We start from the raw sequence: 228,398 nt of genomic DNA on the forward strand, positions 1-228,398 counted from the left end.
TTCGATAGCGGCCTGGTACGCCAGTAGAGAGGTTTCGTAGCGCATGCCTCGGTACGGGTTGACTTGAGGCACACCCGCTTCACGCAGCCACAACGCCCAGTCGTCCAGCCGGGCGAGGGAATGCAAGAGCACCTGATCGACGAGCTCTTCCGGGACTCGCAGATCCGACGCAAAACTCGCGCTCACCACAGGCACCAACTCATTGCGGGTCAGCATCTGGGTGCCGATCCCCGGCCAGTCGCCGCCGCCCAACTGAATGCCGCCGTCGAGGTCTTCGTGCTCGAAATCCAGCGCGGCAGGTGACGTGGTCAGCTGCACGTCAATGGCCGGATGCGCAATGTGGAACCCCGCCAAGCGCGGAATCAGCCAGCGCACCGCGAAGGTCGCCGGTGCACGAATCTTCAGCAATTGACGCCGCGTCGAGCCACCGACAATGGCATTGGTGGACTCGCGGAGGGCGTTAAACAACGGCACGATATCCGCCAGATAACGCTCGCCTGCAGCTGTCAACTCCAGGCCCGTAGGCATGCGCCGGAAAAGTTGCACAGACAGATAATCCTCCAGCGCCTTGATCTGTCGGCTTACCGCGGCAGGCGTCACCGACAGTTCGTCCGCCGCACGGGTGACGCTGAGCGAACGACCCGTGGCCTCGAACGCCTTGAGCGGGTTGAGCGGCGGTAAGGGGCGAGAATGTGCGCCGTTGATGTTCACTGAGAATCTCCAGGCGGTCAGAGCGGATCGACGGGCCTATTGAGTATCGGAACTGCGCTGGCGGTCAATGCGCACACCCCAGATCGCTGCAACCAAGATGCACGGTAGCAGCGACACGATCGAATAGACGATGCCGGCCAGCGGGTTGCCACTCCAGTTCACCAGCGCCAAGCTGATCATGGGCAGGAAACCGCCGAACAGGATGTTGCCAATCTGCTGCGAAAGCCCGAAGCCAGTGGTTCTGCTCTGCGGCGGAAAACTGTCAGCGATGAACGCAGGCAGCGGCGCCATGACCATTGCCGTCAACGCCGCGAGCAACGTGATGCACGCGATCAACACCGGCCAGGCCTGGATCTTGGCCGAAGCGACAATCTGCGCAAAACACGGATACGCGGCACCCGCCCACAACACCATGCCGACCAACATGATCCACGCCCGCCCATACCGGTCACTAAGGGCGCCGAACAGCGGATACAAAGGCGCTGCAATGAGGATGGCGACGCCGACGCACAGGTTCGCTTCGAACACGGGCACGGCCAGCACGTTCTGCAGGAAATACAGCATGTAGATGATCGAGGTGTACAAGGTGACGGACGTGCCCCCTTGAGCACCGAATACCGCCACCAGAAGGTTCTTCCATGACGCCCGGCTGGTCAGGGTGTCCGCCAGTGGCGAGCGAGATACACCGCCCTCCTCCTTGAGCGCCTGGAAGACGGGCGTCTCTTCCATCCCCAGGCGAATGTAGGTCGCGACCAGAACGATCGGCGCCGAAACAAGAAAAGGCACCCGCCAGCCCCAGGCAGCAAAGTCGGCGGGTGTGAGGTAAACATTGAGCAAGGAAACCACCAGAAGCGCCAGCAACAAGCCCAGGCTGGCGGTACTCTGCAAGAAACTGGTAAACAGACCGCGCCGCTCACGGGGCGCATGCTCCATGACATACACCGCCGCCGAACCGTACTCCCCACCCAAGGCAATTCCCTGAATGATGCGCAGCACAAGCAGGCACACCGGCGCGAAGATCCCCGCCGACTGATAGGTCGGCAAACACCCCATCAGCACGGTCGACGTTCCCATCAGCACCAGAGTGATGACGAACGCGCGTTTGCGCCCGATGCGATCAGACATGGGACTGAAGATCAGCGTGCCCAGTGGTCGCGCCAGGTAGGCAACGCCAAAGGTGCCTGCCGTGAGAATCGACGAAACGAAGGGGTCGAACTCAGGCAAAAACAAAGCACGCAAGGTGCTGCCCAAGGCGACATAAACGAGGAAGTCATAGTATTCGAGCATGGTGCCGAAGCTGGCAGTGCCAACCACGCGTGACATGCTGGGCCGGTAAGATGCAGCGGTTGCGGCGATGTCCATTGATATGGTCCTTATTGTTATGGGCTGCGACGAAAGATCAACGCGGCCAGTCGTCACTGTGTCGATGCAAGGAATGCTTTAACGGCAGCCTTGTGTTCCGGGCCGCAAAGCAAGATGGCTTGAACGGCGCCTGCTGATTCCAACGCTTGAGGCAGATCGCTGCTTGCAGCCTGACGAACCAGGCGCTTGGCCAGACGCAAGGCTTTGGGGGGCGCACTGGAAATGGTGGTTGCCAGTTGCTCGACGGTGCTGTCGAGCTCATCGGCGTCGACCACCCGGTTAATCAGCCCCATCTGCAAGGCTTCTTCAGCGGTGTGGAACTGGCTGGTCAGCGTCATTTCCATCGCTTTGGCCAGCCCGACTGCACGGGTCAGAAACCACGCGCCGCCGATGCCCGAGATCAACCCGAGACGCAAAAAGCTTTCAGAGAGGCGCGCGCCTTTCACGGCAACCCGCAGGTCGCACATCAGGCTCAAGTCGAGCCCCGCGCCAATGGCCGAGCCGTTGATGGCAGCGATCACCGGGACGTCCACCGCTTGCATCGCCAGCGTAATGCGGTGCAGATAACGGCGCAGACTCTCGAGCACGTCCTCGGTGGCGCCCTGCATCAGGTCATCCCCGCTCTGCATGTCTTTGACGTTGCCGCCGGTGCAGAAATGCCGACCACTGCCGCGCAGGACCACGCAATGCACATCCGGACGGCCATTAATGCCCTCCAGTGCCTCGGCCAGGGCCACGCACATCGGCGTCGTCAGGGCGTTTCCGGTATAGCTGCCGTTAAGGGTGAGGTACAGGACAGCACCGCGTTGTTCGATCAGTACCAGATCGTGTTTTTCAGGATTCATGAAACATACTCTCTTAGGGTCGTCGGTTTTTTATCGATGGTTGAAATGCGGTACACGTCGCTCCAGAAACGCCTCACAACCCTCGCGCTGGTCGTCGAGTGCGAAGCAGCCGTGAAAAGCGCTGCGCTCGTAGGCCAGTCCTTCCGCCAGCGATGTTTCGAAGGCACGGTCGGTGGCCGCTTTCACGGCGATCAGGACCGGCAACGAATGCCGCGCGATTGACTGCCCGATCGCCAGCGCCGCATTGACGACGTCCACATCCGGCACCACTCGGGATACCAGGCCCGCCGCCAATGCCTGGGCAGCCGTGATGGATTCACCGGTCAGGTTCATTTCCATGGCCAACGACTTGCCGACCGCCCGCGGAAGACGTTGAGTCCCACCCGCGCCAGGCACCAGGCCGAGCTTGATTTCCGGCTGACCGAAGACCGCGGTTTCCCCCGCCACGACGATGTCGCAAATCATCGCGAATTCGCAGCCGCCGCCCAGTGCGTAGCCGCGCACGGCCGCCACCAAAGGTTTGCGCAGCGTGCTGACGCGCTGCCATTCAGCCGCCAGGAAGTTTTCGTTGACGGCCCGGGAGTACGTCATCTGCGCCATGGCTTGAATGTCTGCGCCCGCGGCGAAGGCACGGGCCGAGCCCGTCACGACAATCGCCCGCGTCTGGGTGTCTTCATCCAGCGTTTGCAGGGTATCGCCCAGTGCAGTCATCAGCTCATGGGTCAGGGGGTTCAGCCCGTTGGGACTGTTCAGGGTAACCAGGGCGACAGCGCCCTGATGCTCAAGGGTGACAAAGCACGTAGTCATGCGCAGGACTCCTGACGTGGGCGTACACCGATGGCGCCTGCGGCTTCGAATTCCGCTATCTGGCGTGCGCTGTACCCCAGTGTTTGCAGAATTTCGAGGGTATGTTCGCCCACGGCGGGGGGCGCGTTGAGCGGCGCGTCGGGGTGGTTATTGATGGCAAAGCCCGGCATGCGCAGTACGCCCGCATCCGCCTGGGGCAGTTCGACTTCAACGCCGCTCTGGCGATAGTGTTCGGTCGCGGTCAGTTCGTCGTACCCCGCCACCGGCGCGCACAGAATGTCCCGGGCTTCCAGTTGCGGCAGCCAGTGCGCAGAGGCTTCGCCGATGAACCGTTGCTCAAGCAACCGGTGGAGCTGATCCCGATGCTGCACTCGGCCCGGGTTGTCGATGAAACGTTGGTCCTGCATCAATTCCGGCAAGTCCAGCAGATCGCACAGTGCCGTCCAGCGCACCGGGTGATAGGCCGCCACCATGATCCAGCCATCGGCGGTCTTGAACGCTTCGTTCGGTGCAGCATATGGCGCGGCGCTGCCGGTTTTTTCCGGGACCTGCCCGGTCGCCAGAAAACTGCTTAACGACAGGTGCTGCAGCATCAATGTGCAGTTGTACAAACTTACATCCAGGTGCTCGCCCTGCCCCTGCCGCCGACGGCCATTGAGCGAAGCCAGTATCGAGATGGTGGACAGGTAAGCGGTCACCATGTCGGCGATAGGAATCGGCACCTTGGACGGCTCTGAATCAGGACTGCCGAGCATGCTCATCAAGCCGGTGACGGCCTGAATGATCCCGTCGACACCCGGCCGGTCATGCCAGATTCCTGTTTGTCCGTAGGCGGAAACCGAGCAATAAATGACACCGGGATTGGTGGCCTTGACCGAGGCGTAATCCAGGCCTAGTCGGGCCATCACGCCGGGCCTGAAACTTTCGATGACCACATCGGCATCACGCATCAATTCCAGCGCGATCGTGCGGCCACGGTCGCTTTTCAGGTCCAGCGCAATCCCTCGCTTGTTGCGGTTCACACTGAGCGACGTCACGCTCTGACGCTGCTGCCAGGGCGGGCCGATGGCGCGACCCAGCTCACCGCCCAGCGGTTCGACCTTGATTACGTCGGCGCCCATGTCACCCAGCAACATGCCGCAGACCGGTCCCGCCACAACGTGCGAAAAGTCCACGACTTTTATGTCTTTCAAGCTGTCGGTCAGCATCTTCAACACCCTGTAGCGCACGTGTTCGTGCGCGTTTTTGTAATGGGTCGAGGATAGGGAACGCCGTCCGAACGCGGCTATCGACTTTAAGAAAGGGGGGTATTGAGTTTTTGTTAATCGCCGGGGCAGCGCGAGCCTGCACCCGTTTTCCCGGACTGCAGGCGCCACCGTTCTTGCGTGGCTACACCGCTGTTCGCGGTCAGAAAAGCGCCAGCGTGTAGGTCAGGATCAGGCGGTTTTCATCGACGTCACGGGCGAAGTTGTTGTGTGCCATCCCGTTGCGCCAGCGCACGCCGAAGTGCTTCAACGGGCCGCTTTGGACCAGGTACTGCACCTCGACATCGCGCTCCCATTCCTTGCCCTCTTCGCCGCTGGCCAAACGGATGTTGTCCCCGCGCACGTACAGCGTCCTGAACGTCAGGCCCGGGACGCCGAAGCGGGCGAAGTCAAGGTCATACCGCGCTTGCCAGGAGCGCTCCCGGGGCTCGTCGAAGTCATTGATCAACACAAAATTGGGCAGGTAGATGTCGGTGCCGTTCACGTAAGGAACCGCGGTGTCCCCACCGTTGTGGACGGCGCTGAGGGTGAAGGCATGGCCTTTGAAGCTGTAGGTGAAAGCGCCGCTCAACGAGCGGCTGTCCACCTTGCCGCCCTTCCCGGCACCCGCTTCGTCACTGACGAAATAACGCACATCGCTCTTGAATGTGCCCTCGCCCACTGGCGTGGTATGCATCAGGCCAACGTAGTGCTGGCGGTAGATGTCTTCGAGTTCGGCACGCTGGTAGGTCACTGCCAACTGCGGCGAAAAGGTGTAGGTGCCACCGCCCATGGTGAAGTGATCGGATTCGATAATGCCCCGGAAGCGTCCGTTTTTGCTGAACAGCGCCAAGTCCTCCGAGGCAGTCTTCGCCCGGTCGGTTTCGCGGTCGAAACGTAACCCCGTCAGTGAAATGGATTTGATTTCGGTGGAATCCAGGGTGACGCCCTGAAAGGTCTGCGGCAGCATCCGGCCGTTGTTGCCGACCAGCGTCGGTTGCACGGTCGTGAAACCGTTACCGAATTTAAGCTCCGTCCTGAATACCCTGATTTTGCCCATCACGCCGCCCTTGGAAAATTCAGCCGGCGCACGGCCGTCACTATGCACCGGCAACAGGCCGCTGTTGGTGCGGTCGGGGCTGGAGTCCAGTTTCAACCCCACCATGTGTTCAGACCTAAGATATTCCCCCACCACCAACCGACATAAACCCGGTCCATAGCGGGATAGCGTGGTACGAGTCGGGACGCCCCCTGCAAAACCCTTGCAGCCAGCGCAACGAGTGCGGCCCGATCACTCCTCATCGACCGGGCCAAACATATCACCCTGACGCGTCGCTATCTCCTCCTTACGGACGGCCTTGACGATTTTATAGATCCACTGCAACGACACCCCGTACTGGCGGGCCAGCTCGCTGTGATTGGTGCCGTTGAAGCCATCGTAGATCTGCCGATCCCGGCGACTGAGCTGGACGGACTGCCCCATCGGGAAATACACATTCTGTCCGCCCCAATGAGCCGCCATCCGCTCCGTCACTTCCTTGGCCACATGCTCAGCCTTGCCAGCCTCCATCGCAACCAGCTCACACAGCGCCACGGCGATATGCTCCGTCAGGTCCGTCAGCAGCTCGGGCGCCTTGCTTCTCAGTTGGCTCACACACCCTCCTGCGGCGGCTCAACCCGGCGCTGCCACTGTTTAAGTTGCTCGATGACCTGGCTGGCTTGGGACGTCGACAACCACTGAAGCGCCGCCACTCGGGTCGTCCCCATTACATAGCGCGCCAACGCCGCCTCAGACGAATCCCGAACCGCCCCCAACCCATGCAACGTCAGCCACAACGACCGAATCCTTCGCGACTGCGCATCGTCCGCCAACGGACGTGTACGCCTAGCCCCAGCGCGGGGTTTAAACCCGCGCTGCTTGAGCTGTTCCACCACCCGCAACAGGTTGTCCACACTCAACGCCGAACACGACGTCGCGCCGCCCAGGCTTTCCATATGCGTCAACATCAGCCGAAACACCTCATCCTCCATCCCCAACTCACGCCGAGCGACATGGATAAGCTTGATCAGCCGCAGCCGTTTCGCATCCGACGGCACAGCGCTCACCGTGCACCGCCCGACGACTTCGGACGACCGCGACGCTTGGCCGCATTTCTCGACGCAAACCGCTGCTGGCGGATACGGCTGCAACGCCGGTGGCAGCCCTGCGCCCTGGGCCGTTCACACACATCGCAAACCGTCACCTCGTACACCTCATGAAAGTGCGCCATCTCACATCCCCATCGTCAAACGCGCACGGGGCTGATGGCTCACTGCGCGATGCAACTGCGCGGATTGCCCCGCCCGATACCCGGCATCCGCTGCGACCTCATCCCGCGCCTTGAGCTTGCGCCGCTTCAGGTCCACATGCTCCAGATTCGGATGATGCTTTTTCATAAACGCATCAATCGCTTCGGCAACACCGTCTTCAACCCCGGCAAACGCGTCGATCTTGCCGTACACCGCATCAATCCAGGCGTTCGCAAATGCATCCCCGCGCGCCACCTTGGTCGAACGCTTGCAGCGCTTCTGCGTATCCAGATAATCCCGGCGAGCCTTCTGCAACTGCCGCTCCAGCACCTGATAGGCATACCCCGTCAACTCTGGAGCCGCTGCACAACCCACCAACACAAACCGGGCGGGGCTCAGAAACCCGCTCGTGACAATCACCCGAGTCCCGAACGCATGCGCGCACACCTGCATCAACCGCACCCGCCAAGCAGGCGGCGTCCCCTGCGAACCCGCTGCCACCGACGTCTCACACGCCATGCTCGCCAGCACATCGCCCATCTCAAGACTGTACAAATCCATCAACTTACGCGCCTGGCGCAAAGCAATTTCAGCCTCGTTCGGATTGCTCGATCGCGACTTCGCCATCTCCAGGCACTTCTTGATCTTGTCGAGAATGCGCTCATCGCTCATCTCACACCCCCGCCAAATCAAGGCAAATCGCGGTATATCGATCCGTGTCACCCACCCGCTCATACAGTCGGATGTAACTGCGGCTCCCTGACACCTGAATCGCATCCCCGATTGCCTCCATCGCCCGGTTCCAGCGAGGATCGTCAATCTCATGCCGCCGTAGCGACAGAATCCGTGACGTGCGTAACTCCCCATTGCGATCCGCCCGAAACGCATCATTGATCAACACCCTTACGCCGGGATGCGAATTCGCCGTCCACTCATGGGCGCATTCGTCCAACAACGCCTTCGCCGACTGCAAATGCTCGTTGAACTCAATCAAGTCCTGATTCTGGCGCACCAACTTAAACCGGCCATCAAAGCTCGCCAGGGTCAGATTGCCCTTCTTGCCGCGGGCCTTAACGTCATACTGCTCGCGGCTGATCTGCTCCAGCGCCTCAACCTCACCGAACACCCGCGCCTTGAACGCCAGCAACTGCTGATGCAACGCCTTCGCCGACTCAACGGCCTCCAGCACCAGCGTGTCCCGCAGCAGGTCCGTAGGCTTGATCGACGCCACAGGCACCATCCGGCCCAACGCATCGAGCCTGTACCCCTCGGGCACAACCATCACGTCAGTCCCGACCATGGAGAACCTCCACAGGCTCACGCGCTGCAACCGCCTCGATCAGATCCAGATGATGGCCCAACCGCATCGACCGTAACTTCGCTTTCAACACAGCAGGCACCTGATCCCAGGCGTCCAGCAGTGGCCCGATAAAAGGCATCACCGCCACCGACTGCTCCACCCGTACTGCCTCCAATGCCGCCGTTTCGTCAACAAACGGCACCGACCCAAAATCCGAATACTCCCTCATACCCCTTGCTCCTTGATCAAACTGAACCACACCACATCCACACCCCGAATCGTCACCGTATTCCGGGCAAACCGTCCCTCAGCGCTGCAACGCGCCCCTCGAAGCTCATCGGCGAAGCGACGGCACAGCAACGCCACCTGAGTGACATGAACGAAAATACTGTTCTGCTCAAACGCCAGCGCCTTGATCAACACCCCTGAACGGCGCAGATCGCGGGTCAGCTCGTTGAACGCCAACAATCTGGTTGAAAACTCATCCGTCAAGATGCTCAATGGCGCCACTGCATAAGCCACGCCCATCTCACACCCCCCGCACGACATCAGCCGTCACCCGTGGCACGCCCAATTCAGTGGCCAAGTTCATCGCAGCAACCACAAGATTGCCGATCGCCAACGGATACAGCAGCGAAATGGTTTCGTCCCGTCCGCCACCTCTGTCAGGCTGCGACAGCCTCGCAGCGATGGCCTGAATCCCATCAGCCTCCATCACCTCGGCCAGCGCTTTACCGGCCCGGTCAAAACGGAATTTCAAAAACTCCTCCAGCCGCGCCCCCTCGACCGGCGGTAACGTCACACGCTCACAGCGCTGCACCACCTCCCGCACATCGGCATTGCGCTCGCTCAGCTTCACGCTCAGCTCCGGCTGCCCAATCATGATGATGCTCACCAGCTTCGTGAAACCTACCTCCAGCTCAAGAATGCGCTTGAGATGCTTGAGCGTCGGGATCGGCAGACTGTGCGCCTCTTCAATCAGCAGACAATGGCGATAGCCCGCTGCGTGAGACTCTTTCAACGCCTTGTGCAACTGCGCAAACCGCGCCTCCGGGCTGCTCTTGGGCTTGGCCAAGGGCGACACCGCCGCCATCATCGACTCAGCAATGTGCGTGCTTTTCAGCGACTTGCCCTTCACATCGTTGTCCTCGGAGGCCAACACGTAGGGCTCAATGATCAACACTGGGTCATTGTTCTCCGCAATCCGGTTCACCAGGTCACGACGCAGGCTGCTCTTGCCCGCACCGGATTCGCCTTCAACGGCCAGAAAGCCGCCGTGCCTTGCGGTCTGGTACATCACCTCCCTGACATACCGAATGTCCGGGCTGACCCACATATCCTGGGCACAGGACAGCTCATCGAACGGGTCGCGAAACAGCCCGAACGCCTTGCGTGTCGATGGCAACAACGTTTGTTTTGGCAGTAACATAGGTTCGTCCTCCCCGGACGGCTCTTCTCTAAGGGCCGGATCTGTCGTGTTGGCGCACGACAGGTCCACTTCTTCAAAGGCGCTGGCGATGTCCGCATCGTTCGCGCCGCACTCCGTCAAAAACACCCGTATCCTCCCTTGCAGTTCCTCCGTGTCCAGCCTGCGCGGCCACTGACCGTGATTCAGCAACTGGGCAATCGACGCGTCACTGAGTCTCAACGACTCAGCCAATGCCGACTGCGGACGGCCCATCCCTTGTAATACCTGCTTGAGTTTCAGCATCACTTGCCTCCTACCGCCGCGCGCACCAGGCTCAACGGCGTACGCATGACCTCCACAGGTCGTTTCAACTCGGCCTCAATGACGTCGAGCTGCTCCAGGGCAATGCCCTCTGGATACTGTTGTTGTAGCCAGCTGAACGTCTCTGGCGACCAACGATCGGCCATCCGTGGACGCAGCACCTTCGCAGCCTCCACGTGCGACAGCAGCGCATGTTCAACCGTCGGCACGTTCACATTCAGCGACGTCCCACGACGCGGTAGATAGGCCGGCAACGTGGTGTCAGTGACATGTTTATGAGGGTCGATCAGACCACCGAACGGCAGCGCCTTCGCCTTACGTGCAGCCGCGGCATCCGCCTCGTTGTTCGTGCCCGTCGCGATTTGCTCCAACAACGTGCGCGAGGTTTGCGCAGGCGTCTGAGCGTGGCGCTTGAACTGCTCCCCGATCGTTGCGGACGTCTGAGCGAAACCGAAATCGTCCAGCCCGATCCGCTCAATGACGTGATAAACCTCATGCCCATCCGCGCCAGTCATCACCACAACGGCCGAATCCTCATCCCGCCAGCAGTTGCGCGCGATCAACAGCTTGTCGCCCACCATCACGTCGGGCACCGAGCTGACATCGAACGCATGCCCGCGAAACGACACCCGCAACAGATTGCTCACCTTGCGCTGCTCCGGCGTGCTCACCGCCAACTCCCGGCAGATCTCGACACTGGGTGCGAGACGAAGCTCTTCCGGCTTGATCAACTGCCACACCGCATAACGGCTGCGACGCGTGCGGGTGTGAATCGACGTCGCGTTGAAATAGCGCATCCACTGGCCGGCCCAGCCATTGATCTGCTCAAGGCTCGTGGCCGCCTGAAACTTCAAGGCACTCTCGAATTCACGCTCCACAATGTTATGCGCCTGCTCGACCTGTCCCTTGGCGCGGGCGTTGCCCACCTGGTTGATGACCAGCTCAATGCTCATCGCCCGGCACAGGTTGCGGAAAATCCCGCTCGTCATCGCCGCGCCGGGGTCCGTCATCAACATCCACGGCACCCCATGAAAGGGGTCAGCGGCATGTCGTTTCTGCATCGCGTTGATCAGCACATTGCACAGATTCATCGCCGACTCCGCGCCCAGCACGTACTCCACATACAACGTGCCGCTGGTGTGGTCGGTCACCACATACCGCCATAAGCGCTGTCGCTCGATCCGTTTCAGGTTGCCCGGCTTACCGTCGTAAAACTCAGCCTTGCTCATCTCGCGGGCACCGTCGTCTGCCAGGTAAAACTGCGTCGAAATCGACGCATCCACCTGCCACACATGGTTCGGATGCTTACTTGCCAGCGACACCGCAGGCGCGTCCCTCAACAACTGCTCCGGGTGCAACGTGTAAGTGCGTAACGCACGGGCGATAGCCCCACAACTCAACGGGCGAAACTCCCCCGTGGCTTCATTGACGCGGCCCGCCAGAATCAGATGATTACTGCGCAGCCGCTCCACGGCCCGCTCGATCGTCGACAACTGCTTGTTATTGGCCCGGATCGACTCCAGCAACACCGCCGAAATCATCCGCGCCTCATCCAGCGGCAAAGCGCTCTGACCCGCATCACTGCGACGCTTACGCGGCTTGCGCACGGACACGTCCTTGAGCTTGCGTTGCAGCGTTTGAACGGAGACGCCTAACTCCATAGCACCTGCCTGATAGATAGCGGTTCGTTGCCCATGGGGCGCGTCTGCTGCCTGCTGAGCAATCCGAGCCAACTGCTGGGTCTGTACGGGATTCATCGATCAAGCCTCGGCCGTATTCAGCCAGACAGGCGCACTGGCCTGGCTTTCCGGCAAATGAAACTCGCTGCGCACGGTGCCCAACGTCGTTTCCAGCTGCTTGAGCAAATCCGCGAGATAGCCGCGATGATCCTGGCCATGAGCCGCGGAATGTTCGGCAATCTTGCTGAACCCCTCGCGCAGCTCGCCCAGGATCTTCGCCTCCACCTCAAACTGTAGGGCCACCACCTCGGTGCGCAGCTCTTTAATCACCTCATCCGGTGTCGCGGCATGAATGCGCTTGCGGTGCTTCTCCAGCTCCTGCTTGGTGCTGTCCAGCTCCTTGGTCTTTTTCGCCATGACTTCGCCCTGGGCGTCATAGTCGGCATTGACCTCATCCAGACGCTGAGCCAGCTCTGCCTTTTCCTTCGTGTGCTTGGCGATGATTTCTTCCGCCAGATCGACAAACGCATCCTTGTCGCCCGTCTTGGCCACCTCAATCAGCGCGGCTTGAGCGTCTTCGGGCAAACGCCGGTATTGACGCATTTCCCGATAGCCGATTCCCATGCGGGACATGGATTCGAGCGCTTCCTCACCCAGTGTGCGCAAGTTCGCGATGTCTTCATCCACCTGCTGACGCGAGCGGCCCAGTAACGAACAGAACTCATCCCAAGTGCCTGAAAACGGCTGACCGTCGGCACTTTTCTTTCCGGCGAGCGCCCGGTACAGCTTGCTTTCCTTGACATAAGCCAGTTTTGAAGTGCTGACCGTCAGCGAAAATTTCGAGAAAGACTCCGCCATCTGCGCTTGGCCCAGCAGTTGATTCACCAGATCACGTTCGTCGCTGTGCGACGCCAGCACGGCTGCCGCGACGTTCTGATGACTGGTCAGCATTTCACCGTCCAGAGCGGGCAGCTCAATAGCATCCACGGACAAGGTTGTTTTGCGTGCCATGTTGTTCTCCTTAACTCAATGCGCCTGCGGCGATGCGCTGGTTGATCTCATGCATTCGGTGGGTCAGTCGTGCCATGTGCTCAGCGTGTGCCTGTGCGATCTGCAGCATGGCTATCGAGTGAGCAAATCGTCCGTTGTCGAGCTTCACCGCCAAGCCTTCCTCGATCAGCGTTTGCATCGCACGGGTAATGTTGCTCGGGCTGTCTTGGGTCAACTGGGCCAATTCGGTGTTGCTCAAGCCGGTGACGGTATGTCCCTTCAACGCTTTCAGAACCCCCAATACGCGGGCAGCGCTTGAGGCCGTTCTGCTCATTGGTTGAACTCCGATAGAAACCTTTTCAAACAAACCACCCCTTTGCACGTGGGCAAAAGGATTACTGCCGGTGCAATCTTTTGCGGTAAATTGCCAAGCTGACCCACGCAAGTCACCGCGTGACTGGCAGGTGAATGGATCAAGCGAATCCTGTTCATCGTTGTCCTCACGCCGCTAACGCGTCGTTAGTTTTAAGGCCGAGTTTCACAGCGATGTCGTGAGCCTTGCCGTAATGCGCTTTGGCTTGTCCGTTGAGCACGCGGTACACCTCATTACGGGTGTAACCGTTCTCGAGAGCCCACCGGGTAATGGTCTTGCCTGCCCGGCGAAAGTTTTCTTTCACCTGGTCGGCGGTAAGGGCTTTGGCATGGGTGGCCATGGTGCTGGCTCCTGTGATGCAAAGATAATGTGTGTTTACGTGATTGATTATGAGAACCTAAGTTCTCTTTTGCAAGAGGTAAAAGTGAACTTTTCTTCTCTTTCGGCGAGTCGAATTAAGCAAGAACGCGCACGGCTTGGACTGAACCAAGCCTCAGCGGCTGATCTGTGTGGTGTCTCACGCGAAATCTGGGGACGCTACGAGCGAGGCGTCTCGGTTCCAGGAGGAGAAGTTTTATTCGCTTTTGCTCAGGCGGGGGCCGATGTCCAGTTCATCCTGACCGGGTCGAGCTCAACGCCTGAGCCGCTGCCGGAGCCGAACCCATCACAAATTGATGTGCCTCGTTTGGAGCGTATAACTGAGATGTTGGAAACTGCTGCCAGACAGGCCGGTAAGCGCTGGCCAGCCAAAAGACTCGCCGCAACAGCGGCCGAGGTTTACAACGCACTCATCACGAGCGAGGAGCTCAACGAACCGCAGGTTGAACGAGTGCTGAAGTTGGTAATCAATCGCTGATTCAGCAAAGGAGCAGCATGCAAAGGGATGACGATTGGATGGCGAAGCTTTCGTCGAAGCTCACGGAAGAGATTGGCAATCTTCCGAATGATGGCAGGGACCATGAACTGATCATCAAAATCAAAGGCAATCATGGGAACATTAATCTCGGGACGCAGACCTTCGACATTCAAGAGGGAAAGCAACCGCCGCCGCCCGGCAGTGATCGAGAAAGAGAATGCCCCCAGTGCAGCAAGCCGGCATGGCGCTACACCAAACTGTGCATGCACTGCGATTACGATCTGCAGCGCCACGATGAGATCGAGGCCGATGCAGAACAAGAGCGCCGCAAGGAAGCAAGCGCTTTACGTATGTTGAAAGCATTCGTTGCCTGCGCGGCAGTGGCTGCAGGTGCCTTTTTTCTCAAGGATTACCTCCCGGATGCGCTTCAGAACTGGGCAATCGCTGTGACTGCGGTTGCCGGTTTTTTCGCCTTCGTGCTCCTGCAAGGGCACCGATAGGCCAACACCCGCACCACTGAAAGGAAGCAAACATGAACCCGAAACAAAACACCTCCTGGAAGGACATGAGCCCAAGCGACCGCAAGGCAGCAGTGGTTGGTCTGGTCGCCATCCTCGGCATCAGTGCCTACCTGTTATGGCCATCCCCGCAGCCGCAAACCCCTGATCAATCCGTCATCACCTCGACACCCGCCGTGGCGATGTCCTCAGTGACCCACACCCAGGCATCGCCAGCGGCTTTGGCCAGCGCCACGCAATACTATGCAGACATCGACGGGGCCATGCTGAGCGGCGTGGCCATCCTCAAATCCAGCGACATACACTCCCTCGGCAAACACAGCCGTCGCTTCTCCGAGCTGGTGGATCATGGCTACGACCTGTTTGGCGGCACAATCGCCCATCCACTCGGCGCCTGCGGCAGCGCTGGCAACTTCGCCCGCACCTGGTGGCACGCCCAGATCAGCGCCGCCCGCAAAGGTGGGATTGAATCTGTCCCCGGGGAAATACAAAGCGATCTGGACATCTACAACGCCAAGCGCGATGAGTGCCTGAGCATGCTCACGCCTGCCGCCACAACCAACAGCTGAAACATCTCTTTAAACCCGATTAAAAGCCCTCCAGCCCCACGCCGCCGATCATGGCGGCGTGAGTATTTCTGGCGCCTCGAACCTCGGGCGCCCTGGCAGGAGACGCCCCATGCGACCCTCATTCAGAACCGCGCTGCCTCGCGGCATTCGCAACTTCAACCCTGGCAACATCCGGCACGTCGCGCACGTGCGCTGGCAAGGCATGGCGTCCGAGCAAAGCGATGCCGAGTTCGTGCAGTTCAGCGGCCCGCGTTGGGGCATTCGTGCCATTGCCCGCGTGCTCATCACCTATCAAGACAAACGCCAGGCCCGCGATGGCAGCCGCATCGACACCGTCCGCGAGTTCATCGAACGCTGGGCGCCTGCGACCGAAAACGACACCCAGTCCTATACCGCCAGCGTTTCCCGTGCATTAGGGCTGCACCCTGATCAGGACAGCGTTGACGTGTATGACTTCGACGTCATGCGCGCCCTCGTCATGGCCATCACCCGTCACGAAAACGGCCCAGGACCACTACCAGGCGGCCACTGGTACGGCGACGCAATCATTGCCGAGGGGCTTGCACTGGCAGGCATCGAACGCGGCATCAAACATGGGGTGGCCGCATGAAGCCCATCTGCGACTGGCGTTGCTGCTACAGGCTCTACAGCGTGCAAATCGCCGTTCTCATTGCACTGGCCGGCTTTGCGCAACTGGAAGTGCTGCCGCTCTGGCAGGCCCAACTGTCGTCCCGGGCATACGCGGCACTCAACAGCGGCCTGGCTTTGGTGCTCTTCGTCGCACGGCTGATCAAACAAGGGCCAACCCCAGAGAACACGCGGTGATCACCCAGCCTTCATGGCTCTCACCGCTGCTGATCACAGCGTTGATCCTCTCCACCTACGGCATAGGCATGCGCCACGGCCAGGCCAAAGGAGAGGCAGATCTTGAAGCCCTTAAGAACCGCCACGCCGAACAGCGGCGCTCAGCGGAGCGCGACGCGTATCTGGGGTTCCGCCAACAAATCAGCCGTGCTCAGCAAAGTGAAGAACTGATGTTCGAGTACATGGCGCGTCACGCCGACCAGGCCAAAACCCGACAGGAGCGCATCCCCCATGTCACGACCCGATACCTGCCCGCGCCCAGTCAAACGGCACAGCCTGTTCCTCATTGCGTGTTCACTGTTGGCTGGTTGCGCGACTTCAACGCCGCCCTCGGCGTGCCGTCCGACCTCACCGGTGCCGCTGACGCCGAGCCTGCAGAAACGCCCAACGGCGCCACCCGCGCTGACGCCGAATTATTGGAAAGCGGCGTTACGCCCGCCGACATCCTTGCCCATGCCCAAGATTACGGCCTCTGGGTGCGACGCTTGGTCGAACAACTCAACGCTGTACTGGATCTGCAATCAGGGACCGACCGCCCATGACCGAGCGTGACAATCAGGAACGGTTTGCCCTGTCTGCCCTGATCTGCCTCCCCACCGGCCTGCCTGAGCATCCCGCATGCCACGGCCCCTGGCGGTGCGAACTCTGTGGCGACCCGATCGACGAAGACCGACGCCTGATGGATGCAGGCACCGACCATTGCAATGACTGCGCGGGCGCACTTAGCCAGGCGCACACCCGAGGCCACCGATGAACTTCAACGAACTCAATTTCAACCTCAGCGCTGTGCAGTGGCTACTCCTGACGGCCATCGGCATCTACACCTGGCTCACCAACCGCCAGGCGGCCAGCACCCAGCAACTGCTCGAACTGCGCACCCGAATCGTGGCCCTCGAAGAACACGTCCGCCACCTGCCGGACCAGACCGCCGTCACCGACCTGTTGGGCGACATGAAAGCCATGCGCGCCGAACTCACGGGGGTCAAGGACGCCCTGGCCCCTTTGGCCCGGTCGCTGGACCGCATCAATGACTACCTGCTGCGAGAAAAACAATGACCCCATACTCCGATTTTCTGCGGCATGACATGCGCCTGGTCATCCTCCGGCTGCTTGCTGAAATGCCCGGCTACCGCGCCAACAGCTCGGTGCTCAACACAGCGCTGGACAACTACGGCCACACCGCCAGCCGCGACCAGGTCAAGACCGAACTGCACTGGCTGGCTGAACAGGCCACGCTGACCCTGAGCGATGTCGGCCCGGTCTTGGTCGCCACCCTCACCGAACGTGGGCAAGACATCGCTGCAGGCCGCGCTCGCGTTCCCGGTATCAAGCGGCCAGGAGCCTGACCATGGCGGGCAAATCTTCCATCGTGCGGCTGCCGCCCGACGTCAAAAGCTACATCCACAAACTGCTGCGTGAAGACCGCATGACCCTCGACGCCATGTTGGCCGACATCCAGCAGCGCTTCCCCAACGAGAAAGCCCCCAGCCGCAGCGCGCTCGGTCGGTTCAAACTCGGTTTCGACGAGCTCACTGAGAAGGCTCGTCAGCAGCGCGAAATGGCCGAAGCCTTCGTCGGCGCATTCGGCGAAGACGCCAGCGACAAAACCGGCGTCCTGTTGGTCGAAGCCATCTCAACCCTGACTTACCAGGCGGCCATGGGCGCCCATGAAAAAGACGAAGTGACTGTCGCCGAAGTCTCCGCGCTGGCCCGCGCTGCCAAAGCCACCATGGAAGCCCGCACACTCAGCGTCAAAGAGCGCCAGACCATCGAGAAAGCCGCCCGTGAACGGCTATTGCAAGAACAAGCCGCCGAACTGGACAACGCCGTCAAAAGCCAGGGCATGACCGAGGACCAGGCACTGTTCTGGCGGCAAAAATTTCTCGGCGTCCGAACAGGATGAAGCCGTCGGCCAGCACACTTCGCGTCGTCGAATGGGACGACCTGCCGCCCAGCGTCCGGCAGATCCCCGCCGACTACAACCCCATCGGCGACGGTGTGCTGATGGCGCATCAAGCCGAATGGCTTGGCATTCAAGCGCAAATAAAACTCTGCGAAAAAGGTCGCCGCACCGGTGTGACCTTCGCAGAGGCGCTGGACTCCGTCATCACCGCCGCCAGCCAGAAAATGGCGGGTGGCATGGACTGCTTTTACATCGGCGACACCAAAGAAAAGGGCCTGGAATTCATCGGCTACTGCGCCAAGTTCAGCCGCGTCATGGCCCAGGCCCAAGCATCCGGTGTCAGCGACATCGAAGAGTTTCTGTTCGAAGACCAAGACCCGGCTGGCAACACCCGGCAGATCAACGCCTACCGAATCCGCTACGCCTCAGGCTTCAAAATCGTTGCGCTCTCCAGCAACCCGGCAGGCATCCGTGGCCTGCAGGGCAAAGTCATCATCGACGAAGCCGCCTTTCACCGCGACGTCTCTGCCGTGCTCGATGCCGCCACCGCCTTGCTCATCTGGGGCGGTCGCATCGTCATCATCAGCACCCACAACGGCAAGGGCAACGCCTTCAACCAGATGGTCAACGACATCCGCGACCAGCGCTACGGCGACAGTGCCCGCGTCTACAAGGCCACCTTCGACGACGCTGTCGCCAACGGCCTCTACGAACGCGTCTGCATGATGTCTGGCGAACCTGCGACCGCCGAAGGCAAGGAGCTGGTACAAGAAAATCCGCAATGCCTACGGCCCGCGCAAAGCACAGATGCGCGAAGAGCTCGACGCCATACCCCGCGACGGCAACGGCGTCTGCATCCCTGGCGTCTGGATCGACGACGCCATGGTCCCCGGTTGCACCGTGCTCCGTCTGGCGCTTGATGATGACTTCACCCAACAGCCTGTCTACCGTCGCGAGGCGTATGTGGATGACTGGATCGACCGCTACCTGACGCCGCTGATCCCGGTGCTCGATCCGCAACTGCGTCACTTCCTGGGCATGGACTACGCCCGGCATCGCGACTTCTCCATCATCTGCCCCATGAGCGTCGATCAGGCCCGTCACCGCGACGTGCCCTTTGTGGTGGAAATGCACAAAGTCCCGACCCGTCAGCAACAACAGGTCCTGTTCTACCTGCTGCGTCACCTGCCGCACTTCATCGGCGCCGCGCTCGACGCTTCAGGCAACGGTGAAACCCTGGCAGAAGACACTGCGGACACCTTTGGGCGTAACCGCATTCACCAGGTCAAAATCAGCCGCAGCTGGTATGGCGCCTGGATGCCCAAGTTCGTGCAGTTGTTCGAAGACGCCAGCCTCACCATTCCCCGTGACGACTCCTTGCACCAGGACATCCGCGCCATCGAACAGGTCGACGGCATCCCCATGATCATCAAGGCCCGCTCCCAAGACCTCAAAGACCCGGAACTGTATCGACACGGTGACTTCGCGGGCGCCGGTGTGCTCGCCCACTTCGCAACGCTTGAGGTCAACGCCGCGCCCATCAACGTCAAATCCCGTCGCCCGCGCAGCGGTCGGCGCATCACCCAGGGGTACGCATGAACCACCGAGGCCTGTGGGTCAGCCCCACACAGTTTTTGAGCTTCGCCGAGGCCAAGCGCGATCCGGCGTTGACCCGCCATGTCGCCACCCGTGCCCGGTTCGACGGCGGCAGCTTGGGCGGTCTGAACCTGCCCAACCCGGACCCCATCCTCAAGGCCCAAGGCAAAGACATCACCGTCTATCGCGATCTGCGCAGCGCTGCGCGCGTGGGGGGCAACATCCGCCGCCGCAAAGCGGCCGTCCTCAGCCTGGAGCGCGACCTGAAACGCGGGCAAGCGCCGATCAAGGTCGAGCGCTTCATCCGCGACTGGCTAGCGGATCTGGACCTTGATCGCATCCTGCGCGAGCTGCTCGATGCGCCGCTGTTCGGCTACCAGCCCATCGAACTCATGTGGCAACCCTTGGGCCTGCACCAGGTGCCAAACGACCTATTGGGCAAACCTGCGGAATGGTTTTTCTACGATCAGCACAACGCGCTGCGCTTTCGCGCCCACGAGGCCGGGCCAGACGGTGAACTCTGCGACACCCAACGCTTCATCGTCGCCCGACAGGACGCCACCTACGCCAACCCCTACGGCTTCCCGGACCTGAGCATGTGTTTCTGGCCCACCGTGTTCATGAAAGGCGGGCTCAAATTCTGGGTCCAGTTCACCGAAAAATACGGCAGCCCATGGGTTATCGGCAAACACCCTCGTGGCGCCACGGACGCCGAGACCGACCTGCTGCTCGACAGCCTTGAAGCCATGGTCCAGGACGCCGTCGCCGCCATACCTGACGACGCCAGCGTGCAGATCGTCGAAGCCGCAGGCAAAGCCAACAGCGCTACGGTCTACCGCGAGCTGCTGGAGTACTGCCGCAGCGAAATCAACGTCGCCATGCTGGGCCAGGACCAGACCACAGAAAAAGACAGCAACCGCGCCAGCGCCACCGTGGGTGCCGAAGTCACCAAAGACATCCGCGACAGCGACGCTGGCATCGTCGCTCAAGGCCTTAATACCATCATCCGCAAAATCGTCGACCTCAACTTCGGGCAGCACGTCAGCGCGCCCGTCTATGAGCTGTGGGAACAAAAAGAGATCGACAAACTGCAGGCCGATCGCGACAAGAGCCTGTCCGATGCAGGCGTGCAGTTCAGTGCGCAATACTGGACCCGTACTTACAATCTGCAACCCGGAGACCTGATCGAAAAGCCTCTGGCGCATGCGGCAAACTTTGCCGAGCCATCATCGTTGCCGTCCGATCAGCACGCGCTTTATCAGTGCATCGCTCACTTGCCTTCCGAGCCGTTGCAAGGGCACGTTCAAACGACGCTCGCACCCGTGCTCGACGCATTGAAAAGGGGCGACACCGAAGCCCAGTTGTTACAGCAATTGGCAGAGCTACAACCGGAGCTCAACGACCAGGCACTGCAAAGCACACTGACGCGTCTCATGTTCATGGCCGACCTGTGGGGCCGACTCAACGCCAGCGCGGACCGTGAGGACTGATACCCATGACGACTGCTCGCCCGAGCCCCGCAGACCTGGCCGCCATGTTCGACCTGACACCCGAACGCGCCGTGCAATACCTCGAAGGCAAAGGCTACGCCATTACCTGGGACTGGCGGCAAATGCTCGACCACGCCCACGATCAAGCCTTCACCGTGGCCAAGGCCATGCGCCTGGACCTGCTCTCCGACATTCGCGCGGCACTGGAAACCGCCTTGCAGTCCGGCCAAACCCTCAAGCAATTCACCGCCAACCTGCAACCCGTCCTCCAGGCACAAGGCTGGTGGGGTAAGCCAATCATCGTCGATAGCCAAGGCGAAGCCGAACAGGTCCAGCTCGGCAGCCCCCAGCGCCTGAAAACCATCTACCAGACCAACCTGCAAAGCGCGTACATGGCCGGGCGTAAAGCGGCCATGGAAGACACCAGCGACACCCACCGTACTGGATGTACACCGGCATTCAGGACGGTAAAACCCGCACCAGCCATAGCGCCCTGATCGGCAAAGTCTTCCGCCACGACGACCCCATCTGGTCTGCCATCTTTCCGCCCAACGGCTTCAACTGCCGATGCCGGATCACCGCACTCACAGAAGCCGCCGTCAAACGTCGTGGCCTCACCGTCGATTCAAGTGAGGGTCGCAGTTACACCGACATCGTGGAATTAGGACCGGATAAGCGCACCGGGGAAATTCGCAGAGCCACCGTTACCGTCCTTCGTACCACCGATGCTGCAGGCCGACCGGTGCTGTTCCGCACCGACCCCGGCTTCAACCACGCACCCGGCCGCAGAACCGCGCAGGGCGCGAACCCGACCGCATCCACCTGACGAGTCCCCCCATGATCACCCTCGAACTCGACCAAGCACTCCAGGACGCCTTGCGCCACATCGAATGGGCCGTCGGCGACTTGTCGCCACTCATGCGCGGCATCGCCGCCGAACTGCACAGCCAAACCGAAGAAAACTTCTCGGAAGAAGGGCGTCCAGGCTGGACCGGCCTGTCCGACGCCACCCGCGAACGCCGCACCAAAAACGGCAACTGGCCGGGCAAAATCCTGCAAGTCAGCGCCGCCGGCCTTGCCGCCTCCATCACCACCCGAGCCACCGACAGCAGCGCCCTGGTCGGCAGCAACAAACCCTACGCCGCCATGATGCAATTCGGCGGCGACCAATCAGACTTCCCGCACCTGTGGGGCGACATCCCGGCCAGACCCTACCTGCCCATGAATGCAGACGGCCAACTACAGCCCGAAGCGCACGAGACCATCCTTGAGCTTGCAATGCTCCACCTGCAACGCGCTGCACGATGACGGAAGGAGCGCAGTTATCCCGCCCTTGATTCTGGGCGAAGCCCGTAGGAGCAAGCTTGCTCGCGATCTGCCGCGCAGCGGCAGCAGAACCATCCACCTCCGCCATGGCTGATCTGACGCTTTCAACATATTCAGCGCCCGCTTGCTCAGGTTGCGAACGCCTCTACGACCTTCCTAGGCATCGCGTTACGACCAAGGGCCATCGTTACTCAGTCTGGTCTAGAAAAAACGTTCTAAAGCCTTTATAAAGCCTATGCCATTCCAATTTATAAGGAGATTCAAATGCCCGCAGAAGGTTTTCGTTCTGATTGGTATACCGTAGGCAAACACCGAGTACTACTTGAGGCGCGGGCGAGCTTCCCCGATGACGATCACCGTTTAATCGCTACGGTTGCTGCAAAGCTGATCGACCATCACAGCGAGCATGCAAGGCTTGTCAGGGTTTTCTATGACGATAAGGCGTGCATCTACAGCATTGAAGTCGCCACTACGGCCGCTGTTGATCAGTCTTTGGAAGGTCAGATAACTGAAGTCATCCAGTCGATCTACGGTACTGGCAATTACTATTGTTCGGTTGAAATCATTCCTAAAGGGGATGAGCAATCGGATCATTACCATCATATGGAACACCTGAGTGTAGGGGCTGGAGTCGCAACAGACCGTTGGGCCAAGCCGGTTTAAATCTGCACGAGGCGGCACGACCGCCGCCTCATCTAGGTGATATTTGCACGACTGCCGACTAGTAAGTGGCGTTCGCTGATGCGTCACCACGCGGCACTCTTTAAACCCGATTAAAAGCCCCAACTTCTTCCAACTATCACCCTGTGCGCACCCCATCCCAATAGCGCACAGCCATGAAACCACTGCACATCTTCAAGCCCGGCCGTCACCAGCCCATGAGCGGTGGCAGCCTGAATTTCACCGAACGCGACCTTATCGCCACCGCCAACGCCTACAACCCAGCGCTGCACGAAGCTCCACTGGTCATCGGCCATCCCCAATACGACGCACCCGCGGCGGGTTGGGTGAAGTCCCTGACCGGAACCGCCGAAGGCCTAATCGCCGAACCTCAGCAGATCGACCCGTCCTTCGCCGAGCAAATCGGCAAGGCCAGCTTCAAGAAAATCTCCGCCTCGTTCTACCACCCGGACGCCGCCAACAACCCGGGTGCCCGGCGTCTACTACCTGCGTCACGTGGGCTTTCTGGGCGCGATGCCGCCTTCGGTCAAGGGCCTGCGTCCCGTCGAACTGGCTGAACAGGAAGAAGGCGTCGTCGAGTTCGCTGACTTCGGCGAACACACCAGTGCCAGCCTATGGCGCAAGTTCCGCGAATTCCTCATCGCCCGCTTCGGCACCGAAACGGCTGACAGCGTCGCGCCTTCCTGGCAGATCGAAACCCTCGCCGAAGCCAGTCCCGCGTTCGCTGAGCCGCCGCCCCCTGCGCAGGAACAGCATCAAACGCTGATCGCGGAAAACCAGCGTCTGCAAAATGTAATCAAGCAACGGGAAGCCGCCGACAAAGAAACCGAGCGAAACACCCGCCACACCGACCACACCGCATTCGCCGAGCAACTGGTGAAGGACGGCATGAAGCCCGTTCATTGCGCCGCCGTCATCGCTGCCTTGGACTTCGCAGAAGCACCGGATACCCCCATAGAGTTCGGCGAAGGGGAAGACCGTCAGGCGTTAAGCGAAGGCCTCAAAGCCATCTTCAACGAACTGACCGGCGCAGTGAGCTTTACCGAGCAAGCCAGCAAAGACCGCGTCGGCCAAACCCCCAATACCCCCGCAAACCCGTTACTCGCTGACGCTGAATCCCGTACTCACTGACAGGAGGCCCCATGGCCACACACGCACTTCCCAAAGACATGGGCGACTTGCTGCTGATCGAGGTCGCTCCCGGCTGGACCAAAGACATCGTGATGCTGCGGGCAGGTACCGACTACGCGCTGGGCATCGTACTGGCCCGGCTGGACGGCAAATACCAACCCGTCAGCCCAGCCGCTGAGGACGACAGCGCCATTGCCTGCGCCGTGACCGCCGAACGTGTGGACGCAAAAGGCGGTGATCAACTCGGCACTGTCATCGCCCGTGGCGCGGTGCTCGATGCCAGCGAGTTGATCTGGCCCCAAACAATCACGCCCGAACAAAAAGACCTCGCCCTTGGCCAGCTCAACAGCCTGGGCATCGTCGCTCGCGCCACACTCTGACAGGACCGCCACTTATGAATCTCGAAGACCTGTTCACCGTCGCCAGCCTCACCGCCGCGACCAACAAATTGCCAACGATCCCCGGCAAAGTCGGGGCCATGGGACTGTTCGATGAGAAAGGCGTCAACAGCACCAGCGTCGTGATCGATGAACACGAAGGTCGCCTGGTCCTGGTGCCCAACACCTCGCGCAACGCCGATGCCAGTGCACTCAAAGGCGGTAAACGCAAACGCCGCACCTTTGAAACGCTCCATCTGCCGCTGCAACGGCCATTGCTGCCCAGCCAGTTGCAGGGCATCGCGGCCTTCGGTCAGGAGGGTGCAGCGGCACCCGCGGCCACCGTCATTAACGACCACCTGCAGGAGCTGAAAAACAGCACCGAGGCGACACGAGAATTTCAGAGGGTCGGTGCGTTGCGCGGCAAGCTACTGGACGCCGATGGTGCGGTGCTGTGCGACCTGTTCGAAGAATTCAAAGTCCCGCAAAAGAAGCTTAACGTCGTCCTCAGCAAGCCTGAAACCAACGTGCGCAAGGCGTGCCTCGACGCCAAGCGCTACGCCGAGTCCAAACTCGGCGGCGTCATGGTCACCGGCTTCCGTTCGCTGTGCGGCCCCGACTGGTTTGACGCCTTCATCGAGCACGAAAAAGTCAAAGCCGCTTTCGCCAACTACCAGGAGGCGCAAGACCGACTCGGCGGAGACGTGCGTTCCGGCTTCGTCTACGGCGGCATCGAATTCATCGAATACGACGTCACCGTCAGCGGTCAACGCTTCATCCCGGCCGACATCGCCCAGGTATTTCCTGTGGCCAAAGGCGTGTTCCGCATGTTCAACGCTCCGGCCAACTACAACGAAACCGTCAACACCCTGGGCCTGCCGTTCTACAGCAAGGCCGAGCCGCGCAAGATGGGCAAAGGCTGGGACATCGAAGTGCAGGCCAACCCGCTGGCCCTGTGTCTGTACCCCGAGGCCCTGGTCGAGTTGAAGGCGGGTTGAGCATGCGCTATTGCAGCCGTGCCGACATTGGCAGCGCCATGCCAGAGCGCACCTTGATCCAGCTGTCCAGCGATGACCCGGCCGCCATCTTCCCGGACGAAGCGGTTATCGAGGACGCCGTGCGCCAGGCCGAAGAACTGGTCGATGGCTACCTGCGGGGCCGCTACAGCTTGCCACTGAATCCGGTGCCGACTGTGCTGCGGGATGCCGCTGTCCACCTGGCACGTCACTGGCTCTATCAACGCCGTCCGGAAGGCGCGTTGCCAGAAGCCGTCAAGGACAGCCGCAAAGACACCCTCAAGCTGCTGGAAAGCATTCGCGATGGCGTCGTTACCTTCGGCATGCCTGACGGTGCAGCGCCACCTGAGCCGGGGGAGATCCGCGTGCGGTCACGGCGGCAACAGTTCGGTGATGCGCTGTGGAAGGGCTATCCATGACGCCCGGCAGCACTCAAACCCAACAGCTGCTCAACGCGCTCACCGCTCGCCTGCGAGACGCCCTCGGCAATGAGCTCGGCGTCGAGCTGTTCCCCGAGCAACCCGACACGTACCGGCTCAACCACGCCGTCGGTGCGGTGCTGGTGGCCTACGGCAAATCCACGTTCAGCGCGCCGGAGGCGACCGACGCGGTTTTTCAGGCGCGTCACCTGGTGTTCCGGCTCACCGTTGTGGTGCGCCAGCTCAATGGCAACGATGGCGCCGTGGGCTATCTCGACCGCATCCGCGAATGCCTTAGCGGTTGGTATCCGCCCCATTGCGACAGCGCCTGCCGACCGCTCCACGAACACTTCATCGGGCAGGCCCTCGGCCTCTGGCAGTACTGCCTGGACATCGGCGTGCGCGCCACTCAATTGCAAGCCATGACCCCAGCCCATGGTGCGCTTCTCACACGCTCTGACTTCGAAGGTCAACCATGAACACCCAACGCTACCTTTATACCGGTCCTCGCAGCGGCGCGTCACTGCTCGTCGGACCTAAAAACGAACTGCTAGACGTGCAACTGGTGCCCGACCAACCGGTGGAACTGCCCGCCGAACACGACTTCACCCGCGTGCTGCTGGCGCTCAAGCACTTGAGCCCGGAGCCCGCTGCCATGCCTACCGAACCCCCCACTTCGCCAGCCGACAAAAAGGAACCCAAAACCCATGCCCGCTAACTACCTGCACGGCATCGAAACCACCGAAATTGAACGTGGCCCGCGCGCTATCAAAGTGGTCAAATCCGCCGTCATCGCTTTGGTCGGGACCGCGCCCACCGGCCCGGTGAACGAACTGACGCTCTCACTCAACGACAGGGACGGCGCCCGGTTCGGCCCGGAACTGCCAGGCTTCAGCATCCCCGAAGCCTTGGACGGCATCTACAACTTCGGCGCGGGCACCGTGCTGGTCGTCAACGTCCTCGATCCGAAGGTCCATCGCAGCGACGTGAAAGGCCATGAGCAACCGTTCGCCAACAACGACCTGCTGCAGCTCAAGCACGGCGCCTTACAGGCGCTGGACATCAAGAATGGCGAAGACACCTACAAGCGCGACGTGGACTACAGCGTCGACCTGCTCAAAGGCCTGATTAAACGCTTGGCCACCGGCAGCATTCCGGCAGGCGCCAAGGTCAAGATCGATTACACCCATGCCGATCCGGCGAAGGTCACCCCGGCAGACATCATTGGCGCCCTGAATGGAGCGGGTCATCGCACCGGCCTCAAAGCGTTCCAGGACAGCTACAACCTCTTGGGTTTCTTCCCGAAAATCTTCATCGCACCGGGCTTCAGCACCCTGAATGCCGTGAGCGTCGAACTGATCAGCGCCGCCACGCAAATGGGCGCCGTGGCCTACATCGATGCGCCGATCGGCACCACGGTGCAACAGGTCATTGCCGGTCGAGGCCCGGCAGGCGCGTTGAACTTCAACACCAGCAGCGACCGGGTGCGGCTGTGTTACCCCCACGTCAAAGTCTACGACGCGGCCAGCAACGGCGAGCGCCTGCAACCGCTGTCCATCCGGGCAGCAGGTCTGCGTGCGAAGGTCGATCAAGACAAAGGCTACTGGTGGAGCAGCTCCAACCAGGAACTGGAGGGCGTCATTGGTCTGGAGCGTCCCCTCAGTGCCCGAATCGACGACCCCAACAGCGAGGTCAACCTGCTCAACGAAAATGGCATCACTACCGTCTTCAACTCCTTCGGCACCGGTCTGCGCCTGTGGGGCAACCGCACAGCCGCCTGGCCAACCGTGACCCACATGCGAAACTTCGAAAACGTGCGGCGCACCAAAGACGTCATCGACGAATCCATCCGCTACAGCTCACTGCAATTCGTCGACATGCCGGTCACCAACGCCCTGATCGACAGCATCACCGAGAGCGTCAACCAGTTCCTGCGCAAACTCATCGGCGACCAGGCCCTGCTTGGCGGCGAATGCTGGTACGACCCGGCGCGCAACCCGCAAACCGAACTGGAACAAGGCCACGTGCTGTTCAACTACAAACTCACCGTGCCGCTGCCGTTCGAGCGGGGCACCTTCGAAACCGAAATCACCGGGGAATACCTGGTCACACTGGGGGCCGCATAAATGGCAGGCTTTAGCGCACACCGCATCTCCAATGCCAACGTCTACCTCGACGGCAACAGCTTCTTCGGCCAATGCGAAGAGATTGACCTGGGCACCGTCAAAACCGTCATGAGCGACTTTCAGGGCCTGGGCATGGTCGGCCTGATCGAATTGCCCGACGGCATCGACAAACTTGAAGGCAAGATCGTCTGGAACAGCCTCTACTACGAAGCCGCCAAGCGCCTGGCCACGCCATTCAAGAGCGTCCAGTTGCAATGCCGGTCCAACGTGCAGGTGTTCAACAACGGCGGTCTGGTCGATGAGGTGCCGCTTGTGACCCTCATGACCATCACCTTCAAGGAATACGCGCTGGGCAGCTACAAACCCCGAGACCCGAGCAAGTTCGAATCACCATTCTCGGCGACCTACGTGCGGCAACAGCTGAATGGGCAAGAGGTGTTGTTGCTGGACTACTTGGCCAACATCTTCCGCGTGGGCGGGCAGGATCAGTTGGCCAAGTATCGGCAGAATATCGGGCAGGCGTGATGGGTCGTGTTGTGCCCCGGACCATTCAAGTCAGGGGCACGACACGCTCTTTAACTTCAATTAAAAGCCCGTCCGTATGCGCGTTCTCATACTCATCTCACTTCAAGCACATTCACTTCAGTCATCAAAAAGGATCTCGACATGTCCGACACCCTAGCTTTCACCCTCAAATTCCCGATCCAGACCGCAACCGGCGAAACCCTCAGCCGTCTGCCCATCAAACGCCTGAAACGCAAAGACATCAGCGCCGCCCAATCGGGCACCAAAGACGAAGCCATGATGGAAGACCTGCTGATCGCCAAGCTTTTGGGCATCACGCTGGAAGATTTGGGCGAGTTCGATATTGCCGACTCCAAGTCAGCCACCGAGGTGTTGCGGGAAATGGCCAACGGACAGGACCTCGCTGCACTGCTGGGACGAAGCGCTGCTGCTGGTGCTGAGAATGCAACCGTCTGAAATCGCGGAGTTGGAGATGGAGGACTATGTGCGCTGGGTGGAGGTCTGCGAGCGGGAAATCAACCGTCGTCTCGAACTCGCCGAACGATCAGGTTGCTGATCGAAGCGATCAAACCAACCACCACGCCCGCCAAACCTGCGCCTGCGGCGGCAAGAGGAGCCAGTACAAGTGCGACGGGGACGCCAAGGATTCCGAACGCCAATACGGCACCCCACACCGGAAGGTGCGACAGGCATAGCCAAGCGAACCAAATCGCACCAATGCCGATGGCCAATAGATAGAGGATCTGAGCGGTGCGCAAAGCAATTTTTTCAAACATGCCCACTCCTTTGGGTTAACCACTATGACAACGCCTGTAAGGACGCGACAACAGCATCAGAGAAATTCCCGGGTAAGCGTTTGGACTTAATCACGATCAATTTTTCGACGAACTCGATTAATCCAAAGGATTAAATTGTGGCCGACAACCGCCACCAACCCAACAACACTTCCCACGATCAGTAGTGCCCCCTTTATCAGGGGTGCGAGCAGGTAACAGAGTAAAAAAACAACCAGCATGATCAATGAGAAGGCAAAGATGTCCTCCCCGAGCGGAAAGTTCTTTGCACACCAGTAAGCGAGCCAACCCCCTCCAATGCAGATCGTGCCGAAAACCAGAATGTACATTACCGCTGTAGCCACTCGCTCAAACATGCCCGCTCCTTGGGGTTGTAGGTGGAGTTCCAATGAGGGGCTAATTGTGCATGAACCAATTGTTTCAAATCCGCGAAGAGCGTAACAAAACATGGCAAATGAACTGCTGATAGGGCTCACCATCGGTGCCACGGTAGCGGCTAGCTTTCATGCAGCCTTGGGTATCGCAAGATCAAACGTGACGCGACTGGAACGTGCCACAGAAGGTTTGATCGCCAAGCAGACATTGATGGGCAGCCGCCTTTCAGAAGCATTGGCTCAAGGAGGCAGTGGCGTTGAGCGCCTTCGTGGCCAGTACGACCGCGTGGGGCACAGCGTGGACCAACTCAAGCGCAAACAGGTGTTGCTCAATGCCAGCATCATTCACGGTGCGCGCGCTCAACGTCTCCGGCAACTACAGGGCGTTGAAGGTTCAGGCGCAATTCGGACGGGCGCGGTGCTTGGCATCCCCTTGGCACAAGCATTTCGCAGTGCGGTGGACTTTCGCGACCAGACGCGTGATATCTCCATCACCGCAGCCCTGACACCTGCGCAAGAGCTCCACTTAGGTGGTGTATTGCGAGATGCGGCGTTGAGCGGGAATCAGCCCCATGCCGAGGTCGCCAAAGGCACGGCTGTATTGGCAGAGAGCGGAATCAGTGATCCGAAGGAGCTGGCAGGATGGGCGCCGGTAATGGCCAAGGCTGCGACCGCCACACGGCAGGATATCGACACCGTCAGTCAAACGCTCTTGGGGTTGAAAAAGGGTTTCGGGGTCGACGCCTTGGGCGCCGAACGTGCTATCAGCATGCTAATAGCCTCCTCAAAAAGTGGGGATTTCAAACTTCCCTCAATGAAGGCTTGGCTGCCCGTCCTCGGTCAGTCTTTGTCCACGATGGGTATTTCCGGCGAACGTGCCGTGGCTGAAACGGGCGCCGCTTTGCAGATCGCTCGACGGGGTGCCAGCAGTGATGACGAGGCAGGCACCAACTTCCAGAGTTTCCTGTCTGCGCTCGCAGACCCCGGCACGCTCAAACAATTCGAACGCGCGGGGATAGATCTCAAAAGCAGCATGCAGGACCTGATAGGTACAGGGTTATCGCCAGCGCAAAGCATGGTGCAACTTCTGACGCTGCATCTGGGTACCCACGCGCCAGAAGCCGCCGAGCAGTATCGGCAGGCGCTGGGGATCAACGATGAGCAGGCCCGCGATAGTGCCTTGGCACGCCTGGACGAAACCTACAAGTTGGGCGAGCTGTTTGCCGATCAGAAAGCATTGGGGTTTGTGCGCCCCGCCTTGGCGTATGGACAGGACTTGGGCGCGCTACAACGTGGCAACGTTGACGCGGCCAATGCTGGCGTGCTGGACCAGGATTGGAACAAGCGCATGGGCAGCCCCAAGGAACAATTCAGCGTTTTGAGGAACAGTTTGACTGATCTTGGGATATCGGTGGGTGATGCGCTTCTGCCTGTAGCAATCAAACTGACTCAAACTTTGATTCCGTTAGTTCAGACAGTCTCGGAATGGTCTGCTGCAAATCCAACAGTCGTAGCTGGAATTATTGGAATTGCGACGGGTTTTATCTTTTGGACAGGCGCATGTGCTCTATTGCTTCCGCTTTTTAACGCATTGGGCGGAGCCTTTTCGGTGATTGGGGCTCAATGGACATACCTAAAAGCCATGTGGCAAATGGGCAAGTTCACGCCCTTCATCAGCGGCCTGACCCGCGCCGGCAGTGCGGCCCTGGCACTAGGCAGGACGTTAGGTGGCGGCCTGCTCATCGGCATCAAAGTCGCAGCCCAAGCCATCCTTTGGCTCGGTCGTGCGCTGTTGATGAACCCTATCGGCCTGATCATCACCGCCATCGCGGGCGCTGCCTACCTCATCTACCGCAATTGGGAACCGCTGAAGGCGTTCTTCCTCGGCCTCTGGGATGAAATCAAAACCGGTTTCAGCGGCGGCTTGGGTGGCATCGCGCAGACGATCCTAAACTTCTCGCCGCTGGGCCTTTTCTACCGGGCATTCGCAGGGCTCATGAGCTACTTCGGTATCGAGCTGCCGAGCAAATTTACCGAGTTCGGCGGCATGCTCATCGCGGGGTTGGTGGACGGCATCAGCAACGCGTTGCTCAGTGCCAGGGAAACGGTCGTCGGGGTCGGTACGTCGATCAAAAGCTGGTTCACGGAAACCCTCGGCATCCAGTCGCCCAGTCGCGTATTCATCGGCTACGGCACCAACATCAGCGAGGGCGCTGCCCTTGGCATTGATGCGGGCACCGGCCAGGTTCATCAGGCCGCGCTGAACATGGCGCGGCAAACCGCCGTGCCGTTGCAGCCGCTTAACCCGATGGCGGTTTCGCAGGCCAGCGTGATGGGTGGCGCAGCGCCTGCCGGTGGCGCCATGGTCGTCAATTACTCCCCCCAGATCAGCCTCACCGGTGGCGAGGCACAGGCGCAGATCGGCCAGGCGCTGCAGGCCGGTTACGCCGACTTCGTGCGCTTCATGGAACGCTTTCAACATGACCAACGTCGACGCAGTTACGGAGCCATAGACTGATGTTTGCCATCTTGGGCGACATAGAATTCACCGTGGCCGGCGGTATCTCCGGCATGGAATGGCGCAGCAGCGCCGACTGGGCCGAGCATGCGCGCATACGCGGCAAGCCGCTGCTGGAGTGGGTCGGCGAAGGGTTGGACGAATACAACCTGACCATCGAACTGCATCCATTGCTCGGCGATCCGCAGGTGCGTCTGCATGCGCTGCGCCAGGCGAAAAGCAGCCATCAACCGTTGGCGCTGGTGATGGGCAGTGGTGAGTATCTGGGGCCGTACGTCGTGACCGACCTCAGCCAGGCGACACGCCGCGCCACGGCCAATGGGCACACCCAGGCAGCTACGCTGCAAGTCAGCCTGCGCGAATACACCGGGGCCTTCACCCGCAAGGTCAACCGCCCCGGTGTGATCGACCCGTCCAGCAGTAGCACGGCCCAACAAAAGGACGGCTCGCCCAGTCTCATCTCCAGGCTCACACCGTCACCCAGCACCACACAACAGGTGTTGGGCCACGCGAAGACCGCCACCAATGTCCTCAAGGCCGGGCAAAACGTCTATGACGCTGTGAAGAGCGGCAACCCATCGATGATTCTCGGCCAGGTCCCGCAGTTGCTCGGCGTCACGGCACGCGCCATCGAGCCGCTGCAAGGATTCAAAGCGTTCGCCGGGTTGCTTGAGGACGGCGCAGACCTGTCGCGTCTCGGCGACGACGTACTGGGCAATGTCCTGGGCGCTCGCGGCAGCCTCAACCCGGTTGACCTCGGCAACATCGTCGACCGCTTCACCGCCTCCCATGAATCCCTGACCCAAGCGATGGGCAAGCTCGACAGCGCAGGGCCACGCCTTGCGGGGCTTGCCGCTCAAGTGCTGACTCGGAGAGCCTGATGCTAATGACCCACATCACCCTTGAGGGCCAGCGCTGGGACCAGTTGGCCTGGCACTATTACGCAGACCCGCACCGGTATTTGCCCATCGTTCAAGCCAACCCACACGTGCCGCTCACAGCCGAGCTGCCCGCAGGCCTGGTCCTCGCCATTCCCGCGCTCGACACCTTGCCCACCTCAGAGGACCTGCCGCCATGGATGCGCTGACCCCGACCTCCGTGCCCGAGGCCCGCTTCGTGTTGAGCTATCAACAGAGCAACATCACCCACAGCATCAGCCAGTACCTGCTGTCGCTAAGCTATTCGGACTACCTCAGCGGCCAGGCTGACAGTCTGGAAGTGGAGTTGGAAGACACGGCCGGGCAATGGCGCGACGCCTGGTATCCAGGCCACGGCGACAGCCTGACGCTTTCGTTGGGCTGGGAAGGCCAGGCGCTGCGGACCTTGGGGCGATTCGAGATCGACGAAATTGAACTGAACTCGCCGCCCTCGACCGTCAGCATTCGTGCCTTGGGTGCGGGCATTCGCAGCAGCCTGCGCACCACCGAACACCGCGCCTACGAAGACATGACCCTCGACGGCATCGCCCGACAAATCGCCGCCCGCCAGGGACTGCAAATGATCGGCAGCATTGAGCCGATCAAACTGACCCGTCAGACCCAGCAGGACTCGGACCTGGCGTTTCTGCGCAACCTCGCTGAGGAATACGACTACGCCTTCAAGGTCATTGGTGATCGGCTGGTCTTTCACGCCATCAGCGAACTGGCCAGCGCCGCGCCGGTCGCTCGTATGGCAGTCTCTGAGCTGGCCAACCTGCGCGTACGCGACACCCTGGCGCCGCGTTCGGTCAACGTCAAACACAAAGACCCGAACAAGAAAAAGCTCACCGCCTACAAAGTCGAAAACGGCGAAACCGTTGCCGTCCCCAGCAGCGCCACCCAGACCACCAGCACCGGCAACAGCAAAACCCAGCGCAAAAAAGTCATCTCCGAAGCCATGGCCAAAGCGAAAGCCAAAGCCGCCATGGCCAAGGCCAGCCGCGAACGCACCACTGGCGGCTGGACCAGCATCGGGCGGCCCAATCTGGTCAGCGGCAACGTCGTCACCTTGCAGGGCGCGGGCAAGCTGGCGGGCGACTACCTCATCACCCAGGCCCAGCACCGCATCACCCGCAGCGGCGGCTACACCGTTGACCAGCAACTGTGCCGCGTCTCATCACCCGCCGCGACGGTCAAACCCGACCTGGCCCTGTCCACCTACGGCATCGAACGCGAGGTCATCGCCTGATGAGCATCGAACTGGAATACGGCGAAGTCAGCGCCATCGACCACCCCAATGGCCGCATCCGCGTACGCCTGGACGAGCGCGACGGGCTGGAGTCCTATTGGCTTCAAGTGCCCCAGCGCAACACACAAGGCACACAACGACGACCGTTGATGCCTGAACTGGGGGAACAAGTCGCGATCCTGCTGGATGAGCATGGCGTTGGCGGGGTTTGCCTCGGTGGGGTGTACTCCAGCGCAGAACCGCCTCCCGTGGTGGATCAGGACACAGACTTCGTCAGATACAGCGACGGCACGACCGTCACCTACGATCGAGCGGCGGGTGTGATGACACTGGAGTGCGTGGGGGATGTGCTAGTCAAATGCGCACGGGGTGTGAGTATTGAGGCGGGAGCGCCCGTGGTGATCAAGGCGCCCGAGGTGACGCTGGATGCCGCGCAGGTCACCGTGAACGGCAACTTGCAGGTGAGCGGGGACGTCAATTCGGCAGGGACGGTGATGGATGTGGCGGGGAATTCGAATCATCACTCGCACCCTTAGGCGCAGTTTTGAATTTTGCGGTTCCATGGCCCTGGTGCTGCTTCAAAGGTTCTTCAGCGTTCCTGAGCACATCCCCAGTGACGGGATCAACGACCTTCTCCATGTAACGATTGTTGTCCTTATCAATAATCCTTTCTTTGAGAACATATCGACTCAGCTTATAGCTCCAGTCATGACCTGATACGAAGCTGTATCGAACCTTCTTTTTTCCGGAGCGAGTGGTGTCTTTGACGACGCCCTTGAGCTCCTCGACTATTACCGACTGAACGGTGTCGACCAAGGACAGACTGATCGTTCTCATGGACGAACCGCAGGATGGACAGGGGTGACGGTCAAAGTCACTCGGGTCTTGAGTGAGTGATACGCCGCAATCAGTACAGGTCACACTTGCAGATTCGGTAGTCATAGCTGAGAAAATCTTATTGATGGGCGTGCAGTCTAAATCCAAATTGTTGAACTGATTCGTGGCTTGAGGATTGATTTTTTTGCACCCATAGATAGGGAAAACGCATAAGCGATGCGGTCCGGCATTCATTCGGTTTCGATCCATGAACGGCCAGAAGTAAGGCTTTAAAGGGAATTAAAAGGCTTCGATGGGCAGTCTGCATCACCATGCATCCATGACAACGCCCATCCGCCACACCGACATCACCGCCACCCATTGGCAACCCGCCCTCGGCACACCCGGCGAGGTGGTCGAAGGGTTGCGCGACATTGACCAAGCCATTCGCATCATCCTGAACACGCCCCAGGGCAGTGACCCTCATCGCCCGGAATTCGGCTCGCGCATTTACCTGTACCTCGACTGGCCCACCCACCGCGTCGTGCCGCATCTGGTGCGCGAGGCCATCGAATCCATCGCCCGCTGGGAGCCTCGTATCACCGTCGTGCGCGTGCTCATCGACATCGACGCCACCCACATCACCCTGCGGGCGCAATGGCGCGTGCAGGACGGCATCCTTCAACACTCCGAGGTGAGCCATGCGCGCACTGCCGCCGCCTGAATTCGTCAAGATCGACCCCGCCGCCATCGAGGCATCACTGATCGCTCGCTACGAGAAAAAGGCCAACAAAACGTTATACCCGGCCCAAGTGGAGCGCCTGTTCATCGATCAGATCGCCTACGCCAAAACCCTTACCCTCATGGCCATCCAGCAAGCGGGCGAGCGCTTGCTGGTACGTCACTCCGGCGGCCCGATTCTCGACTACCTGGGCGAACTGGTCAGCACGGCACGGCTGCTGGCTCAGCCCGCCCGTTGCACACAGGTCTTTCGGCTGCCAGAACCTGCAACTGAACCCTTCCTCATCAGCGCTGGCGCCCGCGTCACCAGTCAGGACGGCCGCATCGCGTTTATGACCGAGCAGCCGCTTTCGTTGGAGATTGGCATGCAGGAGGCACGCGTTGTCGTGGTGTGCGATCAAGTCGGCGAAGTCGGCAACGGTTGGGCGATCGGTCAAATCTCGTCCTACCCCGGGCAAGCCCCCGCAGGCATGACCACCTTCAACGAGACGGTGCCCGAAGGTGGCATCGACGACGAACAAGACCCGGCCTACATCGAACGCATCATCCTCTCGCCCGAATCCTTCAGCACCGCAGGCCCGGAGGGTTCGTACGTCTACCACGCCCGCGCGGCCCACCAGTCCATCACCGATGTCGCCGTGCGCGGTGGCGAGGAAGACCCTGACATACCGGACGGCGAGGTCTGGATCTACCCGTTGACCCACACCGGCCTGCCAACACCCGAGTTGCTGGCGCTGGCCCAAAGCAGCGCCAGTGCCCGGAAGAAGCGCCCACTCACCGACCACGTGCTCGCCAAGTCGCCGGTGGAAGTGCCTTTCAAGCTGCGCGGCAGGCTGACGCTATTCAACAATGTCGACAAAGACAGCGTGCTGGCCCTGGCCCGAAAAGCCGCCAAGCGCTACGCCGACGAGCGTCGTGCCACCTTGGGCAACGATATCGTTCCTGAGCAGATCATCCGCGCTGTGCAGGTCAACGGCGTCTATCAATTGCGGCTGATCGAGCCTGCAATGCAAGTGCTGGCCCGCCATGAATGGGCCAACTGCACCGAAATCGATCTTGACGTCGAAGGCTTCGCCCATGGCTAAGCCCTCACTGCCAACGGCCCTGGCAGGCGACGAGCGCTTCGCCATCCTCTGTGAGCTGTTGCAGGAGGAGTTCGACAACCTCGACCTGACGCCGATGCTGGTCTACCTGATCGACGTCGTGCCGTCCCACGTGCTGCCGCATCTCGCGGACCAGTTTCACGTCATGGGCCTGGAGGGCTGGCGCTACGCCCGCAACGATCAAGAGCGGCGTGCGCTGATCAAACGTGCCAGCGAACTGCACCAGTTCAAGGGCACGCCGTGGGCCGTGGAGCAAGTGCTGGAAACCCTCAACCTGCATGGCAAGGTCAGCGAATGGTTCGAATACGGCGGGCGCCCTTATCACTTCCGGATCGACATCACCCTCAGCACTCGCGGCCTGGACGGCGACACATTCGAAGCGCTGGTCGAACTGATCAACGAGTACAAAAACAAACGCTCCCGCTTGCAGGCGCTGACCGTCACGCTGATGACCGAGGCACCCATCTTCATCGCGTCCGCGCTGCTGAGCGGCGAGAACACCACGATTTATCCCCTGCAAACCCCAGGCATTGCGCAAACGGCCTCGACCTTTTACGCGGCGGGTCTGGTCACGACCGAGACCACCACCATCTACCCACTGGAGGCATAAGTGGCCCAAGAGTATTACACCATCCTCACCCACGCAGGGCTGGCCTACGAGGCCGAATGCAAGGCGCAGGGCAAACCCTTACGTCTTAGCGAAATGGCTGTCGGCGATGGCAGCGGCGCAGCCTACGACCCCACGCCCGACATGACCCAATTACGCCAGGAGACTCACCGTCAACCGCTTAACGCCCTTCAGCAAGACGATAAAAACCCGTCCTGGTACATGGCCGAAGCGCTAATGCCCGACGACGTGGGCGGCTGGACCATCCGCGAAGTCGGCATCTACACCGACACCGGCATCCTCTACGCCATCGGCAAATACCCCGAAAGCGTCAAACCACTGCTGCCAGGCGGATCAACGAAGCAGTTTTACGTGAAGGCGATCTTTCAGCTGAGCAATGCGGCTGAGGTGACGCTGATCGTTGATAACAACGTGGTGGCAGCGACTCGGGACTATGTGGAGCGCATGCGCTTGCGCATCCTGGGTGAGCTCGCCCCCAAAGTGATCAGGGTAGAGACGTCACGAACCCTTACTACGAAAGATATGGGCCTGGTTTTGATAAACGCCCAAGAGGGACTGCGTGAAATTGCGCTGCCATCTTCCAAACGAGTAGGGATCGCCGATGTTCTTGTGCAACGTACTGACAATAGTGGAAATCGCCTGAATATCTGGGCATCTGGCAGCGACACCATTCGTTTTCACACTCACCTCAACGCCAACGGCTACCCGTTCTTTGTTTTGATGGGGGCTGGCGACTGGTGGCACCTGCGCAGTGATGGCAAAGGGAACTGGTGGCCGATGGGACGCTATGACAACACGCCGCTAGGACAGGCCGTTATGGAAACTACGTTGAGTTTCCCCCCCGGCGGCTATGGAGCACCCAATGGGGCGCTGTTGACGCGGAAGGATTGGCCTTGGCTGTGGGACCACGCACGGTACTCAGGCATGTTGATAGATGACGACCAATACCTTGGGCGGGAAGGATGCTGGAGACACGGGGATGGTGAGCAAACCTTCCGCTTACCCGAATACCGCGGCGAGTTTTTGCGACCGCTGGATGAAAACCGAGGGGTTAATCCTGGGCGGGGTGCAGGGACGTGGGAGGACGGAACTTGGATCAGAACTGTCGCGCAAGAGTGGACGGGTTCTGATGAGACCGAAAAACAATTCAACATCGGAATATCGTACGCAAGTGCCGACGCGAGAATCAGCAACAGCGGTACTGGGGGGCTCAATCCTCCCGGAGCATTGCCACCGAACGGAGCCGGTGTCATAGCGCCTCAGGTTACCGACAACGTGATACGGGGCCTATCGGGGATTGAAAACGAATGGCCTGTTAATAACTGGATCAGATTCAGACCTCGAAACATCGCATATCCCGCTCGCATGAAACTGATTTGAGGCTTGTATGGCTATCTACCTGATTGATGAATTTTCTTTGTTGGTTGGCCCGATTGAGTGCCCTGAGGTCCCGGGCATGGGAAAACCTGTGCCGGGTAATGCAGTGGAACTTCCAGAAGAACTCCCGCCACCGGATCAAAAACACCTATGGGCCTGGATCGACAAATCCCCAAAGCAGATGCCTGACAGGCGAGGCACTGTTTATCACATGAAAACAGGCGCGCCATTCGAATGGAGAGGCCCTGGGGAAGTCCCGGAGATATATACCGACAAACCTTGGCCTGGACGGTTTTTTGTCTGGGTGGACGATGAATGGCAGCTTGATGAGCAAGCGCAGTTTCAAAGCCTCAGTCAGCAAGCGTTAGTTGATCGCGATGCGCTTCTGGCCATTGCCGCCATCCGCATTGCACCCCTACAAGATGCTGTCGATCTTGAGAAGGCCACAGGCGAGGAGAAAGCGGCCCTACTCAAGTGGAAGGGCTACCGCATTAACCTCAACAGAATTGAGGACCAAGAAGGGTTTCCGCTGGAGTTCGATTGGCCGAGCCAGCCGGAGCTTCGAAACTCTCGCTGAGAAAAGAGGGCTGCCAGCCCAAGTGTTAGAGCACCTGAGCTGACGCCAGTCCGCAGAACCAACCTGCAAACCCGCCAAGGCCCTCTGCTCACGCGCGAGCGACGGGGAGCCTATCAAAGTCGGAAGGTTTGTAGTCATGCTTGAAATACGTTGTGGCCATTGCGGCCGTAAGCTCGCCGCCGCCAGCGGCTTTACCGAATTGCAGATCAAGTGCCCGCGCTGCCGGACACTCAATCACCTGAAGGCCCCGAGCCTCCTACACGCATGCCCTGAGCATCCCATACCAGGAACACCCGGATGCCCACCATCGGAAGCCTGTTCGCAGGCATAGGAGGCTTTGACCTTGGCTTTGAAAACGCAGGCTACCACACCACCTGGCAAGTCGAACTCAACCCCGTCAACCGGGCTGTCCTTGCCGACCGATTTCCACACGCCAGACAATTCGAAGACGTGCGCCACTGCGGCGCCCACAACCTCGACCCTGTCGACGTCATCACTGGAGGATTCCCCTGCCAGGACATCAGCCTGGCCGGCGCGCGATTCAGCAACCGCGACAAGCGCGGCCTGCGAGGCGAACGCAGCGGCCTGTTCTGGGAAGTCATATGCATCGTCAACGCGCTACAACCCCGCTGGGTGGTGCTTGAGAATGTCGTTAACCTGCTCGCTGTCAACGATAGCCAAGACTTTGAGACAGTCATCCGGGCCCTTGCGGACAGCGGGTATGTGGGTGCTGGCGGGTGCTTAATGCTCAGTATTTCGGAGTGCCCCAGCAGCGTCGCCGCGTATTCCTGGTCGCAGGTCGTGGACGCATGCCCCCCATCGAGCTGCTGGCTGACGCCGCGCCAGTGGACGCAATACCTCCAGCGTCTGGCGCGATCCAGTGGCCACGCCAGGCGGATGCATGGGCTGCCAATACTCTGCTGGCAAACAAGGCCGGATCACAGATCACTATGGGCTGTACCACTTTCATCGCTGAACCGGACGCATGGCATCAGATGGCTGAGCGGCAGCGAACGTCTGAAAATGATGGGCTTTGCCTCGGACTGGATGCGGCCAACCTTGCGGAAGCTTTCGCTGCCGGAAACGCCGTCGTACCGCAAATCGCGGAGTGGATCGCGAGGAAATTGATAGCCGCAGGCTGACGACAACCCAACGGGCCAACACCGGCCCGTTCAGCAATTCCCTTGCAACCCACGCAAAACCCTCGGAAGCTATTTATCTCAACCTATCGCCCAAATTTTGCGCGCGCGGCATCAACCATGCCCAGCACATCCAGACCTACCCCCACCACCCCTGACGTGTAACCCGAGCGGTAATCGATCAGAAAGCTCTGGCCCCACTCGTCGCGTTTGCTTTGCCCGGCTCCGTCGCGGAAGTCTCGGTTGAAGTAAAAGTTTTTCGTGATGAATGTCGCTCGACTGTCTTCGATGAACCCGTCAGCCCGGACCCCCGCCGCCAGGGCCGAAAGCATCAAGACACCGCCCACGGCACGCACTGTTTTCTTATTTTTCATGAGGTCTCCAACGCTGTTCCCGGGCACGACAATGAATACCGCGCCCTGAAGCCAGCCGGTTTTTATTGTTTTGAGAGAGCTTGATTCGATGCGCCACAAGACCGCACGGCATCTCGTTCGCTGAGATGAAGCGCGTGAAATCACAGGGTGTGGAACGCGCTTCTGAATGGGCGTCTGATGACCTGTGCAGTAATCTCTGGCGCGCCGAGCTTAGAAACATCATGCCCGTCGTCGCTATCGATTTTCTTTCACGTCGGCCTTGAGTTTTTGTTAATCCGGCGGCGTGGCGTGAGGGTGATGCAGGTATCGAGGATCACCCCAAATGAGCAGGCGTTGGCGGCGGGTTCGCTCCCAAGGCCAATCCCGGCAATAGGATTAGGCAAGCAATGGAGATGAACCGGCATTCGCAGCACAGCCCCCACGCCGTACCTTGGGGCCTCAGCTTTTCCGCTGAATCGATATTCATTGATTGGAGATCAGCCCATGTTAATCGTCTACAACCCCGCAGATGGCAGCGAAGTCGGCCGTGTTCCACAGAGCGATGCAGCAGCAGTGAACGCTGCCGTCGACCGTACCTGTGCAGCGTTCCCTGAGTGGTCCGGCAAACTCGCCAAAGAACGCGGCGACATCCTTCGTCGCTGGTTCGAAAGCGTCAGGGCTGACAAGGAAGCGTTCGCCGAATTGATGTCGAAAGAAAACGGCAAGTGCCTGACCGAAGCCCGTGGCGAGATCGATTACGGTCTGGGGTTCATCGAGTGGTATGCCGAGGAAGCCAAGCGCGTCTATGGCGACACCATCCCCACCCACGACAAGAACGCCTCGGTGATGGTGACCAAAGAGCCGGTCGGCCCGGTTGCCGCTATCACTCCGTGGAACTTCCCGTTCATGATGATCACCCGCAAGGTCGCCACGGCATTAGCGGCGGGTTGCACCATGATCATCAAGCCGGCGGAAGACACGCCGCTGACCGCATTCAAACTGCTGGAGCACGCCCGCAAAGCCGGCATACCGGAAGGTGTACTGGAAGTCGTGGTGGGCGATCCCAAGCAGATCGGCGAGATCATCACCTGCGACCCGCGCATTCGCAAAGTCTCGTTCACAGGTTCCACCAACGTCGGCAAGCTGCTGGCGGCACAATGTGCGCAGACCATCAAAAAAATGACCATGGAGTTGGGCGGCAACGCGCCTTTCATCGTGTTCGACGATGCCAATATCGATGAAGCAGTGAAGGGGCTGGTGGGCGCCAAACTACGTAACTCGGGCCAGGTGTGCATCTCGCCGAACCGCATTTTCGTGCAGGACACGATCATTGACGCTTTCATCGAAAAAGTGAAAGCGGCTGTGATGGCAATCGATGTCGATCAGGGGCTTCGAGAAGACTTCGTGGTCGGTCCGATGATCAACAAAACCGGTTTCGAGAAAGTCGGGGCGTTGGTCGAACAGGCCAAGGCAGCAGGCGCGACAGTTCTGTTGGGCGGTAAACCCCACGCCAAGGGCGGGTTGTTCTACGAGCCGACCATCCTCATCGGCCTGACGGACGACTCACCGCTGGCACAGAATGAAATCTTCGGCCCGGTGTTCGCCGTTTACTCGTTCTCAAGCGAGGCAGAAGTCATCCGGCGCGCCAATCAGACCGAATTCGGCCTCGTCGCTTACGCCTATACCAGCGCACTGGGGCGTTCGCTGCGACTGTCCCGTCAGCTTGAAGCGGGTATGGTCATCCTCAACTCGGGTTCGGTCGGTACCGTGTCGATTCCGTTTGGCGGCATCAAGCAATCCGGCTATGGCCGTGAAGGCAGCTATTACGGCATCGAGGAATACGTTCACGTGAAATACGTGCTGCTCGCCGGCGCACAGCTGTAATCGTCCCTCGGCGGCGCGAAGTGCCACGATCCATTTCGCGCTGCCTCTCGCTTCCAGTGCCGACAATGGACTTGCCGCGTCGACATTCAACCATCGATCAAACAACAGAAAACTCGGTATCAGGACGGCAATTGCAATTATCGGCTACAGCCTTCAATGGCGATCTCCCTTCATCGCATCACGCAAACGCTCGATGCCCAGCCGAAATTCCCGCTCATTCAAACTGCCATAACCCAGACGCATTGCTTGAACGTCCGAGGGGTCATCGCAGAACATGCTGCCTGGCAGGATCCTGACGTTTCTCTGCAAAGCCAGCTGCGCCAATAGTTGCATGTTCTGTGGTTGAGAAAATCGAACCCATAGCGCCAAGCCCCCGCTGGGATGGGCGACGTGAACAGTATCCTTCAGGATTTCCTGAACCGCCTGCACCGCTGACTGACAACGTTGTTCGTAGACTTTCAGTGCCCGGCGGATATGCCGCTTCAGCTTACCGTTTTGCAATAGCTGTGCAGCCGCCCGCTCGGTAACCGTATTGCCCTGCCGGTCAATGAGCATGATCTGGTTTGCCAGCCGGTTGATGACCGACGCGGGAGCCACTACATAACCGACTCTCAAACCGGGTGCGAGAATCTTGCTCAAAGAACCGACGTAGATGACACGGCCACTTTGATCCATGCTGGCCATGGGTAGCATCGGGTTGTGCGAGAAGTGAAATTCGTGATCGTAGTCATCTTCTATCACCACGAAATCGAATTGCTCGGCCATGGCTAGCAGGCGCATCCGACGATCAATGGGCATCGTCACTGTGGTTGGGAACTGGTGATGGGGGGTAAGGTAAATAGCACGGATACGATGGCTGCGGCACACCCGCTCAAGGTCGTCCGGAATCATCCCGAACTCATCTTGCTTGACGCTGTGCACCAGGCCCCCACAGGCTCGAAAAGCCTCTCTGGCAGGAGGATAGCTCAGTCGCTCCATCGCCACGCCGTCGCCCGCACGTATCAGGATTTTCGCAATCAGATAGATACCCATCTGACTGCCCCGAACGACGCACAAGGTGTCCTCTTCGGCATTGATAGCCCGCTCGGCTCGGAGCATGGTCGCCAACTCAATTCGCAAGGTGCTTAGGCCACGTGGATCACCGTAGCCCATTCGATTACCCCGGGCAGACTCCATAAGCGCGATTCGAAACGCCTTGGACAGGTCTTCAAAGGGGATAAGGCGAGTATCGGGTGCCCCATCGCTAAAATCCGTTGAGTCCTCATCAAGTACGCTCACCGGCAGATGTTCATCACCGTAAGGTAGGTAGGCGGGCTCTGCCAGACGGCCCGACAGTCGTTGTGCTACTGCCGCCACTCGCTGCTCTTGCTTGAACACCGGAAGCTCCGGCGAAACGAACGTGCCGCGTTTTTCGTGGCTGACCAGCCAGCCTTGGGCTATCAATTCATCGTAAGCCAGGATCAGGGTCTTCCGATTCACACCGAGCCGGACCGACAGTTCGCGGGTGCTTGGCAAAGCATCTCCTGCCCGTAATAGCCCCGACCTGATACGGTCCGTCAATGCAGCCACGATCTGCATATTGAGCGACGTGCTCGCAGCGCGGTCGATGTCGATACCGATGTCCCAACTGTTAGTCATGAGCGAATCTCTCCAACTTCTGGACCATCCATGTTTTTGAATCTGGATGATTGAAAGGGTCCAGGCAGAAGGTAGCATTTTAGTCATCCCTAGCGCACGGACCGCATCAAGCTGATGCTTTACGTGAACGCTTGGTAGATAAGCAGACTGCGCAAACGGCGCGGATCTCCGTTGACTAAGTGACCTAGAGGCGAGAAACCAGTATGCAGACGACCCCACAGCTTCTCCCGTTCCACATTGCGTTTCCTGTGCACGACATTGCCGTTGCCCGCCAATTTTATGGTGAATTGCTCGGTTGCTCCGAGGGCCGTAGCTCTGCTCAGTGGGTTGATTTCGACTTCTATGGTCATCAGGTTGTCGCTCATCTTGCTCCCGAAGAAACGGGGGTCAGCCCGACCAACAGCGTTGATGGCCATGGTGTGCCTGTCCGCCACTTCGGTGCGTTGCTGACGATGGAGCAATGGACGGCACTGGCCGACAGGCTCAAGGCGGCGCGCACGCAATTCATTATTGAACCGTACATTCGCTTCAAGGGTGAGCCTGGCGAACAGGCCACCATGTTCTTCCTGGACCCAAGCGGCAATGCGCTTGAGTTCAAAGCATTCGCGGATATAAATAGTTTGTTCGCCAAATAACCCGAACGCCTGAATGGCTTATCCGCACCCGCCTACTTCTGAAAACGAGACGCCCACCATGCGAAGATGGAACATTGCCATAACCGGCTTCGGTGCTATCGGCAAAACCGTGGCCCAGATGATCCACCAGCGTAATCAGCGCTATAAGACCCTCTACGATGCCGACGTTCGTATCGCGGCGGTGTGCGGCTCCCGTGCAGGCTTGATCAATCACGAGGGGCTGCCTCTGGATGACTTGGCAGCGCTGGCGTTGCAGCCAGGCCTGACCGGTGACGGCTTCTTGCAGCGCGCCGGGGCTGACGTCGTGATTGAGGCGGGTCCAACGGATTATCAGACGGGTGGCTCGGGATATCGTTATCTGCGAGAAGCATTGACCGCCGGCTCGCATGCCATTTCGATTTCCAAAGGTGCGCTGGTCTTTGACTTTCCAGGCCTCGCAGAGCTGGCTCGGGCCAATGGCGCACAGCTGAAGATCAGCGGCGCGACTTCCGCAGCGTTGCCGACCATTGACCTGCTGCAATACAACCTTGTCGGTTGCCGGATTCTCGAGATCGAAGGAATCGTCACCGCGACCAGCAATTTCGTCCTCAGCAAGTTGATGCACGGGGTTCGCTACGCCGATGCAGTCGTTCAGGCGCAACAACTCGGCATGGCGGAGCCGGACCCACGCTTCGATCTGGAAGGCTGGGACACAGCCTGCAAGATCAATATCTTGGCCAATGCAGGCTTCGGCGCCAACTTGAAACTCCATGACATCCCTCGCGAAGGCATCGATCAGATCACACCTTCAGATATACAGCGTTGGAAGGTCGCCGGTGTCGTCCCCAAACTTGTCGGTCGCATTGACAACACCGGGCCGAGCGTTACGGCATCGGTAGAGCTGAGAACCTATCCGCTGGACCATCCATTTGCCCAGGTGAGCGCTCGGATGAAGGCAATTCGAGTCAGTACCGACGTCATGGGAGAAATCTCTGCCATCGGTCTGACGAGCCCATCGGCCACTGCGGCTGCGGCATTGAAAGACTTCGAGCACTTGCTGATGGCCGCACAGTATTGAATTGAGTTGTAGTCTTCAGAGTTTTTATCAAATCTTCATCACCACTCCCGCACCGTCGATTGTGTGCAAGAGGAATTCACATGCGCGTCCATGTCTTGCAACACGCCTTCTTTGAAGGCTTGGGAAACATTGAAAACTGGCTCAGACAACAAGGGGCCACCATCAGTTATACCCGCCTCTATGAAGCGGCCAAGTTCCCGGCGGTGGAACAGCTCGATTTAATCATTGCCTTGGGCGGACCCATGAGTGTCAACGACGAGGCGGAGTTGCCATGGCTTATTCAGGAAAAACAGTTCATTGCTCAGGCGATCAGAGAAGGTGTTGCAGTCCTCGGAATTTGTCTGGGTGCCCAACTCATTGCTTCCGCGATGGGGAAGCGCGTGTATCCCGGCCCTGAAAAGGAAATTGGCTGGCACCCTATCCATGTCACGGATAATTCTTCAAGCACCTTCAACTTTCCGAACACGGTCAGCGTTTTACATTGGCATGGCGAAACATTCGACCTGCCTGACGAAGCGGTCAACCTCGCCGAGAGCGTCGTCTGCAAACACCAGGCTTTCCAGTTGGGGCGTCGAGTCATTGGCCTGCAGTTCCATATGGAAATGACCCGTGAAAGCATCGAGAAAATGCTTGTTCATTGCGCTGGCGACCTGACGGAAGGCAACTTCGTGCAATCGGAACAGGTCATTCGCGCCGCGTCCAACGAGCGCTTAAGCGCCTTGGAACATCTGATGGCAGAGCTGCTCTCCTATATCACCCAAGGTATCGATAAGCGGTCTGGACACCACCTGCTATCAATGACCCGCTGAGTCTAACTTCACGATTCCAACGCGCTTCAAGCAATGCATCTCTATGGCGCCAGAAGCGTTATTGAGCTAACGCCTGCGCGCGTGTAAAGCCACTCGCACGTCGTTAGAACTCCCCGAACGCACACTTAGTCAAGTTCCCATGATTCAGAGGATACGGTATGGCAACGACACTCGAATTATCCAAGGACCAACTGGTCAGCCAAGCGTTGAGCCAGATGCAAAACAACCTCGCAGACACGACCTGGACCGCCCGCCAAAAACTGGCGCTGACGTGCCGCATCCTGTTCGAGAACGGACACGATTCGGGGCTGGCAGGTCAGATCACTGCTCGAGGTCCTACACCAGGCACGTACTACACACAGCAATTAGGCCTCGGATTCGACGAAATCACTGTCGGCAATCTGCTGTTGGTAGACGAAGATCTCACCGTGCTCGAAGGCAATGGCATGGCTAACCCGGCCAACCGCTTCCACAGCTGGGTGTATCGTGCTCGACCGGATGTGAACTGCATCATTCACACCCACCCCACTCATGTCGCAGCCTTGTCGATGCTTGAAGTGCCGCTGCAAGTTTCACATATGGATCTTTGTCCTCTGTACGAAGATTGTGCGTTTCTTGAAGGATGGCCGGGTATTCCAGTAGGCAATGAAGAAGGCGAACTGATCGCTGGTGCACTGGGCGACAAGCGCGCAGTCCTGCTCTCGCATCATGGTCAGCTGTCAACAGGGACGAGCATCGAAGAAGCCTGCGTCATTGCGCAACTGATAGAGCGCGCCGCCAGGCTTCAACTCATGGCGATGGCCGCAGGCGACATCAAGCCTATCCAACCCGAGCTAGGCCGCGAAGCGCACGACTGGATCGCAAGACCCAAACGGTACGCTGCGACTTTCAACTATTACGTCCGGCAAACCCTGCGTCAGCACGCTGACTGCCTGAGCTGAATTCACCTCTTTTTAATAAGGAGAGACACTGTGTCCACTTCACCCATTCACGGCATCATCGGTTACACAATCACCCCTTTCTCGGTCAACGGCGACAGCATCAACCTAGACGCGCTCGGACAATCCATTGATCGCCTGATCGCCAGCGGCGTCCACGCTATTGCGCCGCTTGGTAGCACCGGCGAAGGCGCATACCTGAGCGATTCAGAATGGGATCAAGTCAGCGAATACAGCATTAAGCGTGTGGCCGGGCGCGTCCCTACGGTCGTCAGCGTGTCAGACTTGACGACCGCCAAAGCAGTGCGTCGCGCACGATTCGCTGAAGCCCATGGGGCCGACGTTGTGATGGTGCTCCCGGCGTCCTACTGGAAACTCAGCGAAGCAGAAATCCTCGCTCATTACCGCGCCATTGGTGAGAGCATCGGCCTACCTATCATGCTTTACAACAATCCGGCCACCAGCGGCACCGACATGTCGGTTGAGTTGATTCTCCGCATTTTCAATGCCGTTGATAACGTCACTATGGTCAAGGAAAGCACCGGCGATATCCAACGGATGCACAAGCTGCAATTGCTCGGCGATGGCCAAGTGCCGTTTTACAACGGCAGCAATCCTCTGGCGCTGGAAGCATTCGCCGCAGGCGCCAAAGGTTGGTGTACTGCTGCCCCAAACCTTATTCCCCAGCTCAATCTCGATTTGTACGCGGCCGTGCTGGCCAATGATCTGCACAAGGCGCGTGCGTTGTTTTATCGGCAACTGCCGCTGTTGGACTTCATCCTCAAAGGTGGCTTACCGGCGACGATCAAAGCTGGGTTAAGCGCCAGTGGCCTCGACGTTGGTAACCCGCGCCTGCCGGTATTTCCGCTGTCTGATGAAGGCCGTCAGGCCTTGCAAAAACTGCTGACCAGCCTGCGCTGACTCAACGGCTTGGAGGGCGCCCCTTCTTACTCGCACAGACCGCCGAGAAACCTCAAAGCGGCGGTCACGACAAGTTGGTTTTTTTTCAGAATCCGGGTGGCTTTAGCCCATCGCCCGTAACAGCGAAGGATGGCTGTCGAGGGAACAGTTTTGCATTTGGGATGCCTGGCCAGTTTCGTGGCCGAGCGTGAGCGACCTTGCGAAAAAGCGGGTAGCCCCTGCTTGAGGAGACTCATTCTCCGTGAGGATAAAAGTGCATGACTCATGTTTCCATCAACCGCTCTTGCCACTCCTCCTGCGCAACAAATCCATGAAGTGCTGCAACGCTCGGCTGACGGGCTCCCCTTTGCGACGCAGCAAACCGAACGGCGCCATCTGCGCGTTGAGTGTGACGGGTAAGGCTGTGACCAGTCCCATCTTGAGGTAATCGCGCATGGCCGATTCGGAAAGCACCATCACCGCGTCCGTCAACTGAACCAGTTGTTGCATCAAGTAGACGGAGCTGCATTCGATGATGTCTGCCGGGGTTGGCAGATTCAGTTGTTGCAGTGCCTGATCGATGGCAATGCGCGCCGGGCTGGTTTCAGGCTGTAGAATCCAGGGCCAATCCTTGACCAGCTCACGCCACTCCAGTTTGCGACGCGTCGCCAAGGGGTGTCCGCGATGAACGACGGCGATCAGCTGTTCGTTGCCTAACGCTTCAAATTCATACTGTTCTCGCTCGGTCACAAGGTTGCGCCGTGTCACTGCGATGTCGATGCGACCCTGTTCCAGTAGCTGGACCACTTGATCACTGGTGTCTCCCATGATGCGAATGCGTAACTGGGGATTCAGGCCTTTGATCTCTGCCACGGCGTTCATCACCAGGTCGGGCGCTGCTCCCATGATGGTGCCGATGGACAGATACCCGTACCCGCCTTGCTTGCGCACCGCGATGTCGGCAGCGCAACGGTCCAGGCCGCTGAGCGCCGCTTCCGCAAAGCGCAACAGTTCGCTTCCCAATGCCGTGGGACGCATCCCTCTGGGCAGCCTCTCGAACAGCTCGCAGCCAAACATGTCTTCGATTTCTTGAAGCATTCGCGTTGCCGCAGGTTGCGACATGCTCATGCTGACTGACGCGCGATGCAGATTCAGACTTGATCCGAGCACCACCAGCATCTGGAGATGCTTGTAGCGCAGCCGGCCAAAAAGATGGTGAGACGACCGTTCGCTGTTCATAGCGTTTTCCCGAGCGATAACCTTAAGGTATCGAATATAAGCTTAATTCGATTGGTCATGCATCGTAACGAGGCATACAGTCGACTCAACAAAAAACAACACCCATTGAGGTGCACACCATGAACGTTATTCCCGCCCCCTATTCATTCGTGGCCTTGCCGGATCGAAGTTCACCGGCCCTCCTCTCTGCGCCTGAGCCCGTTTGAGGAGCCTCCCCCCTCCTGTCATTCGTTAAACATTACGCAGTCAAATAACTCCAAAAAAGGATACTGACGTGACCACTCTTCCCGCGTCCTTATTGCGCAAGGTCTCCTGGCGGCTGCTTCCCTTTCTGCTGCTGATGTACATCATGGCTTTCCTTGACCGCGCCAACGTTGGTTTTGCGAAGCAGGCATTCCAGGCCGACACCGGGATCGGTGATGCGGCGTTCGCGTTTGGCGCCGGTGTGTTTTTCGCGGGCTACGCGCTGCTCGAAGTGCCGAGCAACCTGATCATGCACAAGGTGGGCGCGCGCTTGTGGATGTGCCGAATCATGGTCACGTGGGGGCTGATTTCGGCGGCGATGGTCTTCGCTCACACTGAAACCAGCTTCTATGTGCTGCGCTTTTTGCTGGGCGTCGCGGAGGCCGGATTCTTTCCCGGCGTGATCCTTTACCTCACTTACTGGTTTCCTGGCGCCGCGCGCGGCAAGGCCATGGGGTTCTTTTATTTCGGCGCGCCGCTGGCGTTCATCTTCGGCAGTCCGCTGTCCGGACTGCTGTTGGAGCTGGACGGCGTCCTGGGCAGCCATGGTTGGCAATGGCTGTTCGCCGTCGAGGGTTTGATGGCGACGGCCGTGGGCATCTGGGCGTATTTCTATCTGGACAACAGGCCTGCCGATGCGAAGTGGCTGACGGCCCAGGAGCGCCATCAGCTTCAGGCCGTGCTCGACGCCGAGGACAGCCAAAAGCAGTCTCATGGCAGCGTGCTCAAGGTGCTGTTTCAGCCTGCCGTCCTGTACCTGAGCCTGATCTATCTGCTGATTCAAGCCAGCGTCTACGGCGTGGTGTTTTACTTGCCAAGTCAGGTGGCAGGCCTGCTCGGCACCAAGGTCGGGCTGATGGTCGGTCTGGTCAGCGCCGTGCCCTGGCTGTGCGCCTTGCTCGCGGCGTGGAAGATACCGGCCATTGCCGACCGAACGGGTCAGCGCCGCACCGTGGCCGCCTTGACTCTTGTGGTGTCGGGGCTAGGCATCGCGGCGTCCGTCTCTTTTGCCAGTCCGTTGCTGGGCATTTTGGCCCTGTGTTTTGCGGCTTCGGGCTTCATTGCCGTACAACCGGTGTTCTGGACGTTTCCCGGCAGCTTCCTCGCCGGTTCTGCCGCCGCCGGCGCCATTGCGCTGATCAATTCCTTTGGCGCTCTGGGCGGCTTCATTGCTCCCATCCTGAAAAACTGGGCTGAAGGCGCATTCCACTCACCGGCGGCCGGGCTCTACCTGCTGGCGGGTACGACCCTGATCTCCGCCGCGCTGGTGATGGGCATTCGTCCTCCTCGCGCGACCCGTTCTCACAAGCAACCCACCTTCCAGATCTGATTCCAAGGAGCGCATTATGGCCACTCCAACCATCAAACATGTTCGTGCCTTTGTCCTTCGCGGAGGCGGCGCCGACTACCATGATCAAGGCGACGGTCACTGGATCGACGATCACATTGCCACCCCCATGAGTAAGTACCCCGAGTACCGTCAAAGCCGCCGCAGTTTCGGCATTAACGTCCTCGGCACCCTGGTGGTGGAGGTCGAGGATTCCGAAGGCAACGTCGGTTTTGCGGTGACCACTGGCGGTGAGCCAGCCGCCTATATCGTCGAGAAACACCTGGCTCGCTTCGTCGAGGGCGCCAAGGTCACGGACATCGAGCGGATCTGGGACCAAATGTATTTCTCGTCCCAGTATTACGGCCGAAAAGGCCTGGTCATCAACACGATTTCAGGTATCGATCTGGCGCTCTGGGACTTGTTGGGGAAAGTGCGCAAGGAGCCCGTGCACCAGTTGCTGGGCGGCGCGGTCCGGGACGAATTGCAGTTCTATGCCACCGGCGCCCGCCCGGACCTCGCGCAGAAAATGGGTTTCATCGGCGGCAAGTTGCCGCTCCACCACGGTCCGGCCGAAGGTGAGGAAGGTTTGCGCAAGAATCTGGAAGCGCTGGCGGTGATGCGTGAGCGCGTCGGCAAAGATTTCTGGCTGATGCTCGATTGCTGGATGAGCCTGGACCTGAACTACGCCACCAAACTGGCTCACGGCGCTCAGGAGTTTGGCTTGAAATGGATCGAGGAAGCGCTGTCCCCTGACGACTATTGGGGCTATGCCGCGCTCAAAAAAGCGGTCCCGCCGGGCATGCTGGTCACCACGGGCGAACACGAAGCGACACGCTGGGGCTTCCGCATGCTGTTGGAAATGGGCTGTTGCGACATTATCCAGCCGGATGTCGGCTGGTGCGGTGGGATCACCGAGCTGATCAAGATTTCCGCGTTGGCCGATGCCCACAGCGCCATGGTCGTGCCCCACGGTTCATCGGTGTACAGCTACCATTTTGTTGCAACCCGCACCAACAGTCCGTTCGCGGAATTTCTGATGATGGCGCCCAAAGCCGATCAGGTGGTGCCGATGTTTCACCCACAGTTGTTGGGCGAGCCGGTTCCGGAAAACGGTCGCATGCGCCTGTCCAGACTGGATCAGCCGGGGTTTGGTGTCACGTTGAATCCCGAATGCGTGTTGCATCACCCTTACCAGCACTGATTAAGCTCGACAGGAGTTCGACATGAAAATGCCGCGTAACGCATTCAAGGCCGGACTGGCCAAGGGTGAACCGCAATACGGGATATGGGCCGGATTTGCGACGGGCTACGCTGCGGAAATCACCGCAGGTTTTGGCTACGACTGGATGCTCATCGACGGAGAGCACGCCCCCAATACCGTGCCGTCCATCCTGGCACAACTCCAGGCGGTTGCGCCCTACTCCACCGCGCCCATCGTTCGTGCCGTGGGCCATGATCCGGTGCTGATCAAACAGCTGCTGGATGTCGGCACCCAGTCGTTGATGATCCCCATGGTCGAGACGGCCGAACAGGCCCGCGCCTTGGTTCAGGCCACCCGCTATCCACCCCATGGTATTCGCGGCGTCGGCGGCGGCCTGACCCGGGCCACGCGTTGGGACGGTGTACCGGATTACATCAATACCGCCCATGAAGAACTCTGTCTGATCGTGCAGATCGAGTCCCGCGCAGGCGTCGACAATGTGGCGGAAATCGCCGCTGTTGAGGGCGTCGATGCGATCTTCATTGGCCCAGCGGACCTCTCTACGGGCCTCGGACACATTGGCAATCCATCACACCCGGACGTGCAGGAGAAGATTCGCCGTGCCGTTGACGCAACGATTGCGGCGGGCAAGGTCTGTGGAATTCTCGCACCCGCTGAAGAAGACGCACGCCGCTACCAACAATGGGGTTGTCAGTTCATTGCGGTGGCCATCGACATCAGCCTGATGCGCCAGGCGGCGCTCAGCAACCTGGCGCGCTACCGCAACACTGAACAACACGCTGCATCCAACACCTATTGATTGGAAAGGAGCCCGACCATGACGTCAGTACCCGTGTACGAGAACTACATCAACGGTGAGTTCGTCCCCGGCACCGAGCATTTTGATGTGCTCAACCCTGCCACCGGTGCGTTGCTGGCCAAAGTACCGGCCTCGAATGCCGATCACGTCGACCAGGCGCTGTCTGCCGCCCGTTCGGCACAGCGGGACTGGGCTCGCAAGCCCGCCAATGAAAGGGCTGGCCACCTGCGCAGCATTGCGAAAAAACTGCGTGAAAACGTGCCCCATCTGGCCCGCACCATCACGCTGGAACAGGGCAAAACGTATGGTCTGGCGGAGGTCGAGGTCAATTTTACCGCCGACTATCTCGATTACATGGCCGAATGGGCGCGTCGCATCGAAGGCGAGATCATCACCAGCGACCGGCCGGGCGAGAACATCTTCATGTTTCGCAAACCGCTGGGCGTCGTCGCGGGCATCCTGCCGTGGAATTTCCCCTTCTTTTTGATTGCCCGCAAAATGGCCCCGGCGCTGGTCACCGGCAACACAATCGTGATCAAGCCCAGCGAGGAAACCCCCAACAACTGCTTCGAGTTCGCCCGGTTGGTGGCTGAAACAGACCTGCCGCCAGGCGTGTTCAACGTGGTATGCGGTGACGGCCGGGTTGGGGCTGCACTGACGGCGAACCCACGCGTCGACATGATCAGCTTCACCGGAAGCGTTGAAACCGGTGCGCGGATCATGAGTGCCGCCGCGCCCAACATCACCAAGCTTAATCTGGAGCTAGGGGGAAAGGCGCCGGCCATCGTGCTTGCCGATGCGGACATAGCGCTGGCGGTGAAGGCGATCCGCGACTCGCGCATCATCAACACAGGCCAGGTGTGCAACTGCGCTGAGCGGGTTTACGTCGAGCGCCGAGTGGCGGACGAATTCATTGAAAAAATAAGCGCTGCCATGGCCGCCACTCGCTACGGCGACCCATTGGCCGACACCACCGTGGAGATGGGGCCGCTGATCAATCGTCAGGGGCTGGACAGCGTGGCGGCCAAGGTCAAGAAAGCCCAGGAACAAGGGGCGTCGCTGGTGACCGGGGGCAAGGTCGCGGACCTTGGTCAGGGATTTCACTTCCAACCGACCGTGCTGACCGGCTGCCGCGCCGAGATGGAGATCATGCGCAAAGAGATCTTTGGGCCGGTGCTGCCGATTCAAATCGTCGATGATCTGGATGAAGCGATCGCCATGGCCAACGACTGCGAATACGGGCTGACCTCTTCCCTGTACACAAGAGACCTGGGCAAGGCCATGTACGCCATGCGGGAAATCGATTTCGGCGAAACCTACATCAATCGTGAACACTTCGAGGCGATGCAAGGCTTCCATGCCGGGGTCCGCAAGTCGGGTGTGGGTGGGGCTGACGGCAAGCATGGCCTCTATGAGTACACGCATACCCACGTCGTCTACCTGCAAGCCTGACCCGCTGAGGGGCATTTCTGCGCGAGCGTGATGCCCCTCCTCGCCCTTTCCCTACCGCTGTGTCAGCGCATCCCGTCCCTTGACCAAACTTCCCGGTCCGGAGCGTTTGGTTACCGATTCACCTGCTCCTTCGACAACGACAGGCACACTCCGGCGGCCAACGTTAGCGCAGCGGCGATGACGTAAAGCGCATAGTCGGTGGAGGACGTTGCATCCTTGACCCAGCCGATCATGTACGGGCTGGCGAAACCCGCGAGGTTACCGATGGAGTTGATCATCGCGATTCCGGCAGCGGCAGCGGCGCCGTTGAGAAACGCAGGCGGCAGGCACCAGAACTGACTCATGCCGCTCATGACACCCATCGCTCCAATAGCCAGCGACATCGTCAACAGCACCGGGTTTGCGCCGGCCCAGGTGGCGAGCACCAGTCCGAAGGCGCCGACCAGCGCCGGAATCGCGGCATGCCAGCGACGTTCGCGGTGCAGATCAGAACGACGACCGATCATGATCATGGCGATGGCCGCACAGGCGTAGGGAATCGTGGTGATGATCGAAACCGTCGCCGCGCTTTGAATGCCCGCGCCTTTGATCAGCGAAGGCAGCCAGAACGTGATCCCGTTAAGGCCCATCATCAGCCCGAAATACCCCAGGCTCAGCAGCCAGACCATTTTGTTTTTGAAGGCGCCGAACGCCGAATGGTCATCGGATTGCGTGGCCTCGGCCGCGAGGTTCTGTTGCAGCGTGCGCTTCTCGTCCTGAGTCAGCCATTTCGCATCGTCGATCTTGTCTTGCAGGTAAAACAGCACCGCAATTCCGGCCAGCACCGAGGGAATGGCTTCCAGAAAGAACAGCCACTGCCAGGCCGAATGACCGTGCCAGCCCTGGGTCGTTGACATGATGAGCCCGGACAGCGGCCCGCCAATCACACCCGCCATGGGAATCCCGGTGAGAAACATGGCCGTGATTTTTCCGCGCCGGGATGACGGGAACCAATACGTCAGGTACAGCAGGATGCCTGGTACGAATCCAGCCTCGGCCACGCCGAGCAGGAAACGCAGCACATAGAACATCATCGGCGTCGTCACGAACACCATGCACGCTGAAATGATGCCCCAGGTGATCATGATCCGGGCGATCCAGCGACGCGCCCCGACCTTGTGCAGCAGGATGTTGCTGGGGACTTCGAACAGGAAATACCCCAGAAAAAACACCCCGGCGCCAAAGCCGTAAATGGTTTCACTGAACCCCAGATCATCGAGCATCTGGAGTTTGGCGAACCCGACGTTGACCCGATCCAGGTAGGCGAACACGTAACACATGAAAAGGAACGGCAGGAGCCTGAGGGTCAGGCGCCCATAGAGTCGGTCGTGCGTGCGCGTTTCGCCGGTCGCGAAAACGGCGGGGGCTGCTTCGGCCATCGGTCTATCTCCCACTCATTGTTATTGTCAGGACGGGGATGCGGGTTCAGTCGAACATGTCCGGCTGGGTCTCGACGAGGTCGCTCCACAGGGTCTGGAAATGCAGCCAGCCGATGTATTCGCTGCCCACATGCTCGCGGCTGTAGCGCGCTCGTTCTTCGGTGACCAGCTTGGGCGTCGCTCCGGTCGCCTCGATCAACAGCTGTTGCTGGCAGCAACGCTCCAGCGCGATGAACCAGAACGCCGCCGAATCGATACTGTGGCGGCTGGCCGTGAGCAGGCCGTGATTCTGGTGAATGGCGGCTTTCACCCCGGCAAACGCGTTGGCGACCTTGTTGCCGCCCTGCACTTCCACGGCCACTTTCCCCGCTTCATCGCTGATCACCACGTGGTCCTCGAAGAAGGCGCAGGCGTCCTGCGAGATGGGCAACAGAGGCTTGGCCAGAGACGCGAATGCCGTGCCGTAGACGGTGTGCGCGTGGCACATGGCGACGATGTCCTGATGCTGCTCATGCACCGCCGCGTGCAACACGAATCCGGCGCGGTTGATCGCGTAGCTGCCCTCGACCACATTCCCGTGGTGGTCGGCGCAGATCAGGTTCGACACCTTGACCTTGTTGAAATGCACGGCCATCGGGTTGGTCCAGTACAGGTGCGCATGCTCAGGATCGCGGACCGTCAGGTGACCGGCGAAGCCGTAATCCAGGCCATGAATCGCAAAGGCACGGCAGGCGGCGACCAGGCGTTCCTTGAGGTGCTGGCGCTGTTCCGCGTGGCTGGAAAATACGGGAAGTTCGGGAAACGTCAGCCCCGCCTGATCAGGCTGATAGATCGAGACTTTTTCGGGCTTTTGAACTGCTTTCAACGGCAAATCCAAGACTTCAGACATATCAGACACCTCATTTATTGTTATGGAGATTGCGCGCCAGCGTTCGCTTCAGGCGTGAATGACGCGTTGCGCTCTAGGGCCATGATCGACACGCGGGGCATCCTTGACAAACGATGTCTATGCATAGAAGCATGAACACCATTCATGGATTATCGATTTAATGGGACATAACTGATGCGACGCATCCCCAATTTTGTGCTGCTGCGAGCCTTTGAAGCCGCCGCCCGACTGGAAAGCTTCACCCAGGCGGGAGAAGAGCTTCATCGTTCCCAATCCGCGATCAGCCATCAGGTCAAAGAGCTGGAGGAATACTTCGGCCGTCCGCTGTTCTACCGCCGGAACCGACGTGTCGAACTGACCGCCGAGGGCAAGCGTTTCTACGACAGCCTGGAGCGGGTTTTCGATGTGCTCGAAGCGGCGTGCCAGGACGTCTCGCTGGAGCGCGGCGCACAAGTCCTCGCACTGCATTGCGCCCCCAGTCTGGCAGCGAAGTGGCTGGGACCGCGGCTGCCGGAGTTCACGCAGCAACACCCGGACATCACCATCCGCTTGTCTACGGGCGCCGAACCCATCGACCTGATTCAGATGCGCGAGATAGACCTCACCATTTCGTACAAGACGGCGGTCAGCCGATCTGGCATCGTGGTGCAGCCAATGGGCGTCGAGCGGATTATCCCGATGGTGGCGCCCTCCTCCTTGCACGCCGACCTCTCGGCGCGGGAATTGGCGACCCGCCTGACCCTCATCGATTCGCAACTGAGCCGCGTGACGTGGAAAGACTGGTTCAAGCTCAACGGACTGACCTTTCCGGATCGGCCAAGGCAGTCGTTCGACCGGGGCGCCCTGGCCATTTCCGCCGCCGTCGACGGCATGGGGATTGCCTTGGAAACCGTGCGACTGGCCGAACGCGAGTTGGCCAGCGGCGCCCTGGTCGAACTGGGCGCGGGGCAGTTCAAAGCCATCGAATGCGAAACGCACTTTCTGTCCTGCCGCACGAGTGAGCGCAATCTCGAAAAAATAAAGCTGTTCTCCACTTGGCTGTTCAGCAAGATCCACTAGGCCATAGGAAAAGAGGCATGCCCTCCTCCCCAGTCGCCTGGGGGGGCACGGTTCTGAACGTCGGCATGTTCGAGTCAGAGCTCTCCCGTCAGAAACTGGGCGCGGCCATGCCCAAAGCTCCAGTCCGCATCCGAGTTGGTAACGATGGACACCATCAGGTCGGACGGCTCGATGCCGCAACGCTCTTTGAGCAACTGAGCCAACAACTGGTAGAACCTGGTTTTCGACTCTTCGGTACGGGGTCGGCTCACCGCCCTGATGACCACCACATTCTGGGTCCGTGGGATATCCAGCCCTGTGTCCTCAACGATCAGTCGCCCCGGACGCCGTTCGTTGACGATCTGGTAACGATCACGCTCAGGCACTTGGAACGCGTCGACCATGGCGCGATGCACGGTATCCAGAAGGGTTTGAAGCTGCTCATCCGAGCGGCCTTCAACCAGGTCAATCGTGATCAGTGGCATGACGTTTACCTCGACAGTGGCTTGGTGGTGTGCCCGGTCATTACCAGGCGATGAAGCGACGATAGCCCTTTGTATTGTTCTGGACGAGATGGGATTATTGAATTCATTGTTTCCTGTCGAGAACAATCGAATCATGCAGAAATCTGAGGCGGAAGGCCTGTGGTCCCACATCCACTGGCTGGCGATTCTGGAAGAGGTCGGCACCTATACGGCTGCCGCCACGCGCTTGGGGGTCAGTAAATCAGCGGTGAGCCAGCGGATTTCAGAACTCGAAAAAGCCACCGGGCATCGTTTGGTGCAACGCACGACCCGCAGCGTTCGCCTGACGGATGCGGGGCAGTCTCTGGTGCGGGAAGTCCGCGGCGCGTTCGCGCACATTGCCGACAGTTTTTCTCAAATGAGGGATTCCGCCGGGGCCGTACGCGGTCTGGTGAGGCTCACCGCGCCAGTGGCTTTTGCTCGCCAACACCTCGTGCCTCGGCTGTCCGGGTTTCTTGCGCGCCACCCGGACGTGCGCGTGCAACTGGACGTCTCGGACCATCTCAGTTCCATGGCGGCTGAAGGGTACGACCTGGCGGTGCGTCACAGCTATCAGGTGCCCGACACTCATGTCGCCTGGAAACTCTGCGATACACGATCGGTCCTGGTGGCCACCCCTGCCTACCTCGCAACCCACGGCCAACCCGATAACCCGATGGGGCTGGTTGATCACAATTGTCTTTTTTACCCACGCGGCGTGGATGCCCCCGCCTGGACGTTCGAACGTCCCGCCAAGGGAAAGCGCGCCGGGGAACGCGTGACGGTGCCCATCACCGGGAACTTCGCGACCAACAACAGCGAGGCCCTCCGCGATGCCGCGCTTCAACATCTGGGGATCGCCCTGCTTCCAGACTTCAGCGCGCAGGCCGCCCTGGACAATGGGTCGCTCGTCCCGGTGCTGGGGCATTGGGCGCTGAAAGGCGCATTCGCCGAAGAGATTTATCTGATTCGCCCGTATTCTCGCCAGATCCCTCGTTCGGTGACCGCGCTGGTGGAATACTTGCGGTCGTGTTTCAACACCGGCTTTTAGAGCGACCCATGAATGCCAACCTCGGTAGCGCTGATACATGAAAGACGAATCCCCTAAAACCGACGTCGGCCCATCGACCTCTCCAGCGATGGGGTCAGGTGCAGGTGCAGGCAAACGGGCGCCACGCGTTGCACAAGCCAAACCCATTCATGCCGTCCAATGCGAAGACGGCCTGGTGAGGCCGCCGTGGGCGACGACCGATCCGCTTCTGCGTGATTACTACGACACCGAGTGGGGCATGCCCGTGCGTGACGAACGAGGGCTCTTCGAGCGCCTCAGCCTTGAGGCGTTTCAGTCCGGGTTGTCCTGGGTCACCATCCTGCGTAAACGTGAAGCCTTCCGGCGTGCGTTCAAGCAGTTCGATCCGGAGCTGGTCGCATCATTCGATGAGCACGACATCGAACGCCTCATGGCCGATGCCGGGATCATTCGCAACCGCGCGAAGGTGTTGGCGACTATCAAAAACGCCCACGCGACCCTTGCGCTTCGCGAACGGGGTGGCCTGACGGCATTCATCTGGTCGTTCCAGCCCGAGGTAACGCCTGAACCCCGGACCATGGCCGAAGTGCCGACGACCTCGCCCGAGTCGTTGGCGCTGAGCAAAGCGTTGCAGAAAGCGGGGTTCGCCTTCGTGGGGCCGACGACGATGTACGCCTTGATGGAAGCCACCGGCATCGTGAACACCCACCTGATGCAGAGCCATCGCCGTGGCAGTTCCGGGGTGTGGAGCAGCTCTGGTGTACCACGCCATGTGGGTCGCTCAGCGCCCGACGCGCCTCGAACATAGGAAGCGACCGTCGGTAGACCGATGCAGCGACAGGCCACCGTCGGGTGCTCAATACCCGCCTGTCGGCGACGGCGGCGCATCCAGGCTTTTGAATCGGCTGGACAGCGCCTTGAGGCCGCGCATCAGTACCGTCGTATCGACACCTACGGCAACAAAAGTGGCGCCCAGCTCCAGATAGCGCCGTGCAAGACGTTCGTCGGGGGTGAGAATGCCCGCCGCTTTGCCCGCTTCGCAGATCCGCAGGATGGCGTGCTCGATGGCGTCCTGCACGTCGGGGTGCCCGGGGTTGCCGCGATGGCCCATCGCAGCCGAGAGGTCGGCGGGACCGATAAAGACCCCATCCACACCCTCGACTGCGATGATCGCGTCAAGGTTGGCCAGGCCTTCCAGGCTTTCCACTTGCACCAGCAGGCACACCGCGTCGTCCGCCTGATCCAGGTAATCCGCGATGGCGTTCCAGCGAGACGCCCGGGCCATGCCACTCCCCATGCCGCGAATGCCCTGAGGCGGATAGGTCACGGCACGCACCAGCGCTCGCGCCTGGTCGGCAGTGTCGACCATGGGCACCAGCAAGGTTTGCGCGCCGATGTCGAGCAGTTGCTTGATCAGTGCAGCGTCGCCGGACACTGGGCGCACGATGGGCCGGGATCGGTAAGGCGCGACCGCCTGCAACTGGCTCAGCACACTGCGCAGGTCATTGGGCGCATGCTCGCCATCGATCAGCAGCCAATCGAAGCCGGCATTGGCCGCCAGCTCGGCAGAATAAGGATCTGCCAGTCCCAGCCATAGGCCGATCTGCGGTTGGCGTGCCATCAGGCGCTGTTTGAATTCGTTCATGGTCGTCACCTGCGGTGGAAAAACAAAGCGGGTCAGGCGAAGTGGCACGACACCGTGCCGAATTCGCCGTAATCAGCCATGACGGTGTCGCCACGGACCACATCGATGGGCCGGATGAACGACCCGGCGAGGATCACCTGCCCGGCCTCCAGCCCCACGCCGTGGGCGTGCAGTCGGTTGACCAGCCAGGCCACGCCGTACGCCGGGTGGTTCAACACGCCGGCGGCCAGTCCCGTTTCCTCGACCTCGCCGTTTTTGCTGACGATGGCACCGATCCGGCGGATGTCCGCGTCGACGAGGCTTGGCTTGAACGCCCGTCCGCCGAGAATGATCGCGGCATTGGCCGCGTTGTCGCTGATGGTGTCGAGCACCGTGCGCGTGCATCCGGTCTCGCTGTCCCGGCGCTGGATGCGTGCATCCAGCACTTCCAGCGCGGGCGTGATGTAGGCCGTCGCCTCCAGCACGTCGAACAGCGTGCAGTCCGGCCCGGACAGCGGCTTGCTCAACACGAACGCCAGTTCCGCCTCGATTTTCAGTTCAATGAAACGCTCAGTCGGAATGCGTGCGCCGTCGGCGTAAAACATGTCGTCCAGCAACACGCCAAAATCCGGTTCATCGATGTTCACCGCGCGACGCATGGCGTTGGACGTCAGGCCGATCTTGTGCCCCTTCACCTGGCGGCCCGAGGCGACTTTGTGTTCGATCCACGCCGATTGAATGGCATAGGCGTCCGCCAGGTTCATGTCCGGGTATTGCAGGGAAAACTGCCGGCATTGCTGGCGGTGCTGTTCAGCGTGCGCCAGTTGGCTGGCGGCGTGCCGCGTTTGTTCAACCGTGAGCACCGGCGTCATGATTCCTGCTCCACGGGGTTGCGCAGCACGCCCACGCCCACCACCTCGACTTCCACCACATCGCCCGGTTGCAGGAAACGCGGCGGGTCGAACCGGATGCCAGCCCCCGTTGGCGTGCCGGTCACGATCAGGTCACCGGTTTCCAGCGTGGTGAACGTCGAGAGGTAGGCAATCAGGTGGCCGAAATCGAACATCAAACGGGCTGTCGTGTCCTCTTGGCGCAGTTCGCCGTTCACGCGCGTGAGCAGATGAAGATTGCCGTAGCCCTCGGGAAATTCGTCCGCCGTCACCACCCAGGGCCCATAGGAGCCGGAACGGTGGAAGTTCTTGCCTTGGGTCACGTTGAATTTGGCGTGGTGCACCCAGTCACGAATCGTGCCCTCGTTGACGCAGGTCAGGCCGCCGATATGAGCCAGCGCCTGATCGGCCGGAATGCGGCGACCGCCTTGGCCGATGACGACACCAATCTCCCCTTCGTAATCCAGCTGCCGGGACTCATGGGGCTGGAGCAACGCTTGATCCGGCGCGGAAAACGAATCCGGCACGCGCATGAAAATGCTCGGGTATTTCGGCAGCTCGCTGCCGTCCTTGTATTCGGCATTGCGCTGGGCGTAGTTGACCCCGATGCAGAAAATCTTTTTTGGCGCCGGGACCGGCAGTTGCAACGTGACGGCGGACAACGGGCAGTCCGCCTGAGCGCCTGCGACCAGGGTTTTGACGTCGGCAAGCACTTGAGCCGGTGCTCCCAGCAGCGCAGCGACGCCGTCGAGCTCCGGAAAGCGCTGACCGAGATCGATCACGCCGTCTTCAACCACGGCGCCCCACGTGCTAATACCTGCGTGCGTGTACGTGATCAGTTTCATGGCTCAAATCCAAAGAGGTGTGCAGGGTTGGTGACCAGAATGCGCTGCAACGTCGCGGGCTCAGGAGCGAAGCGATACAGCAGCTCCATCAATGCCCCTTCGTTCGGCGGTTGTTTCGTTGAGAGGGGGTGTGGCCAGTCGCTGCCCCACAGGCAACGTTCGGGTGCAGCGGCGATCAGCGTGTGGGCGAGCGGCAGAACGTCGTCCCACGGTTCGCCTTGGGTCGAGATTTTTTCGGACAGCGACAGCATCACCCAGAAGTGGCCTTCGCCCAGCAGTCCCAGCACCCTGTCGAGACTCGGGTCGGTTCGCCCCCGCGAGGGTTTGGCGCGCCCCATGTGATCGATGACCACCGGCACCTTGAGGTGTTCGAAATCTTTCAGTTGCTCGACGACGCCGTCCGCCGAGGGCTGCACTTTGACGTACCAGCCCAATTCGGCAACGAGGTCCAGCGCCCGGCGCAGTTCTGCCGGGGAAAAACTGATGCCCAGCCCGGCGCGGCTGAATCGCGCACCGCGCACCCCGGCGTCGTGCAGGCGTTGAAGCTGGCGGTCATGGCCGTCCATCAGCACGGCGGCGTTTGCACAGCCTGCGTAACGACGGGGGCCTCCACCGGCATTCAGGCCTTCGAGGGCGTCCAGCACGACGCTGTGGTCGGCGCCGTAGGTGGTGGCCTGCACGATCACACCGCGCTGGATGCCCAATGTGCGATGCAGATCGCGGGCCACTTCCCACGTGGCGGACGGCATGCTGTACGCGGCTTCCGGCTGGATCGGGTAACGGTCCCGAGGGCCGAACACATGAAACTGGCTATCGCAGGACAACGCCGGCGGCAGGGGCACCGGTGCACGGGGATGGGGATCAAACGGCAGGTAGTCAGGCATGGGGCGTGCTCGTGTTGGAAAACCTGACCCGACTGTATGAACGGCTCGGCAGTCCAGCAACGGGCCTCTCGGATTTGATTCCGGCTGGTGGACTCTTTGCAGGGATGCGGCTTGTGGCACCGCGGCAGGGGTCGCTATCAATAACGTCACCCTTCTGCCTTATCGCGTTTTGCGGAGTACGTCATGAGCCATCGCCAGACCATTCATCTGGATCAGTTTTCCCACGCCAATCCGATTCCGGCCGCCTGCCGCCGCGGCCCGCTGCTGATGACCGGCATCATCAATGGCAACGACCCGAAAACCGGGGAATTGCCCGAGGACCTTGAAACCCAATGCCAGCACATGTTCAGCCACATCAAAGCCATCTTGCAGGCCGCCGGCGCCCTTCCGGACGACATGGTGAAAATGACCGTCTGGATGCAGGACCGGGATCAGCGCGGCCCCTTGAACGCGCAGTGGCTCAGCCTGTTTCCTGATCCGGACAACCGCCCGGCACGCCACGCCATTCAGGCCGCGACGCCCTCAAAATTTCTGATCCAGTGTGAGTTCACCGCGTGGGTCGATGAAACCCGCACCCCACAGGCCAGATAAAAGTCCACGGTGCGGAACAAAATCTTCCGCCACGTCTGTTCAGGACGTGTGAGCCGCACCACTATGCAGAACAACGTGAAGAGCAACGTGAAGACCAACGCGGCGTCCATCGCGGGCCCGTTCAACTGACCGACCACCCGCTTCGAGGCGCCGATGAGCCGTCAGCCAACACCCACTGACATGAGTGACAACACGTCGACAGTGCGCTCGCTGACCCGAGCCTTTCAGGTGCTGCGCATCCTGGCTTTGGGCCAGGAGCAAGGCATGCGGCTGGTCGACGTGGTGCGTCACACGCAACTGTCGCGGCCCACGGTGCACCGCCTGCTGCAAGCGCTGATCGATGAAAATGCGGCGGAACAGGACCCGGTGACCCGCCGCTACCGAGTGGGCGGAGAGATTTCCATGCTGGCGCTGGCCCGCCCTTCCCGTTCGCCGCTGCGCAAACTGGCCGAACCGCATTTGCAGTATTTGAGCGATCAACTGGGCGACACGGTGTTCATCACTGTGCGCAGCGGCCGAGACTCGGTGTGCCTGGACCGGCGTCTCGGCAGCTACCCCATCAAGGTGATGTCCATCGACGTCGGCACCCGCCGGCCCTTGGGTGTCGGCGTCGCCGGTGTGGTGCTGCTGTGCGGCCTGCCCGATGAGGAGGCCGAATACCTGCTGCAACTGGACAAGGCGCGACTGGAGACGTCCAACCTCACCCTTGAAGAGATCAAATCACGCATCACCGCCGCCAAGGCCCGAGGGTTTGCTTATGCCGCGCAAGGCGTCACCCAAGGCACGGCCGCTGTTTCGGTGCCGGTTTACGGGCCTGCGGGAGAAATTGTCGCCGCCCTGAGCGTGGCCGCTGTCGCCAGCAACCTGACGCAAGACCGGGTGCCCGCGACGGCCGCCGTGTTGGTCGAACAGGCCGCCTTGATCAGCAAACGCCTCACCGCCCGAGAGCACTAGTTCGCACGTTCAACTGCACCAATCCGCTTCATTCCGATTTCTGTTCCCACTCGAATAATAAGAGGAACCGTAGATGCGCACCGACCTGCATCGCTCTGTCGTAGAACCCGCCGTGTCCAGCCCGGACGCGCTCTTGAACCGGATCGCCTGGCGTATCCTGCCGTTCCTGTTCATCTGCTACGTCCTGTGCAACATCGACCGCTCGAACGTCGCCATCGCGCACCTGGAATTCAGTGCCGAGATTGGCCTGAGCGCAGCACAGTATGGGCTAGGCGCATCGCTTTTTTTCATTGGCTACATCCTCTTCGAAGTGCCCAGCAACATGATGCTCGAACGCTTCGGCGCACGGTTCACCCTGACCCGGATCATGGTGCTGTGGGGGCTGGTCACGGCGGGCTTCATGCTGGTCCAGAGCGTCGGCGGGTTTTACCTGGCGCGGATCCTGCTGGGCATCGCCGAGGCCGGGTTTCTGCCAGGCATGATCCTTTACCTCAGCTACTGGTTTCCGGCATCACGGCGCGGCCGGATCACCTCGTGGTTCACCTTGGGGATTCCCGTTGCCGGGGTCATCGGCAGCCCATTGTCGAGTTTTTTGATGGTCTATTTCGACGGCTGGCACGCTCTGAGCGGCTGGAAATGGATGTTCATCATGGAAGGCGGCATCACCGTGCTGTTGGGCGTGTTGGCGTGGGTCGTACTCGATGACAAACCCTCCACCTCCAAACACCTGAGCAACGAGGAAAAACAGACGCTGATCGACGCCATCGAACGCGAGCAGACCGGCCCCCGCGAAACCGGCGTCAACCACCGATTGCTGACTACGCTGCGGTCACCCGTGACCCTGGCGCTGGGCTTCGTCTACTTCGCCATCGTCATGTCGATGGTCGTGCTGAATTATTGGGCGCCGTCCTTCATCAAGGAAGCGGTCGGCGGCACCACCAGCACGATTGCCATGCTGTCGGCAGGCCTGTACGCCGTGGGTGCGCTGGGCATGATTGTCATGGGCTGGTTGTCCGATCGCTACATGCAGCGACGCCGCTTCGTCGCCGCCGCCCTGGTGGCAGGCGCTCTCGCCTACAGCGTCATCGCTTCGCAATGGGTATCGGGTTTCAGCTCGTATTCGGTGCTGATGCTCGCGGCCTTTTTCACCTATGGCGCGATGCCGGTGTTCTGGAGCATCCCGGCGTCGGTCATGAGCAAACAACAGGCCGCCATCGGCATCGCCGCGATCAGCGCACTGGCCAACGTCGCGGGCATGATCGGTCCGGCGATCATCGGCTGGTCGAAAAGCGCCACCGGTTTCTATGCCGCTGGCATTTACCTGATCGCGGTGACGCTGTTGCTGGGAGCGGTGGTCGTGATGCTCAGGTATTCGAACGCCAAGCTCTGAGCCACCGGACCGCCCCTGGTACAAGGGTGGTCAACGGTTCGTACCTCGTTGAACGGCGGTCAATATGTCTGCCGAGCCTTCCAGGTGATGAAGGTGACGTTCAGGTAAGGAATACGGTTCCAGGGGAAGCGGGATCATGGCGAGCGGCCGGAAAATGGACAACCCGCCGCGCCTACGCAAGAATCGCCGCATTCTGAAAGAAGGCCGTTTCCATGTCCGACAGTCCGCAAACCCGCAATTCCGGTTCCTCCATCACCCGTGCGCTCGATATCATCGAGGCAGTGGTTCAGGCCGACCATGCGCTATCGCCCGCCGACCTCTCCCACCTGCTGGACATTCCCAAACCGAGCGTGCACCGGCTGCTCCAGCAGATGCAGGGCGAAGGGTATTTGCAGACGAACATGCGCGGCGGCATCGTGCCCAATGACCGGTTGCACAAGATTGCCGTGGGGGTGATTTACGCCAGTCGCTACAAGGCGCAACGCCAGGCGATCCTGCGCCATCTGTGTGACACCCTCGACGAGACCTGCGGCATCGCGCTCCCCGATGGCATCGACATGGTGTATTACGACCGGGTGCAAAGCAGCTGGCCGTTGCAGATGTACCTCCCGGTGGGGGCTCATACCCCCATGTGGTGCACGGCGAGCGGGAAGCTCTACCTCAGCAGTTTCAACAAGACGCGGCGCACGCAGATCATCGACAACCTGGCGCTCCGGCGGATGGCGAGCAACACCCTGACCGACCCGGTCGAGCTTGAAATCGAACTCAAACGCGTGCGGCAGATGGACATTGGCATCGACAACGAGGAATTCGTCGATGGCATGGTCGCCATCGCGGTCCCCGTCCGAGACAGCGATGGCCGATTGATCGCCTGCCTGTTCGCGCATGCCCCGACAATCCGCAAAAGCCTGGATGAACTGATGACGTTCGAACCTGCCATGCGCCGTGCCGCCGAGCAGTTGCGCATTCTGGTGGAAGAACCCACGGAGCTGGACTGACCACGTTTTCTCACCCGTATAGACCCAAGGGCGCCGACTGACGGCGCTCTTTTTTTTGCACCTCTATCGACATTAAATGGCTATAGCGATACATTTCGTTCCGGAATAAGACAATAACAACTATTTCCTGAGGTGTGATATGTCTGTACCCGTCATCCTGCCTCGCATTATGGAGGTCGGAGCTGATGCCAGCGCGCGCCTGCCTGATGTGTTGGGTTTCCTGAATTGCAGCCGCCCGCTGATCGTGACCGATAAAACCATGGTCAAACTGGGCCAGGCGCAACGCCTCCACGAGATTCTTGAAGCCAAGGGCATCAAGAGCGAAGTCTTCGATGACACCGTTCCTGAGCCCACCGCTGCCTCCATTCAAGCCGGCGTGGACAAGCTGCGCAGCGGTGACTTCGATGCCATCGTCGCCCTCGGCGGCGGCAGCCCCATCGACAGCGCCAAGGCCATGGCGATCCTTGCCCGCTACGGCGGCGTCATTCGCGACTACCGTTTCCCCCGCCAGGTCAATGAAGCCGGACTCCCCCTGATTGCGATTCCCACGACGGCGGGCACGGGTTCGGAAGTCACGCGATTCACCATCATCACCGACGAGACCACCGACGAAAAACTGCTGTGTGCGGGCATCGGTTTCATGCCGGTCGCCGCCCTGATCGACTACAAACTGACCCTCAGCCTCCCGGCGCGCACCACCGCCGACACGGGCATCGATGCGATCACCCACGCCATCGAGGCTTATGTTTCGCGCAAGGCCAACCCGTACAGCGACAGCCAGGCACTGGCCGCGCTGGCCTATCTGGGCCCGAATCTGCTGACGGCCTGTCAGGACGGCAAGAACGAAAGCGCCCGCGAAGCGATGATGATCGGCGCGACCCTGGCCGGCATCGCGTTTTCTGCCGCCTCGGTGGCAGTGGTGCATGGCATGAGTCGCCCGATTGGCGCCTTCTTCCACGTGCCACACGGCCTGTCCAACGCGATGCTGCTGCCCTCACTGACCGCGTGGTCGCTGAGCGCCGCGCCCGGTCGCTATGCGCAGTGCGCCAAGGCGTTGGGCGTCGCCGACTCCCACGATGACGACGCGACGGCGGGCCAGAAACTCATCGCCTTTCTCACGCGGGTGAACGCTGAGTTGTCAGTCCCGACCCTGGCGGACTTTGGCGTAGAGCGCGCGCGCTTCAATGAAGTCGTCAACACCATGGCCGAGCAGGCGCTGGCCTCGGGTTCACCGGGCAACAACCCGCGCGTGCCGACGGTCCCGGAAATGGTCGAGCTGTATCACGCCCTGTGGAACTGACCTCCCCGCCTCTCCCACCTTATTTGATAAACGGAGCACATTCATGAGCGTTATCGGACACTGGATCAACGGCGAAACGACCACCCCTGATGGCCGCACCCAAGCGGTCTTCAACCCCGCCACCGGCGAGAGCAACACGCAAGTGGCACTGGCCAGCACCGTCACCGTGCAGGCGGCCATCGCCGCCGCCGAAGAGGCGTTTCCGGCCTGGCGCGACACTCCGCCCGCCAAACGCGCGCGGGTCATGTTTCGCTTCAAGGAATTGCTGGAGCAGAACGCGAATAAAATCTGCGAACTGATCGGCCTGGAACACGGCAAGATCAGCCATGACGCCGCGGGCGAATTGCAGCGCGGGATCGAGAACGTCGAGTACGCCTGCGGTGCGCCGGAGCTGCTGAAAGGCGAGCACAGCCGTAACGTCGGCCCGAACATCGACTCCTGGAGCGAGTTCCAGCCACTGGGCGTGGTGGCAGGCGTGACCCCGTTCAACTTCCCGGTGATGGTGCCGTTGTGGATGCTGCCGATGGCCATCGTCTGCGGCAACACCTTTGTCCTGAAACCCTCCGAACGCGACCCGAGCAGCACCCTCTACATCGCGCAACTGCTCCACGAAGCAGGCCTGCCAGCCGGTGTGCTGAACGTGGTCAATGGCGACAAGGAAGCCGTGGACGCCCTGCTGTTCGACCCTCGCGTGAAGGCCGTCAGCTTTGTCGGTTCGACGCCGATCGCCGAGTACATCTATCGCACCGCGACTTCCCAAGGCAAACGCTGCCAGGCGCTGGGCGGCGCGAAAAACCACGCCATCGTCATGCCCGACGCGGACCTCGATAACGCAGTCAATTCGTTGCTGGGCGCCGCGTTTGGCTCGTCCGGCGAGCGTTGCATGGCGCTGTCAGTGGCTGTTGCGGTGGGCGATGCCGTGGCGGACGCGCTGATCGGCAAACTCACCGAAGCGATGCAAGGGCTGAAATTCGGCGTGCACACCGACGCCAGCAACGACTTTGGCCCGCTGATCACCGCCGCCCACCGCGACAAGGTCGTGGGCTTCATCGACAGCGCCGAGTCTCAGGGTGCGCGAATCGTCGTCGATGGCCGTAACGCCCGCGTGGCGGGTCATGAAGACGGTTTCTTCGTCGGCGCGACGCTGATCGATGCGGTCAACGCCGACATGGACAGCTACAAGGCCGAGATTTTTGGCCCGGTGCTCCAAGTCATCCGCGTGGCGACCATGGACGACGCCATGAAGCTGATCAACGACCACGAATACGGCAACGGCACCTGCATCTACACCCGCGACGGTGAAGCCGCCCGCTATTTCAGCGACCGCATTCAAGTGGGCATGGTAGGGATCAACATCCCGCTGCCCGTCCCTGTTGCCTCCCACAGTTTTGGGGGCTGGAAACGCTCGCTGTTCGGCGATTTGCATGCGTATGGCCCGGACGGTGTGCGCTTCTACACCAAACGTAAAACGATCACTCAGCGCTGGCCATCGGCAAACGTGCGCGAGGGCGCCGAATTCTCGATGCCGACCATGAAATGATCCGATGAAAGGCAGGCGCCATCGCGCTCCCGGGCGTGGCGCCTGCCAACCCCGCTGATTAGACTGCGGGTGCATACGTAAGCAGCAAGACAGCGTTTCCACATGCAATAAAAACAATAATGGCTGGGGCCTTTGGGCCGAGGAAAACACTTATGGCAGGTTATGTGCAGCAAGAAGGCGCCGCGCACGCGAGCAGCGCCGCCAAGGAAGAACGCAAGATCATCATCGCGTCTTCCCTGGGTACGGTTTTCGAGTGGTACGATTTTTTTCTCTACGGGGCATTGGCGGCAGTCATCAGTAAGCAATTCTTCGCCGGTGTAAACGAAACCACCGCGTTCATCTTCGCCCTGCTGGCGTTCGCCGCAGGCTTCATCGTCAGGCCGTTCGGCGCACTGGTCTTTGGCCGGATCGGCGACATGGTCGGCCGCAAATACACTTTTCTCGCCACCATCATCATCATGGGCCTCTCGACCTTCGCCGTGGGCTTGCTGCCCGGCTACGCCAGCATCGGCATTGCGGCGCCCATCATTCTTGTCGTCTTGCGCATGCTTCAAGGCCTGGCGTTGGGCGGCGAATACGGCGGCGCGGCAACCTACGTGGCCGAACACGCGCCGAAGAAAAAACGCGGCTTTCACACAGGATTTATTCAATCGACAGCCACATTGGGGCTGCTGCTGTCGCTGGCGGTGGTTCTGGCGTCTCGCCTGATTGCCGGTGACGGGTTCGACACGTGGGGCTGGCGCATCCCGTTCCTGCTGTCGATCGTGCTGGTGGCAATTTCGACGTGGATTCGCATGAGCCTGCATGAGTCGCCGTCGTTCACCAAAATGAAGAGCGAAGGCAAGCTGTCCACGTCGCCGATCCGCGATTCGTTTACCGTCTGGCCCAACCTCAAGGTGGTGCTGATCGCCCTGTTCAGCGTCAACGCCGGTCAAGCCGTGACGTTCTACGCCGCGCAGTTCTACGTGCTGTTCTTCCTGACGCAGGTGCTCAAGGTTGACCCGTCGCTGGCCAACACCTTGCTGATCGTCAGTGTGATCATCGGCGCGCCGTTCTTCGTGTTTTTCGGCTGGCTGTCCGACCGGATCGGCCGCAAGAAAATCATCGTCACCGGCCTGCTGCTGGCGACCGTGCTGTACTTCCCGCTGTTCAAGATGCTGGGCCACTACGCCAACCCGCAGATCGACGCCGCACGCCAGCAATCGCCGATCGTGGTGGTGGCGGACCCGGCGACGTGCACCTTCCAGTTCGATCCGGTGGGCAAGGCGAAATTCGACAGCCCGTGCGACAAGGTCAAGACCCTGCTGATCAAGCAAGGCCTGCCGTACACTTCGCAATCTGCGGCCACTGGCGCCACCGTACAAGTCACCGTGGGCAGTACGCAGATCACCGGTTACGACGAAGCGGCATTGAACGGCGCGGTCAAGGCTGCCGGTTACCCTGCCAAGGCTGACTCCGCGCTGGTAAACGCGTCCGGCGTGGTGCTGGTGATTGTGGCCCTGATGCTGATCGCGACGATGACCTACGGCCCGCTCGCCGCCTTGATGGTCGAGCTGTTCCCGACCCGCATCCGCTACACCTCAATGTCGCTCCCCTACCACATCGGCAACGGCTGGTTCGGCGGATTACTGCCCACCATCTCCTTCGCGCTGGTGGTGTACACGGGCGACATCTTCTATGGGTTGTGGTACCCGGTGCTGGTAACGGCGGTGAGCCTGGTCTGCAGCCTGGTGTTCTTGAAGGAAACCAAGGACGTGGACCTCGATAAGGTCTGAGCTGCGAATGAGCATCACACTGGAGATCGACCCCGCTCGCCCTCCAGTGTGTCGCGTTTTTTCTCGTTACCGCAGCGGCTGATGCTCTGCCGACACAGCGTCATTGGCCTCGACGTCCGACATGTCCTCCTCCAGGGGCGCTTCGTCGTCGGGCTTCAGGGGAATTTCTCCCTCGCCTTCGCCCACGTCGTCGCTGCCCGGTGGCGGATTGGGAATCACGTCGGGTCTGCCGGGTTCCAGCGGCTCGATGGAGTCGACCGCGTTTTCAGTACCACCTGGAATGCCTGTTGATGGATTCATTGCACACCTCGCTAGGCCGCGAATGAGTCGCGACATACAGATATGAAGTCCCCCGCCAACGGTTTGTTCGATGAAGTTCGCCAACGGTCGTCAATCGACAGTACAGCAACGTTATAAAGCGGCGAACTCCGTGAACGGCACACCCTCTGATGAACAGGTCCTGATCGTTCGAGGCTATGCCCGCCATGGAAAACCTGAAAATCGCCACGTTCAACGTCAACGGCATCGGTGCACGACTGCCGAACCTGTTGCAGTGGCTGGAGCGTGAGCAGCCGGACATCGTCTGTCTGCAAGAACTCAAGGCGCCGGACAAGGCCTTTCCTGCCCACGAGATCGAAGCAGCGGGCTATGGCTCGCTGCACCTGGGGCAGACGTCGTGGAACGGGGTCGCAATTCTGGCCCGTGACGCCGAGCCGTTGCTGATCCGTAAAGGCTTGCCAGGGGAAGAACTGGACACCCAGGCGCGGTATCTGGAGGCCGCCGCCCACGGCGTGGTGGTCGCGTGCCTGTACCTGCCCAACGGCAACCCGCAGCCCGGCCCCAAGTTCGACTACAAACTGCGCTGGTTCGAGCACCTGATCCAGCACGCCGAATCATTGCAGGCCAGCGAGCACCCGGTGGTGATGGCCGGCGATTTCAACGTCGTGCCCACGGACGAAGACATCTACAACCCCCGCTCATGGCTGAAAGACGCCCTGCTCCAGCCCGAAAGCCGCGACTGTTATGCCCGGCTCCTCGCCCAAGGCTGGCTGGACTCGCTGCGGCACCTGTACCCGGACGAGCGCGTCTACACCTTCTGGGATTATTTCCGTCAGCACTGGCAGAAGAATTCCGGCTTGCGCATCGATCACCTGTTGGTCAATCCGGTGTTAGCGCCGCACCTGCACGACGCGGGCGTCGATGCCTGGGTGCGCGGCGAAGAACACCCCAGTGATCACGCCCCGACCTGGATTCGCCTGGGTGCCGCCCGCAAGGCCAAACCCCGGAAAACCCCGCGGAAGAAGACAAGCGCCGACAAATAGAGCGTCGTCGAACAATCGGTTGAACTAACGCGTCTGCTTCAGGATCACTTTTAACGCGCGCACTGAGCGCAAATCCCCTTCGCGAGCCCTGTTGCTCGCGGCTTTGGTACAGGTCGATGAACGACAAGGAGCTCACGTGACCGACACTGCCTACTCCCCCTACCGCCAACTCCCCGGCCCGCTTCACGCGATTCTGCTGGCGGGCACGGTCCCGTTGTTTCTCGGCGGGCTGCTGAGCGACATCGCCTACTACAACAGTTACCTGATCCAATGGAGCAACTTCGCGTCGTGGCTGATTGCCGGGGCCATGCTGTTCTGTGGCCTGGCGTTGCTGTTTGCGCTGGTCAACCTGATCCGGGCGGAGCGCAAATCCGGCCGCCCGGTCCTGTATTTCTTGCTCCTGCTCGTCACGTGGGGGCTGGGCTGGATCAATTCATTCGAACACGCCAAGGACGCCTGGGCCGTGATGCCGTCGGGGCTGATTCTGTCGGTGATCGTGACCGTGCTGAGCATCGTTTCCGCCTGGATCGGTCTGACCAACCTTCGCTCGGGAGACGCACGATGAAACCTGCCTTCGCACTGACTGCCCTGTCCATGGCCCTGCTGCTGAGCGCTTGCGGTGCAGGAAAGGACAACCCGCAAGCCCACGGCCCGGACCCGAAAATGCCTCAGGCTGAACGCGGGTTGCTGCCGAGCATGAAAATCGCCGAGCCGGTGGCCTGGGGTGACCAGAAACCCAAGGTGCCCGAGGGTTACAGCATCTCGGCGATTGCCACTGACCTGAAAGTGCCGCGCCAGACGCTGGTGCTGCCCAACGGCGACATTCTGATCGCGGAAGGCAAAGGCGGCACCGAAGCGCCGAAGCTCAAGCCCAAGGACGTCATCGCCAGTTACATCAAGGCCGAAGGCAACACAAAGGTCAAAGGCGGCAACCGCCTGACCCTGTTGCGCGATGCCGATGGCGACGGCAAATACGAGATGAAGACCGTGTTCGCCGAAAACCTCAACGCGCCGTATGGGCTGGCCTACGCGAACGGCAAACTGTACGTCGCCAACCAGGACGCGCTGGTGCGCTTCGACTACACCGACGGCCAGACCAAGGCCACGGGCGAGCCCGTGACCGTCACTGAGCTGCCAGCAAAGATCAATCATCACTGGACCAAATCGCTGGCCGTCACCCCGGACGGCAACACGCTGTACGTGGGCATCGGTTCGAACAGCAACGTCACCGAGCGTGGCATGGAGGTCGAACTGGACCGGGCGCAGATCTGGCAGATCGACGCCAAGACTGGCGCGCACAAACCGTACGCCACGGGCACCCGTAACCCGACGTCGTTGAAAATCCAGCCCGGCACTGGGGTGCTGTGGGCCGTGGCCAACGAGCGGGATGAATTGGGTGAAGACCTGGTGCCCGATTACCTGACGTCGATCCGTGAAGGCGCGTTTTACGGCTGGCCGTATAGCTATTGGGGCCAGAACGTCGACACCCGCGCCCAGCCGCAAGACCCGAAAAAGGTTGCGCTGGCAGTCAAACCGGATTACAGCCTCGGTTCTCACGTGGCCGCGCTGGGTCTCGACTTCTCGATCCCGGCCATCGGCGACAAATTCGCGGACGGCGTTTTTGTCGGCGAGCACGGCAGCTGGAACCGCGAGAACCCGGTGGGCTACAAAGTGGTGTTCGTACCGTTCAGCAACGGTAAGCCTTCCGGCGAGCCGGTGGATTTCGCCACCGGTTTCCGGGGTGACGACGGCAAGACCCGAGGCCGGCCGGTCGGGGTCACGGTGGACCCGCGCGGCGGCGTGATCATTGCGGACGACTTGTCCAACACGGTCTGGCGTGTGACGCGCAATCGTTGAGTCCTCACGCTTGAGTTCGCATGTTTGAGCTGGAAAGGGAGGCGGCTGTTTCGGCAGCGCCTCCCACGTCCTGACAGCCCTATCCCCCTCTTCTAGACGCTAGCTCTCCGTTCGGCGCGCTATCCCGTGTTGTCGCAGTTTGCGGTACAGCGTATTGCGACTGATGTTGAGGCGAGTGGCGACCCGACCGATGTGCCAACGCTCTTCATCGACCAGCGCCATGAGCGTCTGCCGCTCCGATGCACCGAGAGGGTCCTCGCAGTCGGTCTCCGATGCCGGTGGCGCGGGAAGCAGCTCAAACGCATCCTCCAGCGTGATACGCCCCTCCCACGCGAGTGCGACCAGCGTACGAAGGCAAATTCGAAGTTGCCTCACATTCCCCGGCCAGGCCTGTGCCATCAGGTGTTCAAGCACGCCGGGTTCCAGCTGTATCGCACTGTCGCCTGCTTCCTTGCGCAGCAGAAAGTCGAGCAGCGGGCCCTTGTCCGAACGCTCACGCAGCGGTGGAATCTGCACCGTGAACCCGCCAAGGCGATAAAACAGGTCTTCACGAAAGCGCCCTGCCACCACACTTGCCTGAAGGTCCTGATGGCTCGCACTGATGAGCCGAATGTCGATCGGACGTGGCGCACCGCTGCCCAGCGGCACCACTTGCCGCTCTTCAAGCACGCGCAACAGCCGGGTTTGCAGCGCCAGCGGCATGTCGCCGATTTCATCGAGAAACAGAATGCCGCCGTGGGCCTGTTCGAGCTTGCCGACCATGCCCTCCTTGCGGGCGCCGGTGAAGCTGCCACCCTGATAGCCGAACAGCTCGCTTTCGATGAGGCTTTCCGGGATCGCCGCGCAATTGATCGCGACGAACCGCTGATTTGATCGTGAACTCGCACGGTACAACGCTGCTGCGAACGCCTCTTTACCGGTGCCCGTTTCACCCTGCAAAAACACCGGCACGTCGCGTTCCAACACCCTGAGCGCACGGCTCAGACCGCGCTGCAAACGCTCGTCTTCCATGCAGAACTGGTCATCGTTGATGTGCGGCAGCGCACGCCTGGCGTTGAGAGCCGTCGGCGTTGCGATGCGAACGGGTGCGCGCAACTGACCGTAAAACAGGCGACCGTCGACCAATCGCATGGGCCAGCACAGGGTGGGCTGATGGCTTGAATACCGGATGACCTGCTCAGCAGGCATTTCGAGCAGCGTCGACAGGGACTGCCCGATCAATTGATCCCGCGTGGCCCCCAGAAGATCCAGCGCCGCCTGATTCACCGAACGTATGCGGGCCGTGTCATCAAAGCTGACCAGCCCTTCGCCCAGCAGCCCGACGAACCGCGCTTCGGGGTGAAACCGAAGGAGGTACAGCTGGGGTTCATGGCCCAGAAAGAAACAGTTTTCGATCAGTTTGGCGGACAGGTTGGTCAACGCCATCGCTTGCAGCATGGCGGAAGGGCTCTGGTCCTCCCGCGCCGAGGACAGGTTCAGTACAGCGAGCAACTCGCCCTGGTCGTCGAACACAGGACTGGCCGAACAACTCAACCCGGCGTGCTTTCCCCGAAAGTGCTCATCCCGGCGGATGGTCACCTGTTGACGCTCCACCAGGCACGTTCCGACCCCATTGGTGCCCTCGACGTCCTCCCCCCACATTGCGCCGAGCCAGAGGCCCGCTCGCTGGAAGTCGGTGCGTTCCGCGTCATTGAACACGCTGTCGATCACCACACCCTGGGCATCGGTCAGCATGACCACATGGCCATCGCCGCCCAACTGCTGGTGCAGGCTGCTCATCTGCCAGCGCGCCACCTTGATGATGTGTTCAAGGGGCGCGCGGTGGGCGTTGAGGGTGTGGTTTTCCAGCACATTGGGGGGGCGTCGGCTGGCCGGGTCCAGCCCGTGTTGGTCCAGGCAGCGACGCCAGGACCGGGTGATCGCGGGGTCTTTCGCAAAATCGGCAGTCTTCGGCGAGCCCTGTACAGCCTGCAGCACCTGCTGGGCATGGGCGCTGAGCAATGCGGACGTCATATTTTTATTCTCCGCTGCATATCGGTATGCACTTTATTCCGCAGCTTAGGCGAAAAGGCCAGCCCGTGCGCCTTCATCTGCCCAACGTGACACTTTGTTCAGCGTGATTTCCAAATGCGTGACACATCACTGGCAACGGGGGCATTGGATGTGGGCTTGCGCCGCTCCAACGCCCTGTCCAGAGCGGTTTTTCCGACGTGGCCCGGGGTTTGCTCAGCTCACGGGCCACAACAACAAAAAATAGGGAGAAGCCCCATGAATGTTGCGATTGAAACCCCGTTGCAAACCCCCACTGCCCAACTCAGCGACTGGCTTGCGCGCCTGAGTGATCACCTCGCCCAGCGAGACATTCCCGGTACGTTGGAGCTGTTCGCAGAGGAATGCTACTGGCGGGATTTGCTGCTGTTCAGCTGGAACCTGGTGACCCTCGAAGGCAAGGCCTCCATTTCCGACCTGTTGACCGAACGGCTCGAACAGACAAAACCGGACCACTGGAACGTGGACGGCGAAGCGACCCTGAACGACGGCGTGCTGGAAGGCTGGATCACGCTGGAAACCGCCGAAGCGCGCGGCAAGGGTTACGTGCGTCTCAAGGACGGTGTGTGCTGGACGCTGTTGACCACCATGCGCGAACTGAAGGGCCATGAAGAACCCAGCGGCCGTCGCCGTCCATTCGGCGCCAATCATGGTCATGGCCACGCCGACAAACGCAACTGGCTGGAACGCCGTCGCGATGAAGAAGCGTCGCTGGGCATCACCACGCAGCCCTATTGCCTGATCGTCGGCGGCGGGCAAGGCGGTCTCGGTCTTGCCGCACGCCTCAAGCGCCTGGGCGTGCCAACGCTGATCATCGACAAGGCGGACCGGCCTGGCGACCAATGGCGGGGGCGCTACAAATCCCTGTGCCTGCATGACCCGGTCTGGTACGACCACATGCCGTACCTGCCCTTCCCCGATCACTGGCCGGTGTTCACGCCGAAGGACCAGATCGGCGACTGGCTGGAGATGTACAGCAAGGTCATGGAGCTCAATTACTGGGCGCGCACCGAATGCGTGAATGCGCGCTTCGACGAGCCGTCCCGGACCTGGCGCGTAGAAGTGGAACGCAACGGCGAGCGTCTCGTCTTGCAGCCGACCCAACTCATTCTGGCGACCGGGATGTCCGGGGTGGCCAACACACCGTCCTACGCTGGCGCCGACACTTTCAAAGGCCAGCAGCACCACTCCAGCCGCCATCCCGGTGGCGATGCGTGGAGTGGCAAGAAAGCAGTGGTCATCGGCGCAAACAACTCGGCCCACGATATTTGCGCGGACCTGGTGGAAAACGGCGCCGACGTGACGATGGTGCAGCGCTCATCCACCCACATCGTGCGCTCCGACAGCTTGATGGAGCTGGTGTTTGGCGGGCTGTATTCGGAAGACGCCGTGGAAAGCGGCCTGACCACGGACAAGGCGGATATGCTGTTCGCGTCGATCCCGTACAAGGTGATGCCGAGTTTTCACAAGCCGGTGTTCGAAGCCATTCAGGAACGTGACAAGGATTTCTACGACGGTTTGAGCAAGGCCGGTTTCATGCTCGATTTCGGCGATGATGACTCCGGGCTGTTCATGAAGTACGTGCGTCGCGGGTCGGGTTACTACATCGACGTCGGCGCCTCCGAGTTGATCGCCAATGGCACGATCAAGCTCAAGAGCGCGCCGAACTTAGGTGTCGAGCGGATTGAGGCCGATGCCGTCATCCTCAACGATGGAACGCGTCTGCCGGCTGACCTGATCGTCTACGCCACCGGGTATGGTTCCATGAACGGCTGGGCGGCGAAGCTGATTTCTCAGGAAGTCGCCGACAAGGTCGGTCGGTGCTGGGGACTGGGTTCAGGCACCACCAAAGACCCAGGCCCGTACGAAGGTGAACTGCGCAACATGTGGAAGCCGACGCAACAGGAAAACCTGTGGTTCCACGGCGGCAACCTTCACCAGTCACGGCATTACTCGCTGTACCTGGCGTTGCAGTTGAAAGCGCGGTTCGAAGGGTTGTCGACGCCGGTGTACAAGCTGGCCGAGACGCACCATATCGATTGAGGTAAGAAAGCAGTCCGATGCCGGGTTTCAGCATCGGACCCTTCATTCGCTCCCACAGGTTCAGCAGGTTTCGCAGCTCTCGGGCTTGACACAGCCCTTGTGGGAGACGCCGGAGGGACGACGGCAGCGACAGCGGTGGGTCAGTGAAAGATGCGCTGTCTGATACACCGCTTTCGCGGCCGTCGCACAGCTCCGGCAGCTCCCACAGGGACAGCGTAGGACCCTTGGGCATTCGCACGCCACCATCCTTGTGGGAGACGCCGGAGGGACGACGGCAGCGACAGCGGTGGGTCAGTGAAAGATGCGTTGTCTGATACGCCGCTTTCGCGGCCGTCGCACAGCTTCGGCAGCTCCCACAGGGACAGCGTAGGACCCTTGGGCATTCGCACGCCACCACCCTTGTGGGAGACGCCGGAGGGACGACGGCAGCGACAGCGGTGGGTCAGTTGAAGAGCTTTGTCTGAAACGCCGCTGTCGCGGCCGTCGCACAGCTCCGGCAGCTCCCACAGGGACAGCGTCGAACCCTGGGCATTGCCGCGCCACCACCCTTGTGGGAGACGCCGGAGGTACGACGGCAGCGACAGCGGTGGGTCAGTGAAAAATGCGTTGTCTGATACACCGCTTTCGCGGCCGTCGCACAGCTCCGGCAGCTCCCACAGGGACAACCTCGGACCCTCGGCATTGGCGCGCCACCACCCTCGCCAAATCTTCACAACCCCTCCCATCCCCCACCGAGTGCCGCCTGAAGTTGCACACTCGCGGTGAGTTGCGTCGCCACCAGGCTCAACAACGTCTGCCGCTCGTTGAGGCTGGTGGCCTGCGTCGTCGCGACATCCAGATAATCGATCACCCCGGCTTCGTACTGATCCCGACTCACCGACGCCGATTCTTCCGCCGATTGCGCGGAGTTGCGACGCGCCAGCAATTCCGGTTCCAGCGTGCGCAGTTCCACCAGATAATCCTCCACCTCGCCTAATCCCGTCAGCACGGTCTGGCGGTAGGTGGCGACGGTCGCGTCGTAGGCGTGGCGGGCCTGATCGACGCTGGCTTCGGTGGCGCCGAAATCGAGGATGTTGCCGGTCAGGCTCGGGCCGATGGACCAGAAGCGGTTCGGGATCGAGAACAGGTTGCTGATCGTCGAGCCTTGATAGCCACCGCTGGCGCTCAGCGTCAGGTCGGGGTAGTACGCAGCGGTCGCCACGCCCACTGCCGCGTTGGCCGCGGCCATTTGCCGTTCGGCCGAGGCGATGTCCGGGCGGCGTTCCAGCAGGCGGCTCGGCACACCCGTCGGCACGTTGGGCACGTGGTACCGCCAGGCCGGATCGGCCGCCAACGCAAAGTCGGCCGGCGGTTTGCCGATCAAAAGCGCGATGGCGTGCTCGAACTGCGCCCGCTGCCATTGCAGATCAAGCATCGAGGCCTGGGCGCTCTGCAACTGCGTTTTGCCGGTGGCGAGGTCCGCCCGCGACGAAATCTGCTCGTCGTACTTGTTCTGGATGATCTGCAAATAGCGCTCGTAACCGGCGATGGTCTCGCGGTAGAGCACGATGCGCTGGTCCAGCACCCGCAATTGAAAGTAATCCTGTGCCAGTGACGATTGCGCACTGAGGGTGGCATTGGCCAAATCGGCCGCGCTGGCCTGGGCACTGGCGCGGTCCTGCTCGGTGGTGCGGCGCAGCTTGCCCCAGATGTCCGCTTCCCAGCTCAAATCAAGGCTCGCCGAATATTCCTTCCGCACCCCGCCCGCACTGCTGCCCCCGCTGGTGCCACTCGTGCCGGACGAAGAGCCCGTGCGTGTTTCACTGCGCGTCCCGGCCCCTGTGGCGTCCAGCGTCGGGAACAGGTTGGCGCGCGATTGCCGCACCAGCGCCAACGCCTGCTGGTACTGCGCGGCGTAGAGCGCCACGTTCTGGTTATTGAGCTGCACCTGATCCACCAGCGCGTTCAACTGCGGGTCCTGATACCGCGTCCACCACGGCCCTTTGGGCTGATCATCCTGCGGACTGGCGGCCTTCCAGCCTTCGGCCTCCTTGAAAGTCGCCGAGATCGGCGCGGTGGGCCGGTGGTAATCCGGGCCGACCATGCAGCCGCTCAACAGGCCGCTGCTCAGCACCACGAAAAGACACAAACGGGAAAACGGTGGAGCGTTCATTCATTCAACCCTGTCAGTCAGCCGGGCACGTGAGTGCGGCGAATACGCGTGTGCCAGACGTGCCGGGAGGCACGGCTCAAGCGATCGAGATAGAGGTACACCACCGGCGTGGTGAACAGCGTCAGCACCTGGCTCAACACCAGGCCCCCGGCGATGGCCACCCCCAGTGGCTTGCGCAGATCGGCGTCGCCGCCACTGCCGAGCGCCAACGGCAAGGCGCCGAAAAACGCCGCGAGTGTGGTCATCATGATGGGCCGGAAACGCATGCGGCAGGCTTCGATGATCGCCTGCTCCGGCGGCAGATGACGGTCTCGCTCGGCCATCAGCGCGAAGTCGATCATCATGATCGCGTTCTTTTTGACGATGCCGATCAACAGCAGAATGCCGATCAGCGCGATCACCGTCAGCTGCATGTTCACCGCCTTGAGCAATAACAGCGCCCCTACCCCGGCCGATGGCAAGGTCGAGAGGATGGTCAGCGGGTGGATGTAGCTCTCGTACAGCACGCCCAAGACGATATAGACCGCCAGCAACGCTGCCGCGATCAGCCAGGGCATGCTCGCGGCGAGGGCCGCATAGGCTTGAGCGGTGCCCGCGAAACCGTATTGCACGTCGCGGGGCATGCCGACCTTGTCCACCGCGTTGTTGATCGCCACGGTCGCCTGATCCAGCGAAACACCGTCCTGCAAGTTGAAGGCAATGGTACTGGTGGCCGACTGGCCCTGGTGCGCGACGGCCAGCGGCGCGTTGTCCGGGCTGAAGGTGGCGAAGGCGGTCAGCGGCACTTGCTGGTTGTCGCTGTTGATCACGTACATGCGGTCGAGCATGGTCGGGTCGCGGGTGTAGAACGGGTCCAGGCCCATGACCACGTGGTATTGGTTGAGGGTTTTGTAGAGGGTCGCCACCTGGCGCTGGCTGTAGGCGTTGTTCAGCAGGTTGTCGATGTCGGTGACGCTCACGCCCAGCCGGCTCGCTGCGGCGCGGTCGATGTGCAGCTTGAGTTCTTGCCCGCCGGTTTGCGCATCGGAGTCGATGCCCGTCAGTTCCGGCAAGGCGCGTAACGCAGTCTCGACCTTCGGTTCCCACTGGCGCAACACGTCGAGGTCGTCCGCCTGAAGGCTGAACTGGTACGTGGCGTTGGCGCTGCGCCCGCCGACGCGAATGTCTTCCGCCGGGGTCAGGAACACCTGAATCCCCGCTGACGTGTTATTCGCTTTGGTAAGACGGTTGGCGATCACTGCCGCGCTGCTGGTGCGCTGGGTGTAATCCTTGAGCCTCACGAAGAAGTCACCGGTGTTGCGCGAGCCTGCCCGCCCGCTGCCGGTGGACGACATCACGGCTTCAACGTCCGGGTCCGCCGCCAGATCGTGTGCGATCTTCATCAGGTACGGCTTGAGCGCCTGAAACGAAATGTTCTGGTCGGCCCGCACCGCGCCCATCAACACCCCGGTGTCCTGGGCCGGAAAGAAACCCTTCGGCACCGTGGCGTACAGGTACACATTGAGCACCACGGTCAGCAGCAGGCTGAACAGGGTCAGCAGCCGGTGACGCAGGACCCAGCCCAGCGCCGTGATGTACGCACCTTGCATTCGGGCCAGTCCGGCTTCGATCCAGCGATACAGCCGCGGCTCAGAGGCATCGTGGGCCGGTTGGCGCAACAGCAACACGCACAGCACGGGCGTCAGGCTCAGGGACACGATCATCGACAGCCCCAGCGCGATGCTCAACGTCACGGCGAACTCACGAAACAGCCGCCCGACGATGCTGCCCATCAGCAGAATCGGGATGAACACCGCGATCAGCGACAGGGTCATCGACAGCACCGTGAAGCCCACTTCCCGGGTCCCCATCAGCGCTGCACGCAGCGGGCGCATGCCCATTTCCTGGTAACGGGCAATGTTTTCCAGCACCACAATGGCGTCGTCCACCACAAAACCGGTGCAGATGATCAGCGCCATCAGCGACAGGTTGTCGAGGCTGTAGCCCAACAAATACATCAGCGAGCAGGTGCCGATCAGCGACACCGGCAACACCACGGCCGGGATCAGCGTCGCCCGCACGTTGCGCAGGAACACGAAGACCACGGCGATCACCAGCAGCGTGGCGATCAGCAGGGTTTCCTCGGTGTCGTGCAGAGACGAGCGCACCGTCGGGCCACGGTCGATGACGCTGATCAATTGCACGTCGCCGGGGATTTCGCGCTGCAACTCGGGAAGCAGCGCCTTGATCCGGTCGATGGTCTGCAACATATTCGCGCCCGCCTGGCGGGTCACCCCGAGGGTCACGGAGGGCTGGCCGTTGTAATAGCCGCCGACGAAGGCGTCTTCCACCGAGTCATAGACGTTGGCCACGTCCCGCAGGTGCACGGCGCTGCCGTTCTGGTAGGTGATGACCAGCGCCTGGTAATCAGCGGCCTTGTCGATCTGGTCGTTGGCGTCGACCACCCAACTCTGCCCGTCGCCCTGCAAAATGCCCTTGGGCTTGGCCTTGGTGGCGTTGTTGATGACGGTGCGCACGGTTTCCAGCGAAATCCCGGCGTGATTCAGCAGGTTCGGCTGAATGTCGATCCGCACGGCCGGCAACGCACCGCCGCGCACCGACACTTCGCCGACGCCGTTCACCTGCGCGACTTTCTGTTGCAGCTTGCTGTACGCGAGGTCGTAAAGCTCGCCGGGGCTGCGGGTCGATGAGGTCAAGGCCAGCATCAACACCGGCGCTTCGGACGGGTTGGCCTTGCGGTAGGTCGGCAACGACGGCATGGAACTGGGCAACAGGCTGCGGGAGGCGTTGATCGCAGCCTGCACGTCCCGGGCGGCACCGTTGATGTCGCGGTCGAGTTCGAATTGCAGGATCAGCGTGGTCGAGCCCTGGCTGCTGGTGGACGTCATCTCGGTGATCCCGGCGATCTGTCCGAGGCTGCGTTCCAATGGCGTGGCCACTGTGGCGGCCATGGTTTCGGGACTGGCCCCCGGCAATGAGGCGCTGACCATGATCGTCGGGAAGTCCACCTGTGGCAGCGGCGCCACCGGCAGCAACGTGTAACCGAGAATCCCGGCCAGGGTGATGCTCAGGCTCAGCAGCAAGGTGGCGACCGGGCGCCGGATGAACAGCCGCGAGAGGTTCATGCCTCGCCTCGGTCAATGCGCGTGCTGCCATGGTTGAAGCGCGCCTTCGCCCGTTCTGACAGGCTATCGAACAGCAAGTAAATCACCGGCGTGGTGAACAGCGTCAGCACTTGGCTCAGCAGCAACCCACCGACGATCACCAGCCCCAGCGGACGCCGCAGTTCCGCGCCCGCCCCGGTCGCCAGCATCAATGGCAAGGCGCCGAACAACGCTGCGAGGGTGGTCATCAGAATCGGCCGCAGACGGAGCAAGGCCGCGCGGTGGATCGCGTCGCGGGCGCTGAGGCGTTGCTGCTGACGGCCTTCGAGGGCGAAGTCGATCATCATGATCGCGTTTTTCTTGACGATGCCGATCAGCAGGATGACCCCGATCAGCGCAATCAGGCTGAATTCGGTACCGGTCAGCAACAGCGCAAGCAACGCGCCGATGGCCGCCGAGGGCAAGGTCGAGAGGATGGTCACCGGGTGAATGAAACTCTCGTAGAGCATGCCCAGCACGATGTACATGGTCACCAGCGCCGCGAGAATCAGCCACAGCGTGTTGCCGGTGGCGGTCTGGAACGCTTCGGCGGCGCCCTGATAACGCAGGGTGATGCTGGTCGGCGCGGCCAGATCGGTCATGACCTGAGCGATGGCCTGCTGCGCCTGCTCCAGCGAATAGCCGTCCGCCAGGTTGAACGACACCGTCACGGCCGGGAATTGATCCAGCCGACTCAACGACAGCGAACCGGTGCGCTGCCCGACCTTGGCAATGTCGGTCAGGCGCACCATCTGTGCAGGTGTTGTGGTGGTCGTGGACGTCGCCGTGCTGCTGGTGCTCGACGACGCGCCGGTGGTGGCCGTAGTCGTGGCGTTGGTGATGCCCGTTGCAGCCGACAGGTAAATGTTGTCGAACGCTGCGAGGTTCTGCTGAAACTGCCCCGGCACTTGCAGCACCACGCGGTACTGGTTGGACTGGGTGAAGATCGTCGAAATCAAGCGCTGGCCGAAGGCGTTATACAGCGCGGTGTCGACATCTGACGCGCTGATCCCGTAACGCATGGCCGCCGCCCGGTCCAGCTCGACATAGGCCACCAGCCCCTGATCTTGCAGGTTGTCGATGACGTCGCGCATTTCCGGGCGCTGTTGCAGTTTCTCCATCAGCTTCGGCACCAGTGCCGAGAGGTTCGCGCTTTCCGAATCGTCGAGGGTGAACTGGTACTGGCTGGGGGTCAGTTGGTCATCGACGGTGAGGTCTTGCGAGGACACCAGATTGAGCTGAATCCCGGCCACCGCGCTGGCGGCTTTTTCCAGACGGGTGATGACCTGAGTGGCGGTTTCGTTCCGGTCTTCGAAGGGCTTGAGGTCGATCTGCAAGCGGCCGTTGTTCAGCGAGTCGTTGTTGCCGTCGACACCAATGGTGGACGACACCGACGCCACGGCCGGGTCCTGGCGCACCACCTCCACCATCGCCTGCTGCCGCCGCGCCATCTCACTGAACGACACGTCCTGGGAGGCCCGGGTAAAGCCTTGAATCAGCCCGGTGTCCTGCGTCGGAAAGAAGCCCTTGGGCACGACGAGGTACAAAAACGCGGTGAGCGCGACGGTGCCGACTGCCACGAGCAACGTCAGCTTCTGGTGATCCAGCACCCACACCAGCCCCCGGTCGTAGCCGTCCAGCACCTTTTGATACTGACGGTCACCCCAGGCGGCAAAACGGCCCTTTCCTTCTTCGGGCACATGGCGCAACAGGTGCGCGCAGAGCATCGGGGTCAGGGTCAACGAGACGATCATCGACACCAGAATCGCCACCGCCAGCGTGATCGCGAACTCCCGAAACAATCGCCCCACGACGTCGCCCATGAACAACAGCGGAATGAGCACGGCGATCAGCGAGAACGTCAGCGAGATGATGGTGAAGCCGATTTCCTGCGAACCCTTGAAGGCCGCCGCCATCGGCTCTTCGCCTTCCTCAAGGTGCCGGGAGATGTTCTCGACCACCACGATGGCGTCGTCGATGACGAAGCCGGTGGCGATGGTCAGCGCCATCAGCGTCAGGTTGTTCACGCTGAAACCGGCGAGGTACATGACGCCAAACGTGCCGATCAGCGAAAGCGGCACCGCGAGGCTGGGGATCAGCGTGGCGGTGAAACTGCCGAGAAACGCAAACGTCACCAACACCACGAGCCCGATGGACAGCATCAGCTCGATCTGCACGTCCTTGATCGACGCACGAATGGTCTGGGTACGGTCGCTGATCACGGTCAGCTTCACCGAATCCGGCAGCGCCGACTGCAAGGTCTGCAATTTCTGCTCGATGCTGTCGACCACTTCGATGACATTGGCGCCGGGCTGACGCTGCACGGCGATGACAATGGCCGGCTGGCCGTTGGCGGTGGCGGACAGGTACTGGTCCTGAGGCGCTTCGGCGGTGGTGGCGACGTCCTTGAGGCGCAGCGCCGAGCCGTTTTCGTAGGCCAGGACCAGTTCGCCGTACTCCACGGCATCCCGCAGCTGGTCGTTGGCGTCGATGGTGATCGAGTGCGACGGGCCGTCAAAACCGCCTTTGGAGCCATTGACGTTGGCGGCGTTGACCTTGTCGTAGACGTCTTCCAGCGTCAGGCCGTGGGCTGCGAGGCTGGTGGGGTTGACCTCGATTTTCACCGCTGGCTGCTGACCGCCCGCCAGGCTGACCATACCGACGCCCGATATCTGTGAGAGTTTGAGGGCGACGCGGGTGTTGATCAGGTCCTGCACACGGGTCAGCGGCAGGCTGTCGGACGTGGCGGCGAGGGTCAGCACGGCGGTGTCGGCGGGGTTGACCTTCTTGTACGTCGGCGGGTTCGGCAAGTCGCTGGGCAGCAGGCTGTTGGCGGCGTTGATTGCGGCCTGCACTTCCTGCTCGGCGACGTCCAGTGACAGGTCGAGGGAAAACTTCAGCGTGATGACCGAGGCCCCCGCCGAACTGGTGGAATACATCTGCGCCAAACCGGCCATTTGGCCCAACTGGCGTTCAAGCGGTGCAGTGACCGCCGACGCCAACACGCTGGAACTGGCGCCGGGATAGAGCGTACTGACCTGAATCGTCGGGTAATCGACTTCGGGCAATGCCGAGGTCGCGAGCAAACGGTAGGCGAAGATACCGGCCAGCATCACCGCCAGCATCAGCAACATCGTGGCGACCGGACGCTGGATAAACAGCCGTGATGGGTTCATGGGGCGGTGGTACCGGCAGTACGCTTGTCGGTTTTTTCGGTGGCGATGTCCGTGCCGGCCTTCTCGATTTCGACCTTGCTGCCGTCACGCAAGTGATCGATGCCCCGCGTCACCACCTGCTCGCCCAGCGCCACGCCCTCGGTGATCACGGTCTGATCGCCCATGACGGGGCCGACCTTGATGCTGCGACGGTTGACCTTGCCGTCCTTCACCGCATACAGAAACTCGCCCGTGCTGCTCAACTGCACGGCGGCAGATGGCACGACGACGGCGTTGTGCAGGGTGTCGGTGGTCAGCTTCACGTTGACGAACTGGTTGGGGTAGAGCTTTTCATCCGGGTTATCGAACTGCGCCTTGAGTTTGATGCTGCCGGTGTTGGTGTCGATTTCGTTGCTGATGAACTTCAGTGTGCCGCTGGCCAACGGCGTGGTGCCCAGTTGATCGAGGGCCTGCACGCTCAGTGATTCGCCTTTGCGCACTTTCGGCAAGAGCGACGCCAGTTGCGCTTGCGGCAGGCTGAACGTCACGGCGATGGGGTTGGTCTGGGTGACAGTGACGATGCCCGTGGTGCTGCTGGACGACACGATATTGCCGGGGTCCACCAGGCGCAAGCCGACGTAGCCGTCGATGGGCGAGACGATTTTGGCGTAGATCAGGTTCAGCTTCGCCGCGTCGATCTGGCCCTGATCGGCCTTTACCGCACCGGCGTACTGCCCGACCGTGGCCATCTGGGTGTCCAGGTCCTGTTTGGCCAGCGAGTCCTTGGCGAATAGCCGTTTATAGCGTTCAGCGGTCAGTTGCGCGCTTTTGAGCAGCGCCTGATTCTGCGCCATGTCGCCCTGGTACTGATCGAGCGTGGCCTGATAGGCGCGGGGGTCGATCTGCGCCAGCAACTGGCCTTTTTTCACGTACTGGCCTTCGGTGAAGTACACCGCAATCAGCTCACCGTCGACGCGGCTGGTGACCGTGACCGAGTAATTCGGGATCACCGTGCCCAGCGCCTGCTGAATCACCGGTACATCCGCTGCTGCTGCCGTCCCGACCGCCACGCTCACCGTGGCGTTGGGGTCGGTCATCCCCGGCCCGGCATGACGTCCGCCGGGGCTGGCAGGCACGGCGCTGCCGTCACGCTGGGTCGGCGCATTGGCGGGCGTGTGCCGAAGGTAAAGAAAGACAGCGACGAGGGCTGCGACTATCAGGAGCGCAATGACAACGATGCGCTTGCGTGAACGGGCTGCCGGGATCTGGGTCATGGGTGACTTCTGCTGGACAAGGGATGACGCGTGCAACGGTCAACGACGCGGCTTGGAACGCGGTCGGTGTAGTGTCATTTAGCCCTCCATGGAGAGTTGTAACAAGCTGTAAAGATGACCTTTTCAGATTATTTACACTGTGAAAGCCCCGTCATTTTTATCGCCAGAAAGTTCCATCCCTACTCTTCAATTAGACAGATGTCTAACACGGCTCAAACATTCCTACGTACTACTACGAGCATCAAATCTGTTACATGCTGGTTATCATCAGCCCGCCTTCGTGCCGACCCCAATAACAAATTTCCGGTGCTGAAAACATGACCCTTTCTATCCGTAGCAAAGTCGTTTTGCTGTGCGTTGTCCCTGCGCTATTGCTCGCCGTGCTGATTACGGGTTTGGCGGTGATGCTGTTGCAGAAAACGGCCGACGACCAGATCAACGACACGCGCCGTACCCTGATCACTGATCGCCAAAACGCCCTGGAACATTCGGTCCAGGTTGCCCAAAGTGCGATCGCCTCCCTGTACGACGCCTCCGCACCCGGCGACCTGACCGCGCGCGACAAGGCCGTCAATGTCCTCAAACAACTGCGTTACGGCACCGACGGTTATTACTTCGGTTACGACGCCAATAGCGTGCGGGTGTTCTGGGCTGACAAGGACGTGAAGATTGGCGAGAGTTTCAGCAACTTTCGCGACCCTGATGGCGTGTTCGTGATCAACGAACTGGTGCGGGTGGCCAAGGCCGGGTCGCACTATCAGCGGTATCGCTTCCCGGTGCCGAACAGCGACAAGGTCGTGCCCAAGATCGGCTATGCGCTGTACCTCGAAAAATGGAATTTGATGATTGGCACGGCGGTGAACATGGACGACATCGACGCTCAGGTCGCCCAAGTGAGCGACGAGCTCAAGTCCCGTCGCGCGGAGCTGGTGTGGCAAATCCTGGCGCTGAGCATCGTGGCGTCCATCCTGCTGGCGCTGTTGGCCGCGTGGCAGGTGAAACGCTTGTTCAATCCGCTGCTGCAACTGCGCCTCCAGCTGGAAAACATCGCCTCGGGTGACGGCGACCTGACCCGTCGACTCCCTGTGACGAGAAACGATGAGCTCGGCGAACTGGCGGTGGCCTTCAACCGTTTCGTCGAGAAAATTCAGGGGCTGATCGGCAACGTCACCGGCATGACCCTGCGCCTGAACACGTTGGTGACGGGTGTCACCGATCAGGCGCAGCGCTCTGAACGGGCCATGGACCTGCAACGTCAGGAGACCGATCAGGTCGCAGCGGCGATCAACGAAATGAGTGCCGCCGCGTTGCAAGTCGCGCAAAACGCTCAGGAAGCGGCTCGGGCGGCCAATCAGGCGCAGCACGAGGGGGCGTCCGCCGGGCAGATCGTCAGCGCCAGTGTCGACAGCATTCACGGGTTGGTGGACAACCTGCGCGTCAGCGGCACCTCCCTGACAAGATTGCAAACCGAGGTGGACGCCATCGCCGGGGTGCTCGGGGTGATTCGCGCCATCGCCGAACAGACCAACCTGTTGGCCCTCAACGCCGCCATCGAAGCCGCACGGGCCGGTGAAGCGGGTCGCGGTTTTGCGGTGGTTGCGGACGAGGTTCGGGCGCTGGCCAGCCGCACCCAGGAGAGCACCAAAGAGATTCACGGCATGATCGGCCGACTGGAAGCGGGCACGGTCGACACCGTCAGCGCCATGAAGCAGTCCAGTGACGCGGGTAACCAGACCCGCGAACAGGCCGCTCGGGCCACCACCTCGCTGGACGCCATCGGCGCGCTGATTTCCACCATCAACGCCATGAACGCCCAGATCGCCAGCGCCGCCGAGCAACAGACCGCAGTCTCCGAAGAGATCAACCGCAGCGTTCAGCAGATTGCATCCTCTATCGAAACCGTCGCCCAAGACACGCAACAGGGGGCCAATACGGCACGGGAGCTGTCGCTGCTCAGTCAGGAACTGACCACGGCGGTGGGGCAGTTCAGGGTGTGAGTCCCCGGTGATTCACACAGGCTTTTGCGTCGGCCGTACCGCCTTCGCGAATGAATTCGCTCCCACGATTGAGGCCGCGGCATGGCTGAACCCTGCGGCGACACCGGCCCCTGTGGGAGCGAATTCATTCGCGAAGGTGGGTCAGGCGACACAGCTCTATCGACCGGACGCGCTTCTCGCGAATGAATTCGTTCCTACGGATGCCCAGCGGTCATCGGGGCCACCCTAAATCTCCGTCCGATAATCGCCCAACTTCGCCACCACAGCCCCCTCTGTCCGCGCACTTTATGGTGTGATGCGCCGGTCGCTTACACGTGGCCGCGCAGTCGAAGTAACCGGGATCGTGAGTGCCCCCTTCCTGACGCCGCCCTTTCAGAACGAGGAGCTGTCCGTGATTGACAAGAGATTCGAATCCATCGCCGCTGCGGTGGAAGGCATACGTGATGGCGCCGTCATCATGGTCGGGGGCTTCGGCAGTGCCGGCATGCCGTCCGAATTGATTGATGGCGTCATCGCCACGGGTGCGCGGGAGCTGACCATCATCAGCAACAACGCGGGTAACGGCGATCACGGCCTGGCGGCATTGCTCAAGGCGGGCAGCGTACGCAAGGTCGTGTGCTCCTTCCCGCGCCAGTCGGACTCCTACGTGTTCGACGAGCTGTACCGCGCCGGTAAAGTCGAACTGGAAGTGGTGCCTCAGGGTAACCTGGCCGAACGCATTCGTGCCGCGGGCTCGGGCATTGGCGCGTTCTACTCGCCCACCGGCTTCGGCACGCTGCTCGCCGCAGGCAAGGAAACCCGCGTGATCGACGGCCGGGACTACGTGCTGGAAATGCCCCTCCACGCCGACATCGCCTTGATCAAGGCCCACAAGGGCGACCGCTGGGGCAACCTCGTGTACCGCAAGGCGGCACGTAATTTCGGGCCGATCATGGCGATGGCTGCGAAAGTCGCCATCGCTCAGGTCGATGAAATCGTGGAACTGGGCCAACTGGACCCGGAACACATCATCACCCCCGGGATTTTCGTCCAGCGCGTGGTGGCCGTGCCGGGCCACGCCGTCTCTCCTTCCGCCACCGCCACTGCCGTCTGAGGCCTGCCATGACCGTCACTCAAAAACTGTCGCGCACTGACATGGCCCAACGCGTGGCCGCCGACATCCCCGAAGGGGCTTACGTGAACCTTGGCATTGGCCTGCCCACGCTGGTGGCCAATTACCTGGGCGACAAGGAAGTCTTCCTGCACAGCGAAAACGGCATCCTCGGCATGGGCCCCTCCCCCGAGCCCGTCGCCGAAGACGATGACCTGATCAACGCGGGCAAGCAGCACGTCACCCTGCTGACCGGCGGCGCGTTTTTCCACCACGCCGACTCCTTCTCGATGATGCGCGGCGGCCACATCGACATCGCCGTGCTCGGTGCCTTTCAGGTGTCCGTCACCGGTGATCTCGCCAACTGGCACACCGGCGCCGAAGGCTCCATCCCTGCCGTCGGCGGCGCGATGGACCTGGCCACAGGGGCTCGCCAAGTGTTCGTGATGATGGACCACCTGACCAAGACCGGCGAAAGCAAACTCGTCGAACAGTGCAGCTACCCGCTGACCGGCATCGGTTGCGTGACCCGCATTTATACCGACCTGGCGATTCTGGATGTTACGGATCAGGGGTTGCTGGTGCGGGAAATCGTGGCCGACATCACGTTTGAAGAACTGCAACAGCTCAGTGGTGTGCCGTTGCGTCAGTAGTTCGTGCCCTCCCGCCATGGCGGGAAAAGAGAACACCGCCCGGCATGCGGGGTGCCGGACGGTGGCCCAGGCCAGCGTTAGAACTTGTAGCCAAAACCGACGGCGAGCATGTGCAGTTCGCCGCCCGCTTCCGTGCCTTCGCTGGGACCGGTGCCCTTGGTGATGTGACGCAGGTCGTACATGTACGAGCCGCTCACTTCGAGGTCTTTGGATACGGTGTAGGTCAACCCGGCCGTGACGCTTTTAGGCTGGTTGCACGGGCAAATGGCAATCAGCGTTGCTTCGTCGTTCGGCACCTGATGGTTGGCCAGCGACACGCCCCCGCGAACCTGCAAGCGGTCGTTGACCTTGTAGTTCGCCCCGAAGCGGAAGACGTTCTGGTTCTGCCAGCCGAATCCCGGCCCACGGCTGGAACCGGGCGCGCCTCCTTCAACCAGCGAGTTGTTAAAGGTTTTCTGACTCGCCCAGTTCAGCCACACGTAGTCGAAGGCGAATGTCCAGTCGCCCCAGTCGTACGCCAGCCCCGCGCCCGCCTGTTGTGGTGCGTTCAACTGCCCGTTTGGAATGATGTCGTCATGGGCGTCCAGTTTCTGAAACCACACCGGTGACGAGTACGTCAGCCCCAGGCGCAGATTGGGCGCAATAGTGCCCAGGTAGCCGACGCCAAAACCGATCCCCAACGCGTGGTCGGTATCGTTGGTCGCCCCGAAGTTTTCCAGACCATGCAGCATCAGGCTTTCATACCCCAGCTTCACCGAGAAACCGAGGTAATGGCCCGGCGCGAACTGGTAGGTCGCGGTGGGCGAAAGAATCAGTTGCCCCAGTTCCGATTTGACCTTCGAGGTGCCGAACGCCGGAATCGGTTTGCCGTAGTCCACCCCCGCGCCGTACCCGGCAGCCGTGAGGCCGAAGGTGACGTCGGGCGAATATTGATAGTTGGCGCCGAAGCCCGGCAGCAACAGAAAGATGTCATCGCTGTTTTTGGCCCCGTGGACGTTGGAACGCAACTGCCCCACGGTCGCCATCACGTTGCCGTCCACCCGCGACCCCACCGCGCCCATGCCGGCCGGGTTGTTGATCGCGGCGGTGGCATCCACGGGATTGGCGATGGATGCCCCGCCCATGCCCATGGCGGTGACCCCATACCCCGCATACTGAGGGCCGTTTGCCGCTTCCACCCTCGCCGCTAACATCACCGTTCCCGCAAGGATGACGCCCAGCACATTTTTCATGACCCTGATTCCTTATATTTATTGTTGGCAGGTCAATGCCCACGGCGTTGCCTCAGGCAAGCCGAACCCGCAACGTCAGCGAGAGGGCCGACGCCGTTGGACACGATCAAAGTTTGTTGAGAAAAGGGGCAGTCCGCCTGCCCCTCAGATGCCGATGCGGTTACGGGCGACCGTCACCACGCCCTACCGCGACGCGGGTGGTGAAGATCGAGGTTTCGACGTCCAGCGCGACCATGGCCAGGAAGATGTTGGGGTGATCGCCCTTGAGCCGGGTGCCCGTCATGTAGAGCGTCTTGCCGTCTTCGCCGCCCAGTGCGACGGAGACCACCTCGTGACCCGGAATGTGAACCCGGTCAGTGATGTTGCCTTGAGCGTCGATGCGTGCGAACTGGTGCGAACGCAACACGGCGAGCCAGATGCCGCCCTCGGCGTCGATGGCGATACCGTCCACGCAACCCAGTTGGCCCGCGCGATCTTCGTCGGTGGGGAAGGCTTTTTTCATGTCGAGGAACACGCGACGGTTCACCAGCTTGCCGTCAACGATGTCGACGATGGACAGGTGCTCGACAAAGGTTTCGGAGAAGATGAGGTGTTTCTGATCCGGGGTGATCACGATGCCGTTTGGAAAGTGGCAGTCCTCAAGCCCCACGTACACGTCCTTGCCGCCCGGCTCGACGATCACGATGCGACCCGGTTTCAGGCCTTCGCCTTCGAACACGCGGGCACCGACGTCGTCGACGTAAATGCGGTCGTTTTTATCGATCACCATGTCGCCAATGTAGCCCGTGAACACGCTGGACAGGTCGGCGTACAGTTCAAGGTTTTCACCCAGCGGCTTGCCCGGCAGGTAGCGGTACAGCCGGGTTTCGTGCATCGAACTCAGGATCAGCGTGCCGTCGGACAGAAAGCCCATGCCGTTGGGTTTGTGCGGCATTTCGGCGATGACGGTCTTTGTGCCGTCTGCATCAACGGTGTAAACCTTTTTGCCCAGCATGTCGGAGACGTACAGCTTGCCGTCCCTCCAACGGGTGCCTTCACCGAAGATCAGGCCGTCGGTCAGCTTCTCTACCACGTATTTTTGTTGTTGTGAGGACATGTCACCTACCACCTTTGTTGTTAGAGATTGTTGAAGTCGCCGTGCAGGTCCACGGCGTTGTTCATGCACGCAAAAAACGGTTTATCGCAAGCGCCCGATCAGAGGATTTCAAACAACCCCGCTGCGCCCATGCCACCGCCCACGCACATCGACACCACGGCATAACGCGCCTTGCGTCGTCGGCCTTCGAGCAGCACGTGCCCGACCTGGCGAGCGCCCGTCATGCCATACGGATGGCCGATGGAAATGGCGCCGCCGTTGACGTTGCAGCGCTCGGGGTCGATCCCCAGTTGCTGCTGGCAGTACAGCGCCTGGCAGGCGAAGGCTTCGTTGAGCTCCCAGAGGTCGATGTCCTGAACCGTCAGCCCGTGTTGCCTGAGCAGTTTGGGGATGGCGAAGATCGGCCCGATGCCCATTTCTTCCGGCGCCAAGCCCGCCACGGCGATGCCGCGGTACAGACCCAGCGGGACTGCGCCCTCTTGCGCCGCACGCCGACTGTCCATCAGCACGCAGGCACTGGCGCCGTCCGATAGCTGACTGGCATTGCCCGCCGTGACGCTGCCTCCCACGATGACTGGCGACAGCTTGGCCAGGCTGTCGAGGGTGGTGTCGGCCCGATTGCCCTCGTCCCGCGCCAGCAGCACCGGCTCAAAACGCACCGCGCCGGATTCCTTGTCGACGATGCGACGCTCCGCGCTGATCGGCACGATCTCGTCGTTCAACAGGCCGTTGGCTTGGGCGCGGGCCGTGCGCAACTGCGAACTCAAGGCGAATGCATCCTGCGCTTCACGGGAAATGCCGTATTTGCGCGCCACGTGTTCGGCGGTTTGCAGCATCGGCATGTAGGCGTGAGGCACGGCTTGCTGCACGGTGCGATCCGCTTCCTGGGCCACCCACTGGAAATAGGCGTCCTGGACGGCCGAAATGTTTTCCTGCCCACCAGCGGCCACCACCTCCATACCGTCATGCAGAATCTGCTTGGCTGCCGTGGCGATGGCCATCAGCCCGGACGAGCATTGCCGGTCGAGGGTCATCCCGCTCACCGACACCGGCAGACCGGCCGCGAACACCGCATTGCGCGCCAGGTTCGAACCGGCGGTGCCCGCGGCTAACACCGTGCCGATCACCACGTCGTCGATGAGCGCAGGATCGACCCCAGCGCGCTCCACGGCATGGCGCAGCGCGTGGCCCATGAGGGTCGGCGACTTGATGTGATTGAGCGAGCCGCGCATGGCTTTGCCAATGGGCGTGCGCGCCGTTGACACGATCAGGGCTTCACGCATGGTGACCTCCTGTCGCGCGCTGATGCTCGCGCAGTGCCGATTTCAGCGCATCGGGCAGTGGCAGGCCGGTCATCTGCGGGGTGACGCAGATCGGCGAGAACACCCCTTCGAACGCCACGCTGCCGTCCGGCAAAAACGCGGTGGCGTGCAGATCGAACGTGCGCTGACGGACCTCGCCCACGTCGATACGAATGTCCACAACCGAACCCGGCGGCAGGCTTTTGTTGAAGGTCAACGACATGTGTTTGCAGGCGAGGCCGCCGTTGCCGGTCCTGGCTTCAGGCCCCCAGCCGATATGGCCGTAGAAATGCATGACCGCGCCGATCAGAAACTCGGTGAATCGACCGGTGTACGCGACACCGGCGGGATCACAGTCGACCCAGCGCACCGTGCGCCGGACAATGAAGGGCCGTTCGGCGACGACGTATTCGATGCCGCCGTTCATGCCGCACTTCCCGTACGCCCGAGGCGCACCATCAGCTCAGGGTACTGGTCACGCAGGCGATCGTCGTCGACACGCCCGGTGCGGGTCATGAACTGGTAGACGAATTCCTCGGGGGTGTACGTGTCCATCCACTGCCCCATCCGCTCGTACCACAGGTAAGAACGTTCGGACGCACCGATCAGCTTCTGCTTGCTGGGGCGGTGGGTGCTTTCATAGGCCTGCAAACCTGCCAGCGCGTTGTCCTCGTGGGACAGCAGCGCGTTCGCCAGTGCAATGGCGTCGTTCATGGCGATGCGCGTGCCCGAGCCGATGGAGAAATGCGCGCTGGCCAAGGCATCGCCCACCAGCACGTGACGACCGCTGACCCAATGGGCGTTGCGAATCACCGGGAACTGGCGCCAGACCACGCGCACGTTGCCACTGATCAACGGCGCGCCTTCCAGTTCAGGGGCGAATATCTGTTCCATCAACGCCTGACGCGCGTCTTCGGACAGCGCGCCGAGGTTCAGACGCTCCCATGTCGCGTCGTCGCATTCGGCGACGAAGGTGCTCATTTCATCGCTGTAGGCGTAATAGTGCGCGACGAAATGCCCGCCCTGGTATTTGCGGAAGACCAGTGCGGACGCCTCGAAGACCTTCGGCGTGCCATACCAGGCAAAGTGATTGCCGAGGGTGTGGGTGGTGGTGCCGAAACCCGGTTCGAACTCGCGACGGATGACCGAATTGATGCCATCGGCACCGACCACGACGTCCGCGTCCTGCAGCCCGAATCGCGCCAGATCGGCCGTGCTGTCGATGCGTTGGCAGTAATGAATGACCACCCCCGCCGCTTCCGCATGCCGCTCCAGAATCTGCAACAGGGTCAGGCGCGGAATCGCTCCGCCCTTCACCGGCAGGCGAAAACCGATCGCGGTTTCATCCTGCACGATCACCTGATGCTGGTGCTGACGGGTGGCTTCGGAAAGCGCGTCGTACGAGCCGGCATCCGCTTCGCGCAGCTGTTGCAGACCGGTGTCCGCCATGACCACGCCGAAGCCGAACGTGGCGTCTGCGGCATTCTGTTCGATGATTTCGACGGACCAGTCTGGCGCACTGCGTTTGAGCAACAGCGCCAGGTACAGACCGGACGGACCGCCGCCGACAATGGCCACCTTCATCATTGCGCTCCCCGGCTGATCTGCAGGCGATAGCGGTCAAACTCGGTGACCTGACCGACGAACCCGCCGGTCAGCGCCGCATTCCACAATGCCGGGACGAAACCCAGTTTCTTGCGTTCGAACACCAGCGCGTCTTGGGCCGTGATTTTCCAGTAACCATTGCTCAGGTGTTCGAGACCGTAATCCGGGTTCGCTCGGGCGGCGTCCACCAGCGGCTGAAATTCCGGGGCATCAAGGACGAAGAGCACCACCTCGTCGGTGTTGTCCGGCGCAATATCGGCGGCCTTGTCCAGCCAGACCTGATCAATCCCCACGAACGGTGCACTACCCGCGAGGTGCGCGTCTTCATGGGCCATCGCCGCTTCCAACGTGCGGGACGCGTCCTCACCATCAAGTGCGTTCATCGGGCGCTCTTGAATGGTGATTTCCATGTAATAGCCGTTCGGGTCGTTGAAGTAGATCGACTCGATCAACTCGTGGCGGATCTGGAAGATCAACGGGATCTGCTGTGCCTCCAGACGGTCGCGCCATTCCAGCAACTCTTCGCGGGTGTCCACGCGCCACGCAGTGTGCGTTGCTTCATAGCGATAGTCGGCCACCGGCAGGGTGAAGTCCGGCTGTTCGGTGTTGATGTAGTAGAAAAACGCGATGGTGCTGTGGTTGCCGCTGTCGAAAAAGAAGTGCAGGAAATCGGGATGGTTGGAGGGCCCCCAGGCGCGTGCCGAGATGGCATGCACCAATGGCAGGCCAAGTTTGTCCCGATAGAACTCCACGGTTTCACGCAGCTTCCAGGTGGGTCTGGCGCTGTGGTGAACGCCTTTGAGAACGGGCTGTTTTACAGTCATGGGAACGACTCCTGTGAACGGCGTCGGAGGACGCCTGTTGCCAGGGGGCTGACGCGCAGCCCCTTTAATCAAATGAACTCAACAGCCCGGACTCAGCCCGCAAGCTGGGCACGCTCAGCCTCGACACTCTTTTTCACGATGTCGCGCAGGCCTTCTTTGCTGAGTTTTCCGGACGCGGTCAGCGGGAACGACGCCAGCACTTCCACGCGCTCCGGCCACTTGAACTTGGCCAGTCCGTAGTCCTGCAGGAACTCCCCGAGTTCGGCCACGCTCGGCGCAGCAAAGCCATCGCGCAGCACCAGCGTCACGCACAGGCGCTCGTCGAACACCGGGTCCGGGTAGCCGACCGCCGCCACCGCCGCAACGGCCGGGTGACCGGAGACCGCCATTTCCACTTCTTCGCAGTTGATCTTTTCGCCGCCACGGCTGACCAGGTCCTTGAGGCGGCCGCAGAACACGTAGTAGGTCTTGCCGTCGATGAGTTTGGTGAACATCAGGTCGCCGGAGCGGTAGTAGCCGTCGCGGGTGAAGGTCTCGCGGTTGCGGTCTTCGGCGTTGTAATAGCCGTGAATGGTGTACGGGCCCTTGAACACCGGCTCGCCGATTTCGCCGGGCTTGGCGTCCTCGTCCGTGCCGGGCACCACGATGCGGATCTCGTCGAACTCGGACACCGGGCGGCCGTTGGTGGTGTCATGGGCTTCTGCCGGGTCATCGCGGTGGGTCAGCGCGATCACGCCCTCGGTGATGCCGAAGATATTGTGGGTGCGCACGCCGAGCAGTTTCTGCAACTTGGCCGCGCTGTTGGCGACAATCACGCCTCGGGCATTGGACAGGTCCACACGCCCTTCCTGAATTGCCGACTCCAGACGCGCAATGATCGGGCCGCCCAGCATCAGCCAGGTCGGCTGGGTGGTGGCGATCAACGAGATCAGGGTTTCAGGCTGCAGATCCGGGGTGATCGTCACCGTGCCGCCGGTCATCAGGAACGGCCCGAAACAGCACCCCATGTTGAGGTTGTGCACCATCGGTTGCGGCATGAACAGCGTGTCGTCCGGACGGAAGCCCAGCCACTTGGCCACCGAGCGCATGTTGTAGAGGTATTCGTTGTGGAAGCGCGGAATGATTTTCGGCACGCCGGTGGTGCCGCCGGACAGCTGAAAAACGGCGACCTGAAACGGGTCAAGATGCACCTGCCCCACCAGCGCTTCGGCTTCGGCCAGGTCGATCCCCGCGATCAGTGCGTCCTGAAACAGCACCCCGTCCTGAGGCTCGCCGCGCACCTGCATGATGAGCTTCAGCGACGGCGCCGCTTCCTGCATCTTGCGGGCGAAGGCCACGCTGTCGAACTTCTCGACTTCATCGCCCTGCACGATGTGCAACCTGGCTTCACCGTGGTTGGCCAGATAGCCGATTTCACGCTCGCGGTGGGCGGCCATGGTGCAGATCGGAATCAGCCCGGCCTTGAGGCAGGCGAAGAACGAAATGACCAACTGCTCGCTGTCGCGCAGCTGGTAGATCACGCGATCCAGCGGCTTGAGCCCTTGTTGGATGAAGGCCCCGGCCAACCGAGTGGACAACGCATCCAGCTCGCGGTAGGTCATGCGCAGTTTCGGACCCAGCAGCGCGACGTTGTCCGGGTGATGCCGAACCACCTCTTTCAGCCCGTCAACAAGGGTTTCGTGGCGCAATGCGCCGCCCGCGACGTAGCGGTCAAGGTCGGCCTGTGGTGGATAGACGACACCGGCAATCGGCTCGGCGACGCGGTTCAGTCGTGGGGTGTGTACAGCCGCGGATTCATTTTTTGTAATTGTCATGAGCGAACGCCTTTGTCTTGTCAGAAGTTTTCTTGAAGCCAACGTCTCAGGTGCTGGCCCGCGAGGACCTGGCCGGACGTCTCGCCCGCCTCCAGCGCCTGGCCGTGGTGGTTGCCACGCACGCGGTGCCGTTCTTTGCATGAAGCCGGGATCGCCTCATAAATCGCGTCCACGTCCTGCGGAAATACCGCGTTGTCGCCGCTGTATTCGATCAACAGCGTGGGTTGTTCGATGGCGTGCGCGCATTGGGCCAGAGAGGCGTTCGACGACAGGCCCGACCAGGTCGAGAGCCACGACTCGGGGGTGACAATGCGACCGAAACCCACACTGCCCAGGTTCGAGACGAACGGGTCGGCGCCCCATAACGAACCGACGAAACGGTCGGACGGATCGAGGGAAATATCCCAACTGCGCAGGTCGGCGTCGGTGCGCCACACCTGAAAGATCGCCCCGTGCGCCGCCAGCGCCCGGTCTGCGTTCGCGCCACTGGTTTTCAGGCGATGACGTGCTGCCTGACGACGTTCAATCAAATCACGGGCATGGGCATCGATACGCTCGACACGCTGACGCTGCGCCGCCCGATAACGTTCGATGAAGTCTGCACTGTAACCGGCAGAGTCAGGCGGCATGCGGAAGCCGTTGGCCTCGCTGAACGGGTCCAGCGTCGGGTCGGTGGAGAACGGGTCGCGCTCATCTGTCACCGACGGGTCCAGCGCGTTCATCAGCAGAATGCCTTGGCCGGGATGCGGCGACACCAGCGCGATGCCGTCTGCGACCGGGAATTCGGCGGTGTCGAACTTCGTGGCGCGGCCGGCCGGGGTTTTATCGATGCGTCTTTCCGCGGCCTGTGTCGATTGCTGGTTGTAGTAAGCGAACAGACCGGCGCCGCCCGAATTGCCCAGCAGCACGATGGTGTCGAACCCGGCGGCACGCAGATGACGCATGCCTGCGGCGACGTCGTACAGCGCGAATTCGTGTTCCAGACGCAGGTCATTGCCAATCGAGCGCGCGCCTTGCACCCAGCACGCCCATCCTGCGTCCAGCGCATCCGGCACGAGGTAGTGGGTCACCACCAACTCCCGGGGGTGCATGATGAACAGCACTTTGCGCTCGCCGCCTCGGGAGAAGAGCACGCCGAGTGCGCCTTGGCCGTCCTGTGTCGTCAGCGGCACCGGCGTCGAACTGAACGGAACGGTCATGCGATCCGCTTGCCAGGACGCGCCGCGCAAACCTGCCGTCACTGCCACTTTCTTGTTATTGGAATCAGCCACTGTGGGCCCTCCTGCCAAGCCTCGAAAGGCCGTTGAGATCGCCTTTTTGAGATAGGCTCAATTAGGCGTTGAGCAGAAGATAGAGCACTATCTGAGAGGGTGTCAATTAGCGTTTTGAAAAATAGTTTCTGAGGCTTCCCTCTCCCTGATCCTGCAACCCTGCTCTGGCCTTGCCTTCATTGAGGGCTTTAGAAAACGTGACAGGCAGTGATAATCTGAGGCCGTATCAATTAATTCCAGGGAACTGTCGGATGTCAGAGAAAACCAAAGCCGCTGCAACCCCCAAGGCCGCGCCCGTCAAAAAGGTCGGACGGCGGCCCAAGAGCGGCCAGGATGTCTCGCGGGAAGCCATGATCGAATGCGCCGTGAGGATCGCCCGGAGTGAATCCTTGAACGAAGTCAGCATGGTCAGGATCGGCAAGGAACTCGGGGTGGCCGCTGGCATGGTGCATTACCATTTGGGCAGCCGCGACGAACTGATCAGCGCCGTGATCAACGCCGCGTTCAAGGAGCGTCTGGAAAGGCTGCCAGCGCCGACCGGCGCGTGGCGTCACGATCTGGAGCAGTTTGCCCTGTCGTCGCTGGACACCATGGGCCGCTGGCCGGGGCTGGCGACGTACATCCTGACCGAGAACAAATTTCGCCTGTTTCAGCGGGTCCAGCCCGGCGAGACCGATTACGGCCTGGCGTACTTCGATCACATGGGACGGATTCTGATGAGCATGGGCGTTTCGGGGCCCATGGGCGCGATGATCTACCACCTGCTGCTTTTGTTCGTGTCGGTCATCGCCGCCGAAAAGGAAAACCGTCAGTCGCCCAAGACCCACGGGGATTTCATCAGCGGTTACCTCGCCCGCTTCGCCAACGACAGTTATCCGGGTGCGGCATTTCTCGCAGCGCCGTTCGCCTCGCTCAACAGTCCTGCCACTTATGAAACCGGGGTGTCGATCCTGCTGGACGGATTCGAGAAATGGATCGAGGTGCCACAGCCCTCCGCCAAGGCGTGAATCACGTCATCGCAGTTGACTTATCCCGGGATAAACCCTGGTTGTGCCCCCTGATTTCACAGGATGCTTTCTCTTGAGCAGCTACCTCGACCTGGACCTTTTGCGCACCTTTCTTCTCATTGCCGAAACCGGCGCGCTCAGCCGGGCCGCTGGCCGCGTAGGCCGCACCCAGGCGGCCGTCAGCATGCAGATGAAACGCCTCGAAGACATCGTGGGTCAGCCGCTGCTCACCCGCACCGGTCGAGGTGTGAACCTGACGGCCCATGGCGAACGGCTGCTGCCCCATGCGCGCAAGATTCTGCGCGCCCACGATGAGGCCATGGCGCAACTGCGCGGCGACGCGCTCTCGGGGATCATCCGGCTGGGCTGCCCCGACGACTACGCCACGGTGTTTCTGCCTGCCCTGCTCCGGGATTTCGCGGCGTTGCACCCACAGGTGCAGGTCGAAGTGTTCTGCGCACCGACGCCACGGCTGATCGAACGCGTCAACGCCCACTTGCTGGACATCGCGATCATCTCTGAAGCGCACACCGACAACGCCCCCTCAGCCATTCGCCTGGAACCTTTGGTGTGGGTGGGCGCCAAGGGCAGCGACGCGGCGCAGACGGAGACTTTGCAACTGGCCCTCTCAGACCCGGACACCCTCGACCACCAGGCCGCCGTCAACAGCCTCGAAGCCGTCGGCAGACCGTTTCGCCTGGCCTACGCCAGCCACAGTTTGACCGGGTTGTGTGCGGTCGTACGGTCGGGGCAGGCCATCGCCGTGCTGACTCAGACCGCCGTGCCTGCCGATCTGCACATCCTGCGCAGTGACAGCGGATTGCCCGCGCTGCCGCAGATCTCCATCACCCTGAAACTCGACCGCCAGAAAACCTCCGGGCCGGTCGCCGCCATGGAAGCCCACATTCGCGCGCAGCTCCCGCAGTTGTAAACCCGCGTGGGCACCTCAGCCCAAGACCTTTGCGTAAATCTGTTTATCAACGTTCGCCCCCGACAGAATCACCCCGACCCGCTTGCCTTCCATCGCCGCCCGCTCCTGCATCAGCGCCGCCAGCGCGGCCGCTCCTGCGCCCTCTGCCAGGTTGTGGGTGTCGGCGTAATACACGCGCATCGCCTCAGCAATCCCGGCTTCGCTGACGGAGACGATCCGCGCGGCACCGCTGGCGTAAATCCGGAACGCGTCGGGCACCGGTTTACGCACGGCGAGGCCGTCGGCAAAGGTGTTGGCCGACGCCGTTTCTCGTAGCGCGCCGGCTTCAAAAGACTGCTTGGCCGCGTCGGCTTCGGTGGAGACCACGCCGACCACTTGAGTCTTCAGGCCCAGCGCATCGCGGGCGGCAATCACCCCGCAGATTCCCGAACCGCAGCCGATCGGCACGTACACGGTGTCCAGGTCCGGTGCGGCCTTGAACAGCTCCAGCGCATAGGTCGCCACGCCCTTGACCAGTTCCGGGTGGAACGCAGGCACCAGAAACAGCCCCTCGACCTGCGCCAGACGAATCGCTTCTTCACGGGCCTCGTCGAAGTCCTGACCGTACTCGATGACCTCGCCGCCGAAGCCGGCCATGGCCTTGTTCTTTTCGACCGAGTTGCCCTTCGGCACCACGATCACCGCCCGAATCCCCAGCGCCTGCGCAGCCATGGCGACGCTTTGCCCGTGGTTGCCCCGGGTGGCGGCGATGACGCCCGTGGTGTTCGGCCAGTTGCGCTTGAGCCAGGCCATGTAGGTGATGCCGCCGCGCACCTTGAACGCGCCGGTCGGCGTATGGTTCTCGTGTTTGACCCACACCGTGCAGCCCAGGCGCTGCGCGAGTAACGGCCAGACGAACTGCGGCGTCGGGGGCATGACCTGGTAAACCTGGCGGGCGGCGTCTTCGATATCCTGCAGTGTCAATTCGGGCATGGCGCTCTCCTGTTTTTTGCCGAGTCTAGGCGTCGGGCCACGATGAAGGCTTTCAAAAAAACCACCTGACCTTCGTAGAAACGCTCAGTAAGATGAGGCCCATGAGCACCCTTGATCAGCCTGCCTCTCTGCCCCTCAACGACCCGGTCCGACGCGCCGTCGTCGGGCCGTGGCTGATCGAATTGCTGCCTGCCAGCGCGTACGAAGCCCGCTACGTCGCGGTGCATTCGTCCATCGGTTTCGCCTTCGACAGCCAGCGCGGTGTGCATGCGATCGGCAGCGACCGGGTGCGTCCGTTCGATGCCCTGCCCAATGGACTGGCCTTCGTGCCTGCCGGGTGTGACGTCTATTCGCAATCGTCCAAGGGGGGCGAATATCTTCGGGTGCTGCGCCCCGATGGTTGGGCGCTGAATGACGAACGCCCGTTCAATAACCGGATCGACCCTCAAGCCATTCGCCTGGCTCAACGCATGCGCAACGCGCTGTTGAAGCCAGCGTCGGACGATGACTGGGAGCTTTGGGCGATGACGCTGGCGAGTCGCGTCTGCGCCGATGCTGAGAGCGCAGGATCAGGATCGATCACCCCTCGCCGCCTGCGTTTGCTCGACGAGTTTCTCGACGCCGGTTTGAGTGAGCCCATCAGCGTGCAGGCAATGGCCGCGCTGCTCGACCTGTCCGAGGGCTATTTCATGCGTGCCTTCACCGAGGCGACGGGAACCAGCCCTCACCGCTACCTGATTGACCGCCGCATCGCTCGCGCCCGTTCGCTGTTGCGCGACCCGGCACAACGGCTGGCCGACATTGCACACACCTGTGGGTTTTCATCTCAGGCGCACATGACCGCGACTTTCACCCAACGGCTCGGCATCAGCCCCGGGGCCTTTCGGCGCTGATACGCGCCTTCGGCAGGTCTGCTTTCGCGAACATATTGATATGCGATTTTGATATTTAAATAACGCTGGTTATATCTATAAAGTCGCTTCCATCAAGGACGGCGCGGCGTGCTCCGGTCCCTCAAACGATGGAGCCTGTGATGCCTCAAAAACGCTCGACAATTCCTGGCAAAGGCCGCTTTGGCGCTGCGCTGACGCTGGCCGCCAGTGTGTTGGCCGCGACACTGGGCGCGCCGCAAGCCGCTCAGGCCGAAGGTCAATTGCGCATCGCCGAACAGTTCGGTGTGGTCTACCTGTTGCTCAACGTGGCACGGGATCAGCAGTTGATTGAGAAGCACGGCAAGGAAGCGGGCGTCGATATCAAGGTGGACTGGACGCAGCTGTCAGGCGGCTCGGCGGTGAATGACGCCCTGCTCTCTGGCGCCGTGGACATCGCCGGTGCGGGCGTGGGCCCATTACTGACCATCTGGGACCGCACCCATGGCAAGCAGAACGTCAAAGCCGTCGCCTCCTTGGGTAATTTCCCGTATTACCTGGTGAGCAATAACCCCAACGTCAAAACCATCGCTGATTTCAGTGAGAAAGACCGCATCGCCGTGCCCGCCGTCGGCGTGTCGGTGCAATCGCGCTACCTGCAATTTGCGTCGGCGAAGTTATGGGGCGATGCCGAATACAACCGGCTCGACAAATACACCGTCAACCTGCCGCACCCGGACGCCGCCGCAGCCCTCAAGACCGGGGGCACCGAGCTGAACGGCCACTTCTCCAACCCGCCGTTTCAGGAGCAGGAAGTGGAGAACAAGAACGTCCATGTGGTGCTGAATTCCTACGACGTGTTGGGCCCGAACTCGCCGACGGTGTTGTTCGCCACGGAAAAATTCCGCGAGGACAACCCAAAGACCTATCAGGCGTTCATTGACGCATTGGCGGATGCCGCGGACTACATCAAGCGCGACAAGGCGGGCGCGGCGGACACCTATATTCGCGTCACCAAGTCCAGCATCGACCATGCGCAGTTGATCAAGATCATCGAAAACCCACAGTTCGAATTCACCATCAACCCGAAGAACACCTACCCGATGGCCGAATTCCTCTACCGCGTCGGCGCGATCAAGACCAAGCCGACCTCGTGGAAAGATTATTTCTTCCAGGATGCGAAGTTGCTGGAAGGGAGTTGATGAGCGACTAGAGCTGCCCCGCCTCATTCCGGTGCACGTTTGAACTATGCTGCTGTCCATCCGATGAGTGTTCTGCACATGAGGATTTGACATGTCAGCTGATTCGCGTCCAGCCGTACTCGAACTGATCGGCAATACCCCGTTGGTGCGCGTCAGTCGCATCGACACCGGTCTCTGCACCCTCTTCCTGAAGCTTGAATCGCAAAACCCTGGCGGCTCGATCAAGGACCGCGTTGGCCTGGCCATGATCGACGCCGCCGAGCGCGACGGCCGTTTGCGCCCCGGTGGCACCATCGTCGAAGCCACGGCGGGCAACACCGGGCTCGGCCTCGCACTGGTCGGCCGTGCCAAAGGCTATCGCGTGGTGCTGGTGGTTCCGGACAAGATGTCCACCGAAAAGGTCTTGCACCTGAAGGCCATGGGCGCCGAGGTGCACATCACCCGTTCCGACGTCGGCAAGGGCCATCCCGAGTATTACCAGGACGTCGCCGCTCGCCTCGCCAGTGAAATACCTGACGCCTTCTTCGCCGACCAGTTCAACAACCCCGCCAACCCGCTCGCCCACGAATGCAGCACCGCGCCAGAGATCTGGGCGCAGACCCAACACGATCTGGACGCCATCGTCGTCGGGGTCGGCTCGGCAGGCACCCTCACCGGCCTGACCCGCTTCTTCAAGCGCGTGCAACCGGACCTGGAAATGGTCCTCGCTGACCCCGTCGGGTCGGTGGTCGCCGAATACAGCCGCACGCGGACGCTGCCCACCCCCGGTTCCTGGGCCGTGGAAGGCATCGGCGAAGATTTCATCCCCTCCTTCACCGACATCACCAGCGTGCGTCAGGCCTATTCCATCAGCGATGAAGACAGCTTCGAACACGCCCGGCAGTTACTGCGCGCCGAGGGCATTCTGGGGGGCTCGTCTACCGGCACGCTCCTGGCCGCTGCCTTGCGCTATTGCCGCGAACAGACCGTACCGAAACGCGTGGTCAGCTTCGTCTGCGACACCGGCACTCGCTATTTATCCAAGGTCTACAATGACCAGTGGATGACCGATCAGGGCCTTATGCAACGCACCAAATACGGCGATTTGCGCGACTTGATCGCCCGTCGTTTCGAGGATGGCCGGGTGATCAGCGTCGGCCCGGACGACACTCTGCTGACAGCGTTCCAGCGCATGCGCCTGGCCGACGTGTCGCAACTGCCGGTGCTGGTGGACAACACACGCCTGGTGGGGGTGATCGACGAATCCGACATCCTGCTGGACGTGCACAACGACACCTCTCACTTTCGCACCACCGTCGCCAGCGCCATGACCGATCAGTTGAACACCCTGCCGCCCGACGCTTCCCTTGCCCGGCTGCAAGAAGAACTGGACCGTGGCCATGTCGCCATCATCGCCGACGCTTCGGGCTTCCACGGCCTGATCACTCGCGTCGACCTGCTCAATCACTTGCGGAGATCCCTTGCATGAGTCAGCACGACGAACACGCCAAGCCCCACGGTTTTGCCACCCGCGTGATCCACGCCGGACAGACACCCGACCCGACCACCGGCGCGCTGATGCCGCCGATCTACGCCAACTCCACCTACCTGCAAGAAAGCCCCGGCGTGCACAAAGGGCTGGATTACGGCCGCTCGCACAACCCGACGCGCTTTGCACTGGAGCGTTGCGTGGCGGATCTGGAAGGCGGCACCCAGGCGTTTGCCTTTGCCTCGGGGCTGGCGGCCATTTCCTCGGTGCTGGAATTGCTCGACGCGGGTTCGCACATTCTGTCCGGGGATGATCTCTACGGCGGCACGTTCCGGCTGTTCGACAAGGTGCGCAAACGCAGCGCGGGGCACCGTTTCAGCTTCGTCGACATGACCGACCTGTCGGCCTTCGAAGCCGGTTTGCAGGATGACACCAAAATGATCTGGGTCGAGACCCCGAGCAACCCGCTGCTACGCCTGAGCGATCTGGCGGCCATCGCACGCGTCTGCCGGGATCGCGGGATCATTTGCGTGGCCGACAACACCTTCGCCAGCCCGTGGATTCAGCACCCGCTGGCCTTGGGCTTCGACATCGTGGTGCACTCGACCACCAAATACTTGAACGGCCATTCGGACGTCATCGGCGGCATTGCCGTGGTCGGCGACAACCCTGAGCTGGCTGAACGCTTGGGCTTCTTGCAGAACTCCGTGGGCGCCATCGCCGGGCCTTTCGACGCCTTCCTGACCCTGCGCGGCGTGAAAACCCTGGCCCTGCGCATGGAACGCCACAGCAGCAACGCGCTGGAATTGGCGCAATGGCTGGAACGCCAGCCGCAAGTGGCGCGGGTTTACTACCCCGGCTTGCCGACTCACCCGCAACACGCCCTGGCCTGTCGGCAGATGCGCGGCTTCGGCGGCATGATCTCGCTGGACCTGAACACTGACCTGGCCGGCACTCGACGGTTTCTGGAGAAAGTCGAGCTGTTTGCGCTGGCTGAAAGCCTCGGCGGCGTCGAAAGCCTCATCGAACACCCGGCCATCATGACCCACGCCAGTATTCCTGCCGAAAACCGGGCGAAGCTGGGGATCGGGGATTCGCTGGTGCGCCTGTCGGTGGGCATTGAAGATATCGAAGACCTGCGGGCGGACCTGGCTCAGGCGCTGGGTACAATCTGATTTATGGATTGTGTTCAGGCATGTGCGAAGGATTGTTGCCCGTTAAGTAATAGAGATTTGCCAAAATTCACATGGTCGAGGCTTCGATAGCTTGCTAACGTTCGATTCATCAAATCCGCCGATTTGATGGATGTCCTTCAGGCCGCCACACCGTCCGAGATAACGGGTTGGCGGCTTTTTTATGGACGCGATTCGGCGCTCGACGAGTCCGTCGACAGCGGCTGAATCATCAACACCCGCTTCAACCAGCTGTAAAGACTCATCCCTTCCTTCGATAACTCCCCGTCCGCCCGCCGACACAGGTAATACGCGCGCCCGTCGTCCAGCGCGTGGTCGAACAGTTTCACCAATTCACCCCGGTCCCGCAGCGGTGCCACCAATGGCTCGCGAAGCAGCGCACAGCCCAGTCCATTGAGGGCGGCGGTCATTGCCAACTGGCCGTCCTCGAAGAGCAAGCCCTGCAACGCGCCCGGATGGCGAACGTCTACACGCTGAAACCACTGCGCCCAGGTACCGCGTTCTTCATCGTGCAGCAACGGCAGGTCGATCAGCGACCCAGGTGAATCGATAGGGCCGACGCGCTCCAGCAGCGACGGGCTGCACCATACGGTCACGTCACCCGGTATCAGCGGCTCACTCTGATACCCCGGCCAATGCCCCGTCCCGAACCGGATGGAAATGTCGGCCGCATCGCTGGGGTAACTGCGGTGGTTGGCGTAGGTCACGTTGACGTCGACTGCCGGGTTGTCGGCCAGAAACCCGCCCAGACGCGGGATGAACAGGTTGATCCCGAGCATGGGGATCAGGCTGATGGTGACCTGCCGAGTCGCGGACTGCTCGCGCACGTGCTTGGTGGCGCTGCGCAACACCGCGAACGCCGAGCGGATCGCCCGGTAATACTCCCGGCCGTCGTCGGTGAGGATCAGGTTGCGGCCTTGCCGTGAAGTGAGCGACTGGCCGAGAAAATCGTCCAGCAGGCGCAATTGATGGCTGATGGCCGACGGCGAGACATCCAGTTCACGGGCGGCGGCATTCACTCCACCGTGACGGGCGAAGGCTTCGAAGGTGCGCACGGCACGCAGCGGCGGGTCGCTTTCAAACTGTTCTGTATTATTCATGTATTGAGCTTAATACGGATATTAAACGCCGAAAAGCACTAAATAACGCCGGTATCCAGACTGTTATAAGCCTATATAGCCTTAACAGTTGATAAATATAGAATGGTTAATTAGTGTTCTTTCCAACGAGGCCTACCTGCTTTTCATAAAAGGCCCCTCTCACACCGTGAACCCGAGGAAAACCACATGAGCGCTGTCGAAGGTGAACTGGGCATTCTGGCCCGGCGGCGAATCGAGGCTGAGATCATCAAGCCAATCTACGAAATACTGGTGCGCGACTACGGCAAACAGCACGCCCAGGCCGTGATTGGCGAAGCGGTTTCCCAAGCGGCGGTCAAGGCCGGGGCTTACTTCGCGTCCCGCGAGCCAGAAGGCCCAAGCCTCGAAGGTTTCGTGGCCCTGCAAGAGCTGTGGGAAAAAGACGACGCGCTGAAAGTCGACATCATCGCCAGCGACGCCACCCACTTCGACTACGACGTGCACCGCTGCCGCTACGCCGAGATGTACCACGAGATGGGCCTTGGCGAGATCGGCCACCTGCTGTCCTGCAACCGCGACGAACTGTTCATCGTCGGCTACGACCCCAACGTCGAACTCACCCGCACTCAAACGCTGATGCAAGGCGCCAGTCACTGCAATTTCCGCTACAAGGTCAAGGATCAGGAGCCGCAATCATGAGCGCCGCCCCTCGCATCAACGGCGCACGTCTGTGGGACTCGCTGATGGAAATGGCGCAAATCGGCGGCACGCCCAAGGGCGGCGTTTCCCGGCTGGCACTGACCGAGGAGGATCGTATTGGCCGCGACCTGTTCGCCCGCTGGGCCACCGAAGCCGGGTGCACCGTGCGCGTCGATGCCATGGGTAACATGTTCGCTCGCCGCGTGGGGCGTGACGACAGCCTGGCCCCGGTGATCACCGGCTCTCACGGCGATTCACAACCGGCTGGCGGCAAATTCGACGGCATCTATGGTGTGCTCGCGGGCCTGGAAGTCATCCGCACGTTGAACGATCACGACATTCAGACCGATCGGTCAATTGAAGTGGTGAACTGGACCAACGAGGAAGGCTCTCGGTTCGCCCCGGCGATGATTGCCTCGGGCGTCTACACCGGCGTGTTCGATCTGGCATACGGCCTGTCCCGCACCGACGCCAAGGGCATCACCCTCGGCGAAGCGTTGCAGACCATCGGTTACGCAGGCAACGAACCCATGGGCGACCGCGAGATTCACGCCGCCTTTGAGCTGCACATCGAGCAAGGCCCGATCCTTGAAGCACAAGGCCTGACCATCGGCGTGGTGACAGGCGCTCAAGGCCAGCGCTGGTACGAAATCGAACTCACCGGACGCAGCGCCCACGCGGGCACAACGCCCATGGATCATCGTCTGGACGCTCTGCTCGGTCTGGCCCGGGTGGTCGAAGCGGTCAATGCCATGGGGGTTGCCCAAGGCGATGAAGGCCGTGCGACGGTCGGTTGGGTCAACGTCTTCCCCAATTCTCGCAACGTGGTGCCAGGGCGCGTGGTGTTCAGCGTCGAGTTTCGTCACCCCAACGAAGCCGTGCTGGAAGTGCTCGATTGGCAGTTGCGTCAGGAAGTGCAGGGCATCGCTGACACCATCGGTCTACAGCTCAAGCTGGAGCAGATCTTTCAATACGCGCCGATCGCCTTCGACGCCGACTGCATCGACCGCGTGGAACGGGCCGCTTCGGAGCTCGGCTACAGCCATCGCCGCATGATTTCCGGCGCTGGTCACGACGCCTGCTACCTGAGCAAAGTCGCCCCGACTTCAATGATCTTCGTGCCCTGCGTGAACGGTTTGAGCCACAACGAAGCCGAGCACATTCATCCTCATTGGTCGGAAGCCGGTGGGAATGTGTTGCTGCACGCGATGCTGGCCAAGGCGGGGGTTTGACCCTTCCCGCACCGCCTGTACCTTCGGTATAGGCGGGATCGCAGCGCGGTCAGGCTCTTGATTCTGGCCGGATCGCACCCCTTCTCCTCATTTCTTTTCTCAACCGTACTCATGCCCCGCGTTGACATCCCCTCACCCTCAGGCTTACGTTAACGTAAAGGTGATACAGATCATTTCCGTCTGACAGCCCCTCCAAAAACAACAAGGGAACGCAGTCTCATGAACTACCCCACGCTCAATTTCGGCCTTGGCGAGACGATCAACATGCTCCGCGACCAGGTGCAGGCCTTCGTCGCGGCGGAACTGGCGCCTCGCGCGGCGCAGATCGATCAGGAGAACCTGTTCCCTGCCGACATGTGGCGCAAGTTCGGTGACATGGGCCTGCTGGGCATCACCGTCGAGGAGCAGTACGGCGGCGCGGGCCTGGGCTATCTGGCCCATGTGGTGGCCATGGAAGAAATCAGCCGGGCGTCCGCTTCCGTCGCCCTCTCCTACGGCGCTCATTCCAACCTTTGCGTGAACCAGATCAACCGCAACGGCAACCCTGAGCAGAAAGCCCGCTACCTGCCAAAGCTGATCAGCGGCGAGCACATCGGCGCCCTGGCCATGAGCGAGCCCAACGCCGGTTCCGATGTGGTGTCAATGAAGCTGCGGGCCGATAAACGCGGCGACCGCTTCGTTCTCAACGGCAGCAAAACCTGGATCACCAACGGCCCCGACGCCAACACCTACGTTATCTACGCCAAGACCGACCTGGAAAAAGGCGCCCACGGCATCAGCGCGTTTATCGTCGAGCGCGACTGGAAAGGGTTTTCCCGTGGCAGCAAATTCGACAAACTCGGCATGCGCGGCTCCAATACCTGCGAGCTGTTTTTTGATGACGTCGAAGTTCCGGAAGAAAACCTGCTCGGCGCGCTGAACGGCGGTGTCCGCGTCCTGATGAGCGGCCTGGACTACGAACGTGTCGTGCTCTCCGGCGGCCCGACCGGGATCATGCAAGCCTGCCTGGACGTGGTGTTGCCTTACATTCATGACCGCAAACAGTTCGGCCAAAGCATCGGCGAATTCCAGCTGATCCAAGGCAAGGTCGCCGACATGTACACCCAACTCAACGCCAGCCGCGCCTACCTGTACGCCGTGGCGCAGGCGTGTGAACGCGGCGAAACCACGCGCAAGGACGCTGCCGGGGTCATCCTCTACAGCGCCGAACGGGCCACGCAAATGGCGCTGGACACCATCCAGATTCTCGGCGGCAACGGCTACATCAACGAATTCCCCGCAGGCCGTCTGCTGCGCGACGCCAAGCTCTACGAAATCGGCGCTGGCACCAGTGAAATCCGCCGCATGCTGATCGGGCGCGAGCTGTTCAACGAGACGCGGTGAAGCAGCGGCGAGCGTGAGCGGCAAGCGGCAAGTAAAGGCAGTGTGCGGTGACCGGGTATTTGGCGTCGTGTCAGCGGTTCTGGTAGGGGAATGAGTGATGATTTTGAAGACACATGTCAATCCGCGTTCGGCGGAGTTTTTGGCGAACAGCGAGGCGTTGCGCAGGCAGGTGGATGATCTGCACACGCTGTTGGCGCAGGTGTATCAAGGCGGTGGGCCGAAAGCGCAGGAGCGGCACACATCGCGGGGCAAGTTGCTGCCGCGTGAGCGCATCAATCGGTTGCTGGACTTGGGATCGCCGTTTCTGGAAATCAGTCAATTGGCGGCCCACGGCGTGTATGGCGAAGACGTGCCCGCCGCAGGTGTGATCGCCGGAATCGGGCGGGTCGAGGGCGTCGAATGCATGATCATCGCCAACGACGCGACGGTCAAAGGCGGGTCGTATTACCCGCTGACCGTCAAAAAACACCTGCGCGCCCAGACCATCGCTCAGCAGAACCGCCTGCCGTGTATTTACCTGGTGGATTCGGGTGGCGCCAACCTGCCCCGTCAGGATGAGGTCTTTCCTGACCGCGAACACTTCGGCCGCATTTTCTTCAACCAAGCCAACATGAGCGCCGAAGGCATCCCGCAAATCGCCGTGGTGATGGGCTCGTGCACGGCGGGCGGCGCCTACGTCCCGGCGATGGCCGACGAAGCGATCATGGTCCGCCAGCAGGCGACGATCTTCCTGGCAGGGCCTCCGCTGGTGAAAGCCGCGACGGGTGAAGTCGTGAGTGCTGAAGACTTGGGCGGTGCCGACGTGCATTGCAAGATTTCCGGCGTGGCCGATCACTACGCCGACAGCGACGAACACGCGCTGGCACTGGCCCGGCGCAGCGTCGCCAACCTCAACTGGCGCAAACTGGGCGCACTGCAAACGCGTCCTCCTGAAGCCCCGCGCTACCCCAGCGACGAACTGTACGGCGTGATTTCCGCTGACCCCAAACAGCCCTTTGACGTACGCGAAGTCATTGCGCGGCTGGTCGACGGTTCGGTGTTCGACGAGTTCAAGGCGCTGTTCGGGACCACGCTGGTGTGCGGCTTCGCGCACCTTAATGGCTATCCCCTCGCGATCCTGGCCAACAACGGCATCCTGTTTGCCGAGGCGGCGCAGAAAGGCGCGCACTTCATCGAACTGGCCTGTCAACGCGGCATTCCGCTGTTGTTCCTGCAAAACATCACCGGTTTCATGGTCGGTCAGAAATACGAAGCGGGCGGCATCGCCAAGCACGGCGCCAAGCTGGTCACTGCAGTGGCTTGCGCCAGGGTGCCGAAATTCACGGTGATCATCGGTGGCAGCTTCGGCGCCGGTAACTACGGCATGTGTGGGCGGGCCTACGATCCACGTTTCTTGTGGATGTGGCCCAACGCGCGTATCGGCGTGATGGGCGGCGAGCAGGCGGCGGGCGTGCTGGTACAGGTCAAGCGCGAGCAGGCCGAACGCAGCGGCCAAGGCTTCAGCGCCGAGCAGGAAGCCGAGATCAAGCAGCCGATCCTCGACCAGTACGAACACCAGGGCCACCCCTATTACTCCAGCGCCCGCCTGTGGGACGACGGCGTGATCGACCCGGCGCAGACCCGCGACATTCTCGCCCTGGCCCTCAGCGCGGCGCTCAACGCCCCCATCGAACCGACCCGCTTCGGCGTGTTCCGGATGTAACCCAAGGAACGACTATGACCGATTTCGACACCGTCGAGCTGGAGTACGACCCGCGAGGTTTTGCGACCCTCTGGCTTAACCGTCCGGACAAGAACAACGCGTTCAACGCGCAAATGATTCGCGAGCTGATCCTGGCGCTGGACAAGGTCCAGAGCGACAGCCGCTTACGCTTTCTGCTGCTGCGGGGGCGCGGTCGGCATTTCAGCGCCGGGGCCGACCTGGCCTGGATGCAGGAGTCCGCGAACCTTGATTATCAGACCAATTTGGGCGACGCCCGCGAACTGGGCGAGCTGATGTACGGCCTCGCCAAACTGAAATTGCCGACGCTGGCGGTGGTTCAAGGCGCGGCCTATGGCGGCGCGCTGGGCCTGATCAGTTGCTGCGACATGGCCATCGGCGCCGACGACGCGCAGTTCTGTCTGTCGGAAGTGAAGATCGGCCTGGCGCCAGCGGTGATCAGCCCGTTCGTGGTCAAGGCCATCGGCGAACGCCATGCCCGCCGTTATGCCCTGACTGCCGAACGTTTTGACGGCCAACGGGCGCGGGAGATCGGTCTGCTGGCCGAGTCTTACCCGGCCGCTGAGCTTGAGGCCCAGTTGCAACACTGGGTGTCGAACCTGCTGCTCAACAGCCCTCAGGCCATGCGGGTCAGCAAAGACTTGCTGCGCGAAGTCGGTCACGGCGAATTGACCCCGTCCCTGCGCCGCTACTGCAAAAACGCCATCGCCCGCATCCGCGTCAGCCCCGAAGGCCAGGAAGGTCTACGCGCCTTTCTGCACAAGCGCGAGCCGAGCTGGCGAGACGAATCCAAGAACGGAGACACACCATGAGCCGCCCGAACACCCACGCCCTGACGTCCGTGCTGGTGGCCAACCGGGGCGAAATCGCCTGCCGTGTGATGCGCACCGCCAAGGCCATGGGCCTGACGACCGTTGCGGTACACAGCGCCACTGACCGCGACGCCCGCCACGTGCGCGAGGCCGACATCGCTGTGGACCTGGGCGGCAGCAAGGCCGCCGACAGCTATTTGCAGATCGACAAACTGATTGCCGCCGCCAAAAGCAGCGGCGCCCACGCCATCCATCCGGGCTATGGGTTTCTCTCGGAAAACGCAGGATTCGCTCGTGCTGTCGAGCAAGCGGGCCTGATTTTTCTCGGCCCGCCCGCCTCGGCCATCGACGCCATGGGCAGCAAGTCCGCCGCCAAGACCTTGATGGAAACCGCAGGTGTACCACTGGTGCCCGGTTACCACGGCGAAGCCCAGGACGCACAGACCTTCCGTGACGCCGCCGCGCGCATCGGCTACCCAGTGCTGCTCAAGGCCACAGCCGGCGGGGGCGGTAAAGGCATGAAGGTGGTCGAGCGTGACGAAGACCTCGCCGACGCTCTCGCCTCGGCACAGCGTGAAGCGCAGTCGTCGTTCGGCGATTCGCGCATGCTGGTGGAGAAATACGTCCTCAAGCCCCGCCACGTAGAGATTCAGGTGTTCGCCGATCAGCACGGACACTGTCTCTATCTCAATGAGCGTGACTGCTCGATTCAACGCCGTCACCAGAAGGTCGTCGAAGAAGCGCCCGCGCCGGGCCTCAGTCCTGAGCTGCGTCGTGCCATGGGCGAAGCCGCCGTGCGTGCCGCGCAAGCCATCGGCTATGTGGGTGCGGGCACGGTAGAGTTTTTGCTGGATGCGCGGGGCGAGTTTTTCTTCATGGAGATGAACACGCGGCTGCAGGTCGAACACCCGGTGACCGAGGCCATCACCGGCCTGGACCTGGTCGCCTGGCAGATTCGCGTGGCCCAGGGCGAGCCGTTGCCGATCACCCAGGCGCAGGTGGCGCTCAACGGCCACGCCATCGAAGTGCGCTTGTACGCTGAAGACCCGGCCAATGACTTTTTGCCCGCCACGGGCACCTTGCAGGTGTATCGGGAATCGGCGGCGGGGCCTGGACGCCGAGTGGACAGCGGCGTGACAGAAGGCGATGAAGTTTCACCATTTTACGACCCGATGCTCGGCAAGCTGATCGCCTGGGGCGAAGACCGCGAACAGGCGCGGCTGCGACTGCTGGCCATGCTCGACGAATTTGCCATCGGCGGATTGCGCACCAACCTGGCGTTTCTGCGCCGGATCATCGCTCACCCAGCGTTTGCGGCGTGCGAACTGGACACCGGGTTCATTCCTCGTTATCAGGCCGAGTTGTTGCCGCCGACCCAAGGACTCTCCGAGGAATTCTGGCTTGTTGCCGCCGAGGCGTATCGTCAGGGCACGTCGAATACGGCGCGAGCTGATGATCCTCATTCGTCGTGGTCAAGCACGAACGGCTTGCGTTTGGGCTTGCCGAACGAAGTCAAGCTGAAGCTGAACTGCGCAGGCGAAACCCGCACAGTGACCCTGAGCGCGCCCTCGACCGACGTGACGTTGCAAGGCGAACTACTGACCCGCAAACACAACGGGCTGCGTCGCCAGACCCTGGCGATCCGCCGAGGCGACACCCTGTACCTGCGCTGGCAGGGCGAGCTGCACGCGATCACAGCGTTCGACCCGATTGCCGCCGTTGACGCCAACCACACCCACCAAGGTGGCCTCAGTGCGCCCATGAACGGCAGCATCGTGCGGGTGTTGGTCGAGGTGGGTCAGCCCGTCGAAGCCGGGACGCCGCTGGTGGTGCTGGAAGCCATGAAAATGGAACACAGCATTCGGGCGAATCTGGCGGGCACCGTCTCGGCAATGTATTGCGCAGAAGGTGAGATGGTCAGCGAAGGGACGGTGTTGGTGGAGCTGAAGGAGACCTAACGCCGCGCGCAAAACCCACAGTTGGACGCAAACCCTGTAGGAGCGAATTCGTTCTGGGCGGCATTCCGACGAAGCGGTGGTGCATCGGCAGAAAACGTGTCTGTTTCACCACCGTCTCGCGAATGAATTCGCTCCCACAGGAACCCGTTCCGTCAGAGGATTAGCAGAGCCGGAAGAATGACAGGTTCTCCCGGCTCTCATTCACATCAAGCCGCCACCTCATACAACTTCGGCAGCTCAACTTCCCCATTCACCAATCCCTGACGCATGCGCACCGCCTGCAACGCCGCCGCGTTCATCGCGCTTTCCTTCACATGGCCGTACCCGCGAATCCGTTCGGGCAAGCGCGCCAGGCTCAGCGCCATCTGGCGATTGCTGGCGTTCAGATGCGTCAGGATCAGCTCGATGTCGCTCACGTAGCTGTCGATCAGCGCACGCTCCTGCCGACGCTCCAGACTCCGGCCAAACGGGTCGAACGCCGTCCCGCGCAGGAATTTGAAATTCGCCAGCACATCGAAGGCCTTCAACATCCACGGGCCGAAACTGCGTTTGCGCGGGGTGCCGTTGTGCGGGTCGCGCTTGGCCAGCCACGACGGCGCCAGATGAAACTCCAGCCGGTAATCGCCTTCGAACTGCGCCTGCAACTGACGGGTGAACTCGCCGTTACTGTACAGACGCGCCACTTCGTACTCGTCCTTGTAGGCCAACAGCTTGAAGTAGTTGAACGCAACGGCCTCGGTCAACGCCGGTTGCTCGCCCGGAAACAGCCGCGCTTCGGCATCGCGCACTTTGTAGACCAGCGACAGATAACGCTCGGCATACGCCAGGTTCTGATACGCGGTGAGGGTTTTGGTGTTGTTGACCAGACGCTGCTCAAGGCTCAGCGTCTCGGGTTCGAATACGGTCACCGCTTCGGGATTGGCCGCCGCCTGCACCGCTTTCAGATCGAACGCCGCTCGACGCCCCCACAGAAAGGCTTGCTGGTTCAGGTTGACCGCCACGCCGTTCAGCTCGATGGCTTTTTCGATGGCCGCTGAGGTCAGCGGAATCAGCCCCTTCTGGAACGCGTATCCAAGCATGAACAGGTTGCTGGCAATGCTGTCGCCCATCAGTTTGGTGGCCAGGTCGGTGGCAGGCACGAAGTGGGTCTTGTCCGCACCCACAGCCTCGCGAATGGTCTGCATCATCGCATCCGCCGGGAACTCGGCATCGGGATTGCGGGTGAACTCCGCAGTCGGCGTTTGCTGACTGTTCACCACTGCGTGTGATTTGGCGGTGTTGAGCTTGGCAATCGCATCAGGGCCGGACGACACCAGCAGATCGCACCCCAGCAACAAATGCGCTTCACCTGCCGCAATGCGCACGGCGAACAGGTCTTCCTGCCGCGCCGCGATGCGAATGTGGCTGACCACCGGACCGAATTTCTGCGCCAGACCAGCCTGATCGAGCACGCTGCAGCCCTTCCCTTCGAGGTTCGCCGCGTAACCCAGCATCGCACCCACCGTCGTCACACCGGTCCCGCCCACGCCCGGCAACAGGATGTTGAACGGTTGGTCGAGGCTCGGCAGCGTCGGCTCCGGCAATTGCGCAAACGCTTGGGCCTGTTTTGGCAACTGAGGCTTGCGCAGCTTTCCACCGTGAACGGTGACGAAGCTCGGGCAGAAGCCCTCGACGCAGCTGAAATCCTTGTTGCACGCGCTTTGGTCGATCTCGCGTTTGCGCCCTTCGGCGGTTTCTTTCGGGAGAATCGACAGGCACCCGGATTTCGCCCCGCAATCGCCGCAACCTTCGCACACGGCCGGGTTGATGATCGCGCGCTTGTCCAGATCAAGCATCGTGCCGCGTTTGCGGCGACGGCGTTTCTCGGTGGCGCAGGTCTGGTCGTAGATGATGACCGACACGCCTTTGAACTCGCGCAGTTCACGCTGCACAGCGTCCAGATCACGGCGATGGTGAAAGGTCGTGATCGGCGCGAACGCTTCGCGGCTCGGGTATTTATCCGGCTCGTCCGACACCAGCGCAATGCGTTGCACGCCTTCGTTGAACACCTGACGACTGAGCTGATCGACTCGCAAGATGCCGTCGATGGGCTGGCCGCCGGTCATGGCCACCGCGTCGTTGTAGAGAATCTTGTAGGTAATGTTGACCTTCGAAGCTACCGCCGCCCGCAGCGCCAGATGGCCGGAGTGAAAATAGGTGCCGTCGCCCAGATTCTGAAACACGTGCGGGGTCTCGGTGAATGGCGCCTGACCGATCCAGGTCACGCCTTCGCCGCCCATTTGGGTAAAGGTCTCGGTTTCCCGGTCCATCCAGATGGTCATGTAGTGGCAACCGATGCCCGCCAGCGCACGGCTGCCGTCCGGGACCTTGGTCGAGCTGTTGTGCGGGCAACCGGAGCAGAAATGCGGGGTGCGCTGAGTGTTGAACAGCGGCGCGGCGAGGGCTTTTTCCTTGTCTTGCAGGAATTGCAGCCGCGCTTCGATTGTCGGGCTGCTGTAGATCGGGGCCAGTCGCTTGGCGATCACCCGGGCAATCATTGCCGGGGTCAATTCAGCCAGGTTAGGCAGCAACGAGCGCCCTTCTTCGTCGAACTCACCCACCACACGAGGGCGTTTATCGACGGGCCAGTTGTACAGTTGGCCAGTCAATTGGTCTTCGATGACGCTGCGCTTTTCCTCGACCACCAAAATCTCGTCGAGCCCTTCGGCAAAATCGTGCACCGACACCGGCTCCAACGGCCAGCTCATGCCGACCTTCAGCACGCGAATGCCCACCGACGCGCACAGCGCTTCGTCGATGCCCAGCTCTTCCAGCGCTTGACGCACGTCGAGGTAGGACTTGCCGGTGGTGATGATGCCAAGACGCGGCTCGGGAGAATCGATGACCACCTTGTTCAGTTCGTTGGCCCGTGCAAAGGCCCGAGCGGCGTAAATCTTGTAGGTGTTGAGGCGCGCTTCCTGGGCCAGCGGCGTGTCGGGCCAGCGGATGTGCAGGCCGTCTTTCGGCAGTTGGAAATCTTCGGGAATGCGGGTTTCGATGCGCAGTGGATCGACTTCGACCACGGCCGAGGAGTCGACGTTTTCGGCAATGGTCTTCATCGCCACCCAGCAGCCGCTGTAGCGGGACAGTTCCCAGCCAATGATGCCGTAATCGAGGATTTCCTGAACGTTGCTCGGGTTGAGCACCGGGATCATTGAAGCAATGAACGCGTGTTCGCTCTGATGGGCGATGGTCGAGGATTTGCAGCCGTGGTCGTCGCCCGCGAGGATCAGCACCCCGCCCTTTTCCGCAACGCCAGCCGAGTTGCCGTGCTTGAAGACGTCGCCGCAGCGGTCAACGCCAGGCCCCTTGCCGTACCACAGGGCGAATACGCCGTCGTACTTGCCATGGGGAAACAGGTTGACTTGCTGGCTGCCCCAGACGGCCGTGGCGGCCAACTCTTCGTTGACGCCGGGCTGGAAATGGATAGCGTTTTCCTGGAGGTAATCCTTGGCGTCCCACAGGCTCTTGTCGAGGTTGCCCAGTGGCGAGCCGCGATAACCGGAGATGAAACCGGCGGTGTTCAGGCCCCGGGCCTCGTCGCGCTGCTTTTGCAGCATCGGCAAGCGGGTCAGCGCCTGGGTTCCGGTCAGGTAAAGATGACCGGTGGCGAGTCGGTATTTATCGTCCAGACGAATATCAGCCAAAGACATTCAGGCACTCCTTTATTGTTATTAGTGCGTTTTGAATGTGGCGAGTGGCGGCGTCTCAAGCCTCGTGGGCCGTGGTGCTGCCATTCGGTCGTCGGGACGGTTCAGCCCGACGCTCACAGCCCAAATACTGCCTGTGCGGCGCGGGCATTTTCTTTCTCTTTTGGCCGGTTTCTGCTGATATTCTGCATGCCTGTTTCACTTTTATAATAAAAAAGGGTCAATTCATGCAGGTCAAACTGAGCCCCATCGATCGCAAAATTCTCCGCCTGTTGCAGCACGACGCCGACCTGTCCGCCGCTGAAATCGCTGAACGGGTCGAACTGTCGCAGTCACCCTGCTGGCGGCGGATCAATCGTCTGGAGGAAGAAGGGGTGATCGAGCGCAAGGTCGCCCTGCTCAATCCCGCAAAGCTCGGGCTGACCATGACCGTGTTCGTCGATGTGAAACTGTCAGGCCACGGCCGGCGCTATCTGACCGAATTCGAGGCGGCGGTCATCGGTTTTCCCGAAGTCCTAGAGTGCTACACGATGGCGGGCGACATGGATTTCATGCTCAAGGTCGTGGTCCAGGACATCGCCAGTTATGAACGATTTCTGCGCGATCACTTGCTGCAAAGCCCCCATGTTCAGGAGGCGCATTCGAACATCGCGATGAGTGTCGTGAAGCGGACGACGGAATTGCCCATCGACTAGCCGCGCCAAGTAGCAGCGACGAGTGGCGAGCTTCAAGCTGCAAGAGGTGTTAGCGGTGAGCTTGAGTTCGCGGTGCCCAGATTGGCGTGCAGAGACTTTTTTCGCGCAGACGTGAAAAAACATTTGACGTGCAAATGATAATGATTATTATTGAGCTCAACCCGTCGCGAGACGGGCCGGTAAACCAGAAGCCTTAGGTCGGCTTCCGGATTATCTCCTCATCAGGCTAATCACGGTTTTTGACCCGGCTTTTTGCCGGGTCTTTTTTTGTGCCCTTTAAGGGTCTGATTTCGTGCTGCGGTTCGGTCGGGTGTTGCATCTTCAGGCTAATGAAGAGGGTGACTGCTTGATGGCGCGCATCATAGCAAAAGAAAAATGAGCGCTGAACCGGCAATGCGGTCAAAAACGACATATTTAGTAAAAAAGTCGAGGATAAACGACCTTTTACTTGAGAATGAATCTCATACCCACTAGCATCGACGAGCATCACGGACGATGCCCCCACGCCTCTGTTCAGCACGATGCTCCTCAGGATGATCAACGGATGACCGCGAGTGATACGCCATGACCCATCAGCTCAGCTCGATGTTTTCCTTGCCCCCTCGCCAACCCGACGTGCCTGCCAGCGCCGAGACCGACACCTGTCGGCGGCGGATTCAAAAACTCCCGCGCAAGACGCAGCAGGTCTTTCTGCTCAGCCGTCTCGATCAGTTGCCCTACACCGCCATTGCTCAGTTGCTTGAACTGGACATCGACTCGGTCGAGCGCAAGATCGTCCGCGTTCTCGTCCATTGCAGTCACAGCGCCGACGAAACCGCAGAGAAGGCGCTTCGCTGGTATGCCCACTTGCAGAGCCCCCTCGCCACCGCCAGCCAGCGCATCGAATTCCGCCACTGGCTCGACGCCGACTCACGTCATTTGAACGCATTCCAGGACGCCGAACGCCTCTGGCGCAGCCTGGAAGCACCCGCTGCGCTGATGGGCGCCAGCGGCTGGTACCGCCGCAAACGCCGGGTTTACATCGGCTGGCTGATGTTGACCGCCTTTCTGTGCAGCCTGTTGGTCACCGCTGAAGCCTTCACCTGAGTCCCATCAGCAACCGTTTCTGTCGCCGGTCCCCGACCTGATGCGTGTAAAGTAGCGGTTATAACAGCCCAGCAGCGCCCTCCTCATTTGATGGATACGGCCTGCCATGGCGCTGAGTTGGCACTTACGTACTCAGGACTTTTCCGTGATTCAGACCGCCCTCTCCGTTACCAGCGATTTCGACAGCGGCAACATCGTCGTACTCGATGCAAGCAGCCCTCAGAATGTCCAACTGGCCATTCGACCCGACACCCGCAGCCCGCATTTTCAGTGGTTCCACTTCAAGGTCGATGGCATGCAAGTGGGCGAACCTCACGCGTTCAGCCTGTGCAACGCCAGCGAATCCAGCTACAACCGCGCGTGGACCGGCTACAACGCCGCCGCCTCCTACGACCAGAAAACCTGGTTTCGCGTCCCTAGCCACTTCGACGGCAAAGCGCTGAATTTCGAACTGTCGCCTGAGCAACCACACATCTGGTTCGCCTATTTCGAGCCGTACAGCCGGGAACGTCACGATTGGCTGATCGATCAGGCGCTGAACAAGGCTGGCACTGAAGTGCTGGCGACGGGCAAAAGCGTCGAGGGCCGAGACATTCCGCTGCTGCGCAAAGGCGACGGTGCACCCGGCAAACGCAAGATCTGGATCATCGCCCAGCAACACCCCGGTGAGCACATGGCCGAATGGTTCATGGAAGGCATCATCGAGCGGCTGCAAGAGAATGATCCTGAGTTGCAGGCCCTGCTCGCCTCGGCTGATCTGTACCTGATACCGCACATGAACCCGGACGGCTCGTTCCATGGTCATTTGCGCACCAACGCCCAAGGCAAAGACTTGAACCGTGCGTGGCAGGATTCGACACCGGAACTCAGCCCCGAAGTGTATTTCGCCAGGGAACAGATGGAAAAATACGGCGTGGACATGTTCCTCGATGTCCACGGTGACGAGGAAATACCGTACGTCTTTACCGCCGCCTGTGAGGGCAATCCGGGGTACACCGAGCAGCAGAAGGCATTGGAAGCCGACTTCCGCGCTCGCCTGAGTGGCCTGACCAAAGACTTCCAGACCCGCTACGGCTACCCGAAAGGTCAACCTGGCAAGGCCAACATGAACCTGGCCTGCAACAGCGTCGGCGAGCGCTACAAATGCCTGTCGCTGACCCTTGAAATGCCGTTCAAGGACAACGACGATGCACCGGACATCGTCACCGGCTGGTCGGGCAGACGCTCGATGCAACTGGCCCGGGATGTGCTGACCGTGCTGGGGCAAATGGTGTCTGTGCTTCGCTGACAGCGCACGCCTTTCCCTGTGGCAGCCTGACGTGTCGGCGGTGGCGATCTCGCGAATCGCGCCGCCGGCTCGCTCACCCGTCCGACGAGCCTGCGCCTCACGTCTGGACGCCGAAACAATGAGCGCGCTGCGCAGTCGCACCTTTATAGGCCTATGAAGGAGCACGATCATGCCTCTCGAATTCAACAGCGACCACACCACCTGCACAGCGGTGGTCGACGGCACCCCCTACAGCAGCCCGATCACTGACGTGGTGATCACCACCAATGATGCGACCCACATGTCCGAAGCCAACATTCGCGGGCAGAAGGTGCCGATTACGGAAGCCGAAGCGGATGCGCTGACGGTGTATCTGGCTCAGGATCGCAGGCATCACACCGTGGGCGTCGAACCGGGTGAAGACTCGCCGGTGATCTGACCGCTACAAGATGACCTTCTGATCTGCTTTTTATCGAAAAAACTGCCCCTGTACTAAAAACAGTTGGGCGAGCATAGTTCGGGCATCTTTCCGAGTGAGCCCGCCATGAAACGCTATGAGAAATTCGCTGACGACATTGCCGAACTCATCCGTTCTGGCGTCCTGGCTGCGGGTCAACGAGTGCCGTCGGTGCGTTACGCCAGCCAAACCCACGGGGTCAGCCCTTCAACGGTTTTTCAAGCCTATTACCTGCTGGAGCGCCGAGGCCTGATCCGTGCACGGCCGCGATCCGGGTACTTCGTCAACGACAGCCTCGCCCCCGAAACGTTTGCGGCCCCTCGCTTTGAGGCCCAGCCCGTGTCGGGGCTCCCGCTGGAAGCCCACGTCAGTGAGTCCACGGAAGTCGATGTCAGCGAGCTGGTGTTCTCGGTGCTGGAATCGATCAAAGACCCGAACACCGTCCCATTCGGCTCGGCGTTTCCCAGCGCGGGGCTGTTCCCGTTGCAGCGCCTCGCCCGTTCACTGGCCAGCGCCACCCGTGACATGGACCCGAGCATGGTGGTCAGCGACTTATCGCCCGGCAACCCCACCCTGCGTCGGCAGATCGCCCTGCGCTACATGGTGGCCGGGCAGATGCTGCCGATGGAAGAGCTGCTGATCACCAACGGCGCGCTGGAAGCCTTGAACCTGTGCCTGCAAGCGGTCACTGAACCGGGTGACCTGGTGGCCATCGAAGCCCCGGCGTTCTATGCCTGCCTGCAAGTGCTGGAGCGGCTGAAGCTCAAGGCCGTGGAAATCCCCGTGCACCCACAGACCGGCATCGACCTCAACGTGCTCGAACACGCGTTGGAGCGCTACCCGATCAAAGCCTGCTGGAGCATGACCACCTTTCAGAACCCCACCGGTGCGACGGTGCCTGAAGCGCGCAAACGTGAACTGGTGGAGCTGCTGCGCAAGCACGACGTGCCGCTGATCGAAGACGATGTCTACGCCGAGTTGTATTACGGGCAGCACGCGCCGAAACCCGCCAAGGCCTTCGACACCGAGGGTCTGGTGCTGCATTGCGGGTCGTTCGCCAAGAGCCTGGCCCCCGGCTATCGCGTGGGTTGGGTGGCGGCCGGGCGTTATGCGCAGAAGGTCGAGCGGCTGAAAATCATGACCTCGCTGTGTGCGTCGATGCCGGCACAGGCCGCGATCGCCGATTACCTGCAACACGGCGGCTACGACCGGCACCTGCGCAAATTGCGCAACAGCCTGGAAGATCAGTTGCGCGCCATGCTCAGCGCCGTCGCCCGGTATTTTCCGTCGCAGGTCCGAGTCAGCCAGCCATCGGGCGGGTATTTTCTGTGGGTTGAGCTGCCTGAGCAGATCGATTCGTTGAAGGTGTTTCAGGTCGCCTCCGCCCAAGGCATCAGCCTCGCGCCTGGCCCGATCTTCTCCCCGACGCGACGGTTCAAACACTGTATCCGCCTGAACTACGGCAGCCCGTGGAGCGAGACGGCCGAGCGGGCGATGGAGACCTTGGGGAAGATCATCAAGTCGATGATGGGGTGACGATCAGAAGGGCACATGACCTGTGGGAGCGAATTCATTCGCGATACGTCGGTACAGACGACACCTCTTCATCGGCTGGACCCATTCGCGAATGAATTCGCTCCCACAGAGATGATCATCTCCAGGCGGGATGTGGGGAATATCCCGTCCTGTAGCAGGATCAGCGACCGCCACCCAGATCAATAAATGTCCCGGTCGAATACGACGCTTTGTCCGACAGCAGCCACAAAATCGCCTCTGCCACTTCGTCGGCAAGCCCGCCACGCCCCATCGGGATGGTCGGTTCGAGCTTGGTCACCCGTTGTGGGTCACCGCTCAGGGCGTGGAAATCGGTGAAGATGTAGCCAGGGCGCACCGCGTTGACCCGAACCCCCTCGCCCGCCACTTCTTTGGACAGACCCAGAGTGAAGGTGTCGAGCGCGCCCTTCGACGCGGCGTAATCCACGTACTCGCCCGGCGACCCCAGGCGTGCCGCCACCGACGAGACGTTGACGATGCTGCCGCCGTGGCCGCCGTGACGCGGCAGCATGCGCAGCAACGCGTGTTTGCTGCACAGCATAGGGCCGACGACGTTGCTCATCATGATCTTGAGCATGCGGAATTCGGACATGTTTTCGACCCGGGACTGTTCGCCCACGGTGCCCGCGTTGTTCACCAGTGCACTGATGCGCCCCAGCTCGGCGTCCACCTTGGCAAACAGACGAATGATTTCGTCTTCGTTGCTGACGTCCGCCTGAATCGCGATGGCATGACCCCCTGCCTCGCGGATCTGATGGCAGACGCGTTCCGCGGCGTCATGATCAGACAGGTAATTGATGCACACGCGATAACCTTGCGACGCCGCCAGAACTGCCGTGGCAGCACCAATACCTCTGGAGCCGCCAGTGATGAGGAGGTTTTTATCCATGGGAGTATCCGAATCAAAGCTCTAATCTTTTTCCGGGTTCTGCCAATCGCCAGCTGCATGCGCCGTCTTTGGTAGCGTCCCAGTGTTATGCCAAGCGTGAAACGTCAAACGGTGTTCTCGGAGACGCGGTTCTGCGCCGCGCTAATATCCGCCATGAAGCGGTCTGCTGGCAACGGAACACCCAGCAAATACCCCTGCAATGAATCGCACCCCAGCTCCGTCAGAAAATTCTGCTGGCTGCTGGTTTCTACGCCTTCGGCAACGATTCGCAGGTTCAATGCCTGCCCCAGCGCGACGATGGCCGAGACGATCGCGGCGTCGTCGCTGTCATGTTCCAGGTCGCGGACGAAGCCACGGTCGATTTTCAGCTCGTTGGCTGGCAACCGCTTGAGGTACATCAGGCTGGAGTAGCCGGTGCCGAAGTCGTCGATGGAAATGTCGACGCCCATCTCCGAGAGTTTTTGCAGCACGGACATGCTGGCGTCAGCGTCGCTCATGGCCGTGGTTTCGGTGATTTCCAGGGTCAGGCAGTTGGCGGGCAAACCGTGGGCCGCCAGCGACGTTGCCACACTTCTGACCAGCCCGGCGTGACAGAACTGCAAGGCCGACAGGTTGACCGCGATGCGCCAGTCGGTGTACCCAGCGTCGTACCAGACGCGCATCTGCCGACAGGCCTCATTGAGCACCCACTCGCCGAGGTTGATGATCAGCCCGGTTTTTTCCGCCAGGCCGATGAACGCATCCGGCATCAGCAAACCGTGCTCGGGGTGGTTCCAGCGCACCAGCGCTTCGGCCCCGACAGGCGTGCCCGACCCGGCCGCGAATTTCGGTTGATAATGCAGGCAGAACTGCCCTTCGCGCAGGCCGATGCGCAAATCCTGCAGCAATTGCAGCTGGTTGCGGGCGTTGGTGTTCATCGACGCATCGAAGAAGCTGTAGCCGTTTTTGCCCGCGCTTTTAGCGTGGTACATGGCCGCGTCGGCGTTCATCAGCAATTCCTGCTGGGTGCGCCCGTTACCGGGGTAAAGGCTGATGCCGATGCTCACCGTGACTTGCAGGTCATGGTCCTGCACGTTGAACGGCCTGCCCACCAGACTGACCTGACGGGACGCCACGGTGGTTGCGTCGTCGACTTCTTCCAGCTCCACCAGCAACACGAATTCATCGCCGCCGATACGGGCCAGCGTGTCATGGCGATGGAAGTTGTCGCGCATGCGCAACGCCACCTCACGCAACAGCTGGTCGCCGACGTGGTGGCCAAAGGCGTCATTGACCGGCTTGAAGCCGTCCAGGTCCATGAACATCAGGGCGAACAGGCCGCCTTGGGAATCCACCTTGCGCATGGCCTGCTCGATGCGGTCTGCCAGCAGAATGCGGTTGGGGAGCCCGGTCAGGGTGTCATGCAGCGCCAGTTGGGTCAGCTCGCGATTGGCTTCACTCAGTGACTGGGCCAGTTGAGCGGTACGGGCTTCGAGGCGCGCGTCGAGCACCGACGTCAGCAAGGTGATGGCCAGGACCGCGAGGGTGGTGATCAGCACCAGTTTGTCCAGGCCGTCCGTGCGCAGCCCCGTGGCCGCCGCGCCGCAGAAACTGCCCTCGGGAAAGTTGGCCGCCGCCATGCCGGTGTAATGCATGCCGACGATGGCGAAGCCCATGACCACGGCTGCCCCGCCGCGCATCAAACGGATATAGGGGGTTGCTTTACGCAATCTCAGGGCGATCCACAGCGCAGCGCCGGACGCCGTGACCGCGATGATCAGCGACGCGCCGAACAGCGTCGGGTCGTAGTCGATGCCCGGCAGCATACGCAGCGCCGCCATGCCGGTGTAGTGCATGGTGCTGATGCCGACGCCCATGGCCAGCGCGCCGAATACAACGTGCAGCAACGGCACGCGCTCATGGCTTACCAGCCACAAGGCCAGGCCGGACGACAGCACCGCCAGCAACAGGGAAAGGAGAGTCAGGGACAGGTCGAAGCCCAGGTCGATGGGCAGTTTGAACGCGAGCATGCCGATGAAATGCATTGACCAGACGCCAATGCCCATGGACAGCGCGCCGCCCAGAATCCACAAGGGTTTGGCTCTGCCTTTGGCGGTGGAAATGCGGCCCGCAAGGTCGAGCGCCGTGTACGACGCCAGGATCGCCACAAGGATGGAAACCAGGACCAGCGAAAAGGTGTAGTGTCCAATCAACATGGGCGTAACTCGCGACTCAACGACAAGGGCCAGATGGCCCCATGAACTCGGCGCAATTCTACCGAAATCCGCAAGAATGTCGCGTCAGTCCATCGAAATAATGGCACTGAGCCATTTAGCCCTTGCTCAGCGCCGGGTTATCTCCGGGTCACGCGACAGCCCGCTCTCGGCATTCCATCCACCGCCCAGTGCCGCGATCAATTGAACGCTGGCTATCAACCGGCTCTGCAACACATTCAGCACGCTGCGTTCGTTGCTCAATGCGGTGGTTTGCACGTTGACGACATCAAGATAGCCAATCAGGCCCGCCTTGTACTGGTTACTCGTCAGGCGCAACGAATCGCGGGCGGCGTCCAGCGCCTCGGCGCGCACCTGAGCTTCCTGCTCATAGACCCGCAGTTGCGCCATGTAATCTTCGACTTCCTTGAAGCCGTCGAGCACAGTCTGGCGATACTGGGCGACCGTCTGATCGTAGACAGCTTGGGTGCGATCCACCTCGGCGGCGCGCTGACCGCCGTCGAACAGGGTCATGGCCAGTTGCGGCCCCACCGACCAGAAACGGTTGGGCAAGGTGATCCAGTTGCTGAACGTACTGCTGCTGTAGCCGCCGTTCATGCTCAGGGTCAGATCAGGGTAATACGCCGCCTTGGCCACACCGATGTTGGCGTTGGCGGTCATGACCGAGCGCTCGGCGGCCGCGATGTCCGGGCGACGCTCCAGCAACTGCGAGGGCAGTTGTGCCGGAATCTGCGGCAAGGCCGGAATGTTCGTGGTCGGCGCCAGGCTGAAATCCGCCGGAGCCTGCCCCATCAACACCGCGATGGCGCTCTCGAACTGCGCCCGCTGCCAGGCGAGGTCGATGAGGTCGGCCTGTGTGCTTTTGAGTTGGGTCTGCGCCAGAGCAATGGCGTCACGCCCGGAAATACCGGCGCGGTATTGATTCTGCGTCAATTTGAGGGAGCGCTCGTAGGTCTGCACCGTGGACTCCAGCAGACGCTTCTGCTCGTCGATCACCCGCAATTGCAGGTAATTCTGCACCAGCTGCGATTGCAGGCTTAGTTGCATCGAAGCCAGATCAGCCAGACTGGCTTGGGCGCTGGCCTTGTCGGCTTCCAGCCCTCGACGCAACTTGCCCCACACATCAGCCTCCCAACTCACGCCCAGCTGCGCATTGTAGGTGTCGCGAATCCCGCTGCTGGAGCTGCTCAGGCTGGAGTTGCTGCTGCCGGTGCCCTGGCTCGAACGGTTCTTGCTGGTGGTCAGGTCCAGCGTCGGAAAGAACGCCCCTCGTGCGCTGCGCACCAGCGCCTCGGCCTGACGGTATTGCGCGTCGTACTGGGCGACGGTCTGGTTGGAGGTGTTGAGTTTTTCCACCAGCCCATTCAGTTGCGCGTCGCCGTAAATTTCCCACCACGCACCGCGAGCGATGGCGTCGCTGGGGTTGGCCTGGGTCCAGCCGTCGGCCTGCTTGAAGTGCGCGGGCGTGGTGACGTCGGGCTTCTTGTAATCCGGCCCGACCGCACACGCGCTGAGCAGCAACACGCTGAAGCTGACGGCGAAGAGCCGTCGCACGGGCAACGTCCGCTGTGGGGTCAAAAGGTTCTGGCGAAGGGTCATAGCGTTGTTTCCAGGGCAGCATCCGTCCGCACGCCGCGCCACTTATTGACGCGGTGACGCAGACGGTCGAGATAAAGGTAAACCACGGGCGTGGTGTACAGCGTGAGAATCTGGCTCAGGATCAGGCCGCCGATGATCGTCAGGCCCAGCGGGTGACGCATTTCCGCGCCCTCGGCACTGCTGAGCAGCAACGGCACGGCGCCAAGAATCGCCGCCAGCGTGGTCATCAGAATGGGGCGCAAGCGTTGCAGACACGCGTTGCGGATCGACTCCATGGGCGTCATGCCGCTGCCCCGCTCCAGTTGCAGCGCGAGGTCGATCATCAAAATAGCGTTCTTTTTCACCACGCCGATCAGCAGAAACAGCCCCAGCAGCGAAATCAGGCTGAACTGCCCACCGGTGAGGTAAATACTCAACAACGCACCGACACCCGCCGAAGGCAGCGTCGAGAGGATGGTCAGCGGGTGCACGTAACTTTCGTACAAAATGCCCAGCACCAGGTACACGGCTACCAGCGCACCAAGGATCATAAACGGCTGGCTCTTTTGCGTCGCGGCGAAGGCGTCGGCGGTGCCGGCCATTTTGGCAATCACGTCTTCGGGCAGCCCCAGCGCGGCCACTGAGCGTTCGATAGCGGCGTTGGCGTCATCGAGGCTGACGCCTTCGGCGAGGTCGAAAGAGATGCTTTCCGAGGCGAACTGGCCGTCATGGCTGACCCGGTCGTCTTCCAGGCTGCGTTCGTAATGGGCGATGGTCGACAGCGGCACTCGCGCGCCATCGGCGGTGATCACCTGCACCTGCTCCAGGGTGATCGGGTCCAGCGCGTATTTCGGGTTGATTTCCATCACCACCCGGTACTGGTTGAGCGGGTCGTAGATGGTCGAAATTTGTCGCTGGCTGTAGGCGTTGTTCAGCACGGTGGTCACCGTGTTCATGTCGATGCCCAGACGCTTCGCCGCGTCGCGGTCAACGATCAGGGTCACTTGCTGGGTGCCGCCGCCGTCACGGGCGTCGATGGCGGTCAGTTCCTTCAGTGTCTTGAACGCAGCGGCGACCTTCGGGTACCACTCGCGCAGGCTTTCCAGATCGCCGCTTTGCAGGATGTACTGGTATTGCGAGGTGGTCTGCTCACGGCCGCCGCCCAGTTGCAGGTCCTGATCCGGTTGCAGGAACAGCCGGCCGCCCGGCACCAGCGGCATTTCCTTGCGCAACCGCTCCACCACCTGCTCGGAGCCGATCTTGCGCTCGGAGATGGGCTTGAGGCGCACGATGATGAACGCGTTGCCCGTGCCGCCGTTGCCACCAATGAACCCGGCGACGCTTTCCACGGCCGGGTCCTTGAGCAGCGCGTCACGGAACACATTGAGTTTGGGCTGCATGACCGAGAACGACAGCCCATCATCGCCCCGCACGAAGCCGATCAACTGGCCGGTGTCCTGTTGCGGCAGGAAGGTTTTCGGCACCACCACGTAGAGCGCGATGTTCACGCCGATGGTGATCAGCAGGGTCAACAGGGTCAGGCGTCGGTGACGCAACGCCCAGCCGAGGCTGCGGTCATACCCGGCGACCATACGGTCGTTGACCCACTGGCTCCAGCGTTGCAAGCGGTTTTCCGTGCCTGGCACGTGAGGCTTGAGCCAGCGGGCGCAGAGCATCGGGGTCAGGCTCAGGGACACCACCAACGACACGATGATCGACACCGACAGCGTGATAGAGAACTCGCGGAACAGGCTTTCCACCAGCCCGCCCATGAACAGGATCGAGATGAACACCGCCACCAGTGACACGTTCATCGACAGCAGCGTGAAGCCGACCTCCTGGGCCCCGCGATACGCGGCCTCCATCGGCGGCACACCCTCGTCGATGTGCCGGGAAATGTTCTCCAGCACCACAATGGCATCGTCCACCACCAGTCCCGTGGCCAGAATCAGCGCCATCAGCGACAGGTTGTTCAACGAAAAACCATAGAGGTACATGATGGCAAACGTGCCCACCAGCGACACCGGCACGGCCAGCGTCGGGATCAGCGAGGCGCGGAAATTGCCAAGGAACAGGAACACCACCATGATCACCAGCACCACAGCGATCAACAGGGTCATTTCCGCCTCGTGCAGCGTCGCCTTGATGACTGGCGAGCGGTCCATCGCCAAGTCGAGCTTGACGCTGGCGGGGAGCACGGCCTGCAGCGCGGGCAATTGCGCCTTGATCGCCGCCACGGTTTCGATGATGTTCGCGCCTGCCTGCCGGTTGATCACCAGCAACACGGCGGATTTCTTATTGAAGAACCCGCTGTTGTAGCGGTCCTCGACCGAATCCTTGACCCGGGCCACGTCCTTGAGGCGCAGCGCCGCGCCGTTCTGGTAGCGAATCACCAGCGGGCCGTAATCCTTGGCCTTCTCCAGTTGATCGTTGGCCTGCACCTGCCAGTTGTGTTCGGCGTTCTCCACCGAACCTTTCGGACGACGCACGTTGGCGTTGGCAATCGTCGTGCGCACTTCGTCCAGCGACACGCCGTACTGGTCCAACAGCTTAGGCTCCAACTCGACCCGCACGGCAGGCAACGAACTGCCGCCGATCTGCACTTCGCCGACGCCATTCACCTGCGACAGGCTCTGGGACAGAATGGTTGAGGCCAGGTCGTACAGCTCGCCCTTCTCCAGCACGTCCGACGTCAGCGACAGCACCATGATCGGTGCCTGGGACGGGTTGACCTTCTTGTAAGTCGGCATGCTGCGCATCCCGCTGGGCAACAAGCTGCGCGACGCGTTGATCGCGGCCTGCACCTCACGGGCAGCGCCGTTGATGTCCCGGTCCATGTCGAATTGCAGAATGATCCGCGTAGTGCCCTGGCTCGAACGGCTGCTCATGGTGTTCACCCCGGCAATCGTGCCCAAGGAACGTTCGAGCGGCGTGGCCACGCTGGACGCCATGATTTCCGGGCTCGCGCCGGGCAACGTCGCCGACACCACGATCACCGGGAAATCCATGTTCGGCAGCGGCGACACCGGCAACAGATTGAAGCTCATGCCGCCCAATAGCATGATCGCCAGGCTCAGCAGAATCGTCGCCACGGGCCGACGGATGAAAGGCGCCGACAGGTTCATTAGAAGCAGCCTCGAGTTTCAAGCTGCAAGCTGCAAGAAAAAGCCGCGGCGCCGATCGGCTTGCAGCTTGCAGCTTGAGGCTCGTGGCTGCCGCTGATGCAGCTACGAAATTCGAGCGGCGAAGTGCAAGAAAAAGCCGCGCCACCGACCAGCTGGCAGCTTGCAGCTCGAAACTCGAAGCTGCCGGTCATACCGCCTCCTCAGTCTTACTCGACCGACGAAACCGGCCCCCCAAGCGATCGAAATACAGATAGATGACCGGCGTGGTGAAGAGGGTCAGGACCTGGCTGACCAGCAACCCGCCGACCATCACCAGCCCCAGCGGTTGGCGCAACTCCGCACCCGAGCCGGTGGCGAACATCAAGGGGATGGCGCCGAACAGCGCGGCCAACGTGGTCATCAGGATTGGCCGGAAGCGCAGCAACGCCGCTTCGTAGATCGCGGTCTGCGGGTCGATGCCCCGGTTGCGCTCGGCGTCGAGGGCGAAGTCGATCATCATGATCGCGTTCTTCTTGACGATGCCGATCAGCAGAATGATGCCGATGATCGCGATCATGCCCAGGTCGTTGCCGCTGAGGATCAACGCCAGCAAGGCGCCGATGGCCGCCGACGGCAGGGTCGAGAGGATGGTGATCGGATGGATGTAACTCTCGTAGAGCACGCCCAGCACGATGTACATGGTCACCACGGCGGCCAGCACCAACAGCAACGTGCTGGAGAGCGAGGCCTGGAACGCTTCGGCGGCGCCCTGGAATTCGGTCTGCACGCCAATCGGCATGCCGATGTCCTTCTGCACCTGCTGAATCACTTCCACGGCCTTGCCCAGCGCCACGCCGGGGGCAAGGTTGAACGACATCATCACCGCCGGGAACTGGCCGATGTGGGCGATGGCCAACTGCGCCTGACGCTGTTCCACTTTCGCCAGACTGGACAGTTTGACCTGGCCACCGTCGGTGGTCTTGACGTGAATCTGCTCCAGCGCCTTCGGCCCCAGTTCGCTGCCTGCCGCCGCTTGCAGCACCACGCGGTACTGGCTGGCCTGGGTGTAAATGGTGGAAATCTGCCGCTGCCCGAAGGCGTCATACAGCGCGTCGGTGATGGTCGAGACGGTCACGCCCAAGCGACTCGCTGCATCGCGGTCGATGTTGAGGTACACCTGCAAGCCTTTGTCCTGAAGGTCGCTGGCGACGTCGGTGAGTTCAGGGCGTTCGGCCAGCGCCTCGACCAGCTTGCCGCTCCACAGGCTCAACAGTTCGGCGTCCGGCGAGGACATGCTGAACTGGTATTGCGTGCGGCTGACGCGGTCTTCGATGGTCAGGTCCTGCACCGGCTGCATGAACAGGCGGATGTCCGAGAGCTGATCCACTTCCGGTTGCAGACGCTGAATCACCTCGGTTGCAGATTCACTGCGTTCGGCGTGTGGCTTTAGGTTGATCAGCATGCGCCCGCTGTTCAGCGTGGCATTGTCGCCGTCCACGCCGATGTAGGACGACAGGCTGGCCACGGCCGGGTCTCGCAGGACGATCTTCGCCAGCGCCTGCTGCCGTTCACTCATGGCCGCAAACGACACCGACTGCGGCGCCTCGGAAATGCCCTGAATCACGCCGGTGTCCTGCACCGGGAAAAAGCCCTTGGGCACGGCCAGGTACAGCAGCACCGTGATGCCAAGGGTCGCGATGGCGATCAGCAAGGTGATCGGCTGGTGTCTGAGCACCCACTGCAACTTGCGACCATAGGCCTCCACCAGCCAATCGATCCACACGCCGCTGGCGCGGTAGAAACGGCCCTGCTCTTCTTCCTTCGGTTCACGCTTGAGCAAGCGGGCACACATCATCGGCGTCAGGGTCAGGGACACCACCAGCGAAATCAGGATCGCCACGGCCAGGGTGATGGCGAACTCGCGGAACAGCCGCCCCACCACGTCCGCCATGAACAGCAGCGGAATCAGCACGGCAATCAGCGAGACGGTCAGCGACACCAACGTGAAGCCGATCTGCTTCGCGCCCTTGAGCGCCGCCTGCAATGGAGTCTCGCCCTCCTCCAGGTGCCGGGAAATGTTTTCCAGCATGACGATGGCGTCGTCCACCACGAAACCGGTGGCGATGGTCATGGCCATCAGGGTCAGGTTGTTGACCGAAAAGCCTGCAAGGTACATCACACCAAAGGTGCCGATCAGCGACAGCGGCACGGCCACCGACGGAATGATCGTCGCGCTGAAACGGCGCAGGAACAGGAACGTCACCAGCACCACGAGCGCGATGGACACGAGCAATTCGTGCTGCACGTCGCTCACCGAAGCGCGGATGGTCTGGGTGCGGTCGGTCAATACCACCACTTCCAGACCGGCCGGCAGGTTGTTGGTGATGCTCGGCAACAGCGCCTTGATCCGGTCCACCACCTCGATGACGTTGGCCCCCGGCTGACGCTGGATGTTCAGCAGCACGGCCTGGTTCTCATTGGCCCACGCGGCGAGGCGTTCGTTTTCGGCGCCGTCGACAATCTGCGCCACGTCTTTCAGACGCAGCGGCCCGCCGTTGCTGTAGGCGAGGATCAGGTTGGCGTACTCCTCGGGAGACTTGAGCTGGTCGTTGGCGTCGAGCATCGACACCCGGGTCGGACCGTCAAAGTTACCCTTGGGGGTGTTGACGTTGGAGGCGCTGACCAGCGTACGCACGTCCGACAGGTTCAGGCCATTGGCGGCCAGCGCATCCGGGTTGACCTTGATCCGCACGGCCTGGCGCTGACCGCCCGCGATGGTGACCATGCCCACGCCGCTGATCTGCGAGATTTTCTGCGCCATGCGCGTGTCGACCAGGTCGTTGAGCTTGGGCAGCAGCATGGTTTTCGAGGTGATCGCCAGGGTCAGCACCGGAGTGTCCGCCGGGTTGACCTTGTTGTAGGTCGGCGGCGCGGGCAGATCATTGGGCAGCAGGTTGGTTGCGCCGTTGATCGCGGCCTGCACTTCCTGCTCGGCGACGTCCATGTTGATGTCGAGACTGAAACGCAGGGTGATCACCGACGCGCCGCCGGAACTGGTAGAGGCCATTTGCGTCAGGCCCGGCATCTGGCCGAACTGGCGCTCCAGCGGCGCCGTCACGGCACTGGTCATCACCTGCGGGCTGGCGCCGGGGTACAGCGTCATGACGCGAATGGTCGGGTAATCCACCTGCGGCAGCGCCGACACCGGCAATAGCGTGTACGCGATCAGGCCGGCCAACACGATGGCCAGCATGCTCAGCGTCGTGGCGACGGGCCTGAGGATGAACAGGCGGGACAGGTTCATACGTTGCCTTTTTTCGCGGCGTCGGCGCTGGCCGATTCACCGGACTCCTTGGACGGTTGCCCTTGCAGTTTTTCGCCCGGCGTCACCGGCACGTCCTTGCTGTCGTTGACCACTTCCACCGTACTGCCGTCTTTCAGGCGGTCGGTGCCTTCCAGCACCACGCGGTCGCCAGCGGCCAGGCCTTCTGTGATCACGGTGGCGTTTTCATCGCTCGGCCCGGTTTTCAGCGGACGGATGCGGACTTTCTTGTCGCCGTCCATGACGTAGACGAAGGTGCCGTTGACCCCGAACTGCACCGCCGCAGACGGGACCAGCACGACGTTTTTCAGGGTGGTGGCCAGCAGGCGGGCGTTGACGAACTGATTGGGGAACAGCGCTTCGTTGTCGTTATCGAAGCGGGCCTTGAACTTCAGGGTGCCGGTGGTGATGTCGATCTGGTTATCGATGCTCGCCAAAAAACCCTTGGCCTGCAATTTCACGTCGCCCCGGTCCCACGCTTCGACCAGCAGTTTTTCACCGGTGCGGTAATGGCTGATCACGTCCGGCAGGTCTTTTTCCGGCAGGGTGAAATTGACGGAGATCGGCTTGGTCTGGGTGATCACAGCGAGTGCCGTGGTGTCGTTGGCCGCCACCAGGTTGCCGACGTCCAGTTGGCGCAGGCCGATGCGGCCGGAGATCGGTGCACGGATCTGGGTGAAGTCGAGGTTGAGTTTGGCGTCGCCGACGGCGGCCTGATTGGTCTTGATGGTGCCCAGATATTGGCCCACCTGGGACTCGGCGGTGTCCAGCGTCTGCTTGGCGATGCTGTCTTCTTTATAGAGGTCGCGATACCGCTGGACGTCGATCTGCGCGTTTTTCAACAGCGCCTGATTCTGCATCAGCGTGCCTTCGGCCTGCTGAAGGGCGATCTGGTAGCTGCGTGGGTCGATGACCGCGAGCAAATCACCGGCCTTTACTTGCTGGCCTTCCTGGAAGTTAATCTTCATCAGTTCACCCGCCACCCGGCTGCGGACGTTGATGGTGTTGAGCGCGGTGACGGTGCCCAGCGCCTTATAATAGATCGGGAAATCACCGGTGCTCGCCGGGGCGACGCGGACCGGCACAGGTCCGGTGGAACCGCCGAAGCCAGGCCGTGGCGCGCCGGTCTTGCCCGTGCCGCTACGACCCGAGCCTCTGTGGGCCTGTTCGCTCTTTTGCGCCGTCGCGTCGGTCTTGGCTGCCGAGCCGGGCCAGAAATGCCAGCAAACGGCGGCAACAATCACTAAGACCAACAGGCTGATCAGCCAGCGACGGGAACTGCGAGGAGCGGACGATTGCATGAATAAAAAGACCAGAGTGCGCGGGAGGCTGAACAATAAGCATAGTTAGGTGCCAAGCAAAGGGCCTTTACCGGCAATTTACCCAACGCTCACGTGGCTAACGTGCTGAACTGCAAATGAAAACGGCCTGATCGAGTCAGGCCGTCTTGTGTTGCGAAGTATTACCGGTAACGGTCCGGCAATACCTGGCAGCGTGTTACTTGAGAACGGACAGCGCCGCGTCGTAGTTCGGCTCCTGACCGATTTCCGGCACCAGCTCGCTGTGCAGGACGGTGTTGTTTTCGTCCAGCACCACGACCGCACGGGTGGTCAAGCCGACCATTGGGCCGTCAGCGATGGCAACGCCGTAGTTCTCCAGGAACTCGGCGCCGCGCATGGTGGACAGGTTTTTCACGTTTTCCAGCCCTTCGGCGCCGCAGAAACGGGCCTGAGCGAACGGCAGGTCAGCCGAAATGCACAGCACGACGGCATTGTTCAGGTCATTGGCCTGGGCGTTGAATTTGCGCACCGAGGTGGCGCAGGTCGGGGTGTCGACGCTTGGGAAGATGTTCAGCACTTTGCGCTTGCCAGCAAAGGTGTCCAGGGTGACGTCAGACAGGTCGGCGCCGACCAGTTTGAAGGCCGGGGCCTTGCTGCCGACTTTTGGCAGTTCGCCGCTGATTTGTACCGGGGAGCCTCTACGAGTCACTTGAGCCATGAGCTGAGTCCTTATTCTGAGGTGGCAGGTTCGGTGTACGACAAGACCGGAAGTTAACCACGAAACCGGTTAGCGACCTACCGGTATACACGAAAATGTTGCCGATTGAGGTGTCGGGCACGGTCAGTCCGCGGGTTTGTCCAGCAGGCCCGGCGTGGCACACAATTCGACCATCCAGTCGACGAACACCCTCACCCGCCGCGACATCTGGCGGTGCGCCGGGTACAGCGCGGTGAGGGGCAATCGGGGCTGAGGATGATCGCTCAACACTTCGACCACTTCGCCGCGCTGCAAGGCCTCGGCGGCGTGATACCAGGGCGTCTGCACCAGACCGTAGCCCGCCGCGCACGCCGCCAGATAGCCGTCGGCGCTGTTGGTCGCCAGGGTCTTGGGCAAGCTGAGCTCCTGATCCCTGCCGTCAATGACGAATTCGAGCCCATAGCGTTTACTCGATGTCGCGGAAAAATATTCGATGACCTTGTGCCGCTTCAGGTCCTCCAGGGTCAGCGGCGTGCCGTGACGTTCCAGGTACGCCGGGCTGGCGCACACCACTTGCCGCATCTGTGCCAACGGGCGCGCCACCAGCGAATGGTCCAACGCCTGCCCGCCCCGGATCACGCAATCGACGCCGTCGCGAATCAGGTCCACCGGTCGATCGCTCACGCCCACTTCCATCTCCAGACCGGGATAACGCTCCGTAAAGGCTGGCAGCGCAGGCATGAGGATCAGCCGCCCCACGCCCGACGGCATGTCCACCCGCAGCACGCCTTCCGGGGCTTTGGCGCTGGAGGAAAAGATCGACTCGGTGTCGTCCAGGTCATTGAGCAGGCTGACGCAGCGCTCGTAATACGCCTGCCCGTCGGGCGTTGGCGTGACTTGCCGGGTGGTGCGCCGAAGCAACTGCACGCCGAGGTGCGCTTCGAGCTGTTTGATCAAGATCGTCACTGACGCCCGAGGCATGTGCAGGCTGTCGGCAGCCTTGCCGAAACCGCCCAGGTCGACAATGCGGGTGAACGCGCGCATGGCATTGAAACGGTCCATCGTGGCTCCGGCGGTCAGGGATTGTTTAGAAAAAGCCAACAGTGAAAGCACTTTTAGCCGGTTTATCCCGCCTCTGTCGAGGGGCACCATGGGTGAGTCTTGAAACCGTTCGACATTCAAAAGGAACGCAGCATGCAAACGCGTCAACTGGGCAAAAACGGACCTCAGGTATCGGCCGTCGGGCTGGGCTGCATGGGCATGACCGATTTCTACACCACCGGCGGCGACACACAGGAAGCCATTGCGACGATTCACCGCGCGCTGGAACTGGAGGTCACGCTGTTCGACACCGCCGACATGTACGGCCCGCACACCAACGAAGAACTGCTGGGCAAGGCACTGGTCGGCAAGCGGGATCAGGCGTTCATCGCCAGCAAGTTCGGCATCGTGCGCACCCCGGGGGATGCCGGTGCCCGTGGCGTCGACGGCAGCCCGGAATACATTCGCAACGCCATCGATGGCACGTTAAAGCGATTGAAGATCGACACGCTGGATTTGTACTACCAGCACCGGATCGATCCGAAGATTGCCATCGAAGAATCGGTGGGCGCCATGGCCGAGCTGGTCAAGGCCGGTAAAGTCCGTTACCTGGGGCTGAGCGAAGCGTCGGCGGCCACGCTGGAACGCGCGCACAAGGTCCATCCGATTGCCGCCCTGCAGACCGAATACTCGCTATGGAGCCGGGAGCCGGAAGAAAACGGCGTGCTGGAAACCTGTCGCAAACTGGGCATCGCGTTCGTGCCCTACAGCCCGTTGGGCCGTGGCTTCCTCACCGGCACCCTGAAAAGCCCCGACGACTTCGCGGCCGACGACTACCGCCGCAGCAGCCCGCGTTTTCAGGGCGAGAACTTTGCGAAAAACCTTCGGTTGGTGGAAAAGGTCCAGCAACTGGCGGCGGACAAAGGCATCAGTGCGGGGCAACTGGCATTGGCTTGGGTGCTGGCCCAGGGCAACGACGTGATCCCGATCCCAGGGACCAAGCAGCGTAAATACCTGGAAGAAAACGCAGCAGCGCTGGACGTGAAGCTTAGCGCCGGTGAGTTGCAGGCGCTGAAGGATTTGTTCCCGGTGGAAGCGGTGTCCGGTGGGCGGTATCCGGAAGCGGCGATGAAGTTGGTGAATGGTTAGCAGTGAGCACCTGTGAGAGTGAGCTTGCCCGCGATGGCGGTGTGTCAGGCACCTATTGTGGTGTCTGGCACACCGCCATCGCGAGCAAGCTCACTCCTACAGGCTTGCTGACACTCAGAAATCCCGTTTGTAGAAAATATCCAGCGAACTCGCCACGCCGCTTGCCGCTTCCAAATACACCTTCTTGCTCAGCAAATACCGTAACGCGATGGTATTCGCCGGTTCGAACACCCCTACGCCATACCGCAAGCTCAGTTTGTCGGTGATCTTGCCGCTGGCGACGACGGACGTTTTGTCGCCACTGCCGGAGGTGTCGAGGTCGAAGTCCTTGATGCCCAGCCCTGACGCCAGTTTCCCCGCCGTGGACGACCCGCCTGCCAAGCCCAGGGCCAACGCGGCCTGGGCCATCATGTTGCTGTCTTCGCCGTTGGTGCTCAGCGGACGGCCCAGCACCAGGTACGACAACGCCTGTTCCTGACTCATCGCCGGTTCCGAAAACACCGTGGTCGTCGGCTGTTCGGCGCTGCCGGTGAGGCGAATGCCCGCAATCACGTCATCGGTCTGACGAATCGCTTCGATGTCCAGATACGGCTGGTCCACCGGGCCCGCAAACAGCAGCCGCGCCTTGCGGATGGTCAGGCGCTGGCCGTACGCGCGGTAGCGGCCGTCGTTCAGGTTCAGTTCCCCTCGGGTGTCGAGGTTGTCGCCGATGTGCACGTGCCCTGCCAGATTGGCTGTCAGCCCAAAGCCGGTGAAGCTCAGCTTCTCTTGCCCCACCTCGACGTTGACGTCCATGGCAATGGCCATCGGCGGTTTGCCCTCCTTGGTCTGCGCACCGACGATCACCGTGTCGTCGGAGACCTTGACCGTGGACGGCGGCAACTGGCGCACCGTGATCTCCCCTTTGGGGATCAGCACTTTGCCGGACACCGCCAGTCGATCCCCTTGCAGGGTGATCTTCAAGTCGGGCGCGGCTTCGAGCTTGGCATAAGGCTCGACCGTGATCGGCAAATGCGAACCTTGCAGGCTGACATCGACATTCAGCGCCTCCGCCCAGCCGATGTGTCCGCCAATGCTGCCCTGCCCGGTCGGGCCGCTGTTCCAGTTGCCCTTCAGTTGCACGTTCTCGCCCGCAATCAGCGCCTGAACATTGAGTTTCTCCAGGCTGACGGGCAGTTCCGGTCCGGACACTTCGCCGTCGCTCAAAGTGACGTTGCCGTTGACCTGCGGCGCCAGGAGACTGCCGGTGATGCGTCCATTGCCGTTGAGCTTGCCGTTGAGCTTCTCGATCATCGGCACGAAGGGTCTGGCCACCGACACGTCCAGCCCGCTCAGGGTGAAGTCGCCACTGACGGGCTTGTTCTTGCCCAGAGGATCGATGCTCAAACTGGCGAGCAGCTCTCCCAGCTTGCCGCCCCGAAAATCCAGGCGAGTGTCGACCTTTTTCGGCGTCAGGCTGCTGGTGAGTTTCAACGCCTGATACGGAAAATCCAGCCACTGGTTTTTGTCTTTCACGCGCAACGTGCCGCCGCTGGCGTCGATCACGATCTGGCCGTTAGGGCCCGATGCCGGAACGTCCAGTTGCACGTCGGCGTTGAGCGAACCCTTCCAGGCGAAATCCTTGGGCAGCCATTGCGCGAGGCTTTCCAGCGGGAATTGCTTGAGGTGGTAACGCAGGCGCGGATCAGGCATCAGGCGTTGGTCCTCGCCACACAGGCTCGCAGGCCCGGACATCCAGCAGTGGGCGCCGAAGTTGATCTTGCCGTCCGCCAGCCGCTCCAGCTTCGCCGGTTGTTGCAGCTTCCAGTCCTGGCCGCCGGTCTGAATGTCGCCGCTGGCCAGCCGCCCGCGCCAGTTGCCTTTGTCGAGGGTGCCGTCGAGGGCAAGGGCCAGCTTGAGCAGAGGGCCTTGCAGGTCAAGCTTGAGCTGCTGTCGCTTGATGTCGCCCTGCCCGTTCAGGGTCAATGTGCCCAGCGCGGTGTCACCGGTCTGGATGCCGGTGGTTTTCAGGTCGATGTTCGCCCGCTGCGCGCCGTCGAGCTTGGCGGCCAGGGTCAGGGTTTGCAGCTTGTGAGTGTCATACGCCAACTGCGTGCCTTGCAGCGCCAACTGACCTTGCGGGGCCTGCAGCGTGCCCGCCAGGTCCAGACGGCCCTTGGCCTGTCCTTGCAAGCGCGGCCACAGTTGACCGAGTCGGGGCAGGCTCATGTCGAGCTGCGCTGCCAACTTCTGTTGCAGGCTGCCGGTGCCCTGTATGCGGTTGTCCCCCAGCCGAATGTCCAGCGCGCTGACCGTCCACTTGTCACCGGCGCCGTCGGCCTTGGCTTGCAGAACGGCAGGCTGTCCACGCAGGCGGCCTTTCAGGTCCAGGTCGGCGTTCAGGTTGAGCTGATCGTTCTTGAAGGCGCCTTTGCTGCGCAGCGGACCGGCCAGCGAACCGGGCAACTCGCCGACCCAGAACGACGGGTCGAGGGCGCTGAGGTCAAGCGCGGTGTCCCACGACACGCCGTCGGCGAAACCGACGTTGACATGACCACTGGCCTTGCCCTGCCCGGCCACCAGTTCGACTTGCGGCAGGAAAATCTGTTGCAGGTCGCCACTGAACGGGCTGCCCAATGTGAACGGCCCCGCCGGGCCTTTGAACGCCCCTGCGAAATTGCCGAGGTATTTGCCATCGGTGTAGGAGACTTCTCCGGTGAAGGTGTGAACGCTGACCTGCGGTTCGTCGATGACCGGGTACAAGCGATGCCAAGGGAAATCCAGCCAGTCGATTTTCGCATCGGCATTCACGCCCTTCTGCCAGTCAACCTTGCCGCTCGCCTTGAAGTGCTGGGTCGGGCTGGCAGTCAGGTCCAGCGCGGCGATGTCCGCGCCTTTGGCGTCCACACGCCCTTGCAACGCCAGCGCCACGGGGCCCTGCTCTGCTGGTAGCGTCGCGTTGCCTAAGATTGCGTAGCCTTGGGCCAGATCGCCTTTGGCGTTCAGGCTCAGGCCATTGAGTTGCAGCATGTCAGGCAGGTCGGCGCTGGGCTTGAAGGCGTCGCTGGTAATGGCGACGTCGGCAGGCAGGTTGTCCACCAGCGGTTGCAGCTGGCCGACCAGTCTGGCGTCGATGTAGCCATGGGTCTGGGCGTTGAGGTTCAGTGTCTTCAGCAGATCGCCATTCACGTTCAGCGTCAGCGAAAGCGGCTGACCGCTCACGTCCGGCAGTTTGACCTGCCCCTCGGCGGTCAACGGCCAGTCGGCCGTGGGGTTGAGCAGGCCGGTGAGGTCGAGGACGATGTCGTCACGTTGGGCATGGACTGAATCAATCTTCAACCCCTCGGCCGTCCAGTGCGCCGCGAGCTGCACGTCGCGTACCTGTTCCAGGCCGTCCAGGTGCACGCTGCCCACGTGCACCTGTCCCAGTTCAAGGGCGAGCGGCAACTTGAGGTCCGGCAAGGTGATCGGGCCGTTGCCAGGTTCAGCGCCTGAAGGAGGAAAGTGCAAACGGACATCGCCGGTTTGCAACGTGTCGATGCACAGGGTCATGCGGGTCAGGCAGCCTGGCGACCAGGCGAACACCGGCGCGTCCACCTCGACTGTGCTCTCACCCTGTTGCCAGACCAGCGAATCCGCCTGCCATTGGCCACCAAGCCGGCCAGAGAAGTTGTTCAACTGCAAACCGGGCACTTGGCCCAGCGCCCAACGGCTGCCGGTTTCGGTGCCGAGAATCAAGCCCACGCTTGCGCCGATCAACACCGCGACGCCCAACACAGTGATCGCGCCATACAGCGCGACCCGTTTAAACAGTGCCGCTTTCGTCACAGTTCAGGTCCCATCGAGAAGTGCAGACGAATGCCGCCGTCGTCATCCAGTGCGTGTGCCAGGTCCAGGCGCAGCGGGCCGACCGGCGAGACCCAGCGTATGCCGATGCCGACACCGGTTTTCAGGCTCGGAAGGTCCAGCGAGTTGAACGAGTTGCCCTGATCGACGAACGCTGCGACGCGCCATTTCTCGGCAATCGAATACTGATACTCGGCACTGCCCGCGATCATGTAGCGCCCGCCGATCTTGTCGCCCTCGTCGTTTTCCGGCGACAGGGACTGGTAGTCGTAACCGCGCACGCTTTGGTCGCCCCCGGCAAAGAAACGCAGCGACGGCGGAATGGATTTGTAGCCGTTGGTGGCGGTGCCGCCCACTTGAAGGCGCCCGAGGAAGCGATGGTTCTGCGCCACAGTGGTCAGGCCCTTGACCAGCGCCGTGCCGTGCACCACGTTGGCGTCCGACCCCAGCCCCTCTTTCGCGACTTCAGTTTCGAATTGCAGGCGATAGCCATTGTGCGGGTCGATGCGGTTGTCGCTGCGCAGGTAGGAATAGCTGATGCCGGGCATCAATAAGGTGCTGATGCCTTCATCATTGCCAAGTCGATATTCTTCGCGCTGCCATTTGAGGGAAATGACTCGCTCCCACCCGCTCGGCAGCTTGCTGTGCCACTCAGGGCCGACGGTGAGCAATTTGCTCAGGCTGTCGGTGTCAGCGATTTCTTCATACTGATAGCCACCGGCAAAGCGCAATTTGTCGGTCAGGGGTGGGTCGAGCGGGATGTCGTAGAACAGCCCGACGTTCTGCCGGGGCGCCGACAGCTCGGACTCGATGCCGTAGCTGTGGCCTTCGGCGTTGACCCAGTGCCGCGTCCAGTTGGCCTTGACCCGTGGCCCCACGTCCGTGGAATAACCGACGCCAAGGCCCATGGTCCGGGGCTTGCGGGTTTGCAGTTGCACGTCCACGGGAATGGTCTGCGCCTGTGCGGCCGTGGGCGAGGCGTCCACGCGCACGCCTTCGAAATAGCCGCTGGACTGCATGGCCTGATTGAGGTCGGCGATCAGCTCGGAATCGTAGGGCGTGTCCTCCTTGAACGGGACCATGCGCCGCAGCAGGTCTTCGTCGAACGGCGCGTCGCCACTGAACGTGACCTTGCCCAGCATGAAACGCGGGCCACTGTCGTAGACCAGTTCGATGTCAGCCACGCCCGCGCGGGGATCGACTGACAGCCGTTGGGTCACAAAACGTCCATTGAAAAAACCGTAGCGGGCGGCCTGATTCTGGATGAGTTTCTTGGCGTCTTCGTAATAGCCGTGGTTGAGGGCAGCGCCCGGCTTGAGCGCATCGCTCTTCGGCACCTTGAACGCCTTGAGTTGACTTGCGGGGCCTTCGATCCGCACCGTGACGTTGCGCAGGTGCACGGGCTCGCCGGGCTGCACGTTCAGGACCAGGTGCAGGTCTTTGTCAGTGTGTTTGATCTCGCTGTCGATCTGCGCCTGATAGTAGCCGAGGGCTTGCGCCGCTTTTTGCGCCTGTTCGACGGCGCCGACGCTGAACCGTTCGAGCGCCTGTTCGTCACGCTCGCCGAGGCTGCCCACGTACCCCTCGATGTTGGACTTGAGTTCTGAATTGGCAGGTTTGATCCGCACCTCCAGTTGCGCGTCGGCGAACGCCGCGCAACTGGAAAACATCAGGAGAAAACCACTGGTGAATCGAACAGGAAACTTCATAGGCGCGGATGCTAACACGAGCGGCGGGGGCTGCTGGAACCCGCAAAAAGGGAGAAGAAACCCGACGTCACACCCTTGAACCCATTGAAACCTGAGGGTTCGGGTGAAAAAACACGTGTTCGCGGATAGGTCCTACAGCAACTTCGCCGATTTCCTCGTAGCCCTGTCTTTTATAGAAGTCGAGATAGTGGCCGTTTCCGGTGTCGAGGACGATGCCCTGAGAGTTTTCATCGACGGCGCACCAGTCATGCAGCGCCTGCAACAGCTGTTCACCGTAGTGCTGGCCATGAAAATCCGGGTGCACCGCGAACAATGGCAACACGTGCACGGCATCGGACGGCAAGCACGCGAGCACCGCCTGGTAATACTCCAGATACCGCTGTGTACACCGCAAACCGGTACCCATGACCATACGCAGTCGCCACGCCCAGCTGTCTGTAATGCCCAAGCGGCGCTGCGGCGGCGCGATCAGGGCGACCCCGACCAGCCGGTCCTGAACGAACAGCCCCAGCGCGGGCATGTCTTGCAGAAAGTGTTGTTTGACCAATTCACGAATGGTCGCGCGCACCCGCTGTTCATAACCGGAACGCCCGGATTCAAAGAGGTAGGCAAAGCTGGGTTCGTGGCGATAGGCCTGGTACAGCAGCGAGCGGGACTCTCGTGAATAACCGCTGTCCAGTAGGCGGATGTCAGGCGAAGCGTTCGCAGGTTCAGGCATGTAATCGTGTCCCTTTCGATGACGACCCGACGCGTGGGGCCGGATTCGTGGTCTCAGGGTTTCGAGTCCTGGCCGTTGTCGACAGTTCCGGCGAGTTTTTCAGGCGTTTCCCACAGCGTAGCAGCCCTGCCTGATCGCGGTTTGTGCGGCGATGCTGGCCGTCGCTGAGCAGGTCGGCTAGCATCGCTGTTTGATTTTTTGCCAGGACTGCCGTCTATGAAAATTGTGTCTTTCAACATCAACGGCCTGCGCGCACGCCCGCATCAACTGGCGGCATTGATTGAAAAGCACCAGCCTGACGTGATCGGCCTGCAGGAAACCAAGGTCTCCGACGACCAGTTTCCTCAGGCTGAAATCGAGGCACTGGGCTACCACGTGCACTTCCACGGGCAAAAAGGCCATTACGGCGTTGCCCTGCTCTCCCGCCAGGCGCCACTGGTCCTGCACAAGGGCTTCGACACCGATGATGAAGAGGCTCAGCGTCGCTTCATCTGGGGCACTTTCGCTGATCGCAATGGCCTGCCGGTGACGATCATGAACGGCTATTTCCCACAGGGCGAAAGCCGCGATCACCCGACCAAATTCCCGGCCAAGACCAAGTTCTATGCCGACCTCCAACAGCTGCTGGAAACCCGTTTCAGCAATGATCAGCCACTGTTGGTGATGGGCGACGTGAACATTTCGCCGGAAGACAGCGACATCGGCATCGGCCCGGACAACGCCAAGCGCTGGCTGAAAACCGGAAAATGCAGCTTCCTGCCAGAAGAGCGTGAGTGGATGGCCAAGTTGAAGAACTGGGGCCTGGTGGACAGCTTCCGCCACCTGTACCCGGAAGTGGTCGATCAGTTCAGTTGGTTCGACTACCGCAGCCGTGGTTTTGAGGACGAGCCCAAGCGTGGGCTGCGCATCGACCTGATTCTCGCTTCCCATGGCCTGCAACCGCGAATCAAGGCCGCCGGTGTGGATTACGACCTGCGCGGGATGGAAAAACCGTCGGATCACGCGCCGATCTGGCTGGAGTTGAGCTGATTCCCGAGGCGGTAAGGCAGTTGTAACCGTCCGGCCCACCCGGCCAGCGGTGGCGTTTCGAACGTCGCCACCGCTGGCAGGCGGTGTTGTAAAAGGCGTGGCCTAAGACTTGTCACATTACAGCAACGCATCTGTCTTATTCTCCGGCCACTTTCGGCCATAAGAAGTTGCCGCACATGTCGCGCACTCGCCTGTTCTTTTCTTTCTTTTTGATCTGCCTGCTACCGCTGTCAGCGTACGCCGCCGCTCCGCTTCCCGTCCCGGGGGATGGCTCGCCTGTGCTGCGCATTCAGGGCTCGAACACCATCGGCGCGCAACTGGGGCCTGCACTGGTCGCAGGGTTGCTCGATCAGCAAGGCGCCCACGGCATTCAGCTGCAACCCGGCGTGCAGCCCAATGAAATGCGGGTCGTCGGGCAAATGCCGTCAGGGCAAGCCGTCAGCATCGACATCGCCGCTCACGGTTCGAGCACAGGTTTTGCTGCGTTGAAAACCGGCCAGGCGGATCTCGCCGCCTCCTCGCGCCCGATCAAGAACAGCGAAGTGAACGACCTCGCGACGCTCGGCGACCTGCGCGGGCACGAGGCCGAACAGGTCATTGCCGTCGACGGCGTGGCGGTGATTCTGCACCCCGCCAACCCGATCCGGGAGCTGAGCATCACGCAACTGGCCAAGGTGTTTTCCGGGGAAATCCGCGACTGGGAAGCACTCGGCGGCACCGGTGGCCCCATTCATCTCTATGCGCGAGACCAGCAATCTGGGACGTTCGACACCTTCAATGAGTTGGTGCTGGCCAAATCGGGCAAGAAGTTGGCCCCGGACGCGAAACGCTTCGAATCCAGCGAAGCGTTGTCCGATGAAGTCAGCCAGGACCGCCACGGCATCGGCTTCATTGGTCTGCCCTATGTCCGCCAAAGCCGTGCGGTGGCGATTATCGACGGCGAATCCAAACCCATGCTGCCGACCATCAGCCTCATCGCGACCGAAGATTACCCGCTGTCTCGTCGCCTGTACTTCTACCTGCCGCCGCAATCGAACCAGCGCTGGGCCAAGGCGCTGGTGCGGTTCGCCCAAAGCCCGCAAGGCCAGTCCATCGTGGCGCAGAATGGTTTTGTGGCGCAGACCGTTCAGGCTGTCAAAGTCCGGGCCACTTCAGAGATGCCTGCCGAATACCAGAATCTCACCCGTGAGGCCGAGCGGCTGTCGGTGAATTTCCGCTTCGCCCAAGGCAGCGCCACCCTGGACACCAAGGCCCGGCGCGACATCCGGCGGGTGATCGATTTTCTGAAAACCCATGACAAGCTGAACCAGAGCGTCACGCTGGTAGGGTTTGGCGATGCTAAAAGCGACCCGGCGCGGGCGCAGCTTTTGTCGAAACTGCGGGCCATGGCAGTGCGCCGGGAATTGCTGAAAGGTGATGTGATCTTGCGTGACGTACGCGGTTTCGGCGATGAAATGCCCGTGGCGGCGAACGATGCTGACGAGGGCAGGATCAAGAATCGTCGGGTTGAGGTGTGGGTGCAGTAGCAGGTTTGCGTAGGCCGCTGGATTCGGGTTGCCTGTGCCGCCTATTCGCGAATGAATTCGCTCCCACAGGGGATTTGCGTTAGAACGAAATTCTGCGGCAACACAAGGTTTCTGTGGGATCAGCGTCAGGCGGATCATTCGCGGCGACGCAGGACTACTGTGGGAGCGAATTCATTCGCGGCGACGCAGGACTACTGTGGGAGCGAATTCATTCGCGGCGACGCAGGACTACTGTGGGAGCGAATTCATTCGCGAAAAGCCAGATCAGGCAATGACCTTTCACTGCCTGAAACCCGGCTCTGTGATTTTGCGCAAAATCGAATCAACGATGCTCGCTGCGCATCATCTCTTTCGGCACGTATTTGCCAATCTCAAACTTCCCAATCGCCGCACGGTGGACTTCGTCCGGCCCGTCCGCCAGGCGCAGGGTACGTTGCATCGCATACATGTAAGCCAGCGGGAAGTCGCCCGAAACCCCTGCTCCGCCGTGAATCTGGATGGCGCGGTCGATTACCCGCAACGCAACGTTCGGCGCCACGACCTTGATCTGCGCGATTTCGCTCTTGGCCACCTTGTTGCCGACCGTATCCATCATGTACGCGGCTTTGAGGGTCAGCAGCCGCGCCATGTCGATCTCCATGCGCGAGTCGGCGATTTTGTCGACGTTACCGCCCAGACGTGCAAGCGGCCGACCGAACGCCGTGCGCTGCACCGAGCGTTTGCACATCAGTTCCAACGCCCGCTCCGCCATGCCGATCGAACGCATGCAGTGGTGAATCCGGCCCGGACCAAGGCGACCCTGAGCGATCTCGAAGCCGCGCCCTTCACCCAACAGGACGTTTTCGTACGGCACGCGGACGTTCTCGAACAGCACCTCGGCGTGGCCATGGGGTGCATCGTCGTAGCCGAAGACCGGCAGCGGACGCACGATCTTCACCCCCGGTGCATCCGTCGGCACCAGGATCATTGAATGTTGTTGATGACGAGGGCCGTCCGGGTTGCTCAAGCCCATGAAAATCATGATTTTGCAGCGCGGATCGCAGGCACCGGATGTCCACCATTTGCGGCCATTGATGACCCACTCGTCGCCATCGCGCACGGCACGGGCGGCCATGTTGGTGGCATCGGACGAGGCCACGTCAGGTTCGGTCATCGCAAAGGCCGAGCGGATTTCGCCCCGCAGCAGCGGTTCGAGCCACTGCTGCTTTTGCGCGTCGCTGGCGTAACGCACCAGCACTTCCATGTTGCCGGTGTCCGGCGCCGAGCAGTTGAACGGCTCCGGCCCCAGCAACGAACGGCCCATGATTTCCGCCAAGGGCGCGTATTCCAGGTTGGTCAGGCCAGCGCCCAATTCGGATTCGGGCAGAAACAAATTCCACAGCCCTTCGGCTTTGGCCTTGGCTTTCAGTTCTTCCATGATCGCGGTCGGCTGCCAGCGGTCCCCTTCCGAGACCTGGCGCTCAAACACAGGCTCGGCCGGGTAGACGTAGGCGTCCATGAACGCCGTGACGCGCTCGCGCAATTCCTGGACCTTGGGGGAGTAAGCGAAATCCATGGGCAGCTACCTTCTGATGAGGTGTTTCAAGACATGGAAGCGATGCTAGATCAGGCCCCTCCATTTATCTAACCTATTCTCGGCGTGTATAAACATTCATCACTGATATATGATCGGCGCGTTTCGGCACGAAAGTCCCAACTACAACAACAGCGTGAGGCGCATCGCAATGAATCTGAGCAAGGTCGATCTCAACCTCTTTATTGTCTTTGACGCCATCTACACCGAGGCCAACCTGACCCGCGCCGGTCAGATCGTCGGCATCACCCAGCCAGCTGTGTCCAATGCCTTGGCCCGTCTTCGCGAGACCTTCAACGATCCGCTGTTCGTGCGCACCGCCCAAGGCATGGTGCCAACGCCGATGGCCCAGAACATCATTGGGCCGGTGCGTAATGCGCTGTCGCTGCTCCGGGTGTCGGTGCAGGAGAGCCGGATTTTCAACCCGCTGCAGGCGAACAAGAACTACCGCATCAGCATGACCGACCTCACGGAAGCGATCATTCTGCCCGCGCTGTTTCAGCGGCTGCGCCGCCTTGCCCCGGCGGTCACCATCGAAAGCTTTCTGTCCAAGCGCCGGGAGACCACCAAGGAACTGGCGGCGGGTCGGCTGGATTTCGCCGTAGACGCGCCGTTGAACACCGACCCGCAGGTGCGCCACGTCAAGCTGATGGAAGACAACTACGTCTGCGCCATGCGCAAAGGGCATCCGCTGGCGAACAAAGGCTCGATAACGTTGGACGACTATCTGTCGGTGGCGCACATCCACATCTCCAGTCGCCGCAGCGGGTTGGGCTACGTCGATCTGGCGCTGGGCAAAATGGGCATCCAGCGCAAGATCGCCCTGCGGTCGCAGCATTATTTGATGGCATCACAGGTGCTGCACCAGACCGACATGGTCATGACCGTGCCAGAACGCTTCGCCCGGCGTAACGACCTGCATTTCGTTCACCTCCCGGTGAACGATGTGCCAAGCGTGGAGACCCACTTGTACTGGCACGAAAGCACCGATCAAGACCCGGCGAACCGTTGGATGCGGGAGCAGATCATTGAGTTGTGTCAGCTGGTGATTGCGCAGGAACGCAAACTTGAGAAAGAGCTTGAGGTTGCAGTCAAGTAACCATGAATCAATAGGTTATCCACTTAACCTCAAGTTGATCATCGGTTTGAGCTATGGAAAACACTGGCGCCGTGAACATGCACTTCACACGCATTCCACCTGGCACCTTGACGTTTACGTCAAGGTCGCCGTACGTTAGCCGAACGCTTCCCTCGTTCGAGCCCCGCCATGAACCACCCGACTTACAGCATTTCCGACCTCGCTCGCGAGCTGGACATCACCACCCGCACCATTCGCTTTTATGAAGAACAAGGCATGCTAAGCCCCGAACGCCGTGGGCTGGAGCGCATTTATTCAGCGAGGGACAAGGTCACGCTGAAGCTGATTTTGAGGGGCAAGCGCATCGGGTTTTCCCTGGCCGAATGCCGGGACTTGATCGGCTTATACGACCCCAGTGGCGACAATCAAAAGCAACTGACCACCATGCTGCAGAAGATCGCCGAGCGTCGCGCCCAACTCGATCAGCAGTTGCTCGACATCCAGCAGATGCAGCTGGAACTGGACACCGCCGAAGAGCGCTGCAAAGAAGCGCTGAAAAATAACGTTCAATAACAAATGAATAGCGCATAAACCTGATGCTGACAGTGAGGATGAATTTGCCATGTCGCTGCCCCAACGCGTACGTCTGGTCGAAGTCGGCCCCCGTGACGGCCTGCAAAACGAGGCGCGCCCCATCGACGTTGCCGACAAGATCCGGCTGGTGGACGATCTTTCCGACGCCGGGCTTGGCTATATAGAAGTCGGCAGTTTCGTGTCGCCCAAGTGGGTGCCACAAATGGCGGGATCGGCGGAAGTGTTCGCGGGCATCCAGCGCAAGGACGACGTGACCTACGCCGCCCTCGCCCCCAACTTTCGCGGTTTCGAGGACGCGCTGGCGGCGGGTGTCAAGGAAGTCGCGGTGTTCGCGGCGGCTTCCGAGGCCTTCTCGCAGCGCAACATCAACTGCTCGATCAGCGAAAGCCTCGACCGTTTCCTGCCGATCATGGAAGCAGCGCGATTGCACGGTATTCGCGTGCGGGGCTATGTGTCCTGTGTGCTGGGCTGCCCATACGAAGGCACCGTGCCGCCGAAACAGGTGGCGGCAGTGGCCAACGAACTGTTCGGCATGGGCTGTTACGAAGTGTCACTGGGCGACACCATCGGCACCGGTACACCCGGCGCGACCCGCGAATTGATCGACGCCGTCGCCGCCAACATCCCTCGCGGCAAACTGGCCGGACATTTCCATGACACCTACGGGCAGGCGCTGGCGAATATCTACGCCAGCCTGTTGGAGGGGATTCAGGTGTTCGACAGCTCGGTGGCGGGCCTGGGCGGCTGCCCTTACGCCAAATGGGCCACGGGCAATGTGGCGACGGAAGACGTGGTGTACATGCTCAACGGGCTGGGCATCGACACAGGTATCAACCTCGACAAACTGATTGCAGCCGGTCAGCGCATCAGTGACGTGCTGGGCAAGGCGAACGGCTCTCGGGTGGCGAGGGCACGTTTGTCGGCCTGATGTGCGACAAGTTGTCACACAGTGTTACCCTGACCGGCATTGAAGCGATGGAAACGGGTAACACGGAAACACCCGGTGATGATTTCAGCGTGAAGCTAAATTTGGGGTTTTTCTGAAGGCCACGGTTTCCGGGCTTTTCAAAGCATTGACGAAACTTGGCATGGCTTCTGCTATGTCTTACGTACAACAAAAATAAAAAATCGCAGTAACCCAATAAAAACAAGACGTATCGGCTCTGACATAACAAGAACAAGACGGAAGAGACGCAGCTAACTGATTTTTTTGGAGTGGATCGCTTTGTGAGGCTCAGGCCTCTCGACCGGGCAGAGAACAATAAAACTACCCTCAGGTAGCTACCGCACGGGTTGAATCGCAAGATCGGAGCTACATCAGCGCTCAAAAAAATACGTTTGCTCTTGGCCCCGGATGGGGGTCGCTCAAAACCAAAAAGGTATGGCTGCCAAAAACAACAACAGGCCACCTAAAAACAAAAAAGAGCATGCAACTGAAACACCTTGAAGGGGAGCCTCGGCTCCCCTTCGTGCTGTCTGGCGTTTGGAAACCTCACGCCAGACGCTCCTTAAAAATTAGCTGGCGTGTTCGCGCTGATGATTTCCGCCTCATCCTGCCCGACGTTGCGAAAGCTGTGCGGCAGCGTGGTCGGGAAGTAATACCCATCACCGGCGTTGAGAATGCTGATCTGCCCGTCCACCGTCAGCTCGATGGTGCCTCGGGTAACCAGACCGCACTCCTCGCCCTGGGCATGCACGATTGGTTCATCGCCCGAGCCTGCACCCGGCGCGTATTGCTCACGGAGCATGCGCATCTGGCGGCTGGGCACCGAAGCGCCGATCAGCAACAGGCGCAATCCGTCGCGACCGAGATCCGGCTGTTCTCCGGCGCGGAAGACGTAGCGTTGTTCTTGAGGCGGCTGATCGAAGGAGAAAAAATCCGCCAGGGTCATGGGAAACCCCTCCAGCAGTTTTTTCAACGAACTGACCGAGGGGCTGACGCGATTCAACTCAATCAAGGAGATCGTGCCATTGGCGACTCCGCTGCGTCTGGCCAGCTCACGCTGGGACATTTTGTAGCTTTCCCGCACTAACTTCAGTCGTGACCCCGTATCCATGACAGCCCTTGGTTGATTCTGAGGGTATCGGGGGAAGTGCCTGTTTTCACACACGAAGCGTGGGCCGTTCCCCGGTTTGAGTGGGGCTGATTAGAACACGATTAAGCGCCCTGACCTAGACGGCCACGCGACATATGAACGCGACGGTTTTAGCTGGGTTGGGGTGGGTATTCCGCGATGAACTGCCCGATGACATCGGCGAAATCGTGGTCGGCGGTAAACCCGAGTTTTTTCGCATACGTTGCGGTGAATGACCCCGGCCAGGAGCCGACGATTTTCTCGATCGCCGGGTTGCGTTCCAGCCGAATCCGGTGGGCGACCTCGTCCCCCGCCGTTCGCCGCAGCGCGTCAATCATGTCTGCCACCGTGATCGATAAGCCCGGCATGTTGATCACCCGCCCCGACTGCAATTGCTCCGCCGACAGCTCATGGCCGTGAATCAGGTTGGCGATGGCCTGCGCCGGTGACATCAGCCACAGGCGCGTCTCCATCGGCACCGGGCACACGCTTTCCTGCCCGTTGAGCGGCTCACGGATGATGCCACTGGCGAAGCTCGATGCCGCAAGGTTGGGTTTGCCGGGGCGCACGACGATGGTCGGCATGCGCAAGCTGCGGCCATCGACGAAACCCCGACGGCTGTAATCAGCGAGCAGCAAATCGTTCATCGCCTTTTGTGTGCCGTAGGAGCTTTGCGGCGCCCAGACTTGATGGTCCTCCACCTGAGCAGGAAGTTGTCCGCCGAACACTGCCACGGAACTGGTCATCACCCATTTCGGGCAAGTGCCGAGGCTGCGAATCCGTTCCAGCAGCTGTTGCGTCGCGGTGAAGTTGATGCGCATCCCCAGCTCGAAGTCCTGTTCGGCCTGACTCGACACCACGGCTGCGAGGTGGAAAACGCTGTCGGTTTCGGCGCTCACCAGCCCTTCCAGCACGTTGGAGTCGGCGATGTCACCGCAGACCACCTCGACCCTAGGGTCGTCCAGACCGGTCAGCGGCACCACGTCGAAAGCCACGATTTTCGAGAAAGCCTGCCTGGCCCCTTGTCGATCGGTCAACGCGCCGCGCTGCAAGAGGGCTTCGATCAGGCGACGGCCGAGAAAGCCGGCCGCACCGGTCACGAGAATATTCATGGGTCACTCCTGTTGCTCAACGGTTAACGAGTTTTGCGGGAATCCGGAAGATCAACACCGAGCTGAGGATCAGTGCACCCGCCATCACGTACAGGCCGATGGTGGTGCTTTGGGTCATGTCCTTGAGGAAGCCGATCAGATACGGCGAAACGAACCCTGCAAGGTTGCCGCACGAGTTGATCAGCGCAATCCCCGCAGCGGCCGCCGTGCCCCCGAGGAACGCCGTCGGCAGGCTCCAGAACAGTGGCAAGGTGCTAAGGGCGCCCATGGCGGCGAGGGTCAGGCCGATCATCGACATCGTGAAACTGCTGCTCCAGGTCGCCGCGATGACCAAACCGATGGCGCCGACGATGGCCGTCAGTGCGAGATGCCAGCGGCGCTCACGCACCCGGTCCGCGTGGCGCGACACCAGCAACATGGTCGCGACGGCCGCACCGTACGGAATCGCGGTCAACAGGCCGATGTGCAGCACGTCGGTCACCCCGGCCTGACGGACCAGCGTCGGCAGCCAGAAACCGACGGTGTAAAAGCCCGCGATCATGCAGAAATAGATCGCGGTCAGCAGCCAGATGCGCGGCTGGCGGAACACGTCGCGCACGCTGTGGGCTTCGTGGGAGTGGCTTTCGGCGTCGATGCGCGATTGCAGCAGGGTTTTCTGTTCCTGAGTCAGCCAGCCCGCGTGGGAGATGCGATCACTGAGGCAAAAGATCACCAGAATACCGATGGCCACCGACGGCAGACCCTCGATGAAGAACAGCCACTTCCATCCTGCCCAACCGTGAGCACCGTCGAACACCGCCATGATCCAGCCGGACAGCGGCGCACCCACCAGGCCCGACAGCGGCACGGCGCTGGCGAACAACGCGAACATCTTCCCGCGACGGTGGGTCGGGAACCAGTACGACAGATAAAGGATGACGCCCGGGTAGAAGCCGGCCTCGGCCAGCCCCAGCAGGAAACGCATGATGTAGAACGACATCGGCGTGGTCACGAAGGCCATGCAGGACGAGATCACGCCCCAGCTGATCATGATCCGCGCAATCCACAGCCGGGCGCCGACCCTGTGCAAGATCAGGTTGCTGGGGATTTCAACCAGGAAGTACGCGATGAAAAAGATGCCCGCGCCGAGGCCGTACACCGCTTCGGAGAAATGCAGGTCATCGGACATTTGCAGTTTGGCAAAACCGACATTGACCCGATCGAGGTAGGCCACCAGGTAACACAACAGCAGGAGCGGCAGAATGCGCCACGCCGCCTTGCGGTAAGCCGCGTCTTCGGAGGCATCGGCGGCGGGCGTGCCGATGGCGCCTTGCGTCAAGGATTCACTCATTTCTTTCCCATCCCTTTGTTTTTGTAGTGGGCGATTGTTGGGGGCAGAACAGCGTGCGACATAACAATTAACATAATACGTCATACGAATTCAACACGCTTCCTGCACGGGACGTGGCGCCGGAAATGCAGTAACGTTCATTCATTTGAAACATGAGATTTCCATGTCCGCCTCCGACCTGACCCCGCGCCCGAATGCACCTTCCAGCCTGAAAGACGCCTCCAAAGGCACACTGGCGGATCAGGTGACGGCCGCACTCAAAGCGCATATCGCCAACGGCGAAGCCCTTCCCGGCACGCGCCTGCCCACGGAGCCTGTGCTGTGCGAGCGCTATGGGGTGAGCCGCACGGTGGTGCGAGAAGCGATTTCCCGGCTTAAGTCGGCGGGTCTGGTGGAAGTGCGTCAGGGCAGCGGGACCGTGGTCTGCGAAGGTGCGCACATCAAGGCGTTCACCATCGACGTGGACGTCGGCGGCTCCATCGAAGCGGTGCTGCGCGTCACGGAATTACGCCGGGGCATTGAGGGCGAAGCGGCCGCCCTCGCCGCCCAGCGCCACACCCGTCACCAACTGGAGACCATCGAGCGTGCGCTGAAAGCCATTGATACCGCCGAACACGAAGGCCATGACGGCGTCGAGGAAGACCTGGCGTATCACCTGTCGATTTCCCACGCCACGGGCAATCCGCTTTACCCGTCTTTGCACGAATTCATCGCCCAGTTTGTGAAAGAGGCCATCCGCATCACCCGCTCCAATGAAGAGCGCCGTCAGGAAATGGCCAGCACCGTGCGCGTCGAACATGTCGCCATTTACGACGCCATCGCCGCCCGCGATCCGGAAGCTGCCCGCCAGGCCGCCCTCACCCACATCAACAACGCTGTCGAGCGACTGAAGAGTGCCGACCCGTCCTTTTGGCAGAATCCCGAGCACATAAATCCTTGAAGCGCATGGCAGTCGCCCGCAAGACTTGACCGTTCGTCGTGATTTTATAAATAGGAATCAGTCATAAAACCGTTTTCACGAAATGTTCACGTTGCAAGGTCCAGTCTGCACTTACTCCTTTTGATCCTCTTTAAGCCCGTCTTCCCCAGCGGGCTTTTTTCTGCCCGGGATTTGAGCAGCGTGCTCATGCAACACCCCGCAAATTCCTCGAACTCGTCTTGCGCGCTGTCCTCCAACGTTCAAGCCCCCTGAGGATACTGACATGAGTAACGACGACCGCAACGCCTCCACCCGTCCCACCAACGCCCCACCTACCGATGCGTCCGGCAAGCCCGTGAACGTGGTCGAGCGGGATCTCGAAGACCGCGACGACGACACCCGCGCCGTGGACGAAGTCATCACTCCGACATCGATTCGCACCAAGGAACAGGAAGCCGAAGAGCTGAAACGCAAGTCCGACGCCATTGAACGCAAGGTCGCCGACGGCAACTGACCGGCGCTTGCATTGCCCGGTTTCTGGGAACGGATTCCCATTGCCGGGCACCGTTCGTCGGCGTCGGCAATGTTGTGCTACACCTACTGGCAAGCACTTCAGCACTGTCAGGGATGAGTCGGTCTATGCGTTTGAACATGCCGGTTACACAGCAGGAACGTACCTTTGCCGCCAGCGAGCGTCTGATTTCCACCACCGACCTCAGCAGTCACATCACCTACTGTAACGATGCTTTCGTCGCCCTCAGCGGTTTTACCCGCGAAGAACTGATCGGCCAGCCCCACAACCTCGTTCGTCACCCCGACATGCCGCCGTCGGTGTTCGCCCACATGTGGGAGACCCTCAAACAGGGCAAGCCGTGGATGGGCGTGGTCAAGAACCGCGCGAAGAATGGTGATTTTTACTGGGTCAGCGCTTACGTCACACCGATCTACGAGCACGGTAAGATCGCGGGGTTCGAGTCCGTTCGGGCGCTCCCGACCCGAGAGCAGGTGCGGCGGGCCGAGGCGCTGTACGCGCGCCTGCGAGCGGGCAAGTCTGCCGTTTCCGGTGTTGAAACCGCCCGCTATCACCTGACCCGCCAACTGCCGCTGATCATCGCCGCTGTGATTCTCGGCGTTTGCAATTATTTATTGGCCGATCATGCGGAGCTGGCGGCCATGCTGCTGACGCTGGTCGGCCTCAGCGTGTTTCTGGAATGGCGGCAAAACCAGACGCTCAAGGCGCTGCTGGACGAACACCCCAAAGCCTTCACCGACCCACTGATCGCCCTGACCTACAGCGATAATCGCGGCCCGCAGGCGCGTCTGGATTTGGCGCTGCTCAGCGAGGAAGCGCGCCTGCAAACGGCGCTGACCCGGTTGGTGGATGCCGGGGAAAACGTCAAGCAACGCGCCGGCCAATCCGCCAGCCTGTCGCTGTTGCAGGCCGAAGCCCTCGACCAGCAACGTAGCGAAACCGATCAATCGGCGACCGCGATCACGCAAATGGCGGCGACGATTCAGGAAGTCACGCACAACGTACAGAACACCGCCAACGCTGCGCTGGAGGCGGACAACCTCGCGCAACAGGGACGCAGCCTGGCCGACGACAGCCTGTTGGCGATTCGCCACATGGCCAACTCGGTGTCTGAAATCGGCGAAGCGGTGGGCGAGCTGGCCAATGCGACGCAATCCATCGGCAGTGTCGTGGACGTCATCAATTCCATTGCCCAGCAGACCAACCTGCTGGCCCTCAACGCGGCTATTGAAGCGGCACGCGCCGGGGAACAGGGCCGAGGGTTTGCGGTGGTGGCCGATGAGGTGCGCTCACTGGCTTCGCGCACGCAGACCTCCACCGAGCAGATTCAGGGGATCATCGGCGAATTGCGCGAAGGCGCGAACCGTGCCGTGGCCACCGCGACGAGGGGCCAGGCCATGTCGCAGGAAAGCGTGACCAGCGTCGAAGCCGTGCAGCACGCGTTGAGTGGCATCAGCCAGGCGGTGTCACGGATCACCGGGATGAGCCAGCAGATGGCCTCCGCGTCCGAGGAGCAAACCCACGTGGCCGAAAGCATCAATCAGCAGATCAACCGCATCGCTCAACTGTGCGACCAGAGCGCGGGGCAAGCGCAACAGGGGTCGAGCATCAGCCGAGAGCTGGAGCAGATGGCCCAGTACCTGCACAGCCTGGCCGAGCGGTTCAATCGCTAGCAGCGGCCGGGGCTTCAACCTGCAACTGCCGACGAACCGCTGCCAGCACTTCTTCTGACAGCGCACGACCTTCGGCCATCCGGGCGACGGTCAGTGCCCCCATCATTGCGCAGAGACTCAGCATGGCCTGATCACGGTTTGACGGGCCGGCATCCCCTGCGGGCCGGGCGGCCGCCAACTGATCGGTCAGCAGCGCCAGAGTCTGCTCAAACCCTTGCACCGCGACCGTCTTCACGGGGTCTTCAGCCCTCGCGAGTTCACTGCCCAACGCCGCAAACGGGCAGCCACTGCTTTCATCCCGGTGCTGCACGCTCAGGTAAGTGGCGACCGATGCATTGAACGCATCGGCTTCTTCGCCTGATGCCCCGACTTGCGCCAACTTCGCCAACTGATCGTCCACGGACGCTTTCGTCGCCTCCGCGACCAGGTGTGCCTTCGACTTGAAGTGTTTGTAAAACCCGCCCTGCGTCAAACCCGCGGCCGCCATCAATGCGGTGAGGCCGCTGCCGTCGATGCCGTGGCGACGAAACTCGACGCGGCTGACCTCAATGATTTTCTGCCTCGTTGCAGCGGTTTCCAGTTTGCTCTTGCGCATGGAGCGCCTCTTTCTATCCGAATATCCGACGTGCTGTTGACATTAGATTCTGATCACCATCTAATGTGGATTACAAGCTTCATATAACTCTCCCACCCGCGCAAGCGGTTTCCTGCACTGAGGATCGATCATGTCTCAACCCACCCTGCTCGTCACCGGCGCCACTGGCTTCACCGGTCGTAAAACCGTCGAAATCCTGCGCGAAAAAAACATCCCTGTCCGAGCCCTGGTGCGCGCCGATGACCACCGCGCAGCGGAACTGCGCGAGCTGGGCGCAGACGTTGCCATTGGCGATTTCCAGGACCTTGATTCGCTGCGCGCCGCCCTTGAAGGCATCGAGTCGGCCTACTTCGTCTACCCGATCCACCCCGGCATCATCGACGCGAGCGCCCGTTTCGCGCTGGCGGCGAAAGAGGCTGGTGTGACCTCGTTGGTGAACATGTCGCAGATTTCCGCCCGCCGCGTGGCTAAAAGCAACGCAGCCTTGAGCCATTACACCGCCGAACGCGTGTTCGACTGGTCGGGTCTGGCGACCACGCACCTTCGCCCGACGTACTTCGCCCAATGGCTGCTCTACCCGCACTGGCGGAAACACATCGTCGAACGCGGTGAGATCCGCCTGCCGTTCGGCGACGGTCGCCACGCCCCGATCGCCGCCGAAGACCAGGCCCGCCTGATCGCCGCGATCCTGCAAAACCCGCAACCCCATGCGGGCAAGACCTACGACCTCAACGGCCCGATCGAACTGAGCCAGCAAGGTGTCGCCGATGCCGTCGGTGAAGTGCTGGGCCGCATCGTGACCTACGTGCCGATCAGCCTTGAGCAATACGATAAGGAAATGACCGAATCGGGGCTGGGCCCGTTCCTCCGCCAGCACTTGATCGAGGTCGCGCAGGATTACCAGCATGGCGTGTTCGAGGGTGAAGACTCGATCATCGCCGACGTCACCGGCGTCGCGCCGATGACTGTCCAGGCGTTTGTGACCTTGCACAAGGCCGCCTATCAGCGTTGATTGATCCCGATCCACGCAAGCCCCGCTGAGTCGTGCATTCAGCGGGGCTTTTCAGTGACACACCCTTAGCGAAGCGGCGTCTCCGGCTTGCCGTTGACCGCCAGCTCAGAGACGTTCCACCCTCCCCCCAATGCCTTGACCAGCCCGACACTCGCCGCCAGTTGTTGGGTCTGCAAATCCAGCACGCTGCGTTGCGTCTGCAACGACGCGGTTTGTGCGACGACCACGTCCAGATAACCAATCGCCCCCTGCTTGTAACGGGCCAGCGAGAGGTTTTCGCTGTACTGCGCCGCTTCCGCCGCTGCGCGCTGATCCTCCAGCGCCGAACCCAGGCCATCAATGATCGACAGGTTGTCTTCGACCTGCTCGAACGCCGCCAACACCTGCGCCCGGTATTTGCCGCCCGCCTCGTCCGTCGCGGCTTTCGCCGCGTCCACCTGGGCCTGACGCAAGCCGCCGTCGAACAGCGTGGTCACCAGCGACGGCCCCACGGCCCAGAACAGATTGGATGCGCTGAGCAGATTGGCGAACTCGCTGCTTTGATACCCGCCTTGGGCGCTCAGGGTCAGCGTGGGGAACCAGGCGGCGCGGGCGATACCGATCCGTGCGTTGGCGGCGGCAATGCGTCGCTCGGCGGCGGCAATATCAGGTCGACGCTGGAGCAAGGTCGAGGGCACGCCCTTCGGCACCGCGGGCAACGGCAAGGCTGCGGTGCTCGGCGCGATGCTGAACTGTGACGCCGAGGCGCCGGTCAACGCCGCAATGGCATGTTCAAGCAGCGTCCGTTGCACGTTGTTTTGCTTGAGCTGCGATTTGGTCGACGACAGCTGCGAAGAAGCCCGCGCGACATCCAGCCCGGAGACGATGCCGCCGTCGTGCAGGCCTTGGGTCAGGTCCACCGCGCGGCTGAACGCCTGGGTCGTCTGTTCCAGTAGGTGGGTCTGCTGATCCAGGCCGCGCAGGCGCACGTAGCTGTCGGCCAGTTGCGCTTGCAGGCTCAGCCGCGCAGACGCCAGGTCGGCGAGCGAGGCCTGCGCTTCGTCAGTACCCGCCGCCACCGAATTGCGCACGCGGCCCCAGAGGTCCACTTCGTAGTCGATCTGCAAACCCAGGGTGCCCGAGTTGTAGACGTCGTCCGTGGTGCTGGCACGCAACGGTCGGGTATCGGACTGGCGGATTCGTTGCGCGTTGCCAATCTGCTTCACCGTGGGCAATAACGCTGAGTTCACTTGGGCCACGAACGCCTGAGCCTGCGCGTAATGCGCCAGCGCCGCGCTCAAAGTCGGGTTGTTGGCCAGCAGTTGCTGTTGCAACGCATCCAATTGCGGGTCGTTGTAGACCTGCCACCAACCGTCGCGACTGATCTGGTCGCTGGGCGTGGCGACGCTCCACGGCCCCTGGGTTTTGTACTGTTGCGCCGTGGGCACCGACGGCACGGTGTAGTCCGGCGCGAGGGAGCATCCGCCCAGCCCCAGCATCGCCATCAGCAGCATGCTCTGCTTAACCATGGGGTTTGGCCTCGGCGGGTTTGGCGATCTGCACCGGGTCGTTGTCGTTCAAGCCATCGGGCGGCGTGTCGATGACGCGGTCCGTGGCGGCGAGGCCCGAACCGATTTCCACCGAATCACCGAAATCCCGAGCGATGGTCACGGTCTTGAACAGCACGTGGTCGTTTTGATCGAGGGTCGCGACGCGCATGCCTTGGGCGTCGAATTGCAAGGCACTGGCCGGGAGTCGCACGACATTGGGTTGAATCGGCAGGTCGAAGCGTACGCTGGTGTAGGCGCCCGGCAGCAGACGACCGCTGGGGTTATCAACTTGCAGCTGCACCAGCGTGCTGCCCGATGCTGCGTTGACCGAATCCGCTGACGCAATGACCGTCGCCTTGAATTGTTCCTGCGGGTATTCGGGCACGCTCAGTCGCGCCGTTGCACCGGCCTTCACTTGCGGCGCGTAACTCTGCGGCACTTGAACGTAGACCCGCAAACGGCTGACGTCGGACACGGCGAACAGCTCTTGGCCGCTGGCCGTGCTGCCCGCGTTGATCAGCGCGCCGACATCCGTGGAGCGCGCCGTGACCACACCGTCGAACGGCGCGGTCAGCCGTTGAAAGCCTTTGGTGGCGGTCAGCCGTTCGACATTGGCCTGAGCCGCCTGAACCTGCGCCTGCTTCGCAGCCAGGTCACCGTTGCGCTCATCGACTTCCTGCCTGGACACCGAGTCCGACGCCAGCATGGCCTGCCAGCGTTTGGCACTGGTCTGGGAGAGCGAGGCGTTGGCTTTGGCGGTGGCCAGATCGGCGCGTGCCTGGAGCAACTGCTGATCCAGTTCGGGGGTGTCGATCTCGGCGAGCAGTTGGCCTGCCTTGACCTTGGCGCCGATGTCGGCTTTCCAGGATTTCAGGTAACCGCCGACACGGGCAAAGATCGCCGCCCGCGACCAGGCTTCCAGGCGGCCCGGCAAAATCAGCGCCGAACCTTGGGTGGGTGCGGCCGGGCTGATGACGATCACGCTGGGCAGCGCCTGGGCATCGGTCCAGGTTTTCAGGTCTTTCGATTCACTGGCGCGGGCCGTGAGACCGACGAACACCACGGCGGCGACCACGACCAGCGCAATCAGCAGACCCAGATTCGCCCGCCAGCCGCTGACGCGTGGCTGACGTTGGGTTACAGGAGTGTCGTTGAGCATGTCAAAACCCTTGAGAAGCAGTGGCCTGGACGCGGGCGCGACTGTCGCGTGCGTGAACGAGGCTGAAAATGATGGGAACCAGGAACAACGTGGCCACAGTGGCGAAGCACAGACCGCCGATCACCGCACGGCCCAGTGGCGCGTTTTGCTCACCGCCCTCGCCCAGGCTCAAGGCCATGGGCGCCATGCCGATGATCATCGAAATGGCGGTCATCAGAACCGGACGGAAGCGGGTAAACCCGGCTTCCAGCGCGGCCTGCAACGGGTTGCCGTGCTCCGCCAGCCGTTCCCGGCAGAAGCTGACGACCAGGATGGCGTTGGCCGTCGCCACCCCCATGCACATGATCGCCCCGGTCAACGCTGGCACCGACAACGGCGTGTGCGTGACAAAGAGCATCCAGACGATGCCCGCCAGCGCCGCAGGCAATGCGGTGATGATCACGAACGGGTCGCTCCAGGACTGGAAGTTGACCACGATCAGCAGGTAGATCAGCACGACGGCCCCCAGCAGCCCGAACAACATGCCGCTGAAGGCGCTGTTCATCGTTGTAGACTGACCTTGCAGCGCCACTTTCGAGCCTTTCGGCACGTCGTTGGCGTGAGCGGCCAGAATCTTCTGGATGTCTGCTGCCACACCGCCGAGGTCACGGCCCTGCACCGAGGTGAGGATTTCCACCACGGGCTGGATGTCGGATTGGGTCACCACGGAGTTGCTGTGGGTCCGCGCCACCGACGCCAGGCCGCCGAGAATCTGTCCGCTGCCGGTCGAGGACGTGGAGGTCAGCGGCAGGTTGTACAGCTGCGCCAACTTGTCGAGGCTGTACTGCGGAGTTTGCAGCACGATGGGGTACGACACGCCGTTCGCCGTGTTGAGCCAGAACGTCGGTGCGACCTGGCTCGATCCCGCGAAGTTGACCACCAGGCTGTTGGTGATGTCTCGCTCGCTGATCCCGAGCAGTTGCGCCCGGGTGCGGTCCACGTCGATCTTGAACGTCGGCAATTGCTGGGACTGCTGAATCCGCGCATCCGCGACGCCCGGCACCCGACGGATTTCACGCAGCAGCGTGTTGGCGTAGGCGTAGTTGCCGCCCAGGTTGTTACCGGTGATCTGCACGTCCACCGGGGCCGACGAACCGAAGTTGAGAATCTGCCCGACGATGTCGGCCGGCGGGAACGAGAACACCGCGTTGGGGAATTCGCGAGGCAATTGCTCACGCAGCTGGCGCACGTACTCGGCGGTCGGCTGATGGTCTTCGTTCAGGCTGATCTGAATGTCGCTGTCCTGGGAGCCGACCGTACCGGTGGTGTTGTAAGCGGTGTTGATGCCGCTGACCGCCAGCCCGATGTTGTCCACCACCGCCTTGAGTTCCGAGCCCGGAATCACTCGGCGCACGGCATTCTCCACGTCGAAGATCAACTGCGCCGTGCTTTCGACACGCATGCCCACCGGGGCACGGACGTGCATCAGAATCTGCCCGGAATCCACCGCCGGGAAAAAGTTGCGGCCCAACGTCGGCACCAGCGCGAAGGACGCGACGACGAAGGCGAGGATGCCGACCATCACCCCTTTACGGTGCTCCAGCGCAGCGGCGAGCAACCCGTGATACCCGTCGCGAATCCGTTCGAAACGCGCCTCGAAACCCCGCTGGAATCGCACCAGCGGGTTGCGGCTGGCAGGTTCGTGCGTGCCCTCTTCCGTCAGGTTGTGGGGTTTCAGCAGGTAGTTCGCCATGGTCGGGACCAGCGTCCGCGACAGGATGAACGAGGCGATCATCGCGAAAATCACCGCTTCGGCCATCGGCACGAACAGGAACCGGGCCACGCCGTCGAGGAAGAACATCGGCACGAACACGATGCAGATACACAACAGGGACACGAAGGCTGGCGTCACGATCTGCGCGGCGCCGTCCAGGATCGCGGTCTCCACCGGCTTGCCCTGTTCCAGGTGCCAGTTGATGTTTTCGATGGTCACCGTGGCATCGTCGACCAGTATGCCGACGGCCAGCGCCAGCCCTCCGAGGGTCATGATGTTCAGGGTTTCGCCCAACGCCGACAGCGCGGCAATCGACGACAGAATCGCCAGGGGAATGGACACCGCAATGATCACGGTCGAACGCCAACTGCCCAGGAACAGCAAGATCATCAAACTGGTCAGCGCGGCGGCGATCAACCCTTCACGGGCTACGCCACTGATGGCCGCTCGCACGAACAGCGACTGGTCGCCGATCAGGTCGATGTTCAGGTTTTCAGGCAACTGCGCCTTGGAATCCGCGAGCTTGTCCTTGATCCCTTCGATCACCCCGAGGGTCGAGGCCGAGCCGGTCTTGAGCACCGGAATCAGCACGGAACGGTTACCGTTGACGTGCACGATGTTGGTCTGCGGCGGACTGCCGTCCTTGACCGTCCCGACATCACGAATCAACACGGTGGTGCCGTTGGCGGTCTTGATCGGCAGGTCTTCCAGGTCCTTGAACGCCACCGGCGAGTTATTCAGTTGCAGCATGTACTCGTAGCCCCCGATCTTCTGGGTGCCCACGGGGGTGATCTGGTTTTGCGTGGCCAGCGCGTTGGCGACATCTTGGGCAGACAGCCCTCGCGCTTGCATCTGCGCAGGGTCCAGGTCGATCTGCACCTGACGGGTCTTGCCGCCGAAGGGGTATGGCAGCGACGCGCCCGCCACGGTGGTGAGCATCAGCCGCACGGTGTTGAGGCCGATGTCACCCAGCTTCTGCTCGCTGAGGTTCTGACCGGACAACGCCAGTTGCACGATCGGCACCGTCGAGGCGCTGTAGTTGAGGATCAGCGGCGGCACCGTGCCGGGCGGCAGGTTGCGCAGGATGGCCTGGGACACCGACGTCAACTGGGCGTTGGCGTTGCTGATATTCACGCCCGGCTGAAAAAACACTTTGACGATCCCGAAGCCGTTGAGCGACTGGGCTTCGATGTGGCGAATGTCGTTGACCGTGGTCGTCAGCACCCGCTCGAACGGTGATGTCACGCGCCCGGCCATCTGGTCCGGCGAGAGCCCGGTGTACTGCCAGATGACCGCGATGACCGGAATGCGAATCTCCGGAAAAATGTCAGTGGGGGTGCGCAGAGCCGCCAGCGGCCCGACGATCATGATCAAAACGGCGAGAACGACAAAGGTATACGGTCGTCTCAAAGCAACGCGTACGAGGCCAAGCATGGAAGTATCCAGACAAGCGTGAAACAACAATGTCGAAGCGGATCAGGCACAAATGGCCCGACGGCGCTCCGACGTCCAGGTCGATCCGATCGACGAAGCCCGTCCAGAAAAGGCGGCATGGCGCACGATATTCACAAATACGGGTATATGCCACTTAATTTTTCATGACATGGAACGCAGGCACGAAAAGCGGATGGCGGCGGACGCAGATCGGGAGGCCGCAGACCGGTACAGGCCTGAGGAAAACGCGACACATTGAGGGAGAACGGCCTGCGTCGCACCGCTCAGAGGGTGCGACGCAGTCGGGACGAATCAGGCCGCGGTGCTGTGGCTGGATTCGGAGGCAGGTGTGGCGGGGAACGCCGAAGATGAAGACCCGGTGTCCCGCTCGCTCGATGCAGGTTGCACAGCCTGGGTACACGCCACGAAATCTTCCTGGCGCAGCAACGTCAGGGCAATCAGCGACGCGATCCCGGTGCCGATGTAGAAATACCACGGTGAGCTGATGTCGCCGGTTTGCTGAATCAGCCAGGTCGAAATCAATGGCGCGCTGCCCCCGAACACGGCCACCGGAATGTTGTAGGCCACCGCGATACCGGTCGAGCGAATCCGCGTTGGCAGCAGCTCACTCATGGTCGCGTAGGTCGACGACGCGTACAGCCCGAACAGAATCGCCACGGCCATCAACGGCCAGATGAACGTGGCAGGCGTTGCGGTCGGTGCCGCTTTAAAGAACCAGTACATCGCCATCGTCGCCAGCACACCCACCACCATCAGGAATGGCTTGCGTCCGTAACGGTCGGTGAACGCCCCGCCCAACGGCATGACGAACGCCGCCGCGAGGCTGGCGATGAACACGTAGAACAGCGTGGTGCCGCTGTCGAACTTGAGGATGCGCGACATGTAGGTCGAGGCGAAGGTCAGCACCAGATAAAAGATCGAGCTGTGCAGCGTGATGATGAAAAACACCAGCGCAATCGCCCGCTTCCACTGCCAGACCTCACGCAGCGGCGCCTTGGAAGTCTCCCCGGCTTTTTGCAGCGCGAGGAATTCCGGGCTGTCTTCGAGTTTCAGGCGAATGTACATCGAGATCATCCCCATGGGGCCGGCGATCAGGAACGGTACACGCCAGCCCCACGATTGCATCGTCTCCGCGCCCAACACCCAGGTCATGCCATTGGCGACAGCGCCCCCGAGGAGCAGCCCCAATACCGCCGTGACCATCAGCCAGCAGGTGGAAAAACCACGGCGACCGGGCCCGGCGTACTCGGAGATGAAGCTGGTGATGGTGCCGATTTCACCACCGGCCGAGAAGCCCTGGACGCAGCGGATAAGGATCAGCAGCACCGGAGCGGCGAGGCCAATCGACGCGTACGTCGGCAGAAATCCGAGCAGGCAGGTCGAACCCGCCATCATCATCAACACCGTGATCAGGGTCTTGCGACGACCGATCTTGTCGGCCAGCGGACCGAAAAACAACCCGCCCAGCGGCCGCATGAAAAAGCTCAGCGCGAACGCGGCGAAGCTGCTCAGCAGGCTGGTGGTGGGGTTGTCGGAAACGAAAAACGCACCGCCGATGTACACCGCCAGAAAGCCGTAGACGCCGTAGTCATACCATTCGATGAGGTGACCGGAAATCGCGCCAATGAAGGCGCGGCGACGTTGCCGTTCGGGATTTTGCTGTTGAGTTGCCATTGTTGTATTCCTGTCTTTTGTTGTTATTCAAGGAAAAACATCATGGTGAAACGGTGCGCTCACACCGCCGCCGCGCTGCGCTCCTTCAACCAGAGCCGCAGATCGGTCTTGAGCACTTTTCCGTAGCTGTTTTTCGGAAGTTCGGCGCAGAACACGTACTTTTTCGGCTTTTTGAACGATGCCATGCGCGAGACGAACCACTCGTTCAACCCGTGCTGATCGACAGCCTGCTCTTCACGCGCCACGACGAACGCCACCACCGATTCGCCCCACTCCGCGTCCGCTTCACCGACCACGCAAACTTCGAAAACGCCGGGGTGCGTGGCCAGCACTTCCTCGACCTCGCGGGGGTACACGTTGCTGCCGCCGGAAATAATCACGTCCTTGGAGCGGTCGGTCAGGGTCAGGCAGCCATCCGGGTCGAGATACCCGATATCGCCCGTGAACAGCCAGCCATCGACGAGGGTTTCGCGGGTCGCCGCTTCGTTGCGCCAGTACCCCTGCATCACGGTCGCGCCGCGCACGGCGATTTCTCCGGCCTGCCCGCTGGCAACCGCATGCCGCTGGGCATCGACGATTTTGATTTCGACACAGGACTGCGCCATGCCCACCGACGCCACCCAGCGTTCCCAATTCGGGTTGCTCCGGTCCGCGATGGCCTGGCGGCTCAAGGCGGTCACCGTCATCGGGCTTTCACCCTGGCCGTAGATCTGAATCAACCGTGGACCAAACACCTCCACCGCTTCACGTAGATCCGCCACGTACATCGGCGCGCCGCCGTAGATCACGCTTTTCAGACCCTCGCCAGAGTAGCCCTGACGCTTGGCCTCTTCGACCATGCGCTTGACCATGGTCGGCGCTGCGAACAGCGACACCTGCTCCAGCCCCCGCGCCAGATCGAACAGCTCCGCCGCCTTGAACCCGCGCGACTCGGGCACCACATGCCGGGCGCCGCAGCGCACATGGATGAAGTTGTACAGCCCGGCGCCATGGGACATCGGCGCGGCGTACACCACGGCATCGTCGGCAGACACCTGATCCACATCCAGCGGGTAACACAGCGACATGGCCATGAGGTTGCCGTGTGACAGCATCACCCCCTTGGACCGCCCCGTCGTGCCCGAGGTGTAGAACAGCCACGCGAGGTCGTCGGTGTTGCGCGAAGCAGGCACGTTCAGCGCTTCACCTTCGGCCGCCAGAGAAGCCAACGACCCGTGAACCGCCACTTCCTTACACGGGACAGGCAACTCTCCGGCCGCGAACACCTGGCCGTCGTCGGTGACCATCAGCCGCGCGTCGGCGTTCTCAGCGATCCAGCCCGCTTCGGCGGCGTGCAGTTTGCAGTTGATCGGCACCGCCACCGCGCCGATCCACCAGATGGCGTAAAACAGCTCCAAATATTCGCAGCAGTTCTTCATGAACAGCGCGACCCGATCGCCCGGCTCGACGCCGTATTCCTCACGCAGAAAAGTTGCCCGCACCCGCACGCGTCGGGCAAATTCGGCGTAGTCTGCGACCTGTTCCGTACCGCGAAACAGTGCCGGGCGTTCGGGCCAGCGCCGGGCCGCATCGTTCAACCAATGAGCGATGTTCATGGTCAGGCCCTCCGCGCTTGCAGCACGGTGGCGTAATTGGCGACGGCCATGCCGCCCATGTTGAACAGCAGCCCGAATTCGGCCTCCGGCGCGGCAAGGCCGATGGGGTTGCCGGTCAGTTGATGGAACGCCATCGCGTGCATCGACACGCCGGTAGCACCGACCGGATGCCCCTTGGCCTTGAGGCCGCCTGACAGGTTGACCGGCAGACGCCCGCCCGCCTGCACGATGCCGTCGTCCAGCGCGCGATGGCCCTCGCCTTTCGGCGCCAGGCCCATGGCTTCGTAGATGAGCAGTTCGGCGATGGTGAAACAGTCATGGACTTCGGCGAACCCGATATCGGCCAGCGTCACCTCGGCCTGACGCAGCGCCGCGTGAATCGCCCGCTGCGGGCCTTCGAAGGCGAGAATATCGCGCTGGGCGATGGGCAACACGTCGTTGACCTGACGCGCACCGCGAATCAGCACTTCACGGCGAAACAGACGGGCACGTTTTGGCGAGGCGAGGATGATCGCTGCCGCGCCGTCGGTGATCAGCGAGCAGTCGCTCAGGCGCAAGGGCGAGGCAATCACCGGGTTGCTGTCGGACACCGTGTTGCAGTGTTCGAACGGCATCGCCTTGTGCATGTGCGCCAGCGGGTTGGCCATCGCGTTGGCGTGGTTTTTCGCGGCAATCGCCGCCATCGCCGACATCGGGCTTTGGTAGCGGTCGCGATACTGGGCGGCGGCAATGCCAAACAGTTGAGGAAAACTCAGGCCGGCCTCTTCGGCATCGTTCTGATACCCGGCACCGGCGAGGGCCTGGGTGACCTGCGCGGTGGTGTTGGAGGTCATCTTCTCGGCACCGACCACCAGCACCAATTCGGCAGCGCCGGAGCGGATCGCGTTGATCCCGGCTTGAATCGCAGCAGAACCAGAGGCACAGGCGTTTTCGCAACGGGTGGCGGGTTTGAAGCGCAAGGCAGGGTCGGCTTGCAGCACCAGCGAGGCCGGAAAACCGTCGGGTACCAGCCCGGAATTGAAATGCCCGAGGAAGATCGCGTCGATTTCCGAGGCGTCAATCGCGGCATCGTCCAGGGCCTGACGCGTGACTTGCACGATCAGGTCTTCAAGGGTGGTGTTGTCCAGTCGCCCGAACCGGCTGTGACCGGCGGCAACGATGGATACGGCGTCATTGACCATTTTTATTTTCTCCTTCGCAATGAGCAGGCGTTCTTTACAATGCCCACCACGAAGCCCCCTCGCCAGTTCGTACAACTACGTATAGGGATGAGTAGTGCCAAAGGCCGATACTGGTCTGGAAGACGACATTAAAAACAGCGAGACAGCGCGATGAAAGATGAGTCCGACCACCTGCAGGACCTGGAACGGCTGGCGTTTCAAGTATCTCCTGCGCCTCAGGTCATCACCGGCAATCGTCGCATGCTGGACTTCAACGACGCCTTTCTGAAGCTGTTTGGCTATCAGCGCGACGAGTTGGCCGATCAGTTGATTTTGAAGCTCTACCCCTCACAAGCCGACTATCAGGCCATCGGCGAGCGCAGCCTGAGCTGGCTGCGCAACGCCCTTAACGGCGCGTATTCCGACGAGCGTTTCATGCAGCACCAGAGCGGCGAGGTGTTCTGGGCGCGGGCCAACGGCTACACCCTGACCCCTGACGAACCCTTCCAGTTGATGGTCTGGCATTTCGAGCGCATGGACCGGGCCATTCGCCCCACCGTCAATCTCACGCCCAGAGAACGCGAGATTTCCGCGCACATCGTCAATGGCCTGACGTGTAAAGAGGTTGCCCGCAAACTGTCGATTTCCCACCGCACCGTCGAAGTCCATCGCGCACGCCTGATGAAAAAGCTGCAAGCACGAAACAGCGCCGATCTGGTGTCGAAAATCATCGTTCTGCGCTAGCCGGTGTGCACCTTGCGACGTTCAAGAGCCAATCGAAGCGATGGCCCGCGCCAGCTCTGCCTGGTTGAAGGGTTTAGGCAAGCGCGGCAAGCGCTGAGCCAAGGGCGAAACCGTGTCGGTGAACCCTGAGGAAATGATGATCGCCAAGGCCGGGCGCAAGCGGGAAATCTGCTCGGCCAGCTCGGAACCGGACATCGCGGGCATGACGTAATCCGAGATCACCAGATCGAAATCGTTGTGCTCGCGAATCAGGGCCAACGCCTCGTCGCCATCGCTGGCGGTCAGAACCCTGTGCCCCAGGTCTTCGATCATGGCCCGGGTGCTCAGCACCACCAGCGGATCGTCGTCGACAAACAGCACCTTGAGCTGTTGGGTGGGGAGCGCCGCAATGCGCGGGAGGGTTTCGTTCGCCATGGGGCTCGGTTCGCTCGCCACCTTTGAAATGGGCAGCCACAGCTCAGCGGTCGTGCCGTGGCCGGGTTGGCTTTTCAGGACCAGCTTGCCGCCCGACTGTTCGGCCAGGCCGTGAATCATCGACAAGCCAAGACCGGTGCCTTTGCCCAGCCCCTTGGTGGTAAAGAACGGCTCCATCGCCCGTTGCAGCGTGGCCTCATCCATCCCGGTGCCGGTGTCGGCCACCGAGATGCAGATGAACGGCTCTTCGGTCGATTCCGGCGAACGCCAAAACGCGGCTTCCCGAGCCGAGACTTCAATGTTGCCGCCGTTCGGCATGGCGTCCCGGGCGTTGATCATCAGGTTCATGATCGCCATTTCCAGCTGACCGGCGTCGACGAACACCTGCCGCAACAGCAGTGGGAATCGGGTGTCCACCCAGATGTTCGCCCCCAACGAGTGCCCCAGCAACTCGGACATGCCGCGAATCAACGCACCCACGTCCACGGGCTCCGGCGCCAGCTCCTGACGCCGCGCAAACGCCAGCATGCGCTGGGTCAGGGATGAGCCGCGATGGGCGGCGGCAATGGCGTTGTCGAGCAGGGAGAGAGTTTTCGCATCGCTGGACAGGCGTTTCTTGACGATGCCCAGGCTGCCGAGAATCACCGTCAGCAGGTTGTTGAAGTCGTGGGCGATGCCGCCCGTGAGCTGGCCAATGGATTCCATTTTCTGTGATTGATAGAGCGCTTCCCTCGCTTCTTTCAGCGCCGTCTGCGCCATGACCGAGTCCGTCACGTCACGGGTGATCTTGGCAAAGCCGATGATGACACCGCCCTGATCGCGAATCGGGTCGATGACCACGTGCACCAGAAACCGCGAGCCGTTCTTGCGCACCCGCCAGCCCTCGCCCTCGAAGCGCCCTTCCCGTACGGCGATGTCCAGCGAGCGCTGCGGCATGCCCGCTTGTGCGTCGGCGGGTTCGAAGAACAGCGAAAAGTGCTGGCCGATCACCTCTTCCGGCGTATAGCCCTTGATGCGCTGGGCGCCCACGTTCCAGGTGGTGACGATGCCCGTCGGGTCGAGCATGTACAGCGCGTAATCCGTGACGCCCTGCACCAGCAGGCTGAATTGCTGCTCACTGCGACGCAGGGCTTCCTCGGCCTGGCGCCGCTCGGTGAGGTCGCGGGTGACTTTGGCGAAGCCAATCAACGTGCCGTCAGCGGCCTGAATCGGGTCGATGACCACCAGCGCCCACAGCCGCGTGCCGTCCTTGCGTACTCGCCAGCCTTCTCCCTCGTAACGTCCAGACGTTGCGGCGATGGACAGCGCACGCTGTGGCAGGCCTGCGAGACGATCTTCTTCGGTGTAGAACAGGGAGAACGAGCGGCCGAGGATTTCCGCCTCGTCGTACTGCTTGATCCGCCGCGCCCCGGAGTTCCAGCTACAAACGATGCCTGCGGTGTCGATCATGTAAATCGCGTAATCGAACACCGCATCGACCAGCATCCGATAGCGGTCTTCCTGGGAAAGCAGTCCTGATGACGGCGCGGGTGGTTGCATGCTGGCCTCGAAGGGTATGAAGGTGGATGGGGAGCTTGAGCGGCCAGCTTTGCGTTACGCCCCGTCCGGTTTGAGGAGGGATTTGACCCGGTCTACCACGGCGTGGATGTCGAACGGTTTGTCGAACACCTCAAGGAACAAGTCCCGGCGGGCTATGCCCAGATGCGCCTGGGCGCCGCTCATGAGCATGATGGGAATCTCATGCAGTGTCTTGTGTGCCCGCACGGTCTCTGCCAGCTCGATGCCGTTCATCCCCGGCATCATGTAATCGGTGATGATCAGTTGAGGCCGCTCCCGCTCCAGAATGGTCAGGGCGCGCTGGCCGCTGCCTGCGGTCACCGTCAGGTAGCCTTCGTCTTCAAGGGCGAAACTGAGCACATCGGCAATCAGGTATTCGTCATCGACGATCAAGATCGTGGTCATAGCGCCTCCGGCCTGCGCAACCCGCCATGAGCGAGATCGCGACGGCGACCTTTAGGCGTGATGGGTTGAGCCAGGGGCATGGAAATGAACCTTTTTGACGTCGAGACCCTGATCGCTGAAGACCACCTCCAGTAATGCCGGATCGTAGGGGTTGTCCCTTATTTTAAGAATGGACAGCTGGCGTTTAAGTTCAGCCGATTCCTGCACGAACCGCAGCACCAGCAGGTTGTCGACGATGCATGACAAGTCGGGCGCCGGGGCGTCTATTTCGCCACCCAACAGACTGATGACTTCCCAGGACGCGACGACCGTGACATTGCGCGCCCGCAGCTCGCCCATCAACGCGGTGTAGAGGTCGAGGATGCGGGATTTGTCCGCCGCCACCCGGGTCATGCCGCCGAGGCTGTCGAGGAACACCCGCTTGATGGACTTTTCCTCAACCGTGCGCAGCAGATCCAGCGCGAGCTTGTCGATCAGCTCGGTGGTGATCGACTTCCACACAATCGTCAGCGCCCCGGAAGCCTCAAGGGCTCCAAAGTCCAGACCAAGGGACGCGGCTTTCATGCGCAGGCGCTGAGGGGATTCATAGAAACCGAAATGCAGCCCCGGCTCTTCCACCGTCGACTGGCCGAGAAAACTGAGGCCCAACGAGGTTTTGCCGGAACCGGACGGCCCCATCAGCAACGTCACCGACGACGCCATCAGCCCGCCGCCGATCAGCCGGTCCAGTGTCGGAACGCCGCAAGGGACAACGGTGATGTGATCGCTGTCACGCATCGCCGAGTGCGTCAGCGTGCTTTCCAGACGCGGGTAGACAACCAGGCCGTCTTCGGTGATTTCGCACTCGTGGGCGCCGGGAATGGCGCCACTGCCACGGGTCTTGCGCATCTTGATGCGGCGGATGGATTTGATGCCGACCAGCTCTTCGCCCAACTCCAGCACGCCATCGACCATCGTGTGCTCGGGGCTGCCGTCGTCCAGCTGAGAGCTGGTGAGGAAAAACACCGTGCAGCCGGCGAACGCAGCGTGCCCCTGCAATTCGGAGATGAAACGTTTGGTGTTGAGCGGCGAATCGGCGCGGGAACGGGCGTTGAGCAACCCGTCGAGGATCATGACCGTGGACTTCTGTCGCACGATCTCACGGCGCAACAGCTTGACCACTTCGTCCAGCCCGTCGTTTTCCATGGTATCGAAGGCGCTGACGAACTGGATCTGGTCGCCGATCTTGTCCTTGTCGAAAAAGCTCAGGGTCGAAAGGAACTGGAACAGTCGCTCATGAGGTTCGGCGAGGAGGGTCGCGAACAGCACGCGACCGCCGTCGCGGGCATGGTTGAAGCCGATCTGGTTGGCCAGAATGGTTTTGCCTGAACCGGGGCGGCCCTGAATGATGTAGGAAGACCCGGCGACGAAGCCTCCCTTCAACAATTCATCCAGCCCCTGAATTCCGCTCTTGAGGCGTCTTAGCTGGTTCAAATGTGCTCCCTCCGCCAGTGATCGTCAGCGGTGCGAACGATACGCACGACGAAAGACGCATTCTTTCGCGTTTGGCGCCGCTTTCCAAGCGCAATCATCATTCGTGGCGAAGACTTACGGCACAACCCGCGAAATGGCCTCATGGCCGCGACGGTCGTTTGTCATCCGTTTGCTCTGGGACGCAGCCTTCGGTTTCCGCTTTCGACTGCTCGCTGCACCGCTCCGGGTCGTCGGGCTTGATCGGCGCCGACAAAGGGAATTCGGGGGTGTCGTCGGATGGATCGACGGGATCGTGATCGGGGATATGAGAACCCATGGCCGCTGCCTCTTTTTCAGGAATGCAGGGGTTGGAGTGCGGCGGGTGCCAGAGGTGCGTTTTTTTTGATGTGGCCAGCGCTGAACCCGTGGGAGACGCCGGAGGTTACGACGGCAGCGATCTGTTGCGAAGCAACAGCAAGTCCTATGCACGCGGTCTGCCGGGCACACGACATGCCCGGTTCGTCCCGCCTTTCACCTCAATCTCAATCAAGCGCCCTCAAACACGCTTCGAGAATGTCCAGCCCTTCGTTCAGCACCTCAGGCTCGATGGTCAACGGCGCCAACAACCGGATGATGTGCCGGGATTTGCCGCTCGGCATCAGCAACAGCCCCCGCTCACGGGCCAATTGCAGCAGCTGCGCCATCTGTGCCGTGGCGGGTTTGCCTTCCGGGGTGATGAGTTCAATCCCGCGCATGGCCCCCACACCCGTCAAACGGCCCAGGTACGGCGATACCTTCTCCGTTTGCCAACGCTCGTAACGCGCCAACAACGTCGATGAATACTGCTCGTTCCACGCCGACAAGTTCGCATCGGTCATTACATCGAGCGTCGCCAACCCTGCCGCGCAGGCAATCGGGTTGCCGGAATAGGTTCCGCCCAATCCGCCCTTCGGCAGGGTGTCCATCAATGACTTGCGGCCAACCACCGCGCCCAGCGGCACGCCACCCGCGATGCTTTTCCCGAGCAACAGCAGGTCCGGCTCGATCCCCAGACGGCTGAACGCAAACCGCTCCCCCGTCCGCCCGAACCCCGACTGGATCTCATCGACGATCAGCACAATGCCCTTCTCATCACACAATTTGCGCAACGCCTTCGCGAACAGCGGGTCCAGTGCCAGGAAACCGCCCTCGCCCTGCACCGGCTCGATGATGAAACACGCCACTTCGTCGATGTCGATTTCCACGCTGAACAACCGGTCCAGTGCCTTGAAGGCTTCTTCCGCAGACACGCCGTTGTCCACGCTCGGGTAGGGTACGTGGAACACCGGCCCCGGCAGCACGCCCACTTTCTGTTTATAGGGCGCGACCTTGCCATTCAAGTTCAACGTCGCCAGCGTGCGGCCATGGAACGCCCCGTCGAACGCGATGACCGCCGTCTTGCCGGTGTGGCCGCGCACGATCTTCAAGGCGTTTTCCGCGGCTTCCGCGCCGCTGTTGGTGAGCATGCCGCTGACCGGGTAGCTCACCGGAATGAACGCTGCCAGCCGCTCGATGAACTGCTGATACGGCACATGGGGCGCGGCGTTGAACGCGTAATGGGTCAGGCGCTGAGCCTGCTCGCAAATCGCCGCGATGATCTGCGGATGGCAGTGGCCCAGGTTCAGCACCCCGATGCCCCCGACGAAATCGATGTAGCGCTTGCCGTCAACGTCCCAGACCTCGGCGTTTTTTCCGTGGGTCAGGCTGACGGGATGGACGAAGGAAATGGAGTTGCTGACGGAAGGGAAAGCCATGTTCAAGCGCCTTGCGGACTGTGGGAATGGCGCCTATCTAAGCGATGAAGCGCGTTTTCTCACAAGCGAAATAAAGGCAACGGGTCATTCCGTCACGGACTGAACCCGCACTGACCCGGTGCGCCGCACCAACGTAACGCATGCCCGCGGGCAGGGTTTCAGAGCGCAAACCTGCGGTTAGGGAATTCACCAACCTCCCGCCCGATTCACCTATCAACGATTTTTGAATCAAACCAATCGAAAACGACTCACCCCGGTCACCGTCCCTTGCCCACTGCGGCGAATGACCACGCCCGCAAAATGAATCACTTGAATCATTTCGGAAATTTCTGGCACAAGCGTTGCAATTTCACCTGCAACTCCCGCTTTCAGGTGATGCGCCAGATGGACCGCGATCTGCTCTGCAGCCAGCTTCAACAACAGTTCGAGGACTTTCCCCGGCAAGAGCGCGCGGCGGCCAGTTTTATTCTGGACAACCCCCACGAAATCGCAGTGATGTCGATGCGCGACATCGCCCGGCTGGCCAACGTGCCGCCTTCGACCATGACCCGCCTGGCCAAACGCATGGGCCTGTCCGGCTACGACGACCTGCGCGAACTGTTCATCGATTCGCTGCGCGGGCAGAACAGCGCCTACGGCTCCCGCGCCCACGACCTGGTGGAACTCAAACAGCGGGTCGGCGAGCAGCGAGTGATTCAGGACATGGCCAACAACGCCATCGAACAGATTCAGTCGATGTGCAGCCACGACAACCTGCGGGCGATTTCCCGCGCCGTGGCGCTGCTGGCCGGGGCCCGTCAGGTCTACTGCCTGGGCATGCGTTCGTCGTTCGGCGTGGCGTTTCAGTTTTCCCACGTCGCTTCTTACTTTGCGAAAAACGTGCGGCTGGTGGAAGGCGCGGGTGAAAGTGGCGTCATGTCGATCATCAACCAGACCAGCCCCAAGGACGTGGCATTGGTGTGCAGCCTGCCGCGTTATTCCCGGCGGCTGATCACCCTGACCAACTACCTGCATCAACAGGGCGTGCGCATCATCACCATCACCGACAGCCTGACCTCACCCACGGCCCGGCTGGCGGCGGAAACCATCATCGTGAAGAACCAGACCCCGTCGTTCTACGACACCATCGTCCCGGCCATGTTGGTCAGCGAGATGCTGGTGGCGTTGATGTCGGCCGCCTCGACCCAGGACGTAGAAGCCTCGGTCACCCACACCGAAGAAAAGCTGCTCAGCCTCGGCGAGTGGTGGGACCTGGGCTAGCCCCGCTTTCGATTTCTGCCGTTTTTCAATCCGATTCGACCCCTTCATCTACCGGAGCGTCCTGATGAAAGCCAGACCGTGCAAGCCATTCAGCCACATCCTCTTCGCCGCCGGGCTCAGCGCCCTGCTCTGCTCCACCTTCGCCCAGGCCGGTGAAGCGCTGGACCACATCCTCAAGGCCAAGGAACTGCGCGTTGCCGTGCCCGTCGACTACCCACCCTACGGCTACGTCGGACCGGACATGGTGCCCCAGGGCCTGGACATCGATGTCGCCAACCTGATGGCCAACAAGCTCGGCGTGAAGCTGCAACTGGTGCCCGTAACGGCGCCCAACCGCGTGGCCTACATCCAGTCCGGCAAGGCGGATTTCACCATTTCGTCCCTGGGCAAGACCGCTGAGCGCGAGAAGGTGATCGACTACAGCATCGCTTACTCGCCGTTCTTCGACGCGGTGTTCGGCAAGGCCGAGTTGCCCGTCAAGTCCATGGGTGACATGGCGGGCAAAACCGTGTCCGTGACCCGTGGCTCGATGCAGGACAAGGAATTGACCGACATGGCCCCTGAAGCGATCACCAAGCGTTTCGAGGACAACAACAGCAGCATCTCGGCGTTCCTGTCCGGGCAGACGCAAATGGTCGCCATCGGCACCACCGTCGCTGCCGCCCTCAAACAGAAAAACCCGAACATGGACATCGCGCTCAAGGTGGTGCTGTCCAACGCGCCCAACTACATCGGCATGAACAAGGACGAGCCGGAGCTGCGCAACAAGGTCAACGAGATCATTCGTCAGGCCAAGGCAGACGGCACGCTGGACGCGATCTCGCAAAAATGGCTGGGCGCCCCGGCTGGCAACTTGCCGGAATAACCATGAGCGACTTCACCCCTTCCCTGGTCACCCTGGCGCGCTGGAGTTCGGGCCTGCAACGGGCGGACATCCCGCCAGCAGTGCAGGACGCCGCCAAGCGTTGCCTGATCGACACCCTCGGCGTGGCGCTGGCCGGCAGTCGCAGCACGGTCGCCGCTCAGGCCCGTGCGGTGATTGCGATCACGGCGGGTGCAGGCAAATCGACGGTGTTGGGTCAGGCGCGACACACAGCCGCCCCGGCAGCGGCGTTTGCCAACGCTACGGCGGCCCATGCGCTGGATTTCGACGACAACTGTTATCCCGGTTTCGTCCACGGTTCGGCGGTAATCCTGCCCGCCGCGCTGGCCGTGGCGCAGATGCGCGACCTGAGCGGCGCCCGCTTGCTGGCGGCCATCGTCGCCGGGGCTGAATGCGAATACGCGCTGGCCAAGGCGTTGACGCGGCAGATTTACGATCAGGGCTGGTGGACCACCGGCGTGCTCGGCGTGGTCGGGGCCTGTGCGGCGGCCTGTCATGGGCTGGGGCTGAACGCGGACCAGACCGCCGCTGCGCTGGGCCTCGCCATTGCGGGCACCGGCGGGATGAAAGCCGGATTTGGCAGCGACGCCAAGATGCTGATGGCCGGTCGCAGCAGTGAAGCGGGGGTGATCGCGGCGCTGTTGGCCAGTCACGGCAGTCGCGGACCGCTGGACGTGATCGAGCATGAGAAGGGTCTGGCGGCGATGTTCAACGGCGGGCTGCTCAATCCCCTCCCCACCCTAGGCAGTCGCTGGAGCCTGATTTACCCCGGCGTGGACATCAAACGGGTGCCGGTGTGCCTGTCGTCCCATGCCGCCATCGATGCCCTGCGCGAGTTACTCGACGAGGGCGAAGTCAGGGTCGAGGACATTGACGCGATCCTGTGCGACGTGCCACCCATTGTGATCCAGAATCTGGTGCACGATGCGCCGGTCACCCGCCAGCAGGCCCAGTTCAGCATGCCGTTCGCGCTGGCCTACACGGCGCTGCTCGGTGACATCACCCTCGACTCACTGGACGCGACGGTTCTGGCACGCGCTGACCTGCAACAGCTGATGAAACGGGTCCGCATGGCTAGCAGCGCCCGTTGGCAAACCGCTCTGCTGGATTCAGCGCCCGAAGGGGCCTGGGTGAAAGTCGTGCGCCGCGACGGCACCTGCGTCGAGCGCTTTTGCGCGATGCCGGTGGGGTCCGCGTCACGGCCCCTGTCGAGCGCCCAGCTTCACCACAAGTTCATGCACTGCGCGACAGGCGTGTGGCCTGTCGCCCGCGCTCAGCGCTTGTTCGATGATCTCTCGCACCTGGAAGACCTGCCCGGCGTTCGTGACCTGCTCACCTGCGAAACGCCCCCTGTGGAAACGATGCAATCATGACCCTCGATTTTTCTGTGGTACTCAAGCAATGGCCGCTGCTGCTCGACGGCCTGGCGCTGACGGTCGGCCTGACACTGATCGCGGCGGTCCTCGGCACGCTGCTGGGCATCGCCTGCGGGGTGATCCGCAGCAAAGGCCCACGCTGGGCGCGCTGGCTGATCGGCACGTATGTGGAGCTGATCCGCAACACCCCGTTCATCATTCAGCTGTTCTTCATTTTCTTCGGCCTGCCGGGGCTGGGCTTGAAGATGACGGCGCTGACCGCCGCAATTCTGGCCAACGTAATCAACCTCGGCGCCTACGTCAGCGAGATCGCCCGTTCCGGCATCGAAGCCACGCCCAACGGCCAGATCGAAGCCGCCGAAAGCCTCGCCCTCGACCGCTGGCAGATCTTCACCCGCGTGATCCTGCCGCCCGCCCTGAAACGGATCTGGCCCGCGCTGGTGGGGCAGATGGTCATCATCATGCTCGGCTCGGCGGTGTGCAGCCAGATTTCGGCGGAAGAGCTGTCGTACGCGGCCAATCAGATCGCCAGCAATTCATTCCGCAACTTCGAAACCTACATCGTCGTCGCGGCCCTGTACCTGCTGCTCTCCATCGCCCTGCGCCGCCTGCTGAACTGGGTAGGCCCGCATTTCATCTTCGGTCGCTGAGGGCCTGACATGTACGAATTCACGCTGTGGGACATCGCCCGGAACCTGCTGCTGGCGGCGCGCTGGACGGTCGGCCTGTCGCTGATCGCCTTCATTGGCGGCGGGCTGGTGGGTGGATTGCTGGTGGTACTGCGCCTGACGGGCACGCGCACCGTGCGCCGTCTGACCATGCTGTACGTGCAGCTGTTTCAGGGCACGCCGCTGCTGTTGCAGCTGTTTCTGGTGTATTTCGGCCTCTCGATGTTCGGCATTGAAACCAGCGCGCTGGTGGCCGCCTCGATCTGCCTGACGCTGTACGCCAGCGCCTACCTGAGCGAAATCTGGCGCGGCAGCGTCGAGTCCATCGACCGAGGCCAGTGGGAAGCAGCCAGCAGCCTGGCCCTCAGTTTCGGCGAGCAGTTGCGTCACGTGATTCTGCCCCAGGCCCTGCGCGCCGGGATCGCCCCGACCGTGGGCTTCATGGTGCAGGTGGTCAAGGCCACGGCGCTGACCTCGGTCATCGGTTTCGTCGAAATGACCCGCGCCGGACAGATCATCACCAACGCCACGTTCCAGCCGTTCTTCATCTACGGATCGGTGGCGCTGATGTATTTCGCGCTGTGCTTTCCGCTGTCGCTGTACAGCCGCCGACTTGAACACCAACTTCGTCGCTAAGGACCTCTCATATGACTGCGTCATCTCACCACGACGCCGGAGCGGCCTTCGCTCTGGTGGACATTCGCGGCCTGCGCAAACGCTTCGGCGACAACGAAGTGCTCAAGGGCGTGGACCTGCAAATCGCCCGCAAGGAAGTGGTTTGCATCATCGGCAAGAGCGGCTCGGGCAAAAGCACCCTGCTGCGCTGCCTGAACGGTCTGGAACGCTTTCATGAAGGCTCGGTTGCCGTTGACGGTCAGCCGATCCAGCCCGACAACCGCGCCGCGATGCGCGAACTGCGGCAGAACGTCGGCATGATTTTCCAGGGCTTCAACCTGTTCCCGCACCTCACGGCCGGGCAGAACGTGATGCTCGCGCCCCGCCTGGTGCAAAAGACCGCCGGGGCTGACGCCGAACGGCAGGCGCGCAAGCTGCTGGAGCGGGTCGGCCTCGGCGAGCGCTTCGACGCCTTCCCTGATCAGCTCTCCGGCGGCCAACAGCAGCGGGTGGCGATTGCCCGTTCATTGGCGATGAACCCGCAAGTCCTGCTGTGCGACGAGATCACCTCGGCCCTCGATCCCGAACTGGTCGGCGAAGTGCTCCAGGTCGTCGAGGGCCTCGCGGCCGAAGGCATGACGCTGATCATGGTCACCCACGAAATGGCCTTTGCCCGTCGGGTCAGCGACCGCGTGATTTTCATGCACCAGGGCTTGGTCCACGAAGCCGGACCACCCCAGGCACTGTTCGATAACCCGCAGACCGTTGAGCTGCGGCGCTTTCTTTCACTGGATCACTGACCGCTGCACGCGGCGCTGCTCATTCAGACACACGCTCAGAATCACAATCAGGAGACACCCATGGATTTCCCGTTGACCGTTCCACCGTCGAAAAAACACCAGAGCTTCCTGTGGTCGCCCATCTGCACCGACCTCGACCAGCTCGACGCCCACGTGGCGATTCTCGGCATTCCGTTCGGCAAGGCCTATGTCGCCGAGCACATCAGCAACGACCAGAGCAAGGCGCCAGACGCCATTCGCGCCATGAGCGACCGGATCTGCCGCGCCTTGCACCATTACGACTTCGACGTCGGCGGCCCGATCTATGACAACCGCGCGCTGAAGGTCGTGGACTGCGGCAACGTGCCCGCCGACCCCACCGACCTCAACAGCCACAGCCTTCGCGCCGAACAGGCCGTGCGCAAAATCCTCGACGCCGGGGCCATGCCGGTCATTCTCGGCGGTGATCACAGCATCCCGATCCCGGTGCTGCGCGCCTACGAGGGCCGTGGCCCGATCACCCTGATCCACATCGATGCGCACCTGGACTGGCGCGACGAGATCAACGGCGTGCGCGACGGCCTTTCCAGCCCGATCCGCCGGGCCTCGGAGATGGAACACATCGGCGAAATCTTCCAGATCGGCCTGCGCGCCCAAGGCAGCGGTCGCCCGGCGGATTACCAGGCCGCTGTCGATTACGGCGCGCACCTGATCACCTCCTATGACGTCCACGACCACGGCATGCAATCGGTGCTGGACCGGATTCCCGACGGCGGCCAGTTTTACCTGACCATCGACGCCGACGGCCTCGACCCATCAATCATGCCCGGTGTGGCAGGCCCCGCGCTGGGAGGCATCACCTACGTGCAAATTCGCCAGTTGATTCACGGGCTGGTGAAGAAAGGCAAGGTCGTGGGCATGGACATCGTCGAGATCACCCCGGCCATCGACGTCAACAACCTCAGTTGCATCACCGCAGGGCGCCTCATCGTCAACCTGATCGGCGCCGCTGTGCGCGCCGATTACTTCGACGCGCCGCCGCTGTAACGCCTATCCCCGGATTCAGCGCCAAGGACGGCCCCCTCTCTTTCTGTAACCCAGGCCCGATCATCATGCCCACCCATACCCGCATCCGCATGTTCAACACCAAGGACACTTACCCCAACCAGTCACTGGACAACGACCTGTGCCAAGCAGTCCGCGCCGGCAACACCGTGTACGTGCGTGGCCAGTTGGGCACCGATTTCGACGGCAACCTCATCGGCCTCGGCGATGCACGCGCACAGGCTGAGCAGGCCATGAAGAACGTCAAACAGTTGCTGGAAGAAGCCGGCAGTCAGTTGCAGGACATCGTCAAGATCACCATTTACCTGATCGACCCTCGCTACCGTGAAGAGGTGTACCGCGAGGTCGGCAAATGGCTGAAGGGCGTGTTCCCGATTTCCACCGGGCTGGTGGTGTCGGCCTTGGGCCAGCCGCAGTGGTTGATGGAAATTGATGTGATTGCCGTTATTCCCGATTGAGCGGACCTAGCCTTCCAACTTCAGGTTCAAGGACAGCAGCGACATTGACGACTTATCGATGTCGCTGGCTGTTTAAACTCTGTTCCAAAGTTACGCATTGATGATCACTTCCCTGCCTGCTTCCTAACTCCCCGCCTGACATCACGTCACTGCTTAGTTGTTGAGGCCTCTCAACCCTCGTTCCTCATTTGAAGGGCTTTCAGTTTCCGTTCAGCTTTATGAGCGTACGCTCGAATTCAGACCCGAACATGCCTCGACCGAGTTCCCGAAACGTCTTTTCACATGACGAAAATGGCGCACGCTCCCCTGAAACAGGGGGCTTCAGCGCGACGGGCGGAAGATCATAGACGGAAATAATGACCCTTACATTTCAGTTTGAAAATAAACGTAGCACCGCTTATCGCGGCACATCATTCGATGAAAAACCAACGCGGCTTAAACGGAATTTTCATAATTAACACTCTATTGTCGGGCCATTAACGTTTATGAGTCCCTCCGCTGTTTAGAGCGCACTCCTGCAATTAAGGCACGGACAACCCATCGGTTTCAGTTCGATCACGGCTGCACCCGTTACAACGGTTTTACCCCTAAACGACGAGCGCTTTTAAACAAGAGGGCACGGACGTACCCGTGCGCCTCGATCATGCTGAACGAGCGGAGAGTATCAATGAGTCAGGACTTTCTTCCTTTTTCCCGCCCGACCATGGGCGACGAGGAAGTGGCGGCCGCCAGCCGTGTGCTGCGTTCAGGCTGGATCACCACCGGCCCCGAATGTCAGCGACTGGAACAGGCTTTCGCCGAGCGTTGCGGCGCGCAACAGGCCGTGGCGCTGTCGTCGGCCACCGGCGCCCTGCACATCACCCTTTTGGCGCTGGGTATCGGGCCTGGCGACGAAGTGATCACCCCGTCACAGACCTGGGTATCCACCGCCAACATGATCTGCCTGCTGGGCGCGACCCCGGTGTTCGTCGACGTGGATCGCGACACCCTGATGACCGATGCCGCCCGCATCGAGCGCGCTATCACTCCCCGCACCAAAGCCATCATTCCCGTGCATTACGCCGGTGCCGCCTTTGACCTCGACCCGCTGTACGCGCTCGCCGGGCGTCACGGCATTCCGGTGATCGAAGACGCCGCCCACGCTGCGGGCACCGGCTACAAGGGCCGTCCCATCGGCGCGAAAGGCACGGCGATCTTTTCCTTCCACGCGATCAAGAACATGAGCTGTGCCGAGGGTGCAATGTTCGTCAGCGATGACGCGCAACTGGCGGATCGCGTGCGTCGCCTGAAATTCCACGGCTTGGGTGTCGACGCTTACGACCGCCTGACTCATGGCCGCAAACCCCAGGCCGAAGTGATCGAGCCGGGCTTCAAATACAACCTGGCCGACATCAACGCCGCCATCGCCATGGTGCAATTGGAACGACTGAAAGCCATCAATGCCCGGCGCACCGAACTGGCTAACCATTACCTCGAACGCCTGGCGGGCAGTGCGGTGCTGCCGTTGGCCCAACCGCACTACGACCAGCACCACGCCTGGCACCTGTTCATCGTGCGCATCGACCCGGAACGCTGCGGGCTCGACCGCGACGCCTTCATGAAGGCCCTGCAAGCGCAGAACATCGGCAGCGGTATCCATTTCATCGCCACCCACCTGCACCGCTATTACCGCCAGCGTTTCCCGGACGTCCCCTGCCCGACACCGAGTGGAACTCGTCGCGGTTGTGTTCCATTCCGCTGTTCCCGGACATGACGATTGCCGATGTCGATCGCGTGGTCCGCGCCATTGAATCGACCCTGACATTCAAAGGGGAAGCCCGCTCGTGAAACCGTATCCCATCCACCGCGTGTCGATCGTCATCCCGGTCTACAACGAAGAACAGAGCCTGCCTGAACTGCTGCGCCGCACCGAGGCGACCTGCGCGCAACTGAGCGTGCCAGCGGAAATCATTCTGGTGGACGACGGCAGCCGCGACGATTCCGCCGAGATTCTGCTGGAAGCCTGTCAACGGGAAGGCAGCCCGGTGGTTGCCGTCATCCTCAACCGCAACTACGGGCAGCACGCCGCGATCATGGCCGGGTTCGGCCAGTGCAAGGGCGACCTGGTGATCACCCTCGACGCCGACCTGCAAAACCCGCCTGAAGAAATTCCGCGCCTGGTCGCCCTCGCCCAGCAGGGCTATGACGTCATCGGCACCGTGCGGGGCAATCGTCAGGACTCAGCCCTGCGCCGCTGGCCGTCGAAGCTCATCAACCTCGCCGTGCAACGTTCCACCGGCGTGGCCATGACCGACTACGGCTGCATGCTGCGGGCGTACCGCCGCAGCATCGTCGACGCCATGCTTTCGTGCACCGAGCGCAGCACCTTCATCCCGATCCTGGCCAACAGCTTTGCCCGTCACACCACTGAAGTGGTGGTCGAGCATGCTGAGCGCGAGCATGGGGAACCGAAGTACAGCGCCATGAAACTGATCAATCTGATGTTCGACCTGATCACCTGCATGACCACCACGCCGCTGCGCCTGCTGAGCATCATCGGGTTCAGCATGGCCGCGCTGGGCATCGCCTTCGCCAGCCTGCTCATCGTCTTGCGCCTGATGTTCGGCGCCGCCTGGGCCGGTCACGGCACCTTCGTGCTGTTCGCGGTGTTGTTCGTGTTCACCGGCGGCCAGTTCATCGGAATGGGCCTGCTGGGTGAATACCTGGGCCGCATGTACAGCGACGTCCGCGCCCGCCCGCGTTACTTCATTGAACGCGTCGCACGCAGCACCCCCGCGACGCCGGTCAGCAAAGTCGATTCCCCCGCTCTCTTGAACAAGGTGGCCCCATGAGCCTCAACGCCGTTGTTTTTGCCTACCACGATATCGGTTGCGTCGGGATCGAAGCCCTGCTCAACGCGGGCTACACGATTTCGGCCGTGTTCACCCACGCCGACGATCCCAGGGAAAAGACCTTCTTCGGCTCAGTTGCGCAACTCTGCGCGCAACACGACATCCCGGTGCATGCGCCCGAGGATGCCAATCATCCGTTGTGGATCGAGCGCATCGGCAAACTGGCCCCGGATTTCATCTTCTCGTTCTACTACCGCCACCTGCTGAGCGAGACCCTGCTGGCCTGCGCGAAACACGGTGGCCTGAACCTGCACGGTTCGCTGCTGCCGAGCTATCGCGGTCGCGCCCCGGCCAATTGGGTGCTGGTCAACGGCGAAACCGAAACCGGCGTCACCCTGCACCGCATGGTGAAACGTCCCGACGCGGGCGCCATCGTCGCCCAGCAACGCATCGCCATCAGCGCCACCGACACCGCGCTGACGCTCCACGGCAAACTTCGTAGCACCGCCGCCGACCTGCTGGCCGACACCCTCCCGCTGTTGGGCCAAGGTCAGCTGTCGGGCACCGAGCAGGATGAATCCAGGGCCAGCTATTTCGGTCGCCGCACCGCTGCGGACGGCCTGATTGACTGGCAGCAACAGGCCTCGCGCCTGTACAACCTGGTGCGTGCCGTGACCCAGCCTTACCCCGGCGCGTTTTGCCCGGTGGGCGAACACAAACTCATCGTCTGGGGTTCGCGGGTCCAGTCCGGCAATGCCGGTCAGGCACCGGGCACCGTCATCAGCTGCGACCCGTTGCGCATTGCCTGCGGTGAGGATTCACTCCTGATCACCGCTGGCCAACGCGGCGACGACGGCCTGTACCTGAGCGGCGCGCAGCTTGCCCGCGAATTCGGGCTGGTGGAAGGCTCGCGCCTGTTGGGGGGTGAAAAACGCCGCCCAGTCCGCCGCACCCGCGTGTTGATCCTCGGGGTCAACGGCTTCATCGGCAACCACCTGTCCGAGCGCCTGCTGCAGGACGACCGCTATGAAATCTTCGGCATGGACATTGGCTCTGACGCTATAGAACGCCTGCGCAGCCACCCGAACTTCAACTTCATCGAAGGCGACATCAGCATCCACACCGAGTGGATCGAGTACCACATCAAGAAGTGCGACGTGGTGCTGCCGCTGGTGGCCATCGCCACGCCCATCGAATACACCCGTAACCCGCTGCGTGTGTTCGAGCTGGACTTCGAAGAGAACCTGAAAATCGTTCGCTACTGCGTGAAATACAACAAACGGGTGATCTTCCCCTCGACCTCGGAAGTCTATGGCATGTGCCAGGACCCAAGCTTCAACGAAGACACGTCGAACCTGGTCGTCGGCCCGATCAACAAACAACGCTGGATTTACTCGATTTCCAAGCAGCTGCTGGACCGGGTGATCTGGGCCTACGGCCAGAAAGGCCTGCAATTCACCCTGTTCCGGCCGTTCAACTGGATGGGCCCGCGCCTGGACCGTCTGGACTCCGCGCGCATCGGCAGCTCCCGGGCCATCACACAGCTGATCCTGCACCTGGTGGAAGGCACGCCGATCCGGCTGGTGGACGGCGGCGCACAGAAGCGCTGCTTCACCGACGTGGTCGATGGCATCGAAGCCCTGGCGCGAATCATCGAAAACCGCGACGACCGCTGCAACGGCCAGATCATCAACATCGGCAACCCGGACAACGAAGCAAGCATCCGTCAGTTGGGCGAGGAGCTGCTGCGTCAGTTCGAAGCGCATCCGTTGCGTGACAACTTCCCGCCGTTCGCCGGTTTTCGCGAAGTCGAAAGCCAGTCGTTCTACGGCAAGGGCTATCAGGACGTCAGCCACCGCAAACCCAGCATCGACAACGCCCGTCGCTTGATCGACTGGGCGCCGTCCATCGAACTGAGCGAAACCATCGGCAAGACGCTGGACTTCTTCCTGCGCGAAGCCATGGCCGAAAAGGCGCATGCCCATTGATCCCGGCGGGCCTGCGTATTGACGTCGATACCTATCGCGGCACCCGTGACGGCGTGCCGCGCTTGCTGGACCTGCTCGACGAAGCCGGGATCAAGGCGACGTTTTTCTTCAGCGTCGGCCCGGACAACATGGGGCGCCACCTGTGGCGTCTGGTCCGACCGCAATTCTTCTGGAAGATGCTGCGCTCCCAGGCGGCCAGCCTGTATGGCTGGGATATTTTGCTGGCGGGTACGGCGTGGCCGGGCAAGCCCATCGGTCGTGACCTCGGGCCGTTGATGCGCCGCGCCCAGGCAGCGGGTCATGAAGTCGGCCTGCACGCCTGGGATCACCATGGCTGGCAGGCCAATGCCGGACGCTGGACCCCGGCGCAACTGACCACGCAGATTGGGCGGGGGGTCGATACCCTGTCCGATATTCTGGGTCGGCCGGTGACCTGTTCCGCTGCGGCCGGGTGGCGCGCCGACGAGGAGGTGGTGCAGGCCAAGCAGGCGTTCGACTTTCGCTACAACAGCGATTGCCGGGGTCACAGCCTGTTCCGTCCGCTGCTCGCCGACGGGCAATCGGGCACCCCGCAGATTCCGGTGGACCTGCCGACGTTCGACGAAGTGGTCGGTCCGCAACTGGACCCCAGCGCGTTCAACGATTACCTGCTGCAACGCTTTACTCCCGGAAAGCTGAACGTCTACACGGTTCATGCGGAAGTCGAAGGCATCGTCATGGCCGACACCTTCCGCCGTCTGCTGGCTCAGGCAAAGGCCCATGACGTGCGCTTCAAACCCCTCGGCGACTTACTGCCCGTCGAGCCTGAAAACCTGCCCATCGGGCATTTGGTGCGCGGCGCATTGCCGGGGCGTGAAGGCTGGCTGGGAGTGCAGCAGCCATGACCCGTTCTCAACACATTCTGCTGCTGGGAGCGGCATTCCTGTTGGCCTACCAGTTGCCGCTAGGCTTCCACGGCCTGTGGATTCCCGACGAAACCCGCTACGCGCAAATCAGCCAGGAAATGCTCCACAGCGGCAACTGGGCCGCGCCGCACTTCATTGGCCTGCGCTACTTCGAAAAACCGGCCGGCGGCTATTGGCTGATTGCTCTGGCGCAAGCGGTGTTTGGCGAGAACCTGTTCGGGGTGCGTATCGCCTCGGCCTTGAGCACTGGCCTGACCGCGGTGCTGGTCTATCTATTGGCGGAGAAATGGTGGCAAGCGCCGCGCAAAAGCTTCGCCAGCACGCTGCTGTTCATGAGCTTTGTGTTCGTCGCCGGGCAAGCGGGCTACGCCAACCTCGACCCGCCATTCACCTTCTGGGTGAGCCTCTCGCTCTTCGCCTTCTGGTTCGCCGTCTCCAGCGTCGGCAGGCGTCGGGTCGGGTATTGGGCGCTGTTGGGCGTGGCCTGTGCGATGGGCTTCATGACCAAAGGCTTTCTGGCCCTGGCGCTGCCGGTGATCGTCGCCCTGCCCTACATGGTCTGGCAGCGCCGCCTGCGCGAACTGCTGACCTTCGGCCCGATTGCCGTGGTCGTCGCCGCCGTGGTGTGCCTGCCGTGGGTGCTCACGGTGCACCTGCGCGAGCCGGACTTCTGGCGGTTCTTCTTCTGGCATGAACACGTGCGTCGTTTCGTCGGCAGCAACGCCCAGCACGACGAGACGTGGTGGTTCTACTTGCCGCTGCTGGTGGGCGCGAGCGTGCCGTGGGCGGTGCTGCTGCCGGTGACGTTCAAACAGGCGTGGAACGAGCGTCGCCGTCCGGACATCGGTTTTCTGCTGTGCTGGTTGCTGGTGCCGCTGGCGTTCCTGAGTCTGAGCAACGGCAAGCTGCCGACCTACATTTTGCCGTGCCTGATCCCCCTCGCGCTGTTGATGGGCCACGGGCTGGTGGAGCGGTTGAACGTCGGCACGTCCCTGTCCTTGCGGCTTAACGGCTGGCTGAACACGGCCGTCGGCGCGGTCGGGTTGATCGCCTTGGTGGTCATGCAGATCAAAAAATCGGTCTATGCCCACGAGCCGCAACACCTGACGATCGCCGTGATCGTGCTGGTCGGTTGGGTGGTCGCCAATGCCTTGCAGGGCCTCAAGCCGCTGCGTTTCTGGCTGGCGCCGGCAGTGGGCGCCTGGCTGGCCATCGCGCTGCTTCCGGCGGCGCTGCCCAACAGCGTGGAATCCAACAAGACCCCTGATCAGTTCGTCGCCCGCCATCAGCCGGAACTGGCGGCCACGACCCACCTGCTCAGTAACGACCTTGGCGTGGCGGCGGCGCTGTCCTGGCGACTCAAGCGCAACGACGTGGTGTTCTACGACACCCGTGGCGAGCTGGAATACGGCCTGAATTACCCGCAGACCACGGTCCGCGAAGTGGACTGGCATCAGGTCCAGGGTTGGATGATCAACGCCCGCCGCACCGGTTCAGTGGGCGTGGTGATGCGTGGCGACGGCAAAGATCAACAATATGAACTGAGTTTGCTGCCGAACGACGGACAGCAATATCAAGAAGGCAATCTGTTGATTCTGATCTTCGACAGGACATCGTCATGACCCTCGCCCTCTTGCTCAGCGCCTGCCTGCTGACGTGCCTCGGGCAAATCGCGCAAAAGCTCACCGTCGAGCACTGGGGCGGCTTTTTTCCGGGCGTCGCCGGGGCGTTGACCAGCGGCTGGCTGTGGTTGGCGCTGGTCTGCCTGGGGAGCGGCCTGTTGCTGTGGTTGCTGGTGCTGCAACGGCTGGACGTCGGCATCGCCTACCCCATGCTGGCGTTGAACTTCGTGCTGATCACCCTCACCGGCCGTTACTTGTTCAAGGAAACGGTGGACCGTCGGCACTGGTTGGGGCTGGCGATGATCCTTGTCGGCGTGATGCTGCTGGGGCGTCAGGCATGAACATGTCAGTGATGCCCGCACCCGTCGCGACCCGTCGCGGGCTGGGACTCGCCCTGTGCAGCGTGGCGTTGGTAAGCGCGGCGCAACTGGCCATGCGCTGGAGCATGCTGCGCCTGCCGCAACCGCTGCAATGGCCAATGGCGCTGCAAGCCGACACGGTCAATGGCACGGCCCTCGGCGTGGTCTTCTCGGCCATCGTCGTCTACGGCCTGTCGATGCTCTGCTGGCTCGGCGCCCTGCGCGACCTGCCCCTCAGCCGGGCCTATTCGCTGCTCAGCCTCAGCTACGCGCTGGTGTATGGGTTGGCGGCCCTCCTCCCCTTTTTCAACGAGACGCTCACCGTTCCCCGAACAGTGGGCGTGACCCTGATCGTGGTCGGTGTGATCACGATCAATTTCCGGCGTGACAGCGATCACGGCGCCAAGGAGTTCTCCCGATGAAAATCAGCGTCTTCGGTAGCGGTTATGTGGGTCTGGTGCAAGCGACCGTTCTGGCGGAAGTCGGCCACGATGTGGTGTGCATGGACATCGATCCGGCCAAGGTCGAGCAGTTGAGCAAAGGCCACGTGACCATTTACGAACCGGGTCTGGAAAGCCTCGTCCGGGAAAACCTGGAAGCCGGTCGGCTGCATTTCACGGTGGATGAACAGCGCGCCGTCGAACACGGCGAGGTGCTGTTCATCGCAGTCGGCACCCCGTCACGGGCCGATGGTTCGGCGGACTTGAACGGGTTCTTCGCGGTGGGCGAATCCATCGCCCGGCACCGCATCGAGCCGGTGATCATTGTCGAGAAATCCACCGTACCCGTAGGCAGCGGCGACGCGTTGCGTAGCCACATCGAACATCACCTGCGCCAGTCGGCCCGGTTGCTGAAATTCGATATCGTCTCCAACCCCGAATTCCTCAAAGAAGGCTCGGCTGTGAAAGATTGCCGTCGCCCGGACCGCATCGTCATCGGCTGTGGCAACCCCGACGTGTTCCCGGTGATGCGCGAGCTGTACGCGCCGTTCAACCGCAACCATGACCGCATCATGTTCATGGACTTGCGCAGCGCCGAGCTGACCAAATACGCCGCCAACTGCATGCTGGCGACCAAGATCAGCTTCATCAATCAGATCGCCGAGCTGGCCGAACACCTGGGGGCTGACGTTGAATCGGTGCGCCTGGGCATCGGCGCGGATTCGCGCATCGGCTACGACTTCATCTACCCCGGCTGCGGCTACGGCGGTTCGTGCTTCGGCAAGGACATTCGGGCGCTGATTCACAGCGCGCGGGAGGCCGGTTGTTCCAACGACCTGCTGAACGTGGTGGAGAACATCAACGAACGGCAGAAGAACAAGCTGTTCGACCGGATCAATGCGTTCTACAAGGGCGAATTGCGCGGCAAGACATTCGCGCTGTGGGGCCTGGCCTTCAAGCCGAACACCGACGACATGCGCGATGCACCGAGCCGCGTGTTGATGGAAGCGTTGTGGGCAGCGGGTGCGACGGTGCGTGCGTTCGACCCGGAAGCCATGCAGGAAACCCAGCGCCTGTACGCGGAGCAGTCAAACCTGATGCTGATGGGCACGCCGGAATCGGTGTTGCTGGGCGCCGATGCGCTGATCGTCTGCACCGAATGGCAACAGTTCAAAGCCCCGGATTTCGACCTGATCCAGCAACGCCTCAAAGCCCCGGTGATCTTCGACGGCCGCAACCTCTACGACACCGAACGCATGGCCAAACGCGGCTTTCAGTACTACCCCATCGGGCGTGGTGAATCCTGCAACCTGCCCATCCCCCAGCAACAATGGGCGCCGTATGAGCTGCTGGCCAACCACCACGCGGTCTGACACGCCACCCTCCCCGTAGCCGTCCGGCGTGGCGGCGGCAGCGCCCCTCTGCCGCCACGGTCGGCACGTCGCGGTGCTACGGGCCGGGTAATCTGACGAGGATGTAATCCTCTTTATCGAACCGGCCGTTGAGCAGCACCGGCAGCTCACTGAGCCGGGTGCCGTGGAGTTTCTGGAAATCGTTGTTGCTCATGACCACGTTCGCCGGGCCTTGCACGGACAGCAGCTGTTCCGGGGTGTCGGTGAACACCGGTTGCAGGTCTTCATCGACGTTGACCATGAATTTGATCGCCTTGGCGTCTTTCCCCATCGAATGCAGAACCAGCGGCGCCTTGTCCGACCGCGTCGCTTCGCGCACCGCTTGAGTGAAATGCCGGGTGTCGTACAGCGTGCGTTCGGTTTTTTCAAACACGCCGATGTAGCTGATCCACACGGCCAGCACCGCACAGGCGGGTAGCCCATAGAGCCGCAAGCGCGGCCGCATCAGCAGCGGTAACGCGACCAACTGCAAGATGCCCAGCACCGCGAGAATCGGGCCGATGTCGCTGAGGGCTTCGGGAAAACGCGGACGCACCGCCAGCAACCCCGCCATCAGCACACCGGGAATGAAGCAACAGAAGGTCAGGATGAAACCACGCAGCCACCAGAAGCTGCGCCCTGCACGGACTTGAAACGGGTACGCGGCAATAATCGCCGCCATGGGCAACATCGGCAGGATGTAGCGCGCTTTCTTGGCTTGGGGAATCGACAACCCGACCATCACCGTCAAACCGGCAAAGGCACACACGTACAGTAAATCCAGCGCTTCGCTCCGCTGTTTTCTTGCCACCACCGCCACCGTCGCCAACACCACCAGCGCGAGCGGGTAAGCCAGCGCATAGTTGCCGAACGCGCTGCTGAAGTACCAGAACACCGGGCTGCTCCCCTCGCTGCCGTCCATGCGTGAGGTGACCTGCATGCGCACGACCTCGGCCAGCAATGCCTCCCCTCCGCTGATTCTCGCCAGCAGCAACAGCACCAGCACGCACGCCAACAGCAACACGACGGCCGCCAGCCCGACTGTCCAAAGACGGCGCCATTGCCGGTTCAAAACGTAATAGCTGCAGAGGACACCGGCGGGCACCACCAGTCCAATCGGGCCACGAATCGCGAAGCCGAGTATCAACAGCGCGAACACGGCGCTCAAGCGTCGGGCCGAACCAAAGTGATCGGTGGCGTAGGCGAGGTAAAACACGGCGAACGACACCGTGGCGAGCATCTGATCCAGCGACACGGCGCGGGTTTCGGTGATGAAGGTATTGCTCAGTAGCAACAAGGCGATGCTGAGCCATGCCCAGCGGCGCGAGTAAGGCGACAGCAACCGGTACATCAACCCCACCATCACCGCTGACGCGATGCAGGTCGGTAGCCAGGCGCTGAAACTGGTGACCTGACCGAAGGGCAATGAACCGAGGTAGATCAACCACGTCGTAAAACCCGAGTAGTCCGGGTACGGCTCGCCGTAAGTCGTGGGGAATACGCCTGGACCGTGACGCAGCATTTCCTGCGCGAACATCACGAAGCGAGAGTCGAATCCGATGATGCTCAGGTGCCAGCTGGCCGTCACGAATAACAGAAAGGCCAGTCCTCCTGCCCACCAGGCCTGGCGTCTGGCCCGATCCGGGGTGACACCCGACAGAAACTCGGAAGCGATCGCTGTCAATACAGACTCCTGTGGGCACGCGGATCGGTTAACGACTGCCGGAAGCGTAGACGTGATCCAGAGATTACGTGATGGCCTGTCGTCCACGACGGTTCACTGCGAAGCACAGCAGCCGCATGCACATTAGCATTGCAATGCGGCGATAACGACGTCCGTTTTTATTTCTCGCCCACTGTATTACTGCAAGCGTGCACGCATGAAAAGTGAAGAATGACAGTATCGTCAATGGCAGTACGTCACAGAGCGTTAATGGTTGGGTGTCAAACTTTTGTGAAAATTGCATGCGCGGCCCATGACGTCTTTGTGACACGTTTCGGTGCTGGCTTCTGTGATCGAACGTCAGCGATAACATCCCGCCAAAGCCTGCAAAATAGAGCCGTTGAGCGGCGAGGCAAATGTGAAAACGATTTTCACAAACGCTTCACTCCCTGTTGACTCTGACTCGCTTACTTTGAATCAACGCGACGCACTTATCTCGACTTAGTTTGAAAGTTGCGTCCTGAATCCTTTTTTATTTATTGCAGGGCTCGTCATGACGCTCAACTTCAGCCACGCCCTGGATCAATTGAACGCGCGGTATCAGGCGCTGGGAAAGTTATCCCGTTTAATGGTGTTTAGTATGGCAATGCTGGCATTGGCCGGGGTGACCACTCTGGCGTTGCGACCGCCACCCTTGACTGACCTCTCGGACGGCCATCGTCTGCGCAAGATCAATTTTTTCCCGCTCTGGGCTCAGGGCGATCTGGTGGTACTCACCCGTCACGCTGAGCGCTGCGATCACTCCACCAACCCCTGCCTCGCACAACCCGACGGCATCACGGTCAAGGGAAGCCGCGTTGCCGAACAGTTGGGGCGTACGTTTCAGGCCTTGGGGCTGGATCAAGCCACGATTTACAACAGTCCGCTGCGCCGCACCGAGCAGACGGCCGCGTTCGCCTTCAACCGCGCGCCCGTGGCCCAGGACTGGTTGATCAATTGCCGCAAATCGATGCTCGACGACGTCCTTAAGCACAAGATGGACGGGTACAACCTGATTCTGGTGACCCACAGCGAGTGCATCAGCGAGGTTGAAAAATCCCTGAACGTCCGCGCCCCGGTCACGCTGGATTACGGCTCGTCGCTGATCGTCTCGGTCAACCGCAAAGACCACAGCGCCACCGTATTGGGCTACATCGACGCGCAGGACTGGAACACCGTCCTCGCCAAACGCCCCTGACCCACGCCTTTTCCTTCACCCGCCCTTCGGAACATCAGACCGTGCACAACAGCCGAAACCGTTTCTACTTCAAGCATGTGGGTGTCCCGTTGCTGCTGGCCTTGATCCTCTTCGTCAGCTTCGATTTGACGGGGCTGGACGTGATCCTCAGCGACTGGATGTACAACACGACCACCCAGGCCTTCCCGCTTCAACACAACAAACTGTTTGAAACCATCACCCACAAGTGGGCGCGGATCATTCCGAACTGGACCGGCGAAGCCGCTATCATTGGCGCGTTGCTGTCGTTCATCTGGCCGCGATTCAAGGCCGAACAACACGTGAAGATGATGGCCTGGCTGGAGAAAATCCGCGTGGCGCCCTTGCTGCGTTTCCTCACCCGCCATCGCCGGGACCTGCTGTTCGTCGTCTTCGCGTTTTCCATCACCACCGGCGCGATCCACTATTTCAAGAGCCACACCAGCATCTATTGCCCGATCGAAACCACGCTGTACGGCGGCATCGAAAAGCAAAAGGAATGGTTCGAGAACTTCAACCTGCTGCATGACGCTGGCAAAGGGCGCTGCTGGCCGGGTGGTCACGCATCGGGGGGGTTCACGATGATGGCGCTGTTTTTCGTGGCACGGCGTTACCGCTGGCGTCACGCCCGCAAGCTGATGGGCTTCGCGCTAGTGCTGGGCATGGTCTACGGCACCACGCGGGTGCTGCAAGGCTGGCACTTCATGTCCCACACTTTTTGGGCCGGCATTATCGTCTGGTTCTCGATGTTCCTGACCGCGCTGGCCTTCTATGGGCGGGCCAGGCTGGACCCCGGCATCGAACTCAAGCCCGCGCCCAAACCGCTCACACCGACAATTGTCCCGGTGCCTCAAGCACAACGGTAAAACGGCAGCCCGCCGGTTCCCGGCTGGTCAACGTCACGGTCCAGTGCTGATTGCCACAAATCCGCTGGACCAGCGACAACCCTAATCCGAGCCCTTCTCCGCGCTGTTCGTCGCCCCGCACAAAGGGCTGGAACATCGCCTGCTGCTTCTCCAGCGGAATCCCGATCCCGCTGTCTTCGACCGTAAACCCATGGGCATGCAACGTCAGCCGGATGAAGCCCGTGTCGGTGTAATGCCAGGCGTTGCGCAACAGGTTGCCCATGACCGAACGCAGCAGCGGCTCGTTGTACAGCCCTTCAGCTTCATCACAGGGTTCATAAATGAACGTCAGGTTTTTCTCTTCGATGGGCGCACGCCAGACCTCAAGCAATTCGTCGGCAATCTGTGACAGTGTGCCGCGCTGGCCTTGTGGCGCGTTCTTGCCTTCAGTCCGCGCCAGCAACAGGAAGGTTTCCACCAGTTGATTCATGCCCGCCGTGGCTTTGCTGATGCGTTGCACCTGCGTTCGTGAACGCTCGTCCAGACGCGGGTATTCCAGCAGCAGCTCGCAGGACGTCGCCAGCACCATCAGCGGCGTGCGCAATTCGTGGCTGACATCGCTGGTGAACAGTTTCTCGCGCCCCAATGCCGCCCGCAGGCGTCCCAGGGTTTCATCGAAAGATCGCGCCAGCGCGCCGACTTCGTCCCTGGCATACCCGTTGGCCAGCACCGGCGCCAATTCGAGCAGTTGATCACGATGACGCACCTGCCCCGCCAGGCTCGACACCGGTGCCATCACCCGCGACGCCAACAGGCGGCCGAGCAGCACCGCCAGCAGCACGCTCAGAATGAAACCGATCAGGACCACGCCAAACAGGATCCGCTCGCGCTTGGCGAACGAACGTTGGTCGCGCAACAGCACGTAATGCCGCTCCCCGACAGACGCCACCATCGCGTAATAGGCGCGCTTGCCACGGAAAAATTCCTGAAAGCCGAGGGGCAGGCCCCGCAGGTCATCGGCCATGGCCAGATCGCTCGCGCCATCATCGGCATAGAACAGCTCGCCTTTTTCCGGGCGATGGCGCCATTCCTCGACATTGTCCAGCTTGAGCAGGCGGTGAAGATTGCCGCTCATGTTGATGGCCGTCAGACGTTTTTCCACGACGTGCACGGTGGCGATGATGCCCACCGCGAACACGCCGGCCACCAACGCGCTCATCAACGCAAAAACGATCACGATCCGCTGTTTCAGACTGTGTTTGATATCCATGGGGTTCCGTGCGTCACTCAGATCAGGGCTTGCGCCGCCGGGCTGATTATCCGGATGCCATGTCATGGTTTCGTCAAAACGTGGACGGTGAAGCGCAGCGTGGGGTGAATGCCCCGGAGGCTAAGGCGTCGCGGGCCGCATCATCAACATCACCGCCGCGCAGACGGCCATCAACACACACGTCGCGATGAACACGATGGGCATGCCGAAGTGTCCGCCGAGATACCCGCCCGTCAACGGCCCCAGCACCTGGCCGACGTACTGGCTGGACGTCGAGTAGCCCAACATGCGCCCCGCGACCTGATCCGGCACTGAATGCCGGATAATCGCCGCGATACACGGCAGCAGCCCGCCCAAGGCAACGCCCATCAAAAAGCGCAACGCCACCAGTTGCCATTCGTTGGTCACGAAGGCCTGGGGAATCAACAGCACGGCCGCTGCGATCAAACACCCCATCACCACTTTCCAGTGGCCGATGCGGTCTGCGAGCTTGCCGATCCGCGAGGCCGACAACACACTGGCCAGTGCTGTGGCGGACATCACCAGCCCCGCCATCACGGTCACGTTTTCCGTGTGCAATTGCGTGAGGTACACCGTGATGATGGGTTCGATGGACATGATCGAAAACATCACCAGGCACGCGACCACGAACATGGTGATCACCGGCCGCTTGTCCGGGATCAAATCCCAGGGCCGCACGGCGACAGGCCTGGCTTCGCCTGCCGCACGCTTGGGCCTGGGCGCTTCTTTCATGATGAACAGCGTGGCGAGAAACGTGAGGAAGATCACGCCACCGGCCAGGAAAAAGGTGTTGCGGATGCCGATCAGCGGCGGCAAGAATCCGCCAATCAACGGCCCTGTGAGATTCCCCGCCATGATCCCCGACGAGAGCATGCCCAACGCCCAGCCGGAGCGTTCTTTGGGCGTCTGGGTCGCCACCAGAATCGTCGCCCCGGACGCATACCCGCCCAACAAGCCTGCCAGCAGCCGCAGCCCCACCAATTGGTAGATGTTTTCTGCCAGACCGATCAGCGACATCGCCACGGCCATGCCCAGACTGGCGCGAATCAACATCAGCTTGCGGCCGTAGCGATCTCCCAACCGACCCCACAACGGCGCGGTGAATGCGGCAGACAGAAAGGTCGCCCCGAACGCCGCGCCGGACCATTGCACAATGGCCGCGGGGTCGCTGACACCCAGGTGTTCGACGTACAGCGGCAGGAATGGCAACAGCAAGGTCATGGCGATGATCGTGGTGAACGACCCGGCGACGCACACCGCCAGGTTGCGCTTCCAGTGTTCTTCGAGGATTGCAGCGGGGGGTTGAGCGGTCATCTCTGATCCGTGCACAGGACATGTCCGTACACGGTAGAGGGTTGATGCCCATAAATAAAATTCATGTTTTTTATGCAGTGGATTCCAGGGAGGAATGACTGAAGCTCCCTGGTTTTTGCTCCTGCTGTGGCAGCGAATGCCTACGCGCGACGTAGGTACATCCGTTAGAGACATGCCTGGCATACCGGCGCTTCGCGAATGAATTCGCTCCTGCAGCTTGAATCAGGCGCCGGTCAACTCACTTCCCGTCCTGTGCGTGCTGTGCCGCCTGTTCGATCAGCGCTGCCACTTCTTTCGGGTGGGATTCGTACACCGCGTGGCTGGCGCCTGCAATCTCAATGGTGTGCGCGTTGGCACGCTTGGCGTACATGCGCTCCAGATCGGGGTTGATGATGCGATCAGACTTGGCCACCGCGTACCAGCTCGGCTTGGTCTTCCAGGCCGCGACAGTGGCCGCCGTGGTGAACACCGAGGCCGACGTCAGGGACTGGCTGTGAGCTTCGAACTCGGCCTGAGCCTTGGGCAGATCGGCGGCGAAATCCGCTGGGTAAAACGCCGGATCGAGGTACAGGAAACCGTCGTCGGTCTTTTTCACCGCCTTGGTCGCGTTCGGGTACAGCTTACCGTTGGCGGCCTCGGTCTCGCCGACGTCCAGCGCGTGGGCGGCGATGTACACCAGACCCGCGACGTGGCTGTCTTCGCCCGCGTCGGAGATGATCGCCCCGCCGTAGCTATGGCCGACGAGGATGGTCGGGCCGTCCTGCATCGCCAGGATGCGTTTGACGGCGGTGACGTCATCGCTGAACGACGTCAGCGGGTGCGCGGCGATGGCCACGTGATAGCCGTCTTTCACCAGAATGTCGTACACCGGCTTCCAGCCCGCGCCGTTCACGAAGGCGCCGTGGACGAGCACGATGTTTTTCACAGGGGCCGCCGAAGCGGCAGTGGCGAATCCGGCGGTGGCCAGGGCGAGTGCGGCGACAGCGAAGGCGGAACGGACGTGACGAAACTTCATGGCGTGACCTCAAGCGGTAAGTAGGGGTGAACGCCGCAGCGTTCAGTCAGTGACCGCAGCAAGACGCACCCGCTCGGCGCTTATTCCACCGCTCGCACAATTATTTCGAGTCCCGCCGACGCATCGCCCTTCGCCCGCATCGGGCATCAGCTCCGTTGATGACGTGTATCGACACGCACCATTTCAGCTGCGTCCCGCCCGCTCCCTAGAATGGCGCCATACCCGAGCCAACCTCTGAGCCCGGCACAGCGGATCACGTGGAGCCTGCCATGAAAACCTTTCTCTTCATCGCGTTGTCGTTTTTCAGTGTGTTCACCTTTGCCGACGATACGGTCAGCCGCGGCACCTCGGCGGCGGTCCAGGACGGCCAGTACGATTACACCCAGGACCTGGACATCGCCAAGGTCGTGCGCATCAACACCGCCAGCAACGCCCCTGGGGAATGCGGGCCGGTGAAGGCGCAAATCGAGTACGTCGACAGCAAGGGCGTCAGCCACACACTTGAATACACCCGTCTGGGTGACGACTGCCAGAACGGCTGATGTGTAACGCAGGGTTCTGCGCGGTCGGCAAATGGGGTTAGAGTAGTCACGCTGGCCCCACGACTGAGACCGGATCGTGGGGCACTTTCCATTCAATTGACTGAAGGAAGTCCCGCGTGAATCAACCGTCTCACCCAGCAAAAATCGCCGAATTGATCGTCGACGCCATGCGCGACGGCCAGAAAATCACCGAGATTCGCCCTGATTACATCCCTGCCGATGCGCCGAGTGCCTACGCCCTGCAACGGGAAATCCTGCGGTTGCGAGACACCACGGTCGGCGGCTGGAAAGTGGGTTCGAAAGCCACCCATGGCGGCCCCATCACGGGCGCATTACTCCCGGAAGACGGCCTGTTTGCCAGTGGCAGCCAAGTTGAGATTGTCGACTATCCACACCCGATCCTCGAACTTGAAATCGCCTTTCGCCTGAACCGCGAATTCACGCCCCGCGCCGAGGCCTATTCCGATGAGGACGTGCTGGGCAGCATCGGCTCCATGGGCGCCATCATTGAGATCGTCTCCAGCCGGTTCAGAGCCTGGCCAAAGATCGACCCGCTGCTGGCGCTGGGCGACCTGCTCAACCACGGGGCACTGATCGTCGGCGATTTCGTGCCGTACGACGCCAGCTTCCCCTTCGTCGAACCCGCCGTGACCTTCACCTATGCCGACGAAGACATCGTACCCGGCGACGGCGCCAACCCGGCGGGCGACCCGCGTCGCCTGCTGCCGTGGGTGGTCAACCACCACACGCAAAACGGCCAGAGCGTGACGCCGGACCTGATCATCACCACCGGCTCGTACACCGGCATGTATTTGACGAAGGGGCCGGGTGTGGCCGTCGGAGAGGTTCGTGGATTACCGCCGATATCCGTGGAGTTGATCTGACCGGGCATGGGCTTCACTGTGGGAGCGAATTCATTCGCGAATAATCGTCCAGGCGACAGACAGGTGGCGGATGTACGAACGCCTTGCAAATGAATTCGCGCCTACAGGGGCGTCACGCCTTGCCGAACGTGACGTCCAGCGACATCGCGTCAGTGTGGCGCATCGGGTTGTTGCCCTGGCCGAGGGTGTCGTCGTTCGGGTGCATGTAGGTCATGCCCGTGCCCAGGGTCTGTGTCAGGAAGTCCCCGCCCTTGCGCATGGCGTCGGTTGAACCGTCATAGAAACCCGCCACGGTTTTGTTGCCCGCCGAGTCAGCCGAGACGATGTCGCTCGATGCCTTGTCCGCCACGCTCTGGCTGTCGCCCACTTCGAAACCCTTGCCATCGGTGGCATGGATCGCGGCGTTGCGGCCGTCGATGTCGCTGGTGTTGATGAACCCGTTGTAGAACTCCAGACGGCTGGCGTCCGGCTTGTACTCGCCATCGGCGTCTGCCTGTTTGAGCAGCCCCGTGGTGTCGTTCTCGAACTTCATCGTGCCCTTCTGGCCGGGCTGCAGGGTCAGCTCGGCCGTCAGTTGATCGTGCTGGTCGAACTGCCCGATCTTGATCGGGTGATCCTGAGTATTGGTGATGTTGAACGCGCGCGGACCACTGCCCGCGACCGGATTGTCTCCCGTGGCAGCCGTGCTGCTGGCGCTGTTCGTGGAAGGCGTGGCCGTGGCCGGGTCGGCTGTGGCGGTTTGCGGTTCGGCAGCCGCTGTTTGCGGTGTCGAGGTCGGCGGTGTCGCTGTCTGGCGCGCAGGCTGAGCCGACTGATCGGTTTGCGGGGGCTGCGCGGCGGCGTTCGTCACCGGCTTCTGCGATTGGCCCGGCGAACTGCCATTGCCTGCGCCATCCGAGGGGGTCTGCGGCGCATTCTGGTTGTTTTGCATCATCTGCGCGATGAGCTGGAGTATCTGTTGCACCAGGTCACGGACCTGATTGCCCAAGCTGTCGTTGCCGTCCGCCGGTGCCTGAGCTGCCGCGACCCGACTGTCGCTCAACGCCGCAGGCTGGCCGCCAAAATTGACTTGCCCGCCTGCCCCGGCTGCCCCACCAAAACTGACCATCCCACTCTGAGCGGATGAACCTCCACTGCCCTTGAACGCGTCCTTGTGGGCGAAGTCGCGGGTGTCCAGGCCAAAGCCCTGCTGGGCGGGACCGAGTATTTTCATCGACATCTGACACCTCCGGGACGGTCTGAATACCGCGTGAGTGGCGTCAGCGTCCTGATCGGTTCCCGCTGAGGACTGCCCGTTATCCCCCGTTCGTCCAATACCCCGGCCGGTTGTACACCTCCTTCAGAAACGCGATGAAAAACCGCACCTTCGCGGGCAGGTAGTGCTGATGGGGATAGACCCCCTGAATGTCATAACTGGGCAACGCAAAGTCATCCAGCACCGTGACCAGCGCCCCGCTCCCCACCGCGTTCTGGATCTCCCACGTCGAGCGCCAGCACAGGCCCAGCCCGCGTTTGGCCCAGTCGTACAACAGCTCGCCATCGTTGCAATAGAGATTGCCCGTGACCTTGATCGCCACCGGTTTGCCGTCCCGCTGAAAGGTCCAGCCCCTGTGTTGTCCGCCCTGCAAGTTGAACGTCAGGCAATTGTGATCGGCCAGGTCTTCCAGCGTCTGCGGCAGACCGTGTTCCGCAAAATACCCCGGTGAGCCGCACACCACGCGTTTGTTGGCGTACAGCTTGATCGCCACATAGTTGGGGTCGAGCACCTCGCCGATGCGGATGCTCATGTCATAGCCCTCGCGCACCAGATCGACCACGTTGTCAGTGAGGTTGAACGACAGCTGCAAATCCGGAAAACGCGCTTGAAACTCCGGTGCGTGCGGGGCGACATGTTGACGCCCGAACCCTGCCGGGGCCGAGACAACCAGGTGCCCGCGCACGCTGTTTTCGTTCTCGCTGATGCTCGCGTCCAGCTCTTCGAACGACTGCAACACGGTCTTGGCGTTTTCCAGGTACGACTCGCCCGCATCGGTCAGGGTCAGGCCGCGAGTGGAGCGGTGAATCAGCTTCACCCCCAATCGATCTTCCAGTGCGCTCAGGCGTCGTCCCATGATCACCGGCGTCACACCTTCCACCAGCGCCGCCGCCGCAAAACTGCCGTGAGTGGCGACCAGCACGTAACTGCGTACCTCTGTGTAACGATCCATTCGATACTCCTGATACCGACAGAACTGCCAAAAGCAGCCATTCACAAACTCTCTAATTCAAATCAGGCTGAGCACGTACAAAAACTATCGAGTTCAGGAGACTAACAAATGACCATCATGAGAGCCATCGAAGCCGCCGTTCTGGTGATGCGTCGCGAAGGGGTCGATACCGCGTTCGGTATCCCCGGCGCTGCCATCAACCCGCTGTACGCAGCGTTCAAGAAACTCGGCGGCATCGATCACGTGCTGGCCCGCCACGTCGAAGGCGCCTCGCACATGGCCGAGGGGTACACCCGCGCCATCGCCGGGAACATCGGCGTGTGCATCGGCACCTCCGGCCCGGCCGGTACCGACATGATCACCGGCCTGTACTCAGCGTCCGCCGACTCGATCCCGATTCTCTGCATCACCGGCCAAGCGCCCCGGGCCCGCATGCACAAGGAAGATTTCCAAGCCGTCGACATCGCCAGCATTGCCGCGCCGGTCGCCAAATGGGCCACCACCGTCATGGAACCGGGCCAAGTGCCTTATGTGTTCCAGAAGGCGTTCCAGCTGATGCGCAGCGGCCGCCCGGGTCCGGTGTTAATCGACCTGCCGTTCGACGTGCAAATGGCCGAGATCGAATTCGACATCGACGCCTACGAGCCGTTGCCGGTGATCAAGCCCCAGGCCAGCCGTAACCAGATTGAAAAAGCCCTGACGATGCTCAACGCGTCCGAGCGTCCGCTGATCGTCGCCGGTGGCGGCATTATCAACGCCGATGCCTCGGATGCGCTGGTGGAATTCGCCGAGCTGACGGGCATTCCGGTCATCCCGACCCTCATGGGCTGGGGCACGATTCCGGACGATCACCCGCAAATGGCCGGCATGGTGGGCCTGCAAACCTCCCATCGTTATGGCAACGCGACGATGCTGGAATCGGACATGGTGCTGGGCATTGGCAACCGCTGGGCCAACCGCCACACCGGTACGGTTTCGGTGTACAGCGAAGGCCGCAAGTTCATCCACGTCGACATTGAGCCGACGCAGATCGGTCGCGTTTTGATGCCGGACCTGGGCATCGTTTCCGACGCAGGCGCCGCCTTGGCGATGTTCCTGGAAGTCGCTCGCGAATGGCACACCGCTGGCAAGCTGAAAAACCGCAGCCAGTGGCTGGCCAGTTGTCAGGAACGCAAGCGCACGATGCAGCGCAAGACCCATTACGACAACGTGCCGGTCAAGCCGCAGCGCGTGTACGAAGAGATGAACCAGTATTTTGGCAAGGACACTTGCTACATCAGCACCATCGGTCTGTCGCAGATCGCTGGCGCGCAATTCCTGCACGTGTACAAGCCGCGTCACTGGATCAATTGCGGTCAGGCAGGCCCGCTGGGTTGGACCATTCCGGCAGCGCTGGGCGTGGCCAAGGCCGACCCGAGCCGCCAGGTTGTCGCACTGTCGGGCGACTATGACTTCCAGTTCATGATTGAAGAGTTGGCCGTGGGCGCGCAGTTCAAACTGCCGTACATCCACGTCGTGGTGAACAACTCGTACCTGGGTCTGATCCGTCAGGCGCAGCGCAACTTCGACATCGATTATTGCGTGCAGCTGGCGTTCGACAACATCAACGCCCCCGAGCTGGAAGGCTATGGCGTGGACCACGTTGCAGTGGCAGAAGGCCTGGGCTGCAAGGCTATTCGTGTCAGCGATCCGGCACACATCCAGGCCGCGTTCGCCGAGGCATCAAGCCTGATGCAGCAATACAGCGTGCCGGTGGTGGTCGAGATCATCCTTGAGCGCGTGACCAACATCGCCATGGGCACCGAGATCAACGCGATCAATGAATTCGAATCGCTGGCCGAAAACCGAGCCGACGCCCCGACCGCGATCAGCCTGCTGGACTAAATAACGGCACTGATCGACGCCACCGCATAAAGAGAAAGAAAGGAGCGAACCATGCCACGTCTCTGCGCCAACCTGTCCATGCTGTTCACCGAGCTGGACTTTCTACAACGCTTCGAAGCCGCGGCCAACGCCGGGTTCAGCGGGGTCGAGTACCTGTTTCCGTACGACTTCAGCTCGGCGCAAATCAAGGCCGAACTGGACGCCAACGGCCTGACCCAGGTGCTCTTCAACCTGCCAGCGGGCGACTGGGCCAAGGGAGAGCGCGGGATTGCCTGCCACCCGGACCGGGTCGAAGAATTTTACGCCGGGGTCGATCTGGCCATCGCCTACGCCAAGGTTTTGGGCAACACCCAGGTCAACTGCCTGGCCGGGATCAAGCCACAGGGTTTCGATGACGCGCTGATTGAAAAGACCTTCGTTGACAACCTCAAGTACGCGGCCGACAGGCTGCAAGCCCAAGGCATCGATCTGGTCATGGAAATGATCAACACCCTGGACATCCCGGGCTTCTACCTCAGCACCACGGCCCAGGCCCTGGCGATCCGCGAGAAAGTCGGCAGCCGCAACCTGTCGCTGCAATACGACATCTATCACATGCAGATCATGGAGGGCGACCTGGCCCGCACCCTGGAAAAAAACCTGCCGGTGATTCGCCACGTGCAACTGGCCGACAACCCTGGGCGGCATGAGCCAGGGACTGGCGAGATCAACTACGGGTTTCTGTTCGGGCACTTGGACAAACTGGGGTATCGCGGGTGGATCGGCTGTGAGTACAAGCCGTTGACCACCACGGAAGCGGGGCTTGGCTGGTTGAAGACCCATAACCTGATCTGACACAAACTGACGCCTACCGGGATCGCCCTGTAGGAGCGTGGCTTGCCCCGCGATCTGGTGCGAAGCAGCAGTAAAACCTGATACCTCAGCGTGCCTGACACACCGTGCGTTTCAGTTTTACGACCGGTGCCCGGTCGATCGCGGGACAAGCCACGCTCCTACAGGCGGCACATATACAAAAAAGAGGAACATTTCATGGCTAACATCGGCTTTATCGGCACCGGCATCATGGGCCTGCCCATGGCGGAAAACCTGCAGAAAGCAGGTCATCAACTCATCCTGTCGAAACACTTCGTCGCCCCGCCCGCCTCCTTGATCGACGGCGGCGCGACGGTGTTGAACAACCCGCGGGAAGTGGCCCAGGAAGCGGAATTCATCATCGTCATGCTGCCCGACACCCCTCAGGTCAACGACGTACTGTTCGGCGAGAACGGCCTGAGCGAAGGCACGGGGGCGGGCAAAGTGGTGATCGACATGAGCTCGATTTCGCCGTCCGCCACCAAAACCTTCGCCGAGAAGATCAACGCCACGGGCGCGCACTACCTAGACGCCCCGGTGTCGGGCGGTGAAGTCGGCGCCAAGGCTGCGACCCTGAGCATCATGGTCGGTGGCAATCAAGGCACGTTCGAGCGCGCCCTGCCCTTGTTCCAGACCATGGGCAAGAACATCACGCTGGTCGGCGGCAATGGCGACGGCCAGACTGCCAAGGTCGCCAACCAGATCATCGTCGCCCTGAACATTCAGGCGGTGGCGGAAGCGCTGCTGTTCGCCTCGAAAAATGGGGCTGATCCGGCAAAAGTCCGCGAAGCGCTGATGGGCGGTTTCGCCTCGTCGAAGATTCTTGAAGTGCACGGCGAACGCATGATCAAAGGCACTTTCAACCCCGGCTTCCGCATCGCCCTGCACCAGAAAGACCTGAACCTTGCGTTGGAAGGCGCTCGCGAACTGGGGCTGAACCTGCCAAACACCGCCAACGCTCAACAGGTATTCAGCACCTGCGCGGCACTGGGGGGCAGCGGTTGGGACCACTCCGGCCTGATCAAAGGCCTGGAGCACATGTCGAACTTCTCGATTCGTGGGGATCACACGCCGGATTGATCTTTCACACAGCGTTCTACGCCATGAAAAAAGCCAGGCAACCGTTACGGGTTCGCCTGGCTTTTTATTACCAGCAGGTTTAACGCATCAGAACACGTTGATCGGGTAATCCGCGATCAGACGCAATTCATTCACGTCGCCTTCCGCCTGGTCGGCATTGGCGCGATGGATCGCTTCACGCAAACGCAGCGACAGGTTCTTCGCCGGGCCGGCCTGCACCACATATTTGGCCTCGACGTTGATTTCGTGGTGCTTGCCATCTTCACCGTAACCATAGTTCACGTAGGTGCTGTTCGACGGCATATGCGAGCCGTCGATATCATCACCGGTGATATAACGGGCCATGAAACTAAGCCCCGGCACGCCGTAGCTCGCCATGTTCAAGTCATAACGGGCCTGCCACGATTTCTCGCCGGGGCCGTTGAAGTCGGAGTATTGAACGGAGTTGGCGAGGAAGATCGAATCCGCCGTATCGCCAGGGCCGTTAATACCAAAGGCCACATAGTCGAAAGGGGTATCGCCATGCACTTTCTGGTACGCCAGCGTAATCGTGTGCGCGGTCAGGAAAGAATAAGCGGCGGCCAGCGACCACGTGGTGTTGCTGATATCACCGGCCTTGGCCGAACCGGCATCATTGGTGCGATAGATATTGAAGTCGAAGTTGACGGACTGGGTGTCGGTAATGCCTTGGGTGTAGTTGAGGTTACCGTAGTACTGATCCCAGACGTCCTTCAGGTTGGAGCCATACAGGCTGGCCGTCAGGTTGTCGTTGAAGGTGTACTTGCCACCGGCATAGTCAATGCTCGACGCCGTAACACCCGCGTACGACGCATAAATATCGTGATCGTGGTTGGTGGTGACCGGGCCATTGCCGCCCGTGAAGTGACCACCATCCAGTTCCAGACCGGCGATGTCGCTGCTCAACAGGTTGAAGCCCGTGGCCGTCTGCGTGAACAGGCGCGAACCGCCTGCGGCAAACACCGGCGCGGTCGGCATCAGGTCGCCGTAGCGCAATTCGGTCTTGGAAATCCGCATTTTGATGGCGCCGCCCGCGGTGCCGTACTCGTCTTCCGGATCGCCGTGGCGATCCACCGGCAGGTTGCCAGTCCCCGCGGTGCCTGCGCCGCCGTCCAGCTTGATGCCCCACTCACCGTAGGCATCGACGCCAAAGCCCACCGTGCCTTGGGTGAACCCAGAGCTGAAGTTACCGATGACGCCCTGGGTCCAATCCTTGCGGTCGCCACCGCCGTTCTTGCCGTCGCGATTGAAGTAATAGTTCTTGAGATGAACGGTCAGGCTGCTGTCTTCGACAAAACCCTTGGCATCGGACTGATCACTGACGACGCCAGCGGCCGCCATCTGGCTCACGCCCAGCGAAACCGCGAGCGTCACGAGGTTCCATTTCACAAATGTCATTATTATCCCCTGTCTCAATTAAGGCCCAACGTTCCGCAGACCCTGACATGCAGGGTATCGTCCTGAGTTCAGGAGAAAGATGAAACGGTGGAATGTGCGCTATGGCAGATGGGCAAAAATACATCGGCACCGTAATTGATGTTCACGGCTGATCTACAGGCTACAGGCCCATTTCCTTATTGTTGCAATGAGGTATATCAACCCCATTTCTTGCCGAGTGTGCTCCTCGGGCGAAAAACTTTTAGCATTTTTCCGCCGGACGGTTCATGAATGGGTCGTGATAGTCACTATCGATCTTAGTAATAGTTGAAGCGCCGCCACCGGTGTTACCTTTGTCGGCGATGAAGCACACGAATCAATGACTTGGTGAATCCGCAGCATCAAGTAATCGAATCTTGCTCCACTTCATCATTCCTTTGGTAAGACTTTTTAGCCACCCCACGTCAGTGCGGTGGCTTTTTTTATTAAATAATCTTCATGCAGTTTTCACTATCTGGTTAATTCACGATAGTTCGCAACTCTCCGCGCACTTGATGCCATCACTCACAGTGTTTAATCACCCGCAGGCTTCATTTCCCGACCCGACTCGCCACCGGCAGCGTATATCGCCCCGATAGATAAAAGTGCCTGCAGACGGCTTAGCGATGACGTATAACGAGCATCAGTAGTAGCCATCTAATATCAGACAACAGTTGGAACCGGCGGACATGTTCAAACAGCTTACGATCGGCAAACGGCTTGGGCTCGGCTTCGGTCTGGTACTCGCCCTGATGATCCTCATCACCCTCATCGGCGTGCACCGGGTCAGCATTATTGAAAATACGCTGACGGATGTGAGCGAAGACGCCACGATCAAGCAGCGTTATGCGATCAACTTCCGAGGCAGCGTGCATGACCGGGCCATCGCGGTGCGCGACGCCGTGCTGGTCCGCGATGACCAGGGCCTGGCGACCCACCTGCGCGACATCGAGCGCCTGAACGCGCTGTATCAAGCGTCCGCCAGCCCGATGGACCAGATTTATCAAACCAAAGGCGCCACTGCCCGCGAACAGGAGTTTCTGGCCAGCATCAAAGCGGCGGAACGTGCCGCCCTGAGCGCGACCGACAAAGTGCTGCGCCTGCGTCAACAAGGCGACATCGACCAGGCACAGACTGCGCTGATGGCTGACGTTTCGGGCGCCTACAAGGACTGGCTGAACCGCATCAACGCGCTGATCGATCTGGAAGAAGCCTCCATTGCCGACCATATCGGCATGGTGCGCGTCACTGCCGCCAGTTTCGCGGTGCTGATGTTGATCGCCACCGCCGTTGCCGTGGCGCTGGGCGTTGTGGCTTCGCTGCTGATCATCCGCAGCGTCAAATCGACCCTCGGTGCAGAACCCCACGAAGTCGCGGCCTCCATCCGACGGCTGGCGTCGGGTGAACTGACTCAAGCCATTGAAACGCCCTACCCCGACAGCGTGATGGGCGCCTTGAAAGTCACCAATGCGCACCTCTCCGCCACCATCAACCAGGTGCGGGCGGCGGCGATGGATTTGATGGGCTCGTCCTCGCAACTGCGCGCCAGTTCCGACAGCAACAGCGAACAGATGCGCCTGCAGGCCACCGAGACCGAGCACATGGCCACGGCTATCGGCCAGATGGCGGGCAGCGTCAAGGAAGTCGCCGGTTATGCGGCCAAGGCGGCGAACGCCACCGAAACAGCCGATCAGGAAGTCGAGCACGGCAAGCTCATGGTCGAAGGCACCGCCAAAGCCATGCACGAACTGGCGTACAAGCTGGAAAGCGCCGCTGATTCTGTCGGAAAAGTCTCCGAAGACAGTCAGTCCATCGAGACCATCGTCGCGGTGATCAACGCCATCGCCGAACGCACCAACCTGCTGGCCCTGAACGCCGCCATCGAAGCCGCCCGAGCCGGTGAAGCAGGTCGTGGCTTTGCCGTGGTGGCCGATGAAGTTCGCTCGCTGGCCACACGGACACAGGAGTCCACTCAGGAAATCCGCAACATGGTTGGCCAGTTGCAGGCCGGTGCTGGCGTCACGGCCGGGCTGATGCGCGAAAGCCGGGAAATGGCTCACCGTACGGTCCAGCAGACCCAGGAAGCGCAAACGGCGCTGGTGAAAATTCGCCACGAGGTTGGTGCGCTGAATGACATGAACGCGCAAATCGCCAGTGCCGCTGCGCAGCAAGGCGCCGTGGCGGAAGACGTCAGCCAGAACATTAACCGTATTCATGACTCGGCCCGCGAGGCGGCGGTGGGCTCTAATCAGGTCGCACTGTCGAGCAAGGAGCTTTCGCAACTCGCCGATCAACTCACCGCCCGCGTGAGCTTTTTCAAGGTCTGAAACGGGCTGGGCGTGCCGGGATGAGGTAGGGTCCCGGTACGTCGGACCTTCTCCGAAAAGAATTTACGACCGGGCCGAATAACTTTCTTCGCCGGGGTGTTTACGGTTCGACACTTTCGGGGATTACACATGAACAGCACGACTTCACGCCTGCACAGCCTTCCCGCTCACCACTACGACCGCATCACTCGCCTTTTTCACTGGCTGACCGCCGCGGTTGTCATTTTTCTGTTCGCCAGCGCCCACATCTGGGCGTTTCTCGCCAAAGGCACGGACCTGCGCAAGGGGCTACAGTCAGTGCATATTTCCTTGGGCATCGCTTTTGCCGTGCTGATCGTCGCGCGCATCGTGTGGCGCGTGTTCGGTGGCAATCGCCCGAAACACGACACCCACCCCGCCGCCCATCTGGCGGCCAGCCTCGGGCACGGCGTGCTGTACCTGCTGTTGCTGGCGCAGATCTCGCTGGGTTTTCTGTTTCGCTGGGCGCAGGGTGAGCCGTTCACGTTCTTTGGCTTATTTCCGATCCCGGCGCCGTTCGCCATCGATCACGGGCTGCGGAGCACCTTGGGCGGTCTGCATGACAACGTTGCCTGGGCGATCATCTTTTTGGCAGGGGTGCATGCCGCCGCTGCGTTGTGGCATCACTACATCATCGGCGACAGCACCTTGAAACGCATGTTGCCGATGCCTCTCGGGGATCTGCGCGGCTGATCCTTCGCTGACCGGGCCTGCACCCGGTCGTTGTGGTGTTCGGCAGGGCCGAACGCGTATTCGATCCCATCATTTACGGAGCATGAGAACCATGAACACACAGTCGGCACATGCCACGCCCTCCCGTCCTTCCCTGTTGCTGGGGGCCTGCGTGGCCCTGGCGCTGTTCGCCGGTCAGGCCAACGCCTCGGGCGACGAATCCGCCCCGCCCAAGCCCAACTGCCCGAAAGGCCAGGTCTGGGACAGCAAATCCGGCAAATGCGTGATGCAGACCAGCAAGGCCACCTCGGACGCCGACCGCACCGATTATGCCTACCGCCTCGCCAAAGACGGCCGCTACGAAGAAGCGCTGTCGCTGCTCGACACCCTGCAAAACCCGAATACCGCGAAGGCGCTGAACTATCGCGGCTACGCCACCCGCAAATTGGGCCGGACCGATGAAGGCATCGGCTACTACCTGAAATCCGTGGCCCTGGACCCCAACTACGCACAAGTGCGGGAGTACCTGGGCGAGGCGTACGTGATCAAGGGCCGCGTCGATCTCGCTCAAGAACAGTTGGTGAAGATCAAGGCGCTGTGCAGCACCACCTGTGAAGAGTACGAAGACTTGGCCGACGCCATCGCCGCAGCGCCGCAGACCTGAGTTCGCTTCAGTGAATGATGAGCGACAGGCCGGGAGGCCATCATAGGCAGAGACGCTGAGTTTCGCCGGGAGCTGGGTCTTCTGTTGCCAAGGTTGTGGCGATACGGCTGGGTGCTGTCTCGACAAAAGCACCTGGCCGATGATCTGGTGCAAGCCACCTGTGTCCGGGCGCTGGAGCGTGCCGCGCAGTTCGCCGCGGGCACCCGTCTGGACCGTTGGCTGTTGGCGATCATGCATTCGATCTGGCTCAACGAACTGCGCTCGCAACGGGTCCGTCAGGGCCAGGGTTTCGTCGATGCCGAGCAGGAACTGTCCTTTGACGGGGAAAGCCAGGCGCAGAAAGAGGTCCTCGCCGCCCAAGTGATCAAACGTGTCAACGCGCTGCCGGAAGCCCAACGCGAAACGGTCTTTCTGACCTATGTCGAAGGACTTTCGTACAAGGAGACTGCCGACATCCTGCAAATTCCCGTGGGCACCGTCATGAGCCGATTGGCGGCCGCGCGCCTGAAACTGGCTGAAACCGCACCACCCGCCATGTCGAGCCCTTCGACAGGAGAACGGCGATGACCCACGATACGACACACGCCCCCCCTTCGGACGAATGGCTGGTCGCCTGGCTGGACGACGAACTCGACCGGGAACAACGCCAGTCCATCGATGACCTGCTGCGCACCGACGCCTCGGTCGCGGCACGGTTTGAACGGCTGAAACGGTCGGACCTGCCGTTTCGCGAAGCGTTTGATTCGGTCCTGGACGATGCCCCCACCGCACGCCTGCAACACATGCTCGACGGGTTGCCCGCAGCGGCCGCACCACCGAAGCCAGCCCTGAGCCGTCGCGGTTTCCTGGCCATGGCCGCGACCTTCGTTGTCGCCGGAATCGCCGCAGATCGCCTGTTTATGGGGGTCCAAAGCCCTAAATCCGGCGGCGGATGGCGCGGTTCGGTGGCCGAATACATGGCGTTGTACACCCCGCAAACCCTCGACAACCTGACCGCTGACCGCTCGTCCCATGTCTCCCAGTTGAGTTCGGTGGGACAACAGCTCGGCCTGGCGCTGAACCCTGAAATGGTGGCATTGCCCGGTGCGGAATTCCGGCGGGCGCAAATCCTCGACTACGACGGCGTGCTTATCGGCCAATTGACCTACCTCGATGCCCGGCACGGCCCCTTGGCGTTGTGCATCAATCAAGCACGCACCGGCAGCGAAACCCTTGGCCGGGAACAACGCCTGGGACTCAACGTGGTGTACTGGTCCAACACCCGGCAGGACTTCATGCTGGTGGGCAAAAACCCGTTCGAAGACCTGGAGATCATGGCCCGCAGCGTTCAGAAACGCCTTCCGGTCTGATGCACCGTTCAGGGGTTTAACTGGAGTCGAGAGGCGGTTTCTGGTCTAGTAGCGCTCGCATTGACCGGAATCGACACGGCATCGGCTCCAGACCGGCCTGTCGCTGCAACACGCTTTCACGAATTCGAAGGAACCCTTGATGTCTGCCCACCGCTTGAAACTCGCCCTCGCTTGCCTGCCGTTGCTCGCCTCCCTGATCGCCACGCCGGCTTTCGCCCATGCGCACCTGGAGAGCCAACTGCCTGCCGCCGACAGCGAAGTGACCACGCCCAAGGAACTGCGCCTGAATTTCTCAGAAGGCGTCGAAGAAAAATTCACCAAAGTCGCGATCAGCCTCGATGGTCCGGGGGAAACCACCGAAATCATCCAGACCCAGAGCGTCACTACCGACCCCGCCGATAAAAAAGTGCTGATCGTGGTCCCGGCCGTCCCGCTGGCCCCGGGCAAATACAAGGTCGAATGGCATGCGGTGTCGGTCGATACGCACAAAAGCGAAGGCGTTTATCGCTTTCAGGTGACGCCATAACGCCATGCAAGAAGGGTTGATCCTGTGCCGGTTCGTGCACTTCGGCGCTGTCTTGCTGCTGTTCGGTTCGGGCCTGTTTCGCAGTGTGCTATTCACTTCGAACCTGACGGCGTTCGTAACACGTCCCGACAGCCGTCGACTTGACCTCCAGCTCGCGTGGCTGACCGGCACGGCGCTGCTGAGCGCACTGGACTGGCTGATGCTGACCGCCGGGAGCATGGCCGGTGACTGGCGCGAAGGGTTTGCGCCCTCCACGCTCGCACTGGTCCTGGGCCACACCTTCTTCGGTCACGTCTGGGTCGTGCATCTGGCGCTCAATCTGCTGGCACTGATCTGGGTGATCCGTCCGGGCATATCGGTGAAATCGCGCCTTTGGATCAACGCCCTTTTGTTGCTGACGCTGGCGCCGGTGGGTCATGGCGCCATGTTCGACGGCCTGCGCGGCCAACTGCTGATCCTCAACCAGATGCTGCACCTGCTCGGCGTCGCCACCTGGCTGGGCGGCCTGCTGATGCTGGCCGTTCTGATCAAATCCGTTGATCCGGTGGGCCTGCGTGCCGTGCTGCTGCGCTTCAGCGGCATCGGTTACGGGCTGGTGGCGGTGATCATCGTCACAGGGCTGGTCAACGTGCGCGCCCTGAGTGGCGGATGGTGGCCAGACCCGGCGTTTTCGGGGTTCGGCGCAGTGCTGGGGATCAAAGTGGCACTGGTGCTGTGCATGCTGGCGCTGGCAGCGGTGAACCGAAGCCTGGCGCGCGCCCACGTCTTGCGACTTCCCGTCTTGAGGGCCAGTGTACTGCTCGAAGGCCTGTCGGGTGGGGCCGCGCTGGCGGCCGTGTCCTTGCTGGGCACTCTGCCGCCCATGCCAGGCTGAATTTGACCGCAAGACTCGGGGTTCCTGACCTCGGCGCAGGCAGTAGTCTTGAGGCTCAACAGTCATTTTCAGAGGTAATGGGTCATGGGCCAGGGCAAGTTGCAACGGTCTGCACAACACATCGAAGACGACCCGCGCTGGGCGGCCGTGGTAGCCCGTGACCCGGCTGCCGACGCGCAGTTCGTCTACGCCGTCCGCACGACCGGCATTTACTGCCGCCCCAGCAGCGTGTCGCGCCTGCCGCGTCCGGAGAACGTGATTTTCTTCGACTGCGCGGCGCAAGCCGAAGCCGCCGGTTACCGCCCCAGCAAACGGGCCGCTGCCGATCAGACCCACCTGGCCGAGCAACACGCCGGGATCGTCGCCAACGCGTGCCGACACATCGCCGAGGCGGAACAGCCCCCCAGCCTCAACGCCCTCGCCGCACGCTCGGGCATGAGCCCTTGGCATTTTCACCGTGTGTTCAAGGCCGTCACGGGCGTCACTCCCAAGGCCTGGGCCAGCGCCCACCGCGCCGAGCGCGTGCGCCATCGACTGAGCGACACCCAGACCATCACCCAGGCGATGTACGACGCAGGGTTCAACTCCAACAGCCGCTTCTACGAGGCCAGCGAAACCCTGCTCGGCATGACGCCGTCGGACTACCGCAAGGGCGGGACCAACGCTGACATTCATTTTGCGGTGGGCGAATGCTTCCTTGGCTCGATTCTGGTCGCTCAGAGCCAACGCGGCGTGTGCGCGATCCTGCTCGGCGATGATCCGGACCAGCTCGTCCGCGATCTGCAAGATCAGTTTCACAACGCCACGCTGATTGGCGGCGACGGCGGATTCGAGCAGTTGGTGGCCCAGGTCGTCGGCTTCGTCGAAGCCCCCGGACTGGGTCTGGACTTGCCCCTGGATTTGCAAGGCACGGCGTTTCAGCAACGAGTCTGGCAGGCGCTGAAACACATCCCGCCAGGCACCACCGCCAGCTACGCAGACATTGCCAAACGCATCGGCGCGCCCCGCTCGTTCCGCGCCGTCGCGCAGGCGTGTGGCGCTAACCCGCTGGCAGTGGCCATCCCCTGTCATCGCGTGGTGCGCAGCGACGGCGGGCTGTCCGGATATCGCTGGGGCGCGGAGCGCAAGCGTCAGTTGCTCGACCACGAAGCACAGGCAAACCCGTGTAACAGCTTGGCGCTTGAGAAACCCTGACAGGGGCGTAACGTCCTGCGTCGGACATCTGATGAAGGAGCATGGACGTGCCTGCCATTTTTCAAGCGTCGACTCACGCGGCTTCGCCCGCTTTCTGGCTGATCGCCGATCAGCTCAGCACCCGCAATGAAACAGAACGACTCGCCTACATCCGCACCGGTTTTCCGCCGGGGTGGGTCAAGACCGTACGCAACGCATTTCAATTGAACAACAGCCAACTGGAGGCCCTGCTTAACGCCTCGATCTCGACACTGGAACGTCGGCAGCGGCAACGACGGCCACTGGATCTGGTCGGTTCTGAACGGCTGGACCGGGTCGCTGCGTTGGCCATGCGCGCCGCCGAGGTGTTCGAGGATCAAGACACCGCACGGCGCTGGATGATGACCGTTAATCGCGCCCTCAACGACCAGACCCCGCTCACTTTGTGCGAAACCGAAATCGGCGCTGGCCAGGTTCGCCGCGCGTTGGCGGCCCTGGAACATGGCGGGGTGGTGTGATGCACGCCTGGAGAATCAGCAAGGCCGACGACATCACTGGCCTTACCGGCGCAGGCGCCGCCGTGTACGGCGGTCGCTGGAATCCGCCGGACGTACCCGCCGTGTACCTGGGCCTGAGTCCGTCCGGCTGCGCGCTCGACCCGGTGATCCTCGCCGGGCACGTTCCTCAACTGCGTTTCAAGCTCATGCACCTCGAATTGCCGCCCGACCCCGAACTGTATGAAACGCCCGCCGTCGACCAATTGCCGATGGGCTGGGACAACTTCCCCGCCGACCGGCCCAGCATGGAGTACGGGGGCGAATGGCTCGAACGCAATGACCAGTTGGGATTGATCCTGCCGTCAGCCGCCATGGAGGAAATACGGCTGGTGCTGATCAATCCAAAACACCCGGCCTGCAGCCTAATCAAGGTGCTGCAAATCACCGACTTTTTCTATGGCAAATCGGGGACCCGCAGCGCGGCTTAACGCCCGGTGTCAACGACCACCCGCCCACGTACCTGCCCATCCATCAGCCGATGGGCAGTCGCGATCACCTCACTCAAGCCGATTTCGTGGCTGATCAGCGCCAGCGCCTTCGGGTCCAGGTCGGTCGCCAGTCGTGTCCATGCGTCGATACGGTCCTGACGCGGACGCATGACGCTGTCGATGCCCGCCAGCGTGACACCGCGCAAGATGAAAGGCGCGACCGAGGCGGGAAAGTCCATGCCTTGGGCCAGCCCGCAGGCGGCGACCGTGCCCCAATAACGGGTGCTGGCGCAGACATTGGCCAAGGTGTGACTGCCCACCGAATCGATGGCGCCTGCCCAGCGCTCTTTGGCCAGAGGGCGTCCGGGCTCGGACAGGGTGGCGCGGTCGATGATCTCGGCCGCGCCCAGCTGCTTCAGGTATTCAGCTTCGGAGGCCCGCCCGGTGGACGCCACCACGCGATAACCGAGTTTCGCCAGCAAGGCAATCGAGAAGCTGCCGACGCCGCCATTGGCGCCGGTCACCAACACGTCGCCCTTGTCCGGGGTCACGCCGTTCTTCTCCAGCGCCATCACCGCTAGCATGGCTGTGTAACCTGCTGTGCCGATGGCCATCGCCTGGGCGGGGGTGAACGCCGCATTCAGCGGGATCAGCCATTTACCTTGAACCCGCGCCACCTGCGCCAGCCCACCCCAATGCCCTTCGCCAACACCCCAACCGTTGAGCACGACCGCATCGCCGGACTTGAAATCCGGATCGCCGCTGTCCTCGACAATGCCCGCCAGATCAACGCCCGGCACCATCGGAAATTGACGGACAATCGGCCCCTTGCCGGTGATCGCCAGGGCATCCTTGTAGTTGAGTGTGCTGTGGGACACCCGCACGGTGACGTCGCCTGCGGGCAGCTGCGACTCATCGATAGACGCCAGTTTGACGTGATAACCGCTGTCGTCTTTATCGATCAAAATGCCATTGAACATGCTCTTCTCCCATATAGACCGGTCGTCTATAAATAGAGCCGAAGAAATCAGCGTGGCAGCCCACGCAGAAACCCGGCGATGAATGTATTGAGGGGGGTGTCGCTCTGAACGAGCCGTGCGCGCAACACGGCGCCTTCCCAACCGATCCAGAAATACGCGGCCAGCTCGCCACAATCCGCACGCCCTGGCAGTTCTCCAACGGCCTTTGCCGCATCGAAGCAAGCACACAAGCGCCGTTGCCAATCGAGGAACGTCTGCTCCAGCGCGTCGCGAAACCCTTCCGGCAGCACGCTGACTTCCTGACCCATATTGCCCACGAGGCAGCCGCGCCTGAAATCATAACGGGCCATACTCGCCTTGGAGTGCTGTACGAAACCGGCCAGGCGTTCCAGAGGCGACAGCGACTCATCCAGCAACCAGCGGTCCAGGCGCCTTGCGAAATAGCCTGCATAACTGTCCAGCACCGCGAGCCCGAACGCCTCTTTACTGGCGAAGTAATGGTAGAACGAGCCCTTGGGCACGCCCACGCGTTTCAGGATGCTGTCGATGCCAGTGGCCATGAAGCCCTGCTCGGTCAGCACTTCCACACCGCAGCGAATAAGGGCTTCACGGGTGTCGAAGTCGTCGGGGCGGGCCACTTTCGGAGGACGCCCTGGGCGTCGGGGTTTTGCGATCAGATCAGTCATGGGGTGGCATATTAGACCGACCGTCTAATAAATCAACCTAAACCGAACGACCGCAATCTGGCTTCCTTGCCACGCGCTATCGCTATATATTCCGCTGCATAGCGTTTGGCCGGTACGAGCCGACCCTGCCCTCACTCACATAAAAACCAACATGGAGCTGCTTCATGCGCGCAACGTCCCTCCGCGTCACCTTCAAATCCCTGGCCCTCGCCGTCGCGGCCTTGTCCGCAAGCAGCGCGTTCGCCGATGAAGTGCAAGTCGCCGTCGCGGCCAACTTCACCGCTCCGATCCAGGCCATCGCCAAGGATTTCGAAAAAGACACCGGCCATAAACTGGTCGCGTCGTTTGGCGCCACGGGTCAGTTCTACACGCAGATCAAGAACGGCGCGCCGTTCGAAGTGTTCCTCGCCGCCGACGACACCACCCCGGCCAAACTGGAAAGCGAAAACGAAATCGTCAAAGGCTCGCGCTTCACCTATGCCGTCGGCACGCTGGCCCTGTGGTCCGCCAAAGAAGGTTATGTCGATGACAAGGGCGAAGTGCTGAAAAAGAACGCGTACCAACACCTCTCCATCGCCAACCCGAAAGCCGCGCCTTATGGCCTGGCCGCCACTCAGGTGCTGGAAAAGGAAGGCCTGACTGAAGCGACCAAGGCCAAGATCGTCGAGGGCCAGAGCATCGCCCAAGCGTTCCAGTTCGTGCAGACCGGCAACGCCGAGTTGGGTTTCGTCGCGCTGTCACAGGTGTATAAAGACGGCAAATTGACCAGCGGTTCCGCGTGGATCGTGCCGGCCAACCTGCATGAGCCGATCAAACAGGACGCGGTCATCCTCAACAAAGGCAAGGACAGTGCCGCTGCCAAAGCTCTGATGGACTACCTGAAAGGTCCAAAAGCAGCTGCCGTCATCAAATCCTACGGGTATCAGCTGTAAATGCCGCTGGGCAGTGCCGACCTGGCGGCGATCTGGCTGACGCTGAAACTGGCGTCGTTGACCACCGTGATTCTGCTGATCGTCGGCACCCCCATCGCGTTGTGGCTGGCCCACACCCGGTCATGGCTCAAGGGCCCGGTGGGGGCTATCGTTGCCTTGCCGCTGGTGTTGCCGCCCACGGTCATCGGCTTCTACCTTTTATTGCTACTGGGGCCGAATGGCGCGTTTGGACAATTTACCCAAAGCCTTGGGCTGGGCACGCTGACGTTCAGTTTCAGCGGCCTGGTCCTCGGTTCAGTGCTGTATTCAATGCCCTTCGTGGTCCAGCCGCTGCAGAATGCGTTCGTGGCGATTGGCCCGCGCCCGCTTGAAGTCGCCGCCACCCTGCGTGCCACCCCGTGGGACACCTTTTTTTCCGTCGTCCTGCCCCTGGCGCGCCCCGGCTTCATCACCGGCGCCATCCTCGGCTTCGCCCACACCGTGGGTGAATTCGGCGTGGTGTTGATGATCGGCGGCAACATCCCCGAAAAAACCCGCGTAGTCTCGACGCAGATCTACAACCACGTTGAATCCATGGAGTACGCGCAGGCCCACTGGCTCGCGGGCTTCATGCTGGTGTTCTCTTTCCTGGTTCTGTTGGCCCTCTACTCCAGCGGCAAGACCAAAGCGACCTGGAGCTGATCCGTCATGACCTCGACCATCGACGTCCGCCTGAACGTGGACTTCCCCGACTTCACTGTGAACGTCGATCTGTCCCTACCGGGACGCGGCGTCACGGCGCTGTATGGCCATTCCGGCTCCGGCAAGACCACCTGCCTGCGCTGCATCGCGGGGCTGGAAAAAGCCTCGACCGGTTTCATCTCGATCAACGGCGAGGTGTGGCAGGACAGCGCCAACGGCGTCTTCGTCCCGCCGCACAAACGCTCGCTGGGCTACGTGTTTCAGGAGGCCAGCCTGTTCCCGCACCTTACCGTCCGGGGCAATCTGGAATTCGGCCTCAAACGCATTCCAGCCCGGGAACGTCATGTGAGTCTGGAGCAGGCCACCACCTTGCTCGGCATCGATCACCTGCTCGCCCGTCAACCGGACAAGCTGTCCGGTGGCGAACGGCAACGGGTCGGTATCGCCCGGGCCCTGCTGACCAGCCCTCGCCTGCTGCTGCTCGATGAACCGTTGGCCGCGCTGGACGCCCGGCGCAAGGGCGAAATCCTGCCGTACCTGGAACGCCTGCACGACGAGCTGGACATTCCGATGCTGTACGTCAGCCACTCGCAGGACGAAGTCGCTCGACTGGCCGATCATCTGGTGCTGCTCAGCGGTGGCCAGGCGCTGGCCAGCGGTCCCATCGCTGAAACCCTGGCGCGACTCGACCTGCCACTGGCCATGGGCGATGACGCGGGCGTGGTCATCGAGGGTGCCGTGGTCGCCTACGATCCCGCCTACGACCTGGTCACCGTCCGCCTTCCCCGGAGCGATCTCACGATCCGCGTTGCCCATTCCGTGCTGGAGATGAGCAAACCCCTACGCCTCAAGGTGCAAGCGCGAGACGTCAGCCTGACCCTGCAAGCCGACGATCAGACCAGTATCCTCAATCGTCTGCCGGTCACCGTCATCAGCGAAGTGCCTGCCGACAACACGGCCCACGTGCTGGTCCGTCTGGACGCGTCGGGCACGCCGCTGCTGGCGCGCATCACGCGTTATTCGCGGGATCAGTTGCACCTGCACACGGGCCAGACGCTCTGGGCGCAGATCAAGTCGGTGGCCCTGCTGGCTTGAGCTGCGTCTGAGCCGTGCGCTGATCGCCGAAGCAAATAATCGGCACGACTGTGCAGCGGGAAGGTCAATGCAAAGACCAGCCCTCAGGATTGCCCTTCATGTCGGACGCTCTTACCCGCGAAGACCTGCCCAAAGACCTGCATTATGTCGATGACAGCCAGCCGGGCTTCACGCGCAAGATCCTACGCGGCAAATTCGCCTATTTCGATACCGACGGCGAACGCATTAGCGACGAGGCGGAAATCAAGCGCATTAACGCGCTGGTGATCCCGCCCGCGTACGCCGACGTGTGGATCTGCGCAGACCCAAAAGGCCATCTACAAGCCACCGGCAAAGACGCACGAGGCCGCAAGCAATACCGCTATCACCCTCGTTGGCGCGAGATTCGCGACGAGAACAAGTACGCGCGCATGATCGCGTTCGGCAAGGCATTGCCCAAGGTGCGCAAGCAATTGGAGGCGCAACTGGCCGCCCCCGGCATGGGCCGCGAAAAAGTCATGGCGGCGGTGGTGTCGCTGCTGGACCAGACCCTGATCCGCATCGGCAACAGCCAATACGCCCGGGACAACAAGTCCTACGGGCTGACCACGCTGCGCAACAAGCACGTGGATGTTCATGGCAGCAAAATCCTGTTCCAGTTTCGCGGCAAAAGCGGCGTCGAACACGAGGTCAGTGTCACCGACCGGCGTCTGGCCAATATCATCAAGCGCTGCATGGAACTGCCGGGGCAGAACCTCTTCCAGTACCTGGACGAAGACGGCCAGCGCCACACCGTCAGTTCGTCGGACATCAATCGCTACCTCCACGACCTGACTGGCGCCGACTTCACGGCCAAGGATTACCGCACTTGGGCCGGCAGCGCCATGGCACTGACCACCCTGCGCAAACTGGACTGGGAGCCCGAGGCTGACGCGAAGAAACACATCGTCGCAATGGTCAAGGAAGTCGCCCGGCTGCTCGGCAACACCCCAGCGGTGTGCCGAAAATGC

At 61.4% G+C, this 228,398-nt stretch carries 214 protein-coding genes and 2 pseudogenes (2 of these 216 only partly in view); 132 read left to right on the top strand and 84 right to left on the bottom strand.

The window, feature by feature from the left end:
- The 17 genes from GVN17_RS06865 to GVN17_RS06945 form a co-directional block, all read right to left on the bottom strand.
- Positions 1 to 711, bottom strand: the 5' portion of a protein-coding gene (locus GVN17_RS06865; protein WP_371928495.1) for a LysR substrate-binding domain-containing protein. Its footprint begins 189 nt before the window's first position; 711 of the gene's 900 nt are visible here — the first part of the coding sequence; its start codon is at positions 709 to 711; the stop codon falls past the left edge of the window.
- 36 nt (positions 712 to 747) lie between these two features.
- The gene (locus tag GVN17_RS06870; protein ID WP_166594480.1) at positions 748 to 2,073 is read right to left on the bottom strand and encodes an MFS transporter; all 1,326 of its coding nucleotides are present in this window, start codon (positions 2,071 to 2,073) and stop codon (positions 748 to 750) included.
- A gap of 53 nt (positions 2,074 to 2,126) precedes the next feature.
- Positions 2,127 to 2,918, bottom strand: coding sequence for an enoyl-CoA hydratase/isomerase family protein (locus GVN17_RS06875; protein WP_166594481.1), 792 nt, complete (start codon positions 2,916 to 2,918; stop codon positions 2,127 to 2,129).
- A gap of 30 nt (positions 2,919 to 2,948) precedes the next feature.
- Positions 2,949 to 3,725 (bottom strand): enoyl-CoA hydratase-related protein, encoded by a 777-nt coding sequence (locus GVN17_RS06880; RefSeq protein ID WP_166594482.1) that lies wholly within the window; start codon positions 3,723 to 3,725, stop codon positions 2,949 to 2,951.
- On the bottom strand, positions 3,722 to 4,933 hold the full coding sequence (locus GVN17_RS06885) for a CaiB/BaiF CoA-transferase family protein (protein WP_166594483.1): 1,212 nt from the start codon (positions 4,931 to 4,933) through the stop codon (positions 3,722 to 3,724). The genes GVN17_RS06880 and GVN17_RS06885 overlap by 4 nt, the downstream gene beginning before the upstream one ends.
- A gap of 199 nt (positions 4,934 to 5,132) precedes the next feature.
- Positions 5,133 to 6,134, bottom strand: a complete 1,002-nt coding sequence (locus GVN17_RS06890; RefSeq protein WP_166594484.1) for an OprD family outer membrane porin — start codon at positions 6,132 to 6,134, stop codon at positions 5,133 to 5,135.
- A gap of 126 nt (positions 6,135 to 6,260) precedes the next feature.
- On the bottom strand, positions 6,261 to 6,623 hold the full coding sequence (locus tag GVN17_RS06895; protein ID WP_166594485.1) for a Mor transcription activator family protein: 363 nt from the start codon (positions 6,621 to 6,623) through the stop codon (positions 6,261 to 6,263).
- A complete protein-coding gene (locus GVN17_RS06900) occupies positions 6,620 to 7,075 on the bottom strand; it encodes a gp16 family protein (protein WP_371928496.1) in 456 nt (151 codons plus the stop codon). The genes GVN17_RS06895 and GVN17_RS06900 overlap by 4 nt, the downstream gene beginning before the upstream one ends.
- A 165-nt stretch (positions 7,076 to 7,240) precedes the next feature.
- Entirely contained in the window at positions 7,241 to 7,930 is a 690-nt protein-coding gene (locus GVN17_RS06905; protein ID WP_166594486.1) for a DUF2786 domain-containing protein, read from the bottom strand.
- 1 nt (position 7,931) lies between these two features.
- Positions 7,932 to 8,558 (bottom strand): DUF3164 family protein, encoded by a 627-nt coding sequence (locus GVN17_RS06910; protein ID WP_166594487.1) that lies wholly within the window; start codon positions 8,556 to 8,558, stop codon positions 7,932 to 7,934.
- On the bottom strand, positions 8,545 to 8,787 hold the full coding sequence (locus GVN17_RS06915; RefSeq protein ID WP_166594488.1) for a hypothetical protein: 243 nt from the start codon (positions 8,785 to 8,787) through the stop codon (positions 8,545 to 8,547). Before GVN17_RS06915 ends, GVN17_RS06910 begins: the two co-directional genes overlap by 14 nt.
- Positions 8,784 to 9,086 carry a hypothetical protein gene (locus tag GVN17_RS06920; RefSeq protein ID WP_256665115.1) on the bottom strand — a complete coding sequence of 101 codons (303 nt, stop codon included), beginning with the start codon at positions 9,084 to 9,086 and terminating at the stop codon, positions 8,784 to 8,786. Before GVN17_RS06920 ends, GVN17_RS06915 begins: the two co-directional genes overlap by 4 nt.
- A 1-nt stretch (position 9,087) precedes the next feature.
- Complete coding sequence (locus tag GVN17_RS06925) at positions 9,088 to 10,269, bottom strand: ExeA family protein (protein WP_166594490.1); 1,182 nt, start codon at positions 10,267 to 10,269, stop codon at positions 9,088 to 9,090.
- Positions 10,269 to 12,044 carry a DDE-type integrase/transposase/recombinase gene (locus GVN17_RS06930; protein WP_166594491.1) on the bottom strand — a complete coding sequence of 592 codons (1,776 nt, stop codon included), beginning with the start codon at positions 12,042 to 12,044 and terminating at the stop codon, positions 10,269 to 10,271. Before GVN17_RS06930 ends, GVN17_RS06925 begins: the two co-directional genes overlap by 1 nt.
- Positions 12,045 to 12,047: 3 nt before the next feature.
- Positions 12,048 to 12,977 carry a hypothetical protein gene (locus GVN17_RS06935; protein WP_166594492.1) on the bottom strand — a complete coding sequence of 310 codons (930 nt, stop codon included), beginning with the start codon at positions 12,975 to 12,977 and terminating at the stop codon, positions 12,048 to 12,050.
- A gap of 10 nt (positions 12,978 to 12,987) precedes the next feature.
- A complete protein-coding gene (locus tag GVN17_RS06940; protein WP_166594493.1) occupies positions 12,988 to 13,290 on the bottom strand; it encodes a helix-turn-helix domain-containing protein in 303 nt (100 codons plus the stop codon).
- A 166-nt stretch (positions 13,291 to 13,456) separates the two neighbouring features.
- A complete protein-coding gene (locus tag GVN17_RS06945) occupies positions 13,457 to 13,669 on the bottom strand; it encodes a DNA-binding protein (RefSeq protein WP_166594494.1) in 213 nt (70 codons plus the stop codon).
- 39 nt (positions 13,670 to 13,708) lie between these two features.
- Between GVN17_RS06945 and GVN17_RS06950 the strand changes: the two genes are divergently transcribed.
- The 27 genes from GVN17_RS06950 to GVN17_RS07065 all read left to right on the top strand — a co-directional run bounded on the left by GVN17_RS06950 (position 13,709) and on the right by GVN17_RS07065 (position 29,182).
- Positions 13,709 to 14,185 (top strand): helix-turn-helix transcriptional regulator, encoded by a 477-nt coding sequence (locus tag GVN17_RS06950; RefSeq protein ID WP_218576113.1) that lies wholly within the window; start codon positions 13,709 to 13,711, stop codon positions 14,183 to 14,185.
- A 17-nt stretch (positions 14,186 to 14,202) separates the two neighbouring features.
- Complete coding sequence (locus GVN17_RS06955) at positions 14,203 to 14,685, top strand: hypothetical protein (RefSeq protein WP_166594495.1); 483 nt, start codon at positions 14,203 to 14,205, stop codon at positions 14,683 to 14,685.
- 32 nt (positions 14,686 to 14,717) lie between these two features.
- The gene (locus GVN17_RS06960) at positions 14,718 to 15,272 is read left to right on the top strand and encodes a hypothetical protein (RefSeq protein WP_166594496.1); all 555 of its coding nucleotides are present in this window, start codon (positions 14,718 to 14,720) and stop codon (positions 15,270 to 15,272) included.
- Positions 15,273 to 15,381: 109 nt separating this feature from the next.
- Positions 15,382 to 15,882 (top strand): structural protein, encoded by a 501-nt coding sequence (locus GVN17_RS06965; RefSeq protein WP_166594497.1) that lies wholly within the window; start codon positions 15,382 to 15,384, stop codon positions 15,880 to 15,882.
- Positions 15,879 to 16,097 carry a hypothetical protein gene (locus GVN17_RS06970; protein ID WP_166594498.1) on the top strand — a complete coding sequence of 73 codons (219 nt, stop codon included), beginning with the start codon at positions 15,879 to 15,881 and terminating at the stop codon, positions 16,095 to 16,097. Before GVN17_RS06965 ends, GVN17_RS06970 begins: the two co-directional genes overlap by 4 nt.
- On the top strand, positions 16,094 to 16,678 hold the full coding sequence (locus tag GVN17_RS06975; protein WP_166594499.1) for a lysis protein: 585 nt from the start codon (positions 16,094 to 16,096) through the stop codon (positions 16,676 to 16,678). Before GVN17_RS06970 ends, GVN17_RS06975 begins: the two co-directional genes overlap by 4 nt.
- A complete protein-coding gene (locus GVN17_RS06980; protein ID WP_166594500.1) occupies positions 16,675 to 16,890 on the top strand; it encodes a DksA protein in 216 nt (71 codons plus the stop codon). The genes GVN17_RS06975 and GVN17_RS06980 overlap by 4 nt, the downstream gene beginning before the upstream one ends.
- Entirely contained in the window at positions 16,887 to 17,192 is a 306-nt protein-coding gene (locus GVN17_RS06985; protein ID WP_166594501.1) for a DUF2730 domain-containing protein, read from the top strand. The genes GVN17_RS06980 and GVN17_RS06985 overlap by 4 nt, the downstream gene beginning before the upstream one ends.
- Positions 17,189 to 17,482: an ArsR family transcriptional regulator gene (locus GVN17_RS06990; RefSeq protein ID WP_166594502.1), complete on the top strand. Its 294-nt coding sequence runs from the start codon at positions 17,189 to 17,191 to the stop codon at positions 17,480 to 17,482. The genes GVN17_RS06985 and GVN17_RS06990 overlap by 4 nt, the downstream gene beginning before the upstream one ends.
- Before the next feature lie 2 nt (positions 17,483 to 17,484).
- Positions 17,485 to 18,039, top strand: a complete 555-nt coding sequence (locus GVN17_RS06995; RefSeq protein WP_166594503.1) for a phage protein Gp27 family protein — start codon at positions 17,485 to 17,487, stop codon at positions 18,037 to 18,039.
- On the top strand, positions 18,036 to 18,959 hold the full coding sequence (locus GVN17_RS29595) for a hypothetical protein (RefSeq protein ID WP_256665117.1): 924 nt from the start codon (positions 18,036 to 18,038) through the stop codon (positions 18,957 to 18,959). Before GVN17_RS06995 ends, GVN17_RS29595 begins: the two co-directional genes overlap by 4 nt.
- Positions 18,940 to 19,638, top strand: a complete 699-nt coding sequence (locus tag GVN17_RS29600) for a hypothetical protein (protein WP_256665118.1) — start codon at positions 18,940 to 18,942, stop codon at positions 19,636 to 19,638. The genes GVN17_RS29595 and GVN17_RS29600 overlap by 20 nt, the downstream gene beginning before the upstream one ends.
- A complete protein-coding gene (locus GVN17_RS07005) occupies positions 19,635 to 21,125 on the top strand; it encodes a DUF935 domain-containing protein (RefSeq protein ID WP_166594504.1) in 1,491 nt (496 codons plus the stop codon). Before GVN17_RS29600 ends, GVN17_RS07005 begins: the two co-directional genes overlap by 4 nt.
- A gap of 5 nt (positions 21,126 to 21,130) precedes the next feature.
- Positions 21,131 to 21,622, top strand: coding sequence for a hypothetical protein (locus GVN17_RS29605; RefSeq protein WP_256665119.1), 492 nt, complete (start codon positions 21,131 to 21,133; stop codon positions 21,620 to 21,622).
- Positions 21,571 to 21,951, top strand: coding sequence for a phage minor head protein (locus tag GVN17_RS29610; RefSeq protein ID WP_256665120.1), 381 nt, complete (start codon positions 21,571 to 21,573; stop codon positions 21,949 to 21,951). Before GVN17_RS29605 ends, GVN17_RS29610 begins: the two co-directional genes overlap by 52 nt.
- Before the next feature lie 11 nt (positions 21,952 to 21,962).
- Positions 21,963 to 22,433 carry a phage virion morphogenesis protein gene (locus tag GVN17_RS07015; protein WP_166594505.1) on the top strand — a complete coding sequence of 157 codons (471 nt, stop codon included), beginning with the start codon at positions 21,963 to 21,965 and terminating at the stop codon, positions 22,431 to 22,433.
- Between the two features lie 282 nt (positions 22,434 to 22,715).
- Complete coding sequence (locus tag GVN17_RS07020) at positions 22,716 to 23,114, top strand: hypothetical protein (RefSeq protein ID WP_166594506.1); 399 nt, start codon at positions 22,716 to 22,718, stop codon at positions 23,112 to 23,114.
- Positions 23,115 to 23,287: 173 nt separating this feature from the next.
- Positions 23,288 to 23,689, top strand: a complete 402-nt coding sequence (locus tag GVN17_RS29615) for a hypothetical protein (RefSeq protein WP_256665121.1) — start codon at positions 23,288 to 23,290, stop codon at positions 23,687 to 23,689.
- Entirely contained in the window at positions 23,601 to 24,263 is a 663-nt protein-coding gene (locus tag GVN17_RS07025) for a hypothetical protein (RefSeq protein ID WP_256665122.1), read from the top strand. Before GVN17_RS29615 ends, GVN17_RS07025 begins: the two co-directional genes overlap by 89 nt.
- Before the next feature lie 11 nt (positions 24,264 to 24,274).
- The gene (locus GVN17_RS07030; protein ID WP_166594507.1) at positions 24,275 to 24,643 is read left to right on the top strand and encodes a head decoration protein; all 369 of its coding nucleotides are present in this window, start codon (positions 24,275 to 24,277) and stop codon (positions 24,641 to 24,643) included.
- Positions 24,644 to 24,657: 14 nt separating this feature from the next.
- Positions 24,658 to 25,638 carry a major capsid protein gene (locus GVN17_RS07035; protein ID WP_166594508.1) on the top strand — a complete coding sequence of 327 codons (981 nt, stop codon included), beginning with the start codon at positions 24,658 to 24,660 and terminating at the stop codon, positions 25,636 to 25,638.
- Between the two features lie 2 nt (positions 25,639 to 25,640).
- Positions 25,641 to 26,075, top strand: a complete 435-nt coding sequence (locus GVN17_RS07040) for a gp436 family protein (RefSeq protein WP_166594509.1) — start codon at positions 25,641 to 25,643, stop codon at positions 26,073 to 26,075.
- On the top strand, positions 26,072 to 26,554 hold the full coding sequence (locus GVN17_RS07045) for a Gp37 family protein (protein WP_166594510.1): 483 nt from the start codon (positions 26,072 to 26,074) through the stop codon (positions 26,552 to 26,554). The genes GVN17_RS07040 and GVN17_RS07045 overlap by 4 nt, the downstream gene beginning before the upstream one ends.
- A complete protein-coding gene (locus GVN17_RS07050) occupies positions 26,551 to 26,793 on the top strand; it encodes a hypothetical protein (protein WP_166594511.1) in 243 nt (80 codons plus the stop codon). Before GVN17_RS07045 ends, GVN17_RS07050 begins: the two co-directional genes overlap by 4 nt.
- Positions 26,783 to 28,201 carry a phage tail sheath subtilisin-like domain-containing protein gene (locus tag GVN17_RS07055; RefSeq protein WP_166594512.1) on the top strand — a complete coding sequence of 473 codons (1,419 nt, stop codon included), beginning with the start codon at positions 26,783 to 26,785 and terminating at the stop codon, positions 28,199 to 28,201. The genes GVN17_RS07050 and GVN17_RS07055 overlap by 11 nt, the downstream gene beginning before the upstream one ends.
- A complete protein-coding gene (locus GVN17_RS07060) occupies positions 28,202 to 28,726 on the top strand; it encodes a phage major tail tube protein (protein ID WP_166594513.1) in 525 nt (174 codons plus the stop codon). It abuts the gene before it with no gap.
- A gap of 141 nt (positions 28,727 to 28,867) precedes the next feature.
- On the top strand, positions 28,868 to 29,182 hold the full coding sequence (locus tag GVN17_RS07065) for a phage tail assembly protein (protein ID WP_166594514.1): 315 nt from the start codon (positions 28,868 to 28,870) through the stop codon (positions 29,180 to 29,182).
- 59 nt (positions 29,183 to 29,241) lie between these two features.
- Here the strand turns inward: GVN17_RS07065 and GVN17_RS07070 are convergent, their stop codons facing one another.
- On the bottom strand, positions 29,242 to 29,502 hold the full coding sequence (locus GVN17_RS07070) for a hypothetical protein (RefSeq protein WP_166594515.1): 261 nt from the start codon (positions 29,500 to 29,502) through the stop codon (positions 29,242 to 29,244).
- Positions 29,503 to 29,588: 86 nt separating this feature from the next.
- Positions 29,589 to 29,876, bottom strand: a complete 288-nt coding sequence (locus tag GVN17_RS07075) for a hypothetical protein (RefSeq protein ID WP_166594516.1) — start codon at positions 29,874 to 29,876, stop codon at positions 29,589 to 29,591.
- 91 nt (positions 29,877 to 29,967) lie between these two features.
- Between GVN17_RS07075 and GVN17_RS07080 the strand changes: the two genes are divergently transcribed.
- The 13 genes and pseudogenes from GVN17_RS07080 to GVN17_RS29625 all read left to right on the top strand — a co-directional run bounded on the left by GVN17_RS07080 (position 29,968) and on the right by GVN17_RS29625 (position 40,962).
- Complete coding sequence (locus tag GVN17_RS07080; protein ID WP_166594517.1) at positions 29,968 to 32,412, top strand: phage tail tape measure protein; 2,445 nt, start codon at positions 29,968 to 29,970, stop codon at positions 32,410 to 32,412.
- Positions 32,412 to 33,293 (top strand): phage tail protein, encoded by an 882-nt coding sequence (locus GVN17_RS07085; RefSeq protein ID WP_166594518.1) that lies wholly within the window; start codon positions 32,412 to 32,414, stop codon positions 33,291 to 33,293. The genes GVN17_RS07080 and GVN17_RS07085 overlap by 1 nt, the downstream gene beginning before the upstream one ends.
- Positions 33,293 to 33,499 carry a tail protein X gene (locus GVN17_RS07090; protein WP_166594519.1) on the top strand — a complete coding sequence of 69 codons (207 nt, stop codon included), beginning with the start codon at positions 33,293 to 33,295 and terminating at the stop codon, positions 33,497 to 33,499. The genes GVN17_RS07085 and GVN17_RS07090 overlap by 1 nt, the downstream gene beginning before the upstream one ends.
- Positions 33,487 to 34,578, top strand: coding sequence for a phage late control D family protein (locus tag GVN17_RS07095; RefSeq protein WP_166594520.1), 1,092 nt, complete (start codon positions 33,487 to 33,489; stop codon positions 34,576 to 34,578). The genes GVN17_RS07090 and GVN17_RS07095 overlap by 13 nt, the downstream gene beginning before the upstream one ends.
- A complete protein-coding gene (locus tag GVN17_RS07100; protein ID WP_166594521.1) occupies positions 34,578 to 35,114 on the top strand; it encodes a phage baseplate assembly protein V in 537 nt (178 codons plus the stop codon). Before GVN17_RS07095 ends, GVN17_RS07100 begins: the two co-directional genes overlap by 1 nt.
- A gap of 620 nt (positions 35,115 to 35,734) precedes the next feature.
- Positions 35,735 to 36,118: a GPW/gp25 family protein gene (locus GVN17_RS07105; RefSeq protein WP_166594522.1), complete on the top strand. Its 384-nt coding sequence runs from the start codon at positions 35,735 to 35,737 to the stop codon at positions 36,116 to 36,118.
- Entirely contained in the window at positions 36,096 to 37,220 is a 1,125-nt protein-coding gene (locus GVN17_RS07110; protein ID WP_166594523.1) for a baseplate J/gp47 family protein, read from the top strand. Before GVN17_RS07105 ends, GVN17_RS07110 begins: the two co-directional genes overlap by 23 nt.
- Positions 37,213 to 37,848 (top strand): phage tail protein I, encoded by a 636-nt coding sequence (locus tag GVN17_RS07115; RefSeq protein WP_166594524.1) that lies wholly within the window; start codon positions 37,213 to 37,215, stop codon positions 37,846 to 37,848. Before GVN17_RS07110 ends, GVN17_RS07115 begins: the two co-directional genes overlap by 8 nt.
- Positions 37,849 to 39,246 carry a phage tail protein gene (locus tag GVN17_RS07120; RefSeq protein ID WP_166594525.1) on the top strand — a complete coding sequence of 466 codons (1,398 nt, stop codon included), beginning with the start codon at positions 37,849 to 37,851 and terminating at the stop codon, positions 39,244 to 39,246.
- Between the two features lie 7 nt (positions 39,247 to 39,253).
- On the top strand, positions 39,254 to 39,820 hold the full coding sequence (locus GVN17_RS07125) for a tail fiber assembly protein (RefSeq protein WP_166594526.1): 567 nt from the start codon (positions 39,254 to 39,256) through the stop codon (positions 39,818 to 39,820).
- Between the two features lie 136 nt (positions 39,821 to 39,956).
- Positions 39,957 to 40,151, top strand: coding sequence for a Com family DNA-binding transcriptional regulator (locus GVN17_RS07130; protein WP_166594527.1), 195 nt, complete (start codon positions 39,957 to 39,959; stop codon positions 40,149 to 40,151).
- A pseudogene (locus tag GVN17_RS29620) lies at positions 40,118 to 40,483 on the top strand (DNA cytosine methyltransferase); the annotation flags it as partial. The gene GVN17_RS07130 and the pseudogene GVN17_RS29620, both read left to right, overlap by 34 nt.
- A gap of 98 nt (positions 40,484 to 40,581) precedes the next feature.
- Positions 40,582 to 40,962, top strand: a complete 381-nt coding sequence (locus tag GVN17_RS29625; RefSeq protein WP_371928510.1) for a cytosine methyltransferase — start codon at positions 40,582 to 40,584, stop codon at positions 40,960 to 40,962.
- 83 nt (positions 40,963 to 41,045) lie between these two features.
- Here GVN17_RS29625 and GVN17_RS29880 read toward each other — a convergent pair whose 3' ends face one another.
- Complete coding sequence (locus GVN17_RS29880; protein ID WP_371928497.1) at positions 41,046 to 41,432, bottom strand: OprD family outer membrane porin; 387 nt, start codon at positions 41,430 to 41,432, stop codon at positions 41,046 to 41,048.
- 384 nt (positions 41,433 to 41,816) lie between these two features.
- Between GVN17_RS29880 and GVN17_RS07145 the strand changes: the two genes are divergently transcribed.
- Positions 41,817 to 43,196, top strand: a complete 1,380-nt coding sequence (locus GVN17_RS07145) for an NAD-dependent succinate-semialdehyde dehydrogenase (RefSeq protein WP_166594528.1) — start codon at positions 41,817 to 41,819, stop codon at positions 43,194 to 43,196.
- A gap of 153 nt (positions 43,197 to 43,349) precedes the next feature.
- Here GVN17_RS07145 and GVN17_RS07150 read toward each other — a convergent pair whose 3' ends face one another.
- Entirely contained in the window at positions 43,350 to 44,834 is a 1,485-nt protein-coding gene (locus tag GVN17_RS07150) for a PLP-dependent aminotransferase family protein (protein WP_166594529.1), read from the bottom strand.
- A 203-nt stretch (positions 44,835 to 45,037) separates the two neighbouring features.
- Here GVN17_RS07150 and GVN17_RS07155 point away from each other — a divergent pair, with 203 nt between their 5' ends.
- The 5 genes from GVN17_RS07155 to GVN17_RS07175 all read left to right on the top strand — a co-directional run bounded on the left by GVN17_RS07155 (position 45,038) and on the right by GVN17_RS07175 (position 49,194).
- Complete coding sequence (locus GVN17_RS07155) at positions 45,038 to 45,469, top strand: VOC family protein (RefSeq protein WP_166594530.1); 432 nt, start codon at positions 45,038 to 45,040, stop codon at positions 45,467 to 45,469.
- 13 nt (positions 45,470 to 45,482) lie between these two features.
- Positions 45,483 to 46,526: a homoserine dehydrogenase gene (locus GVN17_RS07160; protein WP_256665124.1), complete on the top strand. Its 1,044-nt coding sequence runs from the start codon at positions 45,483 to 45,485 to the stop codon at positions 46,524 to 46,526.
- A gap of 80 nt (positions 46,527 to 46,606) precedes the next feature.
- On the top strand, positions 46,607 to 47,335 hold the full coding sequence (locus tag GVN17_RS07165; RefSeq protein WP_166594531.1) for a type 1 glutamine amidotransferase: 729 nt from the start codon (positions 46,607 to 46,609) through the stop codon (positions 47,333 to 47,335).
- Between the two features lie 158 nt (positions 47,336 to 47,493).
- Positions 47,494 to 48,276, top strand: a complete 783-nt coding sequence (locus GVN17_RS07170) for an aldolase (protein WP_166594532.1) — start codon at positions 47,494 to 47,496, stop codon at positions 48,274 to 48,276.
- Between the two features lie 30 nt (positions 48,277 to 48,306).
- Positions 48,307 to 49,194: a dihydrodipicolinate synthase family protein gene (locus GVN17_RS07175; RefSeq protein ID WP_166594533.1), complete on the top strand. Its 888-nt coding sequence runs from the start codon at positions 48,307 to 48,309 to the stop codon at positions 49,192 to 49,194.
- A 273-nt stretch (positions 49,195 to 49,467) separates the two neighbouring features.
- Here the strand turns inward: GVN17_RS07175 and GVN17_RS07180 are convergent, their stop codons facing one another.
- Positions 49,468 to 50,412 carry a LysR family transcriptional regulator gene (locus GVN17_RS07180; protein WP_166594534.1) on the bottom strand — a complete coding sequence of 315 codons (945 nt, stop codon included), beginning with the start codon at positions 50,410 to 50,412 and terminating at the stop codon, positions 49,468 to 49,470.
- 274 nt (positions 50,413 to 50,686) lie between these two features.
- On the opposite strand from GVN17_RS07180, the gene GVN17_RS07185 reads away from it, so the two are divergent.
- From GVN17_RS07185 to aldA, 4 genes are read left to right on the top strand one after another with little or no spacing between them, the layout of a single operon-like run.
- Positions 50,687 to 51,985, top strand: a complete 1,299-nt coding sequence (locus GVN17_RS07185; protein WP_166594535.1) for an MFS transporter — start codon at positions 50,687 to 50,689, stop codon at positions 51,983 to 51,985.
- A 16-nt stretch (positions 51,986 to 52,001) separates the two neighbouring features.
- Positions 52,002 to 53,186 (top strand): L-rhamnonate dehydratase, encoded by a 1,185-nt coding sequence (rhmD, locus tag GVN17_RS07190; RefSeq protein ID WP_166594536.1) that lies wholly within the window; start codon positions 52,002 to 52,004, stop codon positions 53,184 to 53,186.
- Positions 53,187 to 53,208: 22 nt separating this feature from the next.
- The gene (locus GVN17_RS07195; protein WP_166594537.1) at positions 53,209 to 54,006 is read left to right on the top strand and encodes an HpcH/HpaI aldolase/citrate lyase family protein; all 798 of its coding nucleotides are present in this window, start codon (positions 53,209 to 53,211) and stop codon (positions 54,004 to 54,006) included.
- Between the two features lie 18 nt (positions 54,007 to 54,024).
- On the top strand, positions 54,025 to 55,458 hold the full coding sequence (gene aldA, locus GVN17_RS07200) for an aldehyde dehydrogenase (protein WP_166594538.1): 1,434 nt from the start codon (positions 54,025 to 54,027) through the stop codon (positions 55,456 to 55,458).
- Between the two features lie 110 nt (positions 55,459 to 55,568).
- Here the strand turns inward: aldA and GVN17_RS07205 are convergent, their stop codons facing one another.
- Complete coding sequence (locus GVN17_RS07205) at positions 55,569 to 56,876, bottom strand: MFS transporter (protein ID WP_166594539.1); 1,308 nt, start codon at positions 56,874 to 56,876, stop codon at positions 55,569 to 55,571.
- 46 nt (positions 56,877 to 56,922) lie between these two features.
- Positions 56,923 to 57,765, bottom strand: a complete 843-nt coding sequence (locus GVN17_RS07210) for a class II aldolase/adducin family protein (RefSeq protein WP_166594540.1) — start codon at positions 57,763 to 57,765, stop codon at positions 56,923 to 56,925.
- Positions 57,766 to 57,939: 174 nt separating this feature from the next.
- Between GVN17_RS07210 and GVN17_RS07215 the strand changes: the two genes are divergently transcribed.
- Positions 57,940 to 58,824: a LysR substrate-binding domain-containing protein gene (locus GVN17_RS07215; protein WP_166594541.1), complete on the top strand. Its 885-nt coding sequence runs from the start codon at positions 57,940 to 57,942 to the stop codon at positions 58,822 to 58,824.
- 74 nt (positions 58,825 to 58,898) lie between these two features.
- On the opposite strand, the gene GVN17_RS07220 is transcribed toward GVN17_RS07215, so the two are convergent.
- Positions 58,899 to 59,288 carry a tautomerase family protein gene (locus tag GVN17_RS07220; protein WP_166594542.1) on the bottom strand — a complete coding sequence of 130 codons (390 nt, stop codon included), beginning with the start codon at positions 59,286 to 59,288 and terminating at the stop codon, positions 58,899 to 58,901.
- 133 nt (positions 59,289 to 59,421) lie between these two features.
- On the opposite strand from GVN17_RS07220, the gene GVN17_RS07225 reads away from it, so the two are divergent.
- Positions 59,422 to 60,357: a LysR family transcriptional regulator gene (locus GVN17_RS07225; RefSeq protein ID WP_166594543.1), complete on the top strand. Its 936-nt coding sequence runs from the start codon at positions 59,422 to 59,424 to the stop codon at positions 60,355 to 60,357.
- A gap of 37 nt (positions 60,358 to 60,394) precedes the next feature.
- Positions 60,395 to 61,144, top strand: a complete 750-nt coding sequence (locus GVN17_RS07230; RefSeq protein ID WP_256665125.1) for a DNA-3-methyladenine glycosylase I — start codon at positions 60,395 to 60,397, stop codon at positions 61,142 to 61,144.
- 48 nt (positions 61,145 to 61,192) lie between these two features.
- Here GVN17_RS07230 and hpaI read toward each other — a convergent pair whose 3' ends face one another.
- Genes hpaI through GVN17_RS07250 form a run of 4 tightly spaced genes read right to left on the bottom strand, consistent with a single transcriptional unit; the run spans position 61,193 to position 64,579 of the window.
- On the bottom strand, positions 61,193 to 61,981 hold the full coding sequence (gene hpaI / locus GVN17_RS07235) for a 4-hydroxy-2-oxoheptanedioate aldolase (protein ID WP_166594544.1): 789 nt from the start codon (positions 61,979 to 61,981) through the stop codon (positions 61,193 to 61,195).
- Positions 61,982 to 62,013: 32 nt separating this feature from the next.
- Entirely contained in the window at positions 62,014 to 62,823 is an 810-nt protein-coding gene (gene hpaH / locus GVN17_RS07240; protein ID WP_371928511.1) for a 2-oxo-hept-4-ene-1,7-dioate hydratase, read from the bottom strand.
- Between the two features lie 5 nt (positions 62,824 to 62,828).
- A complete protein-coding gene (locus GVN17_RS07245) occupies positions 62,829 to 63,695 on the bottom strand; it encodes a fumarylacetoacetate hydrolase family protein (RefSeq protein ID WP_166594546.1) in 867 nt (288 codons plus the stop codon).
- The gene (locus GVN17_RS07250; RefSeq protein ID WP_166594547.1) at positions 63,692 to 64,579 is read right to left on the bottom strand and encodes an amidohydrolase; all 888 of its coding nucleotides are present in this window, start codon (positions 64,577 to 64,579) and stop codon (positions 63,692 to 63,694) included. Before GVN17_RS07250 ends, GVN17_RS07245 begins: the two co-directional genes overlap by 4 nt.
- Before the next feature lie 183 nt (positions 64,580 to 64,762).
- Between GVN17_RS07250 and GVN17_RS07255 the strand changes: the two genes are divergently transcribed.
- From GVN17_RS07255 to GVN17_RS07285, 7 genes are all read left to right on the top strand, one after another.
- A complete protein-coding gene (locus GVN17_RS07255) occupies positions 64,763 to 65,170 on the top strand; it encodes a RidA family protein (protein WP_166594548.1) in 408 nt (135 codons plus the stop codon).
- Between the two features lie 153 nt (positions 65,171 to 65,323).
- Positions 65,324 to 66,124 (top strand): IclR family transcriptional regulator, encoded by an 801-nt coding sequence (locus tag GVN17_RS07260; protein WP_218576114.1) that lies wholly within the window; start codon positions 65,324 to 65,326, stop codon positions 66,122 to 66,124.
- 73 nt (positions 66,125 to 66,197) lie between these two features.
- A complete protein-coding gene (locus GVN17_RS07265; protein WP_166594549.1) occupies positions 66,198 to 67,514 on the top strand; it encodes an MFS transporter in 1,317 nt (438 codons plus the stop codon).
- Between the two features lie 212 nt (positions 67,515 to 67,726).
- Complete coding sequence (locus tag GVN17_RS07270) at positions 67,727 to 68,512, top strand: IclR family transcriptional regulator (protein ID WP_166594550.1); 786 nt, start codon at positions 67,727 to 67,729, stop codon at positions 68,510 to 68,512.
- Positions 68,513 to 68,651: 139 nt separating this feature from the next.
- Positions 68,652 to 69,812 carry an iron-containing alcohol dehydrogenase gene (locus tag GVN17_RS07275; RefSeq protein ID WP_166594551.1) on the top strand — a complete coding sequence of 387 codons (1,161 nt, stop codon included), beginning with the start codon at positions 68,652 to 68,654 and terminating at the stop codon, positions 69,810 to 69,812.
- A 43-nt stretch (positions 69,813 to 69,855) separates the two neighbouring features.
- The gene (locus GVN17_RS07280; RefSeq protein ID WP_166594552.1) at positions 69,856 to 71,352 is read left to right on the top strand and encodes a CoA-acylating methylmalonate-semialdehyde dehydrogenase; all 1,497 of its coding nucleotides are present in this window, start codon (positions 69,856 to 69,858) and stop codon (positions 71,350 to 71,352) included.
- A gap of 152 nt (positions 71,353 to 71,504) precedes the next feature.
- Positions 71,505 to 73,127, top strand: coding sequence for an MFS transporter (locus GVN17_RS07285; protein WP_166594553.1), 1,623 nt, complete (start codon positions 71,505 to 71,507; stop codon positions 73,125 to 73,127).
- 66 nt (positions 73,128 to 73,193) lie between these two features.
- Here GVN17_RS07285 and GVN17_RS07290 read toward each other — a convergent pair whose 3' ends face one another.
- On the bottom strand, positions 73,194 to 73,427 hold the full coding sequence (locus GVN17_RS07290) for a hypothetical protein (RefSeq protein WP_166594292.1): 234 nt from the start codon (positions 73,425 to 73,427) through the stop codon (positions 73,194 to 73,196).
- Positions 73,428 to 73,612: 185 nt separating this feature from the next.
- Between GVN17_RS07290 and xth the strand changes: the two genes are divergently transcribed.
- From xth to GVN17_RS07305, 3 genes are all read left to right on the top strand, one after another.
- Positions 73,613 to 74,449 carry an exodeoxyribonuclease III gene (gene xth, locus GVN17_RS07295; RefSeq protein WP_166594554.1) on the top strand — a complete coding sequence of 279 codons (837 nt, stop codon included), beginning with the start codon at positions 73,613 to 73,615 and terminating at the stop codon, positions 74,447 to 74,449.
- Positions 74,450 to 74,585: 136 nt separating this feature from the next.
- Positions 74,586 to 75,014, top strand: coding sequence for a DUF2231 domain-containing protein (locus GVN17_RS07300; RefSeq protein ID WP_166594555.1), 429 nt, complete (start codon positions 74,586 to 74,588; stop codon positions 75,012 to 75,014).
- Positions 75,011 to 76,306 carry a sorbosone dehydrogenase family protein gene (locus GVN17_RS07305; RefSeq protein WP_166594556.1) on the top strand — a complete coding sequence of 432 codons (1,296 nt, stop codon included), beginning with the start codon at positions 75,011 to 75,013 and terminating at the stop codon, positions 76,304 to 76,306. The genes GVN17_RS07300 and GVN17_RS07305 overlap by 4 nt, the downstream gene beginning before the upstream one ends.
- A 99-nt stretch (positions 76,307 to 76,405) precedes the next feature.
- On the opposite strand, the gene GVN17_RS07310 is transcribed toward GVN17_RS07305, so the two are convergent.
- Positions 76,406 to 78,319, bottom strand: coding sequence for a sigma-54-dependent Fis family transcriptional regulator (locus GVN17_RS07310; protein ID WP_166594557.1), 1,914 nt, complete (start codon positions 78,317 to 78,319; stop codon positions 76,406 to 76,408).
- A gap of 255 nt (positions 78,320 to 78,574) precedes the next feature.
- On the opposite strand from GVN17_RS07310, the gene GVN17_RS07315 reads away from it, so the two are divergent.
- Positions 78,575 to 80,398 (top strand): NAD(P)/FAD-dependent oxidoreductase, encoded by a 1,824-nt coding sequence (locus GVN17_RS07315; protein WP_166594558.1) that lies wholly within the window; start codon positions 78,575 to 78,577, stop codon positions 80,396 to 80,398.
- Between the two features lie 709 nt (positions 80,399 to 81,107).
- Here the strand turns inward: GVN17_RS07315 and GVN17_RS07320 are convergent.
- The 4 genes from GVN17_RS07320 to GVN17_RS07335 are packed head-to-tail and all read right to left on the bottom strand — an operon-like array spanning position 81,108 to position 90,122.
- Entirely contained in the window at positions 81,108 to 82,550 is a 1,443-nt protein-coding gene (locus GVN17_RS07320; protein WP_166594559.1) for an efflux transporter outer membrane subunit, read from the bottom strand.
- 17 nt (positions 82,551 to 82,567) lie between these two features.
- Positions 82,568 to 85,675, bottom strand: a complete 3,108-nt coding sequence (locus GVN17_RS07325) for an efflux RND transporter permease subunit (protein ID WP_166594560.1) — start codon at positions 85,673 to 85,675, stop codon at positions 82,568 to 82,570.
- Positions 85,672 to 88,869 carry an efflux RND transporter permease subunit gene (locus GVN17_RS07330; protein ID WP_166594561.1) on the bottom strand — a complete coding sequence of 1,066 codons (3,198 nt, stop codon included), beginning with the start codon at positions 88,867 to 88,869 and terminating at the stop codon, positions 85,672 to 85,674. Before GVN17_RS07330 ends, GVN17_RS07325 begins: the two co-directional genes overlap by 4 nt.
- Positions 88,866 to 90,122, bottom strand: coding sequence for an efflux RND transporter periplasmic adaptor subunit (locus GVN17_RS07335; RefSeq protein ID WP_178115708.1), 1,257 nt, complete (start codon positions 90,120 to 90,122; stop codon positions 88,866 to 88,868). Before GVN17_RS07335 ends, GVN17_RS07330 begins: the two co-directional genes overlap by 4 nt.
- 317 nt (positions 90,123 to 90,439) lie before the next feature.
- Here GVN17_RS07335 and GVN17_RS07340 point away from each other — a divergent pair, with 317 nt between their 5' ends.
- The 3 genes from GVN17_RS07340 (at position 90,440) to GVN17_RS07350 (ending at position 93,862) form a co-directional block, all read left to right on the top strand.
- Positions 90,440 to 92,119 carry a methyl-accepting chemotaxis protein gene (locus GVN17_RS07340; protein WP_166594562.1) on the top strand — a complete coding sequence of 560 codons (1,680 nt, stop codon included), beginning with the start codon at positions 90,440 to 90,442 and terminating at the stop codon, positions 92,117 to 92,119.
- 391 nt (positions 92,120 to 92,510) lie between these two features.
- Positions 92,511 to 93,212 (top strand): 3-oxoacid CoA-transferase subunit A, encoded by a 702-nt coding sequence (locus tag GVN17_RS07345; protein WP_166594563.1) that lies wholly within the window; start codon positions 92,511 to 92,513, stop codon positions 93,210 to 93,212.
- An 8-nt stretch (positions 93,213 to 93,220) separates the two neighbouring features.
- On the top strand, positions 93,221 to 93,862 hold the full coding sequence (locus GVN17_RS07350) for a 3-oxoacid CoA-transferase subunit B (protein WP_166594564.1): 642 nt from the start codon (positions 93,221 to 93,223) through the stop codon (positions 93,860 to 93,862).
- A 77-nt stretch (positions 93,863 to 93,939) separates the two neighbouring features.
- On the opposite strand, the gene GVN17_RS07355 is transcribed toward GVN17_RS07350, so the two are convergent.
- From GVN17_RS07355 to GVN17_RS07390, 8 genes are all read right to left on the bottom strand, one after another.
- On the bottom strand, positions 93,940 to 95,094 hold the full coding sequence (locus tag GVN17_RS07355) for an OmpP1/FadL family transporter (RefSeq protein ID WP_166594565.1): 1,155 nt from the start codon (positions 95,092 to 95,094) through the stop codon (positions 93,940 to 93,942).
- A 160-nt stretch (positions 95,095 to 95,254) separates the two neighbouring features.
- Complete coding sequence (locus GVN17_RS07360) at positions 95,255 to 96,190, bottom strand: SMP-30/gluconolactonase/LRE family protein (RefSeq protein WP_166594566.1); 936 nt, start codon at positions 96,188 to 96,190, stop codon at positions 95,255 to 95,257.
- A 98-nt stretch (positions 96,191 to 96,288) separates the two neighbouring features.
- A complete protein-coding gene (locus GVN17_RS07365) occupies positions 96,289 to 97,473 on the bottom strand; it encodes an acetyl-CoA C-acyltransferase (protein WP_166594567.1) in 1,185 nt (394 codons plus the stop codon).
- Positions 97,466 to 97,918, bottom strand: coding sequence for an acyl-CoA thioesterase (locus tag GVN17_RS07370; RefSeq protein WP_166594568.1), 453 nt, complete (start codon positions 97,916 to 97,918; stop codon positions 97,466 to 97,468). The genes GVN17_RS07365 and GVN17_RS07370 overlap by 8 nt, the downstream gene beginning before the upstream one ends.
- The gene (locus GVN17_RS07375) at positions 97,915 to 99,075 is read right to left on the bottom strand and encodes an FAD-dependent monooxygenase (protein WP_166594569.1); all 1,161 of its coding nucleotides are present in this window, start codon (positions 99,073 to 99,075) and stop codon (positions 97,915 to 97,917) included. The genes GVN17_RS07370 and GVN17_RS07375 overlap by 4 nt, the downstream gene beginning before the upstream one ends.
- The gene (locus tag GVN17_RS07380) at positions 99,075 to 99,920 is read right to left on the bottom strand and encodes a VOC family protein (protein ID WP_166594570.1); all 846 of its coding nucleotides are present in this window, start codon (positions 99,918 to 99,920) and stop codon (positions 99,075 to 99,077) included. The genes GVN17_RS07375 and GVN17_RS07380 overlap by 1 nt, the downstream gene beginning before the upstream one ends.
- Positions 99,921 to 100,012: 92 nt before the next feature.
- A complete protein-coding gene (locus GVN17_RS07385) occupies positions 100,013 to 101,734 on the bottom strand; it encodes an AMP-binding protein (protein WP_166594571.1) in 1,722 nt (573 codons plus the stop codon).
- A 20-nt stretch (positions 101,735 to 101,754) separates the two neighbouring features.
- Complete coding sequence (locus GVN17_RS07390; RefSeq protein WP_178115709.1) at positions 101,755 to 103,005, bottom strand: alpha/beta hydrolase; 1,251 nt, start codon at positions 103,003 to 103,005, stop codon at positions 101,755 to 101,757.
- 251 nt (positions 103,006 to 103,256) lie between these two features.
- Between GVN17_RS07390 and GVN17_RS07395 the strand changes: the two genes are divergently transcribed.
- Positions 103,257 to 104,012 (top strand): TetR/AcrR family transcriptional regulator, encoded by a 756-nt coding sequence (locus tag GVN17_RS07395; protein ID WP_166594572.1) that lies wholly within the window; start codon positions 103,257 to 103,259, stop codon positions 104,010 to 104,012.
- 73 nt (positions 104,013 to 104,085) lie between these two features.
- Positions 104,086 to 104,943 (top strand): LysR family transcriptional regulator, encoded by an 858-nt coding sequence (locus GVN17_RS07400; protein ID WP_166594573.1) that lies wholly within the window; start codon positions 104,086 to 104,088, stop codon positions 104,941 to 104,943.
- 15 nt (positions 104,944 to 104,958) lie between these two features.
- On the opposite strand, the gene GVN17_RS07405 is transcribed toward GVN17_RS07400, so the two are convergent.
- Complete coding sequence (locus GVN17_RS07405) at positions 104,959 to 105,915, bottom strand: threonine dehydratase (RefSeq protein WP_166594574.1); 957 nt, start codon at positions 105,913 to 105,915, stop codon at positions 104,959 to 104,961.
- 92 nt (positions 105,916 to 106,007) lie between these two features.
- Between GVN17_RS07405 and GVN17_RS07410 the strand changes: the two genes are divergently transcribed.
- From GVN17_RS07410 to GVN17_RS07425, 4 genes are all read left to right on the top strand, one after another.
- Complete coding sequence (locus GVN17_RS07410; protein WP_371928498.1) at positions 106,008 to 106,808, top strand: helix-turn-helix transcriptional regulator; 801 nt, start codon at positions 106,008 to 106,010, stop codon at positions 106,806 to 106,808.
- Positions 106,809 to 106,948: 140 nt separating this feature from the next.
- A complete protein-coding gene (locus GVN17_RS07415) occupies positions 106,949 to 107,986 on the top strand; it encodes an ABC transporter substrate-binding protein (protein WP_166594576.1) in 1,038 nt (345 codons plus the stop codon).
- A gap of 91 nt (positions 107,987 to 108,077) precedes the next feature.
- Positions 108,078 to 109,454 carry a cystathionine beta-synthase gene (locus GVN17_RS07420; RefSeq protein ID WP_166594577.1) on the top strand — a complete coding sequence of 459 codons (1,377 nt, stop codon included), beginning with the start codon at positions 108,078 to 108,080 and terminating at the stop codon, positions 109,452 to 109,454.
- On the top strand, positions 109,451 to 110,629 hold the full coding sequence (locus GVN17_RS07425; protein ID WP_166594578.1) for a cystathionine gamma-synthase: 1,179 nt from the start codon (positions 109,451 to 109,453) through the stop codon (positions 110,627 to 110,629). Before GVN17_RS07420 ends, GVN17_RS07425 begins: the two co-directional genes overlap by 4 nt.
- A 179-nt stretch (positions 110,630 to 110,808) precedes the next feature.
- Here the strand turns inward: GVN17_RS07425 and GVN17_RS07430 are convergent, their stop codons facing one another.
- Complete coding sequence (locus GVN17_RS07430) at positions 110,809 to 111,747, bottom strand: LysR substrate-binding domain-containing protein (RefSeq protein ID WP_166594579.1); 939 nt, start codon at positions 111,745 to 111,747, stop codon at positions 110,809 to 110,811.
- A 186-nt stretch (positions 111,748 to 111,933) separates the two neighbouring features.
- Between GVN17_RS07430 and GVN17_RS07435 the strand changes: the two genes are divergently transcribed.
- The 6 genes from GVN17_RS07435 (at position 111,934) to GVN17_RS07460 (ending at position 119,530) form a co-directional block, all read left to right on the top strand.
- Complete coding sequence (locus tag GVN17_RS07435; RefSeq protein ID WP_166594580.1) at positions 111,934 to 112,425, top strand: L-2-amino-thiazoline-4-carboxylic acid hydrolase; 492 nt, start codon at positions 111,934 to 111,936, stop codon at positions 112,423 to 112,425.
- Complete coding sequence (locus GVN17_RS07440) at positions 112,422 to 113,657, top strand: Zn-dependent hydrolase (RefSeq protein WP_166594581.1); 1,236 nt, start codon at positions 112,422 to 112,424, stop codon at positions 113,655 to 113,657. Before GVN17_RS07435 ends, GVN17_RS07440 begins: the two co-directional genes overlap by 4 nt.
- A gap of 219 nt (positions 113,658 to 113,876) precedes the next feature.
- Complete coding sequence (locus GVN17_RS07445) at positions 113,877 to 115,040, top strand: isovaleryl-CoA dehydrogenase (RefSeq protein WP_166594582.1); 1,164 nt, start codon at positions 113,877 to 113,879, stop codon at positions 115,038 to 115,040.
- A 94-nt stretch (positions 115,041 to 115,134) separates the two neighbouring features.
- The gene (locus GVN17_RS07450) at positions 115,135 to 116,742 is read left to right on the top strand and encodes a carboxyl transferase domain-containing protein (protein WP_166594583.1); all 1,608 of its coding nucleotides are present in this window, start codon (positions 115,135 to 115,137) and stop codon (positions 116,740 to 116,742) included.
- Between the two features lie 14 nt (positions 116,743 to 116,756).
- Complete coding sequence (locus GVN17_RS07455) at positions 116,757 to 117,572, top strand: gamma-carboxygeranoyl-CoA hydratase (protein WP_166594584.1); 816 nt, start codon at positions 116,757 to 116,759, stop codon at positions 117,570 to 117,572.
- Complete coding sequence (locus GVN17_RS07460) at positions 117,569 to 119,530, top strand: acetyl/propionyl/methylcrotonyl-CoA carboxylase subunit alpha (protein WP_166594585.1); 1,962 nt, start codon at positions 117,569 to 117,571, stop codon at positions 119,528 to 119,530. Before GVN17_RS07455 ends, GVN17_RS07460 begins: the two co-directional genes overlap by 4 nt.
- A 206-nt stretch (positions 119,531 to 119,736) precedes the next feature.
- On the opposite strand, the gene GVN17_RS07465 is transcribed toward GVN17_RS07460, so the two are convergent.
- Positions 119,737 to 123,222, bottom strand: coding sequence for an indolepyruvate ferredoxin oxidoreductase family protein (locus tag GVN17_RS07465; protein ID WP_166594586.1), 3,486 nt, complete (start codon positions 123,220 to 123,222; stop codon positions 119,737 to 119,739).
- Positions 123,223 to 123,446: 224 nt separating this feature from the next.
- Between GVN17_RS07465 and GVN17_RS07470 the strand changes: the two genes are divergently transcribed.
- A complete protein-coding gene (locus tag GVN17_RS07470; protein ID WP_166594587.1) occupies positions 123,447 to 123,914 on the top strand; it encodes an Lrp/AsnC family transcriptional regulator in 468 nt (155 codons plus the stop codon).
- Between the two features lie 226 nt (positions 123,915 to 124,140).
- Here GVN17_RS07470 and GVN17_RS07475 read toward each other — a convergent pair whose 3' ends face one another.
- On the bottom strand, positions 124,141 to 124,434 hold the full coding sequence (locus GVN17_RS07475) for a hypothetical protein (RefSeq protein ID WP_166594588.1): 294 nt from the start codon (positions 124,432 to 124,434) through the stop codon (positions 124,141 to 124,143).
- A gap of 44 nt (positions 124,435 to 124,478) precedes the next feature.
- Here GVN17_RS07475 and GVN17_RS07480 point away from each other — a divergent pair, with 44 nt between their 5' ends.
- The 4 genes from GVN17_RS07480 (at position 124,479) to mapR (ending at position 128,260) form a co-directional block, all read left to right on the top strand.
- Entirely contained in the window at positions 124,479 to 125,000 is a 522-nt protein-coding gene (locus GVN17_RS07480; RefSeq protein ID WP_166594589.1) for a DUF4880 domain-containing protein, read from the top strand.
- 106 nt (positions 125,001 to 125,106) lie between these two features.
- Positions 125,107 to 126,288: a M14-type cytosolic carboxypeptidase gene (locus tag GVN17_RS07485; RefSeq protein ID WP_166594590.1), complete on the top strand. Its 1,182-nt coding sequence runs from the start codon at positions 125,107 to 125,109 to the stop codon at positions 126,286 to 126,288.
- A 169-nt stretch (positions 126,289 to 126,457) separates the two neighbouring features.
- Positions 126,458 to 126,706, top strand: a complete 249-nt coding sequence (locus GVN17_RS07490; RefSeq protein WP_166594591.1) for a DUF3203 family protein — start codon at positions 126,458 to 126,460, stop codon at positions 126,704 to 126,706.
- 105 nt (positions 126,707 to 126,811) lie between these two features.
- Entirely contained in the window at positions 126,812 to 128,260 is a 1,449-nt protein-coding gene (mapR, locus tag GVN17_RS07495) for a GntR family transcriptional regulator MpaR (RefSeq protein ID WP_166594592.1), read from the top strand.
- Positions 128,261 to 128,420: 160 nt separating this feature from the next.
- Here the strand turns inward: mapR and GVN17_RS07500 are convergent, their stop codons facing one another.
- The 9 genes from GVN17_RS07500 to GVN17_RS07540 form a co-directional block, all read right to left on the bottom strand.
- Positions 128,421 to 129,167: an SDR family oxidoreductase gene (locus tag GVN17_RS07500; protein ID WP_166594593.1), complete on the bottom strand. Its 747-nt coding sequence runs from the start codon at positions 129,165 to 129,167 to the stop codon at positions 128,421 to 128,423.
- A gap of 104 nt (positions 129,168 to 129,271) precedes the next feature.
- Positions 129,272 to 131,362 (bottom strand): bifunctional diguanylate cyclase/phosphodiesterase, encoded by a 2,091-nt coding sequence (locus tag GVN17_RS07505; RefSeq protein ID WP_166594594.1) that lies wholly within the window; start codon positions 131,360 to 131,362, stop codon positions 129,272 to 129,274.
- 126 nt (positions 131,363 to 131,488) lie between these two features.
- Positions 131,489 to 132,979 carry an efflux transporter outer membrane subunit gene (locus tag GVN17_RS07510; RefSeq protein ID WP_166594595.1) on the bottom strand — a complete coding sequence of 497 codons (1,491 nt, stop codon included), beginning with the start codon at positions 132,977 to 132,979 and terminating at the stop codon, positions 131,489 to 131,491.
- Positions 132,976 to 136,083: an efflux RND transporter permease subunit gene (locus GVN17_RS07515; protein WP_166594596.1), complete on the bottom strand. Its 3,108-nt coding sequence runs from the start codon at positions 136,081 to 136,083 to the stop codon at positions 132,976 to 132,978. Before GVN17_RS07515 ends, GVN17_RS07510 begins: the two co-directional genes overlap by 4 nt.
- On the bottom strand, positions 136,083 to 136,274 hold the full coding sequence (locus GVN17_RS07520; protein WP_166594597.1) for a hypothetical protein: 192 nt from the start codon (positions 136,272 to 136,274) through the stop codon (positions 136,083 to 136,085). The genes GVN17_RS07515 and GVN17_RS07520 overlap by 1 nt, the downstream gene beginning before the upstream one ends.
- Positions 136,271 to 139,366, bottom strand: a complete 3,096-nt coding sequence (locus tag GVN17_RS07525) for an MdtB/MuxB family multidrug efflux RND transporter permease subunit (protein ID WP_166594598.1) — start codon at positions 139,364 to 139,366, stop codon at positions 136,271 to 136,273. Before GVN17_RS07525 ends, GVN17_RS07520 begins: the two co-directional genes overlap by 4 nt.
- A complete protein-coding gene (locus GVN17_RS07530; protein WP_166594599.1) occupies positions 139,363 to 140,685 on the bottom strand; it encodes an MdtA/MuxA family multidrug efflux RND transporter periplasmic adaptor subunit in 1,323 nt (440 codons plus the stop codon). Before GVN17_RS07530 ends, GVN17_RS07525 begins: the two co-directional genes overlap by 4 nt.
- Positions 140,686 to 140,881: 196 nt before the next feature.
- Positions 140,882 to 141,382 carry a thiol peroxidase gene (gene tpx, locus GVN17_RS07535; RefSeq protein ID WP_166594600.1) on the bottom strand — a complete coding sequence of 167 codons (501 nt, stop codon included), beginning with the start codon at positions 141,380 to 141,382 and terminating at the stop codon, positions 140,882 to 140,884.
- A 123-nt stretch (positions 141,383 to 141,505) separates the two neighbouring features.
- Complete coding sequence (locus GVN17_RS07540; RefSeq protein WP_166594601.1) at positions 141,506 to 142,423, bottom strand: LysR family transcriptional regulator; 918 nt, start codon at positions 142,421 to 142,423, stop codon at positions 141,506 to 141,508.
- A gap of 132 nt (positions 142,424 to 142,555) precedes the next feature.
- Here GVN17_RS07540 and GVN17_RS07545 point away from each other — a divergent pair, with 132 nt between their 5' ends.
- Positions 142,556 to 143,551, top strand: coding sequence for an aldo/keto reductase (locus GVN17_RS07545; protein ID WP_166594602.1), 996 nt, complete (start codon positions 142,556 to 142,558; stop codon positions 143,549 to 143,551).
- A gap of 114 nt (positions 143,552 to 143,665) precedes the next feature.
- On the opposite strand, the gene GVN17_RS07550 is transcribed toward GVN17_RS07545, so the two are convergent.
- The 3 genes from GVN17_RS07550 to GVN17_RS07560 form a co-directional block, all read right to left on the bottom strand.
- Positions 143,666 to 147,325, bottom strand: coding sequence for a translocation/assembly module TamB domain-containing protein (locus tag GVN17_RS07550; protein WP_371928512.1), 3,660 nt, complete (start codon positions 147,323 to 147,325; stop codon positions 143,666 to 143,668).
- A 29-nt stretch (positions 147,326 to 147,354) separates the two neighbouring features.
- Positions 147,355 to 149,085: an autotransporter assembly complex family protein gene (locus GVN17_RS07555; protein ID WP_166594603.1), complete on the bottom strand. Its 1,731-nt coding sequence runs from the start codon at positions 149,083 to 149,085 to the stop codon at positions 147,355 to 147,357.
- 67 nt (positions 149,086 to 149,152) lie between these two features.
- Complete coding sequence (locus GVN17_RS07560) at positions 149,153 to 149,803, bottom strand: N-acetyltransferase (RefSeq protein ID WP_166594604.1); 651 nt, start codon at positions 149,801 to 149,803, stop codon at positions 149,153 to 149,155.
- Positions 149,804 to 150,019: 216 nt separating this feature from the next.
- Between GVN17_RS07560 and xthA the strand changes: the two genes are divergently transcribed.
- Both xthA and GVN17_RS07570 read left to right on the top strand, forming a co-directional pair.
- Positions 150,020 to 150,832: an exodeoxyribonuclease III gene (gene xthA, locus GVN17_RS07565; protein ID WP_166594605.1), complete on the top strand. Its 813-nt coding sequence runs from the start codon at positions 150,020 to 150,022 to the stop codon at positions 150,830 to 150,832.
- Positions 150,833 to 151,008: 176 nt separating this feature from the next.
- Positions 151,009 to 152,358, top strand: a complete 1,350-nt coding sequence (locus GVN17_RS07570; RefSeq protein ID WP_166594606.1) for a substrate-binding domain-containing protein — start codon at positions 151,009 to 151,011, stop codon at positions 152,356 to 152,358.
- 322 nt (positions 152,359 to 152,680) lie between these two features.
- On the opposite strand, the gene GVN17_RS07575 is transcribed toward GVN17_RS07570, so the two are convergent.
- Complete coding sequence (locus tag GVN17_RS07575) at positions 152,681 to 153,913, bottom strand: acyl-CoA dehydrogenase (protein WP_166594607.1); 1,233 nt, start codon at positions 153,911 to 153,913, stop codon at positions 152,681 to 152,683.
- 169 nt (positions 153,914 to 154,082) lie between these two features.
- On the opposite strand from GVN17_RS07575, the gene GVN17_RS07580 reads away from it, so the two are divergent.
- The 3 genes from GVN17_RS07580 to GVN17_RS07590 all read left to right on the top strand — a co-directional run bounded on the left by GVN17_RS07580 (position 154,083) and on the right by GVN17_RS07590 (position 156,531).
- Entirely contained in the window at positions 154,083 to 155,030 is a 948-nt protein-coding gene (locus tag GVN17_RS07580) for a LysR family transcriptional regulator (protein ID WP_166594608.1), read from the top strand.
- A gap of 168 nt (positions 155,031 to 155,198) precedes the next feature.
- Positions 155,199 to 155,582 (top strand): MerR family DNA-binding transcriptional regulator, encoded by a 384-nt coding sequence (locus GVN17_RS07585; RefSeq protein WP_166594609.1) that lies wholly within the window; start codon positions 155,199 to 155,201, stop codon positions 155,580 to 155,582.
- A gap of 49 nt (positions 155,583 to 155,631) precedes the next feature.
- Positions 155,632 to 156,531 (top strand): hydroxymethylglutaryl-CoA lyase, encoded by a 900-nt coding sequence (locus GVN17_RS07590; protein ID WP_166594610.1) that lies wholly within the window; start codon positions 155,632 to 155,634, stop codon positions 156,529 to 156,531.
- Positions 156,532 to 157,111: 580 nt separating this feature from the next.
- Here the strand turns inward: GVN17_RS07590 and GVN17_RS07595 are convergent.
- From GVN17_RS07595 to GVN17_RS07605, 3 genes are all read right to left on the bottom strand, one after another.
- Positions 157,112 to 157,660, bottom strand: a complete 549-nt coding sequence (locus GVN17_RS07595; protein ID WP_166594611.1) for a cupin domain-containing protein — start codon at positions 157,658 to 157,660, stop codon at positions 157,112 to 157,114.
- A gap of 149 nt (positions 157,661 to 157,809) precedes the next feature.
- Positions 157,810 to 158,790 (bottom strand): D-erythronate dehydrogenase, encoded by a 981-nt coding sequence (gene denD, locus GVN17_RS07600; protein ID WP_166594612.1) that lies wholly within the window; start codon positions 158,788 to 158,790, stop codon positions 157,810 to 157,812.
- A gap of 16 nt (positions 158,791 to 158,806) precedes the next feature.
- On the bottom strand, positions 158,807 to 160,120 hold the full coding sequence (locus GVN17_RS07605) for an MFS transporter (protein WP_166594613.1): 1,314 nt from the start codon (positions 160,118 to 160,120) through the stop codon (positions 158,807 to 158,809).
- Positions 160,121 to 160,283: 163 nt separating this feature from the next.
- On the opposite strand from GVN17_RS07605, the gene GVN17_RS07610 reads away from it, so the two are divergent.
- The 3 genes from GVN17_RS07610 (at position 160,284) to GVN17_RS07620 (ending at position 163,244) form a co-directional block, all read left to right on the top strand.
- Positions 160,284 to 161,060: a FadR/GntR family transcriptional regulator gene (locus GVN17_RS07610; RefSeq protein ID WP_166594614.1), complete on the top strand. Its 777-nt coding sequence runs from the start codon at positions 160,284 to 160,286 to the stop codon at positions 161,058 to 161,060.
- Between the two features lie 262 nt (positions 161,061 to 161,322).
- On the top strand, positions 161,323 to 161,553 hold the full coding sequence (locus tag GVN17_RS07615) for a hypothetical protein (RefSeq protein WP_166594615.1): 231 nt from the start codon (positions 161,323 to 161,325) through the stop codon (positions 161,551 to 161,553).
- A 125-nt stretch (positions 161,554 to 161,678) separates the two neighbouring features.
- Complete coding sequence (locus GVN17_RS07620) at positions 161,679 to 163,244, top strand: methyl-accepting chemotaxis protein (RefSeq protein ID WP_166594616.1); 1,566 nt, start codon at positions 161,679 to 161,681, stop codon at positions 163,242 to 163,244.
- Here GVN17_RS07620 and GVN17_RS07625 read toward each other — a convergent pair.
- On the bottom strand, positions 163,234 to 163,839 hold the full coding sequence (locus GVN17_RS07625) for a TetR/AcrR family transcriptional regulator (RefSeq protein WP_166594617.1): 606 nt from the start codon (positions 163,837 to 163,839) through the stop codon (positions 163,234 to 163,236). The genes GVN17_RS07620 and GVN17_RS07625 overlap by 11 nt on opposite strands.
- 130 nt (positions 163,840 to 163,969) lie before the next feature.
- Between GVN17_RS07625 and GVN17_RS07630 the strand changes: the two genes are divergently transcribed.
- The gene (locus tag GVN17_RS07630; RefSeq protein WP_166594618.1) at positions 163,970 to 164,851 is read left to right on the top strand and encodes an NmrA family NAD(P)-binding protein; all 882 of its coding nucleotides are present in this window, start codon (positions 163,970 to 163,972) and stop codon (positions 164,849 to 164,851) included.
- 65 nt (positions 164,852 to 164,916) lie between these two features.
- Here the strand turns inward: GVN17_RS07630 and GVN17_RS07635 are convergent, their stop codons facing one another.
- The 6 genes from GVN17_RS07635 to GVN17_RS07660 form a co-directional block, all read right to left on the bottom strand.
- Complete coding sequence (locus tag GVN17_RS07635; protein WP_166594619.1) at positions 164,917 to 166,359, bottom strand: efflux transporter outer membrane subunit; 1,443 nt, start codon at positions 166,357 to 166,359, stop codon at positions 164,917 to 164,919.
- Positions 166,352 to 167,539 carry an efflux RND transporter periplasmic adaptor subunit gene (locus GVN17_RS07640; RefSeq protein ID WP_166594620.1) on the bottom strand — a complete coding sequence of 396 codons (1,188 nt, stop codon included), beginning with the start codon at positions 167,537 to 167,539 and terminating at the stop codon, positions 166,352 to 166,354. The genes GVN17_RS07635 and GVN17_RS07640 overlap by 8 nt, the downstream gene beginning before the upstream one ends.
- Position 167,540: 1 nt before the next feature.
- Positions 167,541 to 170,726, bottom strand: coding sequence for an efflux RND transporter permease subunit (locus GVN17_RS07645; protein WP_166594621.1), 3,186 nt, complete (start codon positions 170,724 to 170,726; stop codon positions 167,541 to 167,543).
- 312 nt (positions 170,727 to 171,038) lie between these two features.
- Complete coding sequence (locus GVN17_RS07650; RefSeq protein ID WP_166594622.1) at positions 171,039 to 172,421, bottom strand: MFS transporter; 1,383 nt, start codon at positions 172,419 to 172,421, stop codon at positions 171,039 to 171,041.
- A 59-nt stretch (positions 172,422 to 172,480) separates the two neighbouring features.
- Positions 172,481 to 174,016: a class I adenylate-forming enzyme family protein gene (locus tag GVN17_RS07655; protein ID WP_166594623.1), complete on the bottom strand. Its 1,536-nt coding sequence runs from the start codon at positions 174,014 to 174,016 to the stop codon at positions 172,481 to 172,483.
- A gap of 2 nt (positions 174,017 to 174,018) precedes the next feature.
- Positions 174,019 to 175,197 carry an acetyl-CoA acetyltransferase gene (locus tag GVN17_RS07660; protein WP_166594624.1) on the bottom strand — a complete coding sequence of 393 codons (1,179 nt, stop codon included), beginning with the start codon at positions 175,195 to 175,197 and terminating at the stop codon, positions 174,019 to 174,021.
- A 150-nt stretch (positions 175,198 to 175,347) separates the two neighbouring features.
- On the opposite strand from GVN17_RS07660, the gene GVN17_RS07665 reads away from it, so the two are divergent.
- Entirely contained in the window at positions 175,348 to 175,920 is a 573-nt protein-coding gene (locus GVN17_RS07665) for a LuxR C-terminal-related transcriptional regulator (protein ID WP_166594625.1), read from the top strand.
- A gap of 21 nt (positions 175,921 to 175,941) precedes the next feature.
- On the opposite strand, the gene GVN17_RS07670 is transcribed toward GVN17_RS07665, so the two are convergent.
- The 5 genes from GVN17_RS07670 to GVN17_RS07690 form a co-directional block, all read right to left on the bottom strand.
- Positions 175,942 to 177,873 (bottom strand): PAS domain-containing sensor histidine kinase, encoded by a 1,932-nt coding sequence (locus GVN17_RS07670; RefSeq protein ID WP_166594626.1) that lies wholly within the window; start codon positions 177,871 to 177,873, stop codon positions 175,942 to 175,944.
- Positions 177,874 to 177,927: 54 nt separating this feature from the next.
- Positions 177,928 to 178,296 carry a response regulator gene (locus GVN17_RS07675; protein WP_166594627.1) on the bottom strand — a complete coding sequence of 123 codons (369 nt, stop codon included), beginning with the start codon at positions 178,294 to 178,296 and terminating at the stop codon, positions 177,928 to 177,930.
- 51 nt (positions 178,297 to 178,347) lie between these two features.
- Positions 178,348 to 179,769 carry an ATPase domain-containing protein gene (locus GVN17_RS07680; RefSeq protein ID WP_166594628.1) on the bottom strand — a complete coding sequence of 474 codons (1,422 nt, stop codon included), beginning with the start codon at positions 179,767 to 179,769 and terminating at the stop codon, positions 178,348 to 178,350.
- A gap of 139 nt (positions 179,770 to 179,908) precedes the next feature.
- Entirely contained in the window at positions 179,909 to 180,085 is a 177-nt protein-coding gene (locus GVN17_RS07685; RefSeq protein WP_166594629.1) for a hypothetical protein, read from the bottom strand.
- A gap of 205 nt (positions 180,086 to 180,290) precedes the next feature.
- Positions 180,291 to 181,541, bottom strand: coding sequence for an aspartate aminotransferase family protein (locus GVN17_RS07690; RefSeq protein ID WP_166594630.1), 1,251 nt, complete (start codon positions 181,539 to 181,541; stop codon positions 180,291 to 180,293).
- 309 nt (positions 181,542 to 181,850) lie between these two features.
- Between GVN17_RS07690 and GVN17_RS07695 the strand changes: the two genes are divergently transcribed.
- From GVN17_RS07695 to GVN17_RS07770, 16 genes and pseudogenes are all read left to right on the top strand, one after another.
- Positions 181,851 to 182,801, top strand: coding sequence for a MurR/RpiR family transcriptional regulator (locus GVN17_RS07695; protein ID WP_256665128.1), 951 nt, complete (start codon positions 181,851 to 181,853; stop codon positions 182,799 to 182,801).
- 64 nt (positions 182,802 to 182,865) lie between these two features.
- Positions 182,866 to 183,666: a transporter substrate-binding domain-containing protein gene (locus GVN17_RS07700; protein WP_166594631.1), complete on the top strand. Its 801-nt coding sequence runs from the start codon at positions 182,866 to 182,868 to the stop codon at positions 183,664 to 183,666.
- 2 nt (positions 183,667 to 183,668) lie between these two features.
- Positions 183,669 to 185,057: an MmgE/PrpD family protein gene (locus tag GVN17_RS07705; RefSeq protein ID WP_166594632.1), complete on the top strand. Its 1,389-nt coding sequence runs from the start codon at positions 183,669 to 183,671 to the stop codon at positions 185,055 to 185,057.
- Positions 185,054 to 185,710, top strand: a complete 657-nt coding sequence (locus tag GVN17_RS07710; RefSeq protein WP_166594633.1) for an amino acid ABC transporter permease — start codon at positions 185,054 to 185,056, stop codon at positions 185,708 to 185,710. The genes GVN17_RS07705 and GVN17_RS07710 overlap by 4 nt, the downstream gene beginning before the upstream one ends.
- A gap of 9 nt (positions 185,711 to 185,719) precedes the next feature.
- Complete coding sequence (locus tag GVN17_RS07715) at positions 185,720 to 186,364, top strand: amino acid ABC transporter permease (RefSeq protein WP_166594634.1); 645 nt, start codon at positions 185,720 to 185,722, stop codon at positions 186,362 to 186,364.
- An 11-nt stretch (positions 186,365 to 186,375) separates the two neighbouring features.
- The gene (locus GVN17_RS07720; RefSeq protein ID WP_166594635.1) at positions 186,376 to 187,143 is read left to right on the top strand and encodes an amino acid ABC transporter ATP-binding protein; all 768 of its coding nucleotides are present in this window, start codon (positions 186,376 to 186,378) and stop codon (positions 187,141 to 187,143) included.
- Between the two features lie 60 nt (positions 187,144 to 187,203).
- Entirely contained in the window at positions 187,204 to 188,169 is a 966-nt protein-coding gene (locus GVN17_RS07725; RefSeq protein ID WP_166594636.1) for an agmatinase, read from the top strand.
- Between the two features lie 65 nt (positions 188,170 to 188,234).
- The gene (locus GVN17_RS07730) at positions 188,235 to 188,645 is read left to right on the top strand and encodes a RidA family protein (protein ID WP_166594637.1); all 411 of its coding nucleotides are present in this window, start codon (positions 188,235 to 188,237) and stop codon (positions 188,643 to 188,645) included.
- A 667-nt stretch (positions 188,646 to 189,312) separates the two neighbouring features.
- Positions 189,313 to 190,472: pseudogene (gene arnB, locus GVN17_RS07735) on the top strand (UDP-4-amino-4-deoxy-L-arabinose aminotransferase).
- Positions 190,469 to 191,476, top strand: coding sequence for an undecaprenyl-phosphate 4-deoxy-4-formamido-L-arabinose transferase (arnC, locus tag GVN17_RS07740; protein ID WP_166594638.1), 1,008 nt, complete (start codon positions 190,469 to 190,471; stop codon positions 191,474 to 191,476). Before arnB ends, arnC begins: the two are co-directional and overlap by 4 nt.
- Positions 191,473 to 193,464: a bifunctional UDP-4-amino-4-deoxy-L-arabinose formyltransferase/UDP-glucuronic acid oxidase ArnA gene (gene arnA, locus GVN17_RS07745; RefSeq protein ID WP_166594639.1), complete on the top strand. Its 1,992-nt coding sequence runs from the start codon at positions 191,473 to 191,475 to the stop codon at positions 193,462 to 193,464. The genes arnC and arnA overlap by 4 nt, the downstream gene beginning before the upstream one ends.
- Positions 193,464 to 194,348 (top strand): 4-deoxy-4-formamido-L-arabinose-phosphoundecaprenol deformylase, encoded by an 885-nt coding sequence (arnD, locus tag GVN17_RS07750; RefSeq protein ID WP_166594769.1) that lies wholly within the window; start codon positions 193,464 to 193,466, stop codon positions 194,346 to 194,348. The genes arnA and arnD overlap by 1 nt, the downstream gene beginning before the upstream one ends.
- Entirely contained in the window at positions 194,345 to 195,991 is a 1,647-nt protein-coding gene (gene arnT / locus GVN17_RS07755; RefSeq protein ID WP_166594640.1) for a lipid IV(A) 4-amino-4-deoxy-L-arabinosyltransferase, read from the top strand. Before arnD ends, arnT begins: the two co-directional genes overlap by 4 nt.
- Complete coding sequence (gene arnE, locus GVN17_RS07760) at positions 195,988 to 196,332, top strand: 4-amino-4-deoxy-L-arabinose-phosphoundecaprenol flippase subunit ArnE (protein ID WP_166594641.1); 345 nt, start codon at positions 195,988 to 195,990, stop codon at positions 196,330 to 196,332. The genes arnT and arnE overlap by 4 nt, the downstream gene beginning before the upstream one ends.
- Complete coding sequence (arnF, locus tag GVN17_RS07765; protein WP_371928501.1) at positions 196,329 to 196,772, top strand: 4-amino-4-deoxy-L-arabinose-phosphoundecaprenol flippase subunit ArnF; 444 nt, start codon at positions 196,329 to 196,331, stop codon at positions 196,770 to 196,772. The genes arnE and arnF overlap by 4 nt, the downstream gene beginning before the upstream one ends.
- Positions 196,769 to 198,163 carry a UDP-glucose/GDP-mannose dehydrogenase family protein gene (locus GVN17_RS07770; protein ID WP_166594642.1) on the top strand — a complete coding sequence of 465 codons (1,395 nt, stop codon included), beginning with the start codon at positions 196,769 to 196,771 and terminating at the stop codon, positions 198,161 to 198,163. Before arnF ends, GVN17_RS07770 begins: the two co-directional genes overlap by 4 nt.
- A 76-nt stretch (positions 198,164 to 198,239) precedes the next feature.
- Here the strand turns inward: GVN17_RS07770 and GVN17_RS07775 are convergent, their stop codons facing one another.
- Positions 198,240 to 199,865, bottom strand: a complete 1,626-nt coding sequence (locus tag GVN17_RS07775) for an ArnT family glycosyltransferase (RefSeq protein WP_371928503.1) — start codon at positions 199,863 to 199,865, stop codon at positions 198,240 to 198,242.
- A gap of 619 nt (positions 199,866 to 200,484) precedes the next feature.
- Between GVN17_RS07775 and GVN17_RS07780 the strand changes: the two genes are divergently transcribed.
- Together GVN17_RS07780 and GVN17_RS07785 are read left to right on the top strand one after the other, a co-directional pair.
- Positions 200,485 to 201,081, top strand: coding sequence for a histidine phosphatase family protein (locus GVN17_RS07780; protein WP_166594643.1), 597 nt, complete (start codon positions 200,485 to 200,487; stop codon positions 201,079 to 201,081).
- Between the two features lie 41 nt (positions 201,082 to 201,122).
- Complete coding sequence (locus GVN17_RS07785) at positions 201,123 to 201,965, top strand: phosphatase PAP2 family protein (protein ID WP_166594644.1); 843 nt, start codon at positions 201,123 to 201,125, stop codon at positions 201,963 to 201,965.
- Here GVN17_RS07785 and GVN17_RS07790 read toward each other — a convergent pair.
- The 3 genes from GVN17_RS07790 to GVN17_RS07800 form a co-directional block, all read right to left on the bottom strand.
- A complete protein-coding gene (locus GVN17_RS07790; protein WP_166594645.1) occupies positions 201,925 to 203,214 on the bottom strand; it encodes a HAMP domain-containing sensor histidine kinase in 1,290 nt (429 codons plus the stop codon). The genes GVN17_RS07785 and GVN17_RS07790 overlap by 41 nt on opposite strands.
- Before the next feature lie 120 nt (positions 203,215 to 203,334).
- On the bottom strand, positions 203,335 to 204,549 hold the full coding sequence (locus tag GVN17_RS07795; RefSeq protein WP_166594646.1) for an MFS transporter: 1,215 nt from the start codon (positions 204,547 to 204,549) through the stop codon (positions 203,335 to 203,337).
- Between the two features lie 238 nt (positions 204,550 to 204,787).
- Positions 204,788 to 205,564, bottom strand: a complete 777-nt coding sequence (locus GVN17_RS07800) for an alpha/beta hydrolase (protein WP_166594647.1) — start codon at positions 205,562 to 205,564, stop codon at positions 204,788 to 204,790.
- Between the two features lie 269 nt (positions 205,565 to 205,833).
- On the opposite strand from GVN17_RS07800, the gene GVN17_RS07805 reads away from it, so the two are divergent.
- Positions 205,834 to 206,106 carry a DUF2790 domain-containing protein gene (locus GVN17_RS07805; protein ID WP_166594648.1) on the top strand — a complete coding sequence of 91 codons (273 nt, stop codon included), beginning with the start codon at positions 205,834 to 205,836 and terminating at the stop codon, positions 206,104 to 206,106.
- A gap of 116 nt (positions 206,107 to 206,222) precedes the next feature.
- On the top strand, positions 206,223 to 206,990 hold the full coding sequence (locus tag GVN17_RS07810) for a 2-keto-4-pentenoate hydratase (protein ID WP_166594649.1): 768 nt from the start codon (positions 206,223 to 206,225) through the stop codon (positions 206,988 to 206,990).
- A 112-nt stretch (positions 206,991 to 207,102) separates the two neighbouring features.
- On the opposite strand, the gene GVN17_RS07815 is transcribed toward GVN17_RS07810, so the two are convergent.
- The gene (locus tag GVN17_RS07815) at positions 207,103 to 208,203 is read right to left on the bottom strand and encodes a hypothetical protein (RefSeq protein WP_166594650.1); all 1,101 of its coding nucleotides are present in this window, start codon (positions 208,201 to 208,203) and stop codon (positions 207,103 to 207,105) included.
- An 82-nt stretch (positions 208,204 to 208,285) separates the two neighbouring features.
- Positions 208,286 to 209,197, bottom strand: a complete 912-nt coding sequence (locus tag GVN17_RS07820) for a LysR family transcriptional regulator (RefSeq protein WP_166594651.1) — start codon at positions 209,195 to 209,197, stop codon at positions 208,286 to 208,288.
- Positions 209,198 to 209,305: 108 nt separating this feature from the next.
- Here GVN17_RS07820 and gcl point away from each other — a divergent pair, with 108 nt between their 5' ends.
- The 3 genes from gcl (at position 209,306) to GVN17_RS07835 (ending at position 213,013) form a co-directional block, all read left to right on the top strand.
- Entirely contained in the window at positions 209,306 to 211,081 is a 1,776-nt protein-coding gene (gene gcl / locus GVN17_RS07825; RefSeq protein WP_166594652.1) for a glyoxylate carboligase, read from the top strand.
- Positions 211,082 to 211,132: 51 nt separating this feature from the next.
- Positions 211,133 to 211,915 carry a hydroxypyruvate isomerase gene (gene hyi / locus GVN17_RS07830; protein WP_166594653.1) on the top strand — a complete coding sequence of 261 codons (783 nt, stop codon included), beginning with the start codon at positions 211,133 to 211,135 and terminating at the stop codon, positions 211,913 to 211,915.
- 195 nt (positions 211,916 to 212,110) lie between these two features.
- Entirely contained in the window at positions 212,111 to 213,013 is a 903-nt protein-coding gene (locus GVN17_RS07835; protein WP_166594654.1) for a 2-hydroxy-3-oxopropionate reductase, read from the top strand.
- Between the two features lie 87 nt (positions 213,014 to 213,100).
- Here the strand turns inward: GVN17_RS07835 and GVN17_RS07840 are convergent, their stop codons facing one another.
- Positions 213,101 to 214,429 (bottom strand): OprD family porin, encoded by a 1,329-nt coding sequence (locus tag GVN17_RS07840; RefSeq protein ID WP_166594655.1) that lies wholly within the window; start codon positions 214,427 to 214,429, stop codon positions 213,101 to 213,103.
- A gap of 707 nt (positions 214,430 to 215,136) precedes the next feature.
- On the opposite strand from GVN17_RS07840, the gene GVN17_RS07845 reads away from it, so the two are divergent.
- From GVN17_RS07845 to GVN17_RS07890, 10 genes are all read left to right on the top strand, one after another.
- Entirely contained in the window at positions 215,137 to 216,774 is a 1,638-nt protein-coding gene (locus GVN17_RS07845) for a methyl-accepting chemotaxis protein (protein WP_166594656.1), read from the top strand.
- Between the two features lie 129 nt (positions 216,775 to 216,903).
- A complete protein-coding gene (locus tag GVN17_RS07850) occupies positions 216,904 to 217,485 on the top strand; it encodes a cytochrome b (RefSeq protein WP_166594657.1) in 582 nt (193 codons plus the stop codon).
- A gap of 91 nt (positions 217,486 to 217,576) precedes the next feature.
- Positions 217,577 to 218,128 carry a tetratricopeptide repeat protein gene (locus GVN17_RS07855; RefSeq protein ID WP_166594658.1) on the top strand — a complete coding sequence of 184 codons (552 nt, stop codon included), beginning with the start codon at positions 217,577 to 217,579 and terminating at the stop codon, positions 218,126 to 218,128.
- Positions 218,129 to 218,200: 72 nt separating this feature from the next.
- Complete coding sequence (locus GVN17_RS07860) at positions 218,201 to 218,695, top strand: RNA polymerase sigma factor (RefSeq protein ID WP_166594772.1); 495 nt, start codon at positions 218,201 to 218,203, stop codon at positions 218,693 to 218,695.
- Entirely contained in the window at positions 218,692 to 219,477 is a 786-nt protein-coding gene (locus tag GVN17_RS07865) for an anti-sigma factor (RefSeq protein ID WP_166594659.1), read from the top strand. Before GVN17_RS07860 ends, GVN17_RS07865 begins: the two co-directional genes overlap by 4 nt.
- A 139-nt stretch (positions 219,478 to 219,616) precedes the next feature.
- Positions 219,617 to 220,003, top strand: coding sequence for a copper homeostasis periplasmic binding protein CopC (gene copC, locus GVN17_RS07870; RefSeq protein WP_166594660.1), 387 nt, complete (start codon positions 219,617 to 219,619; stop codon positions 220,001 to 220,003).
- Positions 220,004 to 220,007: 4 nt separating this feature from the next.
- A complete protein-coding gene (copD, locus tag GVN17_RS07875; protein WP_166594661.1) occupies positions 220,008 to 220,877 on the top strand; it encodes a copper homeostasis membrane protein CopD in 870 nt (289 codons plus the stop codon).
- Positions 220,878 to 220,961: 84 nt separating this feature from the next.
- On the top strand, positions 220,962 to 222,071 hold the full coding sequence (gene ada, locus GVN17_RS07880; RefSeq protein WP_166594662.1) for a bifunctional DNA-binding transcriptional regulator/O6-methylguanine-DNA methyltransferase Ada: 1,110 nt from the start codon (positions 220,962 to 220,964) through the stop codon (positions 222,069 to 222,071).
- A gap of 47 nt (positions 222,072 to 222,118) precedes the next feature.
- Complete coding sequence (locus GVN17_RS07885; RefSeq protein WP_371928505.1) at positions 222,119 to 222,568, top strand: antitoxin Xre/MbcA/ParS toxin-binding domain-containing protein; 450 nt, start codon at positions 222,119 to 222,121, stop codon at positions 222,566 to 222,568.
- A complete protein-coding gene (locus GVN17_RS07890) occupies positions 222,568 to 223,035 on the top strand; it encodes an RES family NAD+ phosphorylase (protein ID WP_166594664.1) in 468 nt (155 codons plus the stop codon). The genes GVN17_RS07885 and GVN17_RS07890 overlap by 1 nt, the downstream gene beginning before the upstream one ends.
- On the opposite strand, the gene GVN17_RS07895 is transcribed toward GVN17_RS07890, so the two are convergent.
- Both GVN17_RS07895 and GVN17_RS07900 read right to left on the bottom strand, forming a co-directional pair.
- Entirely contained in the window at positions 223,032 to 224,015 is a 984-nt protein-coding gene (locus GVN17_RS07895; protein ID WP_166594665.1) for an MDR family oxidoreductase, read from the bottom strand. The genes GVN17_RS07890 and GVN17_RS07895 overlap by 4 nt on opposite strands.
- A 47-nt stretch (positions 224,016 to 224,062) precedes the next feature.
- On the bottom strand, positions 224,063 to 224,701 hold the full coding sequence (locus GVN17_RS07900) for a TetR/AcrR family transcriptional regulator (protein WP_166594666.1): 639 nt from the start codon (positions 224,699 to 224,701) through the stop codon (positions 224,063 to 224,065).
- Positions 224,702 to 224,865: 164 nt separating this feature from the next.
- On the opposite strand from GVN17_RS07900, the gene modA reads away from it, so the two are divergent.
- The 4 genes from modA to GVN17_RS07920 all read left to right on the top strand — a co-directional run.
- On the top strand, positions 224,866 to 225,633 hold the full coding sequence (gene modA / locus GVN17_RS07905) for a molybdate ABC transporter substrate-binding protein (protein ID WP_166594667.1): 768 nt from the start codon (positions 224,866 to 224,868) through the stop codon (positions 225,631 to 225,633).
- Positions 225,634 to 226,314 (top strand): molybdate ABC transporter permease subunit, encoded by a 681-nt coding sequence (gene modB / locus GVN17_RS07910; RefSeq protein ID WP_166594668.1) that lies wholly within the window; start codon positions 225,634 to 225,636, stop codon positions 226,312 to 226,314.
- 6 nt (positions 226,315 to 226,320) lie between these two features.
- Positions 226,321 to 227,409: a molybdenum ABC transporter ATP-binding protein gene (gene modC, locus GVN17_RS07915; protein ID WP_166594669.1), complete on the top strand. Its 1,089-nt coding sequence runs from the start codon at positions 226,321 to 226,323 to the stop codon at positions 227,407 to 227,409.
- Between the two features lie 98 nt (positions 227,410 to 227,507).
- Positions 227,508 to 228,398, top strand: partial view of a DNA topoisomerase IB gene (locus tag GVN17_RS07920; protein WP_166594670.1) — the 5' portion only. Its footprint extends 168 nt past the window's final position; only the first 891 of its 1,059 coding nucleotides appear in the window; its start codon is at positions 227,508 to 227,510; the stop codon falls past the right edge of the window.

This window comes from Pseudomonas sp. SLFW (genome assembly GCF_009905615.1).
Lineage (GTDB): Bacteria > Pseudomonadota > Gammaproteobacteria > Pseudomonadales > Pseudomonadaceae > Aquipseudomonas > Aquipseudomonas bambusae.

What these genes read in the sequence shown, in the direction of transcription:
- GVN17_RS06870 (WP_166594480.1), bottom strand. Translation starts at nt 2,073, where the DNA reads ATGGACATCGCCGCAACCGCTGCATCTTACCGGCCCAGCATGTCACGC.
- GVN17_RS06875 (WP_166594481.1), bottom strand. Translation starts at nt 2,918, where the DNA reads ATGAATCCTGAAAAACACGATCTGGTACTGATCGAACAACGCGGTGCT.
- GVN17_RS06880 (WP_166594482.1), bottom strand. Translation starts at nt 3,725, where the DNA reads ATGACTACGTGCTTTGTCACCCTTGAGCATCAGGGCGCTGTCGCCCTG.
- GVN17_RS06885 (WP_166594483.1), bottom strand. Translation starts at nt 4,933, where the DNA reads ATGCTGACCGACAGCTTGAAAGACATAAAAGTCGTGGACTTTTCGCAC.
- GVN17_RS06890 (WP_166594484.1), bottom strand. Translation starts at nt 6,134, where the DNA reads ATGGTGGGGTTGAAACTGGACTCCAGCCCCGACCGCACCAACAGCGGC.
- GVN17_RS06905 (WP_166594486.1), bottom strand. Translation starts at nt 7,930, where the DNA reads ATGAGCGATGAGCGCATTCTCGACAAGATCAAGAAGTGCCTGGAGATG.
- GVN17_RS06910 (WP_166594487.1), bottom strand. Translation starts at nt 8,558, where the DNA reads ATGGTCGGGACTGACGTGATGGTTGTGCCCGAGGGGTACAGGCTCGAT.
- GVN17_RS06915 (WP_166594488.1), bottom strand. Translation starts at nt 8,787, where the DNA reads ATGAGGGAGTATTCGGATTTTGGGTCGGTGCCGTTTGTTGACGAAACG.
- GVN17_RS06920 (WP_256665115.1), bottom strand. Translation starts at nt 9,086, where the DNA reads ATGGGCGTGGCTTATGCAGTGGCGCCATTGAGCATCTTGACGGATGAG.
- GVN17_RS06925 (WP_166594490.1), bottom strand. Translation starts at nt 10,269, where the DNA reads ATGCTGAAACTCAAGCAGGTATTACAAGGGATGGGCCGTCCGCAGTCG.
- GVN17_RS06930 (WP_166594491.1), bottom strand. Translation starts at nt 12,044, where the DNA reads ATGAATCCCGTACAGACCCAGCAGTTGGCTCGGATTGCTCAGCAGGCA.
- GVN17_RS06935 (WP_166594492.1), bottom strand. Translation starts at nt 12,977, where the DNA reads ATGGCACGCAAAACAACCTTGTCCGTGGATGCTATTGAGCTGCCCGCT.
- GVN17_RS06940 (WP_166594493.1), bottom strand. Translation starts at nt 13,290, where the DNA reads ATGAGCAGAACGGCCTCAAGCGCTGCCCGCGTATTGGGGGTTCTGAAA.
- GVN17_RS06945 (WP_166594494.1), bottom strand. Translation starts at nt 13,669, where the DNA reads ATGGCCACCCATGCCAAAGCCCTTACCGCCGACCAGGTGAAAGAAAAC.
- GVN17_RS06955 (WP_166594495.1), top strand. Translation starts at nt 14,203, where the DNA reads ATGCAAAGGGATGACGATTGGATGGCGAAGCTTTCGTCGAAGCTCACG.
- GVN17_RS06960 (WP_166594496.1), top strand. Translation starts at nt 14,718, where the DNA reads ATGAACCCGAAACAAAACACCTCCTGGAAGGACATGAGCCCAAGCGAC.
- GVN17_RS06965 (WP_166594497.1), top strand. Translation starts at nt 15,382, where the DNA reads ATGCGACCCTCATTCAGAACCGCGCTGCCTCGCGGCATTCGCAACTTC.
- GVN17_RS06970 (WP_166594498.1), top strand. Translation starts at nt 15,879, where the DNA reads ATGAAGCCCATCTGCGACTGGCGTTGCTGCTACAGGCTCTACAGCGTG.
- GVN17_RS06980 (WP_166594500.1), top strand. Translation starts at nt 16,675, where the DNA reads ATGACCGAGCGTGACAATCAGGAACGGTTTGCCCTGTCTGCCCTGATC.
- GVN17_RS06985 (WP_166594501.1), top strand. Translation starts at nt 16,887, where the DNA reads ATGAACTTCAACGAACTCAATTTCAACCTCAGCGCTGTGCAGTGGCTA.
- GVN17_RS06990 (WP_166594502.1), top strand. Translation starts at nt 17,189, where the DNA reads ATGACCCCATACTCCGATTTTCTGCGGCATGACATGCGCCTGGTCATC.
- GVN17_RS06995 (WP_166594503.1), top strand. Translation starts at nt 17,485, where the DNA reads ATGGCGGGCAAATCTTCCATCGTGCGGCTGCCGCCCGACGTCAAAAGC.
- GVN17_RS29595 (WP_256665117.1), top strand. Translation starts at nt 18,036, where the DNA reads ATGAAGCCGTCGGCCAGCACACTTCGCGTCGTCGAATGGGACGACCTG.
- GVN17_RS07005 (WP_166594504.1), top strand. Translation starts at nt 19,635, where the DNA reads ATGAACCACCGAGGCCTGTGGGTCAGCCCCACACAGTTTTTGAGCTTC.
- GVN17_RS29605 (WP_256665119.1), top strand. Translation starts at nt 21,131, where the DNA reads ATGACGACTGCTCGCCCGAGCCCCGCAGACCTGGCCGCCATGTTCGAC.
- GVN17_RS29610 (WP_256665120.1), top strand. Translation starts at nt 21,571, where the DNA reads ATGTACACCGGCATTCAGGACGGTAAAACCCGCACCAGCCATAGCGCC.
- GVN17_RS07015 (WP_166594505.1), top strand. Translation starts at nt 21,963, where the DNA reads ATGATCACCCTCGAACTCGACCAAGCACTCCAGGACGCCTTGCGCCAC.
- GVN17_RS07020 (WP_166594506.1), top strand. Translation starts at nt 22,716, where the DNA reads ATGCCCGCAGAAGGTTTTCGTTCTGATTGGTATACCGTAGGCAAACAC.
- GVN17_RS29615 (WP_256665121.1), top strand. Translation starts at nt 23,288, where the DNA reads ATGAAACCACTGCACATCTTCAAGCCCGGCCGTCACCAGCCCATGAGC.
- GVN17_RS07030 (WP_166594507.1), top strand. Translation starts at nt 24,275, where the DNA reads ATGGCCACACACGCACTTCCCAAAGACATGGGCGACTTGCTGCTGATC.
- GVN17_RS07035 (WP_166594508.1), top strand. Translation starts at nt 24,658, where the DNA reads ATGAATCTCGAAGACCTGTTCACCGTCGCCAGCCTCACCGCCGCGACC.
- GVN17_RS07040 (WP_166594509.1), top strand. Translation starts at nt 25,641, where the DNA reads ATGCGCTATTGCAGCCGTGCCGACATTGGCAGCGCCATGCCAGAGCGC.
- GVN17_RS07045 (WP_166594510.1), top strand. Translation starts at nt 26,072, where the DNA reads ATGACGCCCGGCAGCACTCAAACCCAACAGCTGCTCAACGCGCTCACC.
- GVN17_RS07050 (WP_166594511.1), top strand. Translation starts at nt 26,551, where the DNA reads ATGAACACCCAACGCTACCTTTATACCGGTCCTCGCAGCGGCGCGTCA.
- GVN17_RS07055 (WP_166594512.1), top strand. Translation starts at nt 26,783, where the DNA reads ATGCCCGCTAACTACCTGCACGGCATCGAAACCACCGAAATTGAACGT.
- GVN17_RS07060 (WP_166594513.1), top strand. Translation starts at nt 28,202, where the DNA reads ATGGCAGGCTTTAGCGCACACCGCATCTCCAATGCCAACGTCTACCTC.
- GVN17_RS07065 (WP_166594514.1), top strand. Translation starts at nt 28,868, where the DNA reads ATGTCCGACACCCTAGCTTTCACCCTCAAATTCCCGATCCAGACCGCA.
- GVN17_RS07070 (WP_166594515.1), bottom strand. Translation starts at nt 29,502, where the DNA reads ATGTTTGAAAAAATTGCTTTGCGCACCGCTCAGATCCTCTATCTATTG.
- GVN17_RS07075 (WP_166594516.1), bottom strand. Translation starts at nt 29,876, where the DNA reads ATGTTTGAGCGAGTGGCTACAGCGGTAATGTACATTCTGGTTTTCGGC.
- GVN17_RS07080 (WP_166594517.1), top strand. Translation starts at nt 29,968, where the DNA reads ATGGCAAATGAACTGCTGATAGGGCTCACCATCGGTGCCACGGTAGCG.
- GVN17_RS07085 (WP_166594518.1), top strand. Translation starts at nt 32,412, where the DNA reads ATGTTTGCCATCTTGGGCGACATAGAATTCACCGTGGCCGGCGGTATC.
- GVN17_RS07090 (WP_166594519.1), top strand. Translation starts at nt 33,293, where the DNA reads ATGCTAATGACCCACATCACCCTTGAGGGCCAGCGCTGGGACCAGTTG.
- GVN17_RS07095 (WP_166594520.1), top strand. Translation starts at nt 33,487, where the DNA reads ATGGATGCGCTGACCCCGACCTCCGTGCCCGAGGCCCGCTTCGTGTTG.
- GVN17_RS07100 (WP_166594521.1), top strand. Translation starts at nt 34,578, where the DNA reads ATGAGCATCGAACTGGAATACGGCGAAGTCAGCGCCATCGACCACCCC.
- GVN17_RS07105 (WP_166594522.1), top strand. Translation starts at nt 35,735, where the DNA reads ATGACAACGCCCATCCGCCACACCGACATCACCGCCACCCATTGGCAA.
- GVN17_RS07110 (WP_166594523.1), top strand. Translation starts at nt 36,096, where the DNA reads ATGCGCGCACTGCCGCCGCCTGAATTCGTCAAGATCGACCCCGCCGCC.
- GVN17_RS07115 (WP_166594524.1), top strand. Translation starts at nt 37,213, where the DNA reads ATGGCTAAGCCCTCACTGCCAACGGCCCTGGCAGGCGACGAGCGCTTC.
- GVN17_RS07125 (WP_166594526.1), top strand. Translation starts at nt 39,254, where the DNA reads ATGGCTATCTACCTGATTGATGAATTTTCTTTGTTGGTTGGCCCGATT.
- GVN17_RS07130 (WP_166594527.1), top strand. Translation starts at nt 39,957, where the DNA reads ATGCTTGAAATACGTTGTGGCCATTGCGGCCGTAAGCTCGCCGCCGCC.
- GVN17_RS07145 (WP_166594528.1), top strand. Translation starts at nt 41,817, where the DNA reads ATGTTAATCGTCTACAACCCCGCAGATGGCAGCGAAGTCGGCCGTGTT.
- GVN17_RS07150 (WP_166594529.1), bottom strand. Translation starts at nt 44,834, where the DNA reads ATGACTAACAGTTGGGACATCGGTATCGACATCGACCGCGCTGCGAGC.
- GVN17_RS07155 (WP_166594530.1), top strand. Translation starts at nt 45,038, where the DNA reads ATGCAGACGACCCCACAGCTTCTCCCGTTCCACATTGCGTTTCCTGTG.
- GVN17_RS07160 (WP_256665124.1), top strand. Translation starts at nt 45,483, where the DNA reads ATGGCTTATCCGCACCCGCCTACTTCTGAAAACGAGACGCCCACCATG.
- GVN17_RS07165 (WP_166594531.1), top strand. Translation starts at nt 46,607, where the DNA reads ATGCGCGTCCATGTCTTGCAACACGCCTTCTTTGAAGGCTTGGGAAAC.
- GVN17_RS07170 (WP_166594532.1), top strand. Translation starts at nt 47,494, where the DNA reads ATGGCAACGACACTCGAATTATCCAAGGACCAACTGGTCAGCCAAGCG.
- GVN17_RS07180 (WP_166594534.1), bottom strand. Translation starts at nt 50,412, where the DNA reads ATGAACAGCGAACGGTCGTCTCACCATCTTTTTGGCCGGCTGCGCTAC.
- rhmD (WP_166594536.1), top strand. Translation starts at nt 52,002, where the DNA reads ATGGCCACTCCAACCATCAAACATGTTCGTGCCTTTGTCCTTCGCGGA.
- GVN17_RS07195 (WP_166594537.1), top strand. Translation starts at nt 53,209, where the DNA reads ATGAAAATGCCGCGTAACGCATTCAAGGCCGGACTGGCCAAGGGTGAA.
- aldA (WP_166594538.1), top strand. Translation starts at nt 54,025, where the DNA reads ATGACGTCAGTACCCGTGTACGAGAACTACATCAACGGTGAGTTCGTC.
- GVN17_RS07205 (WP_166594539.1), bottom strand. Translation starts at nt 56,876, where the DNA reads ATGGCCGAAGCAGCCCCCGCCGTTTTCGCGACCGGCGAAACGCGCACG.
- GVN17_RS07210 (WP_166594540.1), bottom strand. Translation starts at nt 57,765, where the DNA reads ATGTCTGAAGTCTTGGATTTGCCGTTGAAAGCAGTTCAAAAGCCCGAA.
- GVN17_RS07215 (WP_166594541.1), top strand. Translation starts at nt 57,940, where the DNA reads ATGCGACGCATCCCCAATTTTGTGCTGCTGCGAGCCTTTGAAGCCGCC.
- GVN17_RS07220 (WP_166594542.1), bottom strand. Translation starts at nt 59,288, where the DNA reads ATGCCACTGATCACGATTGACCTGGTTGAAGGCCGCTCGGATGAGCAG.
- GVN17_RS07225 (WP_166594543.1), top strand. Translation starts at nt 59,422, where the DNA reads ATGCAGAAATCTGAGGCGGAAGGCCTGTGGTCCCACATCCACTGGCTG.
- GVN17_RS07230 (WP_256665125.1), top strand. Translation starts at nt 60,395, where the DNA reads ATGAAAGACGAATCCCCTAAAACCGACGTCGGCCCATCGACCTCTCCA.
- hpaI (WP_166594544.1), bottom strand. Translation starts at nt 61,981, where the DNA reads ATGAACGAATTCAAACAGCGCCTGATGGCACGCCAACCGCAGATCGGC.
- GVN17_RS07245 (WP_166594546.1), bottom strand. Translation starts at nt 63,695, where the DNA reads ATGAAACTGATCACGTACACGCACGCAGGTATTAGCACGTGGGGCGCC.
- GVN17_RS07250 (WP_166594547.1), bottom strand. Translation starts at nt 64,579, where the DNA reads ATGCCTGACTACCTGCCGTTTGATCCCCATCCCCGTGCACCGGTGCCC.
- GVN17_RS07255 (WP_166594548.1), top strand. Translation starts at nt 64,763, where the DNA reads ATGAGCCATCGCCAGACCATTCATCTGGATCAGTTTTCCCACGCCAAT.
- GVN17_RS07260 (WP_218576114.1), top strand. Translation starts at nt 65,324, where the DNA reads ATGAGCCGTCAGCCAACACCCACTGACATGAGTGACAACACGTCGACA.
- GVN17_RS07265 (WP_166594549.1), top strand. Translation starts at nt 66,198, where the DNA reads ATGCGCACCGACCTGCATCGCTCTGTCGTAGAACCCGCCGTGTCCAGC.
- GVN17_RS07270 (WP_166594550.1), top strand. Translation starts at nt 67,727, where the DNA reads ATGTCCGACAGTCCGCAAACCCGCAATTCCGGTTCCTCCATCACCCGT.
- GVN17_RS07275 (WP_166594551.1), top strand. Translation starts at nt 68,652, where the DNA reads ATGTCTGTACCCGTCATCCTGCCTCGCATTATGGAGGTCGGAGCTGAT.
- GVN17_RS07280 (WP_166594552.1), top strand. Translation starts at nt 69,856, where the DNA reads ATGAGCGTTATCGGACACTGGATCAACGGCGAAACGACCACCCCTGAT.
- GVN17_RS07285 (WP_166594553.1), top strand. Translation starts at nt 71,505, where the DNA reads ATGGCAGGTTATGTGCAGCAAGAAGGCGCCGCGCACGCGAGCAGCGCC.
- GVN17_RS07290 (WP_166594292.1), bottom strand. Translation starts at nt 73,427, where the DNA reads ATGAATCCATCAACAGGCATTCCAGGTGGTACTGAAAACGCGGTCGAC.
- xth (WP_166594554.1), top strand. Translation starts at nt 73,613, where the DNA reads ATGGAAAACCTGAAAATCGCCACGTTCAACGTCAACGGCATCGGTGCA.
- GVN17_RS07305 (WP_166594556.1), top strand. Translation starts at nt 75,011, where the DNA reads ATGAAACCTGCCTTCGCACTGACTGCCCTGTCCATGGCCCTGCTGCTG.
- GVN17_RS07310 (WP_166594557.1), bottom strand. Translation starts at nt 78,319, where the DNA reads ATGACGTCCGCATTGCTCAGCGCCCATGCCCAGCAGGTGCTGCAGGCT.
- GVN17_RS07315 (WP_166594558.1), top strand. Translation starts at nt 78,575, where the DNA reads ATGAATGTTGCGATTGAAACCCCGTTGCAAACCCCCACTGCCCAACTC.
- GVN17_RS07320 (WP_166594559.1), bottom strand. Translation starts at nt 82,550, where the DNA reads ATGAACGCTCCACCGTTTTCCCGTTTGTGTCTTTTCGTGGTGCTGAGC.
- GVN17_RS07325 (WP_166594560.1), bottom strand. Translation starts at nt 85,675, where the DNA reads ATGAACCTCTCGCGGCTGTTCATCCGGCGCCCGGTCGCCACCTTGCTG.
- GVN17_RS07330 (WP_166594561.1), bottom strand. Translation starts at nt 88,869, where the DNA reads ATGAACCCATCACGGCTGTTTATCCAGCGTCCGGTCGCCACGATGTTG.
- GVN17_RS07335 (WP_178115708.1), bottom strand. Translation starts at nt 90,122, where the DNA reads ATGACCCAGATCCCGGCAGCCCGTTCACGCAAGCGCATCGTTGTCATT.
- GVN17_RS07340 (WP_166594562.1), top strand. Translation starts at nt 90,440, where the DNA reads ATGACCCTTTCTATCCGTAGCAAAGTCGTTTTGCTGTGCGTTGTCCCT.
- GVN17_RS07350 (WP_166594564.1), top strand. Translation starts at nt 93,221, where the DNA reads ATGACCGTCACTCAAAAACTGTCGCGCACTGACATGGCCCAACGCGTG.
- GVN17_RS07355 (WP_166594565.1), bottom strand. Translation starts at nt 95,094, where the DNA reads ATGAAAAATGTGCTGGGCGTCATCCTTGCGGGAACGGTGATGTTAGCG.
- GVN17_RS07360 (WP_166594566.1), bottom strand. Translation starts at nt 96,190, where the DNA reads ATGTCCTCACAACAACAAAAATACGTGGTAGAGAAGCTGACCGACGGC.
- GVN17_RS07365 (WP_166594567.1), bottom strand. Translation starts at nt 97,473, where the DNA reads ATGCGTGAAGCCCTGATCGTGTCAACGGCGCGCACGCCCATTGGCAAA.
- GVN17_RS07370 (WP_166594568.1), bottom strand. Translation starts at nt 97,918, where the DNA reads ATGAACGGCGGCATCGAATACGTCGTCGCCGAACGGCCCTTCATTGTC.
- GVN17_RS07375 (WP_166594569.1), bottom strand. Translation starts at nt 99,075, where the DNA reads ATGAAGGTGGCCATTGTCGGCGGCGGTCCGTCCGGTCTGTACCTGGCG.
- GVN17_RS07380 (WP_166594570.1), bottom strand. Translation starts at nt 99,920, where the DNA reads ATGACTGTAAAACAGCCCGTTCTCAAAGGCGTTCACCACAGCGCCAGA.
- GVN17_RS07385 (WP_166594571.1), bottom strand. Translation starts at nt 101,734, where the DNA reads ATGACAATTACAAAAAATGAATCCGCGGCTGTACACACCCCACGACTG.
- GVN17_RS07395 (WP_166594572.1), top strand. Translation starts at nt 103,257, where the DNA reads ATGTCAGAGAAAACCAAAGCCGCTGCAACCCCCAAGGCCGCGCCCGTC.
- GVN17_RS07405 (WP_166594574.1), bottom strand. Translation starts at nt 105,915, where the DNA reads ATGCCCGAATTGACACTGCAGGATATCGAAGACGCCGCCCGCCAGGTT.
- GVN17_RS07410 (WP_371928498.1), top strand. Translation starts at nt 106,008, where the DNA reads ATGAGGCCCATGAGCACCCTTGATCAGCCTGCCTCTCTGCCCCTCAAC.
- GVN17_RS07415 (WP_166594576.1), top strand. Translation starts at nt 106,949, where the DNA reads ATGCCTCAAAAACGCTCGACAATTCCTGGCAAAGGCCGCTTTGGCGCT.
- GVN17_RS07420 (WP_166594577.1), top strand. Translation starts at nt 108,078, where the DNA reads ATGTCAGCTGATTCGCGTCCAGCCGTACTCGAACTGATCGGCAATACC.
- GVN17_RS07425 (WP_166594578.1), top strand. Translation starts at nt 109,451, where the DNA reads ATGAGTCAGCACGACGAACACGCCAAGCCCCACGGTTTTGCCACCCGC.
- GVN17_RS07430 (WP_166594579.1), bottom strand. Translation starts at nt 111,747, where the DNA reads ATGAATAATACAGAACAGTTTGAAAGCGACCCGCCGCTGCGTGCCGTG.
- GVN17_RS07435 (WP_166594580.1), top strand. Translation starts at nt 111,934, where the DNA reads ATGAGCGCTGTCGAAGGTGAACTGGGCATTCTGGCCCGGCGGCGAATC.
- GVN17_RS07440 (WP_166594581.1), top strand. Translation starts at nt 112,422, where the DNA reads ATGAGCGCCGCCCCTCGCATCAACGGCGCACGTCTGTGGGACTCGCTG.
- GVN17_RS07445 (WP_166594582.1), top strand. Translation starts at nt 113,877, where the DNA reads ATGAACTACCCCACGCTCAATTTCGGCCTTGGCGAGACGATCAACATG.
- GVN17_RS07455 (WP_166594584.1), top strand. Translation starts at nt 116,757, where the DNA reads ATGACCGATTTCGACACCGTCGAGCTGGAGTACGACCCGCGAGGTTTT.
- GVN17_RS07460 (WP_166594585.1), top strand. Translation starts at nt 117,569, where the DNA reads ATGAGCCGCCCGAACACCCACGCCCTGACGTCCGTGCTGGTGGCCAAC.
- GVN17_RS07465 (WP_166594586.1), bottom strand. Translation starts at nt 123,222, where the DNA reads ATGTCTTTGGCTGATATTCGTCTGGACGATAAATACCGACTCGCCACC.
- GVN17_RS07470 (WP_166594587.1), top strand. Translation starts at nt 123,447, where the DNA reads ATGCAGGTCAAACTGAGCCCCATCGATCGCAAAATTCTCCGCCTGTTG.
- GVN17_RS07480 (WP_166594589.1), top strand. Translation starts at nt 124,479, where the DNA reads ATGACCCATCAGCTCAGCTCGATGTTTTCCTTGCCCCCTCGCCAACCC.
- GVN17_RS07485 (WP_166594590.1), top strand. Translation starts at nt 125,107, where the DNA reads ATGGCGCTGAGTTGGCACTTACGTACTCAGGACTTTTCCGTGATTCAG.
- GVN17_RS07490 (WP_166594591.1), top strand. Translation starts at nt 126,458, where the DNA reads ATGCCTCTCGAATTCAACAGCGACCACACCACCTGCACAGCGGTGGTC.
- mapR (WP_166594592.1), top strand. Translation starts at nt 126,812, where the DNA reads ATGAAACGCTATGAGAAATTCGCTGACGACATTGCCGAACTCATCCGT.
- GVN17_RS07500 (WP_166594593.1), bottom strand. Translation starts at nt 129,167, where the DNA reads ATGGATAAAAACCTCCTCATCACTGGCGGCTCCAGAGGTATTGGTGCT.
- GVN17_RS07505 (WP_166594594.1), bottom strand. Translation starts at nt 131,362, where the DNA reads ATGTTGATTGGACACTACACCTTTTCGCTGGTCCTGGTTTCCATCCTT.
- GVN17_RS07510 (WP_166594595.1), bottom strand. Translation starts at nt 132,979, where the DNA reads ATGACCCTTCGCCAGAACCTTTTGACCCCACAGCGGACGTTGCCCGTG.
- GVN17_RS07515 (WP_166594596.1), bottom strand. Translation starts at nt 136,083, where the DNA reads ATGAACCTGTCGGCGCCTTTCATCCGTCGGCCCGTGGCGACGATTCTG.
- GVN17_RS07520 (WP_166594597.1), bottom strand. Translation starts at nt 136,274, where the DNA reads ATGACCGGCAGCTTCGAGTTTCGAGCTGCAAGCTGCCAGCTGGTCGGT.
- GVN17_RS07525 (WP_166594598.1), bottom strand. Translation starts at nt 139,366, where the DNA reads ATGAACCTGTCCCGCCTGTTCATCCTCAGGCCCGTCGCCACGACGCTG.
- GVN17_RS07530 (WP_166594599.1), bottom strand. Translation starts at nt 140,685, where the DNA reads ATGCAATCGTCCGCTCCTCGCAGTTCCCGTCGCTGGCTGATCAGCCTG.
- tpx (WP_166594600.1), bottom strand. Translation starts at nt 141,382, where the DNA reads ATGGCTCAAGTGACTCGTAGAGGCTCCCCGGTACAAATCAGCGGCGAA.
- GVN17_RS07540 (WP_166594601.1), bottom strand. Translation starts at nt 142,423, where the DNA reads ATGGACCGTTTCAATGCCATGCGCGCGTTCACCCGCATTGTCGACCTG.
- GVN17_RS07545 (WP_166594602.1), top strand. Translation starts at nt 142,556, where the DNA reads ATGCAAACGCGTCAACTGGGCAAAAACGGACCTCAGGTATCGGCCGTC.
- GVN17_RS07555 (WP_166594603.1), bottom strand. Translation starts at nt 149,085, where the DNA reads ATGAAGTTTCCTGTTCGATTCACCAGTGGTTTTCTCCTGATGTTTTCC.
- GVN17_RS07560 (WP_166594604.1), bottom strand. Translation starts at nt 149,803, where the DNA reads ATGCCTGAACCTGCGAACGCTTCGCCTGACATCCGCCTACTGGACAGC.
- xthA (WP_166594605.1), top strand. Translation starts at nt 150,020, where the DNA reads ATGAAAATTGTGTCTTTCAACATCAACGGCCTGCGCGCACGCCCGCAT.
- GVN17_RS07570 (WP_166594606.1), top strand. Translation starts at nt 151,009, where the DNA reads ATGTCGCGCACTCGCCTGTTCTTTTCTTTCTTTTTGATCTGCCTGCTA.
- GVN17_RS07575 (WP_166594607.1), bottom strand. Translation starts at nt 153,913, where the DNA reads ATGGATTTCGCTTACTCCCCCAAGGTCCAGGAATTGCGCGAGCGCGTC.
- GVN17_RS07580 (WP_166594608.1), top strand. Translation starts at nt 154,083, where the DNA reads ATGAATCTGAGCAAGGTCGATCTCAACCTCTTTATTGTCTTTGACGCC.
- GVN17_RS07585 (WP_166594609.1), top strand. Translation starts at nt 155,199, where the DNA reads ATGAACCACCCGACTTACAGCATTTCCGACCTCGCTCGCGAGCTGGAC.
- GVN17_RS07590 (WP_166594610.1), top strand. Translation starts at nt 155,632, where the DNA reads ATGTCGCTGCCCCAACGCGTACGTCTGGTCGAAGTCGGCCCCCGTGAC.
- GVN17_RS07595 (WP_166594611.1), bottom strand. Translation starts at nt 157,660, where the DNA reads ATGGATACGGGGTCACGACTGAAGTTAGTGCGGGAAAGCTACAAAATG.
- denD (WP_166594612.1), bottom strand. Translation starts at nt 158,790, where the DNA reads ATGAATATTCTCGTGACCGGTGCGGCCGGCTTTCTCGGCCGTCGCCTG.
- GVN17_RS07605 (WP_166594613.1), bottom strand. Translation starts at nt 160,120, where the DNA reads ATGAGTGAATCCTTGACGCAAGGCGCCATCGGCACGCCCGCCGCCGAT.
- GVN17_RS07610 (WP_166594614.1), top strand. Translation starts at nt 160,284, where the DNA reads ATGTCCGCCTCCGACCTGACCCCGCGCCCGAATGCACCTTCCAGCCTG.
- GVN17_RS07615 (WP_166594615.1), top strand. Translation starts at nt 161,323, where the DNA reads ATGAGTAACGACGACCGCAACGCCTCCACCCGTCCCACCAACGCCCCA.
- GVN17_RS07620 (WP_166594616.1), top strand. Translation starts at nt 161,679, where the DNA reads ATGCGTTTGAACATGCCGGTTACACAGCAGGAACGTACCTTTGCCGCC.
- GVN17_RS07625 (WP_166594617.1), bottom strand. Translation starts at nt 163,839, where the DNA reads ATGCGCAAGAGCAAACTGGAAACCGCTGCAACGAGGCAGAAAATCATT.
- GVN17_RS07630 (WP_166594618.1), top strand. Translation starts at nt 163,970, where the DNA reads ATGTCTCAACCCACCCTGCTCGTCACCGGCGCCACTGGCTTCACCGGT.
- GVN17_RS07635 (WP_166594619.1), bottom strand. Translation starts at nt 166,359, where the DNA reads ATGGTTAAGCAGAGCATGCTGCTGATGGCGATGCTGGGGCTGGGCGGA.
- GVN17_RS07640 (WP_166594620.1), bottom strand. Translation starts at nt 167,539, where the DNA reads ATGCTCAACGACACTCCTGTAACCCAACGTCAGCCACGCGTCAGCGGC.
- GVN17_RS07645 (WP_166594621.1), bottom strand. Translation starts at nt 170,726, where the DNA reads ATGCTTGGCCTCGTACGCGTTGCTTTGAGACGACCGTATACCTTTGTC.
- GVN17_RS07650 (WP_166594622.1), bottom strand. Translation starts at nt 172,421, where the DNA reads ATGGCAACTCAACAGCAAAATCCCGAACGGCAACGTCGCCGCGCCTTC.
- GVN17_RS07655 (WP_166594623.1), bottom strand. Translation starts at nt 174,016, where the DNA reads ATGAACATCGCTCATTGGTTGAACGATGCGGCCCGGCGCTGGCCCGAA.
- GVN17_RS07660 (WP_166594624.1), bottom strand. Translation starts at nt 175,197, where the DNA reads ATGGTCAATGACGCCGTATCCATCGTTGCCGCCGGTCACAGCCGGTTC.
- GVN17_RS07665 (WP_166594625.1), top strand. Translation starts at nt 175,348, where the DNA reads ATGAAAGATGAGTCCGACCACCTGCAGGACCTGGAACGGCTGGCGTTT.
- GVN17_RS07670 (WP_166594626.1), bottom strand. Translation starts at nt 177,873, where the DNA reads ATGCAACCACCCGCGCCGTCATCAGGACTGCTTTCCCAGGAAGACCGC.
- GVN17_RS07675 (WP_166594627.1), bottom strand. Translation starts at nt 178,296, where the DNA reads ATGACCACGATCTTGATCGTCGATGACGAATACCTGATTGCCGATGTG.
- GVN17_RS07685 (WP_166594629.1), bottom strand. Translation starts at nt 180,085, where the DNA reads ATGGGTTCTCATATCCCCGATCACGATCCCGTCGATCCATCCGACGAC.
- GVN17_RS07690 (WP_166594630.1), bottom strand. Translation starts at nt 181,541, where the DNA reads ATGGCTTTCCCTTCCGTCAGCAACTCCATTTCCTTCGTCCATCCCGTC.
- GVN17_RS07700 (WP_166594631.1), top strand. Translation starts at nt 182,866, where the DNA reads ATGAAAGCCAGACCGTGCAAGCCATTCAGCCACATCCTCTTCGCCGCC.
- GVN17_RS07705 (WP_166594632.1), top strand. Translation starts at nt 183,669, where the DNA reads ATGAGCGACTTCACCCCTTCCCTGGTCACCCTGGCGCGCTGGAGTTCG.
- GVN17_RS07710 (WP_166594633.1), top strand. Translation starts at nt 185,054, where the DNA reads ATGACCCTCGATTTTTCTGTGGTACTCAAGCAATGGCCGCTGCTGCTC.
- GVN17_RS07715 (WP_166594634.1), top strand. Translation starts at nt 185,720, where the DNA reads ATGTACGAATTCACGCTGTGGGACATCGCCCGGAACCTGCTGCTGGCG.
- GVN17_RS07720 (WP_166594635.1), top strand. Translation starts at nt 186,376, where the DNA reads ATGACTGCGTCATCTCACCACGACGCCGGAGCGGCCTTCGCTCTGGTG.
- GVN17_RS07725 (WP_166594636.1), top strand. Translation starts at nt 187,204, where the DNA reads ATGGATTTCCCGTTGACCGTTCCACCGTCGAAAAAACACCAGAGCTTC.
- GVN17_RS07730 (WP_166594637.1), top strand. Translation starts at nt 188,235, where the DNA reads ATGCCCACCCATACCCGCATCCGCATGTTCAACACCAAGGACACTTAC.
- arnA (WP_166594639.1), top strand. Translation starts at nt 191,473, where the DNA reads ATGAGCCTCAACGCCGTTGTTTTTGCCTACCACGATATCGGTTGCGTC.
- arnT (WP_166594640.1), top strand. Translation starts at nt 194,345, where the DNA reads ATGACCCGTTCTCAACACATTCTGCTGCTGGGAGCGGCATTCCTGTTG.
- arnE (WP_166594641.1), top strand. Translation starts at nt 195,988, where the DNA reads ATGACCCTCGCCCTCTTGCTCAGCGCCTGCCTGCTGACGTGCCTCGGG.
- arnF (WP_371928501.1), top strand. Translation starts at nt 196,329, where the DNA reads ATGAACATGTCAGTGATGCCCGCACCCGTCGCGACCCGTCGCGGGCTG.
- GVN17_RS07770 (WP_166594642.1), top strand. Translation starts at nt 196,769, where the DNA reads ATGAAAATCAGCGTCTTCGGTAGCGGTTATGTGGGTCTGGTGCAAGCG.
- GVN17_RS07780 (WP_166594643.1), top strand. Translation starts at nt 200,485, where the DNA reads ATGGCAATGCTGGCATTGGCCGGGGTGACCACTCTGGCGTTGCGACCG.
- GVN17_RS07790 (WP_166594645.1), bottom strand. Translation starts at nt 203,214, where the DNA reads ATGGATATCAAACACAGTCTGAAACAGCGGATCGTGATCGTTTTTGCG.
- GVN17_RS07795 (WP_166594646.1), bottom strand. Translation starts at nt 204,549, where the DNA reads ATGACCGCTCAACCCCCCGCTGCAATCCTCGAAGAACACTGGAAGCGC.
- GVN17_RS07800 (WP_166594647.1), bottom strand. Translation starts at nt 205,564, where the DNA reads ATGAAGTTTCGTCACGTCCGTTCCGCCTTCGCTGTCGCCGCACTCGCC.
- GVN17_RS07805 (WP_166594648.1), top strand. Translation starts at nt 205,834, where the DNA reads ATGAAAACCTTTCTCTTCATCGCGTTGTCGTTTTTCAGTGTGTTCACC.
- GVN17_RS07815 (WP_166594650.1), bottom strand. Translation starts at nt 208,203, where the DNA reads ATGAAAATACTCGGTCCCGCCCAGCAGGGCTTTGGCCTGGACACCCGC.
- GVN17_RS07820 (WP_166594651.1), bottom strand. Translation starts at nt 209,197, where the DNA reads ATGGATCGTTACACAGAGGTACGCAGTTACGTGCTGGTCGCCACTCAC.
- gcl (WP_166594652.1), top strand. Translation starts at nt 209,306, where the DNA reads ATGACCATCATGAGAGCCATCGAAGCCGCCGTTCTGGTGATGCGTCGC.
- hyi (WP_166594653.1), top strand. Translation starts at nt 211,133, where the DNA reads ATGCCACGTCTCTGCGCCAACCTGTCCATGCTGTTCACCGAGCTGGAC.
- GVN17_RS07835 (WP_166594654.1), top strand. Translation starts at nt 212,111, where the DNA reads ATGGCTAACATCGGCTTTATCGGCACCGGCATCATGGGCCTGCCCATG.
- GVN17_RS07840 (WP_166594655.1), bottom strand. Translation starts at nt 214,429, where the DNA reads ATGACATTTGTGAAATGGAACCTCGTGACGCTCGCGGTTTCGCTGGGC.
- GVN17_RS07845 (WP_166594656.1), top strand. Translation starts at nt 215,137, where the DNA reads ATGTTCAAACAGCTTACGATCGGCAAACGGCTTGGGCTCGGCTTCGGT.
- GVN17_RS07850 (WP_166594657.1), top strand. Translation starts at nt 216,904, where the DNA reads ATGAACAGCACGACTTCACGCCTGCACAGCCTTCCCGCTCACCACTAC.
- GVN17_RS07855 (WP_166594658.1), top strand. Translation starts at nt 217,577, where the DNA reads ATGAACACACAGTCGGCACATGCCACGCCCTCCCGTCCTTCCCTGTTG.
- GVN17_RS07865 (WP_166594659.1), top strand. Translation starts at nt 218,692, where the DNA reads ATGACCCACGATACGACACACGCCCCCCCTTCGGACGAATGGCTGGTC.
- copC (WP_166594660.1), top strand. Translation starts at nt 219,617, where the DNA reads ATGTCTGCCCACCGCTTGAAACTCGCCCTCGCTTGCCTGCCGTTGCTC.
- copD (WP_166594661.1), top strand. Translation starts at nt 220,008, where the DNA reads ATGCAAGAAGGGTTGATCCTGTGCCGGTTCGTGCACTTCGGCGCTGTC.
- ada (WP_166594662.1), top strand. Translation starts at nt 220,962, where the DNA reads ATGGGCCAGGGCAAGTTGCAACGGTCTGCACAACACATCGAAGACGAC.
- GVN17_RS07890 (WP_166594664.1), top strand. Translation starts at nt 222,568, where the DNA reads ATGCACGCCTGGAGAATCAGCAAGGCCGACGACATCACTGGCCTTACC.
- GVN17_RS07895 (WP_166594665.1), bottom strand. Translation starts at nt 224,015, where the DNA reads ATGTTCAATGGCATTTTGATCGATAAAGACGACAGCGGTTATCACGTC.
- GVN17_RS07900 (WP_166594666.1), bottom strand. Translation starts at nt 224,701, where the DNA reads ATGACTGATCTGATCGCAAAACCCCGACGCCCAGGGCGTCCTCCGAAA.
- modA (WP_166594667.1), top strand. Translation starts at nt 224,866, where the DNA reads ATGCGCGCAACGTCCCTCCGCGTCACCTTCAAATCCCTGGCCCTCGCC.
- modB (WP_166594668.1), top strand. Translation starts at nt 225,634, where the DNA reads ATGCCGCTGGGCAGTGCCGACCTGGCGGCGATCTGGCTGACGCTGAAA.
- modC (WP_166594669.1), top strand. Translation starts at nt 226,321, where the DNA reads ATGACCTCGACCATCGACGTCCGCCTGAACGTGGACTTCCCCGACTTC.